This window comes from Gemmatimonadota bacterium (assembly GCA_016720805.1).
Taxonomy (GTDB): domain Bacteria; phylum Gemmatimonadota; class Gemmatimonadetes; order Gemmatimonadales; family GWC2-71-9; genus Palsa-1233.
Map to the genome: position 1 here is coordinate 112,014 of JADKJZ010000001.1, position 230,686 is coordinate 342,699.

Consider the following 230,686-nt stretch of genomic DNA (forward strand, 5'->3'; position numbering starts at 1 on the left):
TCGCCGCCGATCGGTTGCTGGGTGAGCGGTTGAGCGACGCGATGCTCGAGGGCTACGCGCAGGACGGCATCACGGCGGGCCCCGTGCTCGTCACCATGGCCGCGCGCTATACCCACAACTCCCGCTGGGGCAATGCGCTCACGCCCAGCGTCGGCGTGGCGCTGGAGCCGAGTGGGACGCTGCGCCTGCGCATGGGCGCCGCGCGCGGCTTTCGGGGGCCGAGCTTCAAGGAGCTGGGATGGCGATTCCTCAATGTTGCTGCCGGGTATACCGTCGAGGGCAACGACGCGCTGGTGCCGGAATCGAGTTGGCAGGTGTTCACCGGGGCGACCTGGGCACCGTCGCCCGCGCTCCGCGTCGATGCCGACCTCTATCGCAACGAACTTCGCGAGATGATCGACCTGGTGCTCGTCGGCAGCACCGATGCCGGGCTGTTGCGGTACACGCCGCAGAATCGCGCGCGGGCGCGGACGCAGGGGCTCGAGCTCGCTGTCTCGTACCAGAGGGCGCCGCTGCACCTCTCGGCCAGTTATGAACGGCTGCAGGCGACCGATCGCACGACCGGACTCCCGCTGAGTCAGCGGGCTCCCCACACGGTGCGACTCCACGCCGATCGACGGCTCCGCGCACTCCGTCTCGATGTCACCGGGCGGTATGTGGCCAAGGCGCCGGTCCTCGACGCGGCGGGGACTCGCCTCGCGGACCAGGGCGCGCTGTTGACGTGGGACGCGTCGGCGCAGTTGGCGCAGGGACATCGGCTGACGCTCGAGGCTGGCGTCGACAATCTCTTCGATGCGCGGCCATCGGGTTGGCAGATCGCCCTGCAGCGGACGGTGCGACTCGGGCTTCGGGTCGGGGCCACGCCGTAGCGTGCGGTCGGGAGATGCGAATGAGGCCGGCATCCTGGGGGATGCCGGCCTCGGTCGTTCACCATGGGTGTCGAACGGCTACTTGCGCCGCAGTTCCACGCCCGTCGCCACGAAGCCGACTTCGAGGGCGGTGCCATCGGCGTTCTGAATCAGCTTGGCGCCCTCGCTGATCAGGTGGTCCGCATCGGCCTTCGAGTGCTTGGTGGTCACGACCACGCCATACGCCTTGGCCGTCATCCCCGCGGCATTCAACGGAATCAGGAAGCTCTCATCCTTGAAGGTGACGCGGACCCCCGTCTCGTCTGCGTTGGGCGCGAGCTGCATCCAGCACCCTTCGACGGTGCAGCTCTTCACGATGACTCCCTCGACCAGCACAGGGGCCTTGGTGTAGTTCGTGGGGGTGGCGAGCACGGTGGCCATCGGTACCGCCGTGGTGGTGGGGAGCGCCACGCCACGCAGGATGACGGTGTCGGCAGGGGAGAGCAGCGTCGCCAAGGTGGCGAAGGTGGTCAGCAACATGGAGGTAGTCCTTGAGAAGGGGTGGAGCAGAGGGTCAGTGACAGCCGCATGCCGGGCCGCACCCGCCAGCCACGGTCGGCTCGCTGCCGCCGGTGATGGTCGTCAGGGGCCCGCGTCCGCCGGTGATCACCCGCTCGACCGGCTCGCCGCTTGCCGGGTCGTGCGTGAGCGGTGGTTCGCTGATTGACTGCTTCACCTCGAAGCGTCGCGGCGAGGTGGCGGGGTCGGTCGGGCGAGTCTGATACAGGTACGTCGGCATCCCGGAAAGATAGCGACCGCCCGATCCTATTCGACAGGAAGCGGTAAGGGCGACCCGATCAACCACGCCGTCAGCGCGAGCGCGACGGCGCCCAGCAGCAACTCCGCGGCGATCGCGCGTCGCAACGAGGTCGCGGCCGCGGGGGTGCCTGCGGTGAGGCTCGGCGTGATCCGCCGCCAGTTCCACCAGCCGAGCGCCATGATGCCGCAGACGGCGAGCAACTTCAGCAACAGGAGTTGCCCCCACACCGCCCCGGGCAGCCCGAGCAGGTCGCCCCCGCTATAGCGCCAGGTGGCGGTCGTGCCGGAGCCGACGACCAGGAACGCACCGATCCGCGCCGGATAGGAGAAGCCACGGACGATGGCGGCGAGCTGCGGCAATGACTCCTCGCGACGGAGCGAGGGAAAGACTACCAGCGCGAGAATGGCGAGCGTCCCAAGCCACAGTCCGCTGCCGATCAGGTGCACGGCATGCACCGCACGGCCGAGCACCCCAGGCCAGACTTCGTCGGCCCCATGACCGAGGCTTCCCTCAGCCGCGGCGGCGATCACGAGCAGGACCACCATCACGATGGTGAGCCGGCGCGGCTCGCGACGCCACAGCCACGCCATCGCGAGGAGGAGGAACGCGACGCCGCTCTGGACCATCCACGCCGTGCCCCAGCTCCCCTCCAGCAGCACGGCGCGCACCAGGTCGGTGTCGATCGGCACGCCGGGGTCGGCGAAGGAAAGCAGCTGGAGTGCGCCGCGGAGCAGCGAGCAGATGAGAAGGAACCACGCCAGCAAGCCGGGGAGACGCTCGAACCAGCCATCCATCGTTTCGCGCGCGGGGAGCGCGGGGCGGGGGCCGTGTCGGCGCACGAGGGCGGCGGCGACCGGAATGCCGATGAGGAGGAGCAACGTCGCGGCGATCAGTCCCCGGACCACAGGGAAGAGCAGGGGGAGCGCGCCGGACATCAACTCAGTGCGCCGGCGTGCACTCGGGACACTTGCCGTACAGCACGATCTCGTGCGACTCGAGCGTGAAGCCATCCGGCACGATGGCCTGCAGTGTTCCGACGCAGCCGGGGACTTCGAAGACCCGGTCACATCGGCGGCAATGGAAATGATGGTGATGCGCCTTGCCGTGCAACTCGTAGCGGGGGACTTCGCCGGGGAGCTCCACCGTCACGAGCCATCCTTCGTCGAGCATCGCGCGGATGTTGCGGTAGATCGTGGCAATGCCGAGTCGACCGACTTCGGCGCGGGCCAGCTCCAGCACCTCGGCGGTGCTGAGCGGCCGGTCGGCGCGCTGGAAGGCCCGACGGATCGCACCGCGCTGTCTGGTGTTACGTTCCATGGCCGCTATTTCCTCGTGGTCCTGCGGTGACGGGGACGTTACGAAGATACGCCTTTCTCCGGTCCACCCCAACCCGCGAGAACGACCTGATGAGTGTCCGTCGCGCCCTGCTAGCTGCCGCTCTGGTCCTTCCGGTCCTCCTTCCGGCCCAAGCGGTGGAGCGCAAGCCCGTGCGGCTAGTGCTTTCCATCACGGTGGATCAACTCCGCGGTGACTATCTCGACAAATTCAGTCGTGATTTCACCGGCGGCTTCGCCCGACTGCTGCGCGAAGGCGTCTACTACCCGAACGGCCGTCAGGACCACGCCGTCACCGAAACGGCGCCCGGTCATTCGACCATCATGAGCGGTCGGTCGCCGGCCAGCACCGGCATCATCGCCAACGATGTCGGCGTCCCCGATCCGGCATCACCGCTCCTCGGCTCGACGGCGACCGGCGCGTCGCCCTGGCGTTTCCGGGGCACGACGCTGGCCGACTGGATGAAGGTGCGCGACTCTGCCACGCGCATCCTCTCGATCTCGCGCAAGGACCGCTCTGCGATCCTCCCGGTCGGTCGGCAGGTGGCGCCGATCTACTGGTACAGCCAGGGGAAGTGGACCACCTCGAAGTACTACGCCGACACGCTGCCCTCATGGCTCAAGGCGTGGAACGCGCGTGACCCGATCAAGGCGTTGGCCGGCACCTCGTGGCAGCTCAGCCGTGATGCGTCGGCCTACCCCGAACCCGACGATCGCCCCTTCGAGTTCGGCGGCAAGAACACCACCTTTCCGCACGCGATTCCCGCCGACTGGACGATGGCCTCGGGCGAGATCGAGAACATTTCAGTGATGGATTCGCTGACCCTCGACGTGGCCATTGCCGGGACCCAGGCGCTCGGCATCGGCCGACGCGAGGGCACCGACTTCGTGTCGATCTCGCTCTCGACCCTCGATGCCATCGGCCATCGCTACGGCCCCGGCTCGCGAGAAGTGCACGATCACATGCTCAACCTCGATCGCTGGCTCGGCCAGTTCCTCGACTCGCTGGGCCGCACCGTGCCGCTCGATCAGGTCGTGATCTCCCTGACCGCCGACCATGGGGTGACGGAGTATCCGGAGGCCGGGAAGGGGGGGCGTGTCAGCATCACGACGGCGATCACTGCGCTCAACCGGACGATGCTCCAGCGCTATGGTGTCAAGCTCGCCGCGATGAACGAGTCAGGCTTCGTGCTGGCGAACGTCGCGGATCTGCGGGCGCGCGGCATCAACGTCGACTCGATCAGCACGGCGCTGGCCGCGACGGTCCGCGCGATGCCAGGGGTTCTGCGGGTCTTCACCCCGCGCGAGCTGGCGCGCGCGCCGCGCACCGATGGGATCGCGATGCGCTGGCGGCGCGAAGTGCCCGCCGATGCACAGTGGCTCATCGCTGTCTCGCTCGTCCCCGACTGGATATGGGGGAGCGGCAAGACCTCGACCACGCACGGCGGCACCAGCACCAACGACATGTGGGTGCCGATCCTCTTCCGTGTCCCCGGTGTCACGCCTGCCCGCATCCCCGCCATCGCACGGACGATCGATATCGCCCCCACGCTCGCCGCCATCCTGGGCGTGCGCCCGACTGAAGCCATCGAAGGAATTCCGCTGCCCGCCGCGCTGGGCCCACGTCACCGGAGATAAGCCATGCTGCGTCGCCTCCCCCTGCTCTCGCTCGTGCTCGTCGCGCTCCCGCTTGCCGCCCAGTTGCCGGCCGAGGACGCCGCGCTGCGACACGCCCGCGCGCTGCTCGCGGATCGCCCCATCTTCGATGGACACAACGACCTCCCGTGGGAGATCCGCGTGAATCCGCAGAGCAAGATGGACGTGAGCAAGTACGACATTCGCGGCCGAGCGCCCGGCCAGACCGACCTGCCGCGCCTGCGCGCGGGCGGGGTCGGGGCGCAGTTCTGGTCGGTCTATGTCCCCGGCGAGGTGAAGGATTCCGGCTATGCGCGCGTGCAACTCGAGGAGATCGACATCGCGCGGCAAGTCATTGCCCGCTATCCCGACGCGCTCGGCCTGGCGCTCTCGGCCGATGACGTGGTGAAGATCCGCAAGTCCGGGCGGGTCGCGTCACTGCTCGGCATGGAGGGAGGGCATGCCATCGAGAACTCCCTCGGCGCGCTGCGGATGTATTACGCGCTCGGCGTCCGGTACATGACGCTGACCCACAATGTCACCCTCGACTGGGCCGATGCCGCCACCGGTTTGCCGACCCACGGCGGCCTCACCGACTTCGGCCGCGACGTGGTGCGTGAGATGAACCGGATCGGGATGATCGTCGACCTCAGCCACGTCGCGCCGAGCACGATGTCGAACGCCCTCGACGTGGCGACGGCGCCGGTGATCTTCTCCCACTCCTCCGCGCGCGCGATTCTCGATCATCCGCGCAACGTGCCGGACTCGATCCTCGCGCGACTGCCGAAGAATGGTGGCGTGGTGATGATCACCTTCGTCGGCTCCTTCATCTCGCCGACGATCCGTGCCTGGGAGCAGATGCAGCGCGACTCGACCGGCAGCATCGCCGATCGCGAGACGCGCCGCGTCGCCGTGGAAGGGTTCCTGCGACGGCATCCCAAGCCGCAGGCGACCGTCGCCGAGCTCGCGAACCACATCGAGCACGCCCGGACGATCGCCGGCATCGATCATGTCGGATTGGGCAGCGACTACGACGGGACCAGCGAGCTTCCCGTCGGGATGGAGGACGTCAGCGGTTTCCCGCAGATCTTCGCCGAGCTGATCCGTCGCGGCTGGACGGACGCCGACCTCAGGAAGCTGGCCGGCGAGAACGTCCTCAGGGTGCTGCGAGAGGTGGAACGTGTCCGGGACCGCTCCGCCGCAGCGCGATGACGCCGAAGGCCAGGATGGCGATCGCGATACAGATCCACTGCACCACGTAACTGAAGTGCGGCCCCTCGTCGAGCGTGGGGGGCTTCACGCCGACCAGTCCGCCGGGGCCGGTGGAATCGCTCTCCAGCAACAGGTAGGCGGTTGGAGCACCGGCCAGTGTCGTCGTGGCGACACCGCGGTCGAGTCGGCGGTAGGTGGTCAAACCGGAACGCGTGAGTGGCTGCCCCCCGTCGGTCGTCTCCGGAATGGCGAGCATCACCCCTGTGATGGTGACGCTGCCGGGCGTTGGGAGCGGGACGTCCGCGGGGGGCGTGGCGGCGTCTGGCGATGCCACGAAGCCGCGCAGCACCCAGAGCTGTCCGGCGCCGCTATCCAGCACGAACGGCGTCATCACCTCCAGCCCCGGCGCCTTGTTGTTCACCCGGCCGCGCAGCAACAGATTGCCGGCGGGGTCGAAATGGCCGTGGGCCCGCGCCACCCGCCCTTCCAGCGGTGTCCCGTCGCGGAGGGCCTGTCCGAGGTCGAGCGGCGGCAAGGCACGGCCGGCGAGGAAGAGGGCATTGGTCGCCTGGCGCTCACGGAGCCGGGAGAGTTGCCAAAAGGCGAGCCGTAGCGCGCCGCCGGCCGCGAGCAGGACCGTGATGCCGAGCAGGGTGCGTCGAGTTGGGGACACCAGTGACCCTCCGAGAGGACAGTCCGACCGGAGCGGACCCGCCCCGAAATTCGCCAAGCCGTTGTGGCGATGGAAGATATCGCAGTGGCACAGGCCCTGCTCCTGACTGGAACGTCCCGGCCGCCACTGGCGGCATCGTAGCACAGACACGACAAGCTCTGGAGAGCCGACGATGCGTCGTCCCATGCTGATTCTCGCCCTGCTCGCCCTCGCGGCCGGCACCATTTCTCCCCTGGCCGCCCAGCGTCGCGAGCGCGACCGCGGCATCGTGGAACTCGCCCCCGAGGCCGCCCGTGGTGGTTTCTACTTCGGTGCCGGCCTCGGCGCCGGTCGCGAGTCATACAAGTACAGCGATGGCCTCGACTACAGCGATGGCCTCACCAAGCCCACGATCTCGCTCCGTTTCGGTGGCACGCCCAACCCCACCACCCGGATTGGCGGCGAGATCTTCGCCTGGGGCAGTGAGGTCCCCGAGGGCACCGAGAGCTTTGCGGCCTTCCTGATCAGTGCCCAGATCTACCCGATGCGTGATGCCGGCCTGTACGTGAAGGGTGGTGGTGGCATGGCCCGGAGCGGCATCGATTACAACAACGGCTCCAGCACCTACGAGACCGGTTTCGCGTGGAACGTGGGTGCCGGCTACGACATCGCCCTCTCGCGCGCGGTGGGGCTCGGGCCGATGGTCGACTTCTATCAGGGCAGCTTCACCCGGCGGAATGAGCCGACGCTCACCGAGCGGGTCATGAACATCGGCGTCCAGGTGACCTTCCAGACGGGCGGCCGCGGGCGTTGACCCCCGGCGCAGCGGCCACTATGTTCTCCCCGCTGCGCCCTGGTGGTGAAACTGGTAGACACGCTATCTTGAGGGGGTAGTGCCGCAAGGCGTCGCGGTTCGAATCCGCGCCAGGGCATCGAATGAGCCTGCCACTGTAGCTCAGGGGTAGAGCACTCGATTCGTAATCGAGCGGTCGTCAGTTCAAATCTGACCAGTGGCTCTGCTGTCGATGCACAAAACCTCGCAACACCCGCAACGGCGTCTCCTCGGAGACGCCGTTGTGCGTTCAGCCCCCTCGAATCACTTCGCCGTAGCTCGCGGCCAAACGGTCCAGCTCAGCCTCCCACGAGAGGGCCTCGGCGGTCCGACGAGCACCCTGCGCCAGCCTTGTCCGCAGCGCCGGGTTGGTCGCCATCCGTTCGAGCGCTTCCGCCATGGCGGTGACATCCCCCGGCGGATAGGCCAGCCCATTCTCCTCATGGCGCAGATGGTCGGCGACCCCACCCGCCGGTGCGGCGATCACCGGGAGGCCGCTCGCCATCGCCTCCAGGATCACCAGGCCGAGCGTCTCGGTGTGCGAGGCGAAGAGAAAGGCATCGGCGCTGGCGTACAGGGCCGGCAGGGCCTTCAGTCGATCGAGGTTGCCGAGGAAGGTCACCCCGGCGGGAGCCGCGGCACGAAGGGCGGGGAGTGCGGGACCGTCGCCGGCCACGATCAGGTGCACGGGGCGGCGGCCCGCGAGGCTGCTGCTCGCGAGGCGGTATGCGTCCAGAATCCTCTCGACTCCCTTTTCCGCGGCGAGTCGCCCGACGTGCAGGAACAGGAACGCATCGGGGTCGACTCCCGGAAGCCGGACTGCTGCGGGATCCCGCTGCGCTGCATTGAATTGGGTGAGGTCGACGCCGCGCCCCCAGACCTCCACCCGTGACACCCCCAAGGCCGTCAGCTCCTCCCGGGCGACCATCCCGGGCGTATAGACCCGCGCGCTGCGGCGGTGGAATCGCCCGAGATATCGTTGCACGGCCGGCCGCAAGCGTGGGACGCCATAGGCCTCGGTATACCGGGAGAAGTCCGTGTGGTAGGAGGAGACTGCCGGGAGTCCGTGTCGGACCGCCTCGCGCTGTCCGGTCCAACCGATCATGAACTCGGTCGCGGAGTGGACCAGGTCAGGCCGGAAGCGCCGAATGGTGGTTCGTACCGCCGAGCGGCAGGGGGCGGCGACGCGAATCTCGGGGTAGCCCGGCAGCGGCACGCTGCGCACGCGCACGCTCAGCGAGCGCGAGCCCTCGTGCGCCACATCCCGGAAGACGTCGGACGCTTCCGCCGGGTAGCGCGGGGAGATCACCGCGACCTCCCACCCGCGCCGATGCAGCCCCTCGACCGAGAGGGCGGTGACTACGGAGACCCCGTTGACCTGCGGGGGGTAGGTGTCGGCACAGACCAGGAGGCGCAGTGGGCGAGTCATCCCCGCAGTCTCCGTGGCCTCGCGCACGAACCGGCGACGATTGCGTCACGGCTTCGTGCCGATGTAGCTGATCGGGATTGGAGCGCGACGCGGCCGCGACCGCGTCGTGATCCGATCGTGCTGATCGACCGCCACATTCATGCGTGTCACGCACCGCGCTCGTTTCCGAGGAGGCTGGCCGTGTCCGCACCCAGTGGCATTGATCGCGTGATCCTCGTCGTCCTCGACGGATTGCGCCCCGATCTCATCACCCCCGATTGGCTGCCCTGCCTGAGCGGGCTGGCCGCGTCAGGCAGCCACACCCTCGCCGGCACGACGGTGCAACCAAGCGTCACCGCGGCTGCGCTTGCCTCGCTCTTTACCGGGGTGGAGCCGACGGTGCACGGTATCGTTGGCGAGACCACACTACGTCCGCGGCTTGGCCACCGGCTGACGCTGCTGCCACGCGCCTTGGCCACCGGTGGCGTGCCGATGGTGGGCCACATGCGCGCGTTGCCATGGGGCACGCGCACGCTCGGGACCCTGCTCGCGGCGCAGTTGGGCATGCGGACGATCTTCGGCGGACATGAGGCGGAGGGCATTCTCGACCGCGCGCTCCCGACCCTGCGAGCCGCGTCCCGCGGCGTGACCTACCTGCACTGGCCCGATGCCGATCAGGCTGGGCACGCGTGGGGATGGATGTCGCCCCACTACCGGGCCGCCGCACGCCGGCTCGATACTGCGATGGCCCGGTTGCTCGACGTCAGCGCAGTCCTCGACGACCCGCGCTCCGTGCTCATTGCGCTGGCGGACCACGGCGGCGGTGGGCAGCGACGCGATGATCACGACAGCACGCACCCCCACGACGTCACCATTCCGATCGTCATGGCCGGTGGCCAAGTGCGCGCCGGGCTGTTGCCGGCCGGCAGTTCGCCGCTCGACGTCTGCGCCACCGTGCCCTGGCTCTTTGGCATCGCCCCGCCGGGGGGCTGGAGCGGACGGCCATTGCGCGAGGCGTTCACCGTGGCTCCCCGCATCGCCGCTCCCACGGCGGTGGCCGCATGACGATTCCGTTGCGCGTGATGCAACAGCTCGATCACCATGATCGCCGCCTGCTGGACCGCTGGTCGCTCGGCGAGCACGCCGGCGACGCGCATCGCCGCGGGTGGATCGTGGTGACGCATGCGGGCGGCGCGGTCGTGACGATCGCGAGTGTGCTGATTCCCCTGCTCGTGGGGCCGTGGCCTCGCGCGATCAGTATCCGGGCAGCCCTGGCGCTCACGATCTCGCACTTGATCGTGCAGGCGCTCAAGCGGATGGTGAATCGCGAGCGGCCCGACGCGACGGCGCTGATTCGTTGCCCGGATCGCTTCTCCTTTCCCTCCGGGCATGCCACCGCGGCGCTGGCGGTCGCCCTGAGCTACGCGTTGACATGGCCCGGCCTCGCCCCGCTGCTGGTGCCGGCCGCGGTGCTGATTGGCTGGAGTCGCGTCGCGCTCGGGGTGCACTATCCCGGCGACGTGCTGATCGGGCAGCTGATCGCGCTGGCCACGGTCGCCGGTGTCGCCCTGGCGGGGTGAGGCGTGACGTGGCGTGGCGCCACTCGTGCCGCGCCCGTCACCCCAATGTGACGCGCTGCCGAGATCTTCTCTCGCATGCGCATCGCACTCTTCTCCGAAGTCTATCGACCGATGGTGAGTGGCGTCTCCCTTGTGCTGCAGCGCCTCGTCCAGGCCCTGGAGCAACGGGGCCACCAGGTCAGGGTCTACGCGCCAGACTATCCGCTCGAGCCGGGTCATCTCGACGATTCCAACATCTGTCGGACGCCGTCGCGCCGGCTCTTCCTCTATCCCGACGTGCGCTGGGGCTTTCCGGAGTGGTCGACGATCCGCGCAGACTTCGCGGCGTTCCGGCCGGATCTCGTCCATGTCGCGACGGAGTTCGCGATGGGCACGACCGGGGTGCGACTCGCACGGGAATTCGACCTGCCGGTGATCGCGTCCGCGCACACCGACTACGAGCGCTACTCCTCCCGCTACCATCTCGACTGGCTGATGCCGGCAGGGTGGCAATACTTGCGCTGGTTCTACGGGCACGCGACGCGAGTGCTCTGCCCCTCGCGACCCTACGAGCGCCACCTGCACGTGCGCGGTGTCCGTCACACGGCGCTGTGGAGTCGTGGCGTCGACCGCGCGCAATTCACGCCCGCGCATCGCGACGCCTCGGTGCGTGCGGAGTTCGGTGTCGCGCTGAATCAGCCGATGGTGCTCTACGTCGGTCGGCTCGCGGCGGAGAAGAACCTCGACCTGTTGCTCGACGCGTGGCGTCAGTTGGGGCCGCGCGACGACGACCCGCGCCTCGTCCTGATCGGCGCCGGTCCACTTGAGGCGGAGTTGCGAGCCGCCACGCCGCCCGGGGTGGTGATGGCCGGCGTGCGCACCGGCAACGCGCTCGGGGCGTGCTACGCCTCGGCCGACCTCTTCGCCTTCCCGTCGAGCACCGAGACGTTCGGCAATGTCCTGCTCGAGGCGATGTCCTCCGGCGTGGCGTCGCTCGCGGTCAGTGCGGGAGGCGTCACCGATTTCGCCGAGCATGCCGTCAATGCCTGGATGGTCGAGCCGGATTCCGCCAGCGCGCTGACCGAGGGACTGCGACGGCTCCTTGATGATGGCGGCCTGAGGCGACGCCTGGCGGCGGGCGGTGAAGCGACGGCGGTCAGTCGCGACTGGAAGTCCATCTTCACCGGGGTGGTGCAGGAGTACGAGCGGGCGCGGGCGCTCGCTCGGCTGGAGTCTGCGGCCTGACGCTGGGCAGTTACCCCAGCGACGCCAACCACGCCTTCATGTCGGCAACCTCGGCCGACCCGATGGTGTGTCCCATCCCCTCATACGAGTGCGCGGTCAGCCGCGCATCCGCCATCCGCAACGCGTGCTGGCCGGCCGCACCATGCTCGTGCGGAATCGCCGCGTCGGCGGTGCCGTGGCCCCAGAAGATCGGCGTCGTGCCGACCGTCTCGGGGGTCGCCGCGACCGTGGGATGGTTGGCAAGGAAGCCGCTGCAGACCATCACGCCGCGCACGCTCCCGGGATGCCGCAGGAGCTGCCCCAGCGCCGTCGTGCCGCCCTGGGAGAAGCCGCCGAGGATGATGCCCCCCGGCAGCCCGTCGAAGCGGGCAGGGAGCGTCTCCAGAAACGCCGTGAGCGACTGCTGGCCCCACTCGAACGACTCCGGGTCCGGTGTCGTGCCGGCGATGTAGCGGTACCAGGCGTAGCCGGTGCCGTAGCCCCAGGGGGCCGCGGGGAAGGGGGCCCGAACCGAGACGATGGTGGCGTGCGGGTGCAGCATGCGACCGAGCGGAAAGAGATCGCGCTCGTCACTCCCGCGGCCGTGCATCAGCACCAGCGCGGGCGCCTCGGGGTCGCCTTCGAGGGTCAGGGCGTGCAGGGGGACGATGCTCGACATGGGAGGCCTCGGTCTGGGGTGGGCCGAAGATAGGTCGGTGCGCGGAATCGGCCAACGCACCGCCTTTCGCCTCGCCCCGGGGGCGACTAGCTTTGCCCCCGTTCCTCGCGGGCAACCGAGGGGAGTCCGGGACGTAGCGCAGTCCGGTAGCGCACTACCTTGGGGTGGTAGGGGTCGCGGGTTCAAATCCCGCCGTCCCGATGTCATGACGCCCCGCCGATCTCACGATCGGCGGGGCCTCGTCATTGCCGGACCCTGGTATCCTCACCCGCCGCGCTTGGCGAGTTCCTTGGTGGCTTCGGTGTGGTTGCGGGAGGCCGCCTTGCGGAGCCATTCCATCCCCGCCGCCTCGTTCTTCGGCGTTCCCTTCCCCCGGAAGTAGGCCTGCGCCGCCTGCCAGGCCGCCTCAGCCGATCCCTTGTCGCCCGCCTTCTTGTACCAGTCGAGCGCCTCGGCTTCGTTCTTGGTCACCCCACGGCCCTTGGCGAGGAACTCGGCGAGCTTCTCCTGACTGGCCACGTCGCCCTGTTCCGCCGCGCGACGATACCAGAGCGCCGACTCCGCCTCGTCCTTCTTGATGCCGCCGCCGTTCTCGAGCCGGAAGGCCAGGGTCTGCTGGGCGCGGAGGAGCCCGCCCGCGGCCGCCTCGCGCAGGAGCGCGATCGCCTCCCCCTGGTTCGCCTTCGCCCCGCGACCGGCCTCCAGCAGGCGGGCGAGCGCCATCTTGGCCTCGAGGTCGCCACCGGAGCTCGCCTTCCGGTACCACTCGACCGCCTTGGCGGGATCGGCGGTCACCCCGCTCCCGCGGTCGTAGAGTGAGCCGAGGATCCGCTGGGCCACCGCCGAACCGGCGGCCGCCTCGGTGGCGCAGGCGTTCGCCGCGCCGAGCCAGTCGCCGTTGGCGGCGGCTCGGCTGCAGCTCGGGCCGGTGGGGGCCTTGGTCGGGGCGGGCGCGGCGGTGACTACGGGAGGTGCGGCGGGAGTCGCTCCCTTGACGCCCGGCTTGGTCACCGGCGGCGTCTTCGGGGCGGCGGTTCCCCCGGCAGGCGCGGAGGTCGGCGGGGCGGCCGGTGGTGTGGTCGCGGCGCCCAGGGCCGCCCCAGACGCCGTCGGCTCCGGGGTGCCGACGGCGGAGGGCACCAGGGTCTCGTCGGTAGTCGTCTGGGCGGGACTGCCCTGAGAGAAGTACCAGCCCACCATCGCCAGAACCGCGACCACCCCCATCAGGATCGACGTCCGCCGTGACGACGCGGCCTTGCCGGGGGCGATCCCCGGTCCGGGCTTCGGTGCCAGGGTGAGGCTGCTGTCGCCCTCGAGCATGGCGGCGAATTCGCGCATCGACGGGAAGCGCTCGTTCGGCTCCTTCGCCATGGCGCGCTGAATCGCGACGTTGATCGGGCCGGGGAGGTCGGGCATCCGCTCGCCGAGCGGCTTCGGCTCACCCACCAGCTGCTGATAGAGCACGGCACGCGTCGACTCGCCGTCGAACGGCAGCGTGCCGCTGAGCATCCGGTAGCCGACGACCGCCAGCGAATACTGATCGCTGCGCGCGTCGATCGACTTGTCGCCGCAGGCCTGCTCGGGACTCATGTACTGCGGCGTGCCGATGATGATGCCCGTGCTGGTGAGCCCTTCGCTCGGATCGCCATCGTCTCCGGCGCCGCCACCGACGACCTTCGCGATGCCGAAGTCCATGAGGAGGACCCGCTTCTCGGGCCCTTCGAGCATCACGTTTTCGGGCTTGATGTCGCGGTGGACAATGCCGGCGTCATGCGCGGCGGCCAGCCCGGAGCAGGCTTCGCGGAGGATCCGCTGCACCTCCTTCACCGGCATCGCGCCTTCGCGCTCCATCACCGTGCGCAGATTCTCGCCGACAATCAACGGCATGATGAGGTAGGCGAGCCCTTCGGCTTCGCCGACATCGTAGACCGGCACGATGTGCGGATGGCGCAGGTTGGCGATCGTCTCCGCTTCGCGGCGGAAGCGCATCACCAGGTCGGGCGAGAGGCCCAGGTCCGGGCGCAGCACCTTCACGGCGAGATCGCGCTTGAGTCGCAGGTCGCGCACGCGGAAGACCTCGGCGAAGCCACCGGCACCGATGCGATCCTGCAGCTCGTACCCAGGGCCGAGGGCGCGCCGCAACTTCTTGCGCAGCTCCGTCGGCCCGACGCCCGAGACGCCCACGGCCACGCGCTCGCCGGTCTCCTTCATCATCCCGACCGGCGTCTCGGTGCCGCACACATAGCAATACGCCGCCATCCCCGGAAGCGGGGTCTGGCAGGTAGGGCAGGCGCGGGTGGGCTGGCTCATGGCGACTCAGGCGAGGAGGAGGCTACCCAGCAAGATATGGCGGTTCCCGAGTCGCTCAAAGGGATGGTGCGGTGGCGCCGCCGGAGGGGTCAGTCCGGGAGCTCCCCGGCGGAAGCCCCGGGGCGCGACGCAAAGAAGGTCGCTCGTCCCGCGCGGGCCGGAAAGGCGAGCAGGTAATGCTCCTTCCACGCGGCGAGGAATGCGGTGCTCTCGGCCTCCCGCACCAGTGCCCAGACGCTGCCGCCAAAGCCCGCGCCGAAGGCGGAAGCGGCGGCAGCCCCGAGTCGTCGTGCACTGCGCACCAATTGCACCGTCTCGGGGACCTGATTGGCCAGTACCGTTTCGGCGAGTTCCTGCGAGCGGTCCACGGCGCTGCCGATCGACTCGGGGTCGCCCTGCTGCAGCCGCTGCGTCACCGAGGGAATGATCGTCTCGCACTCCTCGGCGAACTGACCAAGCCGCGCGACGAGATCATCCCCCTCGGCCGGGTGCTCCATGCGCACCGCCTGCGCGAGCGTCTCCCGTGCCTCGGGACCTGCCGCGAGGGCGGCCAGCAGCGAGTCCGGTGTCGTTCCGCTGATGCGACGCCAGGTCGCGAGCAGCAGCGTCAGCTGTCGGGCAAGACCGTTGTAGTGCTCCTGCACGGCGCCACCCTTCGCGGCGTGCACGCCGGAGACGCCGATCGCGAAGGTCCACCCCGCCGGCAATGCGACCTGTGCCTCGGGGGCGACGGGGAGGAAGCGATACTGGGCCAGGGCGCCGGGTGCGCAGCGGAGGATCGCCGTGTGGTCTTCGCTCCCGCCGTGCGTGCCCACGCCACGATCCGCCCCAAACGGCCCGAACACCTTGCCATTCTCCATGGCCCCGAGGTAACCGGCGAGCGCATCCTGATCCGGAATCGCGTCGCCCCAGCCCGGCTGCTGTTCCATGCGGTTGAAGGCCGCGAGCGGGAGAAAAGTGGCGATCACCAAGGCGCTCGACGACGACAATCCTGACGCCGAGGGCAGCGACGAGATCAGCACCGCGTCCATCCCGGTGTGCGCCCCGGGGAAATCGCGGGCGAGGCGGCGGATCACCGAGATCGGATAGTCGGACCATGCACCCGGCCGCGGCGGTACGTCGGCACGCAGCGGGAGGCGCAGCGTGGTGTGGCGCGAGGCATCGATCAGGCGCACGATGCCGTCACGACGGGGGGAGGCGAGGATATGGAAGCCTCGCTCGACGGCGGCGAGCAACGATCGGCCGCCACCGTAGTCGGTATGCTTGCCGAGGACCTCGATCCGTCCGGGGATCCACCACGCGCGGGCACGCGTCGGATCGCCGACCCGCCGTGCATACGCGGTGGCGACGACGGCGAACTGGCGCGCCGCATGCTCGGCGGCCTCGCCGGTGAGGCCGAGCGCCTCGATGCGACGCGGCCAGTCCTGCATCACGGCGCGCACTGCGCGGTGGCAAGCGCGGCCGCCACGGCGGCGATGTCGTCCTGCCGCGAGAGATCGAGCACGCCGGCGCGCATGGTGACCGCCTGCAATCGCGTTCCGCGTCCGATCGCCAGCGTCACCGCCGTGGGCAGCTCGAGCTCGCCACGCGGCGACGGCGTCACGTCGTGACACGCCGCAAAGAGCGACTGGTCGAGTCGAAAGAGATTCATGCTCACCCACGGCGTCGGCCCGGCGGCCGCGAGCGTGGCCGGGTCCGGCTTCTCGATGATGGCGGCCACGCTGCCGTCCTCGCGAAGGGTGAGGATCGCGAACGACGCGATCCGCCCTGCCTCGATGTTCCCCTGGCGCACCAGGGCCTCGGGGTCGAAGGCCACGAGGCCCGGCCCGCCAAGGCGCACCAGCGCCTGAATGGCGGCGACCGGATAGAGGTTGTCGGCGTTGAGCACCAGCACGTCCCGACCAGCAGCCCACGACTCGGCGGCGAGCACCGCGTCGGCCGTGCCCCGGGGCTCGGCCTGGATGGCCCAGGCCAATCGCACCCGGGTCGGGGGATGCGCCGTGTAGTGGGCGCGGATGGCGGCGTGGTCCGGTGCGACGACGAGACAGACGTCGGTGATGCCGCCATCGGCAAGCGACGAGAGGACGTGGTCGAGGAACGGTCGACCGGCGTCATCGGGGATCATCCCCTTGAGGCCGGCCGCCGCGGCAGCGGCCTGCCGGGGATCGAGCGCCACCCCCTCGGCAGGGCGGCGCATGCGGCTGCCGAGTCCGCGCGCGAGAACGACGGCGGCGGTCGCGGCCGCGACGGTCATGACTCCACCGGACTCGCGCTCCACATCTTCGGCACGATCCGGAGCAGCACCCCGGCGCTGATCACGAAGACGGTGATCCAGAAGGCGGCGGTGCGGGTGTGGCCATAGATCAGCGAGCCGGTGCCGAAGAGCGCGCCATAGACCATGAAGCAGCCGAACATCCAGGCAAGAAAGGCCTGCGGCAGGGAATCGGGCGACGCCGGCAGCCCGGTCTCCGCCCGGATGGACTCCCAGCCCGGACCGGCCGGGCGCACCTTCCGATAGAACGCGAGCAGCACGTTCCGGTCGGTCGGCGCCGTGACGATCGCCGTGGTGACCCAGACTGCGGTGGTGACGGCGATGGTGAGCAACAGCGAGATGTGCGCCGGAATCTGCATCCCCATCTTGTTCGCGATGAAGAAGCCGAGGGCGACGACGAACGAGGAGATCATCGCGGTGATCTCGCACCAGGCGTTGATGCGCCACCAGAACCAGCGCAGCAGGTAGATCAGACCGGTGCCGGCACCGATCGACAGCAGCAACTGGAACGACTCGGCCGCCGTGTCGAGCGCGTAGGTGAGCAGTCCGGCGACGATCATCAGGGCCGCCGTGATCCAGCGGCCGACGCCGACGTAGTGCGCCTCGGTGGCGTCGGTCTTCACGAAGCGGCGGTAGAAGTCGTGCACCAGGTACGACGAACCCCAGTTCAGGTGCGTCACCAGTGTCGACACGTAGGCGGCCAGCATCCCGGCGATCATCAGGCCGAGGAATCCGTGCGGCAGGAACTTGAGCATCGCCGGATAGGCGAGGTCATGGCCGATCAGCCGCGGGTCGACATTCGGAAAGGCGACCTGGATCGATTCGAGGGTCGGGAAGACCAGAATTGACGCGAGCGCGACGATGATCCAGGGCCACGAGCGCAAGGCGTAATGCGCCACGTTGAACAGCAGGGTGCCGCCGAGGGCGTCGCGCTCGGACTTCGCCGCGAGCATCCGCTGGGCGATGTACGACCCGCCGCCCGGTTCAGCCCCCGGATACCAGACCGACCACCATTGGAGCGTGAGCGGAATCACGAACAATGTCAGCGTCAGCGGCCAGTTGCTGAAGTCCGGCACCAGCGAGAGCGTCGACTCGGGCAACTTGGCCACCAGCCCGGCCATGCCGCCGACCTCCGGCTGCTTGAGCGCGAAGTACATCGCCGAGAAGGCGCCGGTCATCGCGATGCCGAACTGGATGAAGTCGACGACGAGGACGCCCCAGAGCCCCGAGCTCGCCGCGAAGGCGACGTTGAGGACGCCGCAGATCACCAGCGTCTGCCACATCGGCCAGCCGAGGACGATCGAGGCGATCTTCGCGGCGGCGAGGTTGACCGACGCCATGATGAAGCAGTTGAAGAAGAGGCCGAGATAGACCGCCCGGAAGCCGCGCACGAGCGTCGCGGCGCGACCGCTGTAGCGCAGCTCGTAGAACTCGAGGTCGGTGAGGACGCCGCTTCGCCGCCAGAGCCGCGCGAAGAAGAAGACCGTCGCCATCCCGGTGAGCAGGAAGGCCCACCACTGCCAGTTGCTGGCGACGCCGCCGGTCCGCACGAAGTTGGTGACGAGGTTCGGCGTGTCGGTGCTGAAGGTGGTGGCCACCATCGAGACACCGATCAGCCACCACGGCGCCGACTGCCCCGACGTGAAGAATTCCGCGGTGCTCGAGCCGGCGCGCTTCGCCAGCAGGATGGGCGGGATCGCGCAGATGACGATGGAGGCGAGCACGATCCCCCAGTCGAGCAGGGTCGGATTCACGCGCCCGTCCGTGGCCGCTGCCAGGCGCCGTTGGAGAAGTCGGGGAACTTCATCGGTGCGCTGCCCTTGGCGAGTGACGCCTCCGAGAGCGGCCACGGTGCGCTCCACGCCGCCGCATCATAGACGTCGAAGTCGGGCGGCAGGCCCTCGCGCATGCACTCGACCAGTCGGAACGCCATGATGTAGTCCATGCCGCCGTGGCCGCCCTTCTGCCGCGCGATGGCACCGACGCGCTGCCAGAGCGGGTGCGTGTGCTCCGCCTTGAAGCCGTCGACCGGCTTGAAGGATTCCCCGCCCGGCTGCCCGTCGAGGTAGATGCGGCCCGGGTAGTCCTTGAAGACACCCTTGGTGCCGCGGACGGAGTTGAGGCGGTCGTACGGCGTCGGGAGCGTGACGCAGTGCTGGAGCAGGATGGTCTTGCCGCGCATCGTCTTGATCAGCGACGAGTTGATGTCGCCCGCCGTGTACTTCTCCTGCCACTTCGGCGAGTCCTTCGGCACCTTCGCCTCGCGCCACTGCGAGAGCCCGCGCTCGGGCGTCGACATCGAGACGAGGTAGTCGAAGCGATCGCCCTTGTGGATGTCGAGATACCACGACACCGGGCCGAGGCCGTGCGTCGGATAGAAGTTGCCGTCGCGATTGGTGTGCGGCTTCCGGCGCCACAGCCCTTCATCGCGATCCTCGAAGAGGATGCCGCGCAGGTCGTGGATGTAGGCGGCCTCGGCGTAGAGGATCTCGCCGAAGAGTCCCTTCTTCACCATCGTGTCGACCAGCATCTCGTTGAAGTCGTAGCAGCAGTTCTCCATCATCAGGCAGTGCTTCCGCGTCTGCTCCGAGGTGCGGACCAGTTCCCAGCACTCGGCGAGCGACGTCGCGGCCGGCACTTCGGTGGCGGCGTGCTTGCCGGCCTTCATTGCCGCGAGGCAGACCGGCGTGTGCCAGGGCCATGGCGTGGCCGTGTACACGATGTCGATGTCGTCGCGCTTCACCAGTTCCTCGAACGCACGCTCGCCGTTGCTGTACGTCGCGGGGGCGGGCTGGCCGGCGTCGGTGACGCGCTTGGCGGCGCGTGCCACCTTCGCGGGGACGATGTCGCAGAGCGCGGTGATCTGCACGCCATCGACGGCCAGCAGTTCGCCGAGGACCGAGCTGCCGCGAAGCCCGGTACCGACGATCGCCACCCGCACCTTGGCATGGCGAGCGAACGGCACGCCCATCATCGTCGCCGCCGCGGGCGTCGTCTGGGGGGGTGGCGTCGGGGTCGCGTGGCTCTCGGTGCTGGAAACGGCGATCGCGGCGCTGGCGGCGCCAGCAGCCTTGAGCAGGTCGCGCCGGGAGAGCGGCGCGTCGGCAGGTCCGTGCGGCATCTGGAAGTCTCGGCTTGGAAGGGGACGCCCCGGCGCGGTGCCCGGAGCCGCACGGATTGTAGCGGGACGCCACGCCCGGCGCGAGGTGCCCGATGTCGTCCTATCTTTGGGATACCCCATGACCACACCCCACGCGCGCGCTCCGCTCGGCTTCGCCGCCGCCCTCGCCACCGTCGTGGCCAACATCGTCGGCACCGGCGTCTTCACGACGCTCGGCTTTCAGGTGCTGGGGACCACGGATGGATTCGCGCTCCTCGCGGCCTGGGGCATCGGGGGAGTGATCGCCGTGGCCGGGGCCCTCTGCTACGGCGAGCTCTCGGCGGCGATCCGCGGGTCGGGTGGGGAGTACCGCTTTCTCGGCCGGATCTATGCCCCTGCCGTCGGGACCGTGGCCGGCTGGGTCTCGGTCGCGGTCGGCTTCGCGGCGCCGGTCGCGCTCGCCGCCATGGCGCTGGGTCGGTATGCCGGTCCGCTGCTCGAGATCCCGGCGGGTTCCCTGGCCGTCGCCGCCATCGTCGCCGCCACCGGCGTGCACCTCCTCGCGCCGGCGGTTGGCGGCAAGGTGCAGGTGGTGGTCACCACCGTGAAGGTGCTGCTCATCCTCGCCTTCGTGGCGATGGGATTGACCGCGTCCGGCACGGCACTGAGCGTGGCGCCGACGGCAGCCTCCATGGGGCAGATGACCAGCGGCGCCTTCGCGATCTCGCTGATCTTCGTCTCGTACGCCTACACCGGCTTCAACGCGGCGGCGTACTTCCAGGGCGAGGTCGTGAATGCCGAACGCAACGTGCCGCGCGCGCTGGTGCTCGGCACGCTGCTGGTCACGGCGCTCTACATGGGATTGAACTGGGTCTTCCTGCGCACCACCCCGATCACCGAGCTCGCGGGGCAGGTCGAGATCGGGGCCATTGCCGCCGGGCACATCTTCGGCGACGCGGGGGGTCGGTTGATGAGTGGGGTCATCGCCCTGCTTCTCATCTCCACCATTTCGGCGATGACGCTCGCCGGCCCCCGCGTGATCGAGGCGATGGCGGAGGACAATCCGCCGCTCCGGCCGTTGGCACAGCGCACGGCAACGGGCAGTCCGAGCCGCGCGGTGTTGTTGCAGGGCGGCCTCGCGTTGCTCTTCGTGCTGACCGATTCGTTCGAGGGGATCCTCACCTACGCCTCCTTCACCCTGAATCTCTTCATGGTGCTGGCGGTGGTCGGCGTGATCCTGCTCCGCAAGCGGGAGCCGACGCTGCCGCGCCCGTATCGGGTCTGGGGCTATCCGTGGACGCCACTCTTCTTCGCGGCGTTCTCGAGCTGGTCGTTGCTGGTGGTCGTGCGCGATCGCCCGATGGAGGCGGTGGGCGGCGTGGTGACGTTGGGAGTGGCGGCGCTGCTGACGTGGCTCGTGGCGGCGGTGCCGGCCGACGAGTCGGGGGCGGCTTAGCTGCCGCTGGTGCGGCTGACGAGCAGGGAATCGAAGAGCGTGATCGGCGGCGCATCGTCGGCACCGCCAAAGATGCGCCGGGCGCCCTTCCACCAGGTCTTGGCCCTGGTCCCCGTCGGCAGGGCGGCTTCGACGACGCCCGTCCGGCGATTCGCCGCATGGACATACTTCCCGTCGCCGACGTAGATGCCGATATGGCTGACGGTCTTGCCCTTGCCGAAGTAGAGCAGGTCGCCCGGCCGGAGTTGGGTCGGGTCCTTCGGCACTTCGATGCCGGCCTTGGCCTGCTCGCGCGAGGTGCGCGGCAGATCCAGATTGAACGCGGCCATCACCCACTGCACCAGCCCGCTGCAGTCGAACGCCTTCCCCGGCGCCTTCGCGCCGAGCTTGTAGCGGGTGCCGATCTGCGCCTTCGCCAGTGTCACCAATGAATCCGAGGGTGCATCCTTCGCGAACATCTTGGAGATGGTCGTGAACGGCTTCTCGTCGCGCGAGAACCCTGCGGACTGCGCACTCGCCGACACCGGACTGCTCGCGGCCAGGACGGCGGCGAGCAGGGCGGGGTGCACGAGGCGGCGCAACAGGGGCACGGGGACTCTAGAGCAAAGGAGCGAGTAATGGCGACCGGTCATTCTAGTGTCGGATCACCACTTCGGCTACCCCAGCGAATGTTTCGATCTGCACCAAATGACTATTTCACCGCAAAGGTGATCCGAACCACGCCAGTCACCTCCTTGTCCCGATCGCTGGTGTCGTACATCCCGTAGTCATTCACCTCGGTGGAATTCCGCTTGGTCACCTGGAAGACCACCGACCCTGACGGCCTTCAGGCGCCCCGTCTTCGCTCCCACAGCCCCCAGGATCTCATCGGCGCGGGTGCGGGCGTCCTTGGTGGCCTCCGCCAGCAGCGGCCCTCGAATGTCCGGCAGCTTGGCGTAGAGGTACTCCGGCGCCTGGCCGACCACACCGACTCCCGCCCCGAGCAGCCCCGAGAGGTCGCCGGCCAGTGCCGCCACCTTGTCGACATCCGGTGAACGGAGCTCGACCTGCTGCGTGACGCGGTAGCCGAGCACACGCCCGGTCTCATTGCCGTTGATGTACTCGTTGACCACCATCGTGAACGGCGCGCGCACCGTGATGCTCGAGTCGGGGAAGCCCTGGGCCGTGAGGAACGCCCTGGTCTGCTCGGCGCCATCGCGGGCGATGCGCGCGGCATCGGCCTGCGTTCCGGCCTGACGGCCGACGTCGAGTCGCCACACCGCGAGATCTGCCCGGACCAGCCGCTTGGCCGATCCGGTGACGGTGATGTCGTCGTTGGCGCGCTTGAGCCCGCTGACCGCGCCCGCGGCGACAAGTGCCGCAAGCACGATGGAAATGCCGAGGATCAGGGCGGGGCGGGTATTCGGCTGGTCACTCATCGACGGCTCCTAGAGAATGCGCTGGCCGAAGGCACTCGCCATCAGCTCGACCGCGAGTTCCGCGGTCTGATTGTACGAGTCGAGCACGGGGTTCACCTCGACCAGGTCGAGCGAGACCACGCGACCGCTGTCCCACAACATCTCCATCGCGAGGTGCGCTTCGCGGTAGGTGACGCCGCCGCGCACCGGTGTGCCCACACCGGGCGCATCGCGCGGGTCCACAAAATCGAGATCGAGGGAGACATGCAGCCCCGTCGTCCCCTCGCTGACCTTCGCGATGGCCTCGGCGAGGATGGTGCGGAGGCCGCGCTCGTCGATGTCGCGCATCGTGTAGATCGTCACGCCGTACTCGCGCGCGTGGGTCCTCTCGGCCTGATCAAGGTCGCGCGCCCCGATGATCACCAGGTGCTCGGGACGCACCGCCGGCGCGGGCCGCGCAATCGATGCCATCCCCGGGTCGCCGTGGCCGAGCAGGTGCGCGACCGGCATGCCGTGGACGTTGCCACTGAGCGTGCTCTCGGGGGTGTTGAGGTCGGCGTGGGCGTCGAGCCAGATCACGCCGAGGCGCTCGCCCCGTTCGGCGAGCGCGGTTGCGACGCCGGCGATCGAGCCGGCGGCCAGGGAGTGGTCGCCACCGAGCACGACCGGAATGCGACCACCCCGCACGATGTCGGCGGTGCGGGTGGCGATGTCGGCGCAGATGCCGGTGATGGTGGGGAGGAATCCGATGCCGCGTCCCACACCGAGCGTCTCGCGCGTGGGAATCGGGACGTCGCCCGTGTCGACCACATCGTGGCCGAGGCGTTCAAGGCGCTGGGCAAGCTGGGCGAGGCGGACGGCGGAGGGGCCCATCTCGACCCCGCGCCGTGAGGCGCCGAGGTCGAGGGGCACACCGAGCAGGGCGAGGGAGGCCATGCCCGTAAGCTACCGGATCGTCTCGCCCGGCGCGGGGGTGAGGACGCGGCCTTGGAGACCGACCGGCAGGTGGCGCTTCAGCTCCTCTGGCGTCCCGGGCAGGCCCGGGAACGTGGCATAGTGCTGCGGGACAATCCACGTCGGCTGGACCAGTTCGCACGCCTTGGCCGCCTGCCGCGGACCCATGGTGTAGAAGTCACCGATCGGCAGCATCAGAATGTCGGGGTGGTACATCTCGCCGATCAGCGCCATGTCGCCGAAGACCCCGGTGTCACCGGTGTTGTAGATCACCAGATCGTGCGGGCACTCCAGGACGAAGCCGCATGGAGTACCGATCTCACGCGGGCGGCCATCGGTCGTCGCGAGGGAGGAAGAATGGAACGCCTGGACCAGCGTTGCCGTCACGCCATGCGTGGCATACGAGCCGCCGATGTTGAAGGCCACCACCTGCTCCTCCGGGGCCCCCTCAGCAACGAGCTCCATCCCGAGCTCGACGCTGCAGAGGACCTTCGCGCCGGTGGCCTTCGCCAGAGCCACCGTCTCACCGATGTGATCGCCATGCCCGTGTGTCACGCAGATGACGTTTGCCGTTGCGGCGAGCTCCGCGGCGTTCGCCGGCGCCTTCGGATTCGATAGCCACGGATCGAATAGCAGCGACGGCCCACCCGGAATGTCGAGGTGGAAGGCCGAGTGGCCGAGCCAGGTCAGGGAAACTCCGAGTGGCGACGTCATGGTGAGTTCCATGTCAGAGATGATGGATCATGGATGATGGATGATGGATACTGCCTGCGAGGCGATTCAAGCTGGCCTCGCGGTCGCCCTCATCATCCATCATCCATCATCCATGATCCATCATCTGTAGAATGTGTTAAACACAAACCGATACGTCCCCGCCGGCTGGGCCCGGAACATGACTTCGGGGCCGTACAGATACAGCGTACCCTGACCGACGGTCGCCTGTGCCATGGCGATGCCATCCTTGAGGTAGTCCTGCCCGATGGCCCAGCCGGAGCGCAGCGGCTTCTCGGCCGTGTAGCGGGCGATCGGCGTGACACCCTTTGCCGCGGCATCGGGGAGGAGGCGCCACACCGGGGAGTTGTCGAAGAAGACGTCGGTGGCGGGGCGCGCCCCGCGGGCCACGGCGACCGTGGTGTCGACGCTGGTGACGAGGACCGAGCCGGGGATGTAGAACTTGTCGCTCGAGATCGGGCGCGTGGTGCCGTTGGCCTGCTTCTCGGTGATCTGGCTCTCGACCGGCAGCGTCAGCGCCGCGGCGAGATTGGTCGCCGACGAGCCGATCGCGACAACGCGACCGCCCTGCTCGAGGAAGCTCTTGATCTGGGGGATCGTGGTCGCCGCCGAGACGTTGCCGAGCTGATCGCGGAATTCGGCGGGCAGCGTCATCGGATCGAGCACGCGACCACCGCCGCCACCACCGCCGCCCCGTCCGCCACCGGTGCCGGGGATGGCGCCGTTCACGAAGAGCAGCACGTCGAATTGCTGACGGAGGTTGCCAGCGTCAAGCGTCGGCGCATAGACCACCGTGAACGGCATCTCGTACTGTTCGAGAATCCACCGCGTCCATCCCGACTCCATTGAGCCGCCATAGCGGTCCCACAGCCCGATGCGGAGCGGCGTCACTGCCGTGCCGCGCTGCGCCAGCGTCGTCGCCGTGGTCGGGAGCGCGCGATCGCGCGCCATCTCGCCCAGCACCTTGGCCGCTGCGGAGGAGGCGGGGACGAGGAAGTCGCCGTTCGGGAGACGCTCGACCTTCTGTTTCGCCTTGAGTAGGCGGTTCACCGCGACGAAACCGTCGGTGGACCCGGCCGGGACGCGCCATGCCTTGGCCTTGGTGTCGAAGGCGGCCGCGTCGGGGCGAACGTCCTCGGTGGTGATCGGGGCGAGCGGGGCCTGGAACGGGTCGAGGATCCGATCAAAGCTGACGCCCATCTGATACGCCAGCGTGTAGCCGGCGTTGTCGTACGGCCGCTTTGGCGGGCCGCCGGGGTACTGCAGGTCGGTCGGGTGCCACTGCGGCTCGAACATGTCGAGCACATGCGGCCGGAACGCCTGGTCGGTACGGACGACGAACGAGCCCTTCGGGTACCGCGTACCCCCGATGCTGAAGTCCGCGGTCGCCTTCTGCACTTCAATGCCCGAGGTGGAGAGCGCCTGCAGGAAATCGAGGGCGTTGCCGATCTCGGCCTGGTTGGCCGGGATGACGTAGGCGCGTGGGTCACGGCGCGCCGGATCGCGGAGCGCGGCGGCCTGCGCCTGCGTCGAGGTGCCGGCAGCGCGCGCCGCGTCGATCAGCACCGGGGTCGTGGTCCACGTGTCGGTCGAGCCGCGCGCGATCGAGTTGCGCCCCATCTGCCAGAAGTCGAACAGCAACTCCTCGCGATAGCGGGAGGCGTAGTCGAGGATCGCCCGATTCGCCGTCATCGAGTAGTCGATCGATTGCCGGAAGCGCCACACCTGCGGCGCGATCGGGAACTGGCCGCTGCCGCTCGGCAGTTGCCGCGCGAGCACGAGCGGAATCGTGGTCGGGGTCGGCGAGCCGATCGTCTCGGTCAAGATGCCGATCATGTTGTGGAAATAGCCCGCCGTGCGGAGCCCGCCGTTCCACCAGGTGGAATACGACGAGGCTTCCTTCGAGACCACGCCCGGCTTCCCTTCGGAGGCGAAGCGGCGCTGCATGCCCATCGCCACGAAATCGAGCCCGGTCGGGATCATCGGGTCGAAGACGTAGTTGAACGGATCGCGGAACGGCGGCGCGAACATCACCGAGCCCGCGGGGCCGGTCTGGTGGTGGTTGTAGATGACCTGCGGAAACCACGTCCGATAGAGCGTCCGGCTGATGTTGCGCGACTCCACCTGCGCGTTGCGATAGAAGTCGCGGTTGTTGTCGTGGCCGACGTACTTCTGGTAGAGGCGCGGCAGGTCGCCCATGTTCCGTCGCAGCGTGTCCGGGTTCCGCATGTACCACGACGAGACCAGTTCCATCCCATCGGGGTTTGCGTGGGTGACGAGGATGATCACGTCGTCGAGGATCCGTGTCGTCTCGGCGTCATCCTGCGAGACGAACTGCCAGACCATCTCGAGCAGCTGCTGCGCACCGAGCACTTCGGTCGCGTGGAGTCCGCCGTCGATCCAGATCACCGACTTGCCGTTCGCCGCCAGGCGCCTGGCGGTGGCCTCGTCGACCCGGCCCGCGGCGAGCAGCGCGTTGTTCTTCCGGTACTCCTCACGCTTCGCCAGGTTCGCGGGGGAGGAGAGGATCGCCATCAACTGCGGCCGCCCCTCGGCGGTCGTGCCGATCGTGTCCAGCTCCATGCGCGGCGACTCCACCGCCAGCTTCTCCCACCACCGCTGCAACTGGGTGTAGGTCGCCAGCTGATAGTCGGCGCCGATCTTGAAGCCGAGCGCCTGCTCCGGCGTCGTCAGACGAGCCTGGGCCGGGAGCGAGAACGGAAGCGCGAGCAGAAGCAGGAGACGGAGTGATGTGCGCATGCGGGGGCTCGTGAAAAGGGATGATGGATGATGGATGATAGATGATGGATGGGCGATGAATTCGGGGGAGGGGTCAGGGCAGCGGATCACCGATGATCCATCATCCATCATCCATCATCCTTCGCCGAAGCACCGAGTCCAGCCAGTCGTCCGGTGACCCACGCCCAGACAAAGTTGTAACCCCCAATCGGCCCGAACGCATCCAGCAGTTCGCCGGCGAGGAAGAGTCCGGGATGGATACGGCTCTCCATGGTGGCGGGTTGGACTTCGCCCAGCGCCACGCCACCGCCGGTGACCTCGGCCTTCTTGTAGCCCTCGTCGCCGCTCCAGGGGAGCGGGTAGCGCGTCAGGGCGGCCACCAGCGCCTTGCGGCCGTTGCGCGGGAGCTGGGAGAGCTTCCGAGTCGGGTCGATGCCGACATCGGCCAGCAGGCGATCGGCGAGTCGCGTCGGCAGCTCACGACGGATGACCGTCCCCACCTGATGCACGGCCGGGGCAAGGAACGCTTCCCACGTGGGGGCATCGTAGGCGGTCCACTGCACCGTGATCGTCGCGGGGGGCTCCTCCGCGAGGCCGCCACGGACCGCGACATGCGAGATGTCGAGGACAGCCGGCCCGCTGTAGCCACGATGGGTGAAGAGGAAACCGCCACTTGCCTCGCGACGTTCCGTGGCGTTCTTCGCCTCGATGGTGACCGGGAGCGAGACGCCGGCGAGGTCCGCGAAGATGGGCGGGTCGAGCGTCAGCGGGGTGAGGGCAGGGTAGGTCGGATGGATGGTGTGGCCGAGCGCGCCGAGGGCACGATAGGCGAAGCCGTCCGACCCGGTCTTGGGGACGGAGAGCCCACCGGTCGCCACGATCACGGCGTCGGCGCGAATCGTCCGGCCACCGGCGAGGGTGATCCCCCACCCTGACGTGAGCGGATCGAGGGCGGTCACTTCGACGCCCGACTGCCACTCGACGCCGTGCGCCTTCGCGGTCCGCACCAACCCGTCGCGCACCGCGCGCGCGCTGTTCGCCACCGGGAAGAGCTTGCCGGTTTCCTCCTCGAGCCGGAGCGGCAAGCCGACTTCCTCCTCGAAGAAGCTGCGTTGATCTTCGAGCGGCCACCCTCGCAGGATCATCCGGAGTGAATTGGGGGAGGAGGCCGTGACATAGCGGGTGGTGTCGAGGTGCGAGGGCAGGATGTTGCAGCGGCCGCCCCCGGATATCAGGATCTTGCGTCCCCCGTCCGGGGTACGCTCAAGCAGGACGACGCGCGCGCCGCCCTTGGCCGCATGGATGGCGGCGAGGAGCCCGGCGGCGCCGGCGCCGAGGACGGCGACGAGCGGAGGTGAAGTGGACACTCGCGAAACCTAGCCACCTGCGGGGCTATTTTTCTTCCATGACCCAGCCAGCCCTCCCCCGGCGCCCCGCCCCGTCCCCCGTCCGACCATCGCCCCTGGTCGATGTCGCGGCGCTCAAGGCGTTGCTCGACGGCCCCGAGGTCGGGGTCCGGGACTTCGTTCGCCAGCGGCTCACCGATCCGCGCTTTGCCTACGTCTATGGGCTCTCGCACCATGCGTACCGCGAGGTGGTCCTCGGCTGGCTGCGCGAGCTGGCGAAGGACGGCCTGGGCGCGTTGGCGGTGGCGCCGCAGTACGGCGGGGCCGGACGACCACGCGACTTCCTCGCCTCGTTCGAGACGCTCGCCTTCCACGACCTCTCGCTGACCATCAAGTACGGCGTGCAGTTCGGGCTCTTTCAAGGCAGCGTGATCCTCCTCGGCACCGAATGGCACCACCGCACCTTCCTGCCGAGCATCTCCAGCGGGGAGCTCCTCGGTGCGTTCGCGATGAGCGAGCTCGGCAGCGGCTCGAATGTTCGCGACCTCGAGACCACCGCCACCTACGACGCTGCGACCGAAACGTTCGTGATTCACACGCCCCACGGCGGCGCCCACAAGGAATGGCTCGGCAACGTCGCGTGCCACGGCGCGATGGCGACGGTCTTCGCGCAGCTGATCGTCGGCGGCATGCGGCACGGTGTCCACGCCTTCCTGGTGCCGATTCGCGATGCGTCGGGGGCGGCCGCGCCTGGCGTGCGTATCGGCGACACCGGCATCAAGGAAGGGTTGAACGGCGTCGACAATGGCCGGCTCTGGTTCGACCAGGTGCGCATCCCGCGTCTGCACCTCCTCGACCGCTTCGGACACGTGGCCGCCGACGGGACGTACAGCTCGCCGATCGAGAGCCCGGCGCGGCGCTTCTTCACGATGATCGGCACCCTCGTCGGCGGCCGGATCACCATCGGCCTGTCCGCACTCTCTGCGGCGAAGAGCGCGCTCACCATCGCGATTCGCTACGGCAACCGGCGCACGCAGTTCGGTCCCGAGGGCGGCAACGTCACCAAGCTGCTCGATTACCGCACCCACCAGCGTCGACTCCTGCCGGCGCTGGCGTCGTCGCTGGTCCTCGACATGGCGCTCTCTCGACTCGTCGATCGTTTTGCCGCCTTGCAGGACGGCGGGGGGCACGAGGGAGAGAGTCGCGAGGTCGAGGGGCTTGCGGCCGGGCTCAAGGCCTACACCGCCTGGCTGGCGCAGCAGGCCGTCACCGACGCGCGCGAATGCTGCGGCGGGCAGGGCTACCTGCAGGTGAATCGCCTCGCGGTGCTGCGCGGCGACATCGATGTCTGGACGACGTTCGAGGGCGACAACACCGTCCTGATGCAGCTGCTCGCGAAGGGACTGCTGACGGGGTACAAGCAGGAGTTCGCCGAGATGGGGGTGATCCGGTTGCTCACGCGGCGGGCCCGGGCAGCACTGAAGGCGATGAACCCGGTGACGGCGCGTCGCGACGACGAGGACCACCTCCGCGACCCGGTGCAACAGGCCGACCTGCTCCGCTACCGCGAGGAACGGCTGCTTGACGCCGCCGCGCGCCGGTTGCGCGCCGGGATGAAGAAGGATCCTCTCGGGGCGATGCAGGATGTGCAGGACCACCTGATGCACCTCGCCACCGCGCACGTCGAACGCGTCGCCTTCGACGCCGTGCAGGAGGAGATCGAGCGGGCGCAAACCTCGCTTCGTCCGTTGCTCATGCTCGTCCGCGACACCTTCTGGGCGTCGGCGGTCGAGCGCGACATCGGCTGGTTCCTGATGAACGGCGTGGTGGAGACGCCGAAGGCCAAGGCGATTCGCTACCTGGTCAACAACTGCATCCAGGAGATGCGGCCGATCGCCGAGCAGATCACCCAGGCCTTCGCGATCCCCGACCAGGTGCTGGCGGCGCCGATCGCCTTCGACGCCCTCCCAACGAGACACGGATGACCGCGAACGGCGAACCGCGAACTGAGTCCGCTGCGATGCCATCCTTGTTCACGCCAGGGGGAATTGCACGTTGGCAGGCGCACCTCAACGGCTCGGCGGTGTTCGCCGAGGCCGCCGCGGGATGGGTCGGGACGCTGGTGCTCGTCGCCTCGGATGTGGAACCACCGTCGCACACCCTCGTCCGCGTCGATGATGGGCGCTGCACTGAGGCGAGAACCGCGGATGTGGCTGATCGGGATCCCGCCGATTTCGTGCTCGCCGCGACCACCACGACCTGGCTCGCGCTCATCGCCGGTCGCACGACGCCGACAATGGCCGCGATGACCGGCCGCCTCCACCTCGAGAAGGGCGACCTCTTCGCCCTGATCCCGCATGCGAAAGCGGCGGCCGAGCTTCTCGCTGCGGCCGCCGACTAGATCCGTTCACCCCGCGGCTGAAGCCGCGGCTCGGCGAAATATCACCCTTTCTTGAGGGTGATCCCGCCGTTCACCGTCTCGACGCTGAGCCGGCGCCCGCCACGACCGATCTTGCCGGTGAACGACTTCGGCCCCCACTTCCCCTCGATGGTCACCGGAAAGTCGCTGCTGATGCCGCCGTTCACGGTTTCGCCGCTGATGTCGGCATCGAGGCCGGTGGGGAAGACGAGGTCGACGCCGCCATTCACCGCCGAGACCTTCAGCGTGCCGTCCCAATCGGCCTTGGTGAACTTGGCCTTGATGCCGCCATTGACCGTCTCGAGGTGGCTGGCCGTCGTTCCGCTGAAAGTGATCGCGCCGTTGACGGACTCCAGGGCGGCCGATGCCTCGAGCCCGGTCGCGGTGATGTTGCCATTCACGCTCTCGGCATCGACCAGCACACCCGCCGGGACTCGCACTTCGTACCGCATCTCGACCTGGTCATAGTTGTCGCGGCCGCGTGACGAGGAGGAGTTCTCGCCATCGCACGTCTTCCGGTTCGGGTCGCGGTTGGTGTAGATGGTGCAGATCCGCACCGTCCCGCCGCGCTCCTCCATGATCGCCTTCACGTAGGAGCCGTCGCCCTTGATCACCCGCTTGGTGACGATCACCTCAGCGGTGCGCCCGGTGCCCTGCGTGATCACCATCGGCCCGTTGATGTTCTCGAGGGCGAGCGTGCCCCCGGCGGCGATCGTCGGGGTGAAGCGGGTCTCCTGGGCCGCCAGGGGGGCGGCGGCCACGAGGAGGGAGGCGAGCAGGGTGCGGCGCATGGGCAAGCTCCGAAGAGGGAGAGTCGGGGTTCCTGACTGAGACGTGGGCGACCCGTGAATGGTTGCAGGCTACCGCTTCTGCAGCCGGATCGCCCCATCCACGGTGCTCAGCCGCAACGCTGGCCCGCCGTCGCCGAGCGTGCCGCGGAACTGGCGCGGGCCCCACTTCCCCGAAGTGGTCAGCGGGAAGTCGCTGCTGAAGGTCCCGTCGACCGAAGAACCGGAGACGTCGAGGCCGACACCCGACGGGACTCGGACGGTGATGGCGCCGTCGACCGTCCGGTAGTGCATGCCGGCCTTCGGCATCTCGGCCACGGTCACGTCGATGTCGCCATCGACGGTCGAGATCGACTCCGGCGCCCGACCCGAGACGATGACGTCGCCGTCGACGGTGGTGATGGTGGCCTTGCCCGTCAGGTCGGAGACGTGCACGTCGCCGTCGACCGTGGTCACCTGCAGCGCCGCACCTTCGGGGAGCCGCACCTCGTACGACATCTCGACGTCGAGCGGATCGCGATATCCACTGCGGTTGCGGCCACGGCGGCCGGTGCAGCTGGTGCGATCGTCGTCCGTGTCGTCGAGGTAGAGGGTGCAGACGCGGATGCCGTCATCACTCTCCTCCATCACCGCCTTCACCAGGGCGCCATTCCCCTTCCGAACGGTCTTCCGCGCGATGATCTCCGCCGTCCGACCGCTGGCCGGCGTGACGCGGACGTCGCCGTCGATGTTGCTCAGGGAGAGTGTCGCACCGCGCGCCAAGGCGTGGGTGAAGCGGGTCTCCTGCGCGGTGAGCGGGGCACTGCTCGCGAGGCTGCCGAGCAACAGGACGGTCAGGGCGATCGGGCGGGACATGGCTTCTCCTTGGCGGTTCGGTCGGAACGGAGTGATGATTCCCTCAGACGCCGTATCCCCCCGCAGGGTTGTCACCTCAGGAGCCGCCAATGTCCCAGCCCTTCGATCGCCGCACCTTTCTCGGCCTCGCCACCGCCGCCGGCCTCCCGATCGCACTGGCCGACCAGCTGTGGGCCGATGTGGTCCCGCCGGCTGCCAACGCACCAGAGGCCGTTCTGGCACTGCGGGCACTCACGAAGGAGCAGCTCGCCGCCGCCGAGGCGGTGCTGGGGATCAGCTTCACCGATGCCGAGCGCGAGATGATGCTCTCGACGGTCGACGGGACGCTTGCCTCGCTCGCCAAGCTGCAGCAAGTGCCGCTGCCGAACTCGGTCGTACCGGCGCTCCACTTTGACCCGCGCCCGGCGGGGGCGACGGCCGTCGGTCAGCCCATCACTGCGCGGGTGCCGCGCCGACGACCCAATCCGCTGGTGCTGCCGACCACCGACTCGGACTGGGCGTTCGCCTCGGCGGAACAGCTCGGGCGCTTGATCCGAGCCGGGCACGTGACCTCGCGGCAACTGGTCGATCGCGCGCTCGCGCGCTACGCGCAGTTCGACCCGATCCTCAAGTGCGCCATCACGCTCACGCCGGAGCGGGCGCGTGCGCAGGCCGATGCGCTCGACGCCGAGGCGAAGCGCGGGAGCTTCCGCGGGCCGCTGCATGGCGTGCCCTACGCCGCGAAGGACCTCTTTGCGGTGCCGGGCTATCCGACCACCTGGGGGTCTCCACTCTTCAAGGAGCAGCGGCTTGAGGAGACGGCCGCGGTGGTCGAGCGGCTCGACAAAGCGGGCGCCGTGTTGGTGGCCAAGACCTCGCTCGGCGAGTTCGCGCAGGGTGATGTCTGGTTCGGCGGAATGACGCGCAACCCGTGGAACACGGAGCAGGGATCGAGTGGGTCCTCGGCCGGGTCGGCGAGCAGCGTGGCGGCGGGCCTCGTCCCGTTCGCGATCGGCACCGAGACACTCGGCTCGATCGTCTCGCCCTGCACGCGCTGCGGCGTGAGCGGTCTGCGTCCGACCTTCGGCCGGATCTCGCGGCATGGGGCGATGGCGCTCTCGTGGACAATGGACAAGGTCGGCCCCATTGCTCGCCATGCAGGTGACTTGGCACTCGTCTTCGACGCCGTGCACGGCGCCGACCCGCGCGACCCGTCGACGCGGACGATGCCGTTCCGCTACGAGCCCGATCGGTCGCTCGCGAACGTGCGCATCGGCGTACATCCCTCGCTTGTCGAGCCGGCGGCGGATGCCTCGGCACCGCAGCGCGCTGCCTACACGGCGCAGCGCCCCGTCCTCGATGCGCTGATCAAGGCGGGTGCGACGCTGACGCCGATCGTCTGGCCCGAGACGCTGCCGACCGACGCGATGCGCACCATCCTCACGGTCGAGGCGGCGGCCGCATTTGAGGAGATCACCCGCACCAATCGCGACGACCAGATGGTGCAGCAGAATCGAGGTGCCTGGCCCAACACTTTCCGGGCGGCGCACATGGTGTCGGCGGTCCAGTACGTCCAGGCCAACCGCGCGCGCACGCTCCTCATGCAGCAACTCGCGACACTCTACGCGACGGTCGACGTGATCATCGCGCCGACCAACGCCGGATCGGTGCTGACGGCGACCAACCTGAGCGGCCATCCGACGGTGGTGGTGCCGAGCGGCTTTTCGGAGCAGGGGGCGCCGCGGGCGATCACGTTCGTGGCGGCGCTGTGGCGGGAGGATCTGGCGTTGCGGCTGGCGGCGGTGTGGCAACAGGCGAGCGACATCCACCTGCGTCGCCCGCCCAAGTTCAGCTGAGGTCTACTTCCCGGTCTTGACGCGAATCGGGCCGTTGAACGACTCGACGCTGACGCGCGCCTCGCCCTTGCCGAAGGTGACGGTGAAGTCCGACTCCTCCCCGAAACCCGGCACCGGCGGGACGGGCGCGGCCGCCCGCCCCTTCCCCGGGCGTGGCGTGGCCGGCGGGGCCATCGGTGCCTGCCGTCCCCCCGACGTCAGCATCCCCTTCAATTCGGTCTCGAAGTCGCCCATCACCGTCGAGACGCGCATCTTCGCGCTGGTGTTGCTCGGCAGCGTCAGCGTGATGCCGCCATTGTGGCTCTCGAAACTGTAGTTCCCGTCGGGGTCGAGACTTCCCGTGAAGTCGACGGTGGAGTTGACCGACGACGCGGTGACCGACGCCGCGTGCACCCCGCGCATCCGCACGCCGGCGTTGATGCTCTCGGCCTCGAGCCGGCCCTCGACATCGACATTCTCGAGCGAGACGACCCCGGCGACCGCGTTGATCGAGAGCGACGCGCCCTTGTAGTCGACCACCGTCACCGTCCCCGCCACCGTCTCGAGTGCCGTGCGTCCGCTGCCGTTGAGCAGCCGGATGGAGCCGTTCATGGTGGTGATGTCGAGACGATCCGTGGCGCCGGTGACCGTGACCCCGCCCGAGATGCAGTTGATCTCGAGGCGACTCGACGGCGGAACGGTGATGGTCAACATCCCCGACGGCGATCCTTCGCGGCCGCGCCCCATCGAGAGGATGTCGCAGTTGACCTCGGCACTGCGGCGGTCGGACTCGAGGCTGCCCCCCGTCACGTTGAGCCGCTCCTCGGTGCCGACGCGCACCGTCACGCCGCAGGTCGGGGCGTTGATCTCGATCGTGGCGCCGCTGCCGAGCCGGACGGCGGTGTCTGGGGCGGTCAGGCCGCTGGCGGCGACGGTGGCGAAGAGCAGGGTGGCGAACATGGCAATCTCCTCGGGACCCGGTCAGGTCCGAATGGCCGTGCGGCGCGTCACGGTGCGCAGCACGTCAAGCTTCTTCTGCAGCGCGGACGTCAGGTAATGCGCGCTGCGTGGGTCGTCAGGGGTCGCGCGCTGCAGCGTGGCGGCATCGGCGATCACCTGGTCGAGTGCGGCGAGCGAAGCACGAATTCCCTCGCGGGTCTTCGGGTCGAGCGTCGTTTCGGTGCCGGCGAGATGCGCCTCCAGCTGACCGATGGCCTGCTGGAGCGCCTGATCGGCCGGCGTGTGCGACGCCGCCACGCTACTGGCGGGCGTGACCAGGGCCGCCTGCGCGGACGTGGCCGCGGGCGGCACCACCGTGCCCGATCGGAGCAGGAGCATCGTGCCGCCGATCGACGCGGCGGCGATCACCAACCCGGCCGCAATCGCGGTCGGCCAGCGCAGCAGGAACGTGCCAGCCGGATGCCGCGGCGTCAGCTGCGGCGCGATCTCGGGCCAGAGATCCTCGGCGGGTGGCGTGTCGCGCAAGGTCGCGACCGCCTCCAGTAGCCGGGGATCGAGCGGGTCGTCGTCGTTAGTGGCCATCGAGCATCCTCCGGAGCGCGGCGCGGGCGCGCGACAACTGCGACTTCGAGGTGCCGACCACCAGCCCGAGCCGGTCGGCGATTTCTTCGTGCGTCCATCCTTCCACGTCGTGAAGGATGAACACCTGGCGCGAGCCATCCGGAAGCCGACGGATCGCGGACTCGAGATCCATCGCCACGGCCGGGTGCGGAGTGTGCCCAGCGGCCTGCCCGAGGGCGAGCTCGTCGTCCTGGATCCACTTCCGCTCGCTCTGCCCGCTCCGATGCCTGGAGAGCACCACGTTCACCGCCAGCCGGTGCAACCAGGTCGAGAAGGCACTCTCGGCCCGAAAGGTCGGCAGCTTCTGCCACGCCCGGATGAAGACGTCCTGGGTCAGGTCATCGGCCAGGTCGTCGCCAGCCATCCGCCGCACCAGGGTGTGGATTCGCGCCACATGGCGTCGGTAGAGTCGCTCGAATGCCCCCTCGTCGCCCCCCGCCGCCGCCTTGGCGAGGGAGGCTTCGATGTCGAGGGCCGGCGTACCAGCCAAGGGGGTCGAAAGCGTCATGGTGGCGATCACGAAACTGAGACGGGGCGGGAAGCCCGAATGGTTGCAACCGGGGAACGAAGGATGATGGATGATGGATGATGGATGATGGATATGTGACGGCCGTCGATGCGCTGCATGGTCTGTCCGGACACCAATCCATCATCCATCATCTATCATCCATCATCCCTATTCCGGCCACTGCTGCGTCAGACAATGAAACGCCCCCAACCCCCAGATCAGCGCCGTGCAGTCGATCACCACCACCGTGCGGGTCGGGAAGAGCGCCTGCAATGTGGCGCGGGCGATCTCGTCCCGCTCGGCGTCGTAGCCCGGAAGGAGGACCACCTCGTTGCCGATGTAGAAGTTGGCGTACGAGGCCGGCAGGCGCTGGTCCTCATAGACCACCGGTCGCGGCATCGGGAGGGTGACGATCCGGAACGGCTCGCCGTTGCAGTCCGTCATCGCCTCGAGGCGCATCAGGTTCGCGAGCAGCAACGCGTAGTTCTCATCCGACGGGTCGTCCTCGAGCACCGTGACGATCGTGCGCGCGTCGACGAATCGGGTGATGTCGTCGATGTGGCCGTCGGTGTCATCGCCGACGATCCCCTCGCCGAGCCAGAGGATCTTCTGCACGCCGAGATGGTCCTTGAGCGACTGCTCGATCTCGGCCTTCGAGAGCCCCGGATTGCGATTCGGATTGAGGAGGCACGCCTCGGTGGTGAGCAGCACGCCCTCGCCGTTCACCTCGATGCTGCCGCCCTCGAGGATCATCCCCGGTGACAGCCGCGCGATGCCGTACTCCTCGGCGACGAGGCGCGGGATCTCGTTGTCGAGATCGTACGGCGGATACTTGCCACCCCAGGCGTTGTAGCCCCAGTCGAGGATCAATTGCTCGCGCGTGCCGTTGGCGTCGCGCTGCACGAAAATCGGGCCGTGGTCGCGACACCAGGCGTCATTGGTCGGGAAGTGATGGAAGAAAACGTTCGCGGTCGGCACCTTCGCCTCGGCGAGCACCGCACGCGCCTCCGCCTCCATGGCGTCGTCGGCCACGTTGACGTGCACCTCCTCGCCAGGAGCGAGGTGGCGGATCATCTCCGCGATCACGTAGGGCACCGGGAAGAAGTTCCCGGGCCAGCTCGATTCGCGGTGCGGCCACGACAACCAGGTGCCCCGGTGAGGCGCCCACTCCGCTGGCATCACGAATCCGCGCGCGGCGGGAGTATCAGTCAATGTACCGCCGTGTCAGGTCGCCGTAGGCATCGATGCGGCGGTCCCGCAGGAACGGCCAGTGCGTGCGCACCACGTCAACGTTGCCGAGATCGCAGTCCGCGACGAGGATCTCCTCGTCCTGACCGGCCTTGGTCAGGATGCGGCCGTTCGGGTCGGCGATGAACGAGCCGCCCCAGAACTCGATCCCCGGCGCGTCGGCCGCGCTCCCCGGCAGTACTTCGTGGCCCGTCCGGTTCACCGAGCAGACGAAGCAGCCGTTGGCCACCGCGTGACTTCGCTGGATCGTCTCCCACGCCGCCTGCTGTCGTTCGCCGTACTCCGCCTTCTCGGGTGGCAGCCAGCCGATCGCCGTCGGATAGAAGAGGATCTCCGCGCCGCTCATCGCCGTGAGGCGGGCGGCTTCCGGGTACCACTGGTCCCAGCAGATCAGCACGCCGATCTTGCCGAACTTGGTGTCCCAGCTGCGGAAGCCGAGGTCGCCGGGGGTGAAGTAGAACTTCTCGTAGAACTGCGGATCGTCCGGGATGTGCATCTTCCGGTACTTGCCGAGGTACGTGCCATCGGCGTCGATCACGGCAGCCGTGTTGTGGTAGAGTCCCTGCGCGCGTCGCTCGAAGAGCGAGGCGACGATCACCACGCCGAGCTCCTTCGCGACAGCCGAGAGGCGGTCGGTCGAGGGGCCCGGAATCGCCTCGGCGAGCTGGAAGAAGTCGTGGTCTTCGCGCTGGCAGAAGTAGTACCAGCCGAAGAGCTCCTGCAGGCAGATGATCTGGGCGCCCTGGGCGGCGGCCTGGCGGATCCCCTCGATGGCACGATCGAGGTTGCCGGCGGGGGTGGCCCCCACCCGCTGCTGGACCAGCCCGACCCGGACGGTTCGCGAAGTAGTCATGGCGACTAAAATAGTGCTGGCTCCCGGCGGCGGCATCCGCCTGCCGGGATTGGCTTCCTTGGCGCTCGAGGCTCCCATTCGCGTCCCGACCCGACTCCTGGCCCTCTCGCTCCTCCTCCTGGCCCCCGGCGTGGCCACCGCGCAGCGCCTCGACTGGCGTGCCCGGGTGGCGCTCTATGGCGACAACACCGAGTTCTTCACCCCCTATCGGGTGGGCGAGACGATCCTCGGCACCCAGCTCCAGACGTGGCTCGAGGCCAAGCCGGGGCGGCGGACCGAACTGCGTCTCGGCTTCTACGCCGACCGCCGGCTCGGCAGTGAGCAGTTCACCGACACCCTGCTGCCCATCGTCGCCTTCCGCTATCGGACCGAGCACTCGCAGGGAATCATCGGCACCCTGGAGACGGTGCGGCGGCATGGCCTGCTTGAGCCGCTGATGGTCACGACGCGCGAGCTCACCACGCCGGTCGAGTCCGGCATCCAATGGATCGAGACGCGCGGCATCTTCCGAGGCGAGGCCTGGGTCAACTGGCAGCAGCTCAACACGCCGACGCAGCGCGAGGCGTTCGAGATGGGCGCCGTGCTGCGCGTCGAGCCGACCGACTGGGCCACCATCGAGGCGCAGCATCTCTGGTCACACCGCGGTGGACAGCTCTACGACGCCGGCGTGCCGGTGAGCAACAACCGCGTCACCGCGCTCGGTGCCACGGCGCGGCGCACGCTGCCGACGCTCGGCGCGTCGTCGCTGGCGGCGTGGCGCTTCTGGAGTGATGGGAACATCGATCCGAACTATCCTGCCGACCGCGCCTCGAAGGGGCACGGCACCTACCTGCGGGCGAGTGTCACGCCGCGCGGGTGGGTCGAGGTCTTCGCGATCCATTGGCGCGGGCGCGACTTCGTCGCCGCGGCGGGCGACAACAACTACAACTCGACTGGCCACGATCCAGCCTTCTATCGCAGCCAGCGGAAGTACACCGAGCTCGGCCTGCTGCGGCGCACCCCGATCGGCGGCGGCGTGACCTTCGATGCCGAGGCTCGGTGGCACCGGATCGACAACGAGAAGAGCATCGCCTTCTTCAACACGCCGTGGGAGCTGAGCTACCGCTTCATCGTGCGGGCACCGATCGACGTGGCGGTGCGGCGGCGCTGACTGCGCCCTCGCGCCCACCCGCCCCCGGCGCTATTCTCCCTCTTCTACCCGACACATCCTGCTGGAGCCCCGCCATGAAGGCCCCTTTGCCGTTCGCCCTGCTCGTTGCCGTGTTGCTGGCCCCCGGGCTGGCAGCCCAGGCCCCGGCACGCACCGGCAGCTCGGCCGCCGACGTGAAGTTCATCACCGGAATGATCCCCCATCACGCCCAGGCGGTGCAGATGGGTCGCTGGGCGCCGACGCACGGGGCGAGTGCCGCGCTGAAGCGATTCGCCGAGCGGATCGTGGTGGCCCAGCGCGACGAGATCGCGGCGATGCGCACCTGGCTCCGACAGCAGGGCCAGCCGGTGCCGGACACCAACGCCACCCATGTCATGATGAAGATGGACGGCATGGACCACGCGATGTTGATGCCTGGGATGCTGACCGATGAGGAGATGGCCAAGCTCGATGGCCTGCGTGGCGTCGAGTTCGACCGCTTCTTCCTCTCGTCAATGATCAAGCACCACGGCGGCGCCGTCTCGATGGTGGACGAACTCTTCGCGTCGTACGGCGCGGGGCAAGACGAGTTCGTCTTCCGCTTCGCTTCCGACGTCTTCGCCGACCAGACCACCGAAATTGAATTCCTGCAGGGAATGCTCGATGCCCTGCCGCCGCCTGCCGCACGTCCCTAGTCCCTCCGCCTCTCTCCCGCCCCCGCCGAGGATTCCGCGATGTTCCCTTACTGTTTGTCTGTTCGCCGAGCGTTGCCGCTGCTCGGACTCGCGCTCGCACTGGCCGCCGTCCCCGCGGCCGCGCAGCAGAAGATCAAGACCACGCCCTCGCCCGATCCGCGCGAGGGGCTCAAGGCCGGAAAGTTCGACGCCGGCATCGCGATCTGGAACATGAAGATGCTGTCGACCACGCCGTCGCCGGGGCCGTTCGCCCTCAACACCAACAGCGACCTCGCCTTCTCCGGCACCAAGGTCTATCAGGGCAACTACGACGGCCTGATGATCTGGGACATCGCCAATCCCGCCAAGCCGTATCTGGTGAACTGGGTGCACTGTCCGGCGTCGCAGAGCGACGTCTCGGTCTACAAGAACCTCGCGTTCGTCTCGGCCGAGGGGCTCACGGGGCGGATGGACTGCGGGACGGGGGGCGTCCCTGACCCGGTCAGCAAGGACCGCGTGCGCGGCATCCGGATCTTCGACATGACCGATCCGCTCAAGCCGAAGTACGTCGGCAACGTGCAGACCTGCCGCGGCTCGCATACGCACACCGTGGTCACCGACAAGAACGATCCCGACAACGTCTACGTCTACATCTCCGGCTCTGCGGGTGTCCGTTCGGCCGACGAGTTGCCGGGCTGCTCGGGGCTCGCCCCCGATGCCGATCCGAACTCGGCGCTCTTCCGGATCGAGGTGATCAAGGTGCCGCTGGCTGATCCGTCGAAGGCCGCGATTGTCTCGTCACCGCGGATCTTCACCGACCTCGCGCCGGCACCGACGCGGTTGACGCCGGCCGCGCCGTCGCCGAATGCGGCGGCGCGTGGCGGGGCGGGTGCCCCGGGTGCCCCGGGTGCGGCTGGTGCAGGTCGCGGGGCCGGCGGCGGTCGTGGGGCCGCGGGTGGCGCGCCACGCGTCCGCACCGGTCCGAACCAGTGCCATGACATCACCGTCTATCCGGGCGCCGGGCTCGCTGGTGGCGCGTGCGGCGGCTACGGTCTGCTGCTCGACATCAGCAACCCGGCCAATCCGCGGCGCATCGATGCCGTCGCCGACACCAACTTCTCCTTCTGGCACTCGGCCACCTTCAGCAACGATGGCAAGGCCGTGCTCTTCACCGACGAGTGGGGCGGGGGTCGTGCGCCACGCTGCCGCGCGAGCGACCACTACGAATGGGGCGGCAACGCCCTCTTCAAGATCGTCGACGGGAAGATGGTCTTCCAGAGCTACTACAAGATGCCGTCGCACCAGACCGACTGGGAGAACTGCGTCGCACACAACGGCTCGCCGATCCCGATCCCGGGGCGCGAGGTGATGGTGCAGGGGTGGTACCAGGGCGGCATCTCGATCTTCGACTGGACCGATCCGGCGTCACCGTTCGAGGTCGCGTTCTTCGACCGTGGGCCGCTCAAGGATGGCGAGCTCACCAGCGCCGGCTCGTGGTCGGTGTATTGGTACAACGGCGTGATCGTGAACTCCGAGATCGCGCGCGGCCTCGACGTCTTCGAGCTGGCGCCGAGCAAGTACATCTCGCAGAACGAGATCGACGCGGCGAAGACGGTGGTCTTCACCGAGCTCAATCCGCAGGAGCAGCCGAAGATGGTGTGGCCCGCGAGCTTCGCGAAGGCGCGCGCGTTCGTCGACCAGCTCGAGCGGTCGAAGGGGCTCAGCGCGGCGCGGATCGGTGCAGTTCGCGGTGCGCTCACTGCCGCCGAGCGGGCGAGCGGCGCGGCGCGGAAGACGGCGCTGACCAGGCTCGCGGCGCAGGTTGACGCTGATGGAAAGGCGTCGAGCGACAAGGCCAAGCTGGCCATGCTCGGCGACGCGGTGCGGGAGTTGGCGGCCGAGCCGCGGCTTTAGCCGCGGTCCGTAGCGACCACGCGCGTCCGGCCATTCTTGCCGCTCCGGCAGGGATGGCCGGGCCATCACGCCCGGCCGACCGTCGTAATCTGTTGGGAAACAACGGGTTACAAGCGCCCTCCCGGCGGTGTAGTTCTTGCGATTTCCCACGGCGACCTCTGATTCGGAGTCGCCGTGCGTCGTTTCGTCTTGCTCGCTGTTGCCGCGCTGCTCGTGCCCGCCGCCGGGGCCACCGCGCAGACCACCACCGCCGATACCACCGCGGTGGTCTGCCCGACTGGCCTTTCGGCGGCGGGCACCAAAGTCTGCACGGCGGCCCTCGACGGGATCACCATGATCCACCCGCTCGCGGCGCTGCTGATGAATGGCGGCAACCCGCGGCTCGGGAGTGCCGGCGTGATCGGCCGCTTCGGGCATGTGGCGCTCGGCCTCCGCGCGACCACTGCCATGGCGGTGGTTCCCGACCTCACGTGGGCCGGCAACACCGACACCGTCCCCGTCGGCCGGCGCGTGCAGCTCTATGCGCCGCGGGTCGACCTCGCGATGGGCCTCCTCCAGAAGCAGATGCCCACCGGCGTCGTCGGCATCGACTTCATGCTCTCGGCGCTGGTGATCCCGCGGAACCGCACCAATCTCTTCACGCCGGTCCCGGGGAGCCGCACCATCCAGGACGCGACGGTCGCGCTCGACTGGGGGATCCGCGCCGGCATGTCGAGTCCGAAGTTGCCGACCGTCTCGCTCTCGATCATGAAGCGCTCGACGCCGACGGTGCAGATGGGCGGCACCACCAATGGCCAGACGACGGCGTGGACCTTCAACGCCTCGGCGATCGACGTGCGGCTCTTCACCGGGAAGCGCTTCGGCTGGTTCGAGTTCGCGGCGGGCGCCGGCGTGGATCTCCTCTCCGGGAAGGGCGAGGTCGCCTACCGCGACCCGGGTACGGGGACGGTGGGTGAGGTCCTCGAACCGAAACTCTCTGGCATGCGCATCGTCACCGCGCTCAACCTCGGTGTGCACATCGGCCCGCTGCATGTCGTCGGCGAGGGGGGCTATCAGGTCGGGTCGAACCTGGCGCTCACGACGCGCTACGCCGAGAACAACCCGAACGCGGGGAAGTTCTTCGGCGGGCTGGGAGTCGTGCTGGCGCGGTGACGTGGGGCTGCCTTGAGCTGCAGCTGTTCAGGGCCGGCCAGGAATGATGTGGCCGTTCCTTCCAGGCGGCGGGGATTGCTCGTCGCATACGGGGGCATGATGGATCGCAAGGCGATGGTGCGTGACTACAAGGAGACCGCCCGCCCGATGGGCGTCTACCGCGTCTGGAACCCAGTGACGGGGACGTCGCTGGTGGCCGCGAGCCTCGACCTGCCCGCGATCCTCAACCGGCACCGCGCCCAGTTGAAGATGGGCGCGCATCCGACGACTGCGCTGCAGGCCGAATGGAATGCCGGCGCCAGCGCGGACTTCGTCTTCGAGGTGCTCGACACGCTGGCCCCCGCCAACCCGCCCGTCGCCGACCCCATCCCCGAACTGCAGGCGCTCGAGGCGATGTGGCTGGAGCAACTCGGCCTCGTCGCCGATCGGATGCACACGCTCAGGTCGCGACGGATCGGCTGACCCCCGATGGCGCGGTGTCCGCCGCGGCTGCCACGACGACCAGCATGCAAAGCAGCGCGACGCTGTACTCACTGCCGCCGGTGCCATGTTCGCCAACGAACCAGCCGTTCCCCCAGTGAATCAGTATGATCCCCATGCCAGCAACGCAGAACAGCACGGCGGCCATCAGGCGGACCTGGCGACCGAGGAGGATCATCGCCCCCGACACGAGCTCCGTCGCCGTGATGGCCCACACGACGGCCGTGCCGTTCGGGAAGCCCACGGACTCCATGAACTCCCCGAACTGCGGAATCGAGCCATTGGCGATGCGAACCACGGCGTGCGCCATGAACAGGGCCGGGGTGACGACCCGCAGCAGGCGGAGGGCGGTCGGCAGGGTGAGAAATGGGAACGCGCGCACGGATGACTCCCAGTGACGTGAGCAAAGCGGGAGTCGCAGGATAAGGCCGCCGACCGACGGGACGGCGTGAGCGAAGGCGGTCCTTACCAGCCTCAAACCCGCGGGAGCCGGGCGGTCCCCGCGGGTCGGAAGGTGGCGCGGCCTATTTCCGCAACAGCAAACGCGCCATCACCGGCCGATGATCCGACGCCATCCGTTCATCAACCACCGCGACGCTGTCGACTCGCCACCGCATGGCCGGCGACACGAAGACGAAATCAATCTCCTTCACGGGAGCCGGCGCCGCCGGGAACGTCAAGTGCCCGTCCCTCGGCTTCTCTGCCTCCATCGCGCCGCGCTCGAAGAGCCGGATCGTCCGTGATCCGGGCTCGTCGTTGAAGTCGCCCATCAGCAGGTAGGGTGTCGAGAGGGTGTCGAGCGTCGCGGCGAGGACCTTGGCCTGCGCGAACCGGAAGCCGTCGTCGCTCACCCAGTCGAAGTGCACGCTGACGACCGTCAGCGGGTCGCCGTTGGGCAACGTCACCTGCACCAGCAGTGCCACCCGTGGCTCATTGCCATCGGGGAGTCGGAGCGCCGTGCTGCGGACGATCGGGTGCTTCGAGAGGATCGCCAGCCCATACTCGCCGTCCTGGTAATCCATGAAGGGGCCGAATGCGGCCTTCATGCCGAGCAGGTCACCGAGCAGCTTCGCCTGATCGACGGAGCCGCTCCGGCGAACGTTGCGGTCCACTTCCTCGAGGGCGATGAAGTCGGCCTCAAGGGGGCGCAGCGTGGCCGCGGTGCGCTCGAGGCGCAGGGCGTCATCCATCCCGACACCGTGGCGGATGTTGTAGGTCACCGCGGTGATCGTGCTGCCCTGCGGGGTGCCGAGCTGGGAGAGCAGGGCGCAGGAGGCGGAGCCGAGGCAGAGCGCCGCCCCGATCAGCAGGCCGCGCCCCGTGGTCAGCCACGAATGCCGATGTCTGATTGGAACGATCACTTCCCCTTGACCATCCCCATTCCCGACACCGTCAGGTCGACATTGTGCGTCACGCGGATGCCGAAGATGCCGTCCGTCGACGCCAGCTTGTCCGGCCCGACCGTGACCGCCTTGTCGAAGCTCTGCACCGCCGTGCCGTTCACCACGCACGACGCCGTGCCGCCCTTCACGCGCCAGCCGACCGTGTTGGTCGACTTGCCGGACGCGTCGGCCTTCTGGACCGCCGCGTGCTCGACCGGCCCCGCGAGCGTTGTCACCTTCGCGCCGTGGAAGGTCTTCACCGCGTAGGTGCCGTTGCCGTAGACGATGCAGTACATCAGCGACTCGGTGTCGGTGTCGAGGCCCGCGCCGCCGATGAAGAGGCCGAACGAGTGCGGGTGCGACGCCGTCATCTTCGTCTCGGTGAAGGTCGCCTTCACTTCGTAGTCGCCCTTCGCCACGTCGGTGTCGCGCCAGTAGTCGCCGGCGGGACCGATGGTCAGGTGGAGGTCATTCCCCATTGCCATGAACTTCGAGTCCTTGATCGTCTTGCCGGAGGCGGCCGCCTTCCGGTCAATCCGGCCCTTCCACCCCGGCGCGCTGATGCCGCCTCCGGCCACCGAGCGATCGGCGTCCTGGGCAGCGAGTGACGTGGCCACACATGAGGCAACCAGCAAGAAGGCGAGTGAACGCATGCGGGAACTCCTGAGGGGGGGATGGGAACAGCGGCTGGACATGAAGGAACAATACGCAGGGATCCGGGGGGCGGTGTCATCCCGGCCGCCGAACCCCGCCTTGGCCTCCCGACCGGGACGGTTCCGGGCTATCCTCAAGGCCTCACCCTGAGGATCCCCCATGCGCCTATCCCGTCGATTTGCCCTTGCCGCTCTGACTCTTGCGGCCGCCCCGCTCTTCGCCCAGGAGCCGGTCAAGCCGGCGGGGCAGGCGGAGATCCGGCCCGGCCAGTTTCGCGCGCCGGAGTTTCCGGCGCCCTCGATTCTCGACTATCTCCCGCGCAACACCCTCGTGGTGCCGACGCACATGGTGCCGCGCGCCAAGTATCCGGTCGTCGACCTCCACGGCCACCCGCCGACACTGGTGCTGCCGGAGGTCATCAATGGCGTGGTGCGCTCGCTCGATTCGCTGAATGTGCGGGTGATGATCAACGCCTCGGGCTCCTCGGGTACGCGACTCACGCAACAGATCGCCGGCGTGAAGGCGGCAGGGCAGGCGGAGCGATTCGGCTTCTTCACCGCGCTCAACTTGCGCGACGTCGGGCCGGGCTCCGGCGCGATCATCGCCGCGCAGCTCGAGGCCGATGTGAAGGCAGGCGCCGTCGGCCTGGGCGAGATCGGGAAGCAATTCGGTGTGTCGACCCGCAAGCGCGACGGGACTCGTCTGCAGATTGACGACCCGGAGCTCGATCCGGTCTGGGAAATGGCCGCCAAGCTCAAGATTCCGGTCTTCATTCACGTCGCCGACCCGGCGGAGTTCTGGTCGCCGCTCGACTTCCACAACGAGCGCTGGCTGGAGCTCGCGCTCTTTCCGGACCGCCGCTATCAGGACCGCAGCCGCTTCCCCGATTTCGAGACCTTGATGGGCGAGCGCGACCGGCTCTTCGCCAGGCACCCCAAGACGACCTTCGTGATCGCCCACCTCGGCTGGCACGCCCAGGACCTGGCGCGGCTCGGCAAGCTGTTCGATCGCTTCCCGAACCTGCATTCGGAAATCGGGGCGGTGCTCTATGACCTGGGACGGCAGCCGCGCGCCGCACACGCCTTCTTCGTGAAGTACCAGGATCGGATCCTCTTCGGGAAGGATGCGTTCTACCCCGAGGAGTACCCGTATTACTGGCGCGTCCTCGAGACCGAGGACGAGTACTTCGACTATTACCGCGGCTACCACGCCTTCTGGAAGATGTACGGCATGGGATTGCCCGACACGGTGCTGCAGAAGCTCTACTTCCGGAACGCGCTCCGCATCATTCCCGGCATGCCGCACACCGGATTTCCGAAGTGAGTGCGGCCGGCACCTCGCGCTTCCGGCGCACGGCGGGGCAGGTCCTCCTGGTGCAGCTGGTGACGCTGCTTCTGCTCTGGTGGCTGCAACAGCACTTCACTTCCTGAGGCGCGCCCCATGCATCCGCTGAACTGGGCGATCATCATCGGCTACCTCATCTACGTGATCTGGGATGGCCTGCGCCGCTCGAAGAACACCACCAACATCGAGGGCTACTTTCTCGCCAATCGCTCGCTGCCGTGGTGGGCCGTGGGACTCTCGGTCATGGCGACGCAGCTCTCCGCCGTGACGATGATCGGCACGACGGGGCAGGGCGCCACCGACGGCATGCGCTTCGTGCAGTTCTACTTCGGCCTGCCGCTGGCGATGGTGATCCTCGGCGTGACGCTGGTGCCGTTCCTCCACGGCGCCAAGGTCTTCACGGCGTACGAGTATCTGGAGAAGCGGTTCGACGCCAAGACGCGCTCGCTCACCGCCTTTCTCTTCCTGCTCTCGCGCGGGATGTCGTGCGGCACCATCATCGCCGCACCCGCCGTGGTCTTCTCGGCGATCTTCGGCTGGAACATCGCCTGGTGCGTGGCGTTGATCGGCATTCCGACGGTGATCTACACCATGTTCGGCGGCGTGCAGGCGGTGACCTGGGCCGACGTGAAGCAGATGGTGCTGATCGTCTTCGCACTGGTCGCGATGGTGATCGTGCTCCTCGTCAAGATGCCGGTCTCGCCGGGCGACGCCTTCGAGCTGGCCGGCGCCACGGGACGGCTCCGCGTCTTCGACTTCTCGTGGGACCTGACCAAGACCTACACCTTCTGGTCCGGCATCCTCGGTGGCACCTTCCTGATGCTCTCCTACTTCGGGACCGATCAGTCGCAGGTGCAGCGCTACCTGACCGCCAAGTCGGTGGACGATGCGCGCACCTCGCTGCTGATGAGCGCCTACTGGAAGATTCCGTTGCAGGCCCTGGTCCTCATCATCGGCGTCCTGATCTGGGTGTTCAACCTCTTCTTCACACCACCGCTCCTGGTGAATCCCGCCGCGGAACGCCAGGTCCAGGCGGCGCGTCCGGCCGAATTCCAGACACTGCAACAGCGCTATCTCGATGCGACCGACGCTCGGCGCAGCGACGCCCGGCTCGCGGTCGCCGGCGATCAGGGCATCGGCGCGGACCGGACCCTTCCCGATCGGGCGGCCTTCGTGGCGTCCGAGGCGAAGGTGAACGCCATCCGCGGCGAGGCGCTCGCACTGGTGACCGAAGTGACGGGTGAACCATCCAGGGACGTCAACTACATCGTCCCCTACTTCGTGCTCCACTGGCTGCCGCTCGGCCTGGCCGGGCTCTTCATCGCGGGCGTCATGGCCGCAGCGATGTCGAGCATCGCCGCGGAACTGAACTCGCTCTCGACCGCGACAGTGATCGACTTCTATCGCCGGTGGTGGCGTCCCGAGGGGAGCGAGGCCGAGCTGCTTCGCGTCTCGAAGATCTCCACCGGCCTCTGGGGGATCTTCGCCTGTGTGGTGGCGTCGTACGCCGCCAATCTCGGCTCGTTGATCGAGGTGGTGAACCGCTTCGGCTCCTTCTTCTACGGCTCGATCCTTGGCGTCTTCATCCTCGCGATGCTGCCGCGCACCAGCGGACCCGGTGCGTTCTTCGGCTTGCTCGCGGGGATGGGCGCGGTCGCGTCGGTGTCGTTCGGCATGCCCGAGGTGTCGTTCCTCTGGCACAATGTGGTGGGGGCGGTGTCGGTCGTGGTGGTGGGGTCGCTGATCTCGCTGGTGGTGACGCGCCGACCGGCGGAGCCGCAGCTCGGATGAGCCGCTAGAGGGCGATCAGCAGCCGCGCGGCGAGTGTGTCGCGCGCCGGGGACCCCGGCAATGCGGTCAGCGCCTCGAACGCCGCAATCCGGGACGACTCCGGGAGCTCGACCTCCGCCAGATCATGGAGGTCGAGCACGGCGTGCACCACGACCCCGGCGTCGTCGAGCCCATCCCGGGCCACCAGCGCCCAGGCACCGGCGAACGCGGCGGTCAGCGCCGCGGGCAAGGGCAAGAGCCCGTCGCCGAGCGCATCGCGTGCCGCCGGTCCGAGCGTCGCGTCGAACACCATCGGATGGGCGGCCTGCGCCAGCAGCACTCTCACCGGGCGAGGCACGCACGCAATCGGCACGACTTCGGCCGCCACTTCCGGCGCGTCCACCCGACGCACATGCATCCGGAGCGGCACCACCCCGTGAATGACCGACTCGGCGCGCCAACGGACTTCTTCGTCGGTTCGCACCTGACGGAGGACGATGTCGTCGCCCTCCAGGCGGAAAGTGTGCACCGGGAGGACCAGGTCGTCGAGCGCATCGGGGGTCACGTCGCGGAGGGCCGCAATGCCGGCGGCGAGGCGGGCCGGCCCGTGCGCGTCCACCTTGACATCCCGTTGCCAGATGGTGATCCCGTCGCCCTTGGTGGGGTCGTTGCTCCGGGCCTGGCCGAGCGTGGCAAGCAGCGTGGCCTCCGCGGCGGGCTGCGCCGTCGGCGGGAGCCACTCGATGGCGCGCGCGGCATGCCGCATCACGATCGGTGGCTCGATGCGGGCAATGTCGTCGAAGAACCAGCCGCAGGAGGTGAACATCGCCAGCGCGTGCCGCTCCGCCTCGAGCAAGCGCTTCGCCGCGCTCGGCAGCTCGCTGACTCCATCGAGTTCCGGTCCGGCGAGGTCGCGGGTGGTCCACGGATCGCCATGACCCTCGGGCCAGGCTCCCTCGACGACCGCGTGGACCGTCTCTGCCAGTTGCTGCAACCCGAGCCGGAGTGGTGTGCGCCACGCCTGCGACGTGTTGCCATCCATCCGGCAGCCGCAGTCGCCCTGCCAGCGTCCGAGGGCGTGCGGGCAACTCCAGGCCGTCCGCTCGACCAGGACGACGTCCTGCGCCGGCGAATGCGCGGCGAGGAGCGCACCGAAGTTGGTCATCCGCGTGGCGGGGTCCTGGTCGACCTGGTCGATCAGCGCCGCGAGGGCAAGATCGCCGCTGCGGTGGTGATGCCCGAAGGTCTCGCCATCGGTGGCCACCGAGGTAATGGTGGGGCCGTCGTCGGCCATCGGCATGGCCGCGATTCGGGCGTGCCACCCGGTCGTGTCACGGAGCACGTCGCTGAAGGCGATGTCGTGCGCGAGCGCGCCGTCATAGCAGAAGATGGCCAGCTCGTGCGCGCCGCTGCGCCACCGTCCCGGACGACCGTGCGGCGGGGGTGACGTAACCTGATGCGGCGAGAGGACGGTGAAGCGAATCCCCTCCTGTGCCAGGACCTCGAGCGTCTCGCTGTCGACAGCGGTCTCGGGAAGCCACATCCCTTCCGGGTCGCGGCCGAAGCGGCGACGGAAGTCGCGGATCCCCCAGCGGACCTCGGTGACCTTGTCACGGCGCGACGCGAGCGGCAGAATGACGTGATGGTAGGGCTGGGCGATCGCGTTGCCGACACCGAGGCGGGCGAGCGAGGCGCGGTCGCCGTCGACGATGGCGGCGCCGACGTCGGGGGCGTGCCAATCGAACCAACGGAAGAGCGTCGGACCGACGTCGAACGAACACCACGCATAGGCGTTGACGGTGCGTCGGAGCAACCCCTGCGGCGTGAGCACGCGGGCGGCGGCGAGCGGCGCATTACCGGCAACAGCTCGGCGAGCGCATCGCAGTGTTCGACGAAGCGCTTGGTGGCGTAGTCACCGGCCGCGCCGGTCGAGATGATGAACTGCCAGTCGGACGATTGCGCCAGGAGCAGTTCGCGCGCGGCCTGTTCCAGCACCGGCCAGAGCCCGGGATCGTCGAGTGCCTGCGGCACCGCATCCCAGAAGCGTTCCTCGAGCGGCCAGAGCATCTCCCAGGTCCAATTCGTCTGCGGGCCGATCCACATCGAGAAGTCGCCGTTGGCACCCCACGATCCCGGCCCGAGGCGAATCGTGGTGTTCGGCGGCGACTCGTCGAGCATCGCGCCGGCGCTCAGCGCGCGGATGCGGGTGCCGTGCGCCAGTTCGCCGAACAGTGCTTCGAGGAAGTCGACGCCCTCGAACCACCAGTGGCCGAAGAGCTCCGTGTCGAACGGTGCGACAATCGCGCGATCGCCCCGGCGGGCAGCCTGACTCACCGCCTCGAGCAACGAGGCGAAGTGCCTGGCATGGAGCCCGGCGGCGAGGCGCGCCTGATCGGGGTGATACGGCCCTTTCTCGGCGAGATCGGCCTTGGTATCCGTCACACTCCAGAGCTTGAGCCCACCGGGATAGCGGATCTTGTGGAACTCGAGGTAGCGGCCGTCGCCCGGGTAGCCGCCGTGGCGGCTCCACACCTGTTCGGTCGTGCGCGGGTCGCGCACCAGGACGTGCAACGGGCGGCCGCGCACGGGGGTGCCGAGCTGGTAGGCCCGATACGGCGAGCGCGGGCCGCCCAGCCGAGGCTTGGTCGTGCCGCCGCCATAGAGTTCCGACGCTTCGCCGGCCTCGGCCAGATGCGCGTCGACATAAAACCAGCGGAACCCTGCAAAGCGGAGGTGGTCCTCGATGCCTCGGCGCACCGGCACCGCGCGCGCCGACGGAAGCGGCTGCCACGGCCCGCGCGGGCGATAGGCACACTCGGGCACCCAGCAGCCGTGCGGGAGTTCGCCGAAGTGCCGCTGATGCTCCGCACGGCCCACCAGGAGCTGGAAGCGAATCGATTCGTCGCGCCCGAGCAGCGGGAGGAAGCCGTGCGTGGCCGCGGACGAGATCAGCTCGAGGCGTCCCGCCTCCGCATGGCGTCGGAACTCGCCAATCAGGTCGCGGTCGATGGACTCCCAGAGGCGCTGCAGGCCGCGCAGGTGCTGCTCCCACCAGGGGACCACGTCGAGCAGATCGAGGTCCCCGGTGTCGCGCAGCGACTCGGGGGCTTCGGCCAGTGTCTCGAAGCGATGCGCGAAGTAGGTGTCGAGTTCCTCGCGGAACGACGGATGCGCCAACTGCGCCGCCAGGATCGGCGTGATGCCGAGCGTGATCGGCGCGGCGATCCCCTCCGCCTCCAATCGACGGAGTGCGCCGACGAGGGGGAGGTAGGTATCGAGCGCGGCCTCACAGATCCAGTCGCTGCCATGGGGCCAGCGACCGTGATGCAGCACCCACGGCAGGTGGGAGTGCAGCGTGAGGACGAAGCCGAGGCTCATCCCGAGCGACCGGCCCGGTGGGCGATCGCGCTGGTGTAGATCGAGAGGTACTTCTCGGCCACGCGATCCCAGCCGAAGTCGCGGGCCATCGCCTCGCGTTGCATCGCCTGCCAGGCGCGGTGATCGCGCTGCTCCGTGAGCGCGCGCCAGATGCCGCCCACCACGGCCCGATCCTCGTAGGCGTCGAAGAGGAAGCCCGTCACCCCATCGTCGATGGTGTCGGCGAGGCCGCCGACGCGCCGCGCCACCGGAATCGTGCCGTAGCGCTGTGCGCGCATCTGCGTCAATCCGCACGGCTCGTACTGCGACGGCATCAGGAAGAGATCGGCGCCGGCCATCAACACATGTTCGAGCTCGTCGGAGAATCTCCCCTCCACGCCGATGCGATGCGGCATCGCGGTCCGCAGTTGCTGCATCGCCGTCTCGTAGCGCGCTTCACCGCTGCCGAGGAAGACGAATTGTGCCGCCGTCTGGAAGAGGGCGTGGTTCCGCACGACGATGTCGAGTCCCTTCTGTGTCACCATCCGCCCGGCCAGCGCGATCACGGGGATGAAGGGATTCTCGGGGAGCCCGAAGCGGCGCTGCATGTCGGTCTTGCAGGCGCGCTTGCCGGCGAGATCGTCAGTCGAATACCGCGCCGCGAGATGGCGATCGGTGCGCGGGTCCCACGCGTCCACGTCGATGCCGTTCAGCACTCCGGTGAAGCGATCACCCATCGCCTGATAGACGCCCTGGAGGCCGAAGCCGCCCTCGGGGGTCCGCAGCTCGACGGCGTGTGCCGGTGACACCGTGGTCGCCATGTCGGCGTGGGTCAGGCCACCCTTCAGCAGATTGACCTTGCCGTACCACTCGAGCGCGTCCGGGTTGAACAGCGACCACGGCAGTCCGAGCTCCGGCATCACCTCGGCCGGAAAGTGCCCCTGGTACCCGCCGTTGTGGACGGAGAGTACCACCGGGATGCGATCGAACCATGGGTCGCCGCCAAACCAGCGGCGCAGATAGACCGCGGCGAGCGAGGCGTGCCAGTCGTGCGCATGGAGCACGACCGGGCCGTCCGTGAGGCGCGGGAGCGCCGCCACCGCCGCCGCCGCGAAGGCGGCGAAGCGTCGATGATTGTCGGGGTAGTCGCTCCCGCCCTCGCCGTAGATTCCGGCGCGATCGAAGAATCCATCGTGCTGGATGAAGTACGTCGGCGTTTCGGAGGCGGGGTCGTGATCGCGCCAAAGCCGAAAGCGTTCCTGCCGCCCGCCGAAATCGAGCGTGTAGGGCTCGCCCACCTGCTCCATCGCGTGGAGGTGCTGGTGCGCCACGCGGTAGAGCGGGAGGATCGCCGCGGTCTCGAGTCCGCGCCGTGCCTGATAGCGGTGCAGTCCCCACGCCGCCTCGGCCAAGCCACCGGTGCGCGCGTACGGGTAGTACTCGGCGCTCAGGTGGACCAGCATCGGCGGGGTCCCCTCGATCGGGGGCAGCTCGAGCAGCGGCAGCGTGGTCATGCGATCATCCGAGTGGCGGGTCGTCGGGGAAGGGGTCCCCTCGGAGGATCGGCGCATAGTAGTTGGTGGCGTAGTCCTGCAGCATCCGGCGCGCCGAGAATCGGCGCCCGGCCACCTGGATCGCCGACTTCATCCGCTGGACCCAGCCACGGGGCACTCCGCGATCGTCGCGATCGTAGTAGAGCGGCACGACCTCCTCGGTCAGCAGCCGATACAGCTGTTCCGCGTCGGCGAGATCGGCATCGTCGCCTTCCGCAGCCTTGGGGATCGCCCAGCCGTTTCGCCCGGTGTAGCCCTCTTCCCACCACCCGTCGAGCGTGCTGAGCTGCGGCACGCCGTTGAGGGCGGCCTTCATCCCGCTGGTGCCCGAGGCCTCGAGCGGGACGCGTGGGACGTTGAGCCAGAGGTCGACGCCCTGCACCAGCACGTGGGCCAGGTGCATGTCGTACCCCTCGAGGAAGGCGACGCGCCCTTCGAACATCGGGTCGCGCGCGAAGTGGTAGAGCTCCTGCAGCACTTCCTTCCCCGGCGTGTCCTGCGGGTGCGCCTTGCCGGCGATCACCAGCTGCACGGGCCGCCGCTTGTCAGTCAGCAGCGCCTTCAGCCGCTCGATGTCGCGGAAGAGGAGGTTGGCGCGCTTGTAGGTCGCGAAGCGTCGGGCAAAGCCGATCGTGAAGGCATGCGGATCGAGCAACGTGCCGGCCGCCACGACCTGCGCGGCCTCGTGCCAGTTGCCGGTCCAGCGCCGACGCGCCTCCTCGCGGATGTAGCGGAGCAGCGAGCCCTTCAACTCCTCGTGCGTATGCCACAGTTCGCGCGCGTCCAGGCCGAGGACGGCGTCCCAGGTCTCCGCCTCATCGAGCCGCTCGCTCCAGTCCGGGGCGAGGTGGATGTCGAGGAGCCGCAACATCGGGTTGGCCATCCACGTGGCGAGGTGCACGCCGTTGGTGACGGCGCCGATCGGCACCTCGTCGACCGGACGGTCACCCCAGAGGTCGCCCCACAACTCGCGCGACACGACGCCATGCCGCTGCGCCACGCCGTTCACGTGACCGGCGAGGCGGATGGCCAGGACCGTCATCTGGAACTGCCCCGGTTCGCGCGCGGGATGGACGCCGAGTCGCGGCACCCGCTCGACGTCGGCACCGAAGTCGTTGAGGAAGCCCATTCCCATGCAGGAGAGGACCTGTCCGACCTCAAAGGCATCGTGACCGGCAGGCACCGGGGTGTGGGTGGTGAAGATCGAGGTGGCGCGGACGGCCTTGGCGGCATCATCGAAGGAGACGCCGTCGAGGATCTGCTCGCGCACGCGCTCGAGGAGCATGAACGCGGCGTGACCTTCGTTGGCATGCCACGCACCCGGCGTGATGCCGAGGGCGCGCAGCACGCGGACACCGCCGACGCCAAGGATCCACTCCTGGCGCAGCCGCATCGGCAGGCCGCCGGCATAGAGCTTCGAGGTCAGCTCGCGATCGTCCGGGTGGTTCGCCTCGAGGTCGGTATCGAGGAGGTAGAGCACCGTCCGTCCCGCCGAGATCGTCCAGGCGCGGACGTGGATCGGCCGACCGAAGGTCTCGAGCACGGTGAGCCATGGCGAGCCGTCCGGCGCGGTGACCGGGACCAGCGGCGTGGTGTCCGGATTGACGGCGTCGTCGCTGTCTTCCTGCCAGCCGTCGGGGCGGATGCGCTGGTCGAAGTACCCCTTGGTATAGAAGAGGCCGATGCCGACGAGTGGGATGGCCAGATCGGAGGCCGTCTTGCAATGGTCGCCCGCGAGGACGCCGAGACCGCCCGAGTAGATCGGCACCGAAGCATGGAGGCCGAACTCGGCGCAGAAATAGGCGACGGGTCGCGAGCTGTCGAGCCCCGGATACTGCTCGAGGAACCATCCCGCGGGGGCCGACCGCTCGACGGCGAGCCACTCCATCACCTCGTCGTAGTGCGCGCAGAAATCGGCGTCGCGTGCCAGCGCTTCCAGGCGCTCGGGTGGCGCCTTCTGGAGCACGATGATCGGGTTGTGGTGCGAGTCGCGCCAGACCGCATCGTCGATCCGTCGGAAGAGCGCACGGGCCGAGCGGTGCCAGCTCCAGGCAAGATTGGTGGCCAACGCAGCGAGCCCCTCCAGACGGGGGGGCAGGGCGGGGATTTTGCTTCGAAGGGGTGTCATATCAGGGGAAAGAGGCGAAAGACGGCACGGGGCGCAAGGTCCTCCTTGCGCCCCGTGCCGTCTTCGCCCGGAAAGGCGCGTCCCGACTCACTCTTCGTCGGTCGCGATCTTCTTTTTCTCTTCAGCGGGCTTGTTGGCGTTCTTGACGTACTTGTCCAGCCAGGCCACCCAGCGGCCCCACTGGTCGAGCACGGTCTCCTTGGCGATCGGACCGTGATCCTCGTACGGGTACATGTAGAGCGACACCGTCTTCCCGAGCCCCTGCAGTGCGTGGTAGAGGCGGGTCGAGTTGATCGGGTCGGTGCCGACGTTCTGGTCGTCCGTCGAGTGGTAGAGCAGCAGTGCCCCGTTCAGCTGGTCGGCATAGAGGAACGGCGACATCTCGAGGTAGGTGGTGCGCCCCTGCCAGAGGTCGCGCTGCTCGCTCTGGAAACCGTTCGGGGTGAGGGTCCGATTGTACGCACCGTCACCCGCGATGCCCGCCTTGAAGAACGGCGTGTGCACCATCGCGTTGACGGTCGAGAACGCGCCGTAGGAGTGTCCGCCGATGCCGAGGCGCTGGCGGTCGATATAGCCGAGGGAGTCGAGCGCATCGATCGTTGCGGCGAGGTCGTTGCGCAGGTCGGCGACGTAGTTGTCGTTCGGCAACTGGCCATCCGAGGCAAAGATCGGCGCATCCGGCTCGATCACGGCGTAGCCCACCGTCGTGAGGAAGGCGAGCGAGCGAGCCCCGAAGGTCGGGAAGCGCGTCGGTGGGTCACCGGCGGCGGCGGTGCCGCGGTTGTAGGCCTCCTGCGTGGCATACTCCGACGGGTAGAACCAGAACATCGCCGGAAGCCGCGTCCCCTCCTTCCAGTCGGCCGGGAGCGTGACCTTCACGCGGAAGGTGTAGCCATCGGCACGGCGGGCGATCACCGTCTTCTTGATCGTGTTGCGAATCTCCGGCATCAGCTCGTCGTTCTTGGTGAGCTGCTTCGCCTCCTTGGTCGCCAGCGTGAGGAGATACGACTGCGGCACCGCGGTCGGCGACTCGCGCTGGATGATGGCGGTGGCAAAGTCATCGTCGAGCGGTGCGGAGATGGTCTCGATCAGGTCGCCCTTCCCTTCATACAGTCGCGTGCGCGTGCCCGTGGCAAGCTCGACGCGGTCGACCCACGGCCGTGCAATCTTGGTGGTGGAGTCAGTCGTGCTGCCCTGCACGAACACCGACTTCCGGTCGGTGGAGAGCATCACCACCGGGGCGCCGTGGCTGCCGGCGCGGGTCACGATGCTCGCCCCGCCCGCCCCACCGCGGCCACCGGGCGCACCACCCGCGCCACGCCCACCAGCCGCGTTGGCCGTGTCACCCGCGGCGCGTGGCGCCGGCGTCACCAAGGCGACCTTGCGATTGCTGTCGGTCAGGAAGACGGCGTACTCGAAGGTGCCGCGCGTCGCCGTCTCGGTGGTGAAGAGGATGCTGCCATCCTCCGAGAACCGGGCGTTCGCGATCCGATTGTCGGTCTGGTACACCAGCGTGGCCGTGGTCGAGTCAAACGGCGGCAGCCAGTGCATCAACCGGTCGGGCCGCGTCGCGGCAGCGCCGTTCGTGCCGCGCCCACTCGCGGGCGTCGGCGCCCCGGTCGTGTCGCCGGCTGCACGCGGCGGGCGGGTCGGTGCCCTGAGCTGCTGCACGTACAGCATCCCCGGCTTGAAGGGGTGCCACGCGAGGTTGCGCTTGGCGGTGTCGGCGGCGCCGGCGGCCGGAGGACCCGCAGGGCGGTTCGCGGTGCTGTCGCCGAGTTGGTTCTCGCGCAGGGGCCGATTGCTGAGTTCCCGCACGAGCTTCCCGGTTCCGTCGAGGATCACCTCCCGCGATCCGAACGATGAGACCGGGAGCACGTACGAGAACGGCTTTTCCTGATAGCTGATCCGGAAGAACTTCGCGTCGGGCGAGGCATCAAGCGTCCGGATCATCCCCGGCGCGCCGATCTTCGTTGCCACCCGGCTCTTCACATCGATGACCGCCAGTTGCCCCACGCTGTAGTACTCGACCAGCGTCTTGTCGTAGCTGTTCTCGAGCAGGTCCGCGTACGTCCGGGTCTTCAACTTGGCCCCTTCGTTGACGCGAATCATCGGCTCCGTCGCCACCGGCGGCGCCTTCGGTTCGGCCGTGCGTCCGTCCGGCAGCAGCACCGCCACGATCGACTTCCCATCGGCCGTCCACTCGAAGGTCGTGACGTGCGTCGCGAGCAGCGGCGTCTTCGTCAGCGGGCGCGACCGGCCGGTGGCAGCGTCGGCCAGGTAGATGTGCGTGGCATCCTCGAACAGGGCGAGGAAGGCGATCGTCGACCCGTCGGGCGACCATGCCGTTGTGCCGACCCGTGCTCCCGCCGGGATCTGCACCCGGATCGTAGCGCCACTGGTGCGGTCGTACAGCTCGATGCCGGCGCGGCTGCCGGTCGTCATGCTCCGGCTGCGGTTGCCGCGGATGTCGACCTGGAAGCCACCGAGATTGTGATAGGGCTTCCCCATCAGCGCGAGCGTCGGCATCCCGTCGCTCACCGAGCGCACGAACCATCGCCGCGTCACTGGGCTTGGGCTCGCGTAGCTCACCGCATTCTCGCGCGGCGCCGTGACGAGTCGCGCCACCTCGGGCGGAGGCGTCACGTAGCGTTCGGCGACGATCGTCGAGTCGGCCCAGTTCTTCGGTCCGGTCGGCACCGGCTTGGCGTTTTGTGCCGAAAGCGTGGAGGTCGAGCAGAGGCCGATGGCCACAGCAGACAGCAGGGAGCGACGCATGCGTGGGACTCCAGGTAGATCGGAGGATGGAGCGAGGGTCGGGGGAAGGTACCGCCTGAACCCGGAGGAGGGAACCGGGTCGTGTGTCCGCGCGGAGCCCAATCGCGTCCCCTGAGGAAGCGCGGGCACGGTCCGGTGTCCGCCGCGGTCATCGATCGGTGGCGCTCAGCACTGAGTGCGCCGAGCCCTATGGAGGAACGACACATGCTGCAAACCGTCGCTATTGTCCTGATCGTGCTCTGGGCCCTGGGTATGGGTACCGGCTACGCGCTGGGTGGGTTGATCCATATCCTGTTGGTCATCGCGCTGATTTCGCTGATTCTTCGGTTCGCGTCGGGGCGGAAGGTCGTCTAGCGAGAAGCCAGAAGCGAGAAGCGCGAAGCGAGAAGCGTGGCCTGGCGGACAGATCTCCCCGCTGGGCCACGCTTCGCGCTTCTCGCCCCTACTTCACACCCACCACGATCAGCCACGCACCGATCATCGGTCCACGTGGTGCCCGGCCACCCGTCGGCGGCGCGGTGCCGGCGACGGGCACGGGGGCGGGTCCATACTCCGGGGTGAAGACGTACGCCACGTGGCGTGTGGCATCAACGGCCACGGTCTTGGCGCCCCGCATCGTCGGCACCGTCGCGATCACGCGATACTTGTCCGCGCTTTCCTGATGTACCACCGTCAGGGTGCCGTCCCCTCCGGCAGGGATGTAGATCAACTGCTGGGTCGGATCCCAGCCGAGTGCGTCCACGCCGTCTCCGTTGGCGATCTGCGCCACCACCTTGCCGCGCTTCGCGTCGGTGACGACCGAGGTGCCACTGCACCCCGAAAAGATGCGATCATGCGCCCGATCATAGGCGATGCCGGTGGGGCCATCGCACGGGGCGATCGGCCACGAGGCCTGCACCTGCATCGTCTTGCCGTCGAGTACCTGCATGGTGTTGGTGCCCTCGTTGTTCACGAAGAGGCGACCCTTGCCGTCGCTCGCCGCGCCTTCGGGCGCGGTATCCTCGAGGTTGGCCGTGCCGACGATCTCGCCGGTGGTGGCGTTGATAGCCGTGGCCGTGCCGATCGGTCGCGAATGGTTGGTGAGGATGATCCGGTCGGTGCCGTCGTCATACATGATGCCGTCGAGGCCACCGGTGTGGGTGGCAATCTTCTTGATCACGGCCAGGGTGCCGAGGTCGAACATCGTGACCGTTGAGTCGCCGGCGTTGGTGGTGAAGCCGTGGTGCGAGCCCGGGGCGAAGGCGATGCCGTGGACGCGCGGCGTGTCGAGGATGTCACCGACCACCTTGCCCGTGGCCCCATCCACCACCATCACGTGCGTGCTGCGCGAGATGAAGACGCGGCCGGTCGCCACCTCGACATTCAGATAGTCGGTGCCACCATCGCCACCGATGTTGTACTTCGCGAGCACCTGCGGCTGTTGGGCGACGACGCCCGTGGCACTGGCCACGAGGGCGATCGCCGCGAGGGAGAAGCGCTTCATGGCGTCTTCACCCCGGCCGCCGCGGCCTTGGCGTCCTCTGCGGCTTCCTTCTTCTCATCGGCCGGCGTCTCGTGCTCGTGCGAGACCATCGCACCGGTCGTGGCATCGATCTGGACTTCCTCGACGCCCTCCTTGCCCGTCACCGTGATGTCGTACGAATAGATCAGCTTGCCCCCCTCGCGTTCGAGCTCGTACTTCTGGACGGCGCCGCCGGGGACTTCCTTGAGCGCGGTCGCGCGGGCATCGGCCTCGGTGACCGTGGCTTCGCGCAGGTACACCGCGAGAGAATCCGCCTCGGCGGCCGAATTGGCCGGCGTGGCGGCGACTTCGGACGTTTCCGGGCCCTCGTCGCCCTCGTCGCCCTTTTCGGACTTATCGCACGCCGTGAGGGAGAGGCCGGTGGCCAGGATCATGGCGAGGGCAATACGGGGAAAGCGGGCGGTGATCATGGAGCACTCCGTGTGATGGTATGCGCTCGGCCACGAATGGCGACGAGCAGGGTGGGTACGACGTACAGGGTGATCGGGGTCGACAGCGCCAGGCCGCCGATCACGGCCAGCGCGAGGGGCTTCTGCATTTCACTCCCGGCGCCGAGGCCGAGGGCAAGCGGCAGCAGCCCGAACAGGGTACAGAGCGTCGTCATGAGAATCGGGCGGAGCCGAATCCTGCCGGCCTCGGTGAGGGCGGTCTCGAGGTCGATGCCGGCTTCCGCCATGCGTCGGTGGGTGAAGTCAAGCAGGATGATCCCGTTCTTCACGATCAATCCCACGAGCAGGATCAGTCCCATGAAGGACGAGACGTTGAGCGGCGTGCCGGTGATCTCGAGTAGCGCCAGCGCGCCCACGAAGGAGATTGGCGCGGCCAGCAGCACCACGAACGGTTCGGTAAAGGAGCGGAACTGAACCACCATCACGGCCACGACACTCAGGGCCGCCATGGCGAGCACCATCACGAGCGAACGGAAGGCCGCCTGCTGCGAGGCATACTGCCCCGCCAGTTCCATGCGGATACCCTGCGTCGGAGGAATCTCGGCCACGACGCGCTTGACATCCTTCATGACATCGCCGAGCGAGCGGCCGGAGATGTCCGAGGTCATGTCGATTATCTGTTGCTGGTTTTGCCGCAAGAGTTCGGCCCGCGTTTCCACGGGGGTGAACGACGCGAAGGCGGCGAGCGCGGTGGCCGAGGCGCCAGCGCTGCTCAGCACCGGCAGCGAACCGAGGCGGCTTTCCTCAAAGCGCACGGAGTCAGGCGCGCGCACCCGGACGCCGATCGAACGGTCATCGAGCCGGACAATCCCCGCTGGTCGGCCGAGCAGCGCCCCGGCGACCTGCGCGCTGATGGCCTCCGGAGTGAGCCCGGCCCGGTCGGCCTTGGCGGCGTCGATGTGCATCGCCAGCTCCTCGCTCGGCTCGCTGATGCCGTCGTACAGGTCCTCGATGCCATCGATGGTACCGATGCCGACCGCCAGCCGTTGAGCGTAGGCTTCGAGCGAGTCGAGGTCGGGGCCGAACAATCGGATCTCCACCGGCCTGGCGCCGCCGGCCAGATCCCCGATCACGTCCGCAAGAATCTGGACGAACTCGATACGGACTCGTGGTACCGCGGCATTGATGCGGGTCCGGATATCGTCGATGATCTCCTCCGACGTCCGCGTCCGCTTCCCCGGAGCCGTGAGACGAACGGCGATGTCGCCGCGATTCAGCTGCGTCGCGAACAGGCCCATCTCGGCACCGGTCCGGCGCGAGCTGCCGACCACTTCAGGCGTCTCGGCCAGAATCTGCTCGATGATGCGCAGTTGCCGGTCGGTTTCCGAGAGCGCCGTGCCGCCCGGTGTCCAATAGTCGAGGACGAAGGCCCCTTCGTCCATTTCCGGGAGGAATCCGGTGCCGATCACCCGATAGACCATCACGCCCGTCACCACCAGTCCTGCCGCAATCAGTGCCGCCATCCGGGGATGATGCAGGACCGCGTGCAGCGATTGGGCATATCGCACCGACAGCGCGTCAATCCGTCGTTCCAGTCCGGCCAGCAGGCCACGGTGTGAGGCCGGCTCATCCGTGTCGGTGTCGGCCACGGTGAGGTACTGCGCACTGAGCAACGGAATCAGGGACAGCGCCAGCACGAGCGAGACGAGCACGGCGATCGTCAGCGTCGCCGAGAGGGTCCGGAAGAATTGTCCCTCGACGCCGGTCAGCAGGCCGAGCGGGAGGAACACGACGACCGTGGTGATGGTCGAGGTGGTCACCGGCCAGATCAGCTCCGAGACGGCCTCGCGCACGGCGCGCGTCCGATCCGGTGTCAGCCGCAGATGTCGGACGATGTTCTCGGTGACCACCACCGCGTCGTCGATCACCAGGCCGATCGCGATGGCCATCGCCCCGAGCGTCATCAGATTGAACGTCTGCCCCGCGAGCGCCATGATGGCCACGGTGATCGCCAGGGTCAGCGGAATCGACGACGCACTGATCGCCGTGATGCGGGCATGCCGAAGGAAGAGGAGCAGGACGATCACGGCGAGGGCGGCACCGATCAGCATCGCATCGCGCACCGTCGCCATCGCATCGCGGACCAGCGCGGCCTGATCGTAGGTCGCCTTGAGATGGACACCCGGCGGGAGCGTCGCGGCGAGTGATTGGGCCAGCACTGCAATGCTGTCGGCGATGCCGACCGTGTTCCCACCGATCTGCCGCGTGATGTTGAGCAGTGCCGCCGGGTGGCCGTCGCCGGAAATCTCCCGGACGTGGTCCTCGGTCCCCGGCAGCACGGTGGCCAAGTCGCGCACCCGGAGGCCACGTCCAACCACGAGGTTCGCGATGTCCTCGGCGGCATGGGCCTCGGTGGCCGAGACGATGAGGTACTGACGGTAGTTGGAGGGGACGCGTCCCACGGCAGTGACCGTGGTGGCCGCGCGGATCGCGGTCGCGAGGTCCTCATAGGTCATCCCTTGAGCCACAAGGCGCGCCGGGTCGGCGATGACCTCGATCTCTCGGATATCGCTCCCCATGACGTCCACGCGCGCCACGCCGGGAACCCGTGAAATGAGGGGACGGATCTGGTACCGGGCGATGTCATACAGCGTGGCGGGATCACCGCCCTCGAGGTTGTACGAGAGGATCGGGAAGATCGAGGGCGTCATCCGTTCCATCTGGATGTCGAGCCCCATCGGCAGGTCGCCCGCGACCTGATTGACGCTTGCCTGCACCAGCTGCAACGCGTACTGCATGTCGGTGCCGGGGGCGAAGGTGATCGTGGTCTCGCTGCCGCCACGGATCGATCGCGACTGCACCCGCGTCACCCCGAGCACCACACTCACCGCTTCCTCGATCGGCCGGGTGACATCGAACAGCATCTGGCGCGGCCCGAGCGCACTCCCTTCCGCCACGACGGTAATGCGCTCAAAGGTGAGTTCGGGGTAGATCGCCGACGGGAGGGTGGTGGCGGACCAGATTCCCACGAAGGAGACCAGCGTGACCACCAGATAGATGAAGCGTCGCTGCGCCGTCAGCAACGCGAAGAGCGATCCGTGCCCTGGCTGATCCGGAGGCGTGGGAGTGCTCACTGGCTACGCCCCGCCCTTCGCGGAATCCGCCACGGGCTTCGTGCCGGGCAGCACGATGGTGGCGCTGTCGGTCACCCCGTAGGCCCCGTACGTCACCACGCGCTCGCCGGCCGTGAGGCCGCGGGTGACCTCCACCGTGCCATCGTGGCGGCCGCCCACCGTGACATCACGGGCCACGGCCATGCCGCTCGCGTCGACCACGAAGACCTTGTAGCCATCCCCCTCCGGCACCAGGGCCTCGGCGGGCACCATGAGGGCATGTGGCCGTACGGCGAGCACCACGTTGGCATAGAACGTCTCACCGATCCGGAGGCCTCGGCTGGTCTGGCCAGCCCGCGCTCGAACGGCCACGGAATGCGTCTGGGCATCGACGACCCCGGCGATGTCGACCACGGTGGCCTCGCCGAGCACTTCGCCTCCGGAGGCCGACCCGGCATGCAGCATGACCTTCGCCCCGACATGCACCCGGGCGGCGTCGTGCGCCGAGAGGGCCAGGACGACGTCGACCACGCTCGGGTCGGCGATCTCGACGAGCGCCTGGGAGGGGTCCACCGATGCACCCAGGGTGGCGTTCATCTGGGTCACCACCCCGCTGATCGGCGCGCGCAGTGAGGTCAGGTCGGCGGTGCGCCGTGCCGTGGCGAGGGCGGCCTTCGCCTGAGCGAGGGCGGCGGCGGCCTGCTCCTGTTCCCGACGCGCCGCGATCCCGTACGTCACCATGCGCTCGGCCCGGTCGAACGCTTGCTGCGCCGCAAGTGCGGCTGCCTCGGCGCTGCGGGCGTCGGCGTCGATGGTGAGCTTCTCGAACTCGACCAGCACCTGACCCCGTACGACGCGTTCGCCGGCCGAGACGGCCACCGCCGTGACCCGCGTCGCGATTGGGGCACTCAGCACGGCACGATGGCCGATCCGCGGCTCGACCACCCCGATCGCACCCACCGTCTCGGTAAAGTCGCCCTCGACCACGAGCTCCGTCCGCGCCCCGACCACCGCGGACACCTCCGCTGTGGCTGCGCCGTCGGATTCCTTCGCGCAGGAGGCCACCACCAAGAGGAGCACGACGACGACGGCGCCGTGGGCAGGTCGTCGGGGGTACGACATGAGCTGACTCATGGAGTGGATCCGGAAGTGGGCGTGGTGAGGAGGGCGTGCAGGGTCGCCGAGGCGATCAGTGCGCTGGCCACATCATCGATGTACTGCCCAAGGACATCGCGGGAATTCCGCTGGGCTTCGATCACGCTGGTGAGCGGGGCCGCCCCTTCGCGATACGCCGCGAGCGACATCGTGGCCACCCGCTCGGCGCTCGTGACCAGAATCCGGTCGCGGGCCACTCGACCCAGCGCGCCGGCGGCTTCGCGCTGGGCACGGGCGATCTCGGCGCGGCTGGCGTTGCGGGTCAGCGACAGCTCCGCTTCGGCACGTTCGCGCTCCGCCTTCGCGATGGCGATCGGACCACGATTCCGATTGAACAGTGGCAGTGGCAGGGAGATGCCGATCACGGGGAGCAGTCCGCCGGTCGGGCTGGTCGGATCCCCGGTGTCGAAGCCGACGACCAGTCCCGGCAGGAAGAATCTGCTGCGATGCTCCAGTCGCAGTGCCAGGTCGGCGGCATCGAGGGCGGCCGTGGCGCGCAGGACCGGGAGGGGGCTCGAGCCGGCGGCAGGGCTCGCGATCGTGCCCGGTGCGGCGAGCGTGTCGGCCAGCACGATCCGGACCTCGTTGCCGGCGGTGCCGATGAGGAGTTGCAGGTCGAGGAGCGCCGAGGTCAGGGTGAGGGAATCACCGGCCGCAAGGTTCGCTTGCTGGCCGGCATTCACGGTGGCCAGCTCCACATCAAAGTCACTCACATCACCGGCGTCGCGCCGCACCACCGCGATGCGCCGAAGCGAATCGGCCGCCTCCGCGTTGCGGCGTGACAGCGCCACCTTCGCCTGGGCCGCGAGGGCGCGGGTGTAGGTCGTGTCGGCATCGAGGGCGAGGAGCGCCCGGTCGAAGGTGAAGCGATATCGAGCCGCCACCCGGGACGCCTCGGCCGACTGCACTCGCAAGCCGCGGAGGGTGAGGAAGTCGAGCGGGAACGAGGCGGTCACGTGGTACGACGGCACGTCCTTCGTGTACGTGGCGCTGAGCACCGGGTCGGGAAGCGCGCTGGCCGCCAGCAGTTGGGCACTCGCGAGGGCCGTGTCAGCGCGTGTGATCGCCGCGCGCGGCCCCCGTTCCATGGCGGCCGCGATCGCATCGGACCGGGTGAGCGGGGCGGACTGCTGGGCGCCGGACGCGGCGAAGGGAACGAGGACCGCGGCAATCAGGAATCGAATGGTGGTGTGCATGGCCCCCGGGTGCCGCGTAAGAAGCCTGCAGGGTACCCGGTAACACCTGTCGCTACGATGACAATTGGGTCAAGCCGCGGAGGGCTCCGCACGCGGGAAGCGCACTTCGGCCATGGTCCCGATCCCGATGTCGGAGGTCACTCGGAGGGTCGCGCCGTGTGAAACGGCAATCCACTGGGCGATGGCCAGCCCGAGCCCGGCGCCACCGGTGCCCTCCAGCGAGCGGGTACGCGCCTGGTCGCCGCGGTAGAAGCGCTCGAAGATGTGAGGGAGCTGTTCCGGGGTGATCCCCACCCCGGTATCGGTGATCCGCAGGAAGGGTCGCCCGCCGTCGGCCCCGACGTGCACCGTGACATCCCCTCCCGGCGCCGTGAACTTGATGGCGTTGTCGAGCAGGATCATGGCCAATCGCCGGACCAGGTGCGGATCGCCATCCACGGGAGCTTCCTCAAATTCGGCAAGCGCCATGGTGACGCCCTTGGCCGTGGCCATCACGCGTGCCGCGTCCGCGGCGTCCAGCGCCACGTCGTCCAGGAAGAGCCGCTGGTGTTCCATCGGCCGGTGGCCGGCTTCTCCGCGGGCAAGCGTGAAGATGTCTTCCACGATACGACCGAGGTGACCGCTCTCGACGGTGATCCCTTCGAGGGCTGCCGCATAGGTTGCCGCATCACGCGGCTGTTGCAGCGCGACCTCCGCGCGACCACGAAGGACGCTCAGTGGTGTCCGCAACTCATGCGCCGCGTCGGCCATGAAGCGGCGCGTCTGTTCCATCGAACGTTCGATGGGCCGGATCGATTGCCCGACCAGCACGTAGCCGCCGATCGCCACCAGCAGGAGCCCGGCGAGGGCTCCGAGTCCGAAGGTCGTGATCAGCGAGGCATAGCGATCCTCGAGCTCGACCCGGTCCGCGACCGCGATGGCGATCATCCCTTGCCCGCGGCCGACAGTGAAGCGATTGGCATGCAGGCGGAACATCAACTCATCGTTCGTGGGGGACGGCTGGTCGCGCGTGACGCTGCCGCGGGCCGCCGCCTCGAGGGCGATGACGCGCACCCAGTCTGGCACGACCTCCGGGCGGATTGGCGTGCCGTCGAGCTGCAGCAGGAAGAGACGCCGGTCGGGGATCCGCAGCTCGTCGACGGCGTCGGCCACCGGGCCTGGCAGACCGCGCTCGCGCTCCCGGACGGCCGCCGCCTGCTCGAGCTGGGCGACGGCCTTCTGGAGAGACTCGTCGAGCTCCTCGGCGAACTGTCGGCTCACCACGACGAACAGCCCGCCGCCCAGGATGACGAGAATCAACGTCAACGTGAGGAGGTACCAGGCGGTCAGGCGCCAGCGGAGTGGGCCGAGCAGCTTGGTCGTCATGGCCCGAAGCGGTAGCCCGCGCCGCGGAGCGTGTGAATGAGTTTCGGCTCGAAATCGTCGTCCAGCTTTCGGCGCAGCCGGCGAATCAGCACTTCCAGGACGTTCGTGAACGGGTCGTGGTTGTCGTCCCAGACCTCGGCGCTGATGACTGCGCGGTCGACGACGACGCCGAGGTGGCGTGTGAGGCAGGTGAGGAGGGCGAATTCCTTGGCCGTCAGCTCGATCGCCCGGCCCCCCCGGGTGACGGAACGTGCCGCGAAGTCCACCTCGAGGTCGGCCACGCGGACGACCGCGCCGGCCAGCACCGGACGGCGCGCCAGTGCCCGCACACGAGCGAGCAGCTCGCGGAAGGCAAACGGCTTGGTGAGGTAGTCATCGGCGCCGACATCGAGTCCCGTGACGCGATCGTCGACACTGTCGCGCGCAGTGAGCATGAGGATCGGGGTGGTCAGCCCGGCGGTACGCAGGTCGCGACAGAGGTCGAATCCGCTGCCGCCAGGAAGCATCACGTCGAGGAGCAGCACATCGTGGTGCTCGGCCAACGCGCGCTGCTGCCCTTCGGCGCGCGTGGCCGCCCACGTCACGATCATCGCGTGTTCCGCAAGGCCATCGTGGATGACGGTGGCCAGGTGATCGTCGTCCTCGACCAGCAGGATGCGCATGGCGTGTTCAACCAGTCTTGGGAGGGAAGAGCTTGGGAAGCTTAGCACGTTGTGCGGCCGTGAGGAGCGCACCAACGGCCTCCCGTTCACGGAGGAGAAGCTTCTGGATCTCCGGCTGTGCCTTGCCGAGCTCGGTGTTCAGTGCATCGTCGCGGATCGCCGTCCCCCGGCGAAGGAGGAGCGCAATCGTCGGGGCGAAGAGCTGGTCGGATGCCGTCAGGAAGCGCGCCCGGATCACCTCAAGACCCGCGAGCTGCTCCGGTGAAAGCCCGAGCGAGTCCTGTTGAGCGAGAATCGGCTGGACGGGATCGGCTGTCAACTGCCGCATCCGCGAGCGAATGGCGTCCTCACTCATCTGGGGGGCGTTCTTCGTGGCCACGAGTCCGAGACGTTCCCCGGCGCTGACGCGCTTGGGGCCTCCCAGCTTGTACTCCACGCCAAGTTGCACCTGAAAGGGGGCGAAGCGTCTCCGGGCGGCGCCGAAGTCCTGGGGCGCGCCGAAGAGCTGGTTGACCCGGTAGGCGTAGTGGCGCGTCGCAGGATCGAAGCCGGTCACATACAGCAGCTTCGCGTCTGGGGTCGTGCTGGATGCCGAGCGCCCGAGCGGCGTATTGTCGAGACCGAAGGCACGGACCAAGGCACCCGTGGTGTTGAGCAGATTCATCGTGACGCGGAATCGGGACCCGGTCCCGAGCTCATCGGGGGGAGAGAAGTTGAGGCTGAGGTCTGCCCGAAGCTGCCATCCTGTCTTGCAACTGTTCCGCCCCGCGATGCGACCGAGCTGTGCCTCCAGGCAGCGTTGGGCACCGGAGGGTGCCGCGGCGAGCAGGGTGCGCATCTCCGTGGCCAGGGCTCCGTCACCCACGGTGGCGGGGTCGAAGACGAAGGCCCGATCGTTCGAGCGACCGTCTCCATTGATGTCCCCCACGGCCACCGGTGTGTACGGGATCCCGGAGAGGGCGCTGAGGCGGATGCCCAGGGCAATCCAGGAGATCCGCGGCGTCGCCGTCACGACGAGCTGATGGGTCGGCTGAGATCCGCGCGCCCACTCCTTCAAGAAGGGATCGCCGGCCGTCGTCCCGTTGAAGCCGCGTTCCTGTGCGCGTTGGTAGGCCTGGACATACTGCACCGCGAGCGGCATGCGGTTGCCGAAGAGCGCGCGCCGGGGAGCGAGAATGAGCGTGAATTGCGAGGCGGTGTTGCGGAGGTCCGAGAGGGTGTTGCTGACTCGACCGAAGGCCCCGTTTGGGCGCGCGGCGCCCGGGGCAATGACGCCCGTGCTTGGGACGATCGCATCCGGCGTCACAAGCACGGGCCGACCACCTTCCCCGGGCAGTGTGAAGAGCGGCGTCCGACGCAGGTTGAGATCCACGGCGCTCTCGCGGTTGAGTCCGAGGGAGTACGTCCCGCTCAACGCCATCGACCATCCACCAAGCCGGATCCCCTCGACGCCAAGGTTCCCTCGCCAGCTGACCGGGGAACGGAAGGAAGGATCGAAGACGGTGACGTTCGGACGCGAAACGGAAAAGACGCCGGGGCCCGAGCCGTCACGGCAACTGTCTGCAATCGTGGCGCCGGAGACATTCCACTGCGGCACCGGGGTTGCATCGCCCGCGCACGAGAGGTAGAGCGTGGTGCTCGGCAGCCCCGTGGCATCAATCAGGCCAGCGATGTCTTCCGGGTCGATGGTGCCACGGAACGCCCCAACGCCACCAGACACGGTAATCCCTGGGACATTCAGCGAACGCATGGTCAGGGCGGACTGCGCCGAGGAGGTTCCATCGAAACTTGGACCGGTTCCCTTTCCCTTCGCGGCGTCACGACGGGCCCGGGAGGCCCACGAAACCCCGACGCGCGGGGAAAGCCCAAGTTGCGAAGGGATCCGGTTGGTCTTGAGGCCATACACGGAGTCCACCACCGGATTGTATTCCGGTAGCACCCCCTGGCGCGCGATGTCGACGCGCATCCCCCCTTGGACCTGGATTGCTTCGGACGCGCGCCATTCATCCCCCAACCACAGGCCGACGATCGTGCTGCGATTGGCGAGCTGTCTGGTCGAAATCGTGCGGGTATAGCTCGCCGGCCTGTTGGCCGCCAGGTCAGCGAGGGTCTGGTAGGTGTAGGTGCCACGGAGGTTGCCGGTCCGCCGCTCGTGCTCCCAGTCCCCTTCGATCGACTGACCGAATTTGATGCGGTGGCGGCTGCTCCCTGTCAGTACGGCAAACTGGTTGGTCACTTCCAGCGATCGCGAATCACTCTGACTGGGGCCCGACCCGCTGCCGCCGAACCGGAGCGTGGTCAGCCCCGTGCGACCGTCGTCGAACGACGTGCCGACCCGGACGGAGCCACCGGCGAGGTCCAGGTAGGGGCTGCCGGAATTGTCCCCGAAGGAGTATTGCGCCTTGAACTCATTCAAGATGCCGCGTACGTAGCCAGAGAACGACGTGCCCACCGTGTACCGGTCCCGCCTGCTCTGCGACGCGATGGACGGCAGGGACAGTTGGCCCACGCCATTCCCGACCTGGGTGCGCCGATTCACGTTGAACGTCGTGGTGAGCGAGACTGTTGAGGACGGGGTCCAGTCCACGCGCCCGAACAGCGTCTGGCGTTCCTCGCCCTTGTCTCCCGGGATGGTGGACGGGCTGGTCGGTACGCCCAGCCGCCCGAGCGTCTGGGAGAGGTTTGCCACTGTGTCGCTCGGCAGGCCGTTCTGGGAACGCAACACCGCACGGTCGGTGAGGAGGGAGTAGTTCTCCACCGCGGTGTGGCTGGCATCGAAGGCCGTCAAATAGCGGAGGCGCCCCCGAACGATCGGTCCACTGATGCTCCCGCTGCCGAGCTGGATCCGAGGGGCCGGGGTCGGGGAGGAGCGGTCAGCCCAGGTGGAGAAGCGATCCACGGTTTGCGCGCGAGCGACCGCCTGAAACAGGTCGGTGCCACCCTTGGTCTGGATCACGATCTGTCCGCCCGCGAATTTCCCGGCCGCGGGATCGTACGTCGTGGTGACGAGCTTGGCGGCACCGATGGCATCACGCGGCAAGTTGTCGCCACCAAATTTCATCCCGTCCACCGTCGTGCTGTTCTGCCGAGTCGAGGCGCCGAGGACACTATACGTGGTGGAGTCACCGGTGGTGGTCATCACCCCGATGGCCAGGGCGGCCAGCGCGGCGAGATTGGAGGGATCCAACGAGAATAAGGTGCCCGCCAACAGATCGATCTGGTCTCCCCCGACCGAGGGCGGTTGCATCACCAGCCGAGCGCTCGATACGGTGATGGTATCAAGTTGAAAGGGCATCGCCGTCAGCTCGATATTCACGATCAAAACACTTGAGAGCCCGGTACGCGTGGCGCGCAGTGTGACGGGCCGATGTCCGATTGCCCGGGCAACCAAGACGTAGTCGCCATCCGCCGACGGGGCAATCGCGATGTAGTCTCCCTTGGTGTTTGTTCTCGCGGTAATCACGGTGCGCGTCACCAATCCAGTGATTGTGATCATCGCCTCAGCGAGTGGCCGACCTCCCATGCCGATCACCCGGCCCCGGAGGACTTCGGCGTCCGCACCCTGCGCAGCGAGGAGGCGGGGCGCCAGCACCGCAAGGGAGAAGAGCACCACGCGGACGAGCCGCGCTCGAAACCGACCTGACATGACGGACCCCAGTAGTGATGATCGGGCCAAGATGAACTGGAGTGCCTGTCACCACGATGACACGGGTTCTGGGGGCGCAAAACTGCGCAGGGGCGATGCTTTCGTCGCCCCTGCGCAGTTCCAAACGCTGGTTGCCGGCTGCTTTGCGCCGCCTAGTGCGTCAACTTCCGATACTTGATCCGGTGCGGCTCGTTCGCCGCCATCCCCTTCCGGCGCTTCAGGTCGGCTTCGTAGTCCTGGTAGTTCCCCTCGAACCAGACCACTTCGGAGTCGCCCTCGAAGGCCAGGATGTGGGTCGCGATGCGGTCGAGGAACCAGCGATCGTGGGAGATCACCACCGCGCAGCCTGAGAAGGTCAGCAGCGCGTCTTCGAGTGCGCGCAGCGTGTCGACGTCGAGGTCGTTGGTCGGCTCGTCAAGGAGCAGCATGTTGCCGCCGCTCTTCAGCAGTTTCGCCAGGTGCAACCGGTTCCGCTCCCCGCCCGACATCAGGCCGACCTTCTTCTGCTGGTCGGAGCCCTTGAAGCCGAACCAGCCGCAGTAGGCGCGCGAGTTCACGGTGCGCGTGCCGAACTGCAGATTGTCGTAGTCGCCGGCGATTTCCTGATAGACCGTCTTCTCCGGGTCGAGCGCTTCGCGGGACTGATCCACATAGGACGGCACCACGGTCTTGCCCACGACCAGCTCGCCACCGTCCGGCTTCTCCTGCCCCATGATCATCCGGAAGAGGGTCGTCTTGCCGGCGCCGTTCGGGCCGATGATGCCAACGATGCCGGAGCGCGGCAGCGCGAAGTCGAGGTTCTCGAAGAGCAGCTTGTCGCCGAAGGCCTTGGTCAGCTTCTTGGCGATGACGACCTCATCGCCGAGGCGCGGCGCCGGCGGGATCAGGATTTCGTGGCCACCGACATCGGCCTTCGCCTCCTCCTCGACCAGCGCCTCGTAGGCGCCGAGTCGCGCCTTGCTCTTGGCCTGCCGCGCCTTGGGGCTCATCCGCACCCACTCGAGCTCGCGCTCGAGCGTCCGCTTCCGCGCCGACGCCTGCTTCTCTTCGGTGGCGAGCTTCTTCTCCTTCTGGTCGAGCCACGACGAATAGTTGCCCTTCCAGGGCACCCCTTCGCCACGGTCGAGTTCGAGGATCCACTCGGCGGCGTTGTCGAGGAAGTAGCGATCGTGGGTGATCGCGACGACCGTGCCGGGGAAGTCCTTGAGGTAGCGCTCGAGCCACGCCACCGACTCGGCATCGAGGTGGTTGGTCGGCTCGTCGAGCAGCAGCATGTCGGGCTTCGACAGCAGCAACCGGCAGAGCGCGACGCGCCGCTTCTCGCCGCCGGAGAGCGTGTCCACCTTCGCGTCGGCCGGTGGCAGCCGCAGGGCGTCCATCGCGATGTCGAGGGTGCGGTCGATCTCCCACGCATTCGCCGCATCGATCTTGTCCTGCAGCGCCGCCTGCTTGTCGAGCAGCGCCGTCATCTCGTCGTCGCTCATCGGCTCGGCGAACTTCATCGAGATCTCCTCGAACCGCGTCAGGAGCGCGCGCGTCTCCGCCAGCGCCTCTTCGACGTTGCCGCGCACATCCTTGGTCGGGTCGAGCACCGGCTCCTGCGGGAGGTAGCCGATCTTGACGCCGTCGGCCGGCTTCGCCTCACCGAGGAAGTCCTGGTCGACCCCGGCCATGATCTTGAGGAGCGACGACTTGCCGCTGCCGTTCGACCCGATCACGCCGATCTTGGCGCCCGGGAAGAAGGAGAGGTAGATCCCCTTGAGGATCTCGCGCTGGGGGGGGACGATCTTGCGAAGATCCCGCATGGTGAAGATGTATTGGTGGCTCATGGACGAGAAAATAGTCGAACCGACCGAGGACCGATGCCCCCTCACGCTCCTGCTGCTCTCCCTGGTCCTCCTCGCCACCCCCCTCGCCGCACAGGGCCGCGACTGCGACGGCTATCTCACGCCGCTGGTCGTGCCGGCCGGCTTCTGTGTGCGGCCCTTCGCCGAGAAGGTCGGACCGGTCCGGCACCTGGTGGTCCATCCAACCGGCGTCGTGATCGCGGCGACCAAGCTTCCCCCCGGACTGGTCTCGCTCGCCGACACGAGCGGCGACGGACAGGCCGACGTCGTCACCCGCTTCGGTCCCGGGGAAGGGGGCACCGGCGTGGCCTGGCGGGCCGGCTGGCTCTATTTCGCCGCCGACATCGGGATCTATCGGATCCCCTGGCCGGCCACCTCGCGGGCGCCGACGGGAGTCGGCGAGTGGATCGTCGAGCGGCTCCCGGCCGGCGGCAGTGGCTGGGCGCACTACATGAAGGGGATCGTGGCGGCCGCTGATGGAGCACTCTACGTTTCGATCGGATCATCCAGCGACAACTGTCAGGCGGGCGGAGCCGAGGGGGCAATCCGCATCCCCGGTCAGTGGCCCTGTCCGGAACTCACCACTCGGGCAGGGATCTGGCGCTTCGTGCCGCCCGCGACGGGGAAGGCGGCGTGGGTGGGGAGTCGTTATGCCACCGGGCTCCGCAATGCGATGGCGATGGCCCAGGACCACGCGACCGGGACGCTCTGGGCGCTCACCCACGGCCGGGACTTCCTGAACCGGACCTGGGGGGTCAGCGACGAGGAATCGGCCGACCAGCCCGCCGAGCTGCTGGTCCGCGTCGTGGCGGGCGCCGACTTCGGCTGGCCGTACTGCATGGGCCGTTGGCGGTTCAACGCGCCCACCACCTTGGTGGTCGCCCCGGACTACGCCAGCCAGGCCGGGGCCGCCTGTGCCACGAAGACGCAGCCCACCGTTGGATTCCCGGGGCACTGGGCGCCGATGGCGGTGGCGCTGGCCACGGAGGCAATGCCCGAGGGGTGGCGTCGCGGGCTGCTGATCGCCTTCCACGGCTCCCGGAGTCGCTCGCCGCTGCCGGAGGCCGGCCACCAGTTGCTCTACCAGCCCCTCGATGCCGGCGGGATGCCAGCCGGGGAGTCCAGGATCCTCCTCCGCAGCAGCGATCGCCCGGGGACGCTGCGGCTCGCCGGGGTGGCCGTCGCCGCCAATGGCATGGTGTATCTGGCCGACGATGATTTCGGCCGGATCATCCGGATCGAGAAGCGCTGAGCGCTATATTTCGGGGTTCCGCGCCAACCCGCGCGGCCCTTCACCCCCGACTCGAATAGGTGGTCCATGCGCCGTTCCTCCCTGCTCGCTGCGCTCCTCCTCGCCCCCGCCGCGCTGGCGGCCCAGGGCCCTGCCGTCGGCGACGTCGCCCCGGCCTTCTCGATGACACTATCGGGGAAGGACGGGACGATTGCCGAGCCGGTCACCTTGGCGTCACTCAAGGGCAAGGTGGTGGTCCTCGCCTTCTTCCCGCGGGCGCGCACCTCGGGCTGCACCATCCAGATGAAGGCGTACCGCGATCGCTACGCCGAGCTCTTCGGCAAGGACGTGGAGCTGATCGCCATCTCGACCGACACCCCCGAGGCGCAGGCGTCCTGGGCCAAGGATGAGGCGTTTCCGTTTCGCTTCGGCGCCGACGTGAACGCCCGGGTCGGCAAGGCGTATGATGTGGCGACCGCCGCCGGGATGATGGACAGCCGGGTGCTCTTCGTGATCGGCAAGGACGGCAAGGTCGCCAAGGTCATGCGGCCGTTCCGTGAGATCGATCCGACCGCCTACACCGAGCTGGGCGTCGCCATCGCCGCCGCCCGCAAGTAGGTCGGATGCAACAACCGTCCGGCGCCCCGCGTAGAGCGGGGCAGCTGGACCCCCCATTCCCACCCACGCAGGAGCTCCACCCCATGATGCAGCGCCTGGCCGGTCGTCCCGGCCTTCTCTTCGGCCTCGTGGTGGCCGGTGCCACCGTCGCCCTCGCCACCCCGGTCGTGGCGCAGGATCGACTCAAGAGCATGCCCGGCTACGAGCAGTACACCCGGATGGCGCCTCAGCTGAATGGCACCGTCAAGCTGGGCACCGTGCTTGGCGGATGGGTGGATGCCGGCAAGGCGTACGAATACACCACCGATGGCAAGCGCTATCGCTTTGATGCGGCGACGAAGAAGATCGCCGAGACGACGGTCGCCGGCACGCCGGTGACGCCGCCGGCCGGTGGCCGTGGCGCCGGCGGGCGCGGTGGCGCCGGCATCGAGCGCGGTCGGCAGGCGACCGAAGCGATCTCGCCCGACGGCAAGCTGAAGGCGGTGTATCGCGACCGGAACCTGGTGCTCACCGACAGCGGCGGCGGCAATGGCGCGCCGATCACGACCGATGGCAGCGAAAAGGCGCGGATCAAGTACGGGACCGCGAGCTGGGTCTACGGCGAAGAGTTGAGTCAGACCACCGCGATGTGGTGGAACCCGACCAGCACCAAGGTTGCGTACTATCGCTTCGACGAGAAGCCGGTCCCCGACTACTACATCCAGATGGATCAGACCAAGGTGCAGACGTCGCTCGATATCGAGGCCTACCCGAAGGCGGGCGTCGACAATCCGATCGTCGATCTCTTCGTGTACGACGTCGCCTCGAAGCAGTCGATCAAGCTCGACATTCGCGACGGCAAGCCGTGGAGCAACGACGTGGTCGGCCACTACGTCTACAACGTGCGCTGGTCGCCCGACGGCAAGGAACTGCTGGTCAATCGCACCAACCGCCGCCAGAACATTCTCGAGTTCGCCGCCTGCTCCCCCGAGAGCGGCAAGTGCCGCGTCGTCATCCGCGAGGAGTGGCCCACGGGGTGGGTCGAGAATCGCCCGGCGATGACCTGGCTGGCCGACAACAACCGTTTCCTCTGGGTGTCCGAGCGGAACGGCTTCAAGAACTTCTATCTCTACGATCTCTCCGGGAAATTGATTGCCCCGGTGACGCAGCATCAATTCGAGGTCGTGAGCATCGTCAAGCTGGACGAGGCCGCAGGGGTGCTCTGGTACACCGCGCGCGACGGCGACAACTTCCTCAAGGTCCAGTTGCATCGCGTCGGCCTGAACGGCAAGGGCGACGTCCGCCTGACCGACAAGGCCTACACCCACGCGGTCACGCTCTCGCCCGACGCGAAGTTCATCGTCGACGTGGCCCAGGCGCACGACGTACCGCCGTTCACCCAGGATCCTCGACGCCTCGGGCAAGGTCGTCGCCGAGCTGGCCAAGTCGGACATGACCAAGTTCAACGAGCTCGGCCTGAAGAAGTCCGAGGTCTTCACCTATCTCGCCGCCGACGGCAAGACGCCGTTGCTCGGGATGATCCAGTATCCGTCAAACTTCGATCCGTCGAAGAAGTACCCGGCGCTGCTCTCCATCTACGGCGGCCCGGCCTCCGCCGCGACGCGCGAGATGTGGACGCCGCCGGCCGCGATGGCGGAATACGGCTTCCTGATCCTGACACTCGATTCGCGCGCCGCGCCGGGCATGGGGAAGCGCACGCTTGACGATCTGTACATGAAGCTCGGGCAGACCGAGATGAACGACTTCGCCGAAGGGCTCAAGGAGCTCGCCAAGCGGCCCTACTTCGACGCCAAGCGGGTCGGCGTCTTCGGCACGTCCTACGGTGGCTACACCTCGGCGATGATGGTGCTGCGCTTCCCGGATCTGGTCGCGGCGGCCTCGGCGTCGTCGGCGGTCACGGCGTGGAACCACTACGACACGATCTACACCGAGCGCTACATGTGGATTCCGCAGGAGAACGCGGAGGGCTACACCAAAGGCTCGGCGATGACCTATGCCAAGGACCTCAAGGGTCGGCTCCTGATCTACTACGGCACCGCCGACAACAACGTGCACCCGAACAACGCCATGCAGCTCATCAAGGCGCTGCAGCAGGCGGGGAAGAGTTTCGAGGTGCAGGTCGGGCCGGACGCCGGTCACACCGGCGTCAACAACCAGCGGATGATGGAGTTCTTCATCGAGAACCTGGTGATGAAGGTGTCGCCGGTGTCCTGAGCGTCGACCAGGAGCGCATGCACCACGGGGGGCCGCAGTCGCGGCCCCCCGTTGGCATTCCCACTTGCCGCCTACTTGGCAAACATCTGGGTCGGATCCTGAAAGGCCTTGAATTCGAGTGCGTTGCCGGCAGGGTCGAGCAGGAACATCGTGGCCTGCTCGCCAACCTGCCCGACGAACCGGATTCCCGGCTCGATGATGAAGGCGACGCCGGCCGTGCGCAGCGTGTCCGCGAGCGCGTGCCAGGCATCCCACGCCAACACGAGGCCGAAATGCCGGACCGGGACGGCGTGGCCGTCGACCTGGTTCGCCGCCGTCTTGCCCAGTTCCTCGGGGGCCAGGTGGGCCACGATCTGGTGCCCGTGGAAATCGAAGTCGATCCACTGGTCGGAGGAGCGGCCCTCCGGGCACCCGAGCAGCCCGCCATAGAAGCGGCGCGCGGCCTCGAGGTCGTCGACGGGGAAGGCGAGGTGGAACGGAGGGATTGAGTGCACGGTGAGCCTCGGCGAGGGATGATGGGTCATGGATGATGGATGATAGATGGTCGATCCTGCTCGACCCATCCCCCACGACCCAACCATCCATAATCCATCATCCATCATCCATCATCCCCCTTGACGACCCTCCCCCCCCTCACGTACAATGCATTCACAATTGATGGTGTCCGTGGTGATTTGCCGCTGCTTGCAGCCACGTTAAATAAATGCTAAAGTGCACAGGACGCCTGGCGGCAGTATGCCCCCGGCGTTTTTTCGTGTGCGGGGGTCCTGATTCATCGACGGAGCAGGGAATGACCTGGCAGCCACGGCATCGCCGAATGCACATGCGAATGCTTCTTGTGACCGGAACTCCCATGGGAGACACGGCCAGGCTGTTGCGCATCCCTGCGTAGCACACACCTACCGACAGCTGTCGGCACGGCGCCCTGGCTCTCTCTCACGAGACGGCCGGGGCGCTCTGGTTTTTCCCCCTATGCACGAGACCGAGGACGCGATGACCTTGACCACGATCTTCCGGCGCAGTCCCGCGACGCCGAGTGCTGCTGAACTTCCTGCGGTTGCCGGCCACCACGGCGGGCTCCTGCCCCTCTCCCGGCTGCGCGTCGAGGCCCAAGGGCCCGTCGACGGTCCCGTCATCGTCGTGCTGGGCGGCATCTCCGCCTCCGCGCATGTCGCTGCCCATGCCGGCGACCCGACACCGGGATGGTGGGATGCCATCGTCGCTCCAGGCGGCGCGATCGACACCACACGATGTCGCGTCGTCAGCCTCGACTGGCTGACCATCCCCGGCCATCCCGTCGACGCCCGCGATCAGGCGCGCGCGCTCGGCATCGCGCTGGACCACCTCGGCGTCGCCACCGTCGAGGCGATCGTCGGCGCGTCCTACGGCGGCATGGTTGCGCTCGCCTTTGCCGCACTCTACCCGGCGCGGGCCGCGCAGTTGATCATCCTCTCCGCCGCGCACGAGAGCCACCCGATGGCCACCGCCCTCCGTTCGATCCAGCGTGGCGTGGTGCGCCTCGGCATCAAGAGCGGCCGAGCCCATGAGGCGGTCGCGCTTGCCCGTGCCCTTGGCATTACCACCTACCGCACGGCGGAAGAATTCGCCGATCGCTTCGGTGCCGCCCCGGTGCGGACCGCGGCGGGGTATCGCTTCCCGGTCGAGGATTACCTGGAGCATGGCGGCACCCGCTTCGCGATCGGCTGCGAAGCGGAGCGCTACGTGGCGCTCTCGGAGTCCATCGATCTGCACCGGATCGATCCCTCCGAGATCACGACCCCGACGACGCTCCTGGCCGTCGAGGGCGATCAACTCGTCCCGATCTGGCAGGTGCACGAGTTGTTCGGTCGTCTCGCCGGCCCCGGCCGCGTGGTCGAGATCACCTCGCGTTACGGGCATGACGCCTTCCTCAAGGAAGTTTCCGCTGTGGATGCATTGATTCGCTCGGCCCTTTCGCAGGGGGTGCGTCATGCCGCGTAATGGCCTCGCGACCGCGACGCGCGCGGTGCGCGCCGGCATCGCGACGGATGGGCAGCACGGCGCCGTGGTGCCACCGATCCACCTCTCCTCGACATTCCGCTTCCCGGCGTTCGGGGTGAAGGGGCGCTACGACTACTCGCGCTCCGGCAACCCGACGCGCGATCAACTCGCCGAGGCACTCGCGGCGCTTGAAGGGGGCGCGTCGGCCGTGGTCACCGCGTCGGGAATGGCCGCGGTCACGCTCGCCGTGCAGCTGGTGCAGCCCGGTGAGTTGATTGTCGCGACGCACGACTGCTATGGCGGCACGCATCGGTTGCTGACGCACCTGGCGCGGCGCGGTCACTTCGAGGTCGCGTTCGTGAATCTCAGCGATCCTGCCGCCGTCGCCCCAGCGCTTGCGCGGAAGCCTCGCCTGGTGTGGATCGAGACGCCGAGCAATCCGCTGTTGCGCATCACCGACATCCGTACCGTCGCCGACGCGGCGCACGCTGCGGGCGCGCTGGTGGGCGCCGACAACACCTTCCTCTCGCCGGCGCTGCAGCAACCGATCGCCCTCGGCGCCGACCTCGTCGTGCACTCGACCACCAAGTACATCAATGGTCACAGTGATGTCGTCGGCGGGGCAGTGATCGCCGCGAATCCGGCGTTGGGCGAGGAACTCGCCTGGTGGGCCAATTGCCTGGGGCTCACCGGAGCGCCATTCGACGCCTTCCTCACCTTGCGCGGTGTGCGGACGCTGCACGCGCGGATGCGCATTCACGAGGAGAACGCCCTCGCGATCGCGGCGGCGCTCTCCGCGCATCCCCTCATCGAGGCGGTTCACTACCCCGGGCTTGCCGATCACCCGGGGCATGCGGTCGCGGCCCGGCAGCAGCAGGGCTTCGGCGCGATGCTCTCCTTCGCGGTGCACGGCGGTCCGGCGGCGGTGGAGGCGGTGGCGACCGGGCTGGAGCTCTTCACCTTGGCCGAATCCCTCGGCGGCGTCGAGAGCCTGATTGCCCATCCGGCGACGATGACCCACGCGGCGATGGATCCCGCTGCGCGGGCGGCCGCTGGCATCGGCGATGGACTGTTGCGGCTCTCGGTAGGGATTGAGCACGGCGCCGACCTGGTGGCGGACCTCCTCTCCACCCTCGATCGGGTCGCGGCAACGGCGTTGGTGCAGGCGAGCATTTGAGCCGACCGTGGGGAGGGCGCGTCGTGCCGCCTCCGGGCTAGATTTCCCGGGTGATGGACCTCCTTCCCAATGCCGATTGCCGCACCTCGGTTGCTCCCGGCCACCCCCTGCTGTGCGGGGGTGGTCGGAGGTGGCCACTGGTCGGCATGCCTGACCCGGAGTCTGCATGAGTCCCCCGAAGATCCCCGAGGGTGGCCGACGTGGCTGGATCATCCCGATCGGGGGTGCCGAAGCGAAGGTGGGCAACGTCTCGATTCTCGAGCGCTTCGTCGCCCTCTCGGGTGGCCGTGATGCCCGGATCGGCGTGATCCCGACCGCCTCCCAGCTGTCGGACACCGGTCCGCGCTACCACACGCTCTTCCGCGAACTGGGAGCCGCCGAGGTGCTGGTGATGGACTTCGATACCCGGCGCGATTGCGAAGAGCCCGCACGGCTTGCGGACCTCGCACGATGCGACGGGGTCTTCCTCACTGGCGGGAATCAGCTGCGCCTCTCCACCTTGCTCGGCGGAACATCGGTCTCGCGCTTGTTGCGCACGCTGAACGCGGCCGGGGTGACGATCGCGGGGACCTCGGCGGGAGCGGCCTTTCTCTCCGAACACATGATCGCCTTCGGTGCGGAAGGCGCATCGCCGACGGCGCGTGGCGTGACCCTCGCACCGGGTCTGGGCCTCACCAACCGCGTCATCATCGACCAGCATTTCCGGCAGCGCGATCGACTGGGCCGACTGCTGAGCGCACTCGCGTACAATCCGTTCGCGATCGGCCTCGGGCTCGACGAGGACACCGCCGCCTTCATCGGGCCAGATGAGACGGTGGAAGTGGAGGGTAGCGGCGCGGTCACCGTCCTCGATTCGGGTGGCCTCACCTTCTCCTCGATGGACCGGGTCCAGGAGAACGAGCCGGTCTCGCTGCTCGGGATTCAGCTGCACATTCTCACCCGCGGGGCGCAGTTCAATCTGCACACCCGCGAAGCCGTGGCCGGTTCGCTGGCAACCAGCAAGAGCTGACCGGCGTGTCCTCAGGGGGCGACATGAAGATTCTCGATCGCGCGGTGTATGTCGGTCCCTCACGCTACGCCCATTTCCCGGTCATCCGACTGCGGCTCGATCTCGGCGCGCTCGAAGCGTGGCCGACCTCCCGCCTCGGTCCCGAGTTCATCGAGCCGCTGTTGGCTGCCCTCCCCGGTCTGCACGAGCACGGCTGCAGCTACGGCGAACCCGGTGGCTTCATCCGCCGACTCACCGAGGATGAGGGGACCTGGCTGGGGCACGTGCTCGAGCATGTGGCGATCGAGCTGCAGAACGTCGCCGGGATCAAGGTGACCTTCGGCAAGACGCGCGGCGCCGGTCCCGAGGGCGTGTACGACGTGGTCTACGAGTACGAGCAGCGGGACGAGGGGCTGGAGGCCGGCGAACTCGCGCTGCGCCTGCTGCTCGCCCTGCTGCCGGATGCCTGCCGCCCCGATGGCGCGCGGCCCCCCGATTGGGACTTTGCCCGCGAGCGCGATACCTACATCCGTTTTGCCCAGCGCCGCGCCCTCGGGCCGAGCACGGCCTCGCTGGTGCACGCCGCCGAAGCGCGCGACATCCCGTGGATGCGCCTCAATGCGTATTCGCTGGTGCAGCTCGGCCTCGGCAAGTATCAGCAACGCATCCAGGCCACCGTCACCGGCCGCACCTCGCACATCGCCGTCGAGATGGCCAGCGACAAGGAGGAGACCAACAAGCTCCTCGGCGCCCTCGGACTCCCGGTGCCACGCCAGGAGCTGGTGCAGCGGTCGGAAGATGCCGTGCGCGCTGCCAAGCGCATCGGGTTCCCCGTGGTGGTGAAGCCCTACAATGGCAATCATGGTCGGGCGATCTCGATCCACCTCACCACCGACGAGCAGGTCGCAACGGCCTTCGCCCTGGCGCAGGAGGTTTCACGCTCGGTGATCGTCGAGAGCTTCGTCACCGGGGATGACCATCGGCTGCTGGTGGTGGATGGCGTGCTGGTCGCGGCGACGCGCCGCACGCCGGCGCACGTGGTGGGCGACGGTCGCTCCACGATCGCCGACCTCGTCACCGAGGTGAATCGCGACCCGCGTCGTGGCATCGGGCATGAGAAGGTGCTCACCCGGCTCGAGCTGGATGCCAAGGCGGTCGAGTTCCTCGCGGCCAATGGCCACAGCCCATCGACCGTGCCACCGGCCGGCGAACGCGTCTACCTCTGCGCCACGGGGAACCTCTCGACCGGCGGCACCGCGACGGACGTCACCGACATCATCCACCCCGACAATGCGGAAATGGCGGTCCGCGCCATCAAGGCCGTCGGACTCGACGTGGGCGGCGTGGACTTTCTCTCGGCCGACATCAGCGAGTCGTACAAGAGCCACGGCGGCGGGATCTGCGAGGTGAACGCGGCACCCGGCTTCCGGATGCACTCAGCGCCAAGCGAGGGGACGCCGCGCGACGTGGCGGGCCCCGTGATCGACATGCTCTTTCCGAAGGGGACGCCGAGCGTGGTGCCGATCGCCGCCGTCACCGGGACGAACGGCAAGACGACGACGGCGCGCATGCTGGCGCACATCTGCCAGATGGCGGGCTTCACGCCCGGCCTCACCACCACCGACGGCGTCTACATCAACGGCCAGCGCACCGTCGAAGGGGACATGACCGGGCCCGCGTCGACGCGCATGGTGTTGAGCGACCCGAGCATCGACGTGGCCGTCCTGGAGGTCGCGCGGGGCGGGCTGCTCCGGGCGGGCATGGGGACGCGCTACGTCGATGTCGGCGCCGTGCTGAATGTCCGTGCCGACCACCTCGGCCTGAAGGGGATCGACACCCTCGAGCAGCTCGCCGAGGTGAAGCAAGTCGTGGTCGAGGTGGCGCGCGACACCGCGGTCCTCAATGCCGACGATCCGCTGGTGCTGCAGATGGCGTCCGAAACCGACGCCAAGCACCTCTGCTACGTCACCACCAATCCGGCGCATGAACTGGTGCGTGAGCACATCCGTGCGGGCGGCCGGGCCTGTGCGCTCGAGGCCGGCGTCAACGGCGAGATGATCACGCTGTACGATCACGGCGCGCACATTCCGCTACTCTGGACCCACCTGATTCCCGCCACGCTCGACGGCCGCGCCCTGCACAACGTCCAGAACGCGATGTTCGCCGCAGTGATGGCCTTCTCGATGGGGATCAAGCTCGACAGCATTCGCACCGGACTGCGGACCTTCGACACGTCGTTCTTCCAGGCGCCGGGCCGGATGAACGTCTACTCCGACCATCCGTTCCGGGTGATCCTCGACTACGGCCACAACGCGCACGCGGTCGGCGCCATGGTGGAGCTCGCGGCACGACTCGATGTGCGCGGGCGCCGGATCGTGGTGGTGGCGGCACCCGGTGACCGGCGCGACGAGGACATCCGGGCGATCGCCGAGACGGTCGCGGGGCACTTCGATGCCTACATCTGTCGTCGCGATGACACCTTGCGGGGCCGCGATGGCGATGAGGTCCCGCGCATGCTCGCGCGGGCGCTGGCGGGGGCCGGGGTGCCCGCCGATCAGGTCCAGGAAATTCCCGATGAACAGGCCGCGATCGACCACGCGCTGCGGATGGCCCGCGCCGGCGACCTGGTGCTGGTCTTCGGTGACGCGCTGCAGCGGTCGTGGGATCAGATCACCTCGTTCCGGCCCGAGGGCAGCGAGGCCCCGCTGCGCACGACGGGCGAGTTCCCGATCGCCGCCGTGGCACCGCCTCGCCAGCCGCGGGTCTCGCTCGACGGTGCCACGCTGGTGCGTGACGAGCGGGGCGTGCGCCTCGCCCGGGAGAGCGACGACTGACCGACATGCCCCAGCCGGAGCTGTCGGCACCAGCCTGGAGTGATTCCCGGCGGCTCTTCGGGCCGTCCCGTTGGCTCGATGCCCCCGGGGTCGTGCTCGAGGGATTCGTGGACGGCGCCCTCGCCGCCACCGTCGCCGTCGCATGGCGCGCCACCGTCCAACGGCTTGCGAGTGCGCTCGGCTGGCCCGCGCCCACGTGGAGCGTGACAGGCCGGGCCGGCCACCTGGTGCTCGCCTTCACTGCACCGGGAGACCAGTTGCTGACCGCCACCGAAGTGAACGAGTGGGCCTGGGAGTCGGTGCTGCGTGGCGCAGGGCTCGCATCGGCACCGGCGCCCTTTGCCCCGGGCGACCTTCCGCACGATGAATCGCAGGCAGTCAGACAGCTGGCAGCCCTCGCGGCCCTCGAGGCACAGGCGCCAACGAGCGACCTCGCGGTGGTCGCGCGGCCCGATCAGCGGGTCGCGCTCGTCACCGGATCGAACGGCAAGACCACGACGACCCGATTGATCGCTGCAATGACGATGGCCACCGGTCAGCAGACCGGCTGGTGCTGTACTGATGGTGTCTTCATCGATGGGGTGGCAGTCGAGGCGGGAGACTGGTCCGGCCCTGCCGGGGCGCAGCGGGTCGTGCACGCCCCCACGGTGCAGTGTGCCATTCTCGAAACGGCCCGCGGCGGCATCCTGCGTCGGGGCCTCGGCGTCCTCGGTGCCTCGGTGGCGGTGGTGACCAACATCGAAGCAGATCATTTCGGAGAATACGGCGTCGAGACGCTCGCCGACCTGGCTCTCGTCAAGCTGGTGATCGCGAAGGGATTGCGAGCGGGGGGCGTGCTGGTGCTCAATGCCGACGACCCCGCGCTGCGCGAATCCACGCTGCCCGCCGGCGTCATGGTGGCGTGGTACTCGCCCTCTGGCGCCACGCGCCACGTGGGAGACCGCCCCGTCACGGCGTGGCGCGACGCCGACCATCTCTGGCTGGCGTCCCCACAGGGGGTGCATGATCTCGGCGATCTCCGCACGATGCCTCTCACCGCGGCCGGCGCTGCCGAGTACAACCTCACCAACATGCTGGCTGCCGGCGTCGCCGCGCATCACCTCGAGGTGCCGGTGGCCATCATCACCGACGTGTTGGCACGCTTCGGCGCCCATCCCGCAGACAACGCCGGCCGCCTGAGTCGATTCGAGCTCGGCGGGGCAACCATCCTTCTCGACTACGCGCACAACCCGACGGGGCTGACGGGGCTGCTCAAGGTGGCCCGCAGTCTCCGGCCGACGCGGTTGCTGCTCCTGCTCGGGCAGGCAGGCAATCGCGACGACGGCGCGCTCGCCGACCTGGCTGCTGCTGCGTGGACCGCGCGGCCGGATCGGATCGTGTTGAAGGAGCTCGAGGGCTACCGGCGGGGGCGGACCGCGGGCGAAGTGCCCGCGTTGCTCGAGCATGCCCTGCGAATGCTGGGTGCGCCCGCTGAGCGGATCGTGACGGTCCTCGACGAAGTCGAAGCGGTCGAGGCAGCGATTGCGTGGTCACAACCCGGCGACGTCCTCGTGCTCCCGGTGCATTCCCTCGACGCGCGGACCGAGGTGCTGGCGCGCCTCGCCGCCATGGGTGCCATCACGCCCGCCTGACCCGAACCTCTCTCCCGGAGCTGTGCGATGCATCGCGTTCGATTCCTGTTGGTGCTGACGCTCGGTAGCGCGGCCTGCGCGCAGCCGGCGCCCACTCCTGCCACCCTCGATCCAATCGCCCTCCGATATGTGGGGCTGGTCCTCCGCCTCGGCCATCACGACGCCAACTATGTCGATGCCTACTACGGGCCGGACTCGCTGAAGCAGGCCGCCGACCGCGATTCGATGTCCGTCGCCGCCATCGGTGCTGCCGCCGATTCGCTGATTGCCCAGCTGGGCGGCAGCGTCCCTGCCTACACTGATTCGCTGGTGCAGCTGCGTCATCGTTATCTGCGCACGCAACTCGGCGCACTCTCGGCCCGAGCCGCGATGCTAGGAGGCAAGCGGTTCACCTTCGACGAGGAGGCCAAGGCGCTGTACGATGTCGCACCGCCGACGCTCTCCGACGCCCACTTCGATTCGCTGGTGGCACGCCTTGACGCGCTGATTCCCGGCCCCGGGACGCTGGCGTCTCGGTATCAACGGTTTCGTGATGGCGCCATGATTCCGGCCGAAAAGGTGGACACGGTGTTCAAGGTGGCGATCGCGGCGTGTCGGGCCCGCACGCTGGCGCATCTCCCGCTCCCGGCGACCGAGCGCTTCGATCTGGAGTATGTGAAGGGGACGTCGTGGAATGCCTACAACTGGTACAAGGGTGAGTATCACTCGCTGATCCAGGTGAACCTCGACTTCCCGATTCCGGTGGACCGCGCGGTGGATCTGGCGTGCCACGAGGGTTATCCGGGGCACCATGTCTACAACACCCGGCTCGAGGAGGCGTTGGTGCGGGGGCGCGGCTGGGTGGAGATGTCCGTCTATCCGCTCTTCTCGCCGCAGTCGTTGATCGCCGAGGGGAGCGCCAATTACGGGATCGAGATGGCGTTCCCGGGCGAGGCGCGGACCGCGTTCGAACGCGACTCGCTCTTCCCGCTGGCGGGGCTCGATCCGGCGATGGCAATCCAGAACGCGGACGTGCGCGCCGTGATGGAGCAGCTCAACCATGCACGCAATGCGGTGGCGCGCCGCTACCTGGACGGCGCACTTGACTCGGCCGGTGCCGTGGCGTTGATGGAGCGGTGGTGGCTGCAGTCACCGGAAGCGGCGGCGAAGACGCTGCGTTTCATCCAGACCTACCGCAGCTATGTCATCAACTACAATCTCGGGCGGGATCTGGTGGCGGCGTATGTCGAGCGGGCGGGGAAAGAGCCGGCGGCGCGGTGGCAGGCGTTCAGTGCGCTCCTCTCGTCTCCCCGGCTCCCTGGCGGCCTGCAGTAGCCACCGAGCGCGTCAGGGGACGATGAGCAGGTAGACGACGACGCAGACCCCAACGCCGAGGCCAAGCGCGATCAGGCCGAGCGTCCGGCGCTTCGGCAGCGCGATCCACAGCGTGATGCCGGTGAGCGCGCCGAGGAGGAGGAGGATCGCCGAGAGGTCGATCAGCCAGCTCCACGCGGTGCCGCTGTCCTTGCCGCGATGGAGGTCGTCCATCCGGATCAGGAAGGGGCGATTCTCCGTGGTGATCTTCATCGCGCCGGTCGCAAGCGTGATCGCCGCCTCGAAGCGGCGGCCCGGGCCGCGCAGCTCGACGCGAAGCTCTTCGCCATCACTGTCGAAGGTGGAGAGTGCCCCCAACGCGCCGTACGTGGTGCGCAGCGACGCGACGATCCCGGCGGTGTCCGGCTCATGCGTCAGCAGGGCCATCGGCAGCGTCCCCGTGGTCTCGACTGGCGCGGCCTCGCCGGCGGTCACCCACTCCTCATGGTTGAGGAGCAAGCCGGTGGCGGCGAAGAAGACCATCAGCAGCATGGCGAAGACGGTGAGGTAGATGTGCACCGTGCGGGTGGCCGAGACCACCCGGTTCCACTTTCTGGCCACCGATTACTTCGCGGCGCTACAGGTGACCGTACCGCCAGCAAAGGCGGGGCTCGCCTCGAACTTCCCCGCCACTTCGCCGTTCGTGCAGTTGAGCGCGGCGCTCCGGAGCGAGTGCGGGCCGTTCTCGAACGACTCTTCGAACCAGAAGGTGTACTCGCCGGCCTTCACCGCCGTGCCGTGGTCATCGAGGCCATCCCATTCGAGGCTGTACTCGCCGACCGGGCGAGTGGCGCGGGTCACCGCATCGATCACGTCCGGGGCGCCGGTTGACATGACGCCGTACCACTTGCTCATGTCCGGGATGTACTTCCGCTTGGTGCCCCAGAACGCCAGCGTGCGCACCGGCTTGCCCGCGGCATCGGTCACCCAGACGGCCACATAGGGCCGATGGCGATTCGGGTTGGTCGGGGTGATGTCGATGACAACCTTCGCGACGACGTCTCCCTTCGTTGCGGCCGGTGTGGTCGGCAGTTCGTACGCCGCGAATCCTGCGGTGCGGTACAGCTGGCCATCAGCGCCGACGATCATCGCCTCGACGCCAGGCGTGGCGGCCGCGAGCCGCAGCCCCTCGGCCGGCGTCAGCACCGAGAGCGTGGTCGCGAGCGCGTTGGCCGTGGCGTTGTCGCGCGCGATGACCGTCGTGGCCGCGACGGCATTCGCCGGCAGCCCCGTCCGCGGATCGATGATGTGCGAATAGTGCGCGCCGTTGATCGTGAAGCCACGGGCGTACCGTCCGCTGGTTGACACGGCGCGGTCACGGAGCTGGAGCACCGTCAGCGGGGCGGCGTTGTCGGCCGGGGCGCGCGGATCGGCAACTCCGACGTGCCACTCCGCACGATTCGCAGCCGCCACGCCCCAGGTCCGGATGTCGCCGCCGAGATTGATGATGGCGCCCTGGAGCTCAGGCGTGGCGGCCTGGGCGGCGGCGACTGCTTGATCGATGATGTAGCCCTTGCCCAGCGAATTCAGGTCGATCCGATCCGTCGTGCGCATCCGGACGCCGTTCGCGTCGATGGTCCACGCCGGCGCGGCGAGCCGAGCGGTGACCGCGGCGAGGTCGGCGGCGTTTGGAAGGCGCCCTTCGGCCTCGGCCGTGCGCCAGAGCGCCGAGAGCGGTGCCACGCGCGCCGAATAGGCGCCACCACTGATCCGGTTCCAGAAGGTGTAGCGATCGAGCACGGCAAGCAGGTCGCTCGACGGCTGCGCGAGGCGGCCCGTCGACATCAGCCGGCTCAACTCCGAGGCTCCGTCGTAGCCGCTCAGCACCATGCGGAGTCGCTCGATCTCGGCCAGTGCCGCCTGCTCCGCCTGCGTTGGCCGCTTCGGGGGTCGCGGCGGTGAACGTCAGGTCGAGCGAAGTGCCGAGGATGCCATCATGGGCGAAGTGGTATGCCTGCATCGTCGGCGCCGGGGTCGGGCCGAAGAGGGTCGTCAACAACAAGGCCAAGTGCGAAGCGAAAGGCAGCGCCACGAGTCATATCCGAGTGAGAGGATCGGTTAAACGCCAAGGCAGTCAATGAGATACGCGGTTCCGAGGACCGAAGTTGCTGCGCCCCCTCAGTGTCCGGCCGCCGCCGATTCGGCGGCGATCGTCTCGAGCGCTTCCCAACGACTCGTGAGGTGCGACAGCGCCTGCTCGACCGCTGCGAGCCGGGCCCGCGCCGTCGCGAGCGCGGCGGTGTCCCGCAGCACGCTGGGGTCGGCCAGGGTCGCGAAGAGCTGCAGCTTCTCCGTTTCGCGCGCGTCGATCTGCTCCGGGAGCGTGGCGAGTTCCTGCTGCTCCTTGAAGGAGAGCCGGCGCACCTTGCCTGCCTTGGTGGTCTTCGCGGCCGGTGCTGCGGCAGGTGCCTTCACGGTCCGGCTTGCGCTGGCCGCGGCGATCACGGCCTGCCGCTGCCGAGCCCAGTCGGTGTAACCGCCGACATACTCGCCAACCTTGCCACCGCCTTCCATCACCAGTGTCGAGGTCACCACGTTGTCGAGGAAGGCACGATCGTGGCTCACCACCAGCAGGGTCGCTTTCAGGTTCAGCAGGAGATCCTCGAGCAGGTCGAGGGTCTCGATGTCCAGGTCGTTGGTCGGTTCGTCGAGCACCAGCACGTTGAAGCGCCGCGTGAAGAGGCGCGCCAGCAGCAATCGGTTCCGCTCGCCGCCGGAGAGGACCCGTACCGGCGTGCGGGCGCGTTCCGGCGAGAAGAGAAAGTCCTGGAGGTAGCCGAGGACGTGCTTGCGGGCGCCGTTGATCTCGATGAACTCGGTGCCGTCGCCGATGCTGTTGACGACGGTCTGCTCGGGGTCGAGCTGTTCGCGCAGCTGATCGAAGTAGGCCACTTCGAGGTTGGTGCCGAGGCGGACGGTTCCTTCCTGTGGCTCGAGCTGGCCGAGCAGCAGGCGGATCAGTGTCGTCTTGCCCGAACCATTCGGCCCGATCAGTCCGATGCGGTCGCCACGTGCGATGGTTGTGGTGAGATCACGCACGATGGTGCGCTCCCCGTAGCCGAAGGTCACCCCCTTCGCCTCGATCACCAGGCGGCCGGAGCGCTCGGCCTCCTGCGCCTGCAAGCGCACGGTGCCGACTCGTTCACGGCGGGCACTGCGCTCCAGGCGCAGGGCTTCGAGCGCCCGGACTCGGCCCTCGTTGCGGGTCCGGCGCGCCTGGATGCCGGTGCGGATCCACACTTCCTCGCGGGCGAGCTTCTTGTCGAACTCGCTCCACTCCTTCTCCTGACTCGCGAGCGCCGCCTCTTTCCGTTCCAGGTAGGTGTCGTAGTCAGTGCCCCAGTCAATCAGCTGCCCGCGATCGAGGTCGACGATCCGCGTGGCGACTCGACGCAGGAACGTCCGGTCGTGGGTCACGAAGACCAGCGTGATGTTCCGCGCAATCAGGATCTCTTCAAGCCACTCCACCGCCTCGACGTCGAGGTGGTTGGTCGGTTCGTCGAGGAGCAGCACATCGGGATCGCGGACCAGTGCACGCGCGAGGAGTGCCTGTCGCTTCCGACCGCCCGAGGCGGCAGCGAACGGCGCCTCGGGGTCGAGGCCGAGGTGCTCGAGCACCGTCTCGACGCGGCTCTTTACCTCCCAGGCATTTGCGGCGTCGAGGGCGTGATGCAGCCGGTCGAGTTCGTTGAGTGCCGCGTCGCTGTGGTCGGTGGCAACGCGGTGCGAGGCGTGCTGATACTTGGCGAGGAGGCGGCCGGCATCACCGAGGCCATCGGCGACGATGTCGAACATCGTGCCGGCCACGTCACCGGGGACTTCCTGTTCGAGGCGGGTGACCGAGACGCCGGTCTGCCGGACCAGTTCGCCACGGTCGGGACGGATGGTGCCGTCGAGCAGCTTCATCACGGTGCTCTTCCCGGCGCCGTTGCGGCCGAGGAGGCAGACGCGCTCGCCGCGCTCGATGACCAGGTTGGCCTGATCGAGCAGCGGGGCTGCGCCGAAAGCGAGGGTGATGTCCTGCAGGGCCAGCAATGCCATGCCACGTCCGACGCCGGGGTTTCCCTCCGTGCGACGGCGGGGCGCGCGTCGCGGGGTGGGAGGGGGAAACTAGCGGGGTCCCGGCACCGCGGCCCCGGAGGGGGCGTCCCGGTTGAGCCACAATGACACCGAGAAGGTCCGCTCCCGGGCGGTGTTCTTGCCGGCGATGCCGCCGTAATACCCCGCCTGAATGCCCACCCCCTTGGAGACCTTCCAGACCGCCGATCCGCCCACCTTGGTGGCGCTGTAGGCGACCCCGCCATCCTGGAACGCCGCCACGTTGAACGATTGCGCCATGAGCAGCAGCCGCGGGGCGGCGTCCAGGCCGATCGTCAGGTCGTAGCGGAACTCATCCGCGCCCGTACGCCACGCCGCGCCACCGGCCGAGGCACTCACGAAGCCCCGCGTCCCCAGCGCGCCGAAGCCGTTGCCATAGAGCAACCGGATTTCGGCGTCGGTGCTCACGGGCCCGAGCACCGGTCGGGCCTCAGTGTCGTACAGCAGCGGGATGTCGACCCGCGGCTGGATCGAGAGGATGCCACCCTTGCCCTGGGCGAGGCGCTTCATCACGAAGAGGCCCGTCGCCCCGAAGCCGGTCGTCACGGTGGACTGGCCGTTCCGCTTGTCCTCCAGCCGCGCGAAGCCCTGCCCGAGGCCGAGGGAGAGCCCTTCCTTCCAGCCGTAGATGAAGTACATCCCCCAGTCGCGCTTCTCGAGGGCGTTCTCGGTGGCACCGGGACCATTCGAGAAACGGTCGGGGAAGCGGCCGGCATTGAAGCCGTGCGACATGAACCAGCCGCCGGGCTTCACGGTCCACTGCGCAGTGGCGCTGGCCGGCGCCAGCAGGAACAGGACGATCAACAGGCGACGGTTCATTCGGTCGGACCTCGCGCCTCGGGAACGATGGTGGCATCGAACCGCACCGGGAGGCGCGGCGCGGCAGGGCGTCGGTACAGCGTGTAGCCACTCCAGCTCCACTCTTCGACAAAGCCCACCGGCGGGCGATGATCGGCGTCGAGCGTCAGCCCATCATCGTCGGCCGTGACGAGGACATACTGCACGGCATCGGCCGGCAACGCCAGCGCGATATCAAAGCCGGTGTCGCGTGTCGTCAAGTATGGCGCAAACGACGGCGTCCACTTCAGCAGCCCCTCGGCCCACCGATCGTCCAGCAGGATGCTCCGCGGTGGTGCCACGGCCAGGGCCTGCGCAATCGCGCGGTCGCGACGGTCGGCGTCGGTCGGCGTGGGCCACGGCAACACGACCCACGCCGCAACTGCCTGCGCGCCGCCAATCGCCGCCAGTGTCCAGCGCTGCCACCTCGGCAAGTCACGCGGCAACGCCACGATCGCGACCAGCATCAGCAGCATCGCCGCGAAGGCCAATGAGAAGTGCCATCCGGTGGTCGTGGCTGCCGCGAGCAGAAGGAAGGGGAGCAGCATTCCCGCCGTCGTTGCCTTCGGGCGCACCAGCGCCATCGCCGACACCACCAGGTAGGGAATGGTCCAGCGCAGAATCTCCAGCACGTCGGGCGAGGCACGTTCCCACGGAGTGAACGGGAAGGCCACGCGTCCGGTGAAGATCCACGACAGATACGCCCACGTCACCGTGGCGGCGAAGCCCGGGAAGACGAGCAGCACCATCTGTGACGCGAACGGCGGGATCTGCAATCGTGGAAAGAGGATCGGCAGCACGGCGCCGGCCACCAGTGCGAGGCCGAGGCCGAGTGGCGAGGTGTAGAACGCGAGGCCGAGCCACAGCCCTGTGTAGAGGCCATGGATCGTCTTGCGGGTGGCCCACCAGCGCCGATAGTGGCGCCAGCCGATGAAGAGCGCCGCGAGTCCGAGCCCTTCGTTGAAATTGCCGGCCGTGAAGTGCAGCCCGAGCGGCGTCCAGAGGACCGCCAGGAAGAGCAGGTAGGGCAGCAGCGTGCGCCGGGAGGTGCACTCGTCGATGATGCACCAGGCGAGTCCGGCGATGCCGAGGGTGCCGAGCGCGATCGTCCACGCATCGGTCGGCGACGGCAGCAGGAGCAGGAAGGGCAGGGGCGGATACTCGAATCCCAGCAGCTCGAGGCGGCCGCGGTCGGCCGCGAAGAGCACCCGCTGCAGGAAGGCGCCATGCGGATCGCTGCGCCACCCCTCCCCGGTGAGCAGCCACGCCGCAACCGCCGGCGGGGCCGCAGCCAGCACGGTCAGCAGCGCCCGGACCCACCAGGCCGCGCGCGGCTCAGTGGCTGCTGGCGGGGTGTCTGGTGAGACCATGGGTGGTCTTCTCCCAGTAATAGGGGCGGGTGAACAGCTGGCCGAGCGCCTTGTACGAGGCGATCGAGTGCAGCATCCAGTAGAGCGGATTCAGCAGCGCAAAGAGCACCAGGGGATGGAGCCGGCGCTTGAAGACGGCGAACATGTTGATGTAGATCGCCAGCGCGTTGCCCAGCAGCAGGTTGAACAGCGACAGGTAGAGAATCACCGGCGGGAAGAGCGGGTCGAGCGCCGTCGTGCGCGTCACCACCCATACCAGTGTCAGCAGGATCGAGATCGGCTGGAAGAGAAAGATCAGCGGGGTCCCGCCAATCAGCAGCGCAAAGCCCAGCGCCTGCCGCAACCCGGCGCGGCGGACGAGGCCGATCGGGTCGCGCGAGAAGACCAGCGCGGTCTGCATGTAGCCCTTGATCCAGCGCGAGCGCTGCCGGAGCCAGTTGCCGAGATGCTTGTTGGCCTCCTCGTAGGTCGTCGAGTTGACGATGCCGACGCGGTAGCCGTGCATCGCGGCCCGGATGCCGAGGTCGGCGTCCTCGGTGACGTTGAAGGGGTCCCAGCCGCCGAGCTCGCGCAGCACCGGCGTCTTGAAGTGATTGCTCGTGCCGCCGAGCGGGATCGGCATCCGCAACTTGTCGAGCCCCGGCAGCAGATAGTCGAACCAGAACGAATACTCGAGCGTGAACATCCGCGTCAGGAAATTTTCGTTCCAGTTGTAATAGTTCAGCGCGGCCTGCAGGCAGATCAATTCCTTCGGGCCGCGGCGGAAGGCGAGCACCGCCTTCTTCAGCTGGTCCGGCTCCGGCTGATCCTCGGCATCGTAGATGACCAGGTATTCGCCCTGCGCGAACAAGAGTCCGACGTTGCACGCCTTCGGCTTGGTCTGCGGCTGGCCGCTCGGCACCACCAGCAAGCGCACATTGGCGCCCGGCGACGCCGCCTTCGCCGCCGCGAGCGTGTCGGCGTCATCCTCCTCGAGCAGCAGCAGGATGTCGAGCTTGTCCGCGGGATAGTCGAGTGCCTTGAGCGAGGCGAGCAGGCGGCCGATGACCGCGGACTCGCGATAGGCCGGCACCAGGATGCTGTACGACGGCAGGTCGCGATCCCGCAGCGCCTGCACCTCGTCGTCGGTGATCGTCACCGTCGTTTCGGCCGCTGCGCCGCTCACGCCCACGACGGTGCGGAAGGCCACCACCGTGACGAAGAAGAGCGTGATCGGGACGTTCAGGGCGAACAGCGTGGTCAGCGGCGCGGCCCAGAGTCCGAGCAGCAGGGCGATCAGCGCGGCGCCGAAGAGCAGGTACTGCGGCAGCGTGAAGACCGTGAAGGCGCTCTCCGCCTGGTCGCGGAAGTAGAGGCCGTAGATCGAGGTGTCGACCACCTTGCGGCGGTTGGCGATCGCGATCGCCTGGTCGATGTCCCATTCGGTGGTGACCCGCACGTCGAGCGCACGCCCGGGATAGACCACGGCAAGGGTCTCGCGCAGGTCGGCCGACGGCTGGTCGGCGACCGCGACGGTGAGCGTGGTGCCGTCGTCGCGGATCGGCACGGCACGAAACTTCAGCGTCGCCTCGAGCGGAAAACGCTGCGCCACCGCCGGCGACACCGTCTCCGGGGTGATCATGATGAACGGGAGTTGCCAGAGCTCGGCGAGGGCGCGCCCCAGGTCCAGGCGACGAATGCTGCCGAGGATCAGGAGCAGACGGCCGAGGCGCTCACCGGTGCGCTCCTGCTGCTGGAGCGCCACGGCGAGCTGCAACTCGGTGATCAGCCCACGCTGGACGAGATGATCACCCAGCCGGGTCGAGCTCACGCCTCACCACACGCGGGTAGAGCCACCAGAGCAGGCCAAGCACGACGAGGACGGAGACGATCAGGATCGCGGTGCGGTACCGGGCAAGCCAGCTCGACGTGGAGTCGGGGAGGCGCTCGATCCGCCAACCGGCATTCGCCAGCGTCAGCGGACGCGCTGGTCCGCTCACGCCGCGGACCACGACGTCGCCGCGCGTCCCGAACCAGCCATACGAGGCGAGCGTCTCCTGGAGCAGTTGCTGCAACGGCATCCCGTTGTCGCCGGTGTGATGAAGGAGGAGGATGTCCCGGCCACCCGCCGACCAGCCCTGCATCGCCGCATACGGAGCATCCGGCGTGAACTCATCCCACACGCGACCATCCTTGTCGCGGAGTCGGAAGCCGCCGGAATGAATCGGGGCCACCAGCACATCCGCGAGATTGCTGGTCCCGACCGCGAGCAGCGGTCCGACCGCTTCCTTCGCATCGCGCGCGAGCGCCGGTGCCAGCGGCGTGTGCGTGGTCTGCTGCATGGCGCCGATGGTGGCCGCGGCCAACTCGACCCGGAAGCGGTCGCGCGGCTCGAGCAGGACCGAGAACGCCGGCACGAACGACGACGGGAAGCGGGCGAAGCCCGGCGCGAGTGGTGCCCCGCGTTCGGTGACGAAGGCGGACGCCTCGTCGATGGTGGCCGTGAAGACCGACCCGCCGAGAACGCAGGCGCCGTCGCCGAGGGTGACCTGGAAGCGTACTTCGAGGACGTTGTCACGGCGCAGCAGATAGGTCGGCAGCGGCACAGTCACGTCAAGCGCCGCCCGGTCGAGGGCGCGGGACTGAATGAGGCTGCCGTTCAGGTGGATGCGCACCGAGCCGTTGCCGTTCGGCGGAAGGACCGAGTGGCGTGCCACGAGGCGGAAGGCTGTCGGCATCGTGCCGCCACCGAGGTCCGCCAGGGCGAATGGGTACGCGCCGATGAGCAGCGAGCTCCCTTCGATCGTGCGGCTCGCGAAGCCCAGTTCGGCAAAGGTCAGGCTCCCGGCTCCGCCGACAGGGGTGTTGTGATCGAGCGAGACGGTCGTCCCGCGGAAGCCGTTGGCTGCCACCAGCGCGTCACCATCGGCCAGCGTGAACAACTGCCGGGCATCGCGCCGGGCGGAGAGCGCGAGCATGGTGCCGTGCGCGCCGTTCTCCTGCACCAACGCGGTGGTGCCGGTCGCCGACCAGACCAGCGCGCGCGAAAACGGTCCCGGCTCGGTGATCGGCGTGCCGGCGGCCGGCAGCGGCTTGATCACGAAACGGGTGGCCATGCCGCGATATCGCCGAGCCACGAAGGCCGAGGCATCGAGCGCGGCCTGCGCCGCGTCGAGCGAGGGCTGTTCGGCAAGATAGAAGGTGACCGTGTCGACCCACGGGGCAAAGAAGCCGTTGATGCCGCCAGGCGCCGTCGGCACACCGGCGAAGTCCACGCGGCTCCCCCCCGTCAGCACGGTGCGGTAGTAGCGCTGCGCCTCGCAGACATCACGCCCGGGCACGGCCAGCGCGAGCGAGAGGCTCGCCTGCCCGTCGACCACGGTGACGCCCGCCAGCGGGAAGGTGATCAAGGTCGTGGTGTCGGAGAGCGCGCGCTGCGCCAGAATGCGATCGCGTTGCTGCAGGACCAGGGTCGCGGCGGGCATGCCCGGCGTTGGAATCACCGTGAGCGTGAGCGACGTCGGCGCGAGACCGGGATTGACGGGGATCGTGAGCGCGGCCTCGTCGAGCGAGCCAAGGAGCGTGATGCCGCTGGGATAGCCGATCGCTTCGAGCCGCAACCCGAAGGGCGTGGTGGCCGCCGCCGTCCACGCGCTGTCGTGTGGCAGCACGGTGGGACGGACCTCACTGGCGGCCGTGGCGACTCCGCCGCCGGCGTTCGTGCCAGCCTTGGCCGCGAGTGAATCGGTGGCGGCCGGTGACGGCGCCTTGGCGCCCTCGACCTCCGGTTCCTTGCGGCTCGTGCCGCAGGCGCCGAGCGACACCATCGTCGTCAACAGCGCCAGGCGGGACAGGCCGAGCAAACTCCAGCGTGTGTGCGTCACGGCTTCCTCCATTCCGTCATGCGGCACTAACGGCGCCGCCAGATTTCCAGGCCATCCTGCTCGAACCGGCGATCAAAGCGCTCGGCGAAGGTCGGGCGGCTGGTGATGGCATCCGCCACCACGTTCGGTCGGGCACGGCGGTCGACGATGACCCAGTCAACCTCCTGATCGGGTGCCGCCAGGGCGGCAGGCCCCAGCTGCCAGGTCCAGCTGTAGATCCGATCTCGCAACGCGATCCGGCTGCGCGGCGAGATGTTCACCGCCGGATCGACGAGGACGCGGCCCCGGTCGTATTGCGCCGCGAGCCAGTCGGAGGCCGCCTGCTGCCTCGGATCACCATCGCGGATCGCGAGGCCCTCGCGCAGGGCGCCAATCTGGCGCGTCCCGGTGAGGGTCCAGAGCCCACCCTGGGCCAGGACGACCACTCCAAGAGCGAGGAGCGTGCCCCGATGCCAGCCCGGCCCGCGCTGCATGGAGCGATGGGCGGCCAGGACGATCCCGGCGGCCAGGGCGGGGAGGAGCATCAGGCCATAGCGGAGATTGGCCAGCCCCGGCGGATCGGACCATGGCAGCGAGAGCGCACTCTGTCCGCCCACCAGCGCCAGGATGTTGAAGGGCAGCGCCGCATAGAGCAGGAGGGCGCCTGCGAAGCGGTGTCCGTGGCGGAGCAGGAAGAGCAACGCGAGCAGTCCGAGGGCGCCGAGCACCATCCCGGACGAGAGTCCAACGGCCCCGAGGTAGGTGCTCGTCGCGACCGCGAGGTGGCCCTTGGTCGGCAACAACCCCTGGGCCGCGAGCGCCGCCTGCTGGCTCTGGGCCGACCAGGCGCCGCGCTGGAAGGCCAGCGGGTCGCCGAAGTACGCCGCGTTGTAGCCGAGCCAGATCGCCACCATCGCCGCACTTGGCCAGCCGAAGCGCCAGGCGGCCCGGAACCACCCCTCGCCACGCCGATGGGCCAGCCAGGCCACGACCGGGGTCGCGAGCATCACGTAGAACCAGCCATCGTACCGCGTCCCGACCGCGAGTGCCGCGCACCACCCCGCGAGGCCGAGCGAGCCGCCCGGGTGGTCGTCATCGGCCCACCGATCCAGGGCCGCGACCGAGGCGGTGAGGAAGGCCAGCAGCAGCGGCTCGGTCATCGCGGTGGTCTGCAGGTACAGCAGGGATGGATTGGCCACCACGAACAGCGTGCCGATCCACGCGAGGCGTGAGTCGCGAGTCCGACGGACCAGCAGGTCGTGAATCGAGGCGGCAATCACCACGAACGCGGCGAGGCCGACCAAACCCCCGGCGAGACCATTCCACCACCAGGCATCGACGAGCGTGAAGGGCAACAAGAGGAGGTGGGGGACAGGCAGCCAGACGGTCCCCAGCATCTGCACGCCGGGGGTGACCGAGTCGACCACGCGACGCGCGATGTCGAGGTGCGCCTGCGCATCCCAGAAGGCGAAGACGAGATGCCGTTGGTGGGCGACGACCTGGGCAAGGACGCCCGCCACCAAGGCAACGAGGCCGGCCTGCATGGCCGGCCTCGTGAAGAGTGCCTGGGTGCCGGCGCGAACGCCTGCACGTCCCTCAGACATCCGGGGCAATCCGGCGCCGCTTGCGGGCTGCCGCGAGTCCGATCAGGCCGGATCCGATCAGCGTCATCGTGGCCGGCTCCGGAACGACATCGGTCGGCGGGGAAATGCCGTCGCCATTGACCGCGAAGATCGAATTGTCGAAATCCCAGTCGCTGTTGTTGTAGTACACATCCTCGAAGCCGAACGCATGCAGGCCCTGGGTACCAGGGATCACGCCGACGCCCTGATTGCCCGCGACGCCGGCGAGGCCGAAGTAGCCGACATGGCCGAGGCCGTCCGCGTTGCGCGACGCGTCGCCGGAGAAAAACCACATCCAGTTGTTGTTCATGTTGACTTGCAGCGCCAGCACCAGCTCGCTGCCCGCCAGCCACGTGAGGTTGTAGGTCAGCGGCGGTGCCGGGTTCGGCTGCGCGAGGTACGGGTTGGTCGCCACGCCGTAGCTCTTGGTGAACATCGCCGTGCCCGTGCAGCTCCCGCCGCCGGCCCACGCGTAACAGTTGCTGCCGAGGTTGTTGGTGTAGTCCGCAACGGTCATCGCCCAGAGCGTGTGACCGTACACCGTCGTGTTCTCCCAGCCGTAGTACGAAAACGTCAGCGGATCGCCAGTCGCGATCAGTGGCGTCGTGGTACCGAAGTCCGCCGGAAGCTGCGCGGCGGCGCCGGTGGGCGTCGCAGGGACGAGCAAGGCCGTCAGGGCCAGGAAACGAGCGTATTGGGAGAACCGCATAAGGACCTCGGGTCGCGGCACCGGGATGGCGCCTCGCCACTCCTCATTTGCAAGGGCGGGGCCAGATCCGGCAGCCACACCCCAAGCCGTTGTCTCCGCGAGTCTTATGCAACACCTGTTGCTCTGGGGCCACCACGAAATGCCGCAGGTTGTTGCGGTGTTGCGCCGTATGAGCAGGTACGTGTGGCGGTAACCCTACATAATTGTCATTCCTCGATCAGGAGCGCGGCATCAAGAACACGGCGGACCGCGTCAACCTCGGGCGCGATGCGGATCGGGCGATTCGCCCAGCTTGGCTGGGGTTCGGTCTCCTGGTGCATCGTCTGCAGAATCCCGGGGTCCTTGAGGACGTGCCCGGTGAGGACGCCGACCACCCGCTCGCCCGATCGGATCACCCCGTCCGCCCGGAGCTGGCGGATCCCGGCGAGGGTGGCCGCGCTGGCCGGCTCACAGCCCACCCCCGCGGCATCGATCGCCGCCTTGGCCGTGAGGATCTCGGTGGCGGTGACGGAGCGGACCACCCCGTGGGTGGCGCGAATCGCGCGAACCGCCCGGTCATAGCTGGCCGGGGCCCCGATCTTGATCGCGGTGGCGACGGTATGGGCCGCCATCGGGATGAGCTGGTCGAAGTCCCGCGCAAAGGCCTGCGCGAACGGCGAGGCCCCCTCGGCCTGGATGGCCGCCAGTCGGGGCAGGCGCGGGATCAACCCCCACTCGTACGCCTCCAGCAATGCTTTCCCGAACGCGGCGGTGTTGCCCAGGTTGCCGGCGGGCAGAACGATCCACTCCGGCACGTCCCACGCGAGCTGCTGCAGCATCTCGAGGACGATGGTCTTCTGCCCCTCGACACGAAACGGATTGATCGAGTTCAACAGGTAGATGCCAAGTACCTCACTCGCGTGCTGCACCAACCGGAGGCAGGCGTCGAAGTCGCCCTCGACCAGCAGCGTGCGTGCGCCATATGCCAGTGATTGGGTGAGCTTGCCCAGGGCGATCTGCCCCTCGGGCACGAAGACGAGCGCTGGCAATCCGGCCTGCGCGGCATAGGCCGCGAGCGATGCCGAGGTGTTGCCCGTCGAGGCGCAGGCCACGGCCCGGGCACCGATCCGCTTCGCCTGCGTGACGCCGACCGTCATGCCGCGATCCTTGAACGACCCCGTCGGATTGTGCCCCTCGTGCTTCAGCAGCAGCTCGTCGACGCCGGCGAACGCGTCGAGTGCGCTGCGCGTGATCAACGGGGTGTTGCCCTCGGGATGGGTGACCGCGACATGCGCGGCCGTCGGCAACACCACCTCGGCGAATCGCCAGACCCCGGAAGCGGTGCGGCTCGGCCGCGCACAGCACGCGGCATCGAAGCGTGCACGAATCGCACGGGCATCGCCACTCGGCGGCGTGTGCACGATGGCGAGCAACCCACCGCAGGCGGCGCAGCGCGGCGCGGCATCGCGTTCATCGTACTCCGCCGCGCAGGCGTCACAACGCTGCCAACTCCGTCGGACTTCGCTCACAGCTCCCTCGCTCCCTGAAAGTCCACCTCGGCCACCCGTCCCGTCGTCCGCATCCCGGCTGCAGCATAGGCACGCTGCATCGCACCGAGGACACGGGCACCAATGGCGTCGTCCTCGACCAGCGCAAAGGCCGTTGGGCCAGCGCCGCTGATCGAGCCACCCAGGGCGCCGGCGGCGCGTGCGGCACGCTGTGCCTCCTCGAAGCCCGGCAGCAAGCGGCGTCGTGCCGGCTCCGCGATGCGATCATCGAGCCCGCGTCCGAGCATTTGCAGGTCGCCGAGGCAGGCACCCGCCACCATCGCCGCCACGTGCGCCGCTTGATGCAGCGCGATGTCCCGGGGGACGTCTGCCGGCAGGACCGCGCGGGCGTCTCGCGTGTTGAGTCGCTGCTCCGGTTGCACCAGCACGATACGGAGTGATGCAGGGAGGGGAAGTTGCACGATGTCCATCGGATCGATGCTGCGCACCAGGACCAGGCCGCCAACCAGTGATGGCGCGAGGTTGTCGGCGTGACGCCCGGCGACACTCGCCTCGGCCTCCATTGCGCACTCGAGCAGCGCGTTGCGGTCGAGTCCCGCCGCACAGAGGAGGTTCGCGGCCACAGCGCCGGCGACCGCCGAGGCCGCGCTCCCGCCCTGGCCACCCGAGAGCGGCAGGCCCTTGGTGATGTGGAGTGCGATGCCGCCCAGCGTCCCGGCCCGACGCAACACCGCCTGCACCGCGATCGCGGCGGTGTTGCGCGTGGGCTCGGTTGGCAGGTCGGGATGTCCGGCGTCGTGTACCACCACGCCACGACCCTCCGACCACTCGGCGCGCACCGTGTCACCCGCACCCGCGATCGCGAGGCCGAGGATGTCGAGACCGGGGCCGACGTTGCCGACCGAGCCTGGTGCAAAGACCACGACGGATTCGCGGGCCGTCATCCCGCCAACGCTCGCAGGTCGGCGAGGACCCCGGTCGCGGTGACCTCGGGGCCGGCGCCCGGGCCGGTGATCACGAGGGGCGAATCGTGATAGCGGTCCGAGGTGATCACCAACTGGTTGGCGGCACCACGGAGCTGGCCGAGGGGCGACTCGCGAGGGACCGCGCGCAAGCCGACCTCGATGCTGGTCGGGGTGACGGCCGCCACGTACCGCAGCGCGGCGCCTTCGGCACGTGCCGCCTTGGCGCGCTCGGCCCACCACGCATCATCGCGTGCGAGGCCGCTCAACCATTTCTCGACGGAGAGCGATGCACCACGGCGCACCAGCGACTCCGGCGTGATCGCGTCGAATTCGCGTCGTTGGCCCAGCATGCGGCCGAGGATCAACGCCTTCCGCGCCACGTCGAGGCCGCTGAGGTCGTCGCGCGGATCGGGTTCGGTGTAGCCCCGGGCTAGGGCATCGTGGACGGCGACCGAGAACGGTGTCCCCGCCTCGAGCGCGGAGAGCACCACCCCCAACGTGCCCGAGAGGCACCCCTCGATGCGCCGCACCCGGTCGCCGGTGCCGACGAGTTGCTCGATCGCGGCGATGGTCGGAAGACCGGCGCCGACCGTCGCCTCGAAACGGAGGGCTCCGCCGCGTGCGGCGATGACGGCCCGAAGCGCCTCGACATCGGCGAACGCGGCGGCGAGCGGCTTCTTGTTGGCGAGCACCAGGTCGAAGCCGGCATCGGCCGCATACTTGAGGAGCGACAGCGTCTCATCCGCCGTCACGTCGGCGAGGATCGGCCGCACCAGGGCGCGATGCGTCAGGTCGTGCAGCACCTCGCGCGGTGTGCCCTGCCGCGCCCCGGGGAGATCGCCGAGCGATCGGCCCTCGCGCTTTGCGGCGGCAATCGTGAGCAGGGTGTCGCGCGAGAGTCCCTCCGCGTCAATCAGTGCGCCGCGGCGATCGACCACCGCCACGATGCGCAGCCGCTCGAAGCGCGCCGGATGCGCGGCCAGCAAGTCGAGCACGGCGCGGCCGATAGTGCCGGCGCCAAGCAGCACCACGTCGCGGCCGGCACGACGCCTCGGGCGCCCGCCGCCGACCTTGCCCAACTGGAACGTGTCATGGATGCGTCGCAGGCCCTCGGCGGCCGAGCGCTCGTCCACGGCCACGGAGATGTTGCGCTCGCTCGAACCTTGCGCGATGGCCACCACGTTCACGCCACCATCGGCGAGGGCGTCGAAGACGCGCGCGGCGATGCCGGGATGGCCGGCCATGCGCAGGCCGACGATCGCGATGATGGCAACGCGCGTGCGAACCTCGACACCGTTGATCTCGCCGGTGCGGATCTCCGCACGAAAGGCGCGCCGCAGCACCTGCACCGCCTCGGTCGACACCGACGCCGGCATGGTGAAGTCGATGGTGTATTCCGACGATGCCTGCGCAATCAGCGAGACCGAGATGCCGGCCTCCTGCAGCGCGGCGAAGGTGCGCGCCGCCATCCCCGGCACGCCGAGAATGCCGGAGCCCGAGATGGTCACCAGGGCCTGGTCGGCCACGGCGGAGAGGGCCCGCACTGGCGAGCGGTCCTCATCACGGCGCGCGGAGATCTCGGTGCCGGGGGCATCCGGATCGGCGAATGGGCGCACGAAGAGCGGGATGCGGCGCCCCGCCAACGGCAACAGTGCCCGCGGGTGCAGCACCTTCGCGCCGTAGTAGGCCAGCTCCGCCGCCTCATCGAGATGGAGATGCGGCAGCAGTCGGGCATCGGGGACCACTCGCGGATCCGCGGTCAGCAATCCGGGCACGTCCTTCCACAGCGTCACCTGCGAGGCGTCGAGCGCCCGCGCGAGGAGTGTCGCGGTGAGGTCGGAGCCACCGCGGCCGAGGGTCGCCGTGCCGTCGTCCGGGGCGCGTCCGAGGAAGCCCGGCACAACGGGCAATTCCCCCCGCGCCAGGAGCGGGCCGAGGAGTCGTCGGGCCGCGCGACGGGTTCCCTCGAGATCGGGCACCGCGCCGCCATAGGGACCGGCGGTGACGATGACGTCACCCGGCTCGATCAACGTGGCGGGGAGACCGGCGGCCTGCAGTGCGGCGGAGACGAGCAGTGCGCTGAGGCGCTCGCCGCGGCCCAGGATGTGATCGCGCACGCGGGCAGAGGCCTCGCGGAGGACCGCGAGCGACGAGGCCAGCGCCTCCAGCTCGTCGGCCGCCGCTTCGATGGGAGCAAACACCGCAGGACGCTGACGTGCCGCGAAGAGCTCGGTGGCCACGTCGCGATGGCGCGCGCGAAAGGCGGCGACGTGCGCGATGGCGCCGTTCGCATCGCCTGCCGTCGCCAATGTCACGACCTCGAGGAGGAGGTCGGTTACCCCGGCGAGCGCGGAAACCACCACGACGCGGGGCCCCGGGCGGCTGGCCATGATCGAGACGGCGCCCCGGATCGCCGAGGCATCGGCGAGGGAGGCACCGCCAAACTTGTGGACCGACGGGCGTGCGGCACGAGGTGTCATCTGACCAATCCTGCCATCGCGCGTGTTGAAAGTCCACGGACCCTCCGGTAGCTTGCCCGGGCGCGCGGCCCCCCGGACCGGACCATCTGGTCACCCTACCGCCAGGCGCAGTCCCTCTCCGGAGGAAAGTCTCTACCATGCGTATTGGAGTCCTGAAGGAAGTGGCCCCGCGCGAGCGCCGCGTGGCGCTCACCCCCGAGGCCGTGGCCAAGTTGATCAAGGCCGGTGCCACAGTGGCCATCGAACGCGGCGCAGGTGACGCCGCGTACTGCCCCGATGCCGCGTATGTCGCCGTCGGGGCCGAGTGTGTCGATCCCGCCACGGCGCGCGGCGCCGATCTCGTCTGTGCCGTGCAGGTCCCCGAACCCGCGGCGATCGCGGACTGCCGAGCGGGGGCGACGCTGGTTGCCCTGGTGGGGCAGGGGGCCCAGGCCAGCCTCACGGCGTGCGCGGAACGCAAGGTGAATCTTCTTGCCCTGGAGCGGGTCCCCCGCATCACCCGGGCGCAATCCATGGACATTCTGTCGTCGCAGGCCACGGTCGCTGGCTACAAGGCCGTGCTCATGGGAGCGTCGGCCGCTGCGCGCTTCCTCCCGATGCTCACGACGGCGGCCGGCTCCCTCACGCCGGCGAAGGCGCTCGTGCTGGGCGCCGGGGTCGCCGGACTGCAGGCGATCGCCACCGCGCGTCGGCTCGGCGCCGTCGTGACCGGCTTCGATGTGCGCGCGGCCGCGGCGGAGCAGGTGCTCTCGCTGGGCGCGAAGTTCCTCGCTCCGGAGGCCGTCGCCGGCGACGCCGAGACGAAGGGCGGCTATGCCAAGGAGCTCGCCGACGAGCAGCAACAGAAGGTGCTCGAAGCGGTCGGCGGCGCGATCACGCAGTCCGATCTGGTGATCTCGACCGCCGCCATTCCGGGGCGCCCGGCGCCGCGGTTGATCACCCGCGCCATGGTCGAGAGCATGAAGCCCGGGTCGGTGATCGTCGACGTCTCGGCCGAGACCGGCGGGAACTGTGAACTCACCGTCCCGGGCGAGACCGTGGTGCATCACGGGGTCACCATCATCGGACCGCTCAACCTGCCGAGCACGCTCTCGCTGCACGCCTCGCAGATGTTCGCGCGCAACGTGCAGACGCTGATCGAACACCTCCGCAAGGATGGCGAGGTCGTGCTCGATGTCACGGACGAAATCACCGGTGCCATGTGCCTCGTCTACGACGGGGCCGCGCGCCAGCAGGGGGCCGCATGAGTGAAGGCATCATGATCGGGATCGTGATCTTTACCCTGGCCACGTTCCTCGGCATCGAGTTGATCGGGCGCGTGCCGCCGACACTCCACACTCCGCTGATGTCGGGCTCGAACGCGGTCAGCGGCATCACCGTCGTCGGCGCGCTCGTCGTCGCGGGCGGTGGCTACGGCTGGATCTCCACGGTCTTCGGCATCAGCGCGGTGATCTTCGCGATGATGAACGTGGTCGGCGGCTATGCCGTCACCAACCGGATGCTGCAGATGTTCCGGAAGGACGAGGGGGCCAAGTGATCGCCATTCCGCACGGCCTTGCCGAAATCGGCTACCTCGTGGCCTCCGGCTGCTTCATCATCGGCCTGAAGCGCCTCGGCTCGCCTGCCACCGCCGTCGCCGGCAATCGGCTCTCGGCGTGGGGCATGGCGATCGCCGTGGTCGTCGCGCTCCTCGAGGGGAGCATCCTCACCTGGTGGCAGATCGCGGTGGGCCTCGTGGTCGGCTCCGCCATCGGTCTCTGGCAGGCGCGCACGGTCAAGATGACCGGCATGCCGCAGATGGTGGCGCTGCTGAACGGCTTCGGCGGCCTCTCGTCGTTGCTGGTGGGTGGCGCCGAGTTCCTCAAGGCGGAACTCTCCGGCGCCGCCATCCCGGTGGAAACCGGCGTGGTGATCCAGCTCTCCTTGTTGATCGGTGCCGTCACCTTCACCGGGTCGCTCATCGCCTGGGCCAAGTTGCAGGAAGTGATGCCCGGCAAGGCGATCACCTTCCCGCTGCAGAAGGTGGTCAATGCGCTGGCGTTCCTCACCATCGCCGGACTCGGCGCCTACCAGGTCATGACCCCGGAAGCGCACCTCACGCCGTTCTATGCCGTGATCGGGCTCTCGCTGGTGCTTGGAGTGCTGCTGGTGATTCCCATCGGCGGCGCCGACATGCCGGTGGTCATCGCCCTGCTCAATTCGTACTCCGGCGTTGCCGCCGCGATGACCGGCTTCGTGATCAACAATCACGTGCTGATCATCTCCGGCGCGCTGGTCGGCTCGTCGGGCATCATCCTCTCGCAGATCATGTGCAAGGCGATGAATCGGTCGCTCGCCAACGTCCTCTTCGGCGCGTTCGGGGCCGGCGGGACCGGGGCAGGGGCCAAGTCGGCGGCAGGACTCACCGTCCGGTCGGTGTCGGCCGAGGACGCCGCCATCCAGCTCGCCTATGCGCAGAGTGTCATCATCGTCCCGGGCTACGGCCTGGCGGTGGCGCAGGCGCAGCACGTGGTGCGGGAGCTCGCCGAACTGATCGAGAAGAACGGTGGCGAGGTGAAGTACGCGATCCACCCGGTCGCCGGCCGGATGCCGGGGCACATGAACGTCCTGCTGGCCGAGGCGAACATCCCCTACGACCGGCTGTACGACATGGACGAGATCAACCCGTCGTTCGACAGCTGCGACGTCGCCCTGGTGATCGGGGCCAACGACGTCGTCAATCCCGCGGCACGGACCGATACCGCCTCGCCCATCTACGGCATGCCGATTCTCGACGTGGACAAGGCCCGCAGCATCATCGTCATGAAGCGCGGGATGAGCGCCGGCTTTGCCGGGATCGAGAATGAACTGTTTTACGACGCCAAGACGGCGATGCTCTTCGGCGACGCCAAGGCCTCCCTGACCAAGCTGGTGGGGGAGATCAAGGCGCTCTAGCGGGGCTGAATAATCGGCAGGTGTAACATTTTCGAGGTCCCGGGCGTCTCCTTAGGACAGGCGCCCGGGGCTTCGTCATTCCGGTCGGGAACCGAATGCACCATTCGGTGGTTCAACACAAAGAGTGAGTCGACGGCTGTTTCACGCGCGAAACGGGCTTCCAAGCCCATGTTTCACAATATCTTGCAACGATAATTGCGTAAACCGGCTCCGGCCGTTAGATTCCTGCGGTTTAATGATGGTTTCGCCTCTCCGGGCCGCTCTACCATATGGGCTGGCCGACCGGATGGCAGCTGATAGGAGTTCGACGTGACGATTCGTACCCGCGGGAAGCGGCGGTCCCTCCGTCCGGCGCAGATTGCCCGGGCGGTGGATGAAGGGCGCGAGAGCCTCGACCTGTACCTCGACGAGATCTCCCGAGTCCCCCTGCTGAACCGCGAGGAAGAGATGGAGCTGGCTCGGCGTGCCTTCAAGGGCGACGTCCTGGCTCAGGAGCGGCTGGCCCGCCACAACGTCCGCTTCGTGGTGTCGGTGGCCAAGAAGTTCCAGAACCGGGGTGTGCCGCTGGTCGACCTGATCGGCGAGGGCAACCTCGGCCTGATGACGGCCGCCCGGAAGTTCGATCCGGATCGCGGCGTCAAGTTCATTTCCTACGCCGTGTGGTGGATCCGTCAGGCGGTGCAGGCGGCGATTGCCCGGCACGGCCGCCCGGTGCGCGTGCCCCTCAACCGGACCGCCGACCTGTCGCGCCTCGGCAAGACGACCACGCTGCTCAAGGAGAAGCTGGGTCGGATGCCGACGACGGAGGAGCTGGCCCGCGCGACCGGCCTGACCGAGGAAGCGGTGCGCTCGCTCTCCTCGCTCAACACCGAAGCCGTGCGCCTCGACCACCCGACCCGTGATGGCGATGGCAACGAGCGGATGGAGCGCTTTGCGCTCGCCGAGCAGGAAGGGACCGACGCGCACACGATGGCGAGCTCGCAGAGCGCCGACATCGAGGCCGCGCTTGACTCGCTGCCGCCGCGCGACGCCAAGGTGCTGCGCCTCTACTTCGGGCTCGATGACGGCCAGCCGCGGACACTCGAGGAGATCGGCCGGATGATGGGCGTGACCCGCGAGCGGATCCGTCAGTTGCGCGACCGCGCGCTGATTCGCCTGCGCGAGGGCGAGACCGGCGAGAAGTTGAAGGATTTGGTGGTCTGATGCGGCGCCTCCTGCTTGCCGTGGCGCTGATCGCGTTCGCGGCCCCCGCGCCGGCGCAGGTGGCCAAGCCGAGCTTCGTCGGCACCTGGTCGATGGATGCGGCGCGTTCGGAGTCGGAGGGGTCGCCCCTTCCGGCGGTGATCACCTGGACGGTTGCGCAGCACGGCGATACGCTCGTCTGGGACCGTGAGATCATCAACGAAGCCGGTGGCGCCAAGCTCCTCTCCAAGGTCACCGTTGGGCTGGACGGCAAGCCATGGCCCAACAAGGCGCCGCAGGCCGATGGCTCGTCGCGCGACGCGGTTTACGCCATCACGTGGGATGGAGCGACGATGGTCGTGACCATCACCTCGGAGATCGAGGGGATGGCGATCACCCAGGTCGACCGCCTGGCCAAGGCGGCGGATGGCACGACGCTCACCGTGACGCGCGACCTGACCGTCGATGGCGAGCCGTATGCCAAGGCCGTCATGGTGTTCGCAAAGCGGCCCTAGGACACCGGCCGCCGCAGTATCATCGTTCGTCAAGCCCCACGTCGCGCCGAAAACCTTCGGCGCGACGCGTTGGTTTTATCCCCGGGGCGTGTTGCGCCCCCCGCGCAATCTCCGCCAGAGGCCGGCCACAATCCGTCCGGTGGCGGAGGGTCGCGCCCACACTGCCTCGCGGTAGGGGACGATCTTCTTCTTCGCCGACGGGAGGACTCGCTGCACATCCGCGGCATCGATCGGATGGAAGGGCTTGAAGTCGAACGGATGCGACGCCGATTCCAGCCGCTGCGCCATGATCGCTGGCATCGAGGCCGAGAGCTCCGGTAGCAGCTCGAGGGTCGCCCGCAGGAGCTCGCCGTTGGTCAGCGTCTCACCGAACGAGTAGGGCAGGTACCGCTCCTCGACGAGTTGCCAAAACGAGGCGGTCGCTGCCGAGATATCAACCGCGTCGTACTCCATCGCGGTACAGATGAGCCCCCAGAGCACATGGCGCGCGCGGCCTTCCATGTTGCGCGTGGGCGACTCCGGCGCCTTCTCCCAGTGGCGCAGGTAGCCACCGTCCATGACGTAGCCGGTGGGGAAGCCGTGGCGCCACATTCGCAGGTTGAGCTCGGTCCACTCGCCCCAGAAGCGCCGGCGGTGGTTGAAGCCCCCCACGTCGCGGAAGAGGTTGGTGTAGCCGGCAGCGAGCATGCCCTGGACGTTCATGTAGCGCAGTTCGGGCGCGATCACGTGCGGCGTCTGGTCGCGGGGCTTGAAGAGGGTGTCACTATCCTCGACGTAGGACCGGGCGCCGATGATGCCGACCGGCACGGTGCGCATCGCCTGCTCGAGCGCCGGAAAGAGGTCGCCGTGCACGGTGACGTCGTCGTCGACGAAGCAGAGCAGTGGCGTCTTGCAGATGTTCAGCTGGAAGTTGCGCCCGCCGCTGATCGTCGGGTCGCCATTGTTGAAGTAGACCTCGCACTCATGCCGGCGTGACCACGCGCGGACTCGGCGCTCGATGGCGTCCTGCCCATCGCGAATCGGCTTGTTATACACCACCGTGATGCGTGCGCCGCCCGGCACCGAGACCGCGTCGAGGGACTCGATCAGCTGCCGGAGGTATTCCTCACGCCCTGGAATCGTGAGGGCGGTGATGGTCCAGCGAGGATGGAGCATGTCGGCCCTCCGGCTCCGCGGGGAGCATCGGGGTGGTCGGCAGCAGGGACACCATCTCGGGCCAGCCCAGCGGGCCGAGGCGGGTCAGGAGGACGACGCCGGGAATCGTCGCCAACAGCGGGTGGTGGGTGCCGTCCGCCTCGCGGATCGCAAAGCGCTGATTCGCCGCCAAGAGCAGCGAACGATCGTTGGCGCCGTTGCCGATGGCCGCCCACGGCGGGTCGTGCATCTCGCGCAGGAGCGCGATGGCGGCACGGCCCTTGTTCCACCTTGCATCGGTAATCGTTGCCCACCGCCCTCCCATCGTAACCCGAATTCCCGCTTCCGGAACCCCGAGTTCAAACTGTGACGCCGCAGCGGCTGGAATGAGAATGCTCGCCAGGCGCTTTGGGGTCGGTTGCATCATGGCCCGAGCCGCGGTGCCCAACGCGGCACGGTCGAGTCGTTCCAGCAGTTCCGCGGTCGTCATTCCCAGTCGCGTGACCCGCCCCGCGCCATCGACGATGACCTGCCCATCCTCCGCGATGCAGGGTACGGCGGGCCAGCCGAGCGCCGCCGCGACCTCGCGGATTTCCTCGACCGTACGACTCGAGGCCAGCACGACGCGATGCGTCGCCCTGACCTCGACCAGAAAGTCCGCCGGGAGCGGGCATCGCTCCGTCTCGTCCAGCAGCGTGCCGTCGATATCGGAGACGATCCAGCGCGCGGACACGCTAACCCTTCGCGAACATCCGCAACACGCGCGGCAGGATGCCGCCATGCTGCAGATACTCCAGCTCCACCGGCGAGTTCAACCGGACCACCGCCTGGAAGGTGGTGACCGTGCCGGTCGCGACCTCGGTCGCGGTCACGGTGACGCGCCCACCGGGCGTCAGCGCGCCGACCCCGGTGATGCTGATCACCTCGGTGCCGGTGAGGCCGAGCGACGTCGCACTCTGCCCCGGCTCGAAGCCGAGGGGCAGCACGCCCATGCCGACGAGGTTCGAGCGGTGGATCCGCTCGTAGCTCTCGGCGATGACCGCCTTCACGCCGAGCAGCGTGGTACCCTTCGCGGCCCAGTCGCGCGACGAGCCGGTGCCGTATTCCTTGCCGACCAGCAGCACGAGCGGCGTGCCGACCTTGGCATACTCCATCGCCGCGTCGTAGATGCTCATCACTTCATCGGTCGGCAGAAAGCGCGTCCAGTTGCCTTCCTTCTCGGGCACGAGCCGATTCTTGATCCGCACGTTGCCGAAGGTGCCGCGCATCATGACATCGTGGCTGCCGCGCCGTGCGCCGAAGGTGTTCCAGTCGGGCTGCTCGATGCCATGCTCGCGCAGGTACTTCGCGGCGGGCCCGTTCTTCGGGATGGCACCGGCGGGCGAGATGTGGTCGGTGGTGACCGAGTCGCCGAGCACCGCGAGGACGCGCGCGCCGGTGATGTCGGTGAGCTCGTGCGCCTCGGGGGCGAGCCCCTGGAAGAACGGCGGCTCCTGCACGTAGGTGGAGCCCGGGGCCCAGGCGAAGCGCGAGCCGCCCGGGACGTCGAGCGCCTGCCACTGCGCGTCGCCGGCGAAGACCGCGCCGTACTGCTGGCGGAAGAGATCCGGGCCGAGGGCGGTGGCAAGCGTCTCGCTGATCTCCTGTGGGGTCGGCCAGATGTCGCGCAGGAAGACCGGCGTTCCGTCGTCGGCGATGCCGAGCGGTTCCCGGTCGAGATCGGCGTTGACGCGGCCGAGCAGCGCGAACGCCACCACCAGCATCGGCGACATCAGATAATTGGCGCGCACCAGCGGATGCACGCGTGCCTCGAAATTGCGGTTGCCGGAGAGTACCGAGGCGGCGACCAGCGAGTGTTCCTCGATTGCCTTGCTGATCGGCTCCGGCAGCGGGCCACTGTTGCCGATGCAGGTGGTGCAGCCGTAACCGACGGTCTGGAAGCCGAGTTGGTCGAGGTAGGTCGACAGGCCGGCGCGGTCGAGGTAGTCGGTCACCACGCGCGAGCCGGGTGCCATCGACGACTTGACCCACGGGCGACGCTGCAAGCCCTTCGCCACGGCCTTCTTGGCGAGCAGCCCCGCGCCGACCATGACCGACGGATTGGAGGTGTTGGTACACGAGGTGATCGCGGCGATCACCACGGCGCCATCGTGCAGGTCGAACTGCGCGCCGTCGAGTTCGCAGTCGTAGCTGGTCGACTCGGCGGTCACCGTCGCTGTCGCGCCGCCCTCGTTGCTCCATTCCTGCAGCGCCGCCTCGGCCTGCGCCCGCCGCGCGGCCGGCACCGTCGGCATCATCAGGCCAGGGAGCGACGTCGCGAAGTTCCGGCGGAGGTCGGTCAGCGCGACCAGGTCCTGTGGCCGCTTCGGTCCCGCGACACTCGGCACGACGCTGCCCAGGTCGAGCTCGAGCACGTCGGAGAAGTCCGGGTCGCCGGCGTCGGCGGTGTGCCACATCCCCTGCGCACGACAGTAGGCCTCGACGAGCGCCACCGTCTCCGGGTCGCGACCGGTGCGCTCGAGGTAGCGGACGGTTTCGGCGTCGATCGGGAAGAAGCCCATCGTCGCACCGTACTCCGGCGCCATGTTGGCCAGCGTCGCGCGATCGGCGAGCGGCAAGGCCGAGAGGCCCGGTCCGAAGAATTCGACGAACTTGTCGACCACGCCGCGTGCGCGGAGGCGCTGCGTCGCGGTGAGGACCAGGTCGGTGGCGGTGCAGCCCGGCGGCAACGTGCCGGTGAGCTTCATGCCGATCACTTCCGGCATCACCATGAAGTACGGCTGGCCGAGCATCACCGCTTCCGCCTCGATGCCACCGACGCCCCAGCCCATGACGCCCAGGCCGTTGATCATCGTGGTGTGCGAGTCGGTGCCGACGAGCGTGTCGGGGTAGGCGGTCAGCTCGCCGTACTGGTCGCGGAGCTGGATGCAGGGCGAGAGGTACTCGAGGTTCACCTGGTGCACGATGCCGGTGCCCGGCGGGACGACGCGGAAGTTCTCGAAGGCGCGCTGCGCAAACTTCAGCAGCTGATACCGCTCGGTGTTCCGCTCGAATTCGAGCGCCACGTTCAGCTTGAACGCCTCGGCGCTGCCGTAGTAGTCCACCTGCACCGAGTGGTCGATCACGAGGTCGCAGGGGACGACGGGGTTGATCCGTGCCGGGTCACCACCCATCCGGGCCATGGCATCGCGCATCGCGGCGAGATCGACCACACACGGCACGCCGGTGAAGTCCTGCAGCACCACGCGGGCGGGCATGAAGGGGATCTCGCCCTTGCCGGCGGCGGCGGGCGTCCAGCCGCCGAGGGCGCGCACATGGTCCTCCGTCACGAAGCCGCGGCCCACGTGTCGCAAGGCGTTCTCGAGCAGCACACGGATCGAGAAGGGGAGGCGATCCAGGTTGATCCCGGCCTGCTTGGCGAAGGCGGGGAGGGAGTGGACCACGGCCGTCTTCCCGCCGACGGTCAGGGTCGTGCGGCTCTGGAACGGATCAGGATGGCTCATATTCGTCGGCTTCCCGGGTAGAATTCCCATATGAGCCCTGAAAATAACCGAATCACCCGCGGGGGCGCCGTGCTCCCTCGTGCCATCCGCCGTCGGGGCCCGATTCTCGAGGTCCAGTGGGACGATCAGGGCCACCTGGGCGCCTTCGAGACACGGGCGGTTCGGCTGGCCTGTCCCTGTGCCGGCTGCGTCGAGGAGATGACCGGGCGCCCCCTGCTGGACCCCGCCACCGTGCCGCTCGACGTCACGGCGGAGGCCCTCGAGCCGGTGGGTGGCTACGGCCTGCGAATCCGCTGGAGTGACGGCCACAGCACAGGGATCTACACCTACGGCTTCCTGCTGGCCCGTTGCCCCTGTCCGGCCTGCAGGGCGAGTCGCGGCTGACCCCCCTTGGCCGTAAGGTGCTCAACCGCTAGAGTTTGGCACCTCTTCCGCGCTCCGTCCCTCCCTCCGGGCCCTCGATGATCGGCAAGCGCTACTGGATCTGGATCTGGTATGCCATCCTGGCGATCGGCGTCGTCGGGCTGCTCGCCGCCGTCGATTGGGGCCGGCAGATCAAGTGGCGCAACCTCGACGAAATCCTCCGCGGCATCGGCACCATCACCGTCTCGATCGGCATGCTCTTCCTGCTGAACGGGACCGGCCGCGGTGCCGGCCAGACGCTGCTCCTCGCCTCGCTGATCGCCTTCATCCTTGCCTTTGCCGTGGGTCGCGAGCCCGCGCAGTCCCCGTCGCGGAAAGACGACGCATCATGAGCGGCCGACGCTTCCCCGCAATCGCCCTGCTGTTCGGCATGGTGCTCTCCACGGTCGCCTCGGCGGCGGGCCAGGATGCCGGTGCCGGAACCGGGGGCGCAATCCAGCGGGCGCAGGAGGCGCGGCTCGCCGGCACCTGGCGTCGGGTCCTGATGATCGGGGCGCACCCCGACGATGAGGACACCGAACTCCTCACCATTCTCACCCGCGATCGAGGGATCGAAACCGCCTACCTCTCGCTGACGCGGGGCGAAGGCGGCCAGAACCTGATCGGGAGCGAACTCGGGCGCGCCCTCGGCGTGCTGCGGACCGAGGAACTGCTCGCGGCCCGCACGCTCGATGGCGGTCGCCAGTTCTTCACGCGCGCCTACGACTTCGGCTTCTCGAAGAGTGCCGAGGAGACGTTCCGTTTCTGGCCTCACGATTCGCTGATCAAGGATGCGGTGCGGATCATTCGTCGCTTCAAGCCGCAGGTCGTGATCGGGGTCTGGTCGGGAACACCGCGCGATGGACATGGTCATCACCAGGTGGCCGGCATCGTGGCGCGCGAAGCCTTCGATGCCGCGGGCGATCCGGCACGCTATCCGGAACTGCAGCGCGAGGAAGGACTGGTGCCATGGGCGCCGGCGAAGTTCTATCGCAGCGGCCGGATGGATGCCACGGCACCGGCCGAGGTGCTGGATGGCGGAGTGATCGACGCGGCCGAAGGGCAGTCGATGCATCAGATCGCGGCGCGGAGCCGCTCGAAACACCGCTCGCAGGACATGGGTCAACTGGAAGATCTCGGACCGTCGCGCGTGCGGGTGATTCTCGAGGCCACCGCACCGGGGATCGTCGCGAAGGACGACTCGCTCTTCGCCGGAATCCCGGCGACGGCCCCGCTTCCCGACGACCCGCATCGCGCGGTGGTCGCACTGGCCGACGCCGGGGTGATCCTCGACGCCACGACCGATGATGACGAAGTGGTCCGTGGCCAGGAACTGACGGTGACCGTCTCGGTGTGGAATGGCGGAAGCCGCCCGGTGCGTGCCGACATGAGCCCGCTGCGCCAGGACGGCTGGACCATGCGCAACGAGGGGTGCGTCGGGGCGCTTGGCGTCGTGGCACCCGGCGAGCTCAAGCGGTGCACGTATCACGTGACCGTCTGGGACAACGCGCCACCCAGCACGCCGTACTTCCTGCGCAACGGGCTCGAAGTCGCGATGTATCGCTGGGGCAAGGACGCCACCGTGCTGGGCGAGCCGTTCGAGCCGCCGCCGGTGCGTGCGCGTTTCACGATCACGACCGCGAGTGGCGAAACCGTCAGCACCGTGCGCGAGGTGCAGGCACGCTCGCTGGATCAGGGCCTCGGGGAAGTGCGCCGACCGATTCAGGTGGTGCCGCGGATCGCCGTCGATCTCTCGCCCGACAAGTTGCTGTGGCCGGTCGGGGTGCGGGCCCGCACCTTCCGCGTCTCGCTCGAGCACCTCGCCAAGGATTCGTCACTGGCCGAGGTGACGTTGGTGGTGCCGCCGGGGTGGACCGCGCCGAAGCCGCAGCGCGTTGTGCTGCGTCGGGAAGGGGAGCGGGCGGCCGCCGACTTCGTGGTTGGCGTGCCGGCCCACGCACCACCCGGCGATTACGAAATCGGCGCGAATGTCGCGGTCGGCCCCGACACGCTCTCGCTCGGCGTGTACCGCATCCGCTATCCGCATGTGCCGCCGAGAAATATCGTCACCCGCGCGATGAGCATCGTGGTCCTCGCCCCCGTCGCCCTGCCGCGTGCCCGGAAGATCGGCTACGTGCGTGGCGCGGCCGATCGCGTCCCCGAGGCACTGCTGAACACCGGCGTTCCGGTGCGCCTCCTGACGGGCGATGCCCTCGAGCGCGCGCCGCTCGACTCGTTCTCCGTCATCGTCATCGGCGCCCGGGCCTACGAAGTCGATGCCTCGCTGCAGCGCGCCCACGGACGGCTGATGACCTGGTTGGAACGCGGCGGCACACTGGTCGTGCAATACCAGCAGTATCCCTTCATCCGTGGCGGCTTTGCGCCGCTCCCCTTCACGATCGCCTCGCCGCATGATCGGGTCACCGATGAGGACGCGCCCGTGAAGCTGCTGGCCCCGAGCTCGCCGCTCTTGCGGACGCCGAACCGCATCGGCCCGAAGGACTTCGACGGCTGGATCCAGGAGCGCGGGCTCTACTTTGCCCGCAACTGGGACCGGACGTGGACGCCGCTCCTCGAGATGCACGACAGCGGCGATGTCGCGCGCGAGGGGAGTCTCCTCGTCGGGCGTCGCGGCCGCGGGACGGTGATCTACACCGGGATCGCCTTCTTCCGTGAACTGCCCGCGGCGGTTCCCGGGGCCTGGCGCCTCTTCATGAACCTGCTCGATGCCGGTGCACCGCGCCCGGGACGCCGACCGTGAGTCATGCCGCCGACGGCCACACCAAGCAGGAACAGCTTCGGCAGCTCTGGGTGTTGATTGCGGTCAATCTGGTGGACATGCTCGGCTTCGCGATGATCCTCCCGTTGCTCCCGTTTTACGCCCTCCACCTCAAGGCGACGCCGGAGATGGTCGGCTGGATGATCGCCTCGTTCTCGATCGCGCAACTGATTGCCTCGCCGGTGTGGGGGCGCGTCTCCGACAAGTACGGCCGCCGTCCGGCGCTGCTGATCGGCCTGTCCGCGTCGGCCGTCGCGTTCCTCGTCTTCGGCCTCGCCAATGCCCTCTGGCTGCTCTTCCTCTCGCGCATCGTGCAGGGCGCCGGCGGCGGGACCACGGGCGTGGCCCAGGCCTACGTCTCGGATACGGTGGCGCCGGCCGATCGGGCGCGCGCTCTCGGCTGGCTCTCGGCCGCGACGGCGGCCGGCGTGATGATCGGACCGGCGATCGGTTCGTTCGCGTCCCACTTCGGCCGGGAGATGCCGGGGTTCATCGCCGCGGGGCTCTGCTTCCTCAACGTGCTGGCCGCGTGGAAGTGGCTGCCGGAATCGCGCCGCCCCGAGGACCGGGCCGCGCCGAAGCCGCGCAAGCCCATCTGGCACGCGGCGTGGATGGTGATTCGCCATCCCGCCGGCAAGGCGGCGCGGCTGATCTGGATTTACGGCACCGGCATGCTCGCCTTCTCGCTCCTCACCTCGGTGCTGGCGCTCTGGCTCGATGCCCGCTTCGGCGTGACCGAAGAGAACATCGGCTACTTCTTCGTCTACAACGGCCTCCTCTCGCTGGTGCTCCGCTCGCTGCTGCTCGGGCCGGTCGTCGACCGCATCGGGGAGACGCGTGCCATGCGGCTCGGGGCGTTCATCCTGGCGATCGGCCTCATGCTCTACACGGTGGCGCCGTCGATCTGGGTCCTCGCGATGATCATCCCGTTGGTCCCGATCGGGACGGCGCTGCTCTTTCCCGCGTCCACGTCGCTGTTGTCGCATGCGACGGAACCGGAGGAACTGGGGACCACGATGGGGGTGGCGCAGACCTTCGCCGGCATCGCGCGGATCATCGCCCCGATCGCCGGGACCTCGGCCTTCCAGCGGATTGGCGTGAACGCTCCCTTCATCGTCGGGGGGGTCACGATGCTCGGCGTGGCCCTCCTTTCCTGGCGATTCGTCCGACCCCCGGTCCCGGCGGCGGCGTAGGGCGGCCGGCCCGCGCCCCCGCGATTATCATCCCTGAATGACTTGGACCCCCCTCCCCGATACGGCCGCCGGGTTCGCGGACGCCACCTGGGCCGATCTGGCGGCGCGGTACGCCGAGCTCGCCGCGGCACCCATCGACGCGACGACGCTCGAGCCCTGGCTTGCCCGCTGGTCTCGCCTCGACGAGTTGGTGACCGAGGCCGCCTCCCTGGCGATGATCGCGTACACCTGCGACACGGCCGACACCACGAAGGAAGCCGCGCATCTTCGCTTCTCGACCGAGATCCTCCCGCAACTCGAGGAGGCCGAGGTCGCCCTCGCGAAGAAGTTGGTGGCGGTCGGGACCGATCGGCCCGATTTCGTGACCACGCTGCGACGCTTCCGCACCGCGATCGAGATCTTCCGCGAGGCCAACGTCCCGCTGGTCGCGGAGGCCGAGGGACTCGCCGCGAAGTACCAGCAGATCACCGGCACGATGATGGCACCGTGGGATGGCGCGCAGGTGCCGTTGCCGCGTCTCTCGCCGTTCCTCAAGAGCGCCGATCGGTCGGTGCGCGAGGCCGCGTGGCGCGCATCCACCGCACCGTATGTCGCTGCGCGGGACGAGCTCGCGACGCTCTTCGATCGGATGGTGGCGCTGCGGACGACGATGGCCACCAACGCAGGCTTCGCCGACTATCGCGACTACGTCTTCGCCGCCAAGTGCCGCTTCGATTACACGCCGGCCGATTGCGAACGGCTGCACGAGGCGATTGCCGAGACGGTTGGGCCGGCGCTGTTGCGCGCGCTCGCGGCGCGGCGCGAGCGCCTCGGCCTCGACGCGATCCGCCCCTGGGACCTCGCCGTCGATCCGTGGCGCGCCGCGCCGCCGGTGCCCTACCAGACCATCGCGGAGCTGCAGGAGGGGGCGGCGCGGATCTTTGCGGCCGTCGATCCGGTGCTGGGCGGACAGTTCCGAACGATGATGACCGAGGGGCTGCTCGATCTCGAGTCGCGCACCGGCAAGGCGCCGGGTGGCTACTGCGACACGCTGCATGCACGGGGCCGGCCCTTCGTCTTCATGAACGCCGCTGGCGTGCCCGAAGACGTCACCACCTTGTTGCACGAAGCGGGGCACTGCTTCCACGCGTTCGCGTCGCATGCGCTGCCGTTCATCTGGCAGCGGCATCCCGGGGCGGAGTCGGCCGAGCTCGCCTCGATGTCGATGGAACTCCTCGCGGCACCGCACCTGGGGCAACCGACGGGCTATTACGATGGCCCCGACGCCGTGTCGGCACGTTTGGAGCACCTCGAAGACATCCTGATTTCGCTGGCCCACATTGCGTCGGTCGATGCATTCCAGTCGTGGATCTACACCTCGCCCGATGGCGCGGATGGGGTCGCCCGAGATCAGGCGTGGCTGCGGCTGCGCGAGCGCTTCGAGCCGGGCACCGATTGGAGCGGGCTGGAGCCCGAGCGCATCGCCCGCTGGTACCGCCAGCTCCACATCTTCCTCTACCCGTTCTACTACATCGAATACGGGATGGCGCAGATCGGGGCACTCCAGGTTTGGCGGAACGCGCGCCGCGACCCCGTCGAGGCCGTTGCCGCCTATCGGCGCTTTCTCGCGTTGGGGGCAACCCGGCCGCTGCCGGAGCTGTATCGGGCCGCCGGTGTCGAGCTGACCTTCGACAAGGCGGTCCTGGCGGAGCTGGTGGCCATGGTGGAGGAGGAAATGGCCGTCCTTCGGGCGATGTTGCCCCGGGGCGGCTGAGCGTTCAGGCGTCGCGGCCATTGCGCCCACCCCGTCGGGACGCCATTTTTGGCCGTTGGGCCCGAATCGGCCCACTGTTGGTATCCCACGGGACCGGAGATTGGATGGCGAAGGAAGAAGGGATTGAAATGGAGGGCGTGGTGCAGGAAGTCCTGCCAGACCGCAACTATCGGGTACTGCTCGAGAACGGCCACACCATCCTCGCCTACGCGGCCGGGAAGATGTCGAAGTTCAAGATCCGCGTGCTCGAGGGCGACCGCGTCTCCGTGGTCCTCTCCCCGTATGACCTGACCCGTGGCCGGGTGGTCTACCGCCACAAGTAGTGAACTGCCGGTGGGTGCCCTGCCTGCCGGTCAGGTCCCGAGGATGCGCGCCGCGAGGCGCGCCAAGTCGCTCCCCCGTCGCCGCGCACCCTTCAACACCGCTTCCTCCAGCGCACTCCGGAACTCCCCGGCCGACGCATAGCGTGCCTCGACGTCATTGCGCATGGCGCGACTGAGCACGTCCGCGACGCCCTCCGGGATGTCGGGCCGCTCGTGCCCCAGATCGGGCACGATGTCGGACGTCTGCTTGGCCAGGATCTGTTCGACGGTGGTGCCGGGGAAGGGCGTGCGGCCCAGCAGCGCGTACGTCGCGACCGCCGCGAGGGAGTAGAGGTCGGTGCGCTGGTCGACGCGTTCACCCAGCAACTGCTCGGGCGAGGCGAACTGTGGCGTGCCACTCTGCGAGGTCGCCCCGCCGAAGCGTCCCTGGCCGCGCAGGGCGAGCGCCAGGCCGAAGTCGGTGATCCGCAGCGAGCCGTCCCGTTCCAGCAGCATGTTCTCCGGCTTGATGTCGCGGTGGACCAGGCCGAGGGCATGGGCGTGTCCCAGTGCGGAAAGCGCCTCCCGCAGCAGGCGGAGCACGCGGTCGAGCGGCAAGGGGCCATCGCGTTCGACCAGCTGGGCCACGTTCGGCCCATCGACGATCTCCATCGTGTACCAGAGCAGGCCGGAGCGCCCGGCGATGTCGTAGATGTTCACGATGTTGACGTGATTCAGTCGAGCGGCGAGCTGGGCTTCGCGACGGAAGCGTTCGACGGTGGCAAGGTCCTGCGTCAGATGCGGGTGCAGGACCTTGAGCGCGACCTGGCGCTCGAGGTGCAGGTCGCGCACGCGGTACACCCGACCGAAGCCGCCCTGGCCGAGCTGGCCGAGGAGCTCGTAGTCGTCGCCCAGTGCGCGGCGCATCCGCGCTTCCCAGTGCGGACCATCCGCCAACTCGACGGAGAGCGTCGGCAGGGCCACGTCGACCGACTCGTACTCGCCCGCTTCGGAGGCGAAGTCCTCGAGCATCTCCGCCGCCGTGAGATAGCGCTCGTCCGGTCGCGGGTCGAGGGCGCGAAGGATCACCCGCTCGAGTGCCGCCGGAATGACGCCCCGGATCTGTCGCGGCGGCACGAGTTGCTGCGCATCGAGGGGCGGCGTCGTCGCGGTCACGGCGAAGTACAGCACCGCACCGGCCGTGTACACGTCGCTGGTCGGATCGCCCGTCTTGCCGTCGCGCACTTCCGGCGCCAGAAAGGGCGCCCCGGTCAACTGCTCCGCCGCGGGAATCTCGGGGAGGGTGAGATTGCAATAGCGCAGGTCGGTGACGGTGCCGCGACCGGTCGTGGTGAGCAGCAACGACGCCGGGACGATGCGGCGCACGATGATGCCGTGCGCATGGGCGTGCTCGAGGGCCCCGAGGATGTCGCGGGCCAGCCCGTGAACGGTCGGGATCGGCCGTGGGCCGCGCTGGATCGCGTCGGCGAGCGATTCGCCGTCGATCCAGTTGCCGACGCGGTAGGCGATGTCCCCGATGACGCCGGCCTCGTAGACATGGCGGATCGCCGGGTGGTCAAGCCGAGCCAGCGCCTCCGCCTCGCGCAGGAACCACCGCCGCAGCGCGTCACTCGTGTCGAGATTGACGCGCAGCGAGACCGTGCGGTTCAGCCGCCGATCGTGGGCGCGAAAGAGCAGCCGCTCCGTCGAGGCGGCCACCACGGTGTCCAGGCGGAAACGCTCGCCGAGGGCGGCGGTGACACGGGAGAGCTGGAGTTCTGGGACGTCAGCCGGCATGCCCGAAAGATACCCGTGTGCTAGCGGTCGCCGGCGGCGGCGGCGGCGAGGCGCTGTCGGAGGGCGCCAAGCTCCTGCCGGAGGGCTCGGCCCGGCCAGTCGTCGCGGCGCGTGAGGGCGTCGTCGAGGTCGCCGTACCAGGTGAGCATCAAGGCCGCCGGGGCGAAGCCCTGCGGCGGGAGGTACTCCACGCCGAGGCGCTCCACCAGCGCGATCGCGGTGCCACACTGATGGATCTCGTCGGCGCAGCAGATGTCGAGCGCGCGTGGCTCCATCGTCGCGAGGGCGGCGAGCAGCAGGCGCTTCCGTTGCGTCCAGACGAGCCGGTCGCCCCGCCCGTCGAGCGATGGTTCGACTGCATCGCGCGCCACGCCGAGCACCACCGACCCGAACTTCTCGCCGATCTTGCGCGCCAGTTCCTCGCGCGACTCGGCCTCGCACACCTCCAGCACGTGGTGCAGGATCCCCGCGACCAGGGTGGTCTCATCCGCACCATGTCGGGCCAGGATGATCGCCACGTTGGCCGGATGGGCCACGAAGGGCATGCCACCATCGGAGGGTGCCCGCGGCGCGTGGTGCTTCGCCGCGAAGGCGAGGGCGTGATTGATCCGGTCGCTGTAGCCTTGCATGGACGTGCTCACGGAATGGCGAGGAACTTGTGGGTCTGGAGGGAGAGGCCCCAGCGCGGATGGGCCAGGCAGTAGGCAAGGGCGGCCCGCGTGTTGGCCGCCTGCGCGGGGCCATCCATCGGCTGCAGCAGGTGATGCCGGAAGTCGAGGCTCGCGAAGCGTTCGGGCATCGCGTCGGGCTGCGGGAAGACGAGCTTCAATTCATCGCCGTGCGTCTGCACCAGCGTGGTCCCCGCCTTCGGCGACACGCAGATCCAGTCCACCCCCTCGACCACCGCGTTGGTGCCGTTGGTTTCGATCGCCACCTCGAAGCCCGCGGCGTGCAGCGCCTCCACGAGCGGCCGGTCCAGCTGCAGCGTCGGTTCGCCCCCGGTGCACACCACGTATGGGTGCCCGCGGTCATCGCCGGCGGGCCATGCGGCGGCGACCGCAGCCGCCAACGCCTCCGCGGTGGCGAACTTCCCGCCACCCGGGCCATTGGTCCCCACGAAATCAGTGTCGCAGAACTGGCAGGTCGCGGTCGCCCGATCGGCTTCACGCCCCGTCCAGAGATTGCACCCCGTGAACCGGCAGAAGACCGCCGGCCGGCCCGCATGGCGGCCTTCGCCCTGCAGCGTGAAGTAGATCTCTTTGACCGAGTAACTCATCCCGGGAAACTAATGGTGAGGGGTGAGGGGTGAGGGGTGAGGGGTGAGAGGGGGAGGAGGTGAACGGTGAACGGGGACCGGGGCGAGAGGTGAAGCGTGAAACGTGTTCGCGCTCCCGTTTCACCTCTTACGTCTGACGGTTTCCGGTCTCCCCTCACCCCTCACCCCTCACCCCTCACCCCTCACCCCTCACTTGTTGGTACGGCGCCGGATCCTCCAGCTCCAATTCCCGAAACCCCTTGAGTCGCAGTTGACAGGCATCGCAGTGGCCGCAGGCGGCACCCGCCGCATCGGGGTCGTAGCAGGTGCGGGTCAGCGAGAAATCGACTCCGAGCGCAAGACCGCGCTCGACGATGCCGCGCTTCGTGAGGGCCGCGAGCGGCGTGTGGACGGTCAGGTCGGTGAGCGTGGTGCCGAGGCGGGCCATCTGCTCGAACGCCGTGATGAACTCCGGGCGGCAATCGGGATAGCCGGAGTAGTCGAGGGCGTTGACGCCGATGAAGAGATCGCGCGCGCCAAGCACCTCGGCCCAGGCGAGCGCATAGCTCAGGAAGATGGTGTTGCGCGCCGGGACATAGGTGATCGGGACCCCGGAGCCGATCGCGGCCGCGTCACGGTCCTTGGGCACCGCCACGTCGGCGGTGAGCGCCGACCCCCCGAAGGCACGGAGGTCGAGGTCGACGATCCGGTGCTCGACGGCGCCGTGACGCCGCGCGACCCGGGCCGCCGCGTCGAGTTCGGTCGCGTGGCGCTGGCCGTAGCGAAACGAGAGGGCGTACGGGACGTAGCCCTCGGCGGCCGCGATGGCGAGGCAGGTGGCGGAATCCATCCCTCCCGAGAGGAGGACAATGGCGGGGCGGGGAAGCGACATGGGGGAAATCTATCAGCCGCCTCACGCAAGGCGACGAGGCCTGCACGGGGAGCTTCCTCGTGTGCGCCCGGTGACACGGCGGCTGCGTGGCACATTCCCCGCATATCGGGCGGGGAGAACGGCCTCAAGCTGGGGCGTGTCGCCAAACTCCTGACGGGAAGTGCCTCGTGGTCCCCTCGCTTTCGCAATATCTGGCGTCGCCGACCACCGAGTCGCTCTTTCAATTGTGTCACTCGTGGCACGCATCCCGACCCGCGCTGTCGGTCTTGGCCCTCGTGTGCGAGCCCCAGGCGGAGCTGATCGGGCCGCTGCAGGAGGCGGCCTCCTCCGCCGAGATCAACCTGATGGGCGCGGTGGTCCCCGGGGTCGTGGCCGAAGGGGCCTTCCGCCGGTCAGGTCTCCTGCTCCTCGGATTTGCGGGGGCCACCCCAGCCATCCTCGTCCCGGTGCCGCCGGCGGAACCTGAGGCGACCGAGGCACCGATCGCCGCCCTCGCGGAGTTTGTCCACCAGCACGCCTCCGCGACACCCGGCGAGGACACGCTCCTCATCTTCGTCGATGCCATGGTGCCGAAGGTCGCCTCACTCCTCGACCGACTCTACTTCGAATGCGGCGACCAGGTGCATTACGCCGGCAGCAGCATCGGCAGCGAACGTTTTGTCGCGATGCCCTGTCTCTTCGACAATACGCGACTGGTCGGGGGCGCCGTCCTGGCGATGCTCCTGCCGCGGAACAGCGGTCCGACGATGGCACACGGCTACCAGGGTGATGTGACGCTGCGTGTCGCGACCGAGATCGAGGGGAACCGGATTCGGCGCATCAACGGCCGGATCGCCTTCGAGGTCTACCAGGAGTTGATGGCCGAGGAGTATGGCATTTCGCTCGATCGCCAGAACTTCTACGAATACGGTGTCCACTTTCCATTCGCCTTCAATCGCGTGAGCGGCGAGTCGCTGGTACGGATCCCGGTCTCGGTGGAGGAGGACGGTTCCATCCTCTGCATCGGCGAAGTCCCCGAGAATGCGCTGCTGGGCGTCGTGCGCGCGATTGATGCCGGGGACACCAGCGCGGCGGAGGCGGTGGGCGGCGCCAATGCGCTGTCCGCCGCGTCCGGCGTCTTCGTCATCTACTGCGCGGGTCGCTACCTGCACCTCGGCGAGGCCGCCGCCGCCGCGGAACTCGAGGTGCTGCGCGGGCGCCTGCCGTCGGCGGCGATCGTCGGCGTGCTGTCGCTCGGAGAAATCGGCACGCCGGCCACCGAGGGATATCCGCAGTTCTGCAACGCCACCCTGCTCGCGATTCCATGGCACTGAAGCAGCAGCAGGCGCTCACGGTCCTCTACGACCTGGCGATGACGATGGCGGGGGAAACCGACCCGCGGCGCCTCGCCACGTCGATGCTGCAGCGCCTGCTCGCCCACACCGGATACAGCTGCGGAGCAGTGTTGCTTGACCTCCGCGACGAGGGAGACGCCACGGTCTCGGCCGACCTCTATGTCACCATCGGTGCCCGGGCGCTCCGCGCGCTCGAGGGGGCCCGCGGTCGGTGGCCGGCGTCCGCGATCGCGCCTGGCCGTCTGGTGCATCTCTCCGGATGGTTCCCTGAGGGTGAGCGCTACCCGCACGCCATGCAGCTCCCATTGCCCGGCGTCGGCTGTGTCCTGCTGCTCGCCGCGAGCACCTCCTCTGCGCGTGAGGATCAGGCCGTCGCGCTCCTGCCACCGCTGCTCGCCAAGTTCAGTCAGGCGCTCCGCCATTGCCTGGAGAGCAAGGCGAGGGGTGAGGCGCTGGCCGTCGCGCGCGACGCCGCCGAGGCGGCAAGTCGGGCCAAGAGCCGCTTTCTCGCCAGCATGAGTCACGAGCTGCGCACGCCGCTCAACGGCATCCTGGGCTACTCCCAGCTGGTGGAACTCGAAGAGGGACTTCCCGCGCAGCTGCGAGATCACGCGCGCGCCATCACGGAGGCGGGGCATCACCTGCTGTCGGTCGTGAATGACATCCTCGACCTGACGCGGATCGAGTCGGGACAGATGACGATTCAGGTCGCGCCGATCGACGTCGCTCCCGTCATTGCCGCGACGATCGCGCATCACGAGGCAGCGGCCCGGCAACGGGACATCCGGCTGGTGTCGCCGGGCAGTGGTGCCTCGCTGCGTGTGATGGCCGACGAGCACCGGCTGCGTCAGGTACTCGACAACCTCGTCAGCAACGCGATCAAGTACAATCAACCCCATGGACAGGTGTCGCTCGTCGTGACGCACGCCGCGTCGGATCGGGTGCGGTTCTCGGTCGAGGACACCGGGCGCGGGATCGCGCCGGAGCTGCAGTCCGAGCTCTTCCAGTCGTTCAATCGACTGGGCGCCGAAACCGGGACCATCCAGGGTGTCGGCATCGGGCTGTTGATCACCCGCCACCTCGTCGACGGCATGGGGGGCGCGATCGGCGTCGACAGCACCCCCGGTGTCGGGAGCACCTTCTGGGTGGAACTGCCGTCAGCCGAGGTCCGGCTGGTCGAATCGTCGGCGACCGGCAGCACGCGTCGTCAACGCATTCTGGTCGCCGAGGACTTCGGGCCCAACCAGGCCGTGCTCCGACTGCAGCTCACCCGCCTCGGCTACGACGTCGAGGTGACGTCGGATGGCGAGGAGGCGCTGGCACGCTGGCGGACGGCGCCATTCGACCTCCTGCTCACCGATCTCAACATGCCGGGCCTCGATGGCTTCGACCTGTCCCGGGCCATCTGGGCGGAGGAGCGCGAGCGCGGCGGGCACCTGCCGATCGTGGCGATCACCGCGGCCGACCTTGCGAGCGAGCGTGAGCAGTGCCACGAGGCCGGCATGGACGACGTCCTCCCCAAGCCGATCATCCTGGTCGACCTGCGTCGGCTCCTGGCGCGATTGCTGGATGGAGGCAACGCGGCGGAGGCAGCGTCTGATGGGCGAGCGGCCCCGGACACGGTCGCGGTCCTCGACCTCGCGCAGTTGCATCGCGTCCTCGGCGAGGTCAGCCCCGAGGAGGGGCGCGGCGTGCTCGGCACCTTCATCGATTCGGCCGGGCAGGGCCTCCGGCGACTCGCCGGATCCCCCGGTGACGTGACGGCGGTCGCGCGCGAACTCCACAAGTTGAAGTCTGGCGCCCGGACGGTCGGCGCGATGCGCTTCGCCGCGCACGTCGTGGCCATGGAAGACGCCGTGCAGAACGGGCATCGGATCGTCTTCAGCGCGCTCCGCAGCGCGCTGACCGACGTCGAGCTTGCGCTCGCGGGGCTGGCGACCACCGCGCCGGCGCCGCCGGCCGAACCACTCGCGTCCGAACCGATCCGACCGCGGATCGCGTGTCGTTCCGTGCTGCTGGTCGACGACGATCCGGTGGTGATCCGTCACATGTCGGCGATGCTCTCCTTCGGCCTCGCCATCCCCGACGTCCTGACGGCCTCGGATGGCCGGCAAGCGGCCGACCTGCTGGCCGCTCGCGACGGCGCGATCGATGTGGTGATCTGTGACCTTGAAATGCCCGAGATGGATGGCGTGGAGTTGATCCGCTCCCTCGGACGAACCGGGTTCCACGGCGGGGTGATCCTCATGAGTGGTGCCGAGGCGAAGGTCCTCAGCACGGTGGGCACGCTGGCCGGGATTCAGGGGCTGCACGTGCTCGGGGAGGTGCAGAAACCGGTCGGACCGGCGCAGATGACGCAGCTCCTGGCCCGGTTCGATGCTGAAGTGGCCCCGCAACGAGACCGGCACGCGCTCGAGGAGATCACCGCGGACGCGATTCGCGAGGGGATCCGCCTGGGCGAGTTCGACGTCTGGTTCCAGCCGAAGGTCGATGCCACTTCGTTGGCGCCGATCTGGGTCGAGGCGCTGGCCCGCTGGGTGCGTGGCGGGGCCATCCACGTCGCCCCGGATCGTTTCATCGTGGCCGCCGAGCGGTTGGGGTTGATCCCCGAACTCTCTCGCGCGCTGGTCGATGCCGCGCTCGCCGGCGCGGCCCGCCTCGTCGCGCACGGTGCGGCATTGACCGTGGCGATCAACATCTCGCGCCGGATGCTCGACGATCTCTCCCTCCCGGACTGGATCAGCGCCCGGACGCTCGCGGTCGGACTGACGCCGCAGGCCGTCGTCCTCGAAGTGACCGAGACGGGGTTGAGCGAGGACCTGACGCGCGCGCTGGATGTCCTCACGCGCCTCCGCCTGAAGGGCTTCGGCCTCTCGATCGACGACTTCGGCATCGGCTACTCGTCGTTCGAACAGCTCGGTCGGGTGCCGTTCACCGAGCTGAAGCTGGACCGCAGCTTTGTCAGCCGCGGGTGCCAGGATCCGGCCGCCCGGGCGATCCTCGAAGGCAGCATGGGCATGGCGCGCAAGCTCGGGCTGACGACAGTGGCCGAAGGGGTCGAGACCGTGGAGGACCTCGAGCTGATCCGCTCCCTCGGCTGCGACCGGGTGCAGGGGTACCTCATCGCGCGCCCGATGCATCTGGGGGAACTGCTGACGTGGCTGGCCGACCGACCGGCCGTCGGCACCGGGACGGGTGGCGGGAGCGCGATTTCCTTCGCCTAAGGTGCGACCCCGGCAATTCCTGTCCGGCCGCCTTCGCGGTACGTTTGCAGGATCGGTCCTTCTTCCACGGCCCGTTGCCCTCGCCATCGAGACGTCTCATGCCCCGTCTGCGCTCGTTCGCGCTGCTGTCGATGCTGGTCGCCGGCTGGCCACTCCCGGCGCAGGAGGTCGTGCCCGCTGAGCGACTCGCGGCACGCGAGCGGTATCGCGATGCCGGCTTCGGGATGTTCATCCACTGGGGCGTCTACTCCCAGTTGGGCCAGGGCGAATGGGTGATGAACAACCAGAAGCTCGCCATCCCCACCTATGAGTGGCTGGCTGGCACGTTCAATCCGGTGAAATTCGACGCGAAGGCGTGGGTGGGGTTGGCCAAGGCCGCCGGGGTGCGCTACATCACCATCACCTCGCGGCATCACGACGGCTTCTCGATGTTCGCGACGAAGGCCAACCGCTACAACATCGTCGACTGGACACCCTTCCGCCGCGATCCCCTCAAGGAGCTGGCCGACGAGTGCCAGCGGCAGGGCATCGTGCTGTACTTCTACTACTCGCAGCTCGATTGGCACCACCAGGACTACTTCCCGCGCGGCGGGACCGGCGGCAGTTCGGGGCGGCCGGATCGTGGCGACTGGAACGCCTACCTCGCGTTCATGAATACGCAGCTGACCGAGTTGCTGACCAACTACGGGCCCATCGGCGGGATCTGGTTCGACGGCATGTGGGACAAGAAGGACGCGGACTGGCAGTTGGCGACGAGCTACGCCCTGATCCACCGACTGCAACCCTCTGCCCTGATCATCCCGAACCATCACATCGCGCCGTTGCCCGGCGAGGATGTGCAGACGTTCGAGCAGGATCTTCCCGGCGCCAACAGCGCGGGCTTCAACACCAAGACCATCGGGGCGCTGCCGCTGGAGACCTCGCTCACGATGAATGGCGCGTGGGGCTACAACATTGCGGACCAGAACTGGAAGTCGACGCGCACCTTGATCGGGTACCTGGTGCGAGCGGCCGGGGCGAACGCCAACCTGCTCCTGAACATCGGGCCGCGCCCCGACGGCACCGTGCAGCCGGAGGCGGAGGAGCGACTCCGGGCGGTCGGCGCGTGGCTCGGCCGCTACGGCGCCTCCATCTACCAGACGCGCGGCGGCCCGGTGTCCCCGCGTCCGTGGGGGGTCACCACGCAGCGCGGCGACTCGGTCTTCGTGCACATCCTGGCGTGGCAGGACCGGGTGCTCGCCGTCCCGGACTTCGGGGCACGGGTGCTGCGCGCCACGACCTTCGAGGGTGCGGCAGTGCCGTTCGTGCAGGGTCCGGCAGGAATCACCCTGACGCTGCCCACGGCGGCCGCCGAGAGCCCCGATCAGGTCGTGGTGCTGGTCACGGCCAAGCGCCCCTGAGGCAGCGTTGGCGGGTGCAACCTGCGGCCCCCGACCTGCGTATCGGGGGTCTCACCTTTCCTTTCGGAAGTCTCATGCATCGCTCGGTTGTCCGCGGTCCGGCCACGCCTCTGTTGCTCGCAGCGATCTTCACGCTGACCGTCCGTCCCGCGGCCGCACAACGTCCGGCGACTGACTCGGTCTATCGACTCCCCGACATCACCCGCTCGATTCGTCGGGACAGCCTCGATCGGCTTCGCTTCGCTGGGGCCATCTCGCAACTGCTGCTGGATCAGTCGGCCGGCGTGTCGGGGAGGCTCGATCAGGCCTTCCTGCTGATCCCTGGGGTGCTGGCGCAGTCGCGCTCGGGTGGCGTCGATCTGCGGATCACGATCCGCGGCTTTGGGGCGCGCGGTGCCGGCGATCGCTCCAACGCCGGGACGATGCGCGGCGTGCGCGTGATGATCGACGGCTTTCCGGAGACGGAGCCCGATGGCCGGACCGCGCTCGACCTGATGGACCTCGGCACGGCGACGTCGCTGCAGGTGCTGCGCTCGAATGCGTCGGCCACGTGGGGCAACGCCGCCGGTGGCGTCATCTCGCTCTCGACCCTGCCGTTGGCCGGTGACCGCGATCCGAGCACGCAGGTCACGCTGGGCGGCTTCGGGCTGCGTCGCTCGGTCACCCGCTACGCCGCCTCGGTTGGCGGGAGCACGATCTACGGCGGCTTGACGCGGACGGTGCAGGATGGCTGGCGGAAGAATTCGAATGGCGCACGCAGCCTGCTGAATCTGGGCTTCGCCGGTGCCGTGGGCGCCAACACCTCACTGCGCGTCCAGGCCCTCGGGGCCGTGAACCAGTACAACATCCCCGGGCCGTTGACCGCGGCGCAGCTCGCGGCCGATCCGCAGCAGGCCAACGCGACCTACCTCACGCGGCGCGAGCGACGCGACAATCAGACGCTCCGAATCGGATCGGAGGTGGTGCACCAGTTCTCCGATCGTCTCGCCGTCGCGGCCAAGGCCTTCGTCACGCCGAAGCACCTCGAGCGCTCCGAGCGCGGGACGTATCGCTTCTTCGACCGCATCCATCGCGGCGGCTCGCTCCTGGTCGAGGACTTTCTTGGCACCGCGGGGACGCTCTCGGCCGGTGTCGACTTCGCGCGGCAGGATGGTCCCGCCCACTTCTGGTCGTTGACGGCGGCCGGCGAGCAGGGGACCACGCTCTCCGCCTCCAAGAATGAAAAGGCCACCAACACCGGCGTCTTCGTGCAGCATGGCGTGGCGCTCGGTCAGCGACTCTCGCTGACCACCGGCTTGCGGTACGATGCGATCGACTACGGTGTGGACGATTCGCTGGCGCCAAAGCTGAATGCCACGCGCCGCTTTTCGCGCGTGACGCCAAAGGTCGGCCTCTCCCTGCAAGTCGCACCAGCCGCTGCCTTCTATGCGTCCCTCGGTGGCGGCGTGGAAGCGCCGGCCGCGAACGAGACCGATGCGCCAGGAACGTTCGGCCAGGACACGGTGACGGGGATCTCGCCGCTGCTCGCGCCGATCCGCAGCACGACGGTGGAGGTCGGCTACCGGCAGAGCGTAGGCGCCCCGACCGGACTGCTCCTCGGGATGAGCTACGACCTCGCCGCCTACCAGACCAAGGTGCGCAACGAAGTGGTGCCCTATCGGGGCGGCCGATTCTATTTCACCGCCGGACGCGCCCAGCGGCGCGGCCTCGAAGCCTCGGCGCAGGCCGCCTTCCGGGGTGGTGTGGGCGTGAGCGTGAGTGCGGCGCTGCAGGATCACCAGTACACGCAGTATGAGGTCGACTCGGTCCACTACGGAAAGCCAGGTGCTTCCGCGGACTATTCCGGCAATGATGTGGTCGGGGTCCCTCGGGCGCTCCTCGGTGGTGAGCTCCGGCTCGACCCGGCGTTCGTTCGGGGTGTTCGCGTCTCCTTCGGGGCCCAGCGCGTTGGCGAGTATTTCGCCGATGACGCCAACCGCGTCGTCGTCCCGGCGAGCGTGACGGCATCGCTCTCCGTCGCGACGCGCGACGTGATCGCCATCGGCGGTGGGCTCGGCATACGCGGGTCGGCGACCGTGGCCAATCTCTTTGATCGCACCAATGTCGCCTCGGCGTTCTTGAATCCCGATCTGGTCGGTGGGCAGCCGGCGGCGTTCGAACCCGGGCTGCCGCGGCACCTGATCATCGGGATGTCGCTGGAGTGGCTGCGCGGGAAGTAGGCCTTCGGGATCCGCTCCTCGGCAAGCGCACGGGCGGCAGACCTCATGGTCTGCCGCCCGTCGTCGCATCGGCACCTTGCGGCGCTAGAGCGTCGTGCGGCGGTAGACGATCACGTGCAACAGGCGGTTGATCGCGAGGTGGAGCAGGCCGTACACGAACAACGCAATCAGGATCGGAATCGCCAGCGTGAAACCGTCGGCGATTTCGGGACTCTCGACGATTCCCCGGAATGGCGCGTAGAAGGGATTGGTCGCGCGGTCGACGAACTGCACGAAGCCGGAGCTGCCGCGAGCGTCGAAGAAGACCAGCAGCACCCGCAGGAAGAGCAGCGAGTATAGCAGCATGAAGGCGTAATCGATGAACTGGGCGCCAGCCCATGGCGCCTGGCGGGGGTCGAGACCTCGACCGGTTCGGCATTCTCGATGTAGATCGGCACGGGTGACACTCCGTTGGAGACAGCCGGGGGACGAGTGGTGCCAAGGTCGCCACACAGGCCGCGCCGGCGACGCTATCTTCCGCCATGCCCTCGCACCGCCCACAGACCCGCCGAGAAGAAGTCGCCAACGCGCTGACCCACGGGACCGGCCTCGCCCTCTCGCTCGTCGGGTTGCCGATTCTCGTCCTCGTTGCCGCACGCCACGGCGACGTGCGGCAGGTCGTCGCGTGCAGCATCTTCGCCACCACGCTCGTGCTCCTCTACGCGGCCTCCACGGCCTATCACGCGGTGCACGGCGATCGGGCCAAGCAGGCGCTGCGCGTGGTCGACCACGTGGCGATCTACCTCCTGATTGCCGGCACGTACACGCCATTCGTCTTCGGACTCCTGCGGGGCGTGTTGAGCTGGACGCTGCTCGGCGTCGTCTGGGGGTTGGCAATCTTCGGCATCCTCTACAAGACGCTACTCGGCTTCCGCTTTCCCCGACTCTCGACGGCACTCTACATCGGGATGGGGTGGCTGGCCGTCGTGGCGATCCCCCCGCTGGCCCGCGCGATGCCACCGGCCGGGCTGGCCTGGTTGATTGCCGGCGGCCTCTGCTATACCGGGGGCGTGATCTTCTACGTGCGCGGGCATCGGCCCTACCGGCATGCCGTCTGGCATCTGTTCGTCCTGGCCGGCAGCGCCTGCCACTACGCCGCCGTGCTCGGCTATGCGACCGGGGTCGTGCGGTAGGCGCGCGCCAGCCAGGAGCGCGCGTAGATTGCGGAGCCCCCAGGCGTCGGTGAACGGAGTGACAGATGCCCGCCATGATTCGCGCGGCGATGCTGCTGATGGTGACGGCCCTGACATGCTACACCGTCGGTGTCTGGGGGGAACGCCTGGCGCAGCGCCTCAAGCCATGGCACGCGATGTTGTTCTGGTGTGGCTTTCTCGCGGACACCACGGGCACCGAGTTGATGCGCCGGCTCGCCGGTGGCTTCACGCCCTCGCTGCACACCGCCACCGGATTGCTGGCACTCCTTCTCATGCTCGGCCACGCCGTCTGGGCCACCATGGTGCTTCGCCGCCGGGATGACGCGGCGCTCCGGGCGTTCCACCGGATCAGCATCGTGGTGTGGGCCATCTGGCTGATTCCCTTCCTCAGCGGGATGGTCGTCGGGATGCGGCGCGCGGGCTAGCGCGCCGCCCAATCGCTACTGCGTCTTGCGCTTCGCCTCGATCAGCACGGCCCCGCTGTGGCTGCCGAAGGTGTAGGCCGATTGAAAGGTGCCCTCGACGCCGACGCGTGCGCCGACCCGCGGGGTTGACCCGAGCTTCTTCGTGACCACCAGTAGCGTCCCGGTCCCGTCATTCACCTGGTAGCCCCCGAGCCCCAAGGCGCCGACCGATTGGGTCACCTCACCGGCGATCCGGACCGTCTTGCCATCGTACTGGCCCGGGTCGTCGAGCAGCGACTGGATGGTCTTGGCACCCGGGCAGGCGGCGAGGGCCAACAGGGCGAGCGTGGCGACGGGGAGCAGGGTGCGCATGCGCATCGGACGGCCTCGAGGGTGTGGGTGGAGCAGTCGGCGACTGGCGCTGGCCAATCATGCAAGGAGACGAGGAGCCCACGGGGCCGCGCACAGCCGCCGATCCCTCCGAACGATCAGGCCGGAAATCGCTCTCCCGAGCGATACTCGCTCACCGACCAGTGCGCGACCTTTGAGGGTGGCCGGGTCGCGCCGCCTACTGTGCGCAGTTCGGCGCGACCCGGCGTCCCAAGGGTATCACCATGCCAGACCGTCCGACTCTTTTCCGGAGTGCCATCATGTCACCACTGCGCATCGTCCTGAATTCAATTGCCCTTGCCTTCGTTCTGGCAGGTGGGGTAACTGCCCAAGGGATCACCGCTCCTCCCGCCAAGGTCGCCGCACCGTTCGTGGTGACTCCGATGCCTGCCCGGCTGGCGGCGCCATCTGCAGCGGCCGCCGTGGCAGCCGAGTTGGTGGCCGATGCCAGCGCGCCATCCGTCGCTCTGGCGGCTCGCAGACAGTCGAGCACCCTGATGATCGTGGGCGGGGCCGCGATCGTGACCGGGCTCCTGCTCGATGAAGGTGTGATCACCTTCGTCGGCGCCGGTGTCTGGCTCTACGGATTGTACCTCTACCTGCGGTAGCGGCCCGGTTGATGCACGGGATGGGGCGGAAGAAGGTATCCGGGTGCCCGGATGCACCTCGCCACCCTCAACGGAGCATCCCGTGCCATCCAGTGTCCGGAATGCCATGGTCACCCTCTCCCTGCTTGCCGCCTGCGGCGGGGGGACGGGCACCGGGCCTGACTCCGAGGGCGGCGTGCAGCCCCCGCCGAACGGGGTGGCGCAATTCACCGTCTCTCCACTCGACCTCGACCACATCCCATTGCTGGTGCCGCTGGGTCATCTGGCGCCGCCCGGGCACGTCCTCCCGACCGATCACGTCTATTTCTACCAGGTCAACTTTGATCAGCGGCCGATCGTGCCGTCCACCGCGGTGCGCCCGGTGTACGCGCCCGCCACCGGCGCCGTGAATTTCATGCTCCATCAGGCCAGTGATGACTGGAAGGTGCAGTTTATCGCGACCAAAGACTTTTCCTTCTACATCGACCATCTCCAACCACTCCCGACGCTCAAGGTCGGATCGATCGTGCAAGCTGGCGAACAGATCGGGACCACCAATCCCGGTGGCTCGCTCGACCTCGGCGCGTACGACCTCCGCACCACGCGACGGGGCTTTCTGGTGCCGGCGCGGTACTCCGACCAGTCGCTTCACTGTGTCTCGCCGTGGGCCTACTTCACCGAGCCGCTCCGCTCGGCGATGTACGCCAAGATGCGCCGCCATCCGGCCGTTGCCGACAAGGACGGGCAGATCGACTTTGATGTCGCCGGGCGATTGGTCGGCAACTGGTTTGAGGAGAGTGTCCCGGTCGATCAGACCGCATCGGGCCCGGCGGGGTGGCCCAAGTCACTGGCGTTTGTCTTCGACGAAGTGGATCCCCGCGTGGTCCGCATTTCGATCGGTGGCACGGTGGCACCGCCAGGAATCTGGGGCATTCCGGCCGATGCGCCCGCCCCGGCGACCGTCTCCGTCGCCTCGGGGTTGGTCGCCTATCGGCTCATGTACACCGAGAGCACCAGCATCCAATACGGGTTGATGCTGGTCCAGTTGACCGCCGACGACCGGCTCATGGTGGAAGTCTTCGTGGGGAATCAGCAGGGCAGTGGCGCGTTCACCGCCGCGGCGCGAGTCTACCGCCGGTGACATCCGTTCGGCACCACTGGTTGGCAATCGGGGAGGGACCGGGTACCATCACAGGGGACGTCCGATGGACCACCACCAGGGGTGACGCAGGATGAAATGGTCCGAGGCATTCGCGACTGGCGACCGTCGCATCGATGACCAGCACAAGATGCTCTTCGCGATGGCCGCCGATTTCCGGGACGCGCTCGACGAGTCGCGCGGCGAGCGCGTGTACGCCGGCTTGTTGCAGTCGCTGGAGCTGTATGTGGTGAGCCACTTCTCGTACGAGGAGGGGTGCATGGCGCGCTTCGTCTGCCCGGTCGCCGCCGATAACCAGGTGGCCCATCGCCGCTTCATCGGAATGCTCGAGGAGTTCAATCTTCGCCACGCCGAGCGCGGATTCGACCCCGCAGACGCACGGAATCTGGTGGACACCCTCGAGGGATGGCTCGCCGATCACATCTGCCGGATCGACGTCAAGCTCCGCCCCCATGTGCCGGCCGCATGAGCCGCCTCTTCTCGTTTCTCGGCATGACGATCGGCGGCTGGCTCGGCTGGTGGCTGGGGTCGCTGGCGGGGATCTTCACGGCCTTCATGGTGAGCATGGTCGGGACGGCGCTCGGCATGTACTACGGCAGGAAACTCGCCCAGCACTACCTCCCGTGACCTACGCCGCGCCGACCAGCTCGGCGCGGCGCCCTTCCCACTCCGCCGCCCACGGCACAATCTCGCGACCAGCCATCGGCCGGGCGATGAAGTAGCCCTGCGCCAGGTCGCAGCGCAGCGCCCGAAGCAGATCCCAATCGTCCCGGTCCTCGACCCCTTCGGCCACCGTCCGAATCTTCAGCTGGCGGGCCATGCTCAGGTTGGCCTCGAGGATCGCGCGGTTCGCGCTGTCGCGGTGCGCGCCGTGCACGAAGCTCCGGTCGAGTTTGAGTTCGTCGAAGGGGATGTCGCGCAGCTGCGCCAGTGACGAGTGCCCGGTGCCGAAGTCATCGATGGACAGCCCGATGTGCTTCAGGCGGAGGCGCGTGAGGATGTCGAGCGCCGCGAGGGCGTTCGTCATCAGCCGACTCTCGGTCACTTCGAGGACGAGCTGCGCCGGCGGGACACCGGCGGTCGCCAGCGCCCGCGCGACGAAGTCGGGAAAGTCGAGCGCGCCGAGGTTGTCCATGGAGACGTTGACGCCGATGTGCACCCGCAGCCCGGACTCCTCCCAGGCACGCGCCTGGCTCAGCGCATGGCCAAGCATCGAGCGAGTCAGGTCGTCGATCAGGTGGTGCTCCTCCGCCAACGGCACGAAGTGCTCCGGTCCGACCAACCCATCCTCGGGATGTTGCCAGCGTACCAGCGTTTCGATCCCGACGACGTGGCCAGTGGCCAGCTCCACTTGCGGCTGGTAGGCGTTGACCAGTTCCCCCCCCATGATCGCCTCCAGCAGGCGGACGGGGGAATAGTCGCGGCGTTCCGGTCGGGGTGAGCGCTCCGTCGGTCGCGGCAGCTCCTCGAGCAGCCGCTGCAGTTGATCGGGCATCACCGGCTTCGGGAGCGCTCCGCGGACGTCGAGGTTGTGTGCCCGCGCCAGCTTCCCGACCGTCTCGATGATCCGGCCGTCCTCTGCGCTGATCAGGATCACCGATCCGGGGAAATGCAGTTCACCGAGGTGCCGGACAAACTCCACGCCGTCCATCTCCGGCATCTGGAGGTCGAGCAGGATCACGTCGACGACGTGCACGTCCTGCTGAAGGAGCGCCAGTGCCTCGGTTGCGCGTTCGTGGGCAAGCACTTCCGTGAAGCCCAGTCGCCCCAGTTGGTGGGTGATCAGCCGAAGTGCGAACGGCTCGTCGTCAACGGCCAGAATCTTCACGCCGTCCCCACCAGGCGGTCGATGGCCGCTTCGACGGCGGCGACGGCGCGCTCGAGCGCGGGGTACATCGCCGCCACCGCAGGCGCATCCCCGTCCGTGGCCGCGACCTCGATCCGGGCACACAGCTCGCCCAGGCCAGCGGCGCCGATGGCGCGTGAGGAGGACTTCAATTTGTGAGTGGCCCGGCCGATGGCGACCAGGTCGTCGGAGGCATGACCACCGCGGATGTCGGTCATGATGACGCCGGCGCTGGTGCGATATTGGAGGAGGAAGTCCCGGACAATCTCGGGCTCACCCCCGACCAGTTCCTCGAGCACTCGTACGTCGACGATCCCCGCTCGATCGCTGGTGTCTGCTGTGGATGGCGGGTCTGATGCTGGCTCGCCTGGGGATGGCCTCCAGTGCATGCAGCGCTCCGGGATCGGTTCGACCTGATCGGCTGGGACTGGCCGCTGAAAGGGGCCAACTGAAAGGTATACCCCCACCGAGCAACGGGTGGCACCACCGCCACCCCGTCATGCCCGGGCGCTGGACTCAGCGTTCCGGCGCGAGGCGCTCCGGCGGCAGCATGGTCCGCAGTTCGCCGAGTGGAATCCGCCCCTCGTCGACCAGCATCAGCGCGTGGTCGCGGAGCGGCAGCAGTCCAGCCTCGAGCGCCACGACGCGCAACTCATCTACCGTCGCGCCGCGGGCGATGGCTTGCCGCAGGGCCGGAGAGGCGGGCAGGTACTCGATCGCCGCGATCCGTCCGTAGCAGCCTGTCCCCCGACAGTGCTCGCATCCGGTGCCCGCGAAGAAGTGCATCGTGGATGGGACGCCATCGGGAAAGATCTCGTCGAGGATGGCCTGCGGCGGGGTGGCCGACGCACGACACCCCTCGCAGACGCGCCGGGCCAACCGCTGCGAGAAGACGGCCAGCAACTCCGATCCGATGGAGTTGCGGTGCATGCCGAGGTCGACCAATCGCTGCACCGCATCGACGGTGTCGTTGCAGTGCAGGGTGGAGAGCACGAGGTGCCCGGTCTGCGAGGCACGCAGCGCTTCGAGAGCGGTCTCGCCATCACGAATCTCGCCCAGCAGGATCACGTCGGGATCCTCGCGAACGAAGGCGCGCATCGCACTCGCAAACTCGAACCCGATCTCCGGCTTGACCTGCGTCTGCTGGATCCCGTCGAGGGCATACTCGATCGGGTCCTCGATGGTGATCACCTTCCGCGTCGCATCGGCCGCGAGCAGCTGCAATCCGGCATAGAGGGTCGTGGACTTGCCGGAGCCGGTCGGGCCGACGACGAGAATGAGGCCGCCGGGGGATTCGAAGAGCCGCCGATAGGTCTTGGCGATCTCGGGCGGAAAGCCGAGCTCGTCCACGCCGACGATCGTGGTGTCCTGCGGCAGCAACCGCATGACCACGTGCTCGCCATGGAGGCAGGGTTGGGTCTGCACGCGGAGGTCGAAGACCTGCTTGCCCGAGCGGGTGACGAAGCGCCCACCTTGTGGCAGGCGATGCTCGGCGATGTCGAGGTCAGCGCGCACCTTGATGACATTGACGAGACCCATGCGCTGCAAGTCGGTGAGGCGATAGTGGGTCAAGTCCCGCAGATCCCCATCGACCCGAATGCGGATCCGGGTCTGCCCGCGATACGTCTCGATGTGAATGTCGCTGGCCCGCTCGGCCACCGCATCCAGCAACAGCCCGTCCAGCAGCCGTTGCGCCGATTCGGTCGCGACCGGATCGGCGAAGAGCAGGTCGGCGGCCTGGCGCTGCGTCGGAGCGGGTTCCTGCGCTTGTCCGGCTTGCTCCAGGTTGATCGCCATCCGCAGCCGGCGCAAGTCGGTCGGGGTCACGACAATCCGGCTGACTTGCTTGGCGCCGAGTGCCGCGCCGAGCTCGGGGACCAGGATCAGCGGGTCGCTCGTGGCGACGACGAGGTCGTGGCCGTCGAGTGCGATCGGGATGACCTTGTGGAACTCCTGGAAGCGCTGTGGCACGGCACGGGCCAGGGCAGGGTCGATGCGAGCGAGGAGGTCATCGCTGTTCTGGAACGGCAGCCCGTGCAGGGCGGCGAGCGCCCGATAGACGTCGCGCTCGTCGGTGATGCCGTGGTCGATCAGCACCTCGCCGAGTCGGTGGTGACTCGCCTTCCCCTCAGCCGCTGCTGCGGTCAGTTCAGCGCTCGTGGCAAGTCCGGCATCGAGCAGTGCATCGCCGAGTCGCTTGTGCGGCGTCTCCGTCATGGAATCCTCTCCAGTCGCTCAGTGCCCCACGGTCGATCGCCCTCCCTCAATAATACCGGCGCTCGAGATGTGCTGCACCGTCGCGGCCCGCAATGGCCACAGCGCGGATCGGGATTGTTCCGCGTCAGGGTGCGCGCCGTCGCGTGAGGGCACGATCGAGCGCCGCGGCGAAGGCTTGCTTGGCGCGTTGGTCGAAGGGCGGGGGACCGCCGGTGAGCACGCCCGCGCCCCGGAACGACTCCATCAGGTTGCGGATCGACAGTCGCTCGCCGATCGTCTCCTCGGTGTGCTCTTCGCCGCGCGGATCGAGGACCGTAACGCCTGCCGGAACGAGACGCGCGGCGAGCGGGATGTCCTGGGTGACGACGAGGTCACCGGCCACCGCATGGGCCACGATGTAGTCGTCGGCAACGTCGGCGCCGCCGTCGACGCGCACCGCCGTCACCTGCGGATTGCCCGGGGGGGTGTCGAGGCGTTGATTGGCGACCAGGATCGTGGGGAGGCCGAGTCGCTTCGCCGCGCGAAAGACGATCTCCTTCACGTCGCGAGGCGTGGCATCGGCATCGATCCAGATGGTCCGGGCGGCGGCAGGGTCCGGCATGGCGGCTCCGGCGGGAGGGGGGGCGCGCGCCGAAGCAAACCCGCGACGCGTCTCAGTGCCGCAACTGGATCTGCGGGACCGCCACCTCGCCGTCGAGGTCCACCAACGGCTGCGCCGGGGCGACCGCATCGCCCTTCACGTACCGTACCCCCATGCTGCGCAGCTTGCCCAGCACCGCGACGTCGTCCACGTCCTCGGCGATCGTCGCGATCCCCATCGCCGTCCCAAGCTGACTGACGGCTTGGACGATGGTGTGGTAGACCAGGTCGTTCGGGATGCCGCGGATGTAGTGACCGCTGATCTTGAGGTAGTCCACCGAGAGCGCCTTGAGGTGCGTGAACGCGCTCAGGCTGCTGCCGAAATCCTTGATCGCCACGGAACAGCCGAGGGCCCGCAGGCTGGCGATCAGGCGCACCGTCTCGCTGAGGGCCATAGGCGGCGGCCTCGCTGACCTCGAAGCAGAGCGTCCGCGGGCATGCTGTGGTCCAGCAAGCAGCCTCGCAGCATCGGGAGCAGCGCGTCGTCGGCCAGCGAAGCCATCGAGAGCGGCAGCGAACAGAGGGGAAGCTCGCGACCCGGGTTGCCGCGTCGCCACTGGCTCATCAGGGTGACGGTACGGCGGATGACCCATTGATCGATGGCGGGCTCCAGTCGGGCACGCTCCGCCTCGGCCGCGAAGGTGTCGGGCGTCTCGAGGCCACCACGCTCACCTGGGAGGCGCAACGGATTCGCAGGGGGGCGGGGGCCTGCCCGGGCTGCAACGGCACGATGGCCTGCGCGAACAGGACGAACCGATCCTCGGCCAGGGCGCGGGCGAGGCGTTCGGCGCCGCGCCCTGCAGTCGGCCGACCATCCCGGCCATTGGTGCGAGTTGGCCGACGTGCACCCGATTGCCACCCTGCTCCTTCGCGGCATAGCACGCGGCATCGGCGGAACGGAGCGCCGCGGTGAGCTGCGTGTCGTTCGTCGTGATCGGCACCAGGCCGATGCTGACTCCGAGCGTGAAGTCCCGCTCGCCCCATTGGAAGCGCAACGCCTGCACCGCCATGCGGAGGGACTCGGCCACCTCCTCGGCCTCGCCGATGGCGCAATCCTCGAGCAGCACGCCGAACTCGTCGCCCCCGAGCCGCGCCAGGGTGTCCCGCTTCCGCATCCGGCCGCCGAACAGCCCCGAGATCGTCTTGAGCAGCGCATCCCCCGCTTCATGCCCGCTGGTGTCGTTGACGGTCTTGAAGTGGTCGAGGTCCATGCAGCCCAGGACGTGCGCCACCTCGTCCTTCGGGTGGTCCGCGGCATGGCGCAGCACGCGGCTCACCTGGCGCTCGAATTCCGCGCGGTTGGTCAGGCCGGTCAGGCCGTCGTGCGTCGCATCGTGGGAGAGCCGCTTCGAAGTGCGCCGACGCTCGCTGACGTCGTGGTACACCAGCACCACGCCGGTGGTGAGACCGTTGCGGTCCAGAATAGGGGCGGCGGAGTCGCCGATGGCCACCTCGGTGCCGTCGCGGCGGAGCAGCAGGATGCCTTCGGGCATGTCGATCGACCTCCCCTCGCGCAGGCAGCGGACCACCGGGCTCTCCATCGGTTGCCGATTCGCGTCCGAGATCAGGTTGAGGACAATGTCGATTGGTTCACCGAGCGCCTGCGTGCTCCGCCAGCCGGTCAGTCGCTCCGCGACGGGATTGATGTAGGTGATCCGGCCGGTGAGGTCCGTGGTCATCACCGCATCGCCGATCGAGTCGAGGGTCGTCAGGGCGTGTTCCTTCTCCCGGAGGAGACTCTCCTGGGCCCTTCGCCACGCGGTCAGGTCCCGAACGGAGATCAGCGTGAGTCCCTCGACCTGAGCACCGATGACGGCGCGCGAGATCTCGACGGGGGATTCGGTGCCATCATGGCGCCGAGCCAGCAGCGTGACCGGGGTGGGCCACCGATCGGTCGTGGCATCGGCATCCGCGGCCGATTCGTCAGGCCACAGCTCGAGGACGCGCTGGAAACGCGCCGGCACGCACCGCGCCATCGGGGTCCCGATCAGCTCGCCGGCGGGCCAGCCGAAGAGCCGTCCTGCCGCACGGTTCTTGGCGACGATGATCCCTTGTCGTCGACGATCAGCATGGCGTCACGGGTTGCATCGAGCAGCTCCTGCCAGCCTGCCCGCAGCCTGCTAGACTCGGGCTCGGGCTCGGGTGCGCTCACGGCGTCTTGACGGCCGGGGAGGGAGGAAGCGCGAGGAGCCGCCGGCGAAAGGCCTGGAAGGCGGTGGTTTCCTTGGTCAGGCCGCGCAGCGCACTCGGGGGATACGCGGCGATCAGCGCCTCGGTGGCCGTGACACGATCCGCCGCGAGTGGGTGCGTCAGGAAGAAGGCTTCCAGGGCGCTCGGGTTGCGTTGCTGCTCACTCAGCAGGATGCGGAACATCCCCGGAATGCCGCTCGGGTCGATTCCGGCCTTGATCGTGGTGGCCACCGCCTCGGCATCGGCCTCCGACTCGTCACTGCGCGAAAACTTCGCAAAGAGCGCGCTGCCGCCGAGGTTGATCGCGGCCTGGCCGGTCCCGCTGTCGCAGACCTTGGTCAGGGTGCAGAGCAGCGAGACGCCGGTGTTGGCGCCCTGGGCCTGTTGCATCTGCTGCACCGAGTGCCGCCGGGTGACGTGCCCGATCTCGTGCGCGAGCACGCCGGCGACCTGGCTCATGTTCTCGGCCCGCTCGATCAGCCCGCGATTGACATAGATCCACCCGCCCGGCACCGCAAACGCGTTGACTTCACGGCTGTCGACGACGGTGAAGTGCCAAGTCAGGCCGCGCGTGTCCGTCGCGGCCGCGAGCTGTTCGCCCAGTTGCGTGATATAGCGCACGACCTGGGCGTCCTTGACCAGCGGCAGTTGGGAGGCGATCTGGGCGCTGTAGTCATTGCCCAGCTGCACTTCCTGCTGCTGCGAGATGGCACAGCCGGCGCTTGCCATCGCCATCCACGCGACCGCGGTGGTGCGCCAGGAGATCACTGTTGCCCGCCGGCCTTCGCCCGTGCCGCCGCGTTCGCGAAGATGGCGACTTCGACCCGGCGATTGGCGGAGCGCCCAGCTTCGGTCTCATTGCTCGCGATCGGCTCCGACTCGCCGAGGCCGCGGGTCGCAATCCGACCACTGCTCACGCCCTGTGAGGTCAGGTACCGTGCGGCCGCAGCCGAACGCCGCTCCGACAGCCCCTGGTTGTACGCCGAGGACCCGACCTGGTCGGTATGACCGATGATCACGAGGTCGGTGTCGGGGTACTTGTCGAGACTTCCCGCAAGCGCGCGGAGGTTCGACTGCGCCTCCGCCTTGACCACGTCCGAGTCGAAGTCGTAGAGGAGTCCTGACGCGAAGGTGACCTGGATCCCTTCGCCGACGCGCTCGACCGTCGCCCCGGGGATGTTCTGCTTCAGTTCCTGCGCCTGCCGGTCCATGCGCGCGCCGATCAGCGCGCCGGCGGTGCCGCCGACCACCGCGCCGATGATGGCGCCCTTCGCGGTCGAGCCGGCCACCTTGCCGATCACGCCGCCGACGACGGCACCGCCCCCGGCCCCGACCGCCGCACCAGTGCGGGCGTTGGTGGCGCAGCTGGCCAGGGTGGCGACACTCAGGAGCGACAGGACGGTACCATGGATTGAGCGGGTCATGCGGGCCTCCTCGGCCAGGTCATGGATGGATGGGCAGGGTGGTGATCAACCACGTTGGCGCATGCCGGCCGCCACGACCACGACGCCCGCGACGATGGCGATGCCACCCACCCAGGGGGGAATGGTCTGCTGGTCGTCGGCCGTCAGCTTCACGTCGCCGACCTTCAGGACATCCTTGCGTGTGGTGAAGGTGCCGCCGCGGATCAGGAGGAAGGCACCGACGCAGATGAGGGCGATGCCGAGCAGGCTCAGGGGGCGCATGAGGAACCTCGGGTCGAAGGAGAGATCGGCCGCGCCAGCCTAGGCTCGGCGCGGGCGCAGGGCGCGGAGCACCAGCAGCAGGACCACCGCGCCCACAAAGGCGACGAATACGGTGCCGGCAAGCCCACGAAACGGTGTCACGATGCCGAGTTGGCCGAAGAGCCAGCCTCCGACGAAGGCACCGACGATGCCGATCACGATGTCGCCGAGCAGGCCGTAGCCGACCCCGCCCACGGCGAACGATGCCAGCAGCCCCGCCAGGAGGCCGACGACGAGCCAAGCAACGATGTCCATGGGAGACGTCCTTTCGCGTGACGTTGACACCCCCGTGCGGGGGCGGGACGAGGTCAGGCGGTTGGGCCTGGCCCCGTTGAAGGCGTGCGTGGACCCCCAAGGTAGGGGTTGGCACGCGGAACGACCATCGGCCAGACGGCGGGATTTCGGACTAGATCCCGCCTCGATCCGAGGGACTACTCCGGCCCCGGCATCGAGGGACGACGATCGAATCCCCGCGTGAAGGCCGCCACCTCCAGCCGAGTGCGCAGGGCCAGCTTCTCGAGGACGTTGTGGACATGGCTCTTGACGGTGTGCACGGCGATGTGCAGCCGTGCCGCGATCTCCTTGTTGCTGAGCCCCTCGCCGATCAGGTCGATCACCTGGCGCTCGCGCTCGGTCAGGCCGACCGCCTCGAGCAGCCGGGGCTTTCCCTTCCGGATGGCCAGCGCGGCGATCTGGCTGAAGAGCGACGTGGTGAGTTCCGGCGGGAGGATCTGCTGTCCGGCGGCGACGCCTCGAATCGTGGCGAGGAAGTCCTCGAACGACGCGTCCTTCATGATGAAGCCGGAGGCGCCGGCCGTCACGAAGTCAGCGACATCCTCCTGCGCAGGGAGGAGGCCCATGACGATCACCTTCGCCTCGGGGACCTCCTGGTGCACCGTGCCGGTGACGCGGAGCGAGTCGTGGTTTTCGAGGGAGAAGTCGAGCAGGACGACGGTCGGCTTGGCGTCGCGGACGGTCTGGAGGGCGTCGTCGATGTCGGCCGAGGCCGCGAGGACGAGGAAGCCGGGCTGCTTGCGAATCAGGACCGCGAGACCTTCACGAAGGAGACGGTTGTCGTCGATCAGGACGACCGAAATGAGGTCTGTCACGGGTGCCGCCTGGCTGGGTGCTCCACCTGCAGCATCGGTGCGCGGGAGCGCACAGGGATGCAGAAGGAATGATAAGACCCCGCGTTAATATTGTCAAGTTGAAATATTGCGAGATGTAATTAACGCGAACGGGAAGTATTGCCATGTGTAATTACTTGTAGTATTATTGAGCCTCGGTATTACTACGGCCGCTCCCCGCCTCCTGGTACCTGTCATGCTCCGCTTCCGCCTCGCCGCGGTTCTCAAGAAGAAGGGCTGGACGCCGTACCGCCTGGCGCAGGTCACGGGACTCTCCGCCCCGACCGCCTATCGTCTGGCCGATCCGGACCAGCAATTCGGCCGCTTCACGGCCGACACCCTGGACCGGCTCTGCGAAGCGCTCGACGTCCAACCCGGTGAACTGCTGGAGTGGGTCCCCGATCAGCGGAAGAAGACTCGCGCCCCGAAGTAGGCATCGCCCTCAGGCACCGGCACGCAATTCGGTCCGCACCACCGCCAGGTGGGCATCCGTCAGCCCCCCCATCTCGAACATCGACACCCCGCTTGCGCCGCCCTCCCGGGCGGATCGAATCGCGCGTCCCAACGCCTCCGGCGGCAGGTCAGGCAGGTAGACGCCGGCGATCAACGGGGTCGCCTTCGGCAGCGCCGCCACCCCCTCGGCGGCACCCGTGCCGATCCACTCCACCGGTTCCCGGTAGAAGGAGTGGTAGAGCATCGGGAAGACCAGGTCGAGCGGCCACCGATCCCATTCCTGCCGCACCAGCGTTCGCGCAATCGTCGGGGTGGGGAAGACTGCTGCGGAGATCGCCTTCCCGCGCGCATGCGTGGCGCGGGCAATCACCTCCACGGTCTCCGTCACCATCCGCCAGCGGAAGCGGCGCCAGTCGACGTCGGCCGCGGGGTCCTTCAGACCCATCGGGTCGCGGCCGCTCTCCTTCTCGAATCGCGCGCGACACGCCTCGCAGTAGCAGAAGTCATAGGGCGCCATCTCGTGGTCCTGCACCAGGTGATACTGCTCCCAGAGATTGCGCGGGAGGATCACATCCGGGTGGCGGATGTAGTCGAGGTGGACCGCATCGACACCGGGAATTGCCGCGATGCGCTCCATCGTGCCGGCCACGTAGTCCCGCACCTCGGGGCGCGTCGGACAGAGCCACTGGTAGTAGCCGACATACGGCGGCGACGTCAGCGAACTCTTCCCCTCGCGGCTGACCGAGAACCACTCCGGGTGGGCCTCCTTCACGGTCTTGTCGCCGCTGCGGTTCATCGTCCAGCTCCACGCGTGGAGCACCAGCCCCTCGGCGTGGGCGGCCTCGACGTGCATCGCGAGGTCGCCTCCGCTCACCAGCACGCCGGAGATCCCCGCGGCGCGCAGCCGCGCATAGCGCGCGCGCCAGCCGGCGAGGTCGACGGCCCCGCCGCCGTGGACCCACGTCCAGGCGGAAAAGGAGGCGGCGCGCTCGCGTGACGTGACGAACGGCATCGTGCGCGATGCCACGAGGCCGGCACCGACGGTGGCGAGGAAGGAGCGGCGATCAGTCATCGGCGTGTCTCACGGCGTGCGTGTTGGCGGGAGGAACTCGACGAATCCCCAGCGTTCGGGGACGTGCATGTTGATGAGCCCCTGCGGGGACCAGACCCAGTTGTGTTCGGGGAGCCGCTTCCCGTCAGTGCCGAGCCGCGGGGCATACCGACCGTCGCGCGTGTCGAGGTCCCATTCGACGCGGGAGAAGTTGATGCGCCACTGGCTCCCCGGCGCGGGAGGGACCACCGTACGCCCGCCATCGGCGAACGCCGCCCACGGCACCGCCATCTCGACCGACCAGCCGCGGTCGCGATCGCGGGGATCGTTCAGCGTGCCGTCGAGATGCACCGCGCTCCGGAGGCCGGTGATGGTCCAGCCGTTGTCGGCCTTCCCGCCGACGCGGTACGGCTTGTCGAGGAAGAGATCCCAGACAGTGCCGAGCGCATTGATCTCGAACTCGAAATAGCGCAGCGTGTCCCCGTCCGGATCGATGAACCACTCGAAGTCGTGGTCGTGGAAGATCACGGCATCGCGCGTCGTCAACGTGGCCCAGAGGTCGGGCTCCTCGAGGTCCGCAGCGATGTAGAGGTGGCCGCGATCCCAGGCGATCTTCATCCGCGTGCGCCAGGTCGGCGCTGGCCTGGCGGCGCCCTCGATGTCGACGAAGACGTCGCTCCAGGGGACTCCCCGCCAGACGGCATCGTCGAGCCGCCCGTCGATGATCGGGGCCGATGCCAGGAAGGGCGCCGCATACCGGCGCGGTGGATCCTGCCCCGCCACGACGGCCGGTGCGACGGTGGCAAGGAACAGGAGGGTCCAGCATGAATGAGCCATCGGGGCGCCTCAGCGTCCGAGCAGGTGTCGCAGTGCCGCGTCGAGTGTCGGATAGCGGAAGCGGTAGCCGGTCGCCTCGAGGACGCCAGGCACGACATGGGCGCTCCCGAGCAGCGCGGCATCCGCCATCTCGCCGAAGAGAAGCTTGAGCGCGGCGGCAGGCACGGGCAAGAAGGCCGGCCGGCCGAGGACGTGCCCGAGGGTGTGGGCAAAGTCGCGATTGCGGACCGCACCAGGCGCCACCGTGTTCACGGCGCCGCGAATCGCCTCGTGGGCCAGCAGGTGGTGCAGCGCGCCAAGCACGTCATCGAGCGCGATCCAGCTCATCCATTGCTGACCGCCACCGAGTGGGCCGTTGAGGCCGAGCCGCGCCACCGGCAACATCTTGGCGAGGGCACCGCCCTCGGGCGTGAGGATGATGCCGAAGCGCGGATGGACCACCCGAATGCCGGCCTCGGTCGCTGGTGCGGCCGCTGCTTCCCACGCGGTGCCCAGGTCACCCAGAAAATCGTGGCCGAGGCTGCTCGCTTCTGTCAGCACCTCCTCGCCACGATCGCCGTAGATCCCGATGGCGGAGACCGACACCAGTGTGCGCGGTGGGCGCGCGAGCCCGGCCAGTGTCCGTGCCAACAGCGCGGTGGGTCCCACGCGACTGTGTCGGAGTGCCTCCTTCCGCACTGCGGTCCACCGGGCCGCGGCGATGTTCTCGCCCGCGAGATGAATCACCGCGTCGAGCCCCTCAAAGTCCGCGGCGCGGATGACGCCTGCCTCGGGATCCCATTGGATCCCTCCTGGCAGTGCCCGGCGCGACACCGGGACGACGGTGTGGCCCTGTGCGGTGAGGAATGGAGTCAGTGCCGTGCCCACCATTCCCGTGGCGCCGGTGATGGCAATCCGCATCGGCGTGAGTGGGGTGGTCATCTGTTGCTCCAGGTCGTGGCGGGTGACGTCGTGACGGTAGCGGAACATCCGGTCGAGTTGGCGGGCAAGCAGCGGTGCACCAAGAGCGCGGCCGAGCGACCCGCCGGGCAGCGTGGCCGTGATGGTGTCGTCGAGCAGGGCGCCACCGGCGTGATCGCCGAATCGGTGCTCGTGACGCCAGGCCGCAAATGGCCCGCGCACCTGCACGTCGTCGAAGCCGATTCCAGGCCGCACCGCCTCGTGGCGAAGCGCCCACCGCAGGGCGATCGGGCCACGACGAACGCCCACGGTCACCTGCAGGCCGTCCTCGAGCACGTCGCCGCTCCGGGCGAGGACTTCCACCTGCTCCCACGGCGGCCGCAATCGCTCGAACGCGCCCGGTGCCGCATGCCATCGCCAGAGTGCGGCGGCCGTGGTGGCGATCGGTGTCCGCCGCTCCAGCACCAGCGGCCGGCTCACGACGGGGTCGGTGAGGCGCCGGCGCGCAGCTGGCGGACCAGCAGGACGTCGGTGACATGCTCCCGCGTGATCAGGCCGACGAAGCGCCCATCGCCATCAATCACCGGCAAGGCCTCGCGACCGGAGGCGAAGAGTTGTTGCGCCGCCGCGAGCAACGGCGCGTCCACCTGCACCACCTGGTCATCGCGCGGCGGCAGCATCGCCGAGGACACAGCGGCATCGACCCCGTGGACGGCGATGCCGTGCAGCACGTCCTCGCGGGTCAGCACACCGAGCAACTCGCCCGCGGGCGACGTCACGGGGAAGGCCGTTTGCTGCCCGTGGGCAAAGAGGGCCACGACGTCCTGCAACCGTCGGTGCGGCGCGAGGACGCGGACGTCGGTGGTCGTCAGCTGCGCCGCGGTGTGCTCGCTGCTCAGGTGGCGCTGCTGCACCATCTGCAGCTCGGCCTGCGCCCCGAGGAAGACGAAGAGCGCAATCAGCAACAGCATCGGGGCACCGTTGAAGCCCAGCACGGCGAAGCCGACCGCCACCACCTGACCGACGCGTGCGGCGATGCGCGTGCCGCGCACCAGGCCGAGCCGACTGGCCAGCAGCGCGCGCAGCACGCGGCCGCCATCCATCGGGAAGGCCGGGATCAGGTTGAACACCAGCAGGATCAGGTTGGTCCAGCAGAGCGATTCGAGCAACGGGAGGTTGCTGAAGTCCTGCGGCAGCGCGAATCCGGTCCGGAGCCCGATGGCGACGCCGGTGAGGAGGACGATCACCAGGGTGACAGCGGGCCCTGCGAGCGCAATCACCAATTCCTCGCGCGGCCGGTCGGGGAGGTTGGCAATGCGCGCCACTCCGCCGATCGGGGTCAGGAGGACGTCGGGCGTCCCGATGCCGTAGTGACGGGCAGCGAAGATGTGCCCGAACTCGTGCAGCAGGACGGAGAGAAAGAGCAGCACCAGAAAGGCGAGTTCATCGGCGGCCCCAGCGGCCCCGGCGTCGCGCCATCCCTCGAAGGCGTACCAGGCCAGCAGCAGGACGAGCGTGGCATGCACGCGCACGCGGGTTTCGCCCACGCGACCGAGGCTGATGGACCACATCACGCCGCTCCGCGGTCGCGCAGCAGCGCCTCGGCCGCGCGGCGGCCGGAGTGCAGTGCACCGTGCAGCGAGGCGGTCTCGCGATGGTCACCGGCGACGTACCGACCAGCGCCGAGCCGCACCGGCCGGGCGACGGGGTCGAGGTCGTCGGGCAGTTGATCCGGTTGGGCATACCGGATCCGATGCACTCGCAGCAGGCGCCATGTCGCCACCGAGGCGCCGAACCAGGTGGCCGCCTGTTGTCGGACCGCGCGCTCCAGTGCCTCGTCCCCCTCCGGGTGATCGTCGATCACGGCGATCGTCACCAGTGACTGGCTGGCCGGGGCCACTCCTGCAGACAGCTCGCTCATGACGACCAGGGAATTGATCGGACCACGTCCCTCGCCATTCAGCAGGAGGTCGCGACCGGACCATGGCGCCGTCGGCGCCGCGAACGCCAGCGAGATGGCGGAACGCGGCCGGGCCGGGGCAGGGAGCCCGAGCAGGGTGGCGGCAGTGTCTCCTTCGGTGGCAATGATCATGTCGGAGGCGGGGACGAGTTGGCCGTCGTCGAGCCGCACGCCGCCTTCCCCGAGCGCCACGACGCGCCGGTGCAGCTGCACGGTGCCAGGCGGCAGCGGCGCGGCCAGTTGCGCGGGGATGGCGCCCATGCCGAGTGCCGGGACTGCCGTGTCGCCTTGCGCCATCATCCGCATCACGAAGTCGAGCATGCGGCTCGAGGTGGCGAGGTCGCGACCGAGGAAGATCCCGCCCAGCCATGGTTCGAGGAAGGCGGTGGTGAAGTCCGCCGAAAAACCGAAGGCCTCGAGGGCGGTGCGCGTCGATGTCGCGGGGCGCGCAAAGAGCTCGTCGAGCGAACCCTCGAGGGCACGCTGGCGCAGCCGCAGCACCGCCGCCTTGTCACGCCAGGAGCCGAGCCCGTCGAGCAAGGAGGCCACGGCGGGTGCTGGGCGGCGGAAGGGATCGGCGAGTCGATGCCATGCGTCGCCCGCCCGCACGACCGCACCGGGCTCGAAGGCGCGGAGGTCGAGCGCAGCGTAGTCGAGGACCGCTCGGCATTCGGGATAGGCCGTCAGCACGACCTGGAAGCCGCGGTCCACCAGGAAGCCGTCGACCGCGTCGGTGCGGACGCGGCCGCCGACGCCGTCGCTGGCCTCGAGCAGCGTACATGGCACGCCGGCCAACGTCAGTCGACGCGCGGCGGCGAGCCCGGCGAGTCCGGCACCGACGATCACCACGGGGGCCGTCATCCGACCGATTCCCCCCGGGACCGGCTCCGCCCCTCCGCTCTCCCCGATCGTGCCATGCTGCCTCCTGGTGGACCTCGTACCCGGGATACCCCGCCCGGGGAGCGGTGGTCCGCTATCCCGTGCCGCCCGCGCCCGTTAGCTTTGTCGCCCCGAGTGTCCGATCACCCTTGGAGTCGCCGATGTCTGTACACCGCGCCCCGTACGTCCTCCCCGCCAACGCCGATCCGTCGCGCTGGACCGTTGCGGACGCCGAGAAGTTGTACAATGTGGCGGGCTGGGGCCTCGGCTATTTCCGGGTGAACGAGGAAGGCCACGTGACGGTGCACCCGGACCGGGCGCCGGAGCACGGGATCGACCTCTACCAGATCGCGACCGACCTGAACGCGCAGGGGGTCGGGTTGCCCCTCCTCCTGCGCTTCTCCGACATCCTGCAGTCGCGGATCGCCGAATTGGCCGATCGCTTCAGCGGGGCGATCGAGGAGTTCGGCTACGAGGGAAGCTACACCACGGTCTACCCGATCAAGGTCAACCAGCAGCGTCACGTGGTGCAGGAGATCGTCGAGTTCGGCACGCCGCACGGCGTCGGACTCGAGTGCGGATCGAAGCCGGAACTGATGGCGGTGCTCGGCCTGCACGAGTCCACGTCGCATCTGGTGATCTGCAACGGCTACAAGGACGAGGAGTTCATGCGCCTCGCCCTCATCGGGCAGCAGCTGGGGCATCGGGTGATCATCGTGCTCGAGCAGCTCACGGAGCTCGACGTGCTGCTGAAGGTTGCCGCCGAGATGGGCGTCGAGCCGACCGTCGGCGTGCGGATCAAGTTGGCCACCGAGGGGTCGGGCCGCTGGGCCAAGAGCGGCGGCGAGAAGTCGAAGTTCGGGCTCTCCGCCGTCGAACTGGTCCGGCTGCTCGACATCCTCACGGCGGCCGGGAAGCAGCACCTGCTCAAGCTGGTGCACTTCCATCTTGGTTCGCAGATCACCGACATCCGCTTCGTGAAGGCCGGGCTGGCCGAAGTCGGCCGCTATTACGTCGAGCTGCGGAAGATGGGCTTCGACATCACCCACGTCGACGTCGGCGGTGGGCTGGGTGTGGACTACGACGGCTCGCACTCCACCCGGCCGGCGTCGATGAACTACACCATGCGGGAGTACGCCAACGACGTGGTGTACACCATCGGCGGGATCTGCCGCGACGAGGAGGTGCCGATGCCGCACCTCATCTCCGAGTCCGGCCGCGCCATCACCGCGCACCATTCGCTCCTGCTCATCAACGTGATCGACTGCGAATCGCAGTTCGCACCGCGGCCCGTCACGCTGGGCGAGGATGCCCAGCAGCTGCTGCTCGACATGCAGGAGAATCTCGAGTCGCTCACGCACGACCGGGTCGAGGAGGCGTTCCACGACGCGCTCTTCGCCAAGGAGCGCGCGCAGGAGTACTTCGCGACCGGCGTCTACACCCTGCGCGAGCGCGCCGACGCCGAGCAGCTCTACCTGACCACGCTGAATGCGCTGGCCGGGGCGATCGGCGACGACCGCGCCTCCTACCCCGAAATTGCGGCGCATCTCGAGACGACGCTCGTCGACCGCTACTTCTGCAACTTCTCGATCTTCCAGTCGGTCCCGGACAACTGGGCCATCGACCAGCTCTTCCCGATCATGCCGATCCACCGGCTCGGCGAGATGCCGGAGCGCCGCGGCACCATCCAGGACGTGACCTGCGACTCGGATGGCGTGATCGACCGCTTCACGGGCGGGCGCAAGGGGAAGCCGTCGCTGGAACTCCACCCCTGGCGCGAAGGGGAGCCGTACATTCTGGGCATCTTCCTCACCGGTGCCTACCAGGAGATCCTCGGCGACCTGCACAACCTCTTCGGCGACACCAACGCGGTGCACGTGCGGCTCAAGGAGCACGGCTACGAAATCACCGACCTCGTCCATGGCGACACCGTGACCGAGGTGCTGACCTACGTCCAGTTCCATGCCTCCGACCTGCTGGCCACCTTCCGCCGCAAGGTGGCCCGCGCCTCGACGCTCAAGCGGCAGGAGGCCAATGCCTACATTGCCGACTACGTCGCCGGGCTGGAGGGGTATACGTATCTGGAGGGGGAGTTGGCGGAGGAGTAGCGACAGCAGGATGATGGATGATGGATGATGGATGATGGATGATGGATGATGGATAACCAACGCCCCGAACTGCGAGAATCACATCGCGGTTCGGGGCTTCATCCATCATCCATCATCCATCATCCATCATCCATCATCCCACCGGTTCTACTTCCGCATCACCAACGGCACGAACTCCCGCTCATCGGGGCCCGTATAGATCTGCCGCGGCCGCGCGATCTTCTGCTCCTTGTCGGTGATCATCTCTTCCCACTGCGCCAGCCAGCCCGGCAGGCGGCCGAGCGCGAAGAGCACCGTGAAGTAGTCGGTCGGGTAGCCCATCGCCTGGTAGATCAGGCCCGAGTAGAAGTCGACGTTCGGGTAGAGCTTGCGGTCGATGAAGTACTTGTCCTCGAGCGCGATCCTCTCGAGTTCGAGGGCGATCTCGAGCTTCGGGTTGAGGCCGGTCTGCTGGAAGACGTCGTAGGCCACCTGCTTGATCAGCTTGGCGCGCGGGTCATACGACTTGTACACGCGGTGGCCGAAGCCCATGAGGCGATCACCGCCGTTCTTGACGGCTTCGATGAACGCCGGGATGCGGTCCTTGGTGCCGATCTCGTCGAGCATCCGGAGCACGGCCTCGTTGGCGCCGCCGTGCAGCGGGCCGTAGAGGGCGGCGATGCCCGCGGAGACCGCCGAGAACGGGTCGACCCCCGAAGAGCCCACGGCGCGCACCGCCGACGTCGAACAGTTCTGCTCGTGGTCGGCATGCAGGATCAGCAGGATCTCGAGGGCGCGCTGCAGCACCGGATTGGGCTCATGCTTGCCGCCGATGCTGAACGTCATGTTCACGAAGTTGCCGATGTAATCGAGGTCGTTCCGCGGGAACTCGTACGGGAGCCCGCGCGCATGGCGGAAGCAGAACGAGGCGATTGTCGGCAGCTTCGCCATCAGGCGAACCTTCTGGATGTAGCGGTTGCGCGGGTCGTGAATGTCCTTGGCATCGGGGTAGAACGTCGACAGCGCCCCGACCGCCCCCAGCAGCATCCCCATCGGGTGCGCGTCGTAGCGGAACCCTTCCAGGAACTTGATGATGTTGGTGTGGACGTAGGTGTGGAAGCGGATGTCGTGCTCCCAGCCAGCCAGCTGCTCGTGGGTCGGCAGCTCCCCCGCACTCAGGAGGTAGGCCACTTCCAGGAACGAGGCCTGCCCGGCGATCTGCTCGATCGGGTAGCCGCGGTAGCGGAGGATCCCCTTGTCGCCGTCGATGAAGGTGATCGCGCTGCGACAGGCGGCCGTGTTCATGAACGCCGGATCGTAGGTCATCAGGCCGAAGTCGTCGGCATTGACCTTGATCTGGCGGAGCGCGGTCGCGTGAATGGTCTCGTCGGTCACCGGAACTTCGTACTGCTTTCCGGTGCGATTGTCGGTAATGGTGAGGGTGTCGCTGGCCACCGAGGTCCTCTCTGTGTCGAGAGTGTTGCGCAGGATGCTGCGGGCGTCCCGGAAGATAAGGCCCCCGGCCCCCCGGTGCGCCGGGGCGGGGGAGGCGCTTTCTTTGCGGCATGACGACGCCCCCTGCCTCCCCAGCGCTCGACGCCGATGCCCGCCGCACCGGCTTTCTGGTGGGCGCCGTTGTCGGCGCTCGGCTCGCCGCCCGGACCACCAGGTGCCTCGGCCCGGATGCCGTCCGTGCGGCGCTGGCCGAGCAGGGCGTCATGCCGCTGGCGCCACCCCCCGGCCGCCGGCCCGCGGACGTCGCGCTGGGCGACGGCCTGCTGGAGGAATTCCTCGAGGGCGGGGTCGACCTCCGCCGACTCAGTGGGCGCTATCTCGCCTGGTGGCGGGAAGATGGCTTCGAGGCTGGCCCCCTCCTCGAAGCCGCGCTCGCGCAGATGGCCGAATTCGACGCACCCACCGCCACGCTCCCTGCCGCCGGAACCGCCCCGCTGGTTGCCGCGCTGCCTGCCGCGCTTGCCTCGGCGACACCCGCCACGATGGTGTCTGGCGCGTTTCATGTGGCGCGCCTCCTCGATCCGTCGGAGAGCGCAGCGCTCGCCGCCGTGGCGCTGGTCGTGACCGCGTCGCGCCTCCTCGACGGTCAGCGCGACGTCATCCCCGACGTGTTGGCGTTGTTGCGCAGCAATCGCGCGTCGGCGGAGATGCTCGAGGCGGTGCGTGCGGTGCCGCGTGATCCACGGCGCGCGCCGCCGGTGCCGACCGGCGAGGAACCCGACCCCACCACCACGCTCGCCTGGCTGCTCTGGCAGCTCCACCATCGCTCTCGCGGGGTGGAGGCGCTCACCGAGATGGTGCAGCGCGGCGGCATGAGTCCCCTCGTCGGCTCGCTCTTCGGAGCGATCGTCGGCGCGCGAGACGGCATTCGCGACTGGCCCGCGGCGTGGATCAGCAACGCAGGCGAGGACGTCCGCCTGCGGGAGTCCATCGCACGACGGATGCGTGGGTGATCTTCCGGTAATCCCGACTAAAAACATCCCCGTATTTTCCCGTATTTCCGAGCGTTGCAGTCGCACTTGAATGTGCGATCTCATCTGGCGCGCGCCGTGAATTCCTACTAGACTGATGCTGTCCACCGGATGGAAACGTTCACCGGAAGGAAGTATCAACGTGGCATTGCAGTTCCGTAGTTTCCCTGATCACACTGACTCGAGCGTCGCGATTGCCGACGACCGCAGTCGCCGCTCGACGCGTTCCCTCACACGCTTCATCAGTTCGTTCCTTCATCGGGAGGTCCCGATGTCCCTCGTGTTTCGTTCAGTCGCCCGTGTCGCCTTTCTCGCCCTCGTTGCGGCGGGATGCACGACCACGGAGATCGTCTATCGCGATCGTGAGCCGTTCAACGCGCCGCCCGATGCGGCGAGCGGATTGCTCGGCTATTACAAGGTCTCCACCAAGCAGACCACCTGCGGCAACTGCCACGTCGGGCACCAGTCGCGCTGGGTCCAGACCAAGCACGCGCTGGCGCACAAGACGCTGAAGGACCTCAACACGGCGCCGACGGCGACGTGCTGGGGCTGCCACACCGTCAACGAACGCGGCAACAAGCTGACGACGGCGGCGGGGTGGAGCGTCAAGACCGACTCTGCGTACCAGGATGTGCAGTGCGAGGCGTGCCACGGTCCCGGCAGCGCCCACGTACAGAATCCTGAGGTACGCGCCACCTGGCCGCTCGCCCGCCTGACGATGACGGTGGACGGTGCGTCGTGTGCCTCGTGCCACAGCGGCACCCACCACCCGTTCGCGGATGAGTGGAAGCTGAGCGCCCACAACAAGGTCTCCACCACCTCGACCTGCGCCACCGCCTGCCACAACGGAAAGACGGTGTTGACGGCCTGGGGGGCGACGACCGCGAACTACGTGGAGCGCGATTCGACCGGTGCGGCACCGATCACCTGTGCCGTCTGCCACGATCCGCACGGTTCGGCGAACAATGCGATGCTCCGGTTCCCGATCGACGACGGCCGACCGCGAGCAGAACCTCTGCATGAAGTGCCACATGCGCCGCGGTGAGCCCGCGCCGGGAAGCAGCACGCCGCATGCGCCGCAGGGCTTCGTCCTGCTCGGCAACGGTGGCTATCGGCCGGCCGGGGTCTCGATCGACACGAACATCGCGTTGACGACCCACGCGAGCAGTGCCAACCCGCGCCTCTGCGCCGGCTGCCACGTGAACCGGTGGAACATCACCGATGCGACGAGCGGCAACTTCGTCTTCAATTCGACGGGTCACCTCTTCAAGGCGATCCCGTGCGTCACCGGCGGCAAGCCGGTCGCGGACACCACCTGCGCCTACACCCCGCCGGCCCGGTCCTTCAAGACCTGCGTGAGTGCTGGCTGTCACGCCTCGGAAGCGATCGCCGCCGGCCGGCTCTCGCTGGCCCGGAGCGAAATCGAAACGCTTGCCGCGCAGATCTGGACCGACCTGAACGGCAACAAGACCATCGATGCCGCGCCGACCGATGGTGGCTACCTCGCGATCATCAAGCGTGACCGACCGGCGGAGCTGACCAACGCCACCGTCGTCACGCCGGCGCGCGGCGCCGAGTTCAACGTGAAGACCTTCGGTGAGGCGCGCTACGGCAACGGCGATCGCTCGAAGGGCGTCCACAATCCGTTCCTGGCCCGTGCCCTCCTGGGCGCCAGCATCAACGAACTCCGCACCGCGTACGCGCTGCCGGCCCCGCCGGCGCCTGTGAGCATCCTGGTGGAGCAGTCGTTGCAGGCCGCGGGGGTTCGTCAGCCCGCATACCTCTCCACTCGGCACGTCACCGGGGAGTGAGCTTCCCCACGATTTTCGCTCCAGAATCCCCCCGGTGCCGACACTGGCGCCGTGGGGGATTCGGTGCGTGCCGTCGGCGACACCCTCGGGGCCGCCGTCGGCATCCTGCGTGACACCCTTACCCCGCCGCCGCTCCCGGGCGGCGTGGCCGAGACGGTCCGCTTCCTCATGTCGGTGCCGCAGTGGGTGCAGATCGGTGGCGCCGTGCTCGGGGGGCTGGTCGCGCTCGCGGTGGGGTATCTCCTCTGGCAGAAGCGCGACCGCGAAGTCGGCTGGTTGCGGACCCGCTCGCGCGAGATCCAGTTCACCCTCGCCGGGGGCGCCCTGATCGCGCTCTTCGTCGCGGGTTTCGCCGGCATCAAGAGCTGGAACTACATGCAGCATGACAACGGCTTCTGTACCGGCTGTCACGTCATGGAGAAGCCGTTCGCGCGCTTCCAGATCGGCGCCGGCAAGCACGACACGCTGCAGTGCCACAATTGTCACCAGCAGAGCATCTTCGCCAGCACGCGGCAGCTGGTGCTCTGGGTGGCCAACCGTCCGACCGAAATCGGCAAGCATGCCCCGGTGCCGAACTCTCGCTGCGAAGGGTGCCACTCGCTCGAAGGGCCGAAGACCAAGAAGTGGGAACACGTCCGCAACCTCGCGGGGCATCGCGTCCACTTCGACTCCGATTCCTTGCCGCTGAAGGACCTCCAATGCGTCACCTGCCACGGGCAGGAGGTGCACAAGTTCATCCCCTCGGCGCGCACCTGTCAGCAGTCGGGGTGCCACGAGAAGCAGGGGATCAAGCTCAACAAGATGACCGACCTCGCAGAGATCAACTGCGCGGTCTGCCACGCCTTCCGGAAGGACCTCCCGGCGCTCGCGAGCGACAGCGCGGCGCGGCAGGCGCTGGTGCCCGCCGTCGGGCAGTGCACCGCCTGCCATCAGATGAAGGCCCGGCTCCCGAATTACCGGGTCGAGCGCGATCCGCACAACGGCACCTGCGGCTCCTGCCACGATGTGCATGCGCACAAGACCCCGCAGGATGCGCGCGGCTCCTGCGTCAAGTGCCACGCCAACCTCGAGAAGAGCCCCTTCCACGCGGGGCCGAATCACAAGCGCGTGGCGACGCAGTGCCTCACCTGTCATGAGCCGCATGCGGCCTCCGTCGACGCCTCGGATTGCGTCGGCTGCCACACCCAGGCGCGGAAGCGGGGCAACTTCAAGCCGCCGCTCCCGTTTGACACCATGAGCGTCGTGCGGACGCGGGTCAGTGCGGTGCATGCGCCGGTCCTCACGGCACCCATCGAAGAACCCATGCCGCCGCGCGGGAAGGGCGACGTGCCGCCCGAGGAGGATCCGCCTCCCGGGCGCCCGGTCGCGTCCGCCGCCACCCTCGTTCCCTCCGCTCCCGCCGATTCGTTCCCCCACTCGCGTCACACGTCGCTGGCCTGCATCACCTGTCACACGCTGAGTGGGGCCGGCGGCAAGCTGGTCTTCGCCGTGCCGCGCGGCTGCGACCTCTGTCATCACCAGGCGCTCTATCGCGGCACGCTCGAGCCAAAGGCCTGCGCCGCCTGCCATACCACGGCCAAGATCGAGGGGCCGCGGGTCGCCGTGATGACGGTGCAGGGCTCCGAGCATCCCGCACGGACGCGCGAGGTGACCTTTGCGCACGGGCAGCACGCCGCCGCCGTGAAGTGTGTTGACTGCCATCGACCGCCCAACGCCATCCCCACCGACAGCGTGCGTCGCTGTCAGGGATGCCACGTGCAGCACCACACCGTCGGCCGGGATTGTGCCACCTGCCATGCCGCCGTCACATCGCAGGCAGCGGTGCGCGCCGTGCACGTGCGCCAGACGCACTCGGCATGCGACAAGTGCCACCGGGCCACGGTCATCACCGGCCTGGTCCCGAACCGCACCTTCTGCGTGACCTGCCACGAAGCGCAACGCAATCACCAGCCGACCGGGGAGTGCAGCACGTGTCACTTCCTGCAGTCGCCCGCGGAGTACCGTCTCCATCTGCTGACGGCGGGAGACGCCCAGTGACCGGCGGTCATCGGGCGATGCGGATCCTGGTTGCCTTCGCAACGCTGGGCGTTGTGCCCCTCACGGCACAGTCGTGGCGGCTGCGCTTCGACGCCGCCGCGCAGCGGGTCGCCATTCGGGCCATCACCCCCGACAGCATTACCGACGCGCAGGTGCAGACCGGGCCGACCGGTGGTCCGGTTTCTCCCGATGGCTTTGCGGTGACCTGCTTCAACGACGGCTATTGCCACTTCTTCCGTCCGGGCGAGGTGCGCCGCGGCGTGCCCGCGATGGCCTCGACCGACCTCACCCTGTGGGGCCTCGGCGTGACCGGCCTGCGGGTCCGCATGCACGCCCGGTACTACACTGATCTCGCCGGCGAACAGGCCTGGGCCGGCACCACGCCGCGGCTGCAGCTGACCGAGGGCTTCGCCGAGTACATCCGCAACGGGCTGACGGTGCAGGGCGGCCGGCTGCTCGATCAGGGGCGCCTCGGCAACGCGGGCCTCGGTGTACTCGACGGCGCGCGGGCCGCGCTGCGGTTCGACCGGGTGCCGATCGATGTCTCGCTCTACGGTGGCTGGGGGATGGCGCGCGGCACCGTGTTGCCGGTCACGTCGCCTGCGGTCAATCCGCTGCTCGACTACAACCCCGGCGTCCGCCAGATCGTCGCGGGGGGCAGTGTGGGCCTGCGCCTGCGCGATGTCGATGCGACGGTCGAGTATCGTCGCGAGATCGATCCGATCACCGACTACTTCGTCGCCGAGCGGGCCGGCATCTCGGCGCAGCTGCGTCCGTTCAAGCGCGTCTCGCTGGTCGGCGGCGCTGACTATGACATGGCGCTCGCCCAGCTCGGCACTGCGGAGGCGACGCTTGCGTACAGCGCGCCACGGCTGTGGGCGACCGTCGGGGCGCGCCACTATCGCCCCTACTTCGATCTGTGGACGGTCTGGGGTGCGTTCTCCCCGGTCCCGTACCGCGGCGTGAATGGCTCGCTCGCCCTGGGGGTCCTGAAGAACCTCCAGCTGCGAGGCCGTGGCGAGTGGTTCCGCTATGAACCCACCGAGGCGAGCACGCCGCAGGTGAATGCGAAGGAGAGCGGCTGGCGGGCCGGCGTCGAGGCCACGCTGACGCCCCGTCAACAGTGGGTGGTCACTGGCGGTGCACACACCGAACGACTCCCCGGCGCGAGCAGCGAGGGAGTCGATGCGCGCATCGCCTGGCATCCGCGGGATCCGATCACCCTCTCGATCGAAGGTGGTTCGCTGCAGCGTCCGCTCGAGTTTCGTTTCCAGGACGCCGGCTTGACCTGGTTCGGCGCCGCAGCCAGCTATCACGTCGCCGAGCGGTGGCAGGTGGGTGCCACGGTGGATCGGTACTGGGAGTCGCGCGATCGGCTCGACGCGGCCGCCTTCGACTGGAATCAGTGGCGCCTCGGACTGCGCGCCTCGATGACGCTCCGGTCCAGCGCCGATCGCTGGGCCCTGCCGCCGGCGCGCCCGGCCGGGAGAACACCATGATCCGTCGCATCAGCGGACTGGTGCTGCTGCTCGGCACGGTTGCGGGCATTGCCATCGGTGCGGCGCGCGCGCCGAGCGTCCCGGATCCGTTCGATCACGGCAAGCACGCCAAGCTGTTTGTCTCCTGCACGGCGTGCCATGTCGGCGCGGAACGTGCCGGGGTCAGCATCTTCCCGACGGCGGCACAATGTGCCACCTGTCATGACGGCACGGCGCAGCGCATCGTGGATTGGCAGCCTCGCGTCGGCCCGCCGATCACCCACCTGAATTTCAATCATCGCGTCCACCTCGAGCGGCGTCGGGCACGGCACGCCGACTCGTCGGGCACCTGTGTCGACTGCCATGCCACGGGCGGCGCCAAGTGGATGGATGTGCGCGGCCCGGACGCTCCCCAGTGCCTGAGCTGTCACAAGCTGGGCCGCGAGAATCACTTCTCGCTGCCCGACACCGCGTGCGCCACCTGCCACGTGGCTCTCTCGAAAGCGACCGGCCTGAGTCGCGAACGGGTGGGCCGCTTTCCACGGCCGGTGAGCCACGATGCGCCCAACTTCCAGTCGAAGGCCGGGCACGGGACGCTCGCCAAGAACACGGTGGGCACGCAGCGGGTCGCGTCGAGCTGTGCCACCTGTCACGTGCGCCCCTATTGCACCTACTGCCACGTGAATGCACCGGAGATTCCCGCCATCCAGGCGCTTGGCTTCTACAACGCCTCGGTGGCCTTGCCCCGGAAGTTCGACCAGCCCGCCACGCACCTGCGTGCCGACTTCGAGTCGCAACATGGCAAGCAGGCGGGCCATGGGGCACAGGCGTGCCAGACCTGCCACACGCGGGAGAGTTGCGCGGTCTGCCACGTGAACCAGTTGCCGGCCGCGGCACGCGGCCTCTATCCGGCGGGCCCCGGTCGCGGGGCCGGCGCGATGCCGAAGGCGAAGGCCCCGTTGACCCACACGCCGACATGGCCCACCAAGCATGGCACCGTCGCCGCGGCCACGATGCAGACGTGCGCGTCGTGTCACACGCGGCAGAGTTGTCTCACCTGCCACGTCCCGAACACAGCCAACCGCGGGCAGTATCATCCGGCCAGCTTCCTGACGCGGCATCCGGCCGATGCGTACTCCCGCGCGAGCTCCTGTGCCGAGTGCCACAATCAAGCGCAGTTCTGCCAGAGCTGTCACCAGCAGTCAGGGGTGGTCTCGCAGCGCGCGCTGCTGGGCGCTGGTGGGTATCACGATGGCAACCGCCAGTTCTTCGTCGGGCATGGTCAGGCGGCGCGCCAGTCGCTCGAGAGCTGTGCGTCGTGTCACGTCGAACGGGACTGCCTCACCTGCCACTCGGCGCAGAAGGGCCGCGGCTTCTCGCCGCACGGCCCCGGCTTCGACTCCGAACGGATGCTCCGCAAGAACCCGCAACTGTGCATGGCCTGCCACGGCACGGCGATCCCCCGGCGGCAATAGCGTCCAGGCAGGGCAGGGAACCAGAACGCAGCGATCGGCGTATGTTCCGGGAGTGAGACCTTCATCCCCGGAGCATGCCGTGTCGTTTCACAAGCCCACCGACGAAGAACTCCGCCGCCGCCTCAATCCGATGCAGTATCGGGTGACCCAGCACGAAGGGACCGAGCCGCCGTTCGAGAACGAATACTGGGACCGTCACGAGGATGGCATCTACGTCGATGTCGTCTCGGGCGAGCCACTCTTCTCGTCTCGCGACAAGTTCGACTCGGGGACGGGGTGGCCGTCGTTCACCAAGCCAATCAATCACGACGCCGTGGCGACTCGGACCGACCGCTCGCTGCCCTACATGACCCGCACCGAGGTCCGGTCCGCCCAGGCGGACTCCCACCTCGGTCACGTCTTTGACGATGGCCCCGGCCCCGAGGGGGTCCGCTTCTGCATGAACTCGGCGGCGCTGCGGTTCATTCCGGTGGCCGAGCTCGAGGCGCAGGGGTATGGGGAATGGTTGAAGTTGTTTCGCTGAGGCGCCGGCGGCGCGTCAGCGCCTGCCGACGCACCGGGAGACGGTGATGGCATCATCCTGGTCGGGCGTGGCGAGCCAGAGGGTGTCGCCTGACAGGTGGCGGATCGTGTGACGGCCGCTCAGGAGAAGGGTGTCACGCAACGATCCAGTGGCCGTGAGACGGAGCCAACGCTGGATCGGAGCGCCGGCCGGACTGCGGTTCAACCAGACCGCGCCGTTTGGATCGACGCGCATTGCCGTCACTCGGGGGAGCATTGCCGGCCGACGGACGACGCCAAGCACGGCCTCGCGGGTGACTCTCCCGCTGCTGGTGAAGTCTGCCAACTTCGCCTCCCACGTCCCGTCGTCAAGCGGAATGCCGGCGAGGGCGAACGTCGTGTCACGCTGCAGGACCCCGCGATCATCAACGCACCGGAGGCGGATGCGGTCGTCCTCGAGCGGCTCCACTCCGCACCACCGCTCGCCATTCGGGGAACCCGCGGCGACGGCCTGAGCCGAGAACGGCTGGGTGCTCAGGATCGAGCTGCCGTTGCCTATCGGAATCGTGATGCGCTCCTCGGAGGGTCCAGGGAAGTGGTAGAGCGAATCCGTCGCAGCCGCCACCGCGGTCATCCCCAACAATCCCCAGCCTCCCAGGCCGATGCCTTTGCTCCCTAGCGCCAAGGGGGCGGGCGTCCACGGCTGCTGGCCACTCAACTGGGTCCCGGACAGGTACTTCCCGTCGGCGGCGAAGAACTGCACGCGGCTGAGCTGAAGGTCGGTGGCCCACACGGAATCTCCACGCCAACCCATCGTGTAGATCATCTTGAATTCACCCGGACCGGCCCCGTTTCGTCCGAGCGGCCGGCTTTCCGCCAGGCCGCGCCCCACGCGGATTTCGGTGGCACCAAACTCCGTGGTCCACGCCATCACGCCGTTCGGCCCCGGGGCGAAGCCTTCGATCCGCCCGTCGTCGTCAGCGGACGGTTGCAGCACCGCTTCGCAGACCAGCGCCATCGTGTCGGCAACGGCGAGGCCGGTTGCCCGGTCGGGCGCTCCGCACGCGCCAAGGAAAAAGCAGGGAACCAGGGACAATCGGCGCATGATCGAACTCGGGGTGGGTGGACGGCGGGCAATATAGGGGACAGCCAGGCGTTGTTTCCGACGACCGCGTTCGGCCGACGGCACCGAGGCGACGCGACGCGATGCCGTAACGTTTTGAAACAATCGCCTCCCGCTTCCCGTTAGGTTCGCGTCCGGCACCCCGTTTCGGTGGGTGACCGGACGCTCGACCATTGAGGAGGTTGCCATGCTGGTACCGACCATTCGATTCCAAACGGCCCTGACGCGCGGGTCGTTCTTCTTTTCGCTCCTCCTGTCTGCCGCGCTTCCTGTCTCGGCCCAGCAGCTTTCCCTCGGTGCCGGCTACACCAAGATGGAAGGCCGGATCGGCGACTCCCAGTCGGATCACGGGATGATCGTTCGCCTCGGCGTCGACCTCGTCACTCGCCGGAACCTCACCTGGAGTCTCGAGGGGGGCGTGGAGCGGCTGAACGAAATCCACCGTCAGTCGACCACCGACTGCTTCCTCCCCGGCGGCGGAACTGGTCCGTGCCACTTCGACAGCCGCAACCGCGACACCGGCTGGTCGTTGGGGACCACGTTGCGGATGGCCCCTGCCGACGGGCCGGTGCGCCCGTACGCGCTGATCGGGCTCGGCTTTCTGACCGTTCGCGAGCATGACCGGCAACTGGTCACCGACGAGAATGGCGCCACGCTGCCTAACTTCACCTTCGACGCCAGCTTCAACGATCAGGCGCTGCAGGGTCACCTCGGGGCCGGCATCACCGCGCGTCCCGCCAGCTGGCCCGTGGCGCTCTACGCCGAAGGTCGGATGACGCGACTGATCCACAACTACTCAGGCGGGATCGTGGGGAACTGGAATCCGACGATTGTGGTGGGGCTCAGAAGGTAGGTTGGTGAACGGTGAACGGTGGTGAACGGTGAACGGTAAAACGTAAGACGTGAGACGTGCGCCCTGGCTGGGTACGTCTCACGTCTCACCTCTCAAGGCCTTAGTCTCACGTCTGATCCGTTACGGCGCCTTGACCAGATTCACCGTGGCCGAGCCGGTACGCACGCGCATGGTCGAGCCGGCGGCGGCGGGCCCCGTGAACGTCCCGCGCAGGTAGCTGTAGACACCGGCTGCGGGGTTGATCGCGGTGGCCGGGATCGTCGTCGTGGCCAGCACGCTGCTCCTGGCGGCCGGGGGAAGCGAATCGGTCAACCCGCTGCCTGCGCCAGCATTGGTGTATGTCAGGGTGGCCACCCAGAAGTCTGGCTGGGCAGTCGACGTCCAACTCACGGTAAGTGGCTGTCCGAACGTGATCGGCTGGTCCGCCACGGGCGCCGTCAACGTGGGCCCGTCAATGATGGTCGCGCGTCCCTCGACGACATCACCATCGTGTTCGACACGGAGCACCAAGTCCTGCCCGGTCATGAGTGGAGTGCCGATGTCGTAGGTGTAGCTGCCGGTTCCGCTCTGCGGCACGGTGACACCGTTGATCTTGACGACTGCATCCGTCAGTGGCGCGCCATCACGGCTGAGGGAGAAGTTCTGGAACCTGACCCCCATGTCGTTACCGACCACGAGGATTGGACCAGGGTCGCCGTTGCCGGTCGGGTCGTCGCTGCAAGCGGCCACGGCGGCGGACAGCAGGAGGGCAGTGAAGAGTGCAGTGCGGGCCATGAGGTACTCCGGGTCACAGGATGGGATCCGTCAGCGGTGGTGCTGAGGTTGATCGCGGATCGAGGTGTGCGCTTTGCGGCGCTCCAACGCGCCGACAGGAGGGGTGACGCCTCAGTTCGGGAGGAGTGGCACACGCGACGATGAATGCGTGCTTCGGATAAAGGTGAAAGGTGAAACGCGCGTACTCTCGCCGTTTCACCTTTCACCTTTCGCATCACACATCGCACGTCGCACACTTCACCGGTCAATTATCGGGGCTCACCCCTCACGAACAATCCCCGCTTCCATCCAGGTCAACTCCTCCTTCACGACCCGCTGCGCCAGCTGATAGGTCGTCACGTCATCCGGCCCGAACGCCTGCCGGAAGAGGTGGTCGACGCGCTGGCGAGCATGGCGACAGAAGACGTCGGCCACGGCGATCGCATCGCGATTGCCGACGCGCGCCATCGTCTCGGCGCGGCTGATCGCGGCGGTCATCGCGAACAACTCGGCGCCGACGTCGACCAGGCGGAAGAGCACCGACTGCCGCTGTTCGAGCTTCGGTCCGAAACGGACCATGGCATGGAAGAGCGTGCGGGCGAGCTTGCGTGAACGGCGCCCCACGAAACGCAGGTGGCCCGCGAGCTGCCCGAATCCACCGAAACGCAACCACTCCGTGCCGAGCCAGAGTCGCGGATACCAGGCGGCATAGAAGCCCGCCGAGCGGAGCAACGCCTTCCCCTTCACGCCGAGCGATGTCCGCGGATCGATCAGGTCGCCGGCGACCTTGAGATGGGTGTCGACCGCCTCACGCGCGATGAACAGTCGCATGATCTCGCTGGAGCCTTCGAAGATCCGATTGATGCGCGAATCACGGTACATCCGCTCGACCGGATCGGGGACCTCGCCGCGCATCCGGAGCGAATCGGCGGTCTCGTAGCCGCGGCCGCCCTTGATCTGCAGGCAGTCATCGACGATCCGCCCGCTGACTTCCGAGTTCCAGAGCTTGGCGATCGCCGCCTCGAGACGGATGTCGGTGTCGCCCCGATCGGCGAGGAGCGACGCGAGCTCGGCGACCGCCTCCATCGCGAAGGTGTCGGCCGTCATCTTGCCGATCATCTGCGCCACGGCGTCGTGCTTGCCGATCGGCTTGCCCCACTGCGTGCGCGTGGCCGCCCACTTCCTCGCGATCTGGAGCGCGCGCTTGGCCCCGGCCACTCCGGACGCCGGCAAGGTGAGCCGCCCGGTGTTCAGGGTGATCAGCGCCAGCTTGAGCCCTTTCCCCTCGCCCCAGATCACGTTCTCGGCAGGCACCTTCACGTTGGTGAAGCGCATGACGCCGTTCTCGATCGCCTTGAGTCCCATGAAGCCCAGGCGATGCACCACCTCGACGCCTGGCATGTCGGCCTCGACGATGAAGGCGGTGATCCGCGTTCCCGTCTTCGCCATCACGACCATCACTTCGGCGACGGGACCATTCGTGCACCAGAGCTTCTCGCCGTTGAGGATCCAGTGCGTGCCGTCGGCACTCTTCTCCGCCGTGGTGGCGAGGCCGGCCGGATCGGAGCCGACGCCGGTCTCGGTCAGCGCAAAGGCCGAGATGGCACCCTGCGCCAGGCGCGGCAGGAAGCGCTGCTTCTGCTCCGGCGTGCCGAACAGCTTGAGCGGTACTGCGACGCCGATCGATTGCGACGCCGAGAGCAGGGCGGTGAGCGAGCCATCCTGCGACGTCACCATCCCGATCGCCCTGGTGTACATCAGCTGGGAGAGACCGAGGCCGCCGTACTGCTCGTCGATCTTGATGCCGAAGGCGCCCATCTCGCGGAGCGATTGCACCACGTCGGCCGGGACCTTGCCGGCGCGGTCGATCGCATCGCTGTCCACATCTTCCTTCAGGAAGCGCTCCAGTTCCGTCAGGAAGGGCGCCGCCTTCGCCACCATCGCCGGGTCGGGGGCGGGGAAGGGGTGCACCAACCCGATCGGGAGACGGCCGGCGAAGAGCTCGCGCAGGAACGATGGTGCGGTCCATTCCGCTTCGCGGGCCGCTTCGGCGACGGCGCGGGCCTCGTCGACGGACGGTGCGGCAGGGGCAGCGGCGGCGGGCGTGAGAACGTCGGTCATCGGGGACTCCGTCGGGTCGGGGAGGTGCGCCGGGAGGGGAGCGCACCGAGCAGCAGCGTGGTGATATGGCGCTTGCGGGCGGCCAGGAATGCCGGAGTGGGGCCGTCGAATCCGATCGCGGCGACGAGGGTGTCGTCGTGAAGCGCCGGGAACCAGGTCAGCGCGATCATCGAGAGGAGGAGGTGCATCACCTGCGTGCGGGCGCGCGCCGGGAAGCCGAGTTCCTGCGCCAGCGCCGTGACCGCCTCGCTGCCCACCGCCTGCCGCAGCGAGCGGGCATCGAGTCCCGCCCCCTCGCCCAATGCCTCGCGCTGGATCAGGCGGAGGAAGTTCGGATGCGCCACCACGAAGTCGACATAATCGGAAACCACCCCGGCGAGCACTTCGGCCGGCGGGCGGGCGCTCCGCATCGCCCGCAGGCGCCCGGCGCGAATGGTCTCGAGGGCGTCCGCAAAGGCGTGCTCCAGCACGGCGTGGTAGAGCTCGGCCTTGGAGCCGAAGAAGTACCCCGGCGTGCCCCGGGAGAGCCCGGCGCGCACCCCGACGGCCGCGAGCGACGTGGCCTCGTAGCCCAGCTCCGCAAAGAGCTCGGCGCCGGCCTCGAGAATCGCGGCGCGGCTCCGCTCGGCGTCGCGGAGCCGCGCGGCAGGGGCTGCTGAAGGGCGGGGCATGGCGGAACCTCGCTTACTTGTTGGCAAGCAAGTTAGGGACGGGGCCGGACGGGGGCAATGGGGGGCGGCGAACAGCGAACAGCGAACGGCGAACAGGGAGGGGTGAGGGGTGCACTGTCATCCCGAACGCAGTGAGGGACCTGCGTGCTGGCCGCTACGCAGATCCCTCGCCTTGCTCGGGATGACAGTCCCCCTCACCCCTCACCCCTCACCGTCTGTAGTTCGCGGTTCGCTGTTCGCCGTCCGTCAGAAGTCGATCTTCAACCCCGTCTGCACGCGCCGGCCGTAGTACTCGTCCTGCGCCAGGCGGCCGCGGGTGCCCTGGAAGTAGCGCAGTGGGCGGTTGTTGAGATTGTTCGCCTCGACGAAGAACCGTGCCTTCGGGGTGAGCGCGAAGGTGGCATTCGCGTCGATGTCGGTCCGCCGGTCGGCCCAGCGGTCGTAGAAGGCATCCTCATTGTAGCCACCCTCCCCGGCGTCGAGTGCCTCGCTCTGGTAGTTGAGCGCGACGCGGAAGGAGAGCCGGCTGCCGTCGTAGGAGAGGGAGGCGTTCGCGCTGTGCTTCGCCGTGCCGAGGAGCGGCAGCTTCTCGTTCTCGCGCCCGGCGATGTCGAGCCCCTCCACCTTCGAGTCGGTGTAGGTGTAGTTGAGGTAGATCCCCAGGCCCTTCAGCATGCCGGGGAGGAAGTCCAGCTGGCGCTGCACGGCGACTTCGGCGCCGGTGAGGCGCGCCTTGGCGCCGTTCCGTGGCCGGGAGATCTGGGCAAAGGTCCGCCCGGTGACGGCATCCACTTCGTTGAACGCGGTGAAGTTGTAGATGAAGTCGTCGATCTGCTTGTGGAAGATGCCGCCCGAGACGAGGCCGACCGAGGCGAAGTAGCGCTCCGCGGTCAGGTCGAGGTTCATGGCGCGCGTCGGCTTCAGGTCCGGATTGCCGGTCGACAGCTCGTCGTCGTCGAGCGACACGGAGCGGTACGGAACGAGGTCGTAGTAGTTGGGCCGGGCCAGCGAGTTCGTCCACGCGGCGCGCACCACGGTGCTCGGCGCGGCCTGCCAGCGCAGGTTCATGCTGGGGAGCACATCGGTGTAGGACTGGCCGCCGTTGGTCGGCGAGATCGTCTCGTCGTCCACGTTGAACTCGAAGCCGCGGTAGTCCACCTTGGTGCGCTCCACGCGCGCGCCGCCGATCAGCGACACCGCCGCGCCGAGGCGCTGTTCGACCTGGGCGTAGCCGGCGGTGATCGTCTCGGTCGCCGTGAAGTTGCCGGCCGCGTACTCTGCCGGCTGGTCCGAGAGCGTGAACTGCGCCGCGTTGAAGAGGTCGAGGGCGGCCAGCTGGGCGGGCGTCGTGAAGACGCCGTACTGATAGTTGCCGGCGTAGTTCCGATCGGTCGTGAAGTCGGCGTTGCCTTTGAGCGTCAAGTTGGCAAAGGCGCTGCCGGTGACCGGCGCCGCAAAATTGTAGCTGTTGTCGCGGAGCTTCTCCTTGTCGCGATAGCGCGCGCCAATCTTCAGCGTGGTGCCCCGATCGCCATCCGCCAGCGGCAGCCGGAGGTCCAGGCGCCCGTTGCGATCGCGGTCCTCGGTGAAGCTCTCCAACTGCTCGATCCGGCGGAAGGTGTAGCGGTCCGGGGTCACCAGCGCGGCGTTGACGGGCGCGAACTGGGGCGTCTGTTCATCCGAATAGTCGGCCGTGTAGGCGATGTTCCGCACGCGCCAGTCGATGTAGCGCTCGTCGGGGCGGGTCTCGGAGGCCTTCGCCGTCGACGCCGACCAGCTGAGCTGGGCCCGGTGTCCGAGGAGATGCTCGCCCGACAGCTGGTAGCTCTGGGTGCGCTGGTCCTCGAGGCGCGAGGCCTTCAACCGGTCGGCAGGACCACCGCCCTTGGTTTGCCGGCGGATTTCCGTATTCTGGACCCCGTTCGCATTCGGGGCGCCGAAGGCATAGCGGCTCCGGAAGCGATTTTCCCAGTCGTTGCGATTGTTGTAGATCGCCCGGAACATCACCGTGTTGGCGGCATCGAAACGGTAGTCGACCGAGCCGGAGACTGACTTGCGGATCCGCTGGATGTCATAGCGGCGGACGTCGAACTCGGTCATGTACGCCGCGCCGCTGCCGCTCTTGTCCCAGACCCCTTCCTTGTTGTCCGAGCCGTACTGCTGATCGTAATACGAGCCACTGGCGATGACGCCGAGGCGGTCGTTCAGGAAGCGCGTGCCGATGATCGCCGAGCCGAGGAGGACCGGCTCGTTGCGGATCCAGTTGTAGCCGGAGCCGAGCGTGGTCGAGAGGCGGAAGCCGGCCGGCGCCGCGCGGGTCACGATGTTCACCGCGCCACCGATGGCGTCGGCATCCATCTCCGGCGTGAGGGACTTGTTGACCTCGATCGCCTGCACCATGTCGGCCGGGATCAGGTCGAGCTGCACCTGCCGCACTTCCGCCTCTGCGGACGGCACCCGCTCGCCATTCACCATCACCGAGTTGAAGCGCGGCTCGGTGCCGCGGATCGAACCGAAGCGGGCCTCGCCCTGGTCGATCGCGACCGTGATGCCGGGAATGCGCTTCAGCGCGTCGCCGATGTTGGCGTCCGGGAAGCGACCGATCTGGTCGGCGGCGACGACGTTGGTCACGTTCGCCGCGTTCTGCTGCTGATTGAGCGCCGAGGCCTGACCGCTGCGCGTGGCGGTGGCGACGAGGGTGCCGAGGTCGGTCGTGACCGACCGGAGGCGGAAGACGGCGGTGGTGGTGCGTCCGGCCTCGATGGTGACCGTGGCGCGCGCCGCGGCGTAGCCGATGTAGCGCGTGACGAGCTCCTGACGACCGGTGGGGAGGCCGGTGAGAAGGAAGCGGCCGGTGCGGTCCGTGAGCACCTCGCGCGTGGTGCCGTCGAGGCGGACCACCACGCCGGTCAGCGCGATGCCGGATGCGTCGTCGACGACCGTGCCGGCGACGGCTCCCTGCGCCAGCGCGGCCGCGGGGAGAAGCAGGGAACAGGCGGCCCAGCGGAGGGCACGGGACAGACCGACAAATGGCATGTGACGAATCCTGGGGCGAAGGTGGTCGTGGTCCGGGGAATGCAACCGGGAGATGATCTCCCGGGGCTGTCACGAGCGGGGGCATCTCGCGTCGCGTTCCTGTCACGACCATCTGATCATCCTGTGAATCGTTCGTGACCTGGCACCGCGAGATTCGTCGCCGTCCTGCTCTTCCCCATTCCTGTGCGAGGTTGCGTCGTGTCCGTTCCGTCGTCGCTTGCCGCTCCCGCGGTCCTGCTCCTGCTCGTGTCGGCCTGCGGCCGTCCCGCCACGCCACCGCCAGCCGCCGACATGACGGACAGCCCACCGATCGCGGCAGAGGTGCGCGAGGCCTGGCAGACCGCGCGCGACACGTTGCTGGACATCGATTCGCCGGCGATCTGGCATGGGCCGCAGGGCGAGGCGTGGCTCCTCGTCTCGGCGAAGGCAGGGGATCTGATCCGCGTCCACGATGCCGCCACGGGGAAGTGGCTCCGCGACGTCGGCACGGCCGGGCGCGGCCCGGGGCAATTCGAGCGCCCCAACGGCCTGGCGGTGATGGACGACCTGCTGTGGGTGGTCGAGCGCGACGGGCGGCGGGTCCAACTGCTGCAGCTGCCGGACTTCACGCCGCTCGGGAGCTACGGTGAGGGCGACCTCGTCAAGCCGTACGGCATCAGCGTCGCGGTAGACGGGGCGGGGAGCTATCGCACGTGGATCACCGACAGCTATGAACTGGTGAAGGACTCCGTGCCGCCCGATAGCGCGCTGGGACGCCGCGTCCGGGAGTATCGCGTGGTGGTGCGGGGAGGACGGGCCACGGCCGCGCTCGTTCGCACCTTCGGCGACACCACGGGGGCGGGGGTGCTGCGGGTGGTCGAATCGATCATGGTCGACCCGGCCAACGACCAGCTGCTGATCGCAGAAGAACTGGAAGGGGCGTCACAGCTGAAGCGCTACACCCTCGCTGGCCGCTTCACCGGCGACACGGTGCCGCAGCGCTTCTTCCCCAATCAGGCAGAAGGGATCGTCCTCTATGCCTGCGGCGACAGCGCCGGCTACTGGGTCGCCACCGATCAGGGGAAGGTCATCAACACCTACCACCTCTTCGATCGGAAGACGCTGGCGCATGTCGGCGCCTTCGGGTCGCCGACGATCAAGAACACCGATGGGATCGCCTTGACGCAGCGCGCGCTCCCGGGGTTCCGAGCGGGCGCCCTCTTCGCGGTGCACGATGATGGCGGCGTCGCGGCGATCTCGTGGGAGGCGATCGCCAAGGCGACCGGGGTGCGGAGTGACTGTACGCTGAAGTAGGGGCGGGGAAGGGTGAACGGTGAACGGGAAGGGAGCACCGTCATCCCGAACGAAGTGAGGGACCTGCGTGCCGGCTGCTACGCAGATCCCTCGCGTTGCTCGGGATGACACCTCACCCCTCACCCCTCACCCTGCGCGGCCATCGGCCGCGCCCCGTTCACCGTTCACCGTTCACCAGCTCCTACGCCGGCGTCGGCGTCATCCCCGGCGACCGCCGCGTCGGGCTGCGCCGCAGCAGCCGCCCGATCCCGTGGTGCGCCCCGAGGTCGGTCAGCAGCTCGCGTTCCAGCGCGCGGGCATCGTGCAGCTGCGCCGTGAGCGCACCCGTCGGCAGGGTCGCGTCGTCGAGCCGGAGCAGTTGCAGCCGCAGCTGTTCGAGGGCGGTCAGCGCGGCGGTGATCCGCCCACTCACCTTGGTCCGCAGTGCCGCCTCGGCGGGCGCGTCGTGGCTTGCGTCGCCGAAGTGGCTCGCAATGGTACGCAACGAGGCCACCCGGCGGCGGAGGTCGCGTGCGACTGTCGGCAGCTCGGCCGCCTCGCGGCGCGCGCCAGCGGGCAACGCGCGCCAGAGCTCCTCGATGGCGAGGTCGAGCACCAGCTCGGTGGGGCGGTGCAGCGTCTCGGCGGCGGCGATGCGCTTGCCGAGGCCCACGCGCGTCAGGCCGAACCAGAGCGCGCCGAGTGGCGAGTTCCAGAAGGCGCGGCGAATTCCCTCGCTCGTCCCGGGCCGGAGGAATGGGCGGGTCGGGGTTAAGACCGACAGCCCAAGGCTCGTCCAGAATCCGACGAAGGCCCACCTCGCCACTTCACGATAGAAGTCCTGGATCAGCCAGTCATACCGCCAGTCCGGTTCCATGCGGACCATGACGGCCATGGCGAGATAGGCGACCAGGGAGACCACGACGGCGTCCGAGGTGAGCCGGCCCACGAGTGGGATGGGGGTCCGCGACGATTCCGGATCGGCACGACGGAGGGTCAGCCGAAGATCCTCGATGCCGAACCCTGATCGTGCAAGGCGTCGGAGCTGGTGGGCGGCCATCGCGACGTGGATCGCTGCAGCCACCACTAAGCCCGGCACCGCGAACATGAAGAGGTAGGCCATCCAGAGGGCGATCCTGTCGGTGTAACTCCCGGCTCCACCCGCCATTCCCCCAAACATGGCGGTAATCGTCGCGGCGAATGCGTAGAACGTCCGTACCTGCTTCCAATGCCCGCGCCAGCGCTCCAATGGCGCTGCGAGAGGCACTGCCACCTGATGCCCCTCCCACGAACCGATCCACGCCTCCACCGTCGTGGGACGCTCCACTGGAGCCTTGGCGAGCGCCCCCTCGATCGCCGCGACGATCCTCCGCGGCACCGCAGGCGCCGCGGACGCGAGCGATGGCACCGGGGCCGTCACCTGCTGGAGCAGCACAGCCGCGCTGTCGTCACCATGGTAGGGGAGCCGTCCGGCGAAGGTGGCCCACGCCACGGTGGCGAGTGCGTAGAGATCGCTTGCGCGCGACGCTGATTCTCCCTGAATGACTTCTGGCGCCAGGTATGCCGGCGTGCCGAGCAGGGGACCGTCGCCGTCGCCATCGACGAGCGCGGCAATGCCGAAGTCCACCAGCACGGCGCGGCCGGTGCTCCGTTCGAGGAGGATGTTGTCGAGGGTGACGTCGCGGTGCAGCACACCGGTGGCATGCGCATGCCCGAGCGCCCAGGCCACCTCGCGGATGACGCGCTCACCCTCGGCAATCGGCAACGGCCCAGTGCGGTGCAGCCGCTGCGCGAGCGACTCGCCGTCGATGTAGCCCATCACCAGGTAGGGCCGCCCCGCTGCCTCGGCGACCGCATAGGTCGGGACGATGTGCGGGTGGGACAATGCCGCGCTGGTGATCGCCTCGCGTTCGAAGCGGGCGCGCATCGTTGGGTCGGCGGCATGGTCGGCGGCGAGCACCTTGATCGCCACCGGCCGATCGAGCGAGACGTCGCGCGCCAGATAGACCGTCGCCATCCCGCCGCGCCCGAGTTCACGCTCGAGCGACCATTGCCCCGCCAGCGCGTCCTGCAGCGCGAGAAACTCGTCGTCGGGCGAAGCGGCGGTGTTCATGCGGCGGCGCGCTCGGGCGGTGGTGTCGGCGTTGGCGTGCCTGGACCAGTGGTGCGCTTCGGCCGATGCAACAAGCGGCGAACCTCGGCGTGCCCGGCGACGTCGCGGTGGAGCGACGCCTCGATGGCCCGCGCGGCCTCGAGTTGCTGCGTGAGTGCGCCGGTCTGCTGCCGGTCCGCGAGCAGCCGGAGCAGTTGCAGCCGCACGCGCTCCAGCGTGGCGATCGTCTCGCGATGGCGCACCTCAAGGCCGAGACGCGTCTCGACGATTGCCGCGCGATCGACATCGGAGACCCCATCGCTCGCCTCGCTCTCCTGCAGCGACGTGATCAGCCCGCGCAACTCGGTCGCGCCCCGCTCCAGCGTGTGGGCGAGTGCCGGGACGTCACCGAGGTCGGCGCGCAGGGCATCCGGTATGGCACGCCACAGATCGTCCACGGCCAAGCCCAGGACCATTTCGGTGGGGCGGTGCAGCGTCGAGGCATTCGCGGCCAGGGTACGCTGCCCTCGTCCGGCGAGCGCGGCGAAACGCTGGGCCACCGACGTGCCCCAGAATCGGTCGAGCAGCCGTCTGGCCTTTCCCTGTGCCGAGATCCGGAAGCCGGGGGACACGAAGCCGACCCCGACGCCGATCATCGTGAAGAGGTAGAGCGTCGGCATGAAGCCGGTGAGGCCGAGTACCCACATGCGCACCGCCTCTGAAGTGAATTTCAGGAGGCTGATGTTCGGCTCGATGACCAGGAGGTCGATCAGGATCGTAGCGGCAAAGACGACGGTCAGGTCGAGAATCACCCGGCTTGCGAGGGGCCGCATTCCCTCCCGCTCCTGCAGGATGCGCTCTGCAGCGCGCCAGTGCGGGAGCGCCGCCTGGACATCGGCCAGGGTGAATCCTTCGCTGCGGAGACGTCGCCACTGCGCGAACTCGAACATCAGGTGGGTGGCGAGCGGGATCGCCGAGAGGGACAACGCCGTGCTGACCATCATCGCCACGAGAACGCGCTGATCCACCGTGCGGTAAAACGCATAGGCCAGGAGGGACGAGGGCAAGGCGAGGAGTGGGGTCGCGATCGAATAGATCGGCGCGATCCGTTCCCAGCGCGTGAACCACCCCCGGAGTGGCGCGGCAATCGCAATCGGCTCGGGCGCACGTTCCAAGGCGCCGAGGAACGCCGTTGCACTCGCCGGGCGCGCATCGGGGTCCTTCGCCAGGCACTGCATGACGCCCGCCACCAGCCGCGGCGAGGCCCCGTGCGCGAGTGGCGCGAGTGCCGGGGCGGGCTGCATCAGGTGCTTCGCGAGCACCGCCGAGGCATCCCCAGCGAAGGGAAGCTTGCCGGTCAGCGCGGCCCAGCCGACGACGCCGAGGGCGTAGAGATCACTCGCCGGCGTGGCCGCATCGCCGCGGATCAATTCGGGGGCGAGGTACCCCGGCGTCCCGAACACAGGGCCGACATCGACCGCGTCGGTGCGCTGCGCGAGCCCGAAGTCGCCGAGCAGCGCGCGCCCCGTGTGCCGCTCAATGAGGATGTTGTCGAGGGTGAGGTCGCGGTGCACGACGCCGTGGGCGTGCGCATGATCGAGCGCCCACGCGATCTCGCGAAGGACGCGGGCCGCGTCGTCGGCGGGAAGTGGCCCGCGATTCCTGAGCCTTGCGCCGAGCGTCTCGCCATCGATCATCGCCATCACCAGCAGTGGTGCGGCGTCGGATTCCTCGACGGCGTAGATGGGCACGATGTGCGGATGGGCCAGCCCGGCGGCGGTCCGTGCCTCGCGGAGGAATCGGGCACACGCCTCGGGGTCTGCGGCGAGCGTGGGATGCAGCGCCTTGATCGCGACCGGTCGCTCGAGGCGGAGGTCGCGCGCCAGGTACACCGTCCCCATCCCGCCGCGGCCGAGTTCGCGCTCGAGCGAATAGCGCCCGACCAGCGCCTGCTGCAGCGCGATGAATTCGGCGCGCGCCGTCACGCCGGCGTTGCCTTCGGTGTCAGGCTCGTGTTCGGCGCCCGGCCCTGGCGCAGTAGCCGCTTGACTTCCGCGTGCGCGCCAAGCTCAAGCAGCAGCTCCTGCTCGAGTGCGCGCGCATCGTGCAGCTTCGCCGTGAGTTCTCCGCTCATCGCCGCGGCCCCGCCGACACGGCCCAGCACCATGCGCAGCCGCTCGAGTGCGATCACGGCGCGCTCCTGCCGCGTGGCCAATCGTGCGTCGAGCGCGTCGGCCTCGGCGGAGCGGCGCACCCGCGGTCCTTGCAGTGCCGCGCGCAACTCACGCGCCTCGGCGACGCGGTTGCTGAGTGCTCGCGCAATCTTCGGCAGGTCGGCCGTCCCTTCGCGTGCGCTTGGGGGCAGTGCCTGCCACATCTCCTCGATCGCGAGGTCGAGCACCAGCTCGGTGGGCCGATGCAGCGTGCGGTCGGTCCCTTCGGACTTGCCCAGGCCGAACGAGGCCAGCTTCAACATCCCCGCGCCGAGGGCGGAGCCCCAGAAGCCGTCGCGGAGGCGCGCCCAGAGGCCATTCGGCGTGAAGTGGAAGGCAGGCACCAGGAAGTTGAAGCCAAGGCCCGACAGGAAGGTCAGCAGGCAGTACTGGCTGATGGTCGCCACGAGTTCCATCACGTCCCCGAAGCGGGACCAGTCGCTGCCGGTCGGCGAGTAGGGCAGCAGGAAGGGCACCAGGCCGAGGGCAAGGAGGAGCCAGGTCAGGCCGGCGAGCCACGCCACGTCATTGACCACCCGCCCGAGGAGCGACGCCGTGCGCCGCCCCGCGCGTTGCGCGGCCTGACGAGCCCTCGCCAGCGCCTGCACGAGGTCGCCATGGTGGAAGCCCGCATTCGCGAGGCGCCGCAGCAGGGTCAGCTCGATGCCGAGATGCACCGTGCCGATGACGGCAAAGGTCATCGCCGCGAAGAAGCCGGCGGTCATCAGGCTGCCATAGCGGCCGTAGAATTGGACGCTGGTGAAGTTGGTCATGGCGCCGATGGTCAGCATCGCGGTGACCGACATGCCGAGCGCGTAGAACGGGCGGACCATCTCCCATCGCGTGACCCAGCGCCGGAGCGGGTCGGCGAGTGCCACCCGTTCGCCATCCCCCGCCACCAATGCGAGCCAGGCCTCGGCGCCATCCGGACGCGCGGAGGGGTCCTTCGCCAGCGCCGCCTCAAGCGCGCGCGCCAATCGCGACGAGGTGCCTGGTGCGGCTCGCAGCAACGGCGGCACCGGCTCGGTCAGGTGCTTGAGGAGGAGTGCCGGCGTGTCGTCGGCCATGAACGGCGTGTGCCCAGCGAGCATGGTCCAGCCGGTCACGCCGAGCGCGTAGAGGTCACTGGCGGCTGTCGCCTGCGCGCCCTGGATCACCTCGGGGGCGATGTACGATGGCGTGCCGAGCAGCGGCTCCTCGCCGTCGCGATCGACGGCCGCGGCGATGCCGAAGTCGGCCAGCACGGCCCGGCCCGTCTGCCGCTCGAGGAGGATGTTCTCGATGGTGACGTCACGATGGACGATGCCCATCGCATGGGCATACGAGAGCGCCCAGGCCACCTCACGGAGGATGCGTTCGGCGTCCTCGCCGCGGAGTGGTCCCTCGCGGCGGAGCCGATCGCCGACACTTTCGCCGTCAATCAGCCCCATCACGAAGAACACCAGGTCGTCCTGTGCTTCCACGGCGTAGATCGGGACGATGTGCGGATGGGAGAGCCGGGCGCCGGTGCGTGCCTCGCGGAGGAAGCGTTCGCGCTGCTCGGGGTCGGCGGCGAGTGCCGGATGCAGCACCTTCAGGGCCACCGGCCGATCGAGCGCGACGTCGCGCGCGAGGTAGACGGTGCCCATCCCGCCGCGACCGAGTTCCCGCTCGATCGACCACGTGCCCGCCAGCGATTCCTGCAATCGCTCGAAGAGCTTCGTCTCGTCGGCGGGTGCCGTCACGCGGCCTTCGGGGTGGGCGTCGGCGTGGAGCCCGCGTCGGCGCGGCGCGCGGGACGGCCGAGCAGCACGCGCACCTCGTTGTGGGCGGCAAGATCGACCAACAGGGACTGCTCCAGCTCGCGCGCGCCCGCAAGATGTGCGGTCAACTCCTGGCTCTGCTCCTTCGAGGCCACCAGCCGGAGCAACTGCAGGCGCAGCCGTTCCAGTGTCGCGACGGCCTCCCGGTGGCGCAGTTCCACCGCCTCGCGCGACGCCGTCAACCGGTGTTGCTCCGCCTCGTCGTGGTCGGTCTCGCGCTCACTCTCGCGGAGGCGGTCGGCGATGTCGCGCAGCTCGCCGGCACTCGCTTGCAGCATGTGCGCCAGCGCCGGCACATCACCGAGACCGTCGCGGAGCGGCGCGGGGATCGCGTGCCAGAGATCGTCGACGGCGAGGCCGAGGACGAGCTCGGTGTTGCGATGGAGGGTCGATGCGGCCGCGAGGCGCTGTGGCTGGCCCAGCGAGGCGAGCGTCGTGACGGCCGCGGCGAAGCGCGACTGCCAGAAGCGCTCGACCAGCCGACGGAAGCGGCCATTCGGCGCGATCCGGAAGCCCGGCGAGGCGAAGCCGATGCCGACCCCGGTGAGCGTCGCGAGATAGAGCGTGCTCGACATGCTGAGGATCGTGGTCTTCACGTAGATCGCCTCGGCACTCCAGCTGTACCAGGATTCGATGTTGGGATAGATGAAGCCGAAGACGATCGCGAGCACCACGGCGCCGACGACCGTCAGGTCGAAGACGACGCGCCCGGGAAGCGGCGGGATGCCCTCCTTGCGCCGCTCGCGCTCGAGGGTGTCTCGCCAATGCGGGTAGGCGGCGCGAATATCGGCAATGCCGAAGCCGACGCGGTGGAGGGCACGGAGCGCCCACGCCTCGAAGCCGAGGTGCGCCAGCAGCGGGATCGCGGTGATGCTCAGCACGGACGAAATGCCGGCGGCGATCAGCAGCGCCTGCGACTCGAACCGCTGCGATCCCCAGAAGAGCAGCCACGTCTGCAATGCCAGGATTGGCGTGGCCAGGGAGTAGATGGGGCGGAAGCGCTCCCAGCGCGTGAACCAGTGCTTGAGGGCCGGTGCGATCGCGACCGGCTCCGGCGCGCGCTCGAGCAGTGCAAGCAGCGTCGCCGCGTCGGCAGGCCGTGCATCGGCATCCTTGGCGAGGCATTGCTCCACGGCGGCCACCAACCGGCGCGACGCACCGCGCGCCAGTGGTGCCAGGACGGGGACCGGTTGCACCAGGTGTTTGGCGAGCACGGCGGCGGCGGTGTCCGCCTCGAACGGCGCTCGGCCCGCGAGCGCATGCCAGGTGACCACGCCGAGGGCGTAGAGGTCGCTCGAGGCCGTGGCGGGCTCGCCGCGAATCACCTCGGGCGCGAGATAGCCTGGGGTGCCGAAGCGTGGTTGCGACTCGATCGCCTCGAGTGCCGTCGCGAGGCCGAAGTCGCCGAGCAGCACGCGGCCGGAATCGCGCTCGATCAGGACGTTCTCCAGGGTCAGGTCGCGGTGCACCACGCCCTGCGCGTGGGCATAGCCAAGCGCCCAGGCGACCTCGCGCAGCAATCGCTCCCCTTCGTCGGGTGGCAATGCACCCCGGCGGCGCACCCGGGCCCCCAGCGTTTCCCCGTCGATCAACGCCATCACCAGGAAGGGGCGAGCCCCTGCCGCCTCGACGGCGTAGATCGGCACGATGTGCGGGTGCGCCAGACGGGCCGCCGTGCGGGCCTCGTGCAGGAAGCGGGAGCGCGCGGCAGGATCGGCCGCGAGGTCGGCATGGAGAAACTTGATGGCGACCGGACGGTCCAGTTTCACGTCACGCGCCAGATAGACCGTGCCCATGCCGCCGCGCCCGAGTTCGCGCTCGAGGGAGTAGCGGCCCAGGACGGATTCCTGCAGGGCGATGAATTCGGGGGAGAGGGCCATGACGCCGCCTGCCCGAGCAAGAATCGTGCGTCCGACGACTGACAAAACGGCGGCCCCCACCAGAATGCAGGTGGGGGCCGCCGCTCACGTTTCAGGCTGCGTCAGGGCTGCTTCGTCGCTGTCCAGGTCACCCGGCCGAGGACGGAGTCATGCTTCTCGGCCAGCATCGTGGTGCCGGTCCCGACGAGCGCCCCGGCGGCGTCGAGTCGGCCGACCGAGACCCACATGACCTTGGCCTTCCCCGACATCTTCGTCGAGTGGGCCTCGGAGGTGGCGACCATGCTGTCGCCCGAGAAGACCGCGGTGTAGTTCACGACCTTCTCTCCCGGTACTGCGAAGGTGCCGGTGCTGTCACTGGTGGCGGTGGCGGTCCATGTCGATACGACCGAGTCCGTGCCGGCCAACTTGGAGGTTCCGTTCCAGGCACCGGTCACCTGAGCCGCCGTCAGTGCCGGCGGGGGCGCCGGCGCGACGGGTGTGGTCGAATCGTCAGGAGCGGGGGCCTTCTCGCCACCGGCGCAGGCGGCGAGGAGGATCGTGCAGAGCAGGGGAAGGCGCATGGCGGTAGGCTCTCCGGTCCGAGGGTGGCGACAGGCTGCAGAAAGGGCAAACGCCGCCACCTTGAGGATGCAGTCCGGTACCGGAACCAGCAAGCCGCCGGGCTACCCTGGGAGCGCCACGGTGCAGGTCGTGAGGAAGCCGCCACGGACGTTGTAGACCGTCGTCACCGAGAGCCGCTTCGCCTTGAGCACCCGCTGCAGGTCCTCGGCGAAGCGTGCCGTCGCGTGCTCCTGGAAGATCCCCACGTTGCGATAGCTCATCATGTAGTACTTGAGGCTCTTGAGTTCGATGCAGGCATCGCTCGGGACGTACTCGAGCGTCAGCTTCGCAATGTCGGGAAGTCCGCTGAACGGGCACACCGCCGAGAACTCGTCCGTGGTGGTCACGATCTGTTGATCGGGCCCCTGGTACGGGAAGGTCTCGAGGACCGCCACGTCGATGGCTTCGGGTCCCGTGAATGAAATGGTGCGGCCTTCGGCGGTCGCCATGCGTTGCTCCGGAAGTGAAGTGTCCAGCCGGAAATCTAGTCGGCGTCCCCGGCGCCATCGGCGCGGCGAGGGTCGGGGCGGCCCACGAGGCGGGCCGCCTGCATCGCCTCGAAGCCGAAGCGTGCCCGCACCGCGTCCACGGCGCGCGAGACCTCGCGTGCCTTGCCGCGCGCCTCCGGTTCGAAGAGGTCCGGTGCCTCGGCCTGGCCAAGGGCGGTCGCGGCGATGCCGAGCAGGCGCACTGCCTGCCGCTTGCTGCGCGCGGCCGCGAGTGCCGGCGCGAGGAGCCGCCGGGCGGCCGCCATCAACTCGGCGTCGAGCGCGGTCGGGGAGGTCAGCGTGGTGCGTCGCGTGACCGTCGTGAAGTCGGAGTGCCGCAGCTTGAGCACGACGGCACCCGCCTGCAGTCCTTCGTCCCGCAGCTGCCCGGCGACGCGCGCCGTGAGGAGATGCAGCATGCGGTCGAGGGCCGCGCCGTCGGTGACGTCGCGCGGGAACGTCGTCTCGCGCGAGACCGACTTCGGCGGGCCCGAGGCGCGCACGATGCTGCCACCGGCGCCATCGGCGCGTCGCTTGAGCGCGATGGCCTCCTCGCGGCCGAGGAGCGCGCCGAGGTCGTCGACGGCCATGGCCTGCACCTGCGCCACGTCGTTGAGGCCGCGCGCCGCCAGGCGGTCCGCGGTCTTGGGGCCAATCCCCGGCAGTGCCTTGAGTGGCAGGCCCGCCAGAAAACCGCGCTCCCATCCGCTGCGCACCTCGCAGATCCCGCGGGGCTTGGCATAGTCCGAGGCGAGCTTCGCCAGCATCCGGTTCGGCCCGATGCCGATCGAACAGTCGAGGTCGGCGCTCTGGCGCACGTCGTGGCGGATCTGCGTGGCCACGTCGAGCAGCGAGACGGGATGCAGCAGGTCAGTGCCGCTGAAATCGAGGTAGCCCTCGTCCATGCCGGTCATCACGACCAGTGGCGCATGACGATCCAGCACGGCGCGCACCGCGCGCGACGCCTCCTTGTACCACGCGAACTCCCCTTTCACGAACGTGGCGCCGGGGCAGCGCCGCGCGGCCTCGGCGATCGGCATGCCGCTCCGCACCCCGAACGCGCGCGCCCCATACGAGGCCGATTGCACCACGCCGCGCGACTGCCGCCGGCCGCCGACGATGAGCAGGTCGACGCCCTCGAGGGCGGGGTCGTGGCGGCGGCAGACCTCGACGAAGAAGGCGTCGAGATCGCAATGCAGGATCCGGGTGGACATCCCCTAGATTCTAGCCGTCCCGCACCACTGGAGTCGTGATGAAGATCGGATTCGCCGGCCTGGGGGCCATCGGTACCCCCATGGCCGACCGCTGCGCCGCCCGCGAGGGGCTCGTCGTCTGGAACCGGACGCCGGCCAAGGCGGAGGCCTTTGCGGCCGACCACCCGGGCGTCTCCGTGGCCCGCACCCCGCGCGAAGTGGCGGCCGGGATGGACGCGGTGATCACCTGTCTGCCGACCTCGGGGGACGTGGCGGCACTGCTGGAGGGGCCGGAGGGGCTCCTCGCCGGCCTCGCCGAGGGGGCGATCCTGGTCGACTGCACTTCCGGCGATCCGGCCACCTCGCGCGTCATCGCGGCGCGCCTTGCCGAGCGGGGCATCGCCTTCGTGGACGCCCCGGTGAGCGGCGGCCCGCCACTCGCGGCGAAGGGGCGTTGACCATCATGTGCGGCGGCACGGCGGAGGATGTCGCGCGGGCCGAGGAGGTCGTCGCGCCGTTCGCGGGGAAGGTCGTGCACCTCGGACCGGTGGGCGCCGGACATGCGATGAAGGCCGTGAACAACGCGCTGCTTGCGGTGCACATCCTCGCGCTCGGCGAAGGGATGGTCACGCTCGCCAAGGCAGGGATCGATCCGCGCGCGGCGATCGATGTCCTCAATGCGTCGAGTGGCCGGTCGATGGTGAGTGAGGTCCTGATTCCCGAGCGGGTGCTCACCGGGCTCTACCCGCAGCTCTTCCGACTCGCGCTGCTCGAGAAGGACATCGGCATCGCCGAGGCGCTGGCGCGCGAGGTGGGCGTGGCGGCCCCGGTCCTCGCGTCCGTGCGCGAGGAGTACCGTGGTCTGCGGGCCTCGCTGGGCGAGCAGGCCGACTACCTCGACCCGATCCGTGCGGCCGAAGCGGCGGCCGGCGTGCTGCTCCGCGGATGACCGACCAGCTGCAGGGCGAGCCACCGGTGCTGGTGCTGGTCGCGATCCAGGATCTGGTGAACCTCGCGTCATGCATTCGCATCGCGAAGAACTTCGGCGTGATGGACGTGCGGCTGGTCCAACCCGAGTGCCCGATCGATCACTATCGCATCGAAGGCGTCGCGCACAACACCGCCGACCTGCTCGACCGGATGACCATTCATGATTCGCTCGACGAGGCGTTCGCCGACCTGACCCACGTCGTGGCGCTCACGGGCCGCGAGCGCACCGCCAAACGGACCACGCTGCGCCCGCGCGAGGCGGCGGCCGAGCTGGTGGAGCGGTCGCGGGTCGGCCGGGTCGGCATTCTCGCGGGGCGCGAGGCGCACGGGCTCCAGAACGAGGAGCTCGATCGCTGCGCACAGCTGGTCACCATCTCGGCGAACCCCGACTATTCGTCGCTGAACCTGGCGCAGGCGTGGGCGGTGATGGCCCACGAGCTCTGGGTGGCGCGCGGGGGCGACACGATTCCGCTGAAGGCGCCGCGTCACGCGGCCGGGCCGGCGACGCACGAACAGATGGAGGCGCTCTTTCACGACTGGGAGGGAGCCCTGACGGCGATCCAGTTCTTCAAGAAGCGCGATCCGGAGCTGGTGATGCGCGGCTTCCGGGAACTGATCTACCGGGCCGATCCGGATGGCCGGGAGGCCACCCTCCTCCGGGCCATCGGCCTCGAGGTCGGCCACTACATGCGCCGGGCGGGGCTGCTGCCGCCCCGGGAGCGCGACGCGCCGAGGGGAACCCCGGCCGAGGCGGCGGGTACCGCCGGCGATCCCCCTCCTTCGGCGGACCGACCGTAGTTGAACGGAGGGGGGTCCTCCGCTAACTTTGCGCCCGGCAGAGGGGGTCGCAGGCGACCCCTTCTTACTGCAGGACCTCGATCGTGAAATCTTTCACAAAGTCGGATCCTCTTCGGCGGTCAGCGACTATGCGCAAGCGGTTCTTCCGTGGACTCGGTGCGGCGGTGGTGATGACGGGCGCCATGGCGCTCCTCTCGCCGCTCGGCGCCCAGAAGGCGGCCCCCCCCACCATCGCGGCCCTCACGGCCTCCGACTCGGCGGGATTCAAGGGCCCCAAGCAACCGATCCTCTTCCGACACGACGTGCATGCCGGCATGCTGAAGATGCAATGCCAGTATTGCCACTACTCGGCCAACGTCTCGTCCGAGCCTGGCATTCCGAGCATGCAGACCTTGCATGGGGTGTCATGCGGCGGTCGCCGGCAAGACCAAGGAGAACAAGGTCGAGATCCAGAAGCTCAGGGACGCCTGGAGCAAGAAGCTTCCGGTCGAGTGGACCCGGGTGCACGAGCTGGCCCGCCACGTCCACTTCCCCCACCAGCGCCACATCAAGGCGCTCGGCGCGAATGCCTGCGCCACTTGCCACGGCAACGTCGCGCGCATGCCGCAGGTCTACAAGGTCAACAACGTGAACAACATGGGCTTCTGCATCAGCTGTCACATCGAGCGGAAGGTTTCGCGCGATTGCACCGTGTGCCACTACTGATATGACGACGCGACTGCCTGACCAGGGAGCGGCGATGGCCGACGAACAGGGAACCACCGGGGTCGACCGGCGACAGTTCCTCAAGGTGCTTGGTGTGACCGGCGCGGGAACGGCGGCCCTCTCGGGTTGCTCGACCGACCGGGTGGCCAAGCTGGTGCCGTACCTCGTCCAGTCGGAGCAGCAGGTGCCCGGCGTGGCGACGTGGTATGCCAGCACGTGCACCGAGTGCGCGACGGGATGCGGCCTGCACGTGAAGACGCGCGAGGCACGCCCCATCAAGCTCGAGGGGAATCCGGAGCACCCCGTGAACGCGGGGACGCTCTGCAGCCGCGGCCAGGCCGGGTTGCAGGCGCTCTACAATCCCGATCGTCTCGGCGCCCCGATGGCGCGGAACGCCGCCGGCGGCTTCGACGAGATCACCTGGGATGACGCGATCGCCCGTCTCGCCGCCAAGGTGGCTGCGGCGCCGGGCAAGGTGGCCGTCCTCAACGGGTATGGTCCGTCCACGTTCACCGGTCTGGTGCGCGACTGGGTCACCGCCATTGGCGGCCAGGTGGTGCAGTGGGAACCGTTCGCGCGCGAAGCGGAGCGCAAGGCCAATGAGCGGAGCTTCGGCCGCACCGACCTGCCAAGCTACGAGTTTGGCGCCGCCAAGCACATCCTGTCGTTCGGCGCCGACTTCCTCGAGACCTGGGGCCCGGTGGTCGAGCAGCAGCGAGGCTTCGCCACCTCGCACGGCATGCACGACGGCACCATGTCGAAGCACGTCTTCGTTGGCCCTCGGATGTCGCTGACCGGCGCCAATGCGGACGAGTACGTCCAGGTCGCGCCGGGACAGGAGACGTTGGTTGCCCTCGGGATCGCGCAGCTGGTCGCCGCCAAGCGCGGCCATCCGCTCGCCGGGTCGTTGTCGGCCTACACGCCCGCCATGGTGGCCAAGGAGACGGGCGTTGCCGAGGCGCAGCTCGCCGCGATCGCCGAGGCGTTTGCGGCGGCCCAGCCGTCGCTCGCGGTCGCCGGTGGTATCGCCGCGCAGCACCGCGGCGCGATCGACCTGTGCGCCGCCGTCAACACGCTGAACCTGGTGGCTGGCAATCTCGGCAAGACCGTCGTCTTCGGCGCCGAGCCGGCGACGAACGACGGCTATGCCGGTGTGACCGGGCTCTTTGACGCGATCGACAAGGGCCAGGTCGGCGTGCTGCTGGTGCACGAGGCCAACCCGCTCTACGCCCTGCCGAAGAGCGGCAAGTTCACCGAGCGCTTCGCGAAGGCGGGCTTCAAGGTCTCGACCGCGCAGGTGCTCGACGAGACCGCCGCGGCGTGCGACCTGATCATCCCGAACCTGCACGCGCTGGAGCGGTGGGACGACCTCCGGCCGCGCGCCGGCGTCACCGGGCTGCTGCAGCCAGTCACCGAGCCGGTGTTCGCTGCGAAGCACACCGGCGACGTCCTCCTCGCCGTGGCCAAGAAGGTCGCCGGTCCGATGGCCGCCTTCACCGCGCCGAACTTCGAGACCTACCTGAAGAGCGCGTGGGCTCCGAACCTCGTGGGCGATGCCGACGAGGCCTGGCGCATGGCGCTCGGCAGCGGCGGTGTCTATGCGGCGGCCCCGGCGACGGCACAGCCGACCACGGTCAGCGCCGGTGCGCCGAGCTGGAAGGCGCCGACGTTCGACGGTGACGGCGCCTACACGCTGCTGCCCTACGCCTCGTCGATGTACTACGACGGCCGTGGCGCCAACAAGCCGTGGCTGCTCGAGAATCCCGACCCGATGACCAAGATCACCTGGCAGAGCTGGGTCGAGGTTCACCCCGACACCGCCAAGGCGATCGACGTGCGCGAGGGTGAGTTCCTCGAACTGACGTCGCCGCACGGCAGCGTGCGCGCGCAGGTCTACGTCTTCCCGGGCGTGCACCCGAACGTGCTCGCGATGCCGCTCGGTCTCGGGCACACCGAGTACGGCCGCTACGCCAAGGGTCGCGGCGCCAATCCGCTCGACCTCCTCGGCGCCGCCGACGGCCAGGGCTTCCTCCCGTACGTCGCCACCAAGGTCTCGGTGAAGACCACCGGCGACTACCGGAAGGTCTCCAAGACGGAAGGGACCACGCGCCAGCTCGGCCGTGGCATCATCGAGGCGATGCCGCTCGCGTACGCCGCCAAGGGGATGACGCCGAAGGAGGCGTACAGCGCCGCGGGACATGCCGAGCACGAGATCAACACGCCGAAGGAAACCGAGGCGATCGACGGCTGGTACGAGGCCCAGAAGGAGCGCTGGAAGCTCGGCAATTACGCCGACGATGCCACCCCGAAGTGGGGCATGGCGGTCGACCTGTCGCGCTGCACCGGCTGCTCGGCCTGCGTCACGGCGTGCTACGCCGAGAACAACATTCCGACCGTCGGCGAGGAGCAGATCTTCAAGGGTCGCGAGATGAGCTGGATGCGCATCGAGCGGTACTGGGAGGGCGGCACCGACGGTGAGAAGCTCGAGGCGCGCTTCGCCCCGGTCATGTGCCAGCACTGCGACAACGCGCCGTGCGAGCCGGTCTGCCCGGTCTATGCCGCGTACCACACGCCGGACGGCCTCAACGGCCAGGTCTACAACCGCTGCGTCGGGACGCGCTACTGCAGCAACAACTGCCCGTTCAAGGTTCGCTACTTCAACTGGCTCAAGTACAACGAGACCGCCTGGCCGGCGCCGCTCAACCTCCAGCTCAATCCCGAGGTGACGACGCGTGCCCGTGGCGTGATGGAGAAGTGCACCTTCTGCGTCCAGCGCATCCGCGACAAGCAGAACATCGCGAGGCTCGAGGATCGCGCGGTGCGCGACGGCGAGATCCAGCCGGCCTGCGTCCAGGGCTGCCCGTCGGGCGCCATGACCTTCGGCAACGTGAAGGACCCGGAGGCCGCGGTGGTCAAGGCGAAGCGCGATCCGCGCGGCTACACCATGCTCGAGGAAACCAATGTGCGGCCTGCGGTGACGTACCTGGCCAAGGTGCTGCATGCGGAGCCCGTGACCCACGCACCGGCCGCCGCCGGGGAGGGCCACTGAGATGGCCGTGATCGCGCACGATCCGTCCCGGCCGACCCAGACGCACGGTGAAGTCACCCGTGACGTCCTGGCGACCATCACGTCGAAGCCGACGAAGGGCTACTACATCCTGCTCGGCACGATGGCGTTCCTTACCGCGGTGCTCCTCGGCACGGTGACGATGCTGCTGAAGGAGGGGCTCGGCCTCGCCGGCTACGCCCCGCCGATCATGTGGTCGGTGTACATCACCACCTTCGTCTTCTGGGTCGGCATCGGCCACGCCGGCACGCTGATCTCGGCGATTCTCTTCCTCTTCCGGTCGCCGTGGCGCACGGCGGTGTACCGGGCGACGGAAGCGATGACGGTGTTCGCCGTCATGACCGCCGCGCTCTTCCCGATCATCCACATCGGCCGGCAGTGGATCTTCTACTGGCTGATTCCGTACCCGAACGCGCGCTACCTCTGGCCGAACTTCAAGTCGCCGCTGCTCTGGGACGTCTTCGCGATCTCGACCTACCTCACGGTGTCGTCGACCTTCCTCATGGTCGGCCTCGTGCCGGACATCGCGGCGGTGCGCGACCACGTCAGCGGCTGGCGCAAGAAGCTCTACGGCGCGCTCTCGCTCGGCTGGACCGGCGCGGACTCGCAGTGGCGCCACTACAGCCGCGCCTACCTGTACCTCGCCGCCCTCGCGACGCCGCTGGTGCTCTCGGTGCACTCGGTCGTTTCGTGGGACTTCGCCGTTTCGATCGTGCCGGGCTGGCACGGGACGATCTTCGCCCCGTACTTCGTCGCCGGCGCGATCTACTCGGGCATCGGCATGGTGCTGACGCTGATGATCCCGCTCCGCAAGGTGCTCAAGGTCGAGCACATGATCACCGACTACCACTTCGACAATCTCTCGAAGCTGACGCTGTTCACCGGCACCATCCTCTTCTACGCCTACGGGATGGAGTACTTCGTCGCCTGGTACTCGGGCAGCACCTTCGAGCAGACCACCTTCTGGCGTCGCGCGTTCGGACCGGCCTGGTGGGCGGGATGGGCGATGATCATCTGCAACGCCTTCGTCTCGCAGCTGCTCTGGTTCAAGAAGATCCGGACCAACCTGACCTCGTTGTTCATCATCTCGATCTTCATCAACCTCGGGATGTGGTTCGAGCGCTACGTGATCGTCACGTCGTCGCTGGCGAATGACTATGTCCCGTACGCCTGGGGCCAGATCAACCCGACCTGGGCCGACTGGCTCGTCCTGCTCGGCTCGTTCGGCTGGTTCGGGCTCTGGTTCACGCTGTTCTACAAGAACTTCCCCATCGTGGCGATCCAGGAGATCAAGGAAATGATCCCGATGCCCCGCCGGAAGGCGTCCAGCCATGGGGGGGCGCACTGATGGCTGCCTCCGTGCCGGGCGTGCTGGCCCACTTTGCCCATGTTGATGCCGCCGCGGACGCGATCCGCGAGTTGAAGGCGACGGGGCACAAGGACCTGACCGTCTACTGTGCCGCGCACAACCACGAGCTCGAGGCTGCCGTCGGCGACCCGATCTCGCCGGTTCGCCTCTGGACGCTCTTCGCCGGCCTGACCGGCTGCGCTGCCGGCTTCTCGCTGGCGATCTGGATGTCGAGCGATTGGCCGCTCCTGGTCGGCGGCAAGCCGATCACGGCGATCCCGTCGTTCGTCGTCATCGGCTTCGAGCTGACGATTCTCTTCGGCTCCCTGGCCACCGTCCTCGGCGTGATCATCCTCTCCGCGATGAAGTCGCTCAAGGGTCGGCCGTATCATCCGAAGTTCAGCGACGACCACATCGGCGTCTTCGTTCCGTGCCGAGCCGATCAGGCCGCGGCGGTCGAGCAGCTCCTGACGGGGCATGGCTCCGTGGAGGTCACCCGTGATGCGTAAGGTCCTCCTCGCCGCCGTCCTCCTGGGGACGGGTGGTTGCAACTGGTGGTACAACGAGGTGCCGTCGCCGGACCAGCTGATGCACAAGGTGCCCTGGTTCGACCACATGATCCTCTCGAAGGGCGTCCATCCGTATCAGCGGACCGACATCCCGCGGAATGTTCCGGCGGGGATCGTCCCGGTCGGCGGTGGCGAGCGTGACTACCGCGTTGGCGATCCCACGGCGGCGTTCCCGCAGTACGGGTTCGACACCGTCGTCGCCAATCGGCAGGTCCGCCCGACCACCCCGCCCCTTCCGGGCGCGCGAAGCGGCAAGGAAGTCTACGAGATTTACTGCCAGACCTGTCACGGCCCGACGGGCGTCGGCGACGGCCCGGTCGGCGTGTATGTCGCCGCGTTTTCGCTGCTGACACCGGCCGCGCGCGGCTGGTCCGATGGCTACCTCTACAGCATCATCCGCTACGGCCGTGGCGTCATGCCGCAGTACGGCGACAAGATCGTCCGCCGCGATGAGCGCTGGGCCGTGGTCGATTACGTGCGTTCGCTGCAGGCGGCCTCGCCGCTGCCGGCCGCCCCTGCCGGAGGGACCAAGTAATGGCCGCCGATCTGATGGCGATCCGCGACCGGTTGGTCGAGAAGAGCCTTACCGCTGACTACAAGAATTTCACGATGATCGGCGCCGGCCTGGCCGTCGTCGGGCTCGCGCTCTTCGTGATGGCGCTGATGGGCGAGGGGTCGCACCGCGCCTGGCAGACGTTCCACGTGAACTGGGTCTTCTGGACCGGCCTCACCGGCGGCTCGATCGCGATCACCGCCGTCCACAAGATCGCCAATGCCAAGTGGTCGGGTGTCATCATCCGCCTCTCGCAGGCGATGTCGGCGATGATCCCCGTGTCGCTCATCGGCGCCGTCCTCGTGCTGACGCTGGGCTACCACGACATCTACGGCCACATGGCCGAGGAGCTTGGTGGGCTGTCGCACGGCAAGGCGCTCTGGCTCTCGCGGCCGTGGATGGCGGTCCGCCTCGTCGGCGGGCTCGCGCTGCTCTACTGGATCGGCATTCGCCTCATCCGCACCGACATCCTCGCCGACCTGGCGCTGATGAAGGGGAAGGCCGGGGCGCGTCAGGCGAAGTATGACGCGATGCTGCAGGGCTACGACGAGGCGAAGAACCACACCAGCACCTACAAGCTGGCGCCGATCTACGCCGCGACCTACGCGATGGTCTTCACGATGGTCGCCTTCGACGCGATCATGGCGCTCCAGCCGCACTGGTTCTCGAACCTGCTCGGCGGCTGGTACTTCATGGGGTCGTTCCTCGGCGGCCACATGCTGCTGGCGCTCCTCATGCTGCACTCGCGCAAGGCCGTCGGCCTCGACGAGTTCATCTCGGCCAAGCAGCGCCACGACCTCGGCAAGCTCTGCTTCGGCTTCACCGTCTTCTGGACCTACCTGATGTGGGCCCAGTTCCTGGTGATCTGGTACGGCAACCTCCCCGAAGAGACCGGCTTCGTCTTCGCGCGCCTCTGGGGACCCTGGCGCCCGGTCGGCACCGCGGTCTTCCTCGGGATGTTCGTGATTCCGTTCACCGGCCTGCTCGGCGTCGGTCCCAAGAAGATGCCGCTCACCATGGGCCTCTTCGCCACGATCTCGCTCTGCGCCCTCTGGCTCGAGCGCTACCTGATGGTGATGCCGTCGGTCACCCTCGAGTCGGGCCCGGTCTTCGGTCTCCCCGAACTCGGCCCGGTCCTGCTCTTCCTCGGCCTCTTCTTCCTCTGCTACGGCTGGTTCGCGAAGACGTATCCGATGGTGAGTCCGCGGTTGGCGATGATCACGCTGGAGAAGGAGCAGGGGCACTAGTCGTTAGTCGTTAGTCATTGGACGTGACGAAGGCCTGCTTCCTAGCAAGGGAGCAGGCCTTCGCTGTTCTCTGTCCTAACGACTAACGACTGACGGCTAACGACTACTCCAGCCTCAACTTCGCCGTCAACGCATCCACCGAATCCTTCGGGAGCGAGGCGGAGATCGTCACCAGCCGGAGCGTGCGGGTCGTCGACTCGCCGCTGGTGACGTAATCCGGCTTGGTCCGAAGCGCGACCGAGGAGGAGAGGCCGGACGCTTCCACGGCTGCGTGCACCGGCTCCACGCGATCCTCGGGGCCTTCGATGACCCAGACCGCCCGACCATCCGGCAACCGCTGCTTCACGAAGAACGTCGGCCGGATCCCGACCCCGTTCCGCTGCAGCCGAACGCCGGTCACCGGGAGGCCTTCGAGGCGGGCGAGTGAACCACCGGCGGCGGTCAGCGCCTCGTCCCAGCTGATCGCCTCCCAGCTGATGGCAGGGTCGACGTCCGCAACCGGTGCGAGCTCAACCACTCCCCGGCTGGCCGCGGCGGGACGGACCATTTGCGGCCGCAGCGTGCCCTCGATGGCGAGTCGCGCACTCCGCGACTGGGTCGCGGTCTCCTGCAGCGCCGCGTTCTCGAGGAAGGACGCGTGCATTGCCGGCGCCACGAACGCCATCGTGGAGAGGCGCGGCGTCGGGAGCGTGAGGGTCGCGGGCTGATTCGCGAGCCAGCCACCGAGCATCAACACGCCCACCGCCGCCGCGATCCCAGACTGCCGGCGCCGCGAGGTGTGCTGGACCATCGGCGGCGCCCGGCGGTGGCCCAGTGGGGCAGCGAAGGCGAGAATGGCGGTCGCGCGGTCACGCGTCGCCACGGCCTCGGAGTGTGCCGCACGGCAGATCAGGCATCCAAGCAGATGTTCCGCGATCTCGGCTGACTGCACCTTGGAGAGGGCACCGTCGAGCCAGGCGTGGAACTCCTCCTCAGGCACGTGCGGACGAGCGCACCTGCTCATCGGACTCCTCCAGCATGTCGTGGGCAGCGACCAGGCGCTTGCGGGCGCGGGCGAGCGTCGTGCCCACGGCGCCAACGGCCAACCCGGTCTGTTCGGCAATTTCAGGATAGGACAACCCGGCGTCCCACAACAAGAGGACCTCGCGGTCTCGCGGCGAGAGCGTGGCCAAGGCGCGCTGCACTTCGGCCTGCTGCGCCTCGGAATCCATCCGCTCCTCGACTTCCTTGCCCACCGACGGCGAGGCGATCGGTTCGTGCGTCAGCAGCACCAGATGCTTGCGGCGGCGAATCGCTGAGCGAGCCTCGTCGCGCGCGATATTGGCGGCGACGGCGAAGACCCAGGAACGCGGCTTTTCGGGCTGGTGGTGCAGGGCGCGCATGAAGACTTCCTGCGCAAGGTCTTCGGCACGATCGGCATCCCACACCTTGCGGTACAGGAAGCGGACGACGGAGTCATAGGTGGTTCGGTAGAGACCTTCGAGATCGAATGCCATTGGTCCTCCAGGAGGCGGGTGACGCCACATAGAAGACGCACACCGTGCGCCAGCTTGCACACATCCACACAAACCATTGTACTGCAACGACTTAGAGTGATACTCGACGGCTCCGGAAGGCGCACCCGGGATGGAGACCTGTCCTCTTTTTAGGCCAGTGTGAACACATTAGCGGTTTGGCAGGTCGGCCGTCGGCCCGGAGCCTGCCGTGCAGGTCGCAATGTAGCCCATCCTCGAGAAGATAGGTGCAGGCCGAGATGATCTCCGCATTCAGGAGGAGCTCGTCTTCCCGCTCGACCTTGCAGAGGTAGGGTGACTTCCGGTTCCGAAGGAGCGATTCCAGCTTCGGCTGTTTCGGTGTGCAGCGAATGTCGACCTGCAGGTCGCGGCAGCACGCCGCCTTGCGGGTGTGATCGGCGGTGCGGCAGGGCGCCGACGCACAGGGATTGGCGTCCGGCGCCAGGTCGTGCTCCAGGACGGGGAGCATCCGGGGTGGCGCCTTGAGGGTGCGCGTCACCAGACGATGATGGTCCACGACTTTGAACTGGTCGCCCCCGAGGCGGCGCGGCGCAGGGGGCCGCTTCGGGGTCGGCACTTTTCCGGTGTAGCCGTAGCCGCCGCAGCGCACGGTGCCGTTCTCCAGCTGTTCCAGATGGCGACAAGGGACGTGCACCTCGGCGTCAACCCAGAGTTCCTCGTCGTCCTCGAACGTCTTGCCGAAGTCGATCCGTTGGGTGTGACCGAAAAGCCACGTCGCGTCGTGGTCCTCATCCCCTTCGATCGCCGCCACCCGGATGGTGAGTTTCAGCGCCCGGCAGTGCCGGCCGAGCGAGCTACAGGGGGGGAGCGACATGTCGGTCCGGGGCGAGAGGTGCGGGGGTGTTCCTGACGGGCCGGAAACTAGCGACGGCGGCCAGAATCGCCAGCGCCGGACTCCCCTTGCCTAGAGGAACACGGGCGATGGCGTTATCCTTCCGCCTTCCCGTGATCCTGGTGGCCGGGAGCCGGCGCTGCCGGGGGGCAGCATCGACGCACACATCACACACCAGGGATGAGGCAAGACGAACAATGCGCGTTCCTGCGATGATTGCTGCAGTGGCCCTGGTGCTCGCGGCCTGCGGTGGAGAGAAGAAGGAAGGGGCGGAGTCGACCGAGACTCCGGAAGCGACCGCACCGACGACGGCGGCCGTGACGGGCACCACCCACGTGGTGGAGATGATCCAGGACGGCACGACGTTCAAGTTCTCGCCGGCCGAGCTCACCATCAAGGCGGGCGATGCCGTGACGTTCAAGAGCGTCTCGGGCGGCCTGCACAACGTCCAGTTCCATGCCGACAGCATCCCGGCTGGCGCCGCGGCGGTCATCGATGCGGCGATCCTGAACAAGCAGGGCCCGCTGGCGTCGGCGCTGTTGAACACGGGCGAAGAGATCACGATCAATTTCGCCGGCGCGCCGGTGGGTGACTACCGGTTCACCTGCCTGCCGCACATGGCGATGGGCATGCACGGCAAGATCACCGTCCAGTAAGCCGGACGTTGGTTGCACCATCTTCGCGGGGGCGTCCATCGGACGCCCCCGCGTTGCGTTGCCCCCAGGCCATCACCAACGGAACGCTCACACCAAGCAGCACGCCCGCCGCGCTGTCGACGACGTAGTGCATCTGGCAGTAGACCACGCCGACGGCCAGCAACGCGGTGGGCACTGCCATCGCCATGCCGAGACGGCGCGAGCCGAGCCAGGCACCGACGGTGGCGGCAACGGTCGCGGCAACATGCGACGAGGGAAACGCGGCACCGAACGCGCTCCCCCGGGCGAGCGTGGCATAGACAAGCCGCGCCGCCTCGTTGTCGACGAAGGCACCGGTTGGCCGCGCAAACTCGTAGTAGGGTCCCGCCACCGGTAGCAGCAGGTAGGTGACGTAGCAGAGCAGAAAGGTCGCGATCAGTCCGTCGAGATAGCGCTCGAGTGCCGCGGGGCGGCGCTGGGCCAGGAAGACGATGACCGGCAACGGGACCAGGATGTAGTAGGAGAAGTAGACGCCGTGCAGCAGCGTGGACCAGAACGCGCTCGGCGCCGCGCGCCACCAATCACGACTCGGCTGACTGTGGAAGAGCCATGCATCGGCGGCCTGCAGTGGCGCGTCCCATGTGGTGGCGGCGCCGAAACCGTTCATGACATCGATCGCGGAATAGAGACCGGCCAGCAGCACCACCGGATAGCTCGCGCCCAGGACGCGCCCCACGACACTGTTGGAGGCGCGGGTGATCAGCCAGGAGAGGAGCGGGAGGCCGAGGTGCGCTCCGATGATCCACGGTACGCCGCGCTGCGTCAGCCGGGTGGCGCCGAGTGCGGCGACGACGAGACCGTAGCTCGCCACCATCACGTCGACGCGCCGCCACGGCCACGCCGCCGTCAGAGCCAGCCTGCCTGGCGATACCAGTCGTGGGTATGGGCGAGTCCGGTGGCGGCATCGAAGCGTGGCTGCCAGCCGGTGGCTGCGATGAACGGAGCGGCGTCGCCGGTCCAGGCGGCCTGGAAGAACTCGTTCGCCTTGTCGGCGCGGAGGATGGTCTTGCGACGGAGGGCCGCGGCCCAGGCTCCGGTGGCCGTGAGCGCCATGCGAGCTGCCCACTCGGGAATCGGCAGCAGGGTCACGCTGCGGCCCATACTGCGGCCGATCTCGCGCACCAGCTCGGCCGAGGAGAGCAATTGCGGGTGATTGACGTAATAGGTCTGGCCGAGGACGGCCTCGCCGGCCGTGCCGGCGAGCACGATCGCGTCGGCGAGGTCCTCGACATGCACGACGGACACCTCCATCGAACCGTCACCAAAGACCGGGGCGATGCCGAGGCGCGCCGCCTTGAAGACGGTGATGAGATTGTCGCGATCGCGCGGGCCGTAGACCGTCGGCGGGCGCAGGATCACCCACGGCAGGTCGGCGCCGCGCAACACCAATTCCGAGGCGAGCTTGCTGCGCCCGTACATGGTGACCGGGGCGTCGAGTCCGTCGGCGCCCTTGGGACGCCCACGCGCAGCCGGCCCACCCGCGGCCATCGAACTGACCAGCACGATCCGCGCGGTCCCGCCATCGGCCCGCGCGGCGTGCACCACATTGGCGGTGCCGTCGCGATTGGCGAGGAGGAATTCGGCCTCGTCGACGGCGCCGGTGAGCGCCGCCACGTGATAGATGACGTCCTGCGCCGCCGAGGCTTCGGCCAGCGCCGGCTTGTCGCCCAGATCACCGCGCACGAGTCGAACACCGCGGGCCGCCAGATCGGCGGCCTTCGCGGGCGAGCGAATCAGCGCGGTGACGGTGTCCCCGCGCGCCAGCAGGCGGTCGACCAGGTGCCCACCCACGAAGCCGGTGGCGCCGGTGACCAGCGCCCTCATGTGATGGGGCGGTCGAGCAGCCGGTAGGTCTTGTACGGCGTGAAGCCGGTCTTGGTCAGGCCCTGGATGATCGCCGCGTTGTCCTCGAGCAGCCATCCGGCCTCGCCCCAGCCGATGCCGATCTCGGCCGCCTTGCTCCAGATCCAGTGATAGAGTGCCGAATCGATGCCCTTGCCGCGCCACTCGGGGAGGACGCCGAGCAGGAGGATGCGCGCCCGGGTGATCTGCTTCGTCTTGAGCTTCCACAGCATCGTCAGCGAGGCGGGGAACATCCCGCCCGAGTGATTGCCGTGCAACACTTCATTCAGGTCAGGCATGGCAAGCCCAAAGGCGATCGGCTTGCCGTCCTTCTCGATGAACGGGACCAGGTTCGGGATCACCACCGGCTTGAAGCCGTCCGCCAGGGCGTCGATCTCGGCGTCGGTCATCGGGACGAAGCCCCAGTTGCTCTCCCAGCAGGCATTGTAGAGCACCTTGACCAGCTCGACTTCCTTCTGGAAGTGCTTCATGTCGAGCGCCCGGATGGTGAGGCCGTACCGCTTGGTGAGCAGCGCCACGGCGCGGGCGGTGCGCTCGGGCGGCTCCAGCGGATTCTCGAGGGAGCCGGCCTGCAGGCAGATCAGGTCCTTGGCCTTCGCGAAGCCCGCCGTCTCGAGCAGCGTGAGATAGTACGGCGGATTGTGCGGCATCATCAACGTGTTCGGCGTGTCGAAGCCGTCGATCAAGAGGCCGCACTCATCGTTGACGGAGAAGGACGCCGGCCCGCGCAAGGTGTCGAGCCCTCGCGACTGCACCCAGGCCGCTGCGGCGTCGAGCAACGGGGCCGCCACGGTGAAGTCGTTGATGCACTCGAAGAAGCCGAAGAAGCCGACCTGGTCGTGGTGGACCTCGTTGTGCAGCCGGTTGTGAATGGCCGCGATGCGCCCGACCACTTCGCCACCGCGCTCGGCCAGATAGTACTCGGCCTCCGCGTGGGCGAAGAAGGGATTCCTGGTGCGATCGAGGAGCTTCTTCACTTCGGCGCGAAACGGCGGGACCCAGTTCGGGTCCCGCCGGTGCAGTCGATAGGGCAGGGCGATGAAGGCGGCGAGGTCCTTGGCGGTCTCGACTCGCCGGATGACCGGCGCGGTGCTCAGATGACCCCCAACTCCTTGCCGATCCGCCCGAAGGCCTCCAGCGCAGTGTCGATCTGGTCCGGCGTGTGGGTCGCCATCACGCTGGTGCGCAGGCGGCACTGCGAGGGCGGCACGGCGGGCGGCACGACCGGGTTGGTGAAGACGCCGGCGTCGTAGAGCTTCCGCCAGAAGACGAAGGTGGTCTCGAGCGGCCCGATGAGCACCGGGATGATCGGCGTGACGGTCTCGCCGATTTCGAAGCCGAGGGCGCGGAAGCCGTCGGCGAGGTGCTTGGCGTTGGCCCACAACGTCGTGCGCCGTTCGGGCTCGTCCTGCAACACCTGCAGCGCGGCGAGCACACCGGCGGTGTTGGCCGGCGGGAGCGAGGCGGTGAAGATGAACGGCCGCGAATGATGCTTGAGGAAATGGATCACCGACTCGTCCGCGGCAACGAAGCCGCCGACCGAGGCCAGCGATTTCGAGAAGGTGCCGGCGATGATGTCGACCTGGTCCTGCATCCCCCAGTGGGCGCCGGTGCCATCGCCGTTCGGACCGATCACGCCGAGGGCGTGGGCGTCGTCCACGACGAGCGCCGCGCCGAAGCGATTGCAGATCTTGCTCAGCCCCGGAATGTCGGCGATGTCGCCTTCCATCGAGTAGACGCCGTCGACAACCACCATCGTCCCCTTGCCGGTCGTGTTGCGCTCGAGCAGGCGGGTGAGGTGATCGAGGTCGCCATGATTGAAGCGCTGCGTGTCGCCGTAGGAGAGCTTGGCGCCATCGACGATGCAGGCATGGTCGAGCTTGTCGAGATAGACGGTTTCGCCGCGACCGAGCAGGCCCGAGATGAGGCCGAGGTTCGCGCCGTAGCCGGTCGAGAAGACCAGGGCCGATTCCTTGCCGAGAAACTTGGCCAGCGCCGCTTCGAGCTGTTCATGCAGGTCGAGGGAACCGTTGAGGAAGCGCGATCCGGTGCAGCCGGCACCGTACCGGTGCAGCGCCTTGGACGCAGCTTCGAGCACCTTCGGGTGGTGGGTCAGCCCCAGGTAGTTGTTCGAGCCGAGCATGATCCGCTTCTGGCCGTCGATGGTGACGACGGTGTCCTCGGATTCCGAAATCGGCTTGAAATAGGGGTAGAGCCCGGCCGCCTGGATCTCGCGCGCCTGGGTAAACTGTCGACACTTGTCGAAGAGCATCACCTGGGCCTCCTGCGTGGGGTGCGTCTCAGTCGCCACGGTTCCTCGCGGAGCTACGGGTGGAACTTCGAGTGGGATGGGGCCTAAGTTGGTCATGGGCCAAGGGGGAAAGCTATGACCGACGGCAGGGCGAGACAAGGCGAAGGACGCCCCGCAGGGGCGGGACGGCGAGGGGGGCTTCGGTCTCTCCTCGGGGCCGGCCTTGCCCTGTTCGCGGCCCTCCCGGTCACTGGGCAATACCCGCGCGCCCGGCCCGGGCAGTTTGAGGTCCGCGGTTTCGACATCGCCCCCGACGGGGCGTGGCGGCGGGTCACGGCGCGAATCGCCGCCACGCGGGCCGCGTTGCTCCGCGACGGCGCGTTGGCGCGCCTGAACGCGGGTGACGCCTCGATGCAGGTCTCGGGTGGCTACTTCGTGCCGGTGATCCCGATGACATTTCCTGGGGTGGCGCAGCCCTTTCCGTCGGCCGACTATCAACAGGTGCTCTTCTCCGCGACCCCGGTGGGGCAGGCGTGGAGTCTCAAGACGTTCTACGGAGCCCAGTCGCGAGGGCGGATCACCCTCGACGGCTCGGTCTTCGACTGGGTCACGCTGGACAGTGCCGCCGCGTACTACGAGGACGGCTGCAACGGCATCGGCGTCAATGGCCCCTGTCCGTCCCGAGTGCGGAGCCGGATGGCCGATCTCCTCCTCGGGGCCCTCGACGCCGTCTCGTTGCGCGGCGACAGCGCCACCGTGTGGAATGCCTACGACAATGATGGCCCCGACGGCCTCCCCAATTCCGGCGACGACGACGGCGTTGTCGACTTCGTCACCTTCCTGCAGGCTCGAGTCGATGGGGCGTGCGGCGGCAGCGGCTTGTGGGCCCATCGCTTCCGCATCTCCGGGTGGAACAGCGGGCAGCCGTACACGACCCGGACCCCGCGGCGCGGCGCGGCGGGTGCGATCATTCCCGGGAGCTTCCTCCGCGTCAACTCCTACACCTTGCAGAGCGCGGTCGGCGGCAACACGGCCTGCACGGCCGGACAGATGATGCCGATCGGCACCGTGGCCCACGAGACCGGCCATGCGTTCGGCCTCCCCGACCTCTACGACACCGATGCGGCTTCGAACACCGAGGGGATCGGCGAATGGGGGCTGATGGGCTCGGGCAATTATGCGCGACCGTGGTCGCCGGCCTCCTTCGAGGCGTGGTCGCTCGCTGAGCTCGGGTGGGTCACGATCGACACCCTCGCGAGTGGCGCCGAGCGCTCGGCGGCGGCGGTGCAGAGCGGGGACACCGTCTACTACGGGGCGACCGCCGACCCCTCGACCTACCTGCTGCTCGAGAATCGGCAGCGGGTCGGCAGCGATACCGCGATGATGAGCCTGGCGTTCAGTCGGATGAAGGGGCCCGGTCTGCTGATCTGGCAAATCGACGCAGCCCGTGTCGCCAACAGTCGCTCCGGCAACACGGTCAACACCGGCGTCGCGCAGGGTGTGGCCCTGGTGCAGGCGGACGGGCTCAATCAGTTGCGCTCCCCGATCACGGGCATCAGGAATCGTGGCGATGCCGGTGATCCCTTTCCGGGGACGACGGCCAATCATGAGTTCGGGCTCGCCACCTCGCCTCAGGCTGCGCGCGCCGATGGCACGCCGCTGCAGGTCCGCGTGGACCGCATCACCACCGAGGCCGGGGGGCGTGTCAGCTTTCGGTACGTCCGGCGCGCACCGACCGTCATCGCGTCGCGCGCGGCTCAGGCGCGCGTGCGCGTCAACGGGGTGGCCAGTCAAACGTATCGCGAGGTCTTTCCTCCTGGAGAGGTGGTGGCCATCACCGCGGACTCCATTCAGGCGAGTCTCGACGGCCGCAGTGCGCTGCGGTGGCTGAGTTGGAGCAACGCCGGGCCACGGACCCAGGTGCTGGTGACGCGGGCCGGACCGCCCGACTCCCTCTTCGCCGATTTTGCCGTGGCGCATCGGGTGCGCGCGGCCGTCAACGGCCCGGGCGTCGTGACCTCCTCGATCACCGGGGTCGTCGGCACCGGCGCTTTCCTCGATGTCGGCGTCGGGCTGCGGCTCGACGCGGTACCCGGGCCGGGGGTCGAATTCCTGGGGTGGCGGGGCGACAGCATCACCCCCGCCGCGTCGATGAACGTCACGCTGCAGCATCCCTATGACCTGACCGCGGATTTCGTCCAGGTCGTCGCCGTCGATCCGACCGCGGCGGTTGCCGCGATCCTTGGCGGACCGGCACTCGCGGCGGACCAGCGCCTCTACCTCGATGTGATCGGCAATCGCAATGGCGGGTACGATGTCGGCGACCTGCTCGCATGGCTGCGGCGCACGGGCCGGCCCCTGCCGACGGCACTCCGTCGCGCGCTCGGCGCGGGGGTACACTGATGCGGCGCCTCCTCGTCGTGACGGTGCTGCTGGCAAGCTGCGGTGGAACAGACGTTCCGCCGCCGACGCCGGGCGAGCTGGCGATTCACCTCACGACGCCGGCGGGCGCGGCCGCCGGGGCGATCGTCCTCACGATCAGTGGTGGGGTCGTGGGCAGTGTCGTGCCCGCCGGTGGCCTCGAGGACGCGATGACCATCGACGCCAGCGGAACCCACTTGCTCCTGCTGGGGGCGGCCAACACCGGCGAGATCGCCGTGCTGCGGATTCCCGATCGCGCACTGTCGAGCCGCTATGTCGTGCGGGTCGAGCAGGTTGCCGATGGGTCGACCTTCGCACTCCTCGACGCCGCGCAATGGGGGGCCACGCTCGTCATCCGTCCCTGATGCGACCAGTCTGCGCTATCTTCGCAGGCATCCCAGCGGCACGGGACCCCCGTCTTCCCCTCATCCTGACAGGTTGCGTCGTGGACCTTCCCTATCGTCCTCGCCGGTTGCGCAATTCGAGCCTGACGACGCTCGGGCGTCGCTGAGCGTGCCACGCATTGCCGTCGTCGGCGCCGGGGCTGCGGGTCTCGTCGCGGCGCGTCGTCTGCAGGAACTTGGCGCCGAGCCGGTGTTGTTCGAGGCCGCGACGCGGGTGGGCGGCTCGATCGAGACGGTGCGGCGCGATGGCTGGATGGCGGAAGCCGGGCCGAACACGGTGATGGAACCGGACCGCGACGTGCGCGCGCTCCTCGACCGCGCCGGTCTCGCCGATCGCGTCGTCCGCCCCGGCGACGCCGTGAAGCGGCGCTACCTCGTGCACGATGGCAGGCCCCAGGTGCTCCCACTCTCGCCCGGCGATCTCGTCGCCACGCCAATCCTCTCCATGTCCGGTCGGCTCCGCATGCTCAAGGAGCCGTTCGTCGCCAAGGGCGGGGACGACCCGGACGAGACGGTGGACGCGTTTGCACGCCGGCGCTTCGGTGACGAGGTCGCCGCCAGACTCTTCGATCCGTTGGTGGCGGGCACCAGTGGCGCCGATCCGACCAAGGTGCTGGTGCGCTTCGCCTTTCCGAAACTCGTGGAGTACGAGCAGAGCGGTGGCTCGGTCCTGAAGGGGGCCGTACGCTCCCGGAGCCAGGCGCGTCGACGCGGCGAGACGCTCGGGGGCGGGCTCTGGTCGTGTCGCCTGGGTCTCGGGGAGGTCACCGAGCAGCTCGCAGCGATGCTCGGTGCTCAGCTGCGGTCCGGCGCGCCCGTCGTGCGCGTCACGGCGCGTGAGATCGGCTACACGGTGCAGACCGCCGACGGCACCTCCACGGACGTTGACGGCGTGATCTTCGCCTGTCCGGCGATGGCCTTCGCCACGCTGTGCCTCGATCTTCCCGGCGGCGAGGCGATCCGGAGCCTGGCGACCATTCCCCATTCGTCCCTGGCCACGGTCTCGCTGGGGTATCCCCGCGAAAGGGTCGCCCACCCCCTCGATGGCTCGGGCCTGCTGGCGCCATCGTGCGAGGGGCGCCGAATCCTGGGCGCGCTCTTCCCGTCGACGCTCTTTCCGGAACGCGTGCCGGTCAACCACGTCCTCCTTACGGCGTTCGCTGGAGGCATGCGTCATCCTCAGGTCGCCGAAATGACCGATGCGAACCTCGTCGATCTGGCCCGGGGGGAGCTGGGGGACCTCCTCGGCGTCACCGGCGAGCCGGCCTTCTGCGAGGTGCGACGATGGCGAGCGGCGCTGCCGATCGCCACGTCCGGGCATGCGGCACGGATCGCGCCGGCCGCCGCCTTGGAAGCGGGCCGATCGGGACTGCTGTTCACCGGTGCTTGGCGTGCCGGCCTGGCCGTGCACGAGGTCATGCTCGGCGGCCTGCGCGCAGCGGAACGGATCGTCGCCGCGCCCTTCTGAGCGGTCAATGCCACGTTGCGGGCCGGACGTTACTTTTCTGGTAGCCCCCACACCATCGCCGTCTCCCTCGCCTCTGGAGTCCGTTGTGACCCGCTTTCGCATAGCCATGCCCCTGCTGGTCCTCGCGGCCACCGCGTGTGCCTCTGGCGCGCCGCCGGTGGCCACTCCGGCCCCTGCCGGCGCTCCGGATGCCAAGATGGTGGCCAAGGCCCACGCCATCCATGATCGGGTCCTGTCGATCGACACCCACGTCGACATCTCGCCGGCGCAGTTCCGCGTGGGGATGCCCAACTACGCGTCCGATCTCCCCGGCCGCCAGCAGGTCGATCTGGTCAAGATGGAGAAGGGCGGCCTCGGCGGGGCGTTCCTGATCGCCTACGTCGGGCAGTCCACCGACCTGACCCCGGCGAGCTTCGCCCGCGCCAACACGCAGGCCCTCGAGAAGTTCGCGGCGGTGCACCGGCTGGTTGATTCGATCGCTCCGACCCGCGCCGCGCTGGCGTTGACCGCTGCCGACGCGCGGCGGATCCACAAGGACGGGAAGAAGGTCATCTTCATCGGCATCGAGAACGGCTTCTCGATCGGCACCGACGTCACCAATGTCGCCAAGTTCCACGCTCTCGGCGGCCGGTACATGTCCCTGGCACACAACGGGCACTCCCAGCTCTCCGATTCCAACACCGGCGAGCGCGACGGCGTCTGGCTGCATCATGGCCTTTCACCGCTGGGCCGCGAGGTGATTGCCGAAATGAACCGGGTCGGGATGATGATCGACATCTCGCACCCGTCGAAGGAATCGATGATGCAGACGCTGGCGATCACCAAGGCGCCGATCATCGCGTCGCACTCCGGTGTCCGCGCCATTTGCAACCACAGCCGCAACCTCGATGACGAGCAGCTGCGCGCCTTGGCGAAGAACGGCGGCGTGGCGCAGCTGGTCGCCTTCAACGGCTACGTGAAGTGCAACGCCGATGCGGCCGCCCGTGACGCCGCCCGCCGCGAGGCGATCGCCGATCTCCGCAAGCAGTTCGGCATCACCGCCACGCAGCAGGCGCAGGTGTCGGCCCAGGTCGAGGCGCTGCCGAACGAAGCGCGCAACCGGTACCTGGCGGCGCAGGAAGACATCACCAATCGCCGCTATCCGGCCGATGCGGCGGCGACGGTCGCCGACTTCGTCGATCACATCGACTACGCCGTCAAGTTGATCGGCATCGACCACGTCGGCATCTCCTCCGACTTCGATGGCGGCGGCGGGGTCGAGGGGTGGCGCAACGCCGGCGAGACCTTCAACGTCACGCTCGAGCTGGTGAAGCGGGGATACACCGAGAAGCAGATCGCCAAGATCTGGGGTGGCAACCTGCTGCGGGTGATGGGCGAGGTGGAGAAGGTGGCGGAGGGGATGCAGAAGAAGTCGTAGGTCGCAGGCTGTAAGTCGTAGGTCGTAAGTCGTAAGTCATCCTGAGTGAAACGAGGGACCCGCGTGATGGCTGCCACGCAGGTCCCTCGCTTCGCTCGGGATGACGGATTTCAGGGCGTACGACCTACGACCTACGACGCCTCAGAACTGTACATCAAACGACCCATTCGTCACCGACCGCGTTCCCGTCGCCGAGGTTCCCGGCGAGGCGGCGGCCGTGAAGGTGAAGGTGCCGGCGGCGCGGCTGGCGGTCAGCGTCGTCACGGTGATCGAGCCTGCGCCACCAACGAGCGATGAGGTCCAGGCCGGGGTGCCGGCGGTGACCTGCACCAACTGCGCGACGCCGAGGTTGCCGGGGCCGACGTTGTACGTGCCGGTGGCATTGACTCCCGGCACGGTCAGGACGATCTGATAGGTGCCATTCGTCCCGCTCACCGCGAGGACGTTGCCCGCATAGGTCACCTGGACCGCCAAGGTGCCGCTCCAGGCGGTGCCGGCGACGGTGGCCGACATGGTGCTCTCGTCGCCCGAGTTGGTGCTGGAGTCACCGCCGCAGCTGGTGACGAGGAGGACGGCGAGGGCGAGGGCGGTCGGTCGGGCGAGGCGCATTGGGGGGGACTCGTGGAAGACGGTGGGGGTGCAAACGGGGTGGCGGAACCCCGGATGATCGCACCGGCCGCTTCGCGCCGCAAGGCGGGGGCGCCCCCCGTTTGTCGGGCAGGATCACCACTACCTTCCCCAACGTCGCGGCGTTCGTGGTCGGATGGTTTGGTCGGTGAGGCCGTGGATGCCACCGCCCTCGTCCCAGCCCGTCCCCGGTGGCAGCCCTTCCTCCGCACGATACATCGACACCACTGTAGTCGAGGCGGTCGAAATCGCGCTTCCTGCGGGGAATCCGAGGCCTGACTGGGCAGGTGGTCGTTCCCAGCAGGGGTATGGCATTTCCGGCGGCCGGGAAGCCGCTGCGGCGATTCGGCCGGCGAAACCAGCCGCCACGTTTCCCGATTAGGCGGCAGGCGCTACCGTTCTTCAGGATTGGGCTGCAGGGGCTGCGGGTCCAATACAGGTTAGGCAGCCGCTCCAACATCTCTCTTGAGCGCTGAAGCGCGATTCACGCGCTTACATAATGCTTGGGCTGACCAAGTGACTTGACGACGGTAGAGGATGCCATTGCCGCATGCCATTTGAACTGTAGCGAGTCGAGCCTGGAGTCCGGTCGCGCAATGCGGCTCCAAGGTGGCAATTTCAAGCCGGATCGGCGAATCAGGGTGGAGTTGGCTGCGACTACCATTGCTATCACGACGTGGCGACCGAAGTGGCGATTACCGCCGTACAGATACCAGAACCCTGATGTTCGTTTCACTTAGAGGGAGCTCGGGTCCCATGCCCGCACTTTTCATCGCGCTGTCCGCCGCCGGAACAGGAGAATGGCCGGCGGACGTGACAGCGTCTGTAGGCAACTCGCCTGGCACGCGCGGTGCAATCTTCTGCTTGGTGACCGCGAGGAGGTCGGCGTTTGCCAGGCATCCATCACGTCGTTTGTCGCGGCCGCCCGACGCGACTCGGCCCAGCTAGCGTACATGACACTCCAGGCGCAGCCAGGATCAGCTCTACCGACGCGGCAACCCGCGTCGGCAAGCGCTCGTCTTAACTTCTGGCAACTGCAACTCCTCGGATGGGGAGCACTGTTCGTCGCGTTGGTCGGATCAAGACTCGACCATCGACCGCTACTGGAGATGATCGGACGTCGGGCCAGCTATGTCGTATTGGGCGCCGGCCTGAGCCTCGTTCTGCATCGGGCGCTGCGCGTTCGCGTCAGGCGCGGCGCTGGCATGCGGGAGCTCGCCGTGACAACCTTCGTTGCTTCGGGACTGCTGGCGATGGTTTGGGCGGCCAGTGACTCGGTCCTGCGTGACCCTGCGCTTCTCTTTCAGTCGTCGCCTCTTAGTCCGCCTCGGCGCATCAATGCACTCCTTCTTGGCACGATGAACAACGCAGTCATTCTGATCGCCTGGTGCTTCTTGTATATTGGGACTGCGAGATCGCATGCATTGCAAGCAGAGCGCGAACGCGCGATGCGCGCTGAAGCGTTGCAGGCGACCACACGCTTGCACGCGCTACAGTACCAGCTCAATCCACACCTGCTGTTCAATGCGCTGAATTCGCTCTCGACGCTCGTACTCGAGCGGCGGTTCGACGACGCGCACACGGGCATCGTACGACTGAGCGAGTTTCTGCGAGCAACGCTCAGGCAGCCACCGGCCAACACGGTTCATCTCGCCGACGAGCTATCGCTAGTCGGTCGGTACCTCGATATCGAACAGGTGCGATTCGGCGCCCAACTCAACGTGACGTACAACATCGATGAAGACGCGTATTGCGCAGTGGTTCCCGTTCTACTGTTGCAACCGCTCGTTGAGAACGCGATTCTGCATGGCGCGACTGAAGCAACCGGTCAGCGTATGATCGCCATTGGGGCAAGCGTTGAAGCCGGACGCCTCTCTGTTGTGGTTGAGAACAGCGTAGGCCCGATGGTGGCGCTGCCGTGGGCGTCGCAAGGCGGAGTTGGACTCGCCAATGTGCGCGAGCGGCTCTTGCTCATTCACGGCGAGCGCGCGACGGTGCGAGCCGGGCGCAGCGACAGCGGCAGTTTTCGGGTGGCGATTACCATGCCGTTCGTCAAGACCGACGCGCTGGTGCCGCCGCCGATCGACAGCGGCGCGAGCGCCCCCGGATGACCACGCCACTTCGCGTGATCATCGTTGACGATGAGGCAACCGCGCGTCGTGGGCTGCGACTTCGGCTGGCACGGCTCGTCAATGTCACCGTCGTCGCCGAGGCGGCGAATGCGATTGCGGCTGCCTCCGCAATAGCGGCACAGCGTCCCGACCTGGTGTTCCTCGACATTGAGATGCCCGGTGTTGACGGTTTTCACATGCTGGATTCGCTGCCCGTCGGCACACGCCCCCTCGTCGTGTTCGTGACAGCCCATGAAGACCGCGCCATTGACGCATTCTCGCTCGATGCGCTCGACTATTTGTTAAAGCCTGTGGATGACGAGCGATTGCTGCGTGCGGTGACTCGTGCCCGAGCGCGGATAGGCGATGACTCAGGCGCCACAGTCTCTCGCGTGCTTGTGCGGGATCGTGGAACGACGATAGCGATCGACGTTGACGAGATTGAGTGGATCCAAAGTGCAGGTGACTACGTGCGACTGTATTGCGGACGCCGCTCCCTGCTTCACCTCGCATCTATGAGCGGGCTCGAGTCGGCGCTGCCGCCCGAACGCTTTTTTCGCATTCACCGAGAAGCCATCATCAATCTCTCGCGCGTGCGATCAGTCGAACCACTAACAAACGGCGACCAGACAGTGGTGCTCACAACTGGCGCTCGCTTACGACTGAGTCGTACACGCCGTGCGGCCTTCTTCGAGCGACTCGCGACCTAGCGACGGCACTGGGGGCGAGACCGCTTCAGCGAGCCGCAGCACCAGTTCATCGAAATCTGCTTGCGGTGCTCGACCGGAGTGGAGAGCTTGCGTGTGATGCCCGGCGGAGACGCCGCGCCGCGAGCCCCCATACCGAGGATCCGATGAAGAACTCCCTCTCTTCCGCGCAACAACTGGCGCGCCATCTGGCGCGTCGAATTGCACCGCGGGCACTTCTCGTCGCCCTTGTGGCTCACCCATCGGTGATGCTAGCGCAAATCTCACGAAACGACACGTTACCGCCATGGTTCCTTAGCGATCCGAGTCGCACTGGCGTGGTTGGGGCCGGTGTGTCTCGGGCATTCTCGGAACTGCTCGCCACGCGGCAGCCGCAGCGCACCGTCATCGTAGCCATCATCGATGTTGGCGTTGATACGACGCATCCGGCGCTCGTACCGCATCTGTGGAGCAATCCACGTGAGATCCCTGGAAATGGCATTGATGACGATCGCGATGGGTATGTCGACGATGTACGTGGGTGGAATTTTCTCGGCGGACGGGACGGCCGCAACGTCGAACGTAGCACGCTCGAAGTGACTCGGCTCTTTGCACGTTGTGCGTCGCTACCGCGAGGAACAGATCGAGCAGGCGCCGAGTCGTTCGTGCTGGCACCCGGGCTGCCTGACTGCGCGACGATTCAGGCCGACTACATCCGGCAGCGAGACCGTGAACTGCGTCGTGTGGAGCGACGCATGAGCCTTCTGGATTCGCTGGAACGCGCGATCACCGTTCTCACTCCGCGGTTGGGCGCTGACTCACTCTCTGTCGCGCGCGTCGCGGTCCTGAGCGCGACAACCGCCGAAGTCGCTGTTGCTCAAGCGGCCGTGCGCCGTGCCGCGGAACAGTTCGGAGCTCTGCGTTCAGTCGTCACGCTCTCGGTAGCCACCGTAACCAGCATGCGGCAAACCGTTCTTCGCCTCTCCAGTCTGTCGGCGGGGCTGGACACCTCCTTGAATGAGCGCTCCATCGTGGGCGATCGAGCGGATACTCCGCACGAACGCGGCTATGGAAATCCTGACGTAATGGGGGCGGGCGCCGCTCACGGCACACACCTGGCTGGTATCGTGCGCACAGTGGTCGGCAACGGACTCGCGGTGAAGCAGGCCCGTGACTCCGTGCGGATTATGATGATCCGCGCGACCACCGACGGCGATGAGCGCGACAAAGACATTGCGAACGCGATCCGCTTCGCAGTCGACCATGGCGCTCATATCATCAGCATGTCCTTCGGGAAACCGTACTCGCCCGAGAAAGGCGTCGTGGATAGCGCGGTTCGATACGCCGATCAAATGGGTGCGCTTCTGATTCACTCAGCCGGCAACGATGCAAGCGATATCGACCAGACACACTCGTATCCATCATCTCGATATCTTAACGGCGAACGCGCGGGCAAGTGGATTGAAGTGGGGGCGTCGAACGTTGAAGGCAACGCCCAGCTCGCGGCCGACTTCTCCAACTTTGGACGCGAGAGCGTTGACCTCTTTGCACCTGGGGTCGACATGCGAGCGAGTGCACTTGGGGGCGGATATGAACGTCGTAGTGGGACGAGCCAGGCGGCGCCAGTGGTCGCCGGAGCTGCCGCACTGCTGATGCTCTATGACCGCACGCTGTCGGGGCGCGACGCAAAGCGCATTCTGCTCGCGTCGGTCGCGAAGTTCTCAACCTTGATTGTCCGGAGACCAGGCGGGAAGCCAACGGATATGACGCCTTTCTCGCGTCTCTCAAAGAGCGGCGGAGTTGTCAACGTGTTCAACGCTTTGCAGATGCTATTCGCGATCAGCGGCAGGTAGCAATCCTTCACCGATTGCCCAGGTCGACGGCCTCGGTACAGGCGTTGCACCACCCGGCGCGCGCAACGCACCACGATGAACGGCGTATCGTCCACCCGACATTCACGACAGCTCTTGGGGCACAAGCGCGACCGCGTACAGACGCGGCGGCTGAGGCGAGATCCAGTGCCCGCTATTTCCAGCCGTGGCCAAGCCGACGCCGCGATCAAGAGAGTCGCTTGCTCGGGCCACGTGTGCAGAAGATGGCTTCCTCAGGCGAACGAGGAACGGTGTTCGAACGGCTGAATGGCGATCGCAGTGGTTTACCGACCCCGCACTCGAACTGCGAGGCTGCCCGACGAATGCAGGAGCAGTCATCGACTCGGCCGTGCGCTATCTTGTCACAACTTCGCACGGGACGGGAATGTCAATCGGGGCGGGTTGACTATCAGTCGAGAGTTCGGCGCGACCGCTGACTTCGCCCGCGCCGTGTGACAGGCGGCGGCTGTACAGGCACTACGCGCGCAGACGCGTGGGGATAGTTTGTATCACCGCCCGGTGCGGCACCGGCGCGAGGAATGTCGTGTCGCTCCACTGCGCCCAGCGGGATAGCGGCGTGGCGGCTGGGGCGAAGTGTTGGCACTTGCACCCGAACGCGAGCAGGCAATCGTGCGGGCACGCGTCGCTGCGGACGCGCGCGAACCCGTGATTGCGCACGCCGCAGGCGAGAAGCGTGGCAGCGATCCCCGCGACGACGGGGCGCGATGGGCCACACCCGCGCGCGAGGCGCTCGTGATAGACCGCCTGCAGCCGACGGCAGGTGATCCGACACCAACCGAATGGTGGCGACGCCTGCGGGGGTCGGGGTTTGTACACGCCTCGCGCCGCCAGGGCCGCGTCGGAAACGCGCCCTCCGGAACCGGGAAGCGCCGGGCATATGCCAGACTCGGCCGCAAACCGTCACCGTTCCATGGCGCGACGGTCTGTTTCGACGCAGCGTCCGCACGGCGCCTGCTCTTCGCGTCCAGGATGCCCGTTTCATCACAGAGAGATTGTCGAGATCTTGGGCAGAAGTGTTGCATACATCCGCGCCACAGCGCGCACAGGCCCTTTCGCGGTTGAAGTTGATGAAGTTCCTCCGCGCTACTTCGGGGATGCGCTCGGCCTGGCGTAAGGCCGCAGCCTAACCTTGCGTTGCTGCTGGCAGGGCCTTCAAAGACTGCGGGCTATTGCTCGCTGCGCTCGCTAGCCGCAACTTTTGAAGGGCCGTGCAGCAGAACGCGATCGTTCAACCTCGTGCACGACGGCGGCACCAGCTTCGGCCTGCAGACGGCCGCGCGGATCGAGAGCGTGCTGATGTCGCTGCCGTCGCTCGCGGCGTGGGACGACGCCCCCGGGAAGCCCGGAGGTCCGGCTGGTCGCTACGCTGGCGCCGCGGGAGTGGGTGGGGTAAGCTCCACCGACAGGGGCCTTCGCACGGGAGGGTGGCACGATGGACAATCCATTTCAGGGGCTCGCGGCGCGGAAGCGGGCCCTCGAGCGTCGCGCGCTGGAAGAGGGGATGAATGTCGCCGGACGGTGGCAGGCGCAGCTCCCGATGGTACGGGAGGTGCTCGGCCAGTTCGGCGACGCCGTGTTTCCCGGGGCCCAGGTGGCGGAGGAGGGGGAGCGAGTGCTCCTTCGCGACGGGAGGCCGCCCGACGCGCCCGTCCTCGTCGATGTCGCCCTGACATACGTCGAGGCAAAGCGAAAGATCGGCTTCCTGGTGACCGCGGCGGCATGGGACCGACGGAGCGCCGAGCGTCGCGGCGGGCGCGCTACGCGGTGAGCTGGTCTCCGCGTTGATCCAGCTCTTCCCGGAGTGGCACTGAGGCGCCCGACGCCTTTATCCGCGGGCGCCACCGCACTACTTTGCGGGCTGACGGGGCGGTAGCTCAGTTGGGAGAGCACCTGCTTTGCAAGCAGGGGGTCAGGGGTTCGATTCCCCTCCGCTCCATTGGTCGAGTGTCACGATGCGCTTCCTGATGGTCTGCACGTTCTATCCCCCCTATTCCTTCGGTGGCGACGCGATCAGCATTCGCGAATGGTCGCAGGCGCTCGTGCGCCGCGGTCATCACGTGACTGTGGTGCATGCTGCCGAGGCCTTCACGGCGCTCCACCCCGATCCCCGCACCGCAGGCCGCCGACGACGGCATCGAGGTCATCGCCCTCCAGAGCCGTTGGCCGACCCTCTCCGCGGCGCTCGTGCAGCAGGTCGGCGCGCCCGTGCTGCATCGACGGCAGCTCCGCCACCTGCTGCAGCATGGCGGCTACGACGTGGTGGTCTACCACAATCCCTCGTTGATCGGTGGCCCAGGGATGCTCGCGTGGCCCACCACCGCCACGACGGTCTACGTGGCGCGGGAGCACTGGCTGGTCTGCGCAACGCACGTGCTGCTGCGCAACAAGCGCGAGCCGTGCACCACGCGAAGCTGCCTGCGCTGCAGCCTGGTCTATCGCCGGCCGCCGCAGCTGTGGCGCTATACCGGCGCGATGGCGCGCGGCCTCGCCAAGATGGACCTGGTCATTGCCCTGAGCGAGTTCAGTCGCGACAAGCACCGCGAAGGCGGGGTGATCCGGCCCATGGCGGTGCTTCCCAATTTTGTCCCCGACCAGCCGGCTCCCGTCGATCCCCTCGCCGAGCCGCACGGTCCGGCTCGCCGACGGCCGTACTTTCTCTTCGTCGGGCGGCTCGAGCGCATCAAGGGGCTGGACGATGTCATCCCGCTCTTCCGCGCACTCCCCGATGTCGACCTGCTGATCGTGGGGGAGGGGAGCGACGGCGACCGCCTCCGCGAGCTGGGGCGCGACGTGCCGAACGTGCACTTCCTCGGCCGGATCGCCCACGAGCGCGTGGCGAGCTACTACCGGGACGCGATCGCGACCGTGGTCCCCTCGATGGGATTCGAGGCGTTCGCGCGAGTGCTGATCGAATCGATGCAGGCTGGGGTGCCGTTCGTGGCGCGCCGCATCGGCCCGGCAGTCGAGGTGGCCGCCGCCTCCGGCGCAGGCGAGCTCTTCGGCTCGTCGGACGAGCTGCTGGTCATCCTGCGCCGCCTGGCCGAGGACCGCGGCTATCGTGATGGGCTCGCGTCGCGCGCCCGGTCGGCCGTGTCCCTCCACTGGTCGGAGGCCGTCGTGGTGGAGCGATTTCTGGCGCTGATCCGTGGCGTGCGCGGAGAGGAGGAGGTGAGCGCCCCCGCTGGGATCAACTCGGAGGCGTGAGTTCCTCGCCCGGATTGGTGAAGCGATTCTGCTCGCGCCGGTACTGTCGCTGATAGAGCGAGTGATATCGGCCGCCCAGCGCCAGCAGCTCCTCGTGCGTGCCCGACTCAACGATCGCTCCCGCCTCCAGCACCAGGATCCGATCGGCGCTCGTGATGGTGGAGAGCCGATGCGCGATCACGAAGGAAGTGCGCCCGCGGCGCAACGCCTCCAGCCCTTCCTGCACCATCGCCTCGCTCTCGCTATCCAGGCTGGAGGTCGCCTCGTCGAGCAGCAGGATCGCGGGGTCGGCCAGGATCGCCCGGGCGATTGCCACGCGCTGGCGCTGGCCACCGGAGAGCTTCACGCCGCGTTCGCCGACGATCGTGTCGTACCCCCCGGGGAACTGCGCGATGAATTCGTCGCAGTGCGCAATGCGACCGACCGCGCGGACCTGCTCCAGCGACGCCTCGGGACGCGAGAAGCGGATGTTCTCGAGGATGGTCCCGTCGAAGAGGAAGTTGTCCTGCAGCACCATCCCCAGCCGGCCTCGAAACGCGCGGAGTTGCAGCGTGGCGAGGTCCAGCCCGTCGATGCGGATGGTCCCGCTGGTCGGCCGATTGAAGGCGGTGAGCAGCGACAGGAGGGTGCTCTTGCCGGAGCCGGATGCCCCGACCAGGGCGGTGGTCGTGCCGGCTGGCGCCGTGAAGGAGACCTGCCGCAGGACGGGAACACCCGGGACGTACTCGAAGCTGACCTGCTCGAATTGCACCTCGCCGCGGAGCGGTGGCACGGCGACGCGTCCGGCGTCCTCCTGATCCTCGGTGGGGAGGTCGAGCAGTTCGCGGATCCGATCGAGGCCTGCAAATGCCTCGGCCACCTGGGTGCCCACCTGCGCGATCTGGATCAGCGGGGCCGCGACCAGTCCCGCAAAGAGGACGTACATGCCGAGGTCGCCCAATGTGAGCGTGCCGGCCCGAAGCGCGTTGCCGCCCAGCAGGATCATGATCACCGCGATCGCGCCGATCACCACCGTGGTCAGCGCACTGATCAGCGACCACCCCGTGATCGAGATGGCGCTGCTCCGGAGGATGCGGTGGATGCCGCGCGTAAAGACGAGATCCTCACGCCGCTCGGCGACGTAGGACTTGACGATGCGGATCCCGCCGAGCGTCTCGGCCAGCCGGCCGGTGACTTCGGCGCTCTGCCGATTGCGTTCGCGGAAGACCGGCCGCAGCCTGGAGAAGGCGACGGCCAGCGTGGCCCCGAAGATCGCCAGCACCACCATGACCACGGCGGTGATCTGCCAGCTGATATGGAGCAGCACCGCCAGGGCGGCGGTGGCGGTGAAGAGGCCGCCGAGGAGCTCGGTGAAGCCGGTGCCGACCAGATTGCGGAGTCCATCGGCGTCCGACATGATGCGCGACACCAGCACCCCGACCTGCGTCGCATCGAACTGGCGCACCGGCAGGCGCAACACGTGCGCCTCGACCCGTCGGCGCATGTTGGCGACGGCACGTTGGGCGGCGATGCCGAGCACCTGCGACAACGCGAAGCCGGTGCTCGCCTGAATGAGCGTGGCCAGCGCCACGACGCCGGCAAGCGGGAGGAGCAGGTCGTACTGTCCGGCGACGATCACATGGTCGATCAGGTACTTCGACGACGCCGGCAGGACCAACCCGGCACCCCGACTGACCAGCATGAGGAGCACGCCCGCGCCGAGCCGGGCGCGATGCTGCCGCAACAAGTCGCGGGATTCCCGCCACGCGGTCTGCAGGGAGGCGCGCTGGTGGAGCGTGTCCTCCGCGTTGGCCGGCACGAACTTGCCCTGGCCTTCGCCGCGCTGTGACGGCCTTATGCGCACGATGTCCCCGTCACGCGTCCGGGGTGGTTACCACGACGACTTCACGCCGACGGTGATCCACCGCGGCATCGCGACCTCCACGTAGCCGTTGGTGCTGCGGGTCACCTCGTACCTGGTGTCGAAGAGGTTCTCCACCTTGACGTAGGCCGTCGCCTGGGGAACAATCTGGCGAGAGACGCGAACGCCGGTGACGAAGAAGCGCTTGAGCGGCGTGGTGTTGAGGTCGTCGTCCTGGCGCGCCCCCACGTAACGCTGCTCCACGGTGATCGTCGCCAGCCGCGGTTGGTCGAAGGTGACGGTCGCGCTGGCCATGTGCTTGGCCGCACCACGGGCGAGCTTGCCATCGATCTCGTCGCCGGGCGCGTCGACGCGCGTCGGGTTGAAGGTGTAGCTCCCCCAGACGCTCCAGTGCGCCGCTGGATGCAGCTCCAGTTCCGACTCGAGGCCGAGGGTGCGGAGACCGGCGACGTTGCGGCGCTGCCGGCAGGCCTGGTTGCGCGGCACGGGACCACATTCCGTGAAGATCTGCCCGTTGGCCGTCGAGGTGCCGATGGTGTAGTCGAGGATCGCATCCTCGACCTTGTTCAGGAAGGTGTTGAGGCGCAGCACCGTGGACCGCGACGGGAGGAAGTCGACGCCAAGCTCCACGCCGCGCAACGTCTCCGGGCGGAGTGACGGATTCGCCGCGATGACCGCCCCGCGGGTCGAGTAGTTCGTCTGGTAGAGTTCGAACAGGGTCGGAGCCCGGAGCGCCGTGTACGTCCCGGCACGCCACGTCATCCGCGGTGAGCTCTCGAAGCGCACGCCCACGCTGTAGTTGAGGCGGGTCCGGGCCGCGGTGGCGTATGCGGTATCGATCACGACCGTTCCCGCCGGGAGCGTGGTGTCCAGGCGATAGCCGTCGACGTTTCGCATCCGATCGCCACGCACGGCGACCTGCACCTGCCATCGATCGGTCAGCCGCAGGTTGTCCTGCAGGAAGAGGCCGCCCAACTGCTGCCGTCCCCCGTTGCCGCGGTTGAGCGTCCAGCTCCCATTCGTGAAGTTGCCGAGTTCGTCAATCGTTCCGTCCGCGTTGGAGACGTCGAGGCCGGCCGCCACCTGATGCCGACGGCCCACGAGCTGCGACCATTGCAGCGAGGCGGCAGTCACCGTGGCCGACTGCGTCTGATCGCGGTTGGGCGTCTCGGTGTTGCGATCGTTGGAGACGATGCCGCTGTGATTGAGATAATTGGTGTGCGTCCGATAGCTGCGCAACGACCAGACCCCTCCCGCCGCGGTCAGCCAGCGCAGCCCCGCGCGGAATTCAGACGCGCTCGACGTGTTGCCGCCACCGGGAGTCGGACCACGGGAGTCGAGGTCGAAGTAGCTCCCGCTGGCCGTGGCCTGGAGCGACGACGAGAGGTCGTACGCCAACTGGCCGGTGACCACCTTGCCGTCTTGTCGCCCGAGGGGACGTCCACCGTGCCGCGCAGGTCGGGGCGGGTGACGAAGTAGCCGTCCGTGCCAGCCCAATCGGTCGTGATGGAGGCACGCAACCGTGACGCCACCACATTGCCGGTCAACGTGCCGCGATAGCTGCCGCCCGTGCCTCCCTCCGCCTGCGCCTGCAGCCCGGAGCCGCCGGCATCCGCGTCAGGATGTTGACGACTCCCCCGAGCGACCGACTGCCCCAGATCATCGATCCGCCGCCGCGGATCACCTCGATCCGATCAACCAGGGCCAGGGGAATCCGATTCCATTGCATGTAGCCGTTGAACCCATCGTTGAGCGGCACGCCGTCGACCAGGATCAGCGTCCGCCCACCCGAACTGCCGGAGAGCCCGCGGAACGACGCCACGCGTCGACCAGGGCTGCTGGCCGAGGCACTCTGGTGATCGCGCATGGTGAAGCCGGGGATGCGCCACAACAGGCTCGGCACCGTCGAGGCGCTGGTCGTCGCCAGATCCTGCCGCGTGATCGCCGTGACGTGGACGGGGCTCTGGCCGACCAATTCGCTGACCCGCGAGGCGGTGGTGACAATCTCGCCGAGCTTGGTGATCGGACGCTTGAGCGCACTGTCCGGCTTGGCTTGCGCCGCGAGGAGGCCGGGCAGCAGCGCTATCGGCATCAGCAGCGTGCCGTGGGGAAGCGGCGTGGCCGTGGCGTGGGGGTCATTGCGGGGTCCTTGGTGAAGTGCGGAGCAGGATCGTGTCGGTGGCGGCCACCAGCGTGGAGTCCCAGAACTGCGCCGGCGTCGCGGGAGTCGCAGCGAGCTTCTGTCCGACCAGCCACTGCTGGTAGGCCATGACGCCGTCAAGGTTCATCCGTCCGTCGGCACGGAAGGTCGGCCAGCAGGCATTCGCGAGCGACGTGGAATCCAGCCCGGTTGCACGCTGCAGCGCGGCGAGGTTCGCCGCCGTCTTGCCTTCGCTGAAGGTGGCCACACCCCGGCGGTACGCCGCAAGAAAGCGGATGCCGACACCGCGATCCCGGGTGAGCAGCCGTTCGCCGACAAGGAGTCCACCGATTTCCACGTTCGGCGTGGCGTCCTGCGAGCGCAACCAGAAGGTCCCGCTGCGGGTCGCCCGACTCAAAAACGGCTCGGCCAGGATGGCGGCGTCGAAGGTCCCCTTCGTCAACGCCTGTTCGGCGAGCTCGGCCTGCAGCCGGACCAGTTCGAAGGAGGCAAGCTGCAGTCCCTGCGACTCGAGGTCGCGGCTCATCAAGTACCGGAACATCCCATCGCTGGAGACGCGGAGCTTGTGCATGTGGCGCGGCGCGTCGGCCGGCGACAGTCCCGGGCGGAGCACCACGCCAACGTAGGGACACGCCGTCGGCGTCAGGGACACCGTCGACGTGATGAACTTCATGGCGCCGCCGCGCACCATCGCCCCGAAGTAGCCGGCCTGGAAGAGTTCCACCGCCGCGTCGAGCTTGTTGGTGAGCAGCGCCACGAGCACGTCCTCGTGCTGGCGCACCGGCACGAACTCGATGGCCACGCCAGCCTCGCGGAAGTAGCCCGCCTCGGCGGCGAGTGACATGGCGGCCTGGCTGAGTCCCGTGGCATTGGCGACCCGCACGGTGTCGAGGTGCGGCGTGGCGGCAGTCCGGGTGTCACTGCCGCAGCCACTGAGAATGGTGGCGAACCAGAAGAGCGCAAGGCCATGACGAATGCGGATCATGTCACGACCCCACGGGTGGCTGCCGGCGGGGCACTGGCAGCGCGGCTGGAGTGGAGCGGCATCACCTTGCCGCGGGCGGTCACATACGGGGCCTCGCGCCGCACCCGCAACGTACCAGCCTGCGTCCAGGCGTTGGACGCCGAGGCGCCGCCGGCATCGATCCGGCGCAGCGCGTCGAGCACCAGGTGCACGGCCGCGGCCTCGTCGACATCGGGAAGATGCGGGGCGATCCGCAGGACCACCTGCGTGAAGCCGCGCTCGTCCTCCAGCTCCTCGAGTTGATAGTCCAGCGGCGAACCCCCGAAGCGAGCCGGCAGGACCTCGTCGATCACCTGCTCGACATCGCTGCCCACCAGGGTGATCCCTTCGCCGGTCAGTTTCTTGAAGCTGCGGATCCCGCGCAGGTGCGTCGCATACCCCAACCGCTCCCACGGGCACCCGCAGGGGCGCTGGTCGATCACACCGTAGTCGTCCGACTCCACGTTGATCAACACCTTGCCGGCCGTCGGGAGGAGGGTGGTGTAGCAGAAGGCGGCGACTTCGACGGCGAACCCCGGGACCGTGCGCGAAGACTGAATCACGGCCAGATGATCCTGGAAGAAATGCTGGTCATTGGGGTCGTCGGAATGCAGACACGCCGATCCGACCGACCCCACTTCCGAGAACGAGTAGTTCGCGATGAACCGCGCACCGCTCCGCCGCACCATGGCGACCTTGGCCGGGGTCGGCGGCTCGCCGCCGCCTGCCATGATCACGCCCTCGAGCGACAGGCCGGCGTCGATGGCGGCCGCCGCGACCCGGACCAATCGGCTCACCGGCGCGCGGACCACCGCCGTACCCTCCGCGCGCGCCGTCTCGTGTGCCCAGCGCGCCAGGCGCTCGGCCTTGTCGAACGGGAGGAAGACCGGCCGGCGCACCGGGGCACCGGTGAGTCGCGCCCACGCCACCGCGACCTCCGTCGCGTAGAGGAACCGGGATGACGTACCATCGCGGCCGCCGACGGAGGAGGTGAACCACCGTTCGAGGCGCTCGCCCGCCGGGATCGCCATCAGTGCATGCGTCAGTCCATTGCCCGGGGGGATGTTCTGCCAGCGAGCGACCGGGGCATCGATGATGCCGTGCACGGCGCGGAAGGTCACCCGATGCGGCATGCGCCCGCGCATCGCCATCAGGTCCATTCGCGCCCGGCGTGACGGGCCCGTGGTGCCGCCGGAGCCAACGGCGAAGTACCGTCGGTGCGTCGGATTGGAGAAGTCATCGGCGGTGCAGGGGATCTCGCGGCCGTTCCGCACGATGGGTGTCCGTCCCTTGAATTCCTCGAAGGTGAGGTGGACACCGGCGTCGTGCAGCCGACGGAGGGTGGGTTCGAGCCCGTGGTCGGCGATCATCCGCTCCAGGTCGCCATACTCGCAGCGGGCCTCGGCTAGCAGGGCACGGTAGGGACTCTGGGGATGATCGACCACGCCACGCCGAACGAGGGCGAGGAAGTTCGCGGCGCGATGCGCGAGTCGGTCGGCGAGGATCGCTTCTGCCTGCGCCGGTGACATCCGCTCACGGAGGAAACTCGGCAGTCCCAGCAGGAAACGCCCGAAGGCGGTCACCTCCGAGGCGATGTTGTCCCCTGGCGTGGCGCGGGCGGCGCTCAGATGCCGACGCCCGAGTCGGTCAGCCACGGCGCCCAGCGATGCGTCAGGGTGCGGATGGCCAGTGTGAGCGCCATGCCGACCAGCGCCACCACGATCAGGGTCGCGTAGAGCTGTTCGATCCGGAAGACCTGCCATGAGAGCCACAGCAATGAGCCGAGGCCGGTGTGCGCGGAAATCATCTCCACGCCGATGGCTGAGAGAAACGCCACGTTGGCCGAGATGCGCAGGCCGGTGAGGACCAGCGGCAGGCTGCCCGGGAGGAGGATGCGAAAGAACATTGCCCGAGTTCCGGCGCCGTAGTTGCGGGCCAGGTCGAGTTGCACCGGACTGATCGCCTGCACACCGGCCATCGTGTTGATGAGGCTCGGGAAGAACGCGCCGATGGCGATTGCCGCGATCTTCGACTCTTCGCCGATGCCGAGGAGGACGATCAGGATCGGGAAGAGGGCGATCTTCGGAATCGGGTGAATCCCCGCCACGATCGGATCGATCGCTCGGCGAAGTGTCGGCCACCACCCCATCGCGAGGCCGAGCGCCACGCCGACACCAGCGCCGAGGAGCAGGCCGATGGTCAGCCGGAGCAGCGTCGCGCTCAGATTGGTGAGCATGACCCCGTTCGCCAGCAGCGCCAGCAGCTCACGGATGATGGTGCTCGGGGCCGGGGTGAGCAACGGCGAGACACCGCCCCACCGGACGCCGGCTTCCCATGTGCCGAGGAGTGCCACGACCACGGCCGGGGAAAGCCAGGCCAGCCGATCGGGGGCGCGCGTGGCCGCTCTCATCGCTCGGTGAGCCCGCTGCCGACTTCCTCACCGAGCAGGTGCCAGATGTGCGAGATCAATTCCTGCGCCTTGCGCGAGACGTCGCGGGGGTCGCGCGGGCGTCCCACCGTGACGGTGATCTCTTCGCGGATCCGCCCCGGATGTCCGCTCATGACGACGACACGATCGGCGAGCAACACGGCCTCATGAATGTCATGCGTCACGAAGAGCACCAGGCGCTTGCTCTCCGACCAGACGCGCAACAATTCTGTCTGGAGCACCCACCGCGTCTGCGCGTCGAGCGCGCCGAAGGGTTCGTCCATCAGCAGGATCGGCGATTCCGCCACGAAGGCACGGCCGATGCCGACACGTTGCCGCATGCCGACCGAGAGCTCGTGCGGGAAATGGTGCGCGTACCGTGCGAGGCCCACCCGTTCCAGGTAGCGCTGCGCCCGCTCGCGGCGCTCGGCGCGACCGACGCCCTGCATCTCCAGTCCGAAGGCGACATTGTCGACGACACTCATCCAGGGAAAGGTGCCATTCTCCTGCACGACCAGGCCGCCGCGCGGGCTGCCCGCCCCACCGGGGACGTCGCCATAGAGGATGCGGCCGGAGGTCGGGGCCATCAGGCCGGCGATGGCCCGGATCAACGTCGACTTGCCGCAGCCACTCGGACCCACCAGCGACACGAATTCCTGCGGGCGGAGCGAGAGCGAGATTCGATCGAGGGCGGGGACCGAGCCGCGTTCGCTGCGATAGGAGCAGCTGAGTTCCTGGCAGTGGACCGAAAGGCCTGGACCAGCCGTGGTGACGGACAGCTCACCCCTGCGCTGGGGCTGGCTCGTCATTCGACACCGCCCGCTGGGGCGGCGGGCAGTAAATAGTGGGGGCGGGCGCGCCCAAAGGCCTGAAGGTCCATGCTCCCAAAATGCCCTCCTGTCGCGGCTTTGTCCAAGGCGTGTGGGGTAGTCGGTTCGGGAGGGCGAAGGCGCCGCCGGTGTCGGCTTCCACCCGGGCCAGTCGTTGCAATGCGGCATCGCGGCGGGGGCGCTGCATTGGTTGGACTGGGAGGGGGGGGGAACGAGGGGGCGGCGGGGCCCGCGGGGGGGGGGGGGGGAATCCCCGCGCCCCCCCCGGGGGGGGCGGCCCCCGCCCGGGGCGGGGGGGGGGGGGGCGGGGGGGGGGGGGGAAGCCCGGGGGGGGGGGGGGGGGGGGGCCTCCCCCCCCGGGGTCCCCGCGGGGCCCGCTGGGGCGGGGGGGGGGGGGCGGCGGGGGCGCCGCCGGGGGGGGGGGGGGGCGGGGGGGGGGGGGCGGCGCCGGGGGGGGCCCCCCCCCCCCCCCCGGGCCCCCGCACCCCCCCCCCGGGGCGCCCCCGGCCCCCGCGCCCCGGCCCCGGGGGGCGCCGGCGCCGGCGGGCGGGGGCCCCCGGGGCGCCGCCCCGCGGGGCCCCGGCCCCCCCCGGCGGCGGCTTGCGGGGGCGGCCGCGCCGGCCCCCCGGGGGGGGGGGGGGGGGGGGGGGCCCCCCCCCCCCCCCCGGGGGGGGGGGGGGGGGGGGGGGGGGGGCGGCCCGGGGGGCGGGGGGGGGGGGGCCCCGGGGGCGGGGGGCCCCCGGGGGGGGGGCCGGGGGGGGGGGGGCCGGGGCGGGGGCGGGGGGCCCGGGGGGCCCCGCGGGCCCCCCCCCCGCGGGGCCCGGGGGCGCCCCGGGGGCGCCGGGCGGGGGGGGGGGGGGCCCGGGCGGGGGGGGGGGGGGGGTTCCCCCCCGGAAGCCGGGCGCGGCCCCCCGGGCGGGGCCGGGGCCCGCCCCCCCCCGCCCGCGCCGGCGGGGGCGGGGGGGGCGCGGGGGGGGCCGGGGGGGGGCCGGGCGCCCCCCCGGGGGGGGGCCGGGGGCCCGGCGGCGGGGGGGGGGGGCGGGGCGGGGGGGGGGGGGGGGGGGGGGGGCCCCCGGGGGGGGGGGGGGCCGGGGGGCGCCCCCCCCGGGGGGGGCGGGGGGGGAAAACGGGGGGGGCCGGGGGGGGGGGGGGCCGGCGGGGGCCCCCGGGGGGGCCCCGGGGGGGGGGGGGGGGGGGGGGGGGGCCCGCGGGGGGGGGCCCGGGGGGGCCCCGGGGGGGGGGGCCCCCCGGGGGCGCCCGGGGCGGGGGGGGGGGGGCGGGGGGGGGGGGGGGGGGGCCCCGGGGGGGCCCCGGGGGGCCCCGGGCGGGGGTGACGCGGCGTCGGGAGATCGTCTGTCGGCATAGCATCAACGTCTCCCGCGCAGGGTGCGTATCGCCTTGATACGTCCGATCGGCGGGGGGTGACTTCCGCGGTTCCGGACGGCATAGTTCGCCGGTTCCCTGCCGCCTGTCCCCAATCCGGAGTTCCCCCTGATGTCGCACGCTTTCGTGCCGCGCTTCGTCCCCGCGCTCCGCGCCGCCGTCGCGCTGGCCCTTGTTGCACCGGCTGCCCCGCTCCTCGCCCAGGAAAAGGTGGACGTCGCCACGATCGAGAAGATCAAGTCCGAGGCGATGGACCGCTCGCAGGTCATGGACATCATGAGCTGGCTGACCGACGTCTACGGGCCGCGCCTCGCCTGGTCGCCGAACCTCACCAAGGCCGGCAACTGGGCCGCCACCACGATGAAGAGCTGGGGCCTCAGCAACGTCGCCCTCGAGCCGTGGAGCACCCCGGCGGGCCTGGGTTGGGAAAATCAGCGCTTCACCTTCGTCGCCACGGCGCCGAACTTCTTCCAGGTGCTCTCCGCGCCGCGGGCCTGGTCGGCGGGCACCAAGGGGAAGGTGGCCGGCGGCGTCGTGATCGTCCCGCGTAACGACTCGATGACTCTTGACTCGTTCAAGGCGAAGTACGCCGGGAAGATCAAGGGGAAGTTCATGCTGCTGACCCAGCCGAACGGGCTCCCGTCGCAGAAGTTCACCCCTGATGCGACGCGGCTCACCGATGATCAGCTGGCGCAGATGGCCGCCATGGCCCCGCCGACGCCCGGTGGCGGACGGGGTGGTGCGCCCGGCGGTGGTCGCGGCGGCTTCGGCGCCGGCGGCGTGCGTCCCTTCAATGTGACCACCGACTCCTCCGCCCTCCGCTTCATGGAGCAGCAGGGCGTGGCGGCGGTGTTGATGCTCGCGCGCGGAAGCGACGGCACGATCTTCACCGACAATGGCGCGTCGCGGAACCTGAAGGCGCCGCAGGTGCCGATGGTGCACGTCAGCTACGAGTCGTACGGTCGGATCTGGCGCATGGCCGAGAAGAACGTGCCGGTCCAGCTTGAGCTCGACATGCAGAATCGCTTCATCCCGGCGGACTCGACGTCGTTCAACGTCATCGCCGAGATTCCGGGTACCGACCCGGCGCTCAAGGATGAAGTCGTGATGATCGGGGGCCACTTCGATTCCTGGCACGCGGGGACCGGTGCCACCGACAACGGCGCCGGCTCGGCGACGATGATGGAGGCGATGCGGATCCTCAAGGCGCTCGACCTGAAGCCGCGCCGCACCATCCGGATCGGGCTGTGGACGGCCGAGGAAGAGGGGCTGATGGGGTCGCGCGCCTACGTCGCGAAGCACTATGGCACCCGCGACTCGACTGGTCTCCATGTCACGCCGGAGCAGGCCAAGTTCGCGGCCTACTTCAACCTCGACAACGGCAGCGGCAAGATCCGCGGCGTCTACCAGCAGCTCAACACCGCCGTCGCGCCGATCTTCCAGGCGTGGATGGCGCCGTTCAACGCTGACGGGATGAAGACGCTGACGATCTCGACCACTGGCGGCACGGACCACCTGACGTTCGATGGCGTTGGCCTGCCGGGCTTCCAGTTCATTCAGGACGGCCTCGACTACGGCACCCGGACGCACCACACCAACATGGACGTCTACGAGAAGATCCAGCCCGAGGACATGAAGTGGAACGCGGCCGTGCTCGCCGCCTTCGCGTGGCAGGCGGCGCAGCGTGACGAGAAGCTGCCACGGAAGCCCGCGCCGGCTCCCGCGGCTCGGCCCACGCCGTAGTTTCCCGCGCCCCAGCGGCTCTGGGGGGCGGTGGTGGGGGGTGGGGCGGGGGTGTCGAGACGGGGCGAGGTCGCTCCCGGTCCCGGCACCCCCGCCTCCTGCTGGTTCTGGCCCACCCTTTGCCACGTCGGGCCGCATGGCCAAGTTTCCTCCATTGCCGGAACTGATCGGGGCGCCAGCCCCCTCCTCGAGCCCCAGACCCCTCATGCGCGCATTTCCTCGCTCCATTCGGTCGCCCTTGTTCCTGGCCGCGCTGGTCCTCGCCGCGGCCTGCGGCAAGGATGCCGTGCCGCAGGATGCCCTTGATGCCACCGTCGTGCAGGTCGGGGACGCCAAGCTGACGGGCAAGGTGCTCCAGCAGTGGCTCCTCAAGTCGCCGGTGCCGCCGGTGGCCTCGACGGCCTCGGTACTCGTCGGCTCCTGGCTCGACGCGGCGCTGCTGCAGCAATCGAAGGTCACCGGGCTGTCGCTGAACGACTCCGCCCTGACCGACGCCGCGATTGGCCCCGACGCCGCTCGTGGGATGATCCTCGAGTTCTGGGCGGGTCGGGCGAACGCTCGACCGGCGCCGACCGATGCGCAGGCGGACTCGCTCGCCAAGGCCGACAACGTGCGCGTGCTCCAGCATCTGTTCCTGGCGATTCCGCGCGGCTCCGACTCGATGACGGTCGTCGGGATCGCCAATCGCGCGCGCGCGATCTTCGAGCGGGCCAAGACCGAGAACTTCAGCAAGCTGGTCCGGGAGGCCTCGGAAGATTCCGCAACCCGCGCCACCGACGGCTTTCTTCCGGCGGTCTCGCGGGAAGAGGTGCCCCCGCAGATTCGCGCCGTGGCGTGGGGATTGGCGGAGGGCGCCGTCTCGCGAATCATTCCGTCGCAGATCGGCCTTCACATTGTGCGCCGGGCGACGTTGTCGGAATCACGCCTTGGCTTGAAGCGGTGGTTGGCCCCGCGCTACAGCCGACGCGCCGACTCCACCTTCGTCGACTCGCTCGCGCGGGCGGCACAGATGGTGATCGCCGAGGATGCCCGCAATCGGGTCCGCGGGATGCTGCACGAACCGCTGCGCGTGGGCGCTGGCGGACCGCTGGTGACCTGGAAGGACGGTGCCTTGACCCCAGAGGCGGCACACGATTGGATCGTGATGATTCCCGCCCCGGAGCGGGCCACCCTTGCGGTGGCTTCGGATTCGGCGCTCACCTCCTTCCTCAGGGAGATGACGCAGCGCGAGCTGATCCTTGCCCGGGCCGGTGCCAGTCACCGGGTGGCTGCAAAGGCACGTGGGCTGCTCGCGCCACAGTACCATTCCGCCGTCGCAGACCTCCTGAACGAATTCGGGAGCATGACCGCGGGCGTGCCGGCGGCCCTGGCCCCGTCGGTGTATCTGGATTCGCTGGTGCTGGGGCGGTCGCGCTATCGGCCGCTTCCTGGAGCGCTCTCTGGGGTACTGCGCAGCAAGTTCGACGTGAGCATCGATACGGCCTCGATCAGCAAGGTGCTGAAGTCCACCCAGACGCTCTGGGCCCAGTTGCACGCCAATGACACCACCACGGCGCAATCCGGCATGCCGCAGGCACCGAGCATGACGCCGGCAGCTGGCGGCCCGCCGGTGACGGCACCGACCGTCGGGGTACCGAAGAAGCCGTGAGTATCCGCGCCGTTCCCGGCGGTGTGCAGCTCGCGCTGCACGTGCAGCCGGGGGCGCGGACCACCGCCGTGGCCGGTCGCCACGGCGAGGCGATCAAGGTGCGCCTCGCCGCGCCGCCCGTGGACGGGCGCGCGAACGAGGCGCTGCTGGTGTTTGTGGCGGAAGTCAGCGGCGTGCCTCCCCGCGCCGTGACCCTGGTGCGGGGGGCATCCTCCCGCGCGAAGGTCATCGAGGTGCAGGGGCTGACGGCGGCGCGCGCGGCGACGCTATTCCTCGGGGGGTGATCCTTCCGGCAGGCCGGCCTGCTCGGCGGTGCGTCGGGCGGCCACGGCCAGCAGTTGCCGGAGGCGGCGACGCTCGGCGGCCGGGTAGGGATGCCGTGGGGAGAGCCGGTTCCATCCTTCGGGGCCATGACCGACCCAGAGCACATCGAGGACCAGGACCAGCTCGCGGGCAATCACGCTGAGCGGGCAGACGATGGCGACGGTCCGCTCCTGCGAGAGCGTCATTTCGGCCGTGCCCGAGCGGCGGTCGGCCCAACTGTGGATCCGCAGCTGCACCAGTTCGTCCTGACGCTCGAACGTCCATTCGTGCACTCCCGGCGCATCCTCCAACACCACCGTCGCCCGTTCCGCGCCCTCGAGGAGGGTGACGGCGGCGCGGGTGAGGTCGCCGAGCGCGTCGGTGTCATCCGTGGCCTGCATCGCGACCCGCAGGTCGTCGGCTTCGAGGGCGACCACCGCACGGCCGGGGGTGGTGAGGGCAAAGCGGAGCGAAAGAGCCATGCGGGCGGTGGTCCGGAAGAGGGGGGCCTTGCCTGAGTATCGGCAGCGTGTGTGGCGGGATGGAAGCGATGCGTCGCCAGAGCGGAAGTTGCCTCGAACAGGCACGCGCGGGAAGGGGAGTGGGGCGCGTTGCCCTCCCTCCCGCCGTCACCCATATTCGAGGTGTGTCTTCATTCCCCCCGAGGAGTTGCCCCATGTCGTTTTCACTGCCCCCACTCCCGTACGACTACACGGCGCTCGAGCCGCACATCGATGAACAGACGATGCGGATTCACCATGACAAGCACCACGCCGCCTATGTCACCAATCTGAATGCCGCACTCGAGGGGCAGGATGCCCTCCTGGCGATGCCGATCGAACGCCTGATCGCCGATTTGTCGCAGGTCCCCGAGGCGAAGCGTACCGCGGTCCGCAACAACGGTGGCGGCCACGCCAACCACACCTTGTTCTGGGAGATCATGGCGCCCGGCGGGGCGACAGCGCCCACCGGCGACCTCGCGACGGCGATCGAGTCGACCTTCGGCTCCTTCTCCGGCTTCCAGGAGCAGTTCCTCAAGGCGTGCACCACCCGCTTCGGCTCCGGCTGGGCCTGGCTCTCGCGCGCGGCCGACGGCACGTTGCTCGTCGAGAGCACCGCGAATCAGGACTCGCCGCTGATGGAAGGGCGCACCCCGCTGCTCGGCTGCGATGTTTGGGAGCATGCCTATTATCTCCACTACCAGAACCGGCGTCCCGATTACGTCGCCGCGTGGTGGCATGTCGTCAACTGGACCGAGGTCGGCCGTCGCTACGCGGCGGGCCGCTGAGGCACAGGCGATGACCACCCCAGCGATCGGATCGCCAGCACCAGACTTCACGCTCCCGTCGACCTCCGGGTCCGATGTGACGCTCTCGAGTTTTCGTGGCAGCAAGCACGTGTTGCTCGCCTTCTTCCCGGCCGCATTCTCCGGCGTCTGCACGGCCGAGATGTGCGCGCTCTCTGAGGACTACGGTCGCTTCGCGTCGGCGGAGACCGTGGTGCTCCCGATCAGCGTGGACTGGATCCCGGCGCTGAAGGCCTTCAAGGCGCACGAGCAGATGACCATCGATCTCCTCTCCGACTCGAAGCGCGAGGTCTCGAGAGCCTACGGCGTCTATCTCGACGCCGCCTTCGTGTCGAAGCGCGCCTACGTGCTCATCGACAAGGCGGGGATGGTGCGGTGGGTCCATGTCGAAGCCGAGCTGGGCCACTCGCGGCCCAATGGCGAACTGCTCGAGCAGCTCGCGGCGCTCGGGTGACCGCTCCCGGCCACGTCGGCTCCTGGCGTCGGCTGGTCGGGCTCGCGGTGGTCGTCGCCCTGACGGCCTGCCAACTCGACGTGCGGCCGCCGAGCGGCTCGCGGCGCGATGACGCCGCCGCGCAGAGCGCGGTCGACGGATTCTACCGTGCGCTGGCGGCACGCGACACGGTCGCACTCGAGCGGGTGGCCTTCACGGGAGGGAGCGCATTGCTCGATGCCACGGGGCGTGACGTGACGCTGGTGCCGATGCTCGCCCTGCTCGGCGTGCCGGAGCGCCGCTCGACCGGGACGCCGCCGCGCCTGGTACACACCGA

General features: G+C 68.5%; 193 protein-coding genes, 4 tRNA genes, 3 pseudogenes and 1 riboswitch (2 of these 201 only partly in view). Of the genes and pseudogenes, 89 read left to right on the top strand and 111 right to left on the bottom strand.

What is annotated here, in order from left to right; all coding sequences use genetic code 11:
• Positions 1-869, top strand: partial view of a TonB-dependent receptor gene (locus IPP98_00580; protein MBL0177610.1) — the end only. The gene continues 1,228 nt to the left of window position 1, outside the view; only the last 869 of its 2,097 coding nucleotides appear in the window; the start codon falls outside the window, past its left edge; the stop codon is at positions 867-869.
• Positions 870-947: 78 nt separating this feature from the next.
• On the opposite strand, the gene IPP98_00585 is transcribed toward IPP98_00580, so the two are convergent.
• From IPP98_00585 to IPP98_00600, 4 genes are read right to left on the bottom strand one after another with little or no spacing between them, the layout of a single operon-like run.
• Entirely contained in the window at positions 948-1,388 is a 441-nt protein-coding gene (locus IPP98_00585; GenBank protein ID MBL0177611.1) for a DUF4920 domain-containing protein, read from the bottom strand.
• Positions 1,389-1,422: 34 nt separating this feature from the next.
• The gene (locus IPP98_00590) at positions 1,423-1,647 is read right to left on the bottom strand and encodes a zinc ribbon domain-containing protein (GenBank protein ID MBL0177612.1); all 225 of its coding nucleotides are present in this window, start codon (positions 1,645-1,647) and stop codon (positions 1,423-1,425) included.
• A gap of 26 nt (positions 1,648-1,673) precedes the next feature.
• The gene (locus IPP98_00595; protein MBL0177613.1) at positions 1,674-2,603 is read right to left on the bottom strand and encodes a CopD family protein; all 930 of its coding nucleotides are present in this window, start codon (positions 2,601-2,603) and stop codon (positions 1,674-1,676) included.
• 4 nt (positions 2,604-2,607) lie between these two features.
• The gene (locus IPP98_00600; GenBank protein ID MBL0177614.1) at positions 2,608-2,985 is read right to left on the bottom strand and encodes a transcriptional repressor; all 378 of its coding nucleotides are present in this window, start codon (positions 2,983-2,985) and stop codon (positions 2,608-2,610) included.
• Between the two features lie 89 nt (positions 2,986-3,074).
• Here IPP98_00600 and IPP98_00605 point away from each other — a divergent pair, with 89 nt between their 5' ends.
• Positions 3,075-4,640 carry an alkaline phosphatase family protein gene (locus tag IPP98_00605; GenBank protein MBL0177615.1) on the top strand — a complete coding sequence of 522 codons (1,566 nt, stop codon included), beginning with the start codon at positions 3,075-3,077 and terminating at the stop codon, positions 4,638-4,640.
• A gap of 3 nt (positions 4,641-4,643) precedes the next feature.
• On the top strand, positions 4,644-5,849 hold the full coding sequence (locus IPP98_00610; GenBank protein ID MBL0177616.1) for a dipeptidase: 1,206 nt from the start codon (positions 4,644-4,646) through the stop codon (positions 5,847-5,849).
• On the opposite strand, the gene IPP98_00615 is transcribed toward IPP98_00610, so the two are convergent.
• A complete protein-coding gene (locus IPP98_00615) occupies positions 5,794-6,522 on the bottom strand; it encodes an SURF1 family protein (protein MBL0177617.1) in 729 nt (242 codons plus the stop codon). The two genes, IPP98_00610 and IPP98_00615, sit on opposite strands and share 56 nt — an antisense overlap.
• 172 nt (positions 6,523-6,694) lie before the next feature.
• Here IPP98_00615 and IPP98_00620 point away from each other — a divergent pair, with 172 nt between their 5' ends.
• The 3 genes from IPP98_00620 to IPP98_00630 all read left to right on the top strand — a co-directional run bounded on the left by IPP98_00620 (position 6,695) and on the right by IPP98_00630 (position 7,517).
• A complete protein-coding gene (locus IPP98_00620) occupies positions 6,695-7,315 on the top strand; it encodes a hypothetical protein (GenBank protein MBL0177618.1) in 621 nt (206 codons plus the stop codon).
• A gap of 36 nt (positions 7,316-7,351) precedes the next feature.
• A tRNA-Leu gene (locus tag IPP98_00625) sits at positions 7,352-7,433 on the top strand.
• A 12-nt stretch (positions 7,434-7,445) separates the two neighbouring features.
• Positions 7,446-7,517: transfer RNA gene (locus IPP98_00630), tRNA-Thr, on the top strand.
• 66 nt (positions 7,518-7,583) lie between these two features.
• Here the strand turns inward: IPP98_00630 and IPP98_00635 are convergent.
• Positions 7,584-8,762, bottom strand: coding sequence for a glycosyltransferase family 1 protein (locus tag IPP98_00635; protein MBL0177619.1), 1,179 nt, complete (start codon positions 8,760-8,762; stop codon positions 7,584-7,586).
• Positions 8,763-8,942: 180 nt separating this feature from the next.
• On the opposite strand from IPP98_00635, the gene IPP98_00640 reads away from it, so the two are divergent.
• The 3 genes from IPP98_00640 (at position 8,943) to IPP98_00650 (ending at position 11,545) form a co-directional block, all read left to right on the top strand.
• Entirely contained in the window at positions 8,943-9,806 is an 864-nt protein-coding gene (locus IPP98_00640) for an alkaline phosphatase (GenBank protein MBL0177620.1), read from the top strand.
• Entirely contained in the window at positions 9,803-10,321 is a 519-nt protein-coding gene (locus IPP98_00645; protein ID MBL0177621.1) for a phosphatase PAP2 family protein, read from the top strand. Before IPP98_00640 ends, IPP98_00645 begins: the two co-directional genes overlap by 4 nt.
• 75 nt (positions 10,322-10,396) lie before the next feature.
• A complete protein-coding gene (locus IPP98_00650) occupies positions 10,397-11,545 on the top strand; it encodes a glycosyltransferase family 1 protein (GenBank protein MBL0177622.1) in 1,149 nt (382 codons plus the stop codon).
• Positions 11,546-11,555: 10 nt separating this feature from the next.
• Here IPP98_00650 and IPP98_00655 read toward each other — a convergent pair whose 3' ends face one another.
• Entirely contained in the window at positions 11,556-12,203 is a 648-nt protein-coding gene (locus tag IPP98_00655) for a dienelactone hydrolase family protein (GenBank protein MBL0177623.1), read from the bottom strand.
• 127 nt (positions 12,204-12,330) lie between these two features.
• Between IPP98_00655 and IPP98_00660 the strand changes: the two genes are divergently transcribed.
• Positions 12,331-12,404: transfer RNA gene (locus IPP98_00660), tRNA-Pro, on the top strand.
• 63 nt (positions 12,405-12,467) lie between these two features.
• Here IPP98_00660 and IPP98_00665 read toward each other — a convergent pair.
• The 5 genes from IPP98_00665 to IPP98_00685 all read right to left on the bottom strand — a co-directional run bounded on the left by IPP98_00665 (position 12,468) and on the right by IPP98_00685 (position 19,906).
• The gene (locus tag IPP98_00665) at positions 12,468-14,513 is read right to left on the bottom strand and encodes an SEL1-like repeat protein (GenBank protein ID MBL0177624.1); all 2,046 of its coding nucleotides are present in this window, start codon (positions 14,511-14,513) and stop codon (positions 12,468-12,470) included.
• An 89-nt stretch (positions 14,514-14,602) separates the two neighbouring features.
• Positions 14,603-15,946, bottom strand: coding sequence for a galactokinase (locus tag IPP98_00670; protein MBL0177625.1), 1,344 nt, complete (start codon positions 15,944-15,946; stop codon positions 14,603-14,605).
• On the bottom strand, positions 15,943-16,767 hold the full coding sequence (locus IPP98_00675) for an NTP transferase domain-containing protein (protein ID MBL0177626.1): 825 nt from the start codon (positions 16,765-16,767) through the stop codon (positions 15,943-15,945). Before IPP98_00675 ends, IPP98_00670 begins: the two co-directional genes overlap by 4 nt.
• Positions 16,764-18,539, bottom strand: coding sequence for a Na+:solute symporter (locus IPP98_00680; protein MBL0177627.1), 1,776 nt, complete (start codon positions 18,537-18,539; stop codon positions 16,764-16,766). Before IPP98_00680 ends, IPP98_00675 begins: the two co-directional genes overlap by 4 nt.
• Positions 18,536-19,906: a Gfo/Idh/MocA family oxidoreductase gene (locus tag IPP98_00685; protein ID MBL0177628.1), complete on the bottom strand. Its 1,371-nt coding sequence runs from the start codon at positions 19,904-19,906 to the stop codon at positions 18,536-18,538. The genes IPP98_00680 and IPP98_00685 overlap by 4 nt, the downstream gene beginning before the upstream one ends.
• A 118-nt stretch (positions 19,907-20,024) precedes the next feature.
• Between IPP98_00685 and IPP98_00690 the strand changes: the two genes are divergently transcribed.
• Positions 20,025-21,341: an APC family permease gene (locus IPP98_00690; GenBank protein ID MBL0177629.1), complete on the top strand. Its 1,317-nt coding sequence runs from the start codon at positions 20,025-20,027 to the stop codon at positions 21,339-21,341.
• Here IPP98_00690 and IPP98_00695 read toward each other — a convergent pair.
• From IPP98_00695 to IPP98_00720, 6 genes are all read right to left on the bottom strand, one after another.
• Complete coding sequence (locus IPP98_00695) at positions 21,338-21,931, bottom strand: C40 family peptidase (GenBank protein ID MBL0177630.1); 594 nt, start codon at positions 21,929-21,931, stop codon at positions 21,338-21,340. The genes IPP98_00690 and IPP98_00695 overlap by 4 nt on opposite strands.
• A 177-nt stretch (positions 21,932-22,108) precedes the next feature.
• The gene (locus tag IPP98_00700; GenBank protein MBL0177631.1) at positions 22,109-22,759 is read right to left on the bottom strand and encodes an SIMPL domain-containing protein; all 651 of its coding nucleotides are present in this window, start codon (positions 22,757-22,759) and stop codon (positions 22,109-22,111) included.
• A 9-nt stretch (positions 22,760-22,768) separates the two neighbouring features.
• Positions 22,769-23,674, bottom strand: coding sequence for an arginase (gene rocF, locus IPP98_00705; protein ID MBL0177632.1), 906 nt, complete (start codon positions 23,672-23,674; stop codon positions 22,769-22,771).
• A gap of 9 nt (positions 23,675-23,683) precedes the next feature.
• Positions 23,684-24,418 (bottom strand): metal-dependent hydrolase, encoded by a 735-nt coding sequence (locus IPP98_00710; protein MBL0177633.1) that lies wholly within the window; start codon positions 24,416-24,418, stop codon positions 23,684-23,686.
• Positions 24,419-24,526: 108 nt separating this feature from the next.
• Positions 24,527-27,184: a peptidase gene (locus IPP98_00715; protein MBL0177634.1), complete on the bottom strand. Its 2,658-nt coding sequence runs from the start codon at positions 27,182-27,184 to the stop codon at positions 24,527-24,529.
• A gap of 107 nt (positions 27,185-27,291) precedes the next feature.
• The gene (locus IPP98_00720; protein ID MBL0177635.1) at positions 27,292-28,530 is read right to left on the bottom strand and encodes an aminoacetone oxidase family FAD-binding enzyme; all 1,239 of its coding nucleotides are present in this window, start codon (positions 28,528-28,530) and stop codon (positions 27,292-27,294) included.
• A 38-nt stretch (positions 28,531-28,568) separates the two neighbouring features.
• On the opposite strand from IPP98_00720, the gene IPP98_00725 reads away from it, so the two are divergent.
• The gene (locus tag IPP98_00725) at positions 28,569-30,494 is read left to right on the top strand and encodes an acyl-CoA dehydrogenase family protein (GenBank protein ID MBL0177636.1); all 1,926 of its coding nucleotides are present in this window, start codon (positions 28,569-28,571) and stop codon (positions 30,492-30,494) included.
• Positions 30,495-30,529: 35 nt separating this feature from the next.
• The gene (locus IPP98_00730; GenBank protein MBL0177637.1) at positions 30,530-30,910 is read left to right on the top strand and encodes an SCP2 sterol-binding domain-containing protein; all 381 of its coding nucleotides are present in this window, start codon (positions 30,530-30,532) and stop codon (positions 30,908-30,910) included.
• 41 nt (positions 30,911-30,951) lie between these two features.
• On the opposite strand, the gene IPP98_00735 is transcribed toward IPP98_00730, so the two are convergent.
• Both IPP98_00735 and IPP98_00740 read right to left on the bottom strand, forming a co-directional pair.
• Positions 30,952-31,719, bottom strand: coding sequence for a DUF4097 family beta strand repeat protein (locus tag IPP98_00735; protein ID MBL0177638.1), 768 nt, complete (start codon positions 31,717-31,719; stop codon positions 30,952-30,954).
• Positions 31,720-31,788: 69 nt separating this feature from the next.
• The gene (locus tag IPP98_00740; GenBank protein ID MBL0177639.1) at positions 31,789-32,571 is read right to left on the bottom strand and encodes a DUF4097 family beta strand repeat protein; all 783 of its coding nucleotides are present in this window, start codon (positions 32,569-32,571) and stop codon (positions 31,789-31,791) included.
• An 89-nt stretch (positions 32,572-32,660) separates the two neighbouring features.
• Between IPP98_00740 and IPP98_00745 the strand changes: the two genes are divergently transcribed.
• Positions 32,661-34,406, top strand: coding sequence for an amidase (locus IPP98_00745; protein MBL0177640.1), 1,746 nt, complete (start codon positions 32,661-32,663; stop codon positions 34,404-34,406).
• Between the two features lie 3 nt (positions 34,407-34,409).
• Here the strand turns inward: IPP98_00745 and IPP98_00750 are convergent, their stop codons facing one another.
• The 5 genes from IPP98_00750 to IPP98_00770 form a co-directional block, all read right to left on the bottom strand.
• Positions 34,410-35,345, bottom strand: a complete 936-nt coding sequence (locus tag IPP98_00750) for a DUF4097 family beta strand repeat protein (GenBank protein MBL0177641.1) — start codon at positions 35,343-35,345, stop codon at positions 34,410-34,412.
• A 21-nt stretch (positions 35,346-35,366) separates the two neighbouring features.
• Entirely contained in the window at positions 35,367-35,927 is a 561-nt protein-coding gene (locus IPP98_00755) for a hypothetical protein (GenBank protein ID MBL0177642.1), read from the bottom strand.
• Entirely contained in the window at positions 35,917-36,474 is a 558-nt protein-coding gene (locus IPP98_00760; protein MBL0177643.1) for an RNA polymerase sigma factor, read from the bottom strand. The genes IPP98_00755 and IPP98_00760 overlap by 11 nt, the downstream gene beginning before the upstream one ends.
• Before the next feature lie 168 nt (positions 36,475-36,642).
• A complete protein-coding gene (locus IPP98_00765) occupies positions 36,643-37,653 on the bottom strand; it encodes an agmatine deiminase family protein (GenBank protein ID MBL0177644.1) in 1,011 nt (336 codons plus the stop codon).
• A 25-nt stretch (positions 37,654-37,678) separates the two neighbouring features.
• Entirely contained in the window at positions 37,679-38,575 is an 897-nt protein-coding gene (locus IPP98_00770) for a carbon-nitrogen hydrolase (protein ID MBL0177645.1), read from the bottom strand.
• On the opposite strand from IPP98_00770, the gene IPP98_00775 reads away from it, so the two are divergent.
• From IPP98_00775 to IPP98_00795, 5 genes are all read left to right on the top strand, one after another.
• A complete protein-coding gene (locus tag IPP98_00775) occupies positions 38,574-39,725 on the top strand; it encodes a hypothetical protein (GenBank protein MBL0177646.1) in 1,152 nt (383 codons plus the stop codon). The two genes, IPP98_00770 and IPP98_00775, sit on opposite strands and share 2 nt — an antisense overlap.
• Positions 39,726-39,799: 74 nt before the next feature.
• Positions 39,800-40,399 carry a DUF305 domain-containing protein gene (locus tag IPP98_00780; protein MBL0177647.1) on the top strand — a complete coding sequence of 200 codons (600 nt, stop codon included), beginning with the start codon at positions 39,800-39,802 and terminating at the stop codon, positions 40,397-40,399.
• Positions 40,400-40,438: 39 nt separating this feature from the next.
• A complete protein-coding gene (locus IPP98_00785) occupies positions 40,439-42,292 on the top strand; it encodes a hypothetical protein (GenBank protein MBL0177648.1) in 1,854 nt (617 codons plus the stop codon).
• Between the two features lie 174 nt (positions 42,293-42,466).
• Positions 42,467-43,444 (top strand): hypothetical protein, encoded by a 978-nt coding sequence (locus IPP98_00790; protein MBL0177649.1) that lies wholly within the window; start codon positions 42,467-42,469, stop codon positions 43,442-43,444.
• Positions 43,445-43,540: 96 nt separating this feature from the next.
• Entirely contained in the window at positions 43,541-43,906 is a 366-nt protein-coding gene (locus IPP98_00795) for a GIY-YIG nuclease family protein (protein ID MBL0177650.1), read from the top strand.
• Here IPP98_00795 and IPP98_00800 read toward each other — a convergent pair.
• The 3 genes from IPP98_00800 to IPP98_00810 form a co-directional block, all read right to left on the bottom strand.
• Entirely contained in the window at positions 43,884-44,306 is a 423-nt protein-coding gene (locus tag IPP98_00800) for a DoxX family protein (GenBank protein MBL0177651.1), read from the bottom strand. The genes IPP98_00795 and IPP98_00800 overlap by 23 nt on opposite strands.
• A gap of 142 nt (positions 44,307-44,448) precedes the next feature.
• Positions 44,449-45,114, bottom strand: a complete 666-nt coding sequence (locus IPP98_00805) for an endonuclease/exonuclease/phosphatase family protein (protein MBL0177652.1) — start codon at positions 45,112-45,114, stop codon at positions 44,449-44,451.
• A 167-nt stretch (positions 45,115-45,281) separates the two neighbouring features.
• Complete coding sequence (locus IPP98_00810) at positions 45,282-45,959, bottom strand: hypothetical protein (protein MBL0177653.1); 678 nt, start codon at positions 45,957-45,959, stop codon at positions 45,282-45,284.
• A gap of 160 nt (positions 45,960-46,119) precedes the next feature.
• Here IPP98_00810 and IPP98_00815 point away from each other — a divergent pair, with 160 nt between their 5' ends.
• Both IPP98_00815 and IPP98_00820 read left to right on the top strand, forming a co-directional pair.
• Positions 46,120-47,283 (top strand): amidohydrolase family protein, encoded by a 1,164-nt coding sequence (locus IPP98_00815; GenBank protein ID MBL0177654.1) that lies wholly within the window; start codon positions 46,120-46,122, stop codon positions 47,281-47,283.
• A gap of 117 nt (positions 47,284-47,400) precedes the next feature.
• A complete protein-coding gene (locus IPP98_00820; GenBank protein ID MBL0177655.1) occupies positions 47,401-49,095 on the top strand; it encodes a sodium:solute symporter in 1,695 nt (564 codons plus the stop codon).
• Between the two features lie 4 nt (positions 49,096-49,099).
• Here the strand turns inward: IPP98_00820 and IPP98_00825 are convergent, their stop codons facing one another.
• The 6 genes and pseudogenes from IPP98_00825 to IPP98_00850 form a co-directional block, all read right to left on the bottom strand.
• Complete coding sequence (locus tag IPP98_00825; GenBank protein MBL0177656.1) at positions 49,100-50,887, bottom strand: DUF3536 domain-containing protein; 1,788 nt, start codon at positions 50,885-50,887, stop codon at positions 49,100-49,102.
• A gap of 41 nt (positions 50,888-50,928) precedes the next feature.
• Positions 50,929-51,252, bottom strand: a pseudogene (locus IPP98_00830) (DUF1957 domain-containing protein).
• 18 nt (positions 51,253-51,270) lie between these two features.
• Positions 51,271-52,452, bottom strand: a pseudogene (locus tag IPP98_00835) (hypothetical protein).
• Positions 52,449-53,945 carry a glycogen synthase gene (locus IPP98_00840; protein MBL0177657.1) on the bottom strand — a complete coding sequence of 499 codons (1,497 nt, stop codon included), beginning with the start codon at positions 53,943-53,945 and terminating at the stop codon, positions 52,449-52,451. Before IPP98_00840 ends, IPP98_00835 begins: the two are co-directional and overlap by 4 nt.
• Before the next feature lie 4 nt (positions 53,946-53,949).
• Positions 53,950-56,052 (bottom strand): alpha-glucan family phosphorylase, encoded by a 2,103-nt coding sequence (gene glgP, locus IPP98_00845; protein ID MBL0177658.1) that lies wholly within the window; start codon positions 56,050-56,052, stop codon positions 53,950-53,952.
• 147 nt (positions 56,053-56,199) lie between these two features.
• On the bottom strand, positions 56,200-58,890 hold the full coding sequence (locus IPP98_00850) for a S9 family peptidase (protein ID MBL0177659.1): 2,691 nt from the start codon (positions 58,888-58,890) through the stop codon (positions 56,200-56,202).
• 204 nt (positions 58,891-59,094) lie between these two features.
• On the opposite strand from IPP98_00850, the gene IPP98_00855 reads away from it, so the two are divergent.
• Positions 59,095-59,244, top strand: coding sequence for a lmo0937 family membrane protein (locus IPP98_00855; protein ID MBL0177660.1), 150 nt, complete (start codon positions 59,095-59,097; stop codon positions 59,242-59,244).
• Between the two features lie 88 nt (positions 59,245-59,332).
• On the opposite strand, the gene IPP98_00860 is transcribed toward IPP98_00855, so the two are convergent.
• The 9 genes from IPP98_00860 to ettA all read right to left on the bottom strand — a co-directional run bounded on the left by IPP98_00860 (position 59,333) and on the right by ettA (position 73,767).
• Positions 59,333-60,373, bottom strand: coding sequence for a WD40 repeat domain-containing protein (locus tag IPP98_00860; GenBank protein ID MBL0177661.1), 1,041 nt, complete (start codon positions 60,371-60,373; stop codon positions 59,333-59,335).
• Positions 60,370-60,822 carry a PepSY domain-containing protein gene (locus IPP98_00865; GenBank protein MBL0177662.1) on the bottom strand — a complete coding sequence of 151 codons (453 nt, stop codon included), beginning with the start codon at positions 60,820-60,822 and terminating at the stop codon, positions 60,370-60,372. Before IPP98_00865 ends, IPP98_00860 begins: the two co-directional genes overlap by 4 nt.
• The gene (locus tag IPP98_00870) at positions 60,819-63,935 is read right to left on the bottom strand and encodes an efflux RND transporter permease subunit (protein MBL0177663.1); all 3,117 of its coding nucleotides are present in this window, start codon (positions 63,933-63,935) and stop codon (positions 60,819-60,821) included. Before IPP98_00870 ends, IPP98_00865 begins: the two co-directional genes overlap by 4 nt.
• Positions 63,936-63,938: 3 nt before the next feature.
• Positions 63,939-65,048 (bottom strand): efflux RND transporter periplasmic adaptor subunit, encoded by a 1,110-nt coding sequence (locus IPP98_00875; protein MBL0177664.1) that lies wholly within the window; start codon positions 65,046-65,048, stop codon positions 63,939-63,941.
• Entirely contained in the window at positions 65,045-66,265 is a 1,221-nt protein-coding gene (locus tag IPP98_00880; protein ID MBL0177665.1) for a TolC family protein, read from the bottom strand. The genes IPP98_00875 and IPP98_00880 overlap by 4 nt, the downstream gene beginning before the upstream one ends.
• Before the next feature lie 69 nt (positions 66,266-66,334).
• Positions 66,335-67,630, bottom strand: coding sequence for a hypothetical protein (locus IPP98_00885; protein MBL0177666.1), 1,296 nt, complete (start codon positions 67,628-67,630; stop codon positions 66,335-66,337).
• Positions 67,627-68,292, bottom strand: a complete 666-nt coding sequence (locus tag IPP98_00890; GenBank protein MBL0177667.1) for a response regulator transcription factor — start codon at positions 68,290-68,292, stop codon at positions 67,627-67,629. Before IPP98_00890 ends, IPP98_00885 begins: the two co-directional genes overlap by 4 nt.
• Positions 68,293-68,299: 7 nt before the next feature.
• Positions 68,300-71,938, bottom strand: a complete 3,639-nt coding sequence (locus IPP98_00895) for a carboxypeptidase regulatory-like domain-containing protein (GenBank protein ID MBL0177668.1) — start codon at positions 71,936-71,938, stop codon at positions 68,300-68,302.
• A 152-nt stretch (positions 71,939-72,090) separates the two neighbouring features.
• On the bottom strand, positions 72,091-73,767 hold the full coding sequence (gene ettA / locus IPP98_00900; GenBank protein MBL0177669.1) for an energy-dependent translational throttle protein EttA: 1,677 nt from the start codon (positions 73,765-73,767) through the stop codon (positions 72,091-72,093).
• Here ettA and IPP98_00905 point away from each other — a divergent pair.
• The 3 genes and pseudogenes from IPP98_00905 to IPP98_00915 all read left to right on the top strand — a co-directional run bounded on the left by IPP98_00905 (position 73,742) and on the right by IPP98_00915 (position 77,848).
• Positions 73,742-75,037, top strand: coding sequence for a PQQ-dependent sugar dehydrogenase (locus IPP98_00905; GenBank protein ID MBL0177670.1), 1,296 nt, complete (start codon positions 73,742-73,744; stop codon positions 75,035-75,037). The genes ettA and IPP98_00905 overlap by 26 nt on opposite strands.
• A gap of 66 nt (positions 75,038-75,103) precedes the next feature.
• Positions 75,104-75,634: a redoxin domain-containing protein gene (locus tag IPP98_00910; protein ID MBL0177671.1), complete on the top strand. Its 531-nt coding sequence runs from the start codon at positions 75,104-75,106 to the stop codon at positions 75,632-75,634.
• A gap of 86 nt (positions 75,635-75,720) precedes the next feature.
• Positions 75,721-77,848, top strand: a pseudogene (locus IPP98_00915) (DPP IV N-terminal domain-containing protein).
• A gap of 71 nt (positions 77,849-77,919) precedes the next feature.
• Here IPP98_00915 and IPP98_00920 read toward each other — a convergent pair.
• Positions 77,920-78,372 carry a VOC family protein gene (locus tag IPP98_00920; protein ID MBL0177672.1) on the bottom strand — a complete coding sequence of 151 codons (453 nt, stop codon included), beginning with the start codon at positions 78,370-78,372 and terminating at the stop codon, positions 77,920-77,922.
• Between the two features lie 132 nt (positions 78,373-78,504).
• A riboswitch (SAM riboswitch) is annotated at positions 78,505-78,579 on the top strand.
• Positions 78,580-78,841: 262 nt separating this feature from the next.
• On the opposite strand from IPP98_00920, the gene IPP98_00925 reads away from it, so the two are divergent.
• From IPP98_00925 to IPP98_00950, 6 genes are all read left to right on the top strand, one after another.
• Positions 78,842-79,828: a homoserine O-succinyltransferase gene (locus IPP98_00925; protein ID MBL0177673.1), complete on the top strand. Its 987-nt coding sequence runs from the start codon at positions 78,842-78,844 to the stop codon at positions 79,826-79,828.
• Entirely contained in the window at positions 79,818-81,005 is a 1,188-nt protein-coding gene (metB, locus tag IPP98_00930) for a cystathionine gamma-synthase (GenBank protein ID MBL0177674.1), read from the top strand. Before IPP98_00925 ends, metB begins: the two co-directional genes overlap by 11 nt.
• A gap of 166 nt (positions 81,006-81,171) precedes the next feature.
• On the top strand, positions 81,172-82,014 hold the full coding sequence (locus tag IPP98_00935; GenBank protein MBL0177675.1) for a cyanophycinase: 843 nt from the start codon (positions 81,172-81,174) through the stop codon (positions 82,012-82,014).
• Between the two features lie 23 nt (positions 82,015-82,037).
• Entirely contained in the window at positions 82,038-84,827 is a 2,790-nt protein-coding gene (gene cphA / locus IPP98_00940) for a cyanophycin synthetase (GenBank protein MBL0177676.1), read from the top strand.
• 5 nt (positions 84,828-84,832) lie between these two features.
• Positions 84,833-86,458, top strand: coding sequence for a Mur ligase (locus tag IPP98_00945; GenBank protein MBL0177677.1), 1,626 nt, complete (start codon positions 84,833-84,835; stop codon positions 86,456-86,458).
• Positions 86,459-86,485: 27 nt separating this feature from the next.
• Positions 86,486-87,772 (top strand): hypothetical protein, encoded by a 1,287-nt coding sequence (locus IPP98_00950; protein MBL0177678.1) that lies wholly within the window; start codon positions 86,486-86,488, stop codon positions 87,770-87,772.
• 12 nt (positions 87,773-87,784) lie between these two features.
• On the opposite strand, the gene IPP98_00955 is transcribed toward IPP98_00950, so the two are convergent.
• From IPP98_00955 to IPP98_01010, 12 genes are all read right to left on the bottom strand, one after another.
• Positions 87,785-88,372 (bottom strand): PepSY-associated TM helix domain-containing protein, encoded by a 588-nt coding sequence (locus IPP98_00955; protein MBL0177679.1) that lies wholly within the window; start codon positions 88,370-88,372, stop codon positions 87,785-87,787.
• 3 nt (positions 88,373-88,375) lie between these two features.
• Positions 88,376-89,641 carry a DUF2271 domain-containing protein gene (locus IPP98_00960; protein MBL0177680.1) on the bottom strand — a complete coding sequence of 422 codons (1,266 nt, stop codon included), beginning with the start codon at positions 89,639-89,641 and terminating at the stop codon, positions 88,376-88,378.
• 288 nt (positions 89,642-89,929) lie between these two features.
• On the bottom strand, positions 89,930-91,852 hold the full coding sequence (locus tag IPP98_00965; GenBank protein ID MBL0177681.1) for an ATP-binding cassette domain-containing protein: 1,923 nt from the start codon (positions 91,850-91,852) through the stop codon (positions 89,930-89,932).
• 69 nt (positions 91,853-91,921) lie between these two features.
• A complete protein-coding gene (locus IPP98_00970; GenBank protein ID MBL0177682.1) occupies positions 91,922-92,728 on the bottom strand; it encodes a hypothetical protein in 807 nt (268 codons plus the stop codon).
• On the bottom strand, positions 92,725-94,116 hold the full coding sequence (locus IPP98_00975; GenBank protein MBL0177683.1) for a hypothetical protein: 1,392 nt from the start codon (positions 94,114-94,116) through the stop codon (positions 92,725-92,727). Before IPP98_00975 ends, IPP98_00970 begins: the two co-directional genes overlap by 4 nt.
• Complete coding sequence (locus IPP98_00980; GenBank protein MBL0177684.1) at positions 94,082-95,926, bottom strand: glycosyltransferase; 1,845 nt, start codon at positions 95,924-95,926, stop codon at positions 94,082-94,084. The genes IPP98_00975 and IPP98_00980 overlap by 35 nt, the downstream gene beginning before the upstream one ends.
• Positions 95,904-97,979: a cellulose biosynthesis cyclic di-GMP-binding regulatory protein BcsB gene (locus IPP98_00985; protein ID MBL0177685.1), complete on the bottom strand. Its 2,076-nt coding sequence runs from the start codon at positions 97,977-97,979 to the stop codon at positions 95,904-95,906. Before IPP98_00985 ends, IPP98_00980 begins: the two co-directional genes overlap by 23 nt.
• Positions 97,980-98,005: 26 nt before the next feature.
• Complete coding sequence (locus tag IPP98_00990) at positions 98,006-99,562, bottom strand: phospholipid carrier-dependent glycosyltransferase (GenBank protein MBL0177686.1); 1,557 nt, start codon at positions 99,560-99,562, stop codon at positions 98,006-98,008.
• Positions 99,555-100,289, bottom strand: coding sequence for a PEP-CTERM sorting domain-containing protein (locus tag IPP98_00995; protein MBL0177687.1), 735 nt, complete (start codon positions 100,287-100,289; stop codon positions 99,555-99,557). The genes IPP98_00990 and IPP98_00995 overlap by 8 nt, the downstream gene beginning before the upstream one ends.
• Positions 100,290-100,495: 206 nt before the next feature.
• Positions 100,496-101,797, bottom strand: coding sequence for a threonine synthase (gene thrC, locus IPP98_01000; GenBank protein ID MBL0177688.1), 1,302 nt, complete (start codon positions 101,795-101,797; stop codon positions 100,496-100,498).
• Positions 101,794-102,720, bottom strand: coding sequence for a homoserine kinase (locus tag IPP98_01005; protein ID MBL0177689.1), 927 nt, complete (start codon positions 102,718-102,720; stop codon positions 101,794-101,796). The genes thrC and IPP98_01005 overlap by 4 nt, the downstream gene beginning before the upstream one ends.
• Entirely contained in the window at positions 102,717-105,221 is a 2,505-nt protein-coding gene (locus IPP98_01010) for an aspartate kinase (GenBank protein MBL0177690.1), read from the bottom strand. Before IPP98_01010 ends, IPP98_01005 begins: the two co-directional genes overlap by 4 nt.
• Before the next feature lie 137 nt (positions 105,222-105,358).
• On the opposite strand from IPP98_01010, the gene IPP98_01015 reads away from it, so the two are divergent.
• The 5 genes from IPP98_01015 to IPP98_01035 all read left to right on the top strand — a co-directional run bounded on the left by IPP98_01015 (position 105,359) and on the right by IPP98_01035 (position 109,852).
• A complete protein-coding gene (locus IPP98_01015; GenBank protein MBL0177691.1) occupies positions 105,359-106,468 on the top strand; it encodes an NAD(P) transhydrogenase subunit alpha in 1,110 nt (369 codons plus the stop codon).
• Complete coding sequence (locus IPP98_01020) at positions 106,465-106,758, top strand: NAD(P) transhydrogenase subunit alpha (GenBank protein ID MBL0177692.1); 294 nt, start codon at positions 106,465-106,467, stop codon at positions 106,756-106,758. The genes IPP98_01015 and IPP98_01020 overlap by 4 nt, the downstream gene beginning before the upstream one ends.
• On the top strand, positions 106,755-108,155 hold the full coding sequence (locus IPP98_01025) for an NAD(P)(+) transhydrogenase (Re/Si-specific) subunit beta (GenBank protein MBL0177693.1): 1,401 nt from the start codon (positions 106,755-106,757) through the stop codon (positions 108,153-108,155). Before IPP98_01020 ends, IPP98_01025 begins: the two co-directional genes overlap by 4 nt.
• A gap of 315 nt (positions 108,156-108,470) precedes the next feature.
• Positions 108,471-109,358 carry an RNA polymerase sigma factor RpoD/SigA gene (locus IPP98_01030; GenBank protein MBL0177694.1) on the top strand — a complete coding sequence of 296 codons (888 nt, stop codon included), beginning with the start codon at positions 108,471-108,473 and terminating at the stop codon, positions 109,356-109,358.
• Positions 109,358-109,852 carry a hypothetical protein gene (locus tag IPP98_01035; GenBank protein MBL0177695.1) on the top strand — a complete coding sequence of 165 codons (495 nt, stop codon included), beginning with the start codon at positions 109,358-109,360 and terminating at the stop codon, positions 109,850-109,852. The genes IPP98_01030 and IPP98_01035 overlap by 1 nt, the downstream gene beginning before the upstream one ends.
• Positions 109,853-109,927: 75 nt before the next feature.
• Here IPP98_01035 and IPP98_01040 read toward each other — a convergent pair whose 3' ends face one another.
• The 3 genes from IPP98_01040 to acnA are packed head-to-tail and all read right to left on the bottom strand — an operon-like array spanning position 109,928 to position 114,489.
• Entirely contained in the window at positions 109,928-111,007 is a 1,080-nt protein-coding gene (locus IPP98_01040; protein ID MBL0177696.1) for a glycosyltransferase, read from the bottom strand.
• The gene (locus IPP98_01045; protein MBL0177697.1) at positions 110,958-111,719 is read right to left on the bottom strand and encodes an HAD hydrolase family protein; all 762 of its coding nucleotides are present in this window, start codon (positions 111,717-111,719) and stop codon (positions 110,958-110,960) included. The genes IPP98_01040 and IPP98_01045 overlap by 50 nt, the downstream gene beginning before the upstream one ends.
• A gap of 1 nt (position 111,720) precedes the next feature.
• On the bottom strand, positions 111,721-114,489 hold the full coding sequence (acnA, locus tag IPP98_01050; protein MBL0177698.1) for an aconitate hydratase AcnA: 2,769 nt from the start codon (positions 114,487-114,489) through the stop codon (positions 111,721-111,723).
• Positions 114,490-114,519: 30 nt separating this feature from the next.
• Between acnA and IPP98_01055 the strand changes: the two genes are divergently transcribed.
• From IPP98_01055 to infA, 6 genes are all read left to right on the top strand, one after another.
• Positions 114,520-114,873 (top strand): DUF971 domain-containing protein, encoded by a 354-nt coding sequence (locus tag IPP98_01055; protein MBL0177699.1) that lies wholly within the window; start codon positions 114,520-114,522, stop codon positions 114,871-114,873.
• Between the two features lie 77 nt (positions 114,874-114,950).
• Positions 114,951-115,244 (top strand): hypothetical protein, encoded by a 294-nt coding sequence (locus tag IPP98_01060; protein ID MBL0177700.1) that lies wholly within the window; start codon positions 114,951-114,953, stop codon positions 115,242-115,244.
• A complete protein-coding gene (locus tag IPP98_01065; GenBank protein MBL0177701.1) occupies positions 115,241-117,652 on the top strand; it encodes a PIG-L family deacetylase in 2,412 nt (803 codons plus the stop codon). Before IPP98_01060 ends, IPP98_01065 begins: the two co-directional genes overlap by 4 nt.
• Positions 117,649-118,863 (top strand): MFS transporter, encoded by a 1,215-nt coding sequence (locus IPP98_01070; GenBank protein MBL0177702.1) that lies wholly within the window; start codon positions 117,649-117,651, stop codon positions 118,861-118,863. Before IPP98_01065 ends, IPP98_01070 begins: the two co-directional genes overlap by 4 nt.
• A gap of 37 nt (positions 118,864-118,900) precedes the next feature.
• Positions 118,901-120,616: a M3 family oligoendopeptidase gene (locus IPP98_01075; GenBank protein MBL0177703.1), complete on the top strand. Its 1,716-nt coding sequence runs from the start codon at positions 118,901-118,903 to the stop codon at positions 120,614-120,616.
• Between the two features lie 104 nt (positions 120,617-120,720).
• Entirely contained in the window at positions 120,721-120,939 is a 219-nt protein-coding gene (gene infA / locus IPP98_01080; GenBank protein ID MBL0177704.1) for a translation initiation factor IF-1, read from the top strand.
• 30 nt (positions 120,940-120,969) lie between these two features.
• On the opposite strand, the gene IPP98_01085 is transcribed toward infA, so the two are convergent.
• The 4 genes from IPP98_01085 to queC all read right to left on the bottom strand — a co-directional run bounded on the left by IPP98_01085 (position 120,970) and on the right by queC (position 124,862).
• Positions 120,970-122,715, bottom strand: a complete 1,746-nt coding sequence (locus tag IPP98_01085; GenBank protein MBL0177705.1) for a serine/threonine protein kinase — start codon at positions 122,713-122,715, stop codon at positions 120,970-120,972.
• Positions 122,716-122,735: 20 nt separating this feature from the next.
• On the bottom strand, positions 122,736-123,344 hold the full coding sequence (locus IPP98_01090) for an HD domain-containing protein (protein MBL0177706.1): 609 nt from the start codon (positions 123,342-123,344) through the stop codon (positions 122,736-122,738).
• An 8-nt stretch (positions 123,345-123,352) separates the two neighbouring features.
• A complete protein-coding gene (gene queE / locus IPP98_01095; protein MBL0177707.1) occupies positions 123,353-123,991 on the bottom strand; it encodes a 7-carboxy-7-deazaguanine synthase in 639 nt (212 codons plus the stop codon).
• Between the two features lie 175 nt (positions 123,992-124,166).
• Positions 124,167-124,862, bottom strand: coding sequence for a 7-cyano-7-deazaguanine synthase QueC (gene queC, locus IPP98_01100; GenBank protein ID MBL0177708.1), 696 nt, complete (start codon positions 124,860-124,862; stop codon positions 124,167-124,169).
• A 266-nt stretch (positions 124,863-125,128) separates the two neighbouring features.
• Between queC and IPP98_01105 the strand changes: the two genes are divergently transcribed.
• The 4 genes from IPP98_01105 to IPP98_01120 all read left to right on the top strand — a co-directional run bounded on the left by IPP98_01105 (position 125,129) and on the right by IPP98_01120 (position 133,039).
• The gene (locus IPP98_01105) at positions 125,129-126,175 is read left to right on the top strand and encodes an FIST C-terminal domain-containing protein (protein MBL0177709.1); all 1,047 of its coding nucleotides are present in this window, start codon (positions 125,129-125,131) and stop codon (positions 126,173-126,175) included.
• Positions 126,166-129,420 carry an EAL domain-containing protein gene (locus tag IPP98_01110; GenBank protein MBL0177710.1) on the top strand — a complete coding sequence of 1,085 codons (3,255 nt, stop codon included), beginning with the start codon at positions 126,166-126,168 and terminating at the stop codon, positions 129,418-129,420. Before IPP98_01105 ends, IPP98_01110 begins: the two co-directional genes overlap by 10 nt.
• A gap of 98 nt (positions 129,421-129,518) precedes the next feature.
• A complete protein-coding gene (locus IPP98_01115; GenBank protein MBL0177711.1) occupies positions 129,519-130,820 on the top strand; it encodes an alpha-L-fucosidase in 1,302 nt (433 codons plus the stop codon).
• A 74-nt stretch (positions 130,821-130,894) separates the two neighbouring features.
• Positions 130,895-133,039, top strand: a complete 2,145-nt coding sequence (locus tag IPP98_01120) for a TonB-dependent receptor (protein MBL0177712.1) — start codon at positions 130,895-130,897, stop codon at positions 133,037-133,039.
• A gap of 84 nt (positions 133,040-133,123) precedes the next feature.
• On the opposite strand, the gene IPP98_01125 is transcribed toward IPP98_01120, so the two are convergent.
• The gene (locus IPP98_01125; protein ID MBL0177713.1) at positions 133,124-133,384 is read right to left on the bottom strand and encodes a YggT family protein; all 261 of its coding nucleotides are present in this window, start codon (positions 133,382-133,384) and stop codon (positions 133,124-133,126) included.
• Positions 133,385-133,560: 176 nt separating this feature from the next.
• On the opposite strand from IPP98_01125, the gene IPP98_01130 reads away from it, so the two are divergent.
• On the top strand, positions 133,561-134,211 hold the full coding sequence (locus tag IPP98_01130; GenBank protein ID MBL0177714.1) for a hemolysin III family protein: 651 nt from the start codon (positions 133,561-133,563) through the stop codon (positions 134,209-134,211).
• A gap of 65 nt (positions 134,212-134,276) precedes the next feature.
• Positions 134,277-134,657, top strand: a complete 381-nt coding sequence (locus tag IPP98_01135) for a TIGR03987 family protein (GenBank protein ID MBL0177715.1) — start codon at positions 134,277-134,279, stop codon at positions 134,655-134,657.
• 15 nt (positions 134,658-134,672) lie between these two features.
• Here the strand turns inward: IPP98_01135 and IPP98_01140 are convergent, their stop codons facing one another.
• Positions 134,673-135,014, bottom strand: coding sequence for a hypothetical protein (locus tag IPP98_01140; protein ID MBL0177716.1), 342 nt, complete (start codon positions 135,012-135,014; stop codon positions 134,673-134,675).
• A 272-nt stretch (positions 135,015-135,286) separates the two neighbouring features.
• On the opposite strand from IPP98_01140, the gene IPP98_01145 reads away from it, so the two are divergent.
• The 4 genes from IPP98_01145 to IPP98_01160 all read left to right on the top strand — a co-directional run bounded on the left by IPP98_01145 (position 135,287) and on the right by IPP98_01160 (position 137,399).
• Complete coding sequence (locus IPP98_01145) at positions 135,287-135,634, top strand: hypothetical protein (GenBank protein ID MBL0177717.1); 348 nt, start codon at positions 135,287-135,289, stop codon at positions 135,632-135,634.
• Positions 135,635-135,716: 82 nt separating this feature from the next.
• A complete protein-coding gene (locus tag IPP98_01150; protein ID MBL0177718.1) occupies positions 135,717-136,754 on the top strand; it encodes a hypothetical protein in 1,038 nt (345 codons plus the stop codon).
• Between the two features lie 91 nt (positions 136,755-136,845).
• A complete protein-coding gene (locus IPP98_01155) occupies positions 136,846-137,241 on the top strand; it encodes a hemerythrin family protein (GenBank protein MBL0177719.1) in 396 nt (131 codons plus the stop codon).
• Entirely contained in the window at positions 137,238-137,399 is a 162-nt protein-coding gene (locus IPP98_01160; protein MBL0177720.1) for a hypothetical protein, read from the top strand. The genes IPP98_01155 and IPP98_01160 overlap by 4 nt, the downstream gene beginning before the upstream one ends.
• 1 nt (position 137,400) lies before the next feature.
• On the opposite strand, the gene IPP98_01165 is transcribed toward IPP98_01160, so the two are convergent.
• From IPP98_01165 to IPP98_01220, 12 genes are all read right to left on the bottom strand, one after another.
• Positions 137,401-138,600, bottom strand: coding sequence for an EAL domain-containing response regulator (locus IPP98_01165; GenBank protein MBL0177721.1), 1,200 nt, complete (start codon positions 138,598-138,600; stop codon positions 137,401-137,403).
• On the bottom strand, positions 138,597-138,917 hold the full coding sequence (locus IPP98_01170) for an Hpt domain-containing protein (GenBank protein MBL0177722.1): 321 nt from the start codon (positions 138,915-138,917) through the stop codon (positions 138,597-138,599). The genes IPP98_01165 and IPP98_01170 overlap by 4 nt, the downstream gene beginning before the upstream one ends.
• Positions 138,918-139,134: 217 nt before the next feature.
• The gene (locus IPP98_01175; GenBank protein ID MBL0177723.1) at positions 139,135-140,835 is read right to left on the bottom strand and encodes a type II/IV secretion system protein; all 1,701 of its coding nucleotides are present in this window, start codon (positions 140,833-140,835) and stop codon (positions 139,135-139,137) included.
• Between the two features lie 124 nt (positions 140,836-140,959).
• Complete coding sequence (locus IPP98_01180; protein ID MBL0177724.1) at positions 140,960-141,436, bottom strand: YaiI/YqxD family protein; 477 nt, start codon at positions 141,434-141,436, stop codon at positions 140,960-140,962.
• A gap of 52 nt (positions 141,437-141,488) precedes the next feature.
• Positions 141,489-141,869: an EAL domain-containing protein gene (locus tag IPP98_01185; protein MBL0177725.1), complete on the bottom strand. Its 381-nt coding sequence runs from the start codon at positions 141,867-141,869 to the stop codon at positions 141,489-141,491.
• Positions 141,842-142,159, bottom strand: coding sequence for an EAL domain-containing protein (locus IPP98_01190; protein MBL0177726.1), 318 nt, complete (start codon positions 142,157-142,159; stop codon positions 141,842-141,844). Before IPP98_01190 ends, IPP98_01185 begins: the two co-directional genes overlap by 28 nt.
• The gene (locus IPP98_01195; GenBank protein MBL0177727.1) at positions 142,143-143,438 is read right to left on the bottom strand and encodes a diguanylate cyclase; all 1,296 of its coding nucleotides are present in this window, start codon (positions 143,436-143,438) and stop codon (positions 142,143-142,145) included. The genes IPP98_01190 and IPP98_01195 overlap by 17 nt, the downstream gene beginning before the upstream one ends.
• Positions 143,439-143,622: 184 nt before the next feature.
• On the bottom strand, positions 143,623-144,432 hold the full coding sequence (locus tag IPP98_01200) for a M48 family metalloprotease (GenBank protein MBL0177728.1): 810 nt from the start codon (positions 144,430-144,432) through the stop codon (positions 143,623-143,625).
• Positions 144,429-145,088 (bottom strand): OmpA family protein, encoded by a 660-nt coding sequence (locus tag IPP98_01205; protein ID MBL0177729.1) that lies wholly within the window; start codon positions 145,086-145,088, stop codon positions 144,429-144,431. The genes IPP98_01200 and IPP98_01205 overlap by 4 nt, the downstream gene beginning before the upstream one ends.
• Positions 145,089-145,133: 45 nt before the next feature.
• Positions 145,134-145,349 carry a hypothetical protein gene (locus IPP98_01210; GenBank protein MBL0177730.1) on the bottom strand — a complete coding sequence of 72 codons (216 nt, stop codon included), beginning with the start codon at positions 145,347-145,349 and terminating at the stop codon, positions 145,134-145,136.
• A 39-nt stretch (positions 145,350-145,388) separates the two neighbouring features.
• Positions 145,389-145,643: a GlsB/YeaQ/YmgE family stress response membrane protein gene (locus IPP98_01215; GenBank protein MBL0177731.1), complete on the bottom strand. Its 255-nt coding sequence runs from the start codon at positions 145,641-145,643 to the stop codon at positions 145,389-145,391.
• Positions 145,644-145,819: 176 nt separating this feature from the next.
• Entirely contained in the window at positions 145,820-146,497 is a 678-nt protein-coding gene (locus tag IPP98_01220; protein ID MBL0177732.1) for a response regulator transcription factor, read from the bottom strand.
• Between the two features lie 214 nt (positions 146,498-146,711).
• Here IPP98_01220 and IPP98_01225 point away from each other — a divergent pair, with 214 nt between their 5' ends.
• Positions 146,712-146,948: a helix-turn-helix transcriptional regulator gene (locus tag IPP98_01225; protein ID MBL0177733.1), complete on the top strand. Its 237-nt coding sequence runs from the start codon at positions 146,712-146,714 to the stop codon at positions 146,946-146,948.
• Positions 146,949-146,957: 9 nt separating this feature from the next.
• On the opposite strand, the gene IPP98_01230 is transcribed toward IPP98_01225, so the two are convergent.
• From IPP98_01230 to IPP98_01250, 5 genes are all read right to left on the bottom strand, one after another.
• Complete coding sequence (locus IPP98_01230) at positions 146,958-147,980, bottom strand: family 10 glycosylhydrolase (protein MBL0177734.1); 1,023 nt, start codon at positions 147,978-147,980, stop codon at positions 146,958-146,960.
• A gap of 69 nt (positions 147,981-148,049) precedes the next feature.
• Positions 148,050-148,856 carry a carbohydrate-binding family 9-like protein gene (locus IPP98_01235; protein MBL0177735.1) on the bottom strand — a complete coding sequence of 269 codons (807 nt, stop codon included), beginning with the start codon at positions 148,854-148,856 and terminating at the stop codon, positions 148,050-148,052.
• A gap of 9 nt (positions 148,857-148,865) precedes the next feature.
• The gene (locus tag IPP98_01240) at positions 148,866-150,236 is read right to left on the bottom strand and encodes a TIGR01777 family protein (protein ID MBL0177736.1); all 1,371 of its coding nucleotides are present in this window, start codon (positions 150,234-150,236) and stop codon (positions 148,866-148,868) included.
• Positions 150,233-151,327: a CBS domain-containing protein gene (locus IPP98_01245; GenBank protein MBL0177737.1), complete on the bottom strand. Its 1,095-nt coding sequence runs from the start codon at positions 151,325-151,327 to the stop codon at positions 150,233-150,235. The genes IPP98_01240 and IPP98_01245 overlap by 4 nt, the downstream gene beginning before the upstream one ends.
• Positions 151,327-152,577 (bottom strand): FAD-dependent oxidoreductase, encoded by a 1,251-nt coding sequence (locus IPP98_01250; protein MBL0177738.1) that lies wholly within the window; start codon positions 152,575-152,577, stop codon positions 151,327-151,329. The genes IPP98_01245 and IPP98_01250 overlap by 1 nt, the downstream gene beginning before the upstream one ends.
• Positions 152,578-152,756: 179 nt before the next feature.
• Between IPP98_01250 and speA the strand changes: the two genes are divergently transcribed.
• Positions 152,757-154,703 carry a biosynthetic arginine decarboxylase gene (gene speA / locus IPP98_01255; protein ID MBL0177739.1) on the top strand — a complete coding sequence of 649 codons (1,947 nt, stop codon included), beginning with the start codon at positions 152,757-152,759 and terminating at the stop codon, positions 154,701-154,703.
• 147 nt (positions 154,704-154,850) lie between these two features.
• On the opposite strand, the gene IPP98_01260 is transcribed toward speA, so the two are convergent.
• A complete protein-coding gene (locus tag IPP98_01260; GenBank protein ID MBL0177740.1) occupies positions 154,851-156,137 on the bottom strand; it encodes a citrate synthase in 1,287 nt (428 codons plus the stop codon).
• A 110-nt stretch (positions 156,138-156,247) separates the two neighbouring features.
• On the opposite strand from IPP98_01260, the gene IPP98_01265 reads away from it, so the two are divergent.
• From IPP98_01265 to msrB, 7 genes are all read left to right on the top strand, one after another.
• On the top strand, positions 156,248-157,150 hold the full coding sequence (locus IPP98_01265; GenBank protein MBL0177741.1) for an ADP-ribosylglycohydrolase family protein: 903 nt from the start codon (positions 156,248-156,250) through the stop codon (positions 157,148-157,150).
• 289 nt (positions 157,151-157,439) lie between these two features.
• On the top strand, positions 157,440-158,213 hold the full coding sequence (locus tag IPP98_01270; protein ID MBL0177742.1) for a hypothetical protein: 774 nt from the start codon (positions 157,440-157,442) through the stop codon (positions 158,211-158,213).
• On the top strand, positions 158,200-158,979 hold the full coding sequence (locus IPP98_01275) for a hypothetical protein (protein ID MBL0177743.1): 780 nt from the start codon (positions 158,200-158,202) through the stop codon (positions 158,977-158,979). The genes IPP98_01270 and IPP98_01275 overlap by 14 nt, the downstream gene beginning before the upstream one ends.
• A gap of 63 nt (positions 158,980-159,042) precedes the next feature.
• Positions 159,043-161,016 (top strand): hypothetical protein, encoded by a 1,974-nt coding sequence (locus tag IPP98_01280; protein MBL0177744.1) that lies wholly within the window; start codon positions 159,043-159,045, stop codon positions 161,014-161,016.
• Positions 161,013-162,515, top strand: a complete 1,503-nt coding sequence (locus IPP98_01285) for a hypothetical protein (GenBank protein ID MBL0177745.1) — start codon at positions 161,013-161,015, stop codon at positions 162,513-162,515. The genes IPP98_01280 and IPP98_01285 overlap by 4 nt, the downstream gene beginning before the upstream one ends.
• A complete protein-coding gene (locus IPP98_01290) occupies positions 162,512-163,969 on the top strand; it encodes a cytochrome c3 family protein (protein ID MBL0177746.1) in 1,458 nt (485 codons plus the stop codon). Before IPP98_01285 ends, IPP98_01290 begins: the two co-directional genes overlap by 4 nt.
• A gap of 130 nt (positions 163,970-164,099) precedes the next feature.
• On the top strand, positions 164,100-164,492 hold the full coding sequence (msrB, locus tag IPP98_01295; protein MBL0177747.1) for a peptide-methionine (R)-S-oxide reductase MsrB: 393 nt from the start codon (positions 164,100-164,102) through the stop codon (positions 164,490-164,492).
• A 15-nt stretch (positions 164,493-164,507) separates the two neighbouring features.
• Here msrB and IPP98_01300 read toward each other — a convergent pair whose 3' ends face one another.
• Positions 164,508-165,575: a hypothetical protein gene (locus IPP98_01300; protein ID MBL0177748.1), complete on the bottom strand. Its 1,068-nt coding sequence runs from the start codon at positions 165,573-165,575 to the stop codon at positions 164,508-164,510.
• Positions 165,576-165,780: 205 nt separating this feature from the next.
• Here IPP98_01300 and IPP98_01305 point away from each other — a divergent pair, with 205 nt between their 5' ends.
• Positions 165,781-166,446, top strand: coding sequence for a hypothetical protein (locus IPP98_01305; protein ID MBL0177749.1), 666 nt, complete (start codon positions 165,781-165,783; stop codon positions 166,444-166,446).
• 120 nt (positions 166,447-166,566) lie between these two features.
• On the opposite strand, the gene IPP98_01310 is transcribed toward IPP98_01305, so the two are convergent.
• The 4 genes from IPP98_01310 to IPP98_01325 all read right to left on the bottom strand — a co-directional run bounded on the left by IPP98_01310 (position 166,567) and on the right by IPP98_01325 (position 173,027).
• Positions 166,567-167,220, bottom strand: coding sequence for a hypothetical protein (locus IPP98_01310; protein ID MBL0177750.1), 654 nt, complete (start codon positions 167,218-167,220; stop codon positions 166,567-166,569).
• A gap of 258 nt (positions 167,221-167,478) precedes the next feature.
• Positions 167,479-169,320, bottom strand: a complete 1,842-nt coding sequence (locus IPP98_01315) for an acyl-CoA dehydrogenase family protein (GenBank protein MBL0177751.1) — start codon at positions 169,318-169,320, stop codon at positions 167,479-167,481.
• Positions 169,317-169,991 (bottom strand): TetR/AcrR family transcriptional regulator, encoded by a 675-nt coding sequence (locus tag IPP98_01320; protein ID MBL0177752.1) that lies wholly within the window; start codon positions 169,989-169,991, stop codon positions 169,317-169,319. The genes IPP98_01315 and IPP98_01320 overlap by 4 nt, the downstream gene beginning before the upstream one ends.
• 246 nt (positions 169,992-170,237) lie before the next feature.
• Entirely contained in the window at positions 170,238-173,027 is a 2,790-nt protein-coding gene (locus tag IPP98_01325; GenBank protein MBL0177753.1) for a TonB-dependent receptor, read from the bottom strand.
• Positions 173,028-173,225: 198 nt separating this feature from the next.
• Between IPP98_01325 and IPP98_01330 the strand changes: the two genes are divergently transcribed.
• Entirely contained in the window at positions 173,226-174,320 is a 1,095-nt protein-coding gene (locus IPP98_01330) for a phytase (GenBank protein ID MBL0177754.1), read from the top strand.
• Between the two features lie 181 nt (positions 174,321-174,501).
• On the opposite strand, the gene IPP98_01335 is transcribed toward IPP98_01330, so the two are convergent.
• The 7 genes from IPP98_01335 to dinB form a co-directional block, all read right to left on the bottom strand.
• A complete protein-coding gene (locus tag IPP98_01335; protein MBL0177755.1) occupies positions 174,502-176,412 on the bottom strand; it encodes a serine/threonine protein kinase in 1,911 nt (636 codons plus the stop codon).
• The gene (locus tag IPP98_01340; protein ID MBL0177756.1) at positions 176,409-178,376 is read right to left on the bottom strand and encodes a serine/threonine protein kinase; all 1,968 of its coding nucleotides are present in this window, start codon (positions 178,374-178,376) and stop codon (positions 176,409-176,411) included. Before IPP98_01340 ends, IPP98_01335 begins: the two co-directional genes overlap by 4 nt.
• On the bottom strand, positions 178,373-180,328 hold the full coding sequence (locus IPP98_01345; GenBank protein MBL0177757.1) for a serine/threonine protein kinase: 1,956 nt from the start codon (positions 180,326-180,328) through the stop codon (positions 178,373-178,375). Before IPP98_01345 ends, IPP98_01340 begins: the two co-directional genes overlap by 4 nt.
• Positions 180,325-182,286: a serine/threonine protein kinase gene (locus IPP98_01350; protein MBL0177758.1), complete on the bottom strand. Its 1,962-nt coding sequence runs from the start codon at positions 182,284-182,286 to the stop codon at positions 180,325-180,327. Before IPP98_01350 ends, IPP98_01345 begins: the two co-directional genes overlap by 4 nt.
• 101 nt (positions 182,287-182,387) lie before the next feature.
• Entirely contained in the window at positions 182,388-182,846 is a 459-nt protein-coding gene (locus tag IPP98_01355; protein MBL0177759.1) for a hypothetical protein, read from the bottom strand.
• 102 nt (positions 182,847-182,948) lie between these two features.
• Entirely contained in the window at positions 182,949-183,335 is a 387-nt protein-coding gene (gene queF, locus IPP98_01360; GenBank protein ID MBL0177760.1) for an NADPH-dependent 7-cyano-7-deazaguanine reductase QueF, read from the bottom strand.
• 35 nt (positions 183,336-183,370) lie between these two features.
• Positions 183,371-184,588, bottom strand: a complete 1,218-nt coding sequence (dinB, locus tag IPP98_01365) for a DNA polymerase IV (GenBank protein MBL0177761.1) — start codon at positions 184,586-184,588, stop codon at positions 183,371-183,373.
• Between the two features lie 38 nt (positions 184,589-184,626).
• Between dinB and IPP98_01370 the strand changes: the two genes are divergently transcribed.
• From IPP98_01370 to IPP98_01410, 9 genes are all read left to right on the top strand, one after another.
• Entirely contained in the window at positions 184,627-185,025 is a 399-nt protein-coding gene (locus IPP98_01370) for an NAD(P)-dependent oxidoreductase (protein ID MBL0177762.1), read from the top strand.
• Positions 185,022-185,516 carry an NAD-binding protein gene (locus IPP98_01375; protein ID MBL0177763.1) on the top strand — a complete coding sequence of 165 codons (495 nt, stop codon included), beginning with the start codon at positions 185,022-185,024 and terminating at the stop codon, positions 185,514-185,516. The genes IPP98_01370 and IPP98_01375 overlap by 4 nt, the downstream gene beginning before the upstream one ends.
• A complete protein-coding gene (locus tag IPP98_01380) occupies positions 185,513-186,355 on the top strand; it encodes a hypothetical protein (protein ID MBL0177764.1) in 843 nt (280 codons plus the stop codon). Before IPP98_01375 ends, IPP98_01380 begins: the two co-directional genes overlap by 4 nt.
• A gap of 396 nt (positions 186,356-186,751) precedes the next feature.
• On the top strand, positions 186,752-187,060 hold the full coding sequence (locus IPP98_01385) for a cytochrome c3 (GenBank protein ID MBL0177765.1): 309 nt from the start codon (positions 186,752-186,754) through the stop codon (positions 187,058-187,060).
• A gap of 1 nt (position 187,061) precedes the next feature.
• Positions 187,062-190,109: a 4Fe-4S dicluster domain-containing protein gene (locus IPP98_01390; GenBank protein MBL0177766.1), complete on the top strand. Its 3,048-nt coding sequence runs from the start codon at positions 187,062-187,064 to the stop codon at positions 190,107-190,109.
• Position 190,110: 1 nt separating this feature from the next.
• Positions 190,111-191,475 (top strand): polysulfide reductase NrfD, encoded by a 1,365-nt coding sequence (gene nrfD, locus IPP98_01395; protein MBL0177767.1) that lies wholly within the window; start codon positions 190,111-190,113, stop codon positions 191,473-191,475.
• Positions 191,475-191,984, top strand: coding sequence for a DUF3341 domain-containing protein (locus IPP98_01400; protein MBL0177768.1), 510 nt, complete (start codon positions 191,475-191,477; stop codon positions 191,982-191,984). The genes nrfD and IPP98_01400 overlap by 1 nt, the downstream gene beginning before the upstream one ends.
• On the top strand, positions 191,974-192,579 hold the full coding sequence (locus IPP98_01405) for a cytochrome c (GenBank protein MBL0177769.1): 606 nt from the start codon (positions 191,974-191,976) through the stop codon (positions 192,577-192,579). Before IPP98_01400 ends, IPP98_01405 begins: the two co-directional genes overlap by 11 nt.
• The gene (locus IPP98_01410) at positions 192,579-193,844 is read left to right on the top strand and encodes a hypothetical protein (protein ID MBL0177770.1); all 1,266 of its coding nucleotides are present in this window, start codon (positions 192,579-192,581) and stop codon (positions 193,842-193,844) included. The genes IPP98_01405 and IPP98_01410 overlap by 1 nt, the downstream gene beginning before the upstream one ends.
• A 103-nt stretch (positions 193,845-193,947) precedes the next feature.
• Here IPP98_01410 and IPP98_01415 read toward each other — a convergent pair whose 3' ends face one another.
• The 3 genes from IPP98_01415 to IPP98_01425 form a co-directional block, all read right to left on the bottom strand.
• Complete coding sequence (locus tag IPP98_01415; GenBank protein ID MBL0177771.1) at positions 193,948-194,823, bottom strand: zf-HC2 domain-containing protein; 876 nt, start codon at positions 194,821-194,823, stop codon at positions 193,948-193,950.
• Entirely contained in the window at positions 194,816-195,340 is a 525-nt protein-coding gene (locus tag IPP98_01420; GenBank protein MBL0177772.1) for a sigma-70 family RNA polymerase sigma factor, read from the bottom strand. The genes IPP98_01415 and IPP98_01420 overlap by 8 nt, the downstream gene beginning before the upstream one ends.
• Positions 195,341-195,431: 91 nt before the next feature.
• A complete protein-coding gene (locus IPP98_01425) occupies positions 195,432-196,193 on the bottom strand; it encodes a hypothetical protein (protein MBL0177773.1) in 762 nt (253 codons plus the stop codon).
• A gap of 230 nt (positions 196,194-196,423) precedes the next feature.
• Between IPP98_01425 and IPP98_01430 the strand changes: the two genes are divergently transcribed.
• Entirely contained in the window at positions 196,424-196,867 is a 444-nt protein-coding gene (locus tag IPP98_01430) for a cupredoxin domain-containing protein (protein ID MBL0177774.1), read from the top strand.
• Here the strand turns inward: IPP98_01430 and IPP98_01435 are convergent.
• From IPP98_01435 to IPP98_01450, 4 genes are all read right to left on the bottom strand, one after another.
• Positions 196,854-197,720, bottom strand: coding sequence for a phosphatase PAP2 family protein (locus IPP98_01435; protein ID MBL0177775.1), 867 nt, complete (start codon positions 197,718-197,720; stop codon positions 196,854-196,856). The genes IPP98_01430 and IPP98_01435 overlap by 14 nt on opposite strands.
• A gap of 32 nt (positions 197,721-197,752) precedes the next feature.
• Positions 197,753-198,730: an NAD(P)-dependent oxidoreductase gene (locus tag IPP98_01440; protein MBL0177776.1), complete on the bottom strand. Its 978-nt coding sequence runs from the start codon at positions 198,728-198,730 to the stop codon at positions 197,753-197,755.
• Positions 198,727-199,746 (bottom strand): hypothetical protein, encoded by a 1,020-nt coding sequence (locus tag IPP98_01445; protein MBL0177777.1) that lies wholly within the window; start codon positions 199,744-199,746, stop codon positions 198,727-198,729. The genes IPP98_01440 and IPP98_01445 overlap by 4 nt, the downstream gene beginning before the upstream one ends.
• Before the next feature lie 116 nt (positions 199,747-199,862).
• Entirely contained in the window at positions 199,863-201,044 is a 1,182-nt protein-coding gene (locus tag IPP98_01450; GenBank protein ID MBL0177778.1) for a pyridoxal phosphate-dependent aminotransferase family protein, read from the bottom strand.
• Positions 201,045-201,155: 111 nt separating this feature from the next.
• Here IPP98_01450 and IPP98_01455 point away from each other — a divergent pair, with 111 nt between their 5' ends.
• From IPP98_01455 to IPP98_01470, 4 genes are all read left to right on the top strand, one after another.
• Complete coding sequence (locus tag IPP98_01455; GenBank protein MBL0177779.1) at positions 201,156-203,423, top strand: M6 family metalloprotease domain-containing protein; 2,268 nt, start codon at positions 201,156-201,158, stop codon at positions 203,421-203,423.
• Complete coding sequence (locus IPP98_01460; GenBank protein MBL0177780.1) at positions 203,423-203,806, top strand: hypothetical protein; 384 nt, start codon at positions 203,423-203,425, stop codon at positions 203,804-203,806. Before IPP98_01455 ends, IPP98_01460 begins: the two co-directional genes overlap by 1 nt.
• A 148-nt stretch (positions 203,807-203,954) precedes the next feature.
• Positions 203,955-205,313 carry a protoporphyrinogen oxidase gene (hemG, locus tag IPP98_01465; protein MBL0177781.1) on the top strand — a complete coding sequence of 453 codons (1,359 nt, stop codon included), beginning with the start codon at positions 203,955-203,957 and terminating at the stop codon, positions 205,311-205,313.
• Between the two features lie 106 nt (positions 205,314-205,419).
• Positions 205,420-206,730, top strand: a complete 1,311-nt coding sequence (locus IPP98_01470) for a dipeptidase (protein ID MBL0177782.1) — start codon at positions 205,420-205,422, stop codon at positions 206,728-206,730.
• Between the two features lie 141 nt (positions 206,731-206,871).
• Here the strand turns inward: IPP98_01470 and IPP98_01475 are convergent, their stop codons facing one another.
• A complete protein-coding gene (locus IPP98_01475; GenBank protein ID MBL0177783.1) occupies positions 206,872-207,339 on the bottom strand; it encodes a hypothetical protein in 468 nt (155 codons plus the stop codon).
• A gap of 971 nt (positions 207,340-208,310) precedes the next feature.
• Here IPP98_01475 and IPP98_01480 point away from each other — a divergent pair.
• The 6 genes from IPP98_01480 (at position 208,311) to IPP98_01505 (ending at position 215,250) form a co-directional block, all read left to right on the top strand.
• A complete protein-coding gene (locus IPP98_01480) occupies positions 208,311-209,468 on the top strand; it encodes a histidine kinase (protein ID MBL0177784.1) in 1,158 nt (385 codons plus the stop codon).
• A complete protein-coding gene (locus IPP98_01485; protein MBL0177785.1) occupies positions 209,465-210,178 on the top strand; it encodes a response regulator transcription factor in 714 nt (237 codons plus the stop codon). The genes IPP98_01480 and IPP98_01485 overlap by 4 nt, the downstream gene beginning before the upstream one ends.
• Before the next feature lie 143 nt (positions 210,179-210,321).
• Positions 210,322-212,007 carry a S8 family serine peptidase gene (locus IPP98_01490; protein ID MBL0177786.1) on the top strand — a complete coding sequence of 562 codons (1,686 nt, stop codon included), beginning with the start codon at positions 210,322-210,324 and terminating at the stop codon, positions 212,005-212,007.
• Positions 212,008-213,180: 1,173 nt separating this feature from the next.
• Positions 213,181-213,831: a coproporphyrinogen III oxidase gene (locus IPP98_01495; protein ID MBL0177787.1), complete on the top strand. Its 651-nt coding sequence runs from the start codon at positions 213,181-213,183 to the stop codon at positions 213,829-213,831.
• Positions 213,832-213,909: 78 nt separating this feature from the next.
• A tRNA-Ala gene (locus IPP98_01500) sits at positions 213,910-213,982 on the top strand.
• Positions 213,983-214,116: 134 nt separating this feature from the next.
• On the top strand, positions 214,117-215,250 hold the full coding sequence (locus tag IPP98_01505) for a glycosyltransferase family 4 protein (protein ID MBL0177788.1): 1,134 nt from the start codon (positions 214,117-214,119) through the stop codon (positions 215,248-215,250).
• Here IPP98_01505 and IPP98_01510 read toward each other — a convergent pair.
• The 7 genes from IPP98_01510 to IPP98_01540 all read right to left on the bottom strand — a co-directional run bounded on the left by IPP98_01510 (position 215,234) and on the right by IPP98_01540 (position 223,512).
• On the bottom strand, positions 215,234-216,931 hold the full coding sequence (locus tag IPP98_01510) for an ABC transporter ATP-binding protein (GenBank protein MBL0177789.1): 1,698 nt from the start codon (positions 216,929-216,931) through the stop codon (positions 215,234-215,236). The genes IPP98_01505 and IPP98_01510 overlap by 17 nt on opposite strands.
• A gap of 189 nt (positions 216,932-217,120) precedes the next feature.
• Positions 217,121-218,524 (bottom strand): TonB-dependent receptor, encoded by a 1,404-nt coding sequence (locus IPP98_01515; protein MBL0177790.1) that lies wholly within the window; start codon positions 218,522-218,524, stop codon positions 217,121-217,123.
• Between the two features lie 130 nt (positions 218,525-218,654).
• Positions 218,655-219,203 (bottom strand): TonB-dependent receptor, encoded by a 549-nt coding sequence (locus IPP98_01520; protein ID MBL0177791.1) that lies wholly within the window; start codon positions 219,201-219,203, stop codon positions 218,655-218,657.
• A gap of 43 nt (positions 219,204-219,246) precedes the next feature.
• Positions 219,247-220,257, bottom strand: a complete 1,011-nt coding sequence (locus IPP98_01525) for an ABC transporter substrate-binding protein (GenBank protein MBL0177792.1) — start codon at positions 220,255-220,257, stop codon at positions 219,247-219,249.
• On the bottom strand, positions 220,254-221,930 hold the full coding sequence (locus IPP98_01530; GenBank protein MBL0177793.1) for a hypothetical protein: 1,677 nt from the start codon (positions 221,928-221,930) through the stop codon (positions 220,254-220,256). The genes IPP98_01525 and IPP98_01530 overlap by 4 nt, the downstream gene beginning before the upstream one ends.
• The gene (locus IPP98_01535) at positions 221,900-222,685 is read right to left on the bottom strand and encodes an ABC transporter permease (GenBank protein ID MBL0177794.1); all 786 of its coding nucleotides are present in this window, start codon (positions 222,683-222,685) and stop codon (positions 221,900-221,902) included. The genes IPP98_01530 and IPP98_01535 overlap by 31 nt, the downstream gene beginning before the upstream one ends.
• Positions 222,682-223,512 carry an ABC transporter ATP-binding protein gene (locus tag IPP98_01540; protein MBL0177795.1) on the bottom strand — a complete coding sequence of 277 codons (831 nt, stop codon included), beginning with the start codon at positions 223,510-223,512 and terminating at the stop codon, positions 222,682-222,684. The genes IPP98_01535 and IPP98_01540 overlap by 4 nt, the downstream gene beginning before the upstream one ends.
• 1,515 nt (positions 223,513-225,027) lie before the next feature.
• Here IPP98_01540 and IPP98_01545 point away from each other — a divergent pair.
• From IPP98_01545 to IPP98_01555, 3 genes are all read left to right on the top strand, one after another.
• A complete protein-coding gene (locus IPP98_01545) occupies positions 225,028-226,659 on the top strand; it encodes a M20/M25/M40 family metallo-hydrolase (protein ID MBL0177796.1) in 1,632 nt (543 codons plus the stop codon).
• Between the two features lie 205 nt (positions 226,660-226,864).
• The gene (locus tag IPP98_01550) at positions 226,865-228,307 is read left to right on the top strand and encodes a peptidylprolyl isomerase (GenBank protein MBL0177797.1); all 1,443 of its coding nucleotides are present in this window, start codon (positions 226,865-226,867) and stop codon (positions 228,305-228,307) included.
• Positions 228,304-228,591 (top strand): DUF167 domain-containing protein, encoded by a 288-nt coding sequence (locus IPP98_01555; GenBank protein MBL0177798.1) that lies wholly within the window; start codon positions 228,304-228,306, stop codon positions 228,589-228,591. Before IPP98_01550 ends, IPP98_01555 begins: the two co-directional genes overlap by 4 nt.
• On the opposite strand, the gene IPP98_01560 is transcribed toward IPP98_01555, so the two are convergent.
• Positions 228,574-229,092, bottom strand: a complete 519-nt coding sequence (locus tag IPP98_01560) for a hypothetical protein (GenBank protein MBL0177799.1) — start codon at positions 229,090-229,092, stop codon at positions 228,574-228,576. The two genes, IPP98_01555 and IPP98_01560, sit on opposite strands and share 18 nt — an antisense overlap.
• 194 nt (positions 229,093-229,286) lie before the next feature.
• Here IPP98_01560 and IPP98_01565 point away from each other — a divergent pair, with 194 nt between their 5' ends.
• The 3 genes in view from IPP98_01565 to IPP98_01575 are tightly spaced (at most 10 nt apart) and all read left to right on the top strand, a layout consistent with a single transcriptional unit that may run on beyond the window.
• Positions 229,287-229,898: a superoxide dismutase gene (locus tag IPP98_01565; GenBank protein ID MBL0177800.1), complete on the top strand. Its 612-nt coding sequence runs from the start codon at positions 229,287-229,289 to the stop codon at positions 229,896-229,898.
• A 10-nt stretch (positions 229,899-229,908) separates the two neighbouring features.
• Positions 229,909-230,370 (top strand): redoxin domain-containing protein, encoded by a 462-nt coding sequence (locus IPP98_01570; GenBank protein ID MBL0177801.1) that lies wholly within the window; start codon positions 229,909-229,911, stop codon positions 230,368-230,370.
• Positions 230,367-230,686, top strand: partial view of a nuclear transport factor 2 family protein gene (locus tag IPP98_01575; GenBank protein MBL0177802.1) — the 5' portion only. Its footprint extends 172 nt past the window's final position; the window shows 320 of its 492 coding nt (coding positions 1-320); it begins with the start codon at positions 230,367-230,369; its stop codon lies off the right edge, out of view. Before IPP98_01570 ends, IPP98_01575 begins: the two co-directional genes overlap by 4 nt.

Coding starts and splice junctions, on each gene's coding strand:
- IPP98_01315 (MBL0177751.1), bottom strand. CDS start 169,320: ATGACCGACGTTCTCACGCCCGCCGCCGCTGCCCCTGCCGCACCGTCC.
- IPP98_01135 (MBL0177715.1), top strand. CDS start 134,277: ATGCCCGCCATGATTCGCGCGGCGATGCTGCTGATGGTGACGGCCCTG.
- IPP98_01505 (MBL0177788.1), top strand. CDS start 214,117: ATGCTGCCGAGGCCTTCACGGCGCTCCACCCCGATCCCCGCACCGCAG.
- IPP98_00685 (MBL0177628.1), bottom strand. CDS start 19,906: ATGCCGCACGGACCTGCCGACGCGCCGCTCTCCCGGCGCGACCTGCTC.
- IPP98_01235 (MBL0177735.1), bottom strand. CDS start 148,856: ATGGCTCATTCATGCTGGACCCTCCTGTTCCTTGCCACCGTCGCACCG.
- IPP98_00725 (MBL0177636.1), top strand. CDS start 28,569: ATGACCCAGCCAGCCCTCCCCCGGCGCCCCGCCCCGTCCCCCGTCCGA.
- IPP98_01320 (MBL0177752.1), bottom strand. CDS start 169,991: ATGCCCCGCCCTTCAGCAGCCCCTGCCGCGCGGCTCCGCGACGCCGAG.
- IPP98_01560 (MBL0177799.1), bottom strand. CDS start 229,092: ATGGCTCTTTCGCTCCGCTTTGCCCTCACCACCCCCGGCCGTGCGGTG.
- IPP98_01390 (MBL0177766.1), top strand. CDS start 187,062: ATGACGACGCGACTGCCTGACCAGGGAGCGGCGATGGCCGACGAACAG.
- IPP98_01010 (MBL0177690.1), bottom strand. CDS start 105,221: ATGACACCTCGTGCCGCACGCCCGTCGGTCCACAAGTTTGGCGGTGCC.
- IPP98_01535 (MBL0177794.1), bottom strand. CDS start 222,685: ATGAGAGCGGCCACGCGCGCCCCCGATCGGCTGGCCTGGCTTTCCCCG.
- IPP98_01065 (MBL0177701.1), top strand. CDS start 115,241: ATGAGCGGCCGACGCTTCCCCGCAATCGCCCTGCTGTTCGGCATGGTG.
- IPP98_00860 (MBL0177661.1), bottom strand. CDS start 60,373: ATGAAGCGCTTCTCCCTCGCGGCGATCGCCCTCGTGGCCAGTGCCACG.
- IPP98_01055 (MBL0177699.1), top strand. CDS start 114,520: ATGAGCCCTGAAAATAACCGAATCACCCGCGGGGGCGCCGTGCTCCCT.
- IPP98_00690 (MBL0177629.1), top strand. CDS start 20,025: ATGACCACACCCCACGCGCGCGCTCCGCTCGGCTTCGCCGCCGCCCTC.
- acnA (MBL0177698.1), bottom strand. CDS start 114,489: ATGAGCCATCCTGATCCGTTCCAGAGCCGCACGACCCTGACCGTCGGC.
- queF (MBL0177760.1), bottom strand. CDS start 183,335: ATGGCGACCGCCGAAGGCCGCACCATTTCATTCACGGGACCCGAAGCC.
- IPP98_01085 (MBL0177705.1), bottom strand. CDS start 122,715: ATGCCGGCTGACGTCCCAGAACTCCAGCTCTCCCGTGTCACCGCCGCC.
- IPP98_01110 (MBL0177710.1), top strand. CDS start 126,166: ATGGCACTGAAGCAGCAGCAGGCGCTCACGGTCCTCTACGACCTGGCG.
- IPP98_01355 (MBL0177759.1), bottom strand. CDS start 182,846: ATGCGCCTTCCCCTGCTCTGCACGATCCTCCTCGCCGCCTGCGCCGGT.
- IPP98_01040 (MBL0177696.1), bottom strand. CDS start 111,007: ATGCTCCATCCTCGCTGGACCATCACCGCCCTCACGATTCCAGGGCGT.
- IPP98_00775 (MBL0177646.1), top strand. CDS start 38,574: ATGGCGACTAAAATAGTGCTGGCTCCCGGCGGCGGCATCCGCCTGCCG.
- IPP98_01205 (MBL0177729.1), bottom strand. CDS start 145,088: ATGACCCGCTCAATCCATGGTACCGTCCTGTCGCTCCTGAGTGTCGCC.
- IPP98_00655 (MBL0177623.1), bottom strand. CDS start 12,203: ATGTCGAGCATCGTCCCCCTGCACGCCCTGACCCTCGAAGGCGACCCC.
- queE (MBL0177707.1), bottom strand. CDS start 123,991: ATGAGTTACTCGGTCAAAGAGATCTACTTCACGCTGCAGGGCGAAGGC.
- IPP98_01480 (MBL0177784.1), top strand. CDS start 208,311: ATGACACTCCAGGCGCAGCCAGGATCAGCTCTACCGACGCGGCAACCC.
- dinB (MBL0177761.1), bottom strand. CDS start 184,588: ATGTCCACCCGGATCCTGCATTGCGATCTCGACGCCTTCTTCGTCGAG.
- IPP98_00950 (MBL0177678.1), top strand. CDS start 86,486: ATGCATCGCGTTCGATTCCTGTTGGTGCTGACGCTCGGTAGCGCGGCC.
- IPP98_00700 (MBL0177631.1), bottom strand. CDS start 22,759: ATGAGTGACCAGCCGAATACCCGCCCCGCCCTGATCCTCGGCATTTCC.
- IPP98_01230 (MBL0177734.1), bottom strand. CDS start 147,980: ATGCCGTTCGTCACGTCACGCGAGCGCGCCGCCTCCTTTTCCGCCTGG.
- IPP98_00585 (MBL0177611.1), bottom strand. CDS start 1,388: ATGTTGCTGACCACCTTCGCCACCTTGGCGACGCTGCTCTCCCCTGCC.
- IPP98_01305 (MBL0177749.1), top strand. CDS start 165,781: ATGCTGGTACCGACCATTCGATTCCAAACGGCCCTGACGCGCGGGTCG.
- IPP98_00810 (MBL0177653.1), bottom strand. CDS start 45,959: ATGCGTTCACTCGCCTTCTTGCTGGTTGCCTCATGTGTGGCCACGTCA.
- IPP98_01115 (MBL0177711.1), top strand. CDS start 129,519: ATGCCCCGTCTGCGCTCGTTCGCGCTGCTGTCGATGCTGGTCGCCGGC.
- IPP98_00815 (MBL0177654.1), top strand. CDS start 46,120: ATGCGCCTATCCCGTCGATTTGCCCTTGCCGCTCTGACTCTTGCGGCC.
- IPP98_01410 (MBL0177770.1), top strand. CDS start 192,579: ATGGCCGCCGATCTGATGGCGATCCGCGACCGGTTGGTCGAGAAGAGC.
- IPP98_00755 (MBL0177642.1), bottom strand. CDS start 35,927: ATGGCCACTAACGACGACGACCCGCTCGATCCCCGGCTACTGGAGGCG.
- IPP98_01435 (MBL0177775.1), bottom strand. CDS start 197,720: ATGGTGGCGAGCTACGGTCTCGTCGTCGCCGCACTCGGCGCCACCCGG.
- IPP98_00735 (MBL0177638.1), bottom strand. CDS start 31,719: ATGCGCCGCACCCTGCTCGCCTCCCTCCTCGTGGCCGCCGCCCCCCTG.
- IPP98_01540 (MBL0177795.1), bottom strand. CDS start 223,512: ATGACGAGCCAGCCCCAGCGCAGGGGTGAGCTGTCCGTCACCACGGCT.
- IPP98_00770 (MBL0177645.1), bottom strand. CDS start 38,575: ATGACTACTTCGCGAACCGTCCGGGTCGGGCTGGTCCAGCAGCGGGTG.
- IPP98_00650 (MBL0177622.1), top strand. CDS start 10,397: ATGCGCATCGCACTCTTCTCCGAAGTCTATCGACCGATGGTGAGTGGC.
- IPP98_00990 (MBL0177686.1), bottom strand. CDS start 99,562: ATGTCTGAGGGACGTGCAGGCGTTCGCGCCGGCACCCAGGCACTCTTC.
- IPP98_01550 (MBL0177797.1), top strand. CDS start 226,865: ATGCGCGCATTTCCTCGCTCCATTCGGTCGCCCTTGTTCCTGGCCGCG.
- IPP98_01005 (MBL0177689.1), bottom strand. CDS start 102,720: ATGACGGCCCGCGAATCCGTCGTGGTCTTTGCACCAGGCTCGGTCGGC.
- IPP98_00765 (MBL0177644.1), bottom strand. CDS start 37,653: ATGCCAGCGGAGTGGGCGCCTCACCGGGGCACCTGGTTGTCGTGGCCG.
- IPP98_01245 (MBL0177737.1), bottom strand. CDS start 151,327: ATGTGGTCCATCAGCCTCGGTCGCGTGGGCGAAACCCGCGTGCGCGTG.
- IPP98_00590 (MBL0177612.1), bottom strand. CDS start 1,647: ATGCCGACGTACCTGTATCAGACTCGCCCGACCGACCCCGCCACCTCG.
- IPP98_01265 (MBL0177741.1), top strand. CDS start 156,248: ATGACGACGCCCCCTGCCTCCCCAGCGCTCGACGCCGATGCCCGCCGC.
- IPP98_00865 (MBL0177662.1), bottom strand. CDS start 60,822: ATGATCACCGCCCGCTTTCCCCGTATTGCCCTCGCCATGATCCTGGCC.
- IPP98_01460 (MBL0177780.1), top strand. CDS start 203,423: ATGCGGCGCCTCCTCGTCGTGACGGTGCTGCTGGCAAGCTGCGGTGGA.
- IPP98_00795 (MBL0177650.1), top strand. CDS start 43,541: ATGATGGATCGCAAGGCGATGGTGCGTGACTACAAGGAGACCGCCCGC.
- IPP98_00875 (MBL0177664.1), bottom strand. CDS start 65,048: ATGAGTCAGCTCATGTCGTACCCCCGACGACCTGCCCACGGCGCCGTC.
- msrB (MBL0177747.1), top strand. CDS start 164,100: ATGCAGTATCGGGTGACCCAGCACGAAGGGACCGAGCCGCCGTTCGAG.
- IPP98_01160 (MBL0177720.1), top strand. CDS start 137,238: ATGAGCCGCCTCTTCTCGTTTCTCGGCATGACGATCGGCGGCTGGCTC.
- cphA (MBL0177676.1), top strand. CDS start 82,038: ATGAAGATTCTCGATCGCGCGGTGTATGTCGGTCCCTCACGCTACGCC.
- rocF (MBL0177632.1), bottom strand. CDS start 23,674: ATGGCCTCCCTCGCCCTGCTCGGTGTGCCCCTCGACCTCGGCGCCTCA.
- IPP98_00605 (MBL0177615.1), top strand. CDS start 3,075: ATGAGTGTCCGTCGCGCCCTGCTAGCTGCCGCTCTGGTCCTTCCGGTC.
- IPP98_00785 (MBL0177648.1), top strand. CDS start 40,439: ATGTTCCCTTACTGTTTGTCTGTTCGCCGAGCGTTGCCGCTGCTCGGA.
- IPP98_00780 (MBL0177647.1), top strand. CDS start 39,800: ATGAAGGCCCCTTTGCCGTTCGCCCTGCTCGTTGCCGTGTTGCTGGCC.
- IPP98_01125 (MBL0177713.1), bottom strand. CDS start 133,384: ATGCTGCTATACTCGCTGCTCTTCCTGCGGGTGCTGCTGGTCTTCTTC.
- IPP98_00745 (MBL0177640.1), top strand. CDS start 32,661: ATGTCCCAGCCCTTCGATCGCCGCACCTTTCTCGGCCTCGCCACCGCC.
- IPP98_01075 (MBL0177703.1), top strand. CDS start 118,901: ATGACTTGGACCCCCCTCCCCGATACGGCCGCCGGGTTCGCGGACGCC.
- IPP98_00925 (MBL0177673.1), top strand. CDS start 78,842: ATGACCTTGACCACGATCTTCCGGCGCAGTCCCGCGACGCCGAGTGCT.
- IPP98_00970 (MBL0177682.1), bottom strand. CDS start 92,728: ATGAACCGTCGCCTGTTGATCGTCCTGTTCCTGCTGGCGCCGGCCAGC.
- IPP98_00645 (MBL0177621.1), top strand. CDS start 9,803: ATGACGATTCCGTTGCGCGTGATGCAACAGCTCGATCACCATGATCGC.
- IPP98_01420 (MBL0177772.1), bottom strand. CDS start 195,340: ATGGCATTCGATCTCGAAGGTCTCTACCGAACCACCTATGACTCCGTC.
- IPP98_00750 (MBL0177641.1), bottom strand. CDS start 35,345: ATGTTCGCCACCCTGCTCTTCGCCACCGTCGCCGCCAGCGGCCTGACC.
- metB (MBL0177674.1), top strand. CDS start 79,818: ATGCCGCGTAATGGCCTCGCGACCGCGACGCGCGCGGTGCGCGCCGGC.
- IPP98_00975 (MBL0177683.1), bottom strand. CDS start 94,116: ATGGTCTCACCAGACACCCCGCCAGCAGCCACTGAGCCGCGCGCGGCC.
- IPP98_00905 (MBL0177670.1), top strand. CDS start 73,742: ATGGTGAAGATGTATTGGTGGCTCATGGACGAGAAAATAGTCGAACCG.
- IPP98_01440 (MBL0177776.1), bottom strand. CDS start 198,730: ATGAGGGCGCTGGTCACCGGCGCCACCGGCTTCGTGGGTGGGCACCTG.
- IPP98_00895 (MBL0177668.1), bottom strand. CDS start 71,938: ATGTCAGGTCGGTTTCGAGCGCGGCTCGTCCGCGTGGTGCTCTTCTCC.
- IPP98_00935 (MBL0177675.1), top strand. CDS start 81,172: ATGAGTCCCCCGAAGATCCCCGAGGGTGGCCGACGTGGCTGGATCATC.
- IPP98_01565 (MBL0177800.1), top strand. CDS start 229,287: ATGTCGTTTTCACTGCCCCCACTCCCGTACGACTACACGGCGCTCGAG.
- IPP98_00960 (MBL0177680.1), bottom strand. CDS start 89,641: ATGGTGCTGAGCGGCTACGACGGAGCCTCGGAGTTGAGCCGGCTGATG.
- IPP98_00920 (MBL0177672.1), bottom strand. CDS start 78,372: ATGACCCATCATCCCTCGCCGAGGCTCACCGTGCACTCAATCCCTCCG.
- IPP98_00850 (MBL0177659.1), bottom strand. CDS start 58,890: ATGCGTCGCTCCCTGCTGTCTGCTGTGGCCATCGGCCTCTGCTCGACC.
- IPP98_01145 (MBL0177717.1), top strand. CDS start 135,287: ATGTCACCACTGCGCATCGTCCTGAATTCAATTGCCCTTGCCTTCGTT.
- IPP98_00840 (MBL0177657.1), bottom strand. CDS start 53,945: ATGACCACGCTGCCGCTGCTCGAGCTGCCCCCGATCGAGGGGACCCCG.
- IPP98_01140 (MBL0177716.1), bottom strand. CDS start 135,014: ATGCGCATGCGCACCCTGCTCCCCGTCGCCACGCTCGCCCTGTTGGCC.
- IPP98_01035 (MBL0177695.1), top strand. CDS start 109,358: ATGCGGCGCCTCCTGCTTGCCGTGGCGCTGATCGCGTTCGCGGCCCCC.
- IPP98_01325 (MBL0177753.1), bottom strand. CDS start 173,027: ATGCCATTTGTCGGTCTGTCCCGTGCCCTCCGCTGGGCCGCCTGTTCC.
- IPP98_01130 (MBL0177714.1), top strand. CDS start 133,561: ATGCCCTCGCACCGCCCACAGACCCGCCGAGAAGAAGTCGCCAACGCG.
- IPP98_00855 (MBL0177660.1), top strand. CDS start 59,095: ATGCTGCAAACCGTCGCTATTGTCCTGATCGTGCTCTGGGCCCTGGGT.
- IPP98_01570 (MBL0177801.1), top strand. CDS start 229,909: ATGACCACCCCAGCGATCGGATCGCCAGCACCAGACTTCACGCTCCCG.
- IPP98_01470 (MBL0177782.1), top strand. CDS start 205,420: ATGCCCCTGCTGGTCCTCGCGGCCACCGCGTGTGCCTCTGGCGCGCCG.
- IPP98_01290 (MBL0177746.1), top strand. CDS start 162,512: ATGATCCGTCGCATCAGCGGACTGGTGCTGCTGCTCGGCACGGTTGCG.
- IPP98_00710 (MBL0177633.1), bottom strand. CDS start 24,418: ATGGAACTCACCATGACGTCGCCACTCGGAGTTTCCCTGACCTGGCTC.
- IPP98_01385 (MBL0177765.1), top strand. CDS start 186,752: ATGGGGTGTCATGCGGCGGTCGCCGGCAAGACCAAGGAGAACAAGGTC.
- IPP98_01485 (MBL0177785.1), top strand. CDS start 209,465: ATGACCACGCCACTTCGCGTGATCATCGTTGACGATGAGGCAACCGCG.
- IPP98_01510 (MBL0177789.1), bottom strand. CDS start 216,931: ATGCTGGTCAGTCGGGGTGCCGGGTTGGTCCTGCCGGCGTCGTCGAAG.
- IPP98_01015 (MBL0177691.1), top strand. CDS start 105,359: ATGCGTATTGGAGTCCTGAAGGAAGTGGCCCCGCGCGAGCGCCGCGTG.
- IPP98_00620 (MBL0177618.1), top strand. CDS start 6,695: ATGCGTCGTCCCATGCTGATTCTCGCCCTGCTCGCCCTCGCGGCCGGC.
- IPP98_00600 (MBL0177614.1), bottom strand. CDS start 2,985: ATGGAACGTAACACCAGACAGCGCGGTGCGATCCGTCGGGCCTTCCAG.
- IPP98_01215 (MBL0177731.1), bottom strand. CDS start 145,643: ATGGACATCGTTGCTTGGCTCGTCGTCGGCCTCCTGGCGGGGCTGCTG.
- IPP98_01060 (MBL0177700.1), top strand. CDS start 114,951: ATGATCGGCAAGCGCTACTGGATCTGGATCTGGTATGCCATCCTGGCG.
- IPP98_00760 (MBL0177643.1), bottom strand. CDS start 36,474: ATGACGCTTTCGACCCCCTTGGCTGGTACGCCGGCCCTCGACATCGAA.
- ettA (MBL0177669.1), bottom strand. CDS start 73,767: ATGAGCCACCAATACATCTTCACCATGCGGGATCTTCGCAAGATCGTC.
- IPP98_00610 (MBL0177616.1), top strand. CDS start 4,644: ATGCTGCGTCGCCTCCCCCTGCTCTCGCTCGTGCTCGTCGCGCTCCCG.
- IPP98_01455 (MBL0177779.1), top strand. CDS start 201,156: ATGACCGACGGCAGGGCGAGACAAGGCGAAGGACGCCCCGCAGGGGCG.
- IPP98_01020 (MBL0177692.1), top strand. CDS start 106,465: ATGAGTGAAGGCATCATGATCGGGATCGTGATCTTTACCCTGGCCACG.
- IPP98_00730 (MBL0177637.1), top strand. CDS start 30,530: ATGCCATCCTTGTTCACGCCAGGGGGAATTGCACGTTGGCAGGCGCAC.
- IPP98_00635 (MBL0177619.1), bottom strand. CDS start 8,762: ATGACTCGCCCACTGCGCCTCCTGGTCTGTGCCGACACCTACCCCCCG.
- IPP98_01175 (MBL0177723.1), bottom strand. CDS start 140,835: ATGACGGAGACGCCGCACAAGCGACTCGGCGATGCACTGCTCGATGCC.
- IPP98_01155 (MBL0177719.1), top strand. CDS start 136,846: ATGAAATGGTCCGAGGCATTCGCGACTGGCGACCGTCGCATCGATGAC.
- IPP98_00595 (MBL0177613.1), bottom strand. CDS start 2,603: ATGTCCGGCGCGCTCCCCCTGCTCTTCCCTGTGGTCCGGGGACTGATC.
- IPP98_01275 (MBL0177743.1), top strand. CDS start 158,200: ATGCGCCGCGGTGAGCCCGCGCCGGGAAGCAGCACGCCGCATGCGCCG.
- IPP98_00715 (MBL0177634.1), bottom strand. CDS start 27,184: ATGCGCACATCACTCCGTCTCCTGCTTCTGCTCGCGCTTCCGTTCTCG.
- IPP98_01090 (MBL0177706.1), bottom strand. CDS start 123,344: ATGCAAGGCTACAGCGACCGGATCAATCACGCCCTCGCCTTCGCGGCG.
- IPP98_00910 (MBL0177671.1), top strand. CDS start 75,104: ATGCGCCGTTCCTCCCTGCTCGCTGCGCTCCTCCTCGCCCCCGCCGCG.
- IPP98_00965 (MBL0177681.1), bottom strand. CDS start 91,852: ATGGCATTGCTGGCCCTGCAGGACATCACCCTCGCTTTCGGCGCAGCC.
- queC (MBL0177708.1), bottom strand. CDS start 124,862: ATGTCGCTTCCCCGCCCCGCCATTGTCCTCCTCTCGGGAGGGATGGAT.
- IPP98_01300 (MBL0177748.1), bottom strand. CDS start 165,575: ATGCGCCGATTGTCCCTGGTTCCCTGCTTTTTCCTTGGCGCGTGCGGA.
- IPP98_01430 (MBL0177774.1), top strand. CDS start 196,424: ATGATTGCTGCAGTGGCCCTGGTGCTCGCGGCCTGCGGTGGAGAGAAG.
- IPP98_00885 (MBL0177666.1), bottom strand. CDS start 67,630: ATGACGACCAAGCTGCTCGGCCCACTCCGCTGGCGCCTGACCGCCTGG.
- IPP98_01350 (MBL0177758.1), bottom strand. CDS start 182,286: ATGGCCCTCTCCCCCGAATTCATCGCCCTGCAGGAATCCGTCCTGGGC.
- IPP98_01475 (MBL0177783.1), bottom strand. CDS start 207,339: ATGCGCCTCGCCCGACCGACCGCCCTCGCCCTCGCCGTCCTCCTCGTC.
- IPP98_00890 (MBL0177667.1), bottom strand. CDS start 68,292: ATGCGCATCCTGCTGGTCGAGGACGACGATCACCTGGCCACCGTCATC.
- IPP98_01335 (MBL0177755.1), bottom strand. CDS start 176,412: ATGAACACCGCCGCTTCGCCCGACGACGAGTTTCTCGCGCTGCAGGAC.
- IPP98_00675 (MBL0177626.1), bottom strand. CDS start 16,767: ATGACCGTCGCGGCCGCGACCGCCGCCGTCGTTCTCGCGCGCGGACTC.
- IPP98_00995 (MBL0177687.1), bottom strand. CDS start 100,289: ATGCGGTTCTCCCAATACGCTCGTTTCCTGGCCCTGACGGCCTTGCTC.
- IPP98_01520 (MBL0177791.1), bottom strand. CDS start 219,203: ATGCCGATAGCGCTGCTGCCCGGCCTCCTCGCGGCGCAAGCCAAGCCG.
- IPP98_01400 (MBL0177768.1), top strand. CDS start 191,475: ATGGCTGCCTCCGTGCCGGGCGTGCTGGCCCACTTTGCCCATGTTGAT.
- IPP98_01120 (MBL0177712.1), top strand. CDS start 130,895: ATGCATCGCTCGGTTGTCCGCGGTCCGGCCACGCCTCTGTTGCTCGCA.
- IPP98_01310 (MBL0177750.1), bottom strand. CDS start 167,220: ATGGCCCGCACTGCACTCTTCACTGCCCTCCTGCTGTCCGCCGCCGTG.
- IPP98_01425 (MBL0177773.1), bottom strand. CDS start 196,193: ATGTCGCTCCCCCCCTGTAGCTCGCTCGGCCGGCACTGCCGGGCGCTG.
- IPP98_00740 (MBL0177639.1), bottom strand. CDS start 32,571: ATGTCCCGCCCGATCGCCCTGACCGTCCTGTTGCTCGGCAGCCTCGCG.
- IPP98_01490 (MBL0177786.1), top strand. CDS start 210,322: ATGAAGAACTCCCTCTCTTCCGCGCAACAACTGGCGCGCCATCTGGCG.
- infA (MBL0177704.1), top strand. CDS start 120,721: ATGGCGAAGGAAGAAGGGATTGAAATGGAGGGCGTGGTGCAGGAAGTC.
- IPP98_01370 (MBL0177762.1), top strand. CDS start 184,627: ATGAAGATCGGATTCGCCGGCCTGGGGGCCATCGGTACCCCCATGGCC.
- IPP98_01210 (MBL0177730.1), bottom strand. CDS start 145,349: ATGCGCCCCCTGAGCCTGCTCGGCATCGCCCTCATCTGCGTCGGTGCC.
- IPP98_00945 (MBL0177677.1), top strand. CDS start 84,833: ATGCCCCAGCCGGAGCTGTCGGCACCAGCCTGGAGTGATTCCCGGCGG.
- IPP98_01545 (MBL0177796.1), top strand. CDS start 225,028: ATGTCGCACGCTTTCGTGCCGCGCTTCGTCCCCGCGCTCCGCGCCGCC.
- IPP98_01250 (MBL0177738.1), bottom strand. CDS start 152,577: ATGACGGCCCCCGTGGTGATCGTCGGTGCCGGACTCGCCGGGCTCGCC.
- nrfD (MBL0177767.1), top strand. CDS start 190,111: ATGGCCGTGATCGCGCACGATCCGTCCCGGCCGACCCAGACGCACGGT.
- IPP98_00665 (MBL0177624.1), bottom strand. CDS start 14,513: ATGAGCCAGCCCACCCGCGCCTGCCCTACCTGCCAGACCCCGCTTCCG.
- IPP98_01185 (MBL0177725.1), bottom strand. CDS start 141,869: ATGGCCCTCAGCGAGACGGTGCGCCTGATCGCCAGCCTGCGGGCCCTC.
- IPP98_01270 (MBL0177742.1), top strand. CDS start 157,440: ATGTCCCTCGTGTTTCGTTCAGTCGCCCGTGTCGCCTTTCTCGCCCTC.
- IPP98_00880 (MBL0177665.1), bottom strand. CDS start 66,265: ATGCACACCACCATTCGATTCCTGATTGCCGCGGTCCTCGTTCCCTTC.
- speA (MBL0177739.1), top strand. CDS start 152,757: ATGTCTGTACACCGCGCCCCGTACGTCCTCCCCGCCAACGCCGATCCG.
- IPP98_00805 (MBL0177652.1), bottom strand. CDS start 45,114: ATGGATGACGCCCTGCGCCTCGAGCGCACCGCGGCCACGCTGCGCCCC.
- IPP98_01380 (MBL0177764.1), top strand. CDS start 185,513: ATGACCGACCAGCTGCAGGGCGAGCCACCGGTGCTGGTGCTGGTCGCG.
- IPP98_00820 (MBL0177655.1), top strand. CDS start 47,401: ATGCATCCGCTGAACTGGGCGATCATCATCGGCTACCTCATCTACGTG.
- IPP98_01525 (MBL0177792.1), bottom strand. CDS start 220,257: ATGATCCGCATTCGTCATGGCCTTGCGCTCTTCTGGTTCGCCACCATT.
- IPP98_01225 (MBL0177733.1), top strand. CDS start 146,712: ATGCTCCGCTTCCGCCTCGCCGCGGTTCTCAAGAAGAAGGGCTGGACG.
- IPP98_01180 (MBL0177724.1), bottom strand. CDS start 141,436: ATGCCGGACCCTGCCGCCGCCCGGACCATCTGGATCGATGCCGATGCC.